Genomic DNA, 230,686 nt, shown 5'->3' on the forward strand with positions numbered 1-230,686 from the left:
TCTACCTGGACATCACCGAAGGAATCGCCAACATCAAAGGGATGATCACCGGCTACGTTCCCGAGGATCTCCACGCCAGGCACAGGAAGCACGCCCCGCCGGCGCCGGGCAAAGGGGTTGCCACGGAAGGGTAAAGTGCCCGGCGAGCCGGAGTGGAAACTGCAATAATCTAGTAGGAGGAGCGGCTAGCCCCCGTCCTTTAACCCCACCGTACGTACCGTTCGGTATACGGCAGTTCACCAAGCTCCGGTCAAACTTATCAGGCCCTGGGCTTCCCGGCAGGCGTTGCCCAGGGCTCTGTTCACTGGCCCATGAGCCGTTCGCCAGGGTCCCTTACGGGCTGGGCATACTGGTGGGCCGGGTCTGAACCACCGCGATGGATACCTTACCTTAAGCCAACGGCTACTGCAGCCGAATTCTATTTCGGAAAACTATCGGGAACCGGAGGCCGGCAGATCTCTTCGATCTTCCGGGCATACATCTCCGTCAGGGAATCGGCGATTTCCTGGCTGAAGGCTTCACTGTAGATCCGGCACCGGGGCTCGTCGGCATCGGGGAGGATGAGCGCCCACCCTTTGGGATGGTGCATTTTAATTCCATCCAACATTTCCACCTCGCCCTCCCCCGCCTCCTCTGCAAGGGTCCTGAGGACCTTTCCTTTGTCCTCCCAGCTCACCTCAACGTCCCTGCGTGCTGTAGCGAAAGCGGGAATTTCACCCAAAATTTGGGACAGAGGCCGGCGTTTTTCGGCGAGAAATTCCGCGATTACAGCAAGTGTCGCCAGGGCGTCGCCGTAAAGGAGAAACTGGGGGCGGCGCTCCTGGGTGCGGCGCACCTCCTCCTCCAGGAAGGTTTGCATCAGCGCCCAGGGAGCCGTTTTTGTGCGCCGGATCCTGCCCCCCCGGCGCCGTGCCATTTCCTCTACGGCATCAGAGGCTGTCACAGGCAAGGCAAGGGTCGCCTGTTCGTTCCCGCTCAAAACGATCAGGGAAATCAGTGAAGTAAAGAGATCCTCCCGGACAATGCACCCCTTCTCGTCGACAAGGACAAGTTCTTCGCCGCCCGTATCAAGGACGGCGCCGAAATTCGCCCGCTGCTCCTTCACCACATCCCCAAACTGCTCGGCTGTCTTCAGCATTTCGGCAAAGGTCTGGGGGTATTTCCGCGGCGCCGCAAAGGTAACGAGCTCGCACCCCAAAGCCTCCAAGAGGGGAGGAAGCAGGGCGCCCAGCCGCTCGGGATCGTAGTCAACAACAATCCTGATCCGCGCCCGCCTGCAGAGGTCGCGGTCTAAATACTCCAGCAGGTGGTTGAGGTAGGAACGGCTCACATCAGGCACATATTCGGCAGGGGCAATCCTGGCAAGGGGAACGAAGCGGTATTCCTCCCTGCTCAGCATTCCTTCCACCTTGCGCTGCTCGCTGCGAGCATAGTCCGCCCCCTGCCCGTTAAGAAAACGAAGGCAGACCTTTTCTCCCCCCTGGTGGCAGATGTGGACCCCTCCCTGCAGCTGGAGGGCGCGTACTCCGTAGCGGTGCACCGGGAGGGTGAGGCTTCCGAAGTCAACGACACCGACTCCGGTGGACATTAAACCAGCAAGCACCGCGTTCTTCACCATTTGGGTTCCCGGACTGCCGTCTGTACCTAAAGAAAGCCGGGCCGGCAAACTTACCACAGAACCCAGGGCGGCCCCCAGACGGGCCGCGAGTTCGGGGCCGACTTCTGTGTTGAGATCCCCGCTGATCCCGCGCGAGCCGAAAACACAGGGCCGGGCATGATTCCCCCAAACCAGGCTGGAGCGGAGGCGCGTCCCTTTTTCAAGCCATTTCTCCGGCCAGATCTTGACCCCTGGTTTAAGCACACTCCTCTCGCCCACTACCGTCCGGTCTCCGACTGCAGAACCCTCCAGCAGAACGGCCCCCATTTTCACCCGTGCCCCAGTCCCCACAACGGCCCCTCGCAGCTCACAACCCTCCCCCAGCCAGGCGCAATCCCAAACCACGCTTCTCTTCAGAGAGGCACCCTTCCCTATCCGAACCTCCCGGCCCAACACGGCAAGAGGCCCGATCTGAGCGGCGGGACCGATTACACACCGCTCTCCAATATATACGGGAGGAGTGATTTGGGCTTTGGGATCGATTTCTGCTTCCCCTTCAACCCAAACACCAGGTGCAACCTCTGTTGCGGGTATTGGAAGTCGCGTTTTTCCTTCCAGCAGGTCGTAGTGCGCCTGGAGATAGGCCTCGATGTTGCCGACGTCGCACCAGTAGCCCCTCGTTGCGAAGGCATATAAGGGCTTTCCCGCGGCCAGTAAGCAGGGGTAGAGATCCTTAGAAAAATCCACCATTTTCCCCGGTTCGATAAATTCCAGAATTTCCGGCTCCAGAATGTAAATCCCGGTATTAACGGTATCGCTGAAAACCTCCCCCCACCCCGGCTTTTCCAAAAAGCGGGTGATTTTTCCCTCTTTGTTGGTCACGACAACCCCATACTCCAGCGGGCAGGCCACCCTCGTGAGAACCAGGGTGGCGAGGGCCCCTTTTTCCCTGTGGAAGTTCATCGCCTCTTGCAGGTCGCAGTCGGTGAGGGCATCCCCGCTGATCACGATAAACGTTTCATCTAAAAAGGACGCAGCGTTTTTCACGCTTCCTGCCGTTCCGAGGGGAGCCTCCTCGATGAAGTACCTGAATCTCACGCCAAACTCCTCTCCGGCACCGAAATAGTTTTGGATTTCCTCCGGCAGGTACTGCAGGGTTACCGCAACTTCGTGAATTCTGCACTTGCGCAGCAGACTGACGATATGCTCCATGCACGGGCGGTTTAAAACCGGCACCATCGGCTTCGGCCGCTCGCAGGTGAGGGGCCGGAGGCGGGAACCTTCGCCTCCCGCCATGATCACCGCCTTCATTCAACATCTCCCCCTTGATGCAGAACTTGCCTGGCTTTCGTAGGCCTCCCGGATCAGATACCCCGGCACGGCATACCTCCCGGTGCTGGTAATCTCCTCCCGGATCTCCTTCAACTTATTGATTCCTGCAAGCCGGGAATCGGTTTTCCAGGCGCTTGCCTCATAGTCGTCTTTGACCTCGGCGTAAACCTGCTGCGTCCGGCGCGCGATCTCCCGCCAGGTGTAAAGCTGGTGCAGGTCCCGGTAAGCCCGAACTGCAAGGCAGGATGCGAATTCCGGCTCGTGCAGGAGGCGCAGGATGCCGTCCGCCAGAGAGTTAGGGTTTCCGGGATAGCACTTCAGGCCGTTCTCTTCGTGCCTGACGATTTCGGAAAGGCCGCCCACATCGGAAACGACAACGGGCGTCTTTGCGGCCATCGCTTCCAGAACAACCATTCCGAAGGGCTCGTACAGGCTCGGGAAAACGGCCACGGCAGCCTCCCGGTACAGGCAGTCGCGGGTCGCGTCGTCAATGTAGCCGGTGAAATAAACTCTCTCGTAAATTCCCAGATCCTTTGCCTTATTCTTTAAATAATCTTCAGCGGGGCCCCGCCCGGCAACGATAAACTTCACCTTCGGGTAGTAGGACAAGACCTTTGGAATGGCGTCGAGGAGAATGTGGACCCCCTTTTCCTGAACAAGCCTCCCCACGAAAAAAACGATCTTTTCATCGGGAGCCGCATAAAAATCCCTTGAAATTATCTTTTTCGTTCGCTGGTACCTGCCCAGATCAACCCCGTTTGGGACAACCCGGATTTTGTCTCCCGGCAACTGAAAGATCCTCTGGAGCTCTTTCTGCATATAATGGCTGCAGACGATGACCCGCCAGGCCTCATAAGTCAGCCACCACTCTACATCGCTGATGTAGCGCTGGAGGTCGTTGTGAAGCCCCTGGTTCCGCCCGTATTCGGTGGCATGAATTGTGGCGATCAGCGGAAGTTTATAGGCGTGCTTAAGGGCGCGCCCCGCGTAGGCAACAAGCCAGTCGTGGGCGTGAATCAGATCGAAGTCGGCGAGGGAATTAACCAGAGACACCGCGTACTCGACCATACTCAAATTAAGCTGGAGGATCCAGGTCAAAAAGTCCAGGGCAGGAAGGTTGTAAGGATTGACCCGGTAGATGTGCACCCCGTTAACCATCTCTTTTTCCGGAGCCTCCGGGGCCGCACAGGTGATCAAGTGAACCTCTTCTCCCTCCCGGGCAAGCGCCGTTGTCAAATCGTATACATGCTGGGCAAGACCCCCGACGCTCCGGGGGGGGAACTCCCAAGAGAGCATGAGTATCCGCATCTTCCTTGCATCTCCTCGGTAACCTTTAATGGGTTGCAGTGAGATGGGCCAAAACTCAACGCGCCCGCGCTTCCTTATATTTTTCCTCCAGGACCCTGAAGACGTCAAAACGGGTTACCATTCCCTGGAGTCTTCCCGCTTCCACAACAGGAATCTGGTTGATCTTTCTTTCCATTAACAGAGCAACAAGTTTACAGAAGGGAGTATCGATAGGGGCGGTGACCAGATCCCGGCGCATGATCTCCCCAACCTGAATGCGGTTAATCCGCTCCAGAACCGCCGCCGGGTCAAGAGACCGCTCCGGGTAAAGCGTGCAGTCAAGAAACCGCACGCAACCGGGAAAGAGTGCGCGCAGGAGGTCGGCGGAGGTAACGATTCCCAGCAGGTGCCGGTTTTGATCAAGAACAGGGATGCCTCCCTGGCACGTTTCTAAAAAAAGATTAAAAAGAACCGCCCCGGGTTGATCGGGAGCAGCAGTGGCGAGCTTGCGGGACATGAAGTCCTTGGCCTGCAAAAAAACTTCTCCTTTCGGAAGTATTTTCCCATCGGCACTCCCCTTTTATGCATCAGAACTTCGGAAAAGGCAAAGGAAATCCCTACGCGCAGAAAACCGGTAGGGATTTAAACCTGCATTCCTGTATGCACTTCCAGACTCCAGTTGCGCCCGGCGTTGTTGTCCCAACGGCCGGCATCATCCCGAAAACAGAAATTCAAGCGGCTCTCGTCTTTAACCTCAAAGGTAACCTCCCAGCTCCCGTTGGTTTTCTCTAGAGGCAAATCGGCAATATACCGCCAGTTGTCGGCGGGCCCGTAACCCATATGCAGGTAAATCTCCCGGGCGCCCGCCCGGGCTAAAGGCCCCTGATACTTAATGGTGATGTCCTCACCCAGGGTAACCGGAACTGGGGCCACCGTTACTCCCCCCTCCAGTTCCGAAACAGATCTCGCCTTTTTGTTAAGTTCTTTCCTGGCCGGCCCTCTTTCCGGACAGCAACGCCCTCCACGCCGCCGGAACATCTTTCCACCTCCTCGCTCCTGAACCCTTTCGTGATTTTTGTTGATTTCTAGCTTTAGTATGCAAAAACTCAAGGGGAAACTATGCCTGGAAACTTGTGCCAACATCCCGCTTGCAGTTCAGATAAAAACTTCTACATTTTCTACATTGCCGAGTTCGGAGGCGCACTGTAGAATTGCCCCCTCCCCAGGCCCAAGCTGGCCGACCTGGATATCGGGGACAGCCCCGGTGCTACCACGGTCTGAAGCAGCAAGGGCAACAGGTAACGGGAGGGCTGGTGCCGACGGAAGGCCCGGGCGCGGGGACCCGGCGGGGCAAGTATGCCCGGTCAGTCCACCACGATTTACAGTAAAAGAATTTAAACCCGAAGACAAAAATTTCACCTCTGTCAGTTTCTAGAAAATCGAAGGCACTTGCTACCAGTCAAAAATCCCCCACCTATCTCAATTATTTAGAATTGTTCCTCTGTTTTCTCGCTTTTATCATGAAAGATAAAGAAATAAAAGGACCGAAGAAAAATAACTAAAGAGGGGGTGAAGAGAAAAAAGAATCAAAAAGTCCTTTCCAAACTTGCCTTTAGAAAATACTGAAAAGGGGAGGAAGTTGAAAATGAATGAAGAAAGATTTTTTGAGAAAATTTCTGAGGCCGTAATTCGCGGAGAAAGCGAAGCCGTTGTCGCAGCAGTGAGGGAAGCCCTCGAGGCAAAGATAGATGCCTTCAGTATTGTCGAAAACGGTCTAACAAAAGGAATGGACGTAGTTGGCGAAAAATTTGAAAGACAGGAATTTTTTCTGCCGGACCTGCTTATCGCGGCAAACGCTGTAAAGTCGGCCATGGAAATTTTAAAACCCCATCTTGCCACACGTTCTGCCGGAAAGGAAGCGGTAGTTGTCATTGGAACCGTTGAAGGAGATATTCACGACATCGGCAAGAACCTCGTTGCCTCAGCGCTGGAAGCGTCAGGGTTTAAAGTCATCGACCTGGGTGTCAACGTGCCTCCTGCCGAATTCGTTAAAAGCGTGAAGGAATACAACCCGGATATAGTAGCCTGTTCCGCTCTCATTACGGCAACGATGGTAAATATAAAAGATGTTATTAATGCACTAAAAGAGGCCGGTGTGAGAGATAAAGTCAAAATTATGGTAGGAGGAGCGCCTCTTTCCAGGGAATTTGCCGAAAGCGCCGGAGCCGATTACTACGGACGAACGGTCCGGGATGCAGTCGTTATTGCGAAAAATATCGTGGGGGAGGGGAACTGAAATGAAAATGACCCCAAGAGAACGGGTGCTTCGTGCTATTGAGGGCAAAAGTGTAGACAGAACACCGGTAGATTTCGGCGGTTTTATCTCCGGGATTGTAGAAGGCTCCAAAAATAAAATTGCCGAAGGGCCCCCTTATGGAATCAGGGCCCTGTACGAATATTGCGGCATCGAAGATTATGAAGAGCCGGTTATTTCGCCGATTCTTAGTGATGTCGCAAACATCGATGAACGCCTTCTCGTCAGGCTCGGTGCCGACATCAGACATGTTTTTACAGGGTCGCACCCGGTGGAAAAACTCCCCAACGGAAATTTGCGCGATATGTGGGGTATTATCTTGCAGCCAGCGGGATTTTACTGCAGTGTACCTGACCCGCTCACCCCGCTTCGAAGCGCCACAACGATAAAAGAGATTGAGGAATACCCTTACTGGCCCGATCCGAAAGATCCTGTTTTTCTGGAAGGGGTTCTCGAACAGGTTAAAACACTCCGGGAAACCACGGATTACGCAATCACTCTTTTCCCTGGGTACGCAGGCTTAATCTTCCATACATATGCATGGCTTCGTGGATTTGACAACTGGCTCATGGATATGCGGCTCAACCAAAAGATATATTTTGCTTTAACTGAAAAAATAACAGAAGTTGCTCTCTCAGTGCTAAAAGAGGTGCTTCCGGTTATAGGCCCCTATATCGACATCATTCTTTACGCTGACGATATGGGAATGCAAACCCAGCCGTTTATACCCTTAGACATGTACCGCAAGTTCGTAAAACCCTGGACCAAGAGATGGGTAACTGAAGTCAAGCGCATGGTTCCTCACGTAAAAGTCCTGTACCACTGCTGCGGCTCTATCTTCGATTTCATTCCCGATTTCATTGACTGCGGCATCGATATTATCAACCCGATCCAGCCTCTCGCCAACAAGATGGAGCCGTGGCGGCTAAAGAAAGAATACGGAGATCGGATCTGCCTGCACGGCGGCATCGACATCCAGCGCCTGGTAAACTTCGGCACACCCGAGGAAATTAAGAAAAGGGTCAAGGAAACGCTCGCGATTTTTGAAGGCAGCCGCTATATCCTTGCCTGCTCTCACAACATTGAACCTGAAACTCCCCCGGAAAACATCGTTGCGGTTTTCGACGCCGCAATGGAATACGCCCGGGGAGAGTAAAAGGGATTCTACGGGGGCCGGCTGCGGCCGGCCCCTCAAAAAGTTTCCGGGGGTAAAAAATGGAACAAAAGAATGTCGTACTGGTTATTTGCGAGACCCTGGCTCCGGAAATCGAAGATAAGGTGCCTCCTCACGTGGAAGTCAACGTAATTGAGTTCGGCCTTCACCTTTTTCCTAAAGAGCTAAATAAAAAACTCCGGGACATCTTAGGCGCGCTGGACCGCGAAGGAAAGTGGGATTTAATCCTGCTCGGATACGGCCTGTGTTCCGAGGGCGTGGTCGGCTTAAAATCGGAAAAAAGCAAAATCGTGATGCCCAGGACTGATGACTGCATCGCCATCTTTCTGGGGTCCACCGAGGCGTATAAAAAGGAGTTAACCAGGGACCCGGGAACCTATTACTTAACCAAAGGCTGGATAGAGCACGGGGAGGACCCTTTATCTATTTCTACGCGCCGCCATCAATGGACAAAAAAATATGATGAACAGACCGCCCAGTGGGTGGCACGTGAAATTATGAAAAATTATACGAGAATCGCCCTGATCGACACCGGGACTTACGAATTGAGTCCTTACATAGCTTACGCCAAAAAGGTTGCAGAGACCTTTGATCTAAAATTTGAAATTATCCCGGGCTCCCTGTTTCTGCTGGAGAAGCTTCTGCACGGGCCCTGGGACGACAATTTCCTTGCGCTGGAGCCCGGCCAGGAGATTACCAAAGAAATGTTTTTGCCAAAATATTAAACCGGAATTTAATTAACTTTAATACCTGGAGGTTGATGGTCGTTGCTGATTATCGGAGAAAAACTGAACAGCACAATTCCGCGGGTACGCGAGGCCATTAAGACTAAAGACAGGGCGTTTATTCAGGAACTGGCCCGGCAACAGGTTGCAGCAGGCGCCGAAATGCTCGACGTAAACACAGCAATGGGCGTCGAAAACGAGCCCGCCGACATGGAGTGGCTGGTGCGCACGGTGCAGGACGCGGTTGACGTGCCTTTGTGCATCGACAGCACAAACCCGGAGGCAATTAAGAGGGCGCTCCAGGCTCACAGAGGAAAGGCAATGGTCAACTCGATCTCGCTGGAAAAACCGCGGTTGGAAGGGATTCTCCCCCTGGTCCTCGAATACGGCTGTTCTGTAGTTGCCCTGACGATGGATGAAAGAGGGATCCCCGATTCGTCTGCCGACAGAGTCGCGCTGGCCGAACGCTTCCTGGAAATTGCCGAAAAGACGAACCTGAACCTGGAAGACGTTTACTTTGATCCTTTAGTCCTGCCGCTCGCCGTGAACAATAGAAACGCACTTACATTTTTTGAAAGCCTTGCAGAAATCAAACAGCGCTTGAAAGCACGCACGATTTCCGGCCTCAGTAACGTCTCCCATTCCCTGCCTAAAAGGAGGTTGATCAACCGGTACTTTTTGGCGATTTGCATGAGTTTGGGCATGGATGCCGCAATTCTGGATCCGCTGGATCGAAAACTCATGACCGCGGTTGTCACCACCAACCTGTTGTTAAACAAGGACTTTATGTGCCAGGGATACCTGAAGGCTTACCGTGCAGGATTTTTAGAAGAATAAACGAAAAAATATCATGACTGGCCTTATATTTGTTGAGGAGGTCTTTTGTGAAAAACTTTAAGGTTACCTTTCAACCGGCTAACCTGGAAATAAGTATGCCTGAGGGGGCCACGATCAAGGAGGCCCTCGAAAACGGGGGGTTATACTTCGACTTCCCCTGCGGGGGGAGAGGGAAGTGCGGCAAGTGCCGTGTACAGGTTTTAGAGGGGGCGGGTTTACCCACCCCCGTTGAAAGGGAGCACCTGGAGGAAAGGGAGATCGAAGAGGGGATCCGCCTCGCCTGCATGACCCGGATCCACGGAGACCTGATCGTCCGGCTTCCCTTCGAAAAAAGGCCGGAAGCAAAGATCCTCCAGATCGCCCCCGAAAAGGATGTAAAACTGCAACCCCGGATTCGCAAAGTCTACGCGGAGGCAGACCTTCCCTCCCTTAACGACCAGCGCCCAGACTGGGAGCGTTTAAAGGCGGGTGCGGGGCTAGGTGAACTCTCCATACCCCTTCCCCTGCTCCGCAAACTGCCCCAGATCGCCCGCGAAACCAGATACCGCATCACCCTGGTGCTGGAGGGAGAAAAGGTCCTCGGCCTCGAAAAATTCGATACAAGGGACAGGCTGCTGGGGATGGCCTTCGATGTCGGCACTACAACGGTCGTGGGTTACCTCATGGATCTCCGGACCGGCAAGGAATTAAGTGTGGCCTCAACGCTCAATCCCCAAACATCATACGGCGCCGACGTCATCTCGCGCATCACCTTTGCGAGCCAGGAAAAAACCGGCCTCGAAAAACTTCACAGGTCGATCGTAACGGCACTGAACGAACTCATCGGTGAAGCTGTAGAAAGGGCCGGCGCGGCGCGGGAAGACGTATATGCCTTAACTGTTGCAGGGAATACGTGTATGCACCACCTTCTTTTGGGGGTTGATCCGACCTATCTCGCGCTCTGTCCGTACGTGCCGGTGACGAAAGGGCCGTTGGTGTTCAGCGCGAAAGAACTGGGAATTGAAATCAACGACGGGGGACGAATTTACATGCTTCCCAACATTGCAGGATTTGTAGGCGCGGACACCGTTGCCGTCATCCTTGCAACAGACCTCGACCGGAGCAGGGAGATCAAGCTCGCAGTCGACATCGGAACGAACGGGGAAATCGTCCTCGGCAGCCAGGAAAGACTGCTCGCCTGCTCCGCCGCAGCGGGCCCCGCCTTTGAGGGTGCTCAAATCTCCTGCGGTATGAGGGGGGCAAAGGGAGCAATTGACCACGTGCGATTCGGAGAGGATCTGGAACTCTCGGTAATCGGAGGAGGAAAGCCTGAAGGGATTTGCGGATCCGGCCTGATCGATGTCGTTGCAGGACTCCTCGAGTGCGGCATTGTCGACCAAAGAGGAAAAATCCTCTCCCCCCACGAAATTGCTTCACCAAAAGCCGAAAAATTCAAAAATAACATCGTTCAGCACGACGGCGCCAACGCCTTTTTGCTTGTCGACGAATCCCAAACAGCCCACGGCGGGCCGATTCTCATTACCCAGCGCGACATCCGGGAACTCCAGCTAGCAAAGGGCGCCATTGCCACAGGAATTCAGGTGCTGATGGAGAAGCAGGGGATCGAAACGGCTGAGATCGCAGAGGTCCTCCTGGCAGGCGCCTTCGGGAACTACCTCAACCCGCGGAGCGCCTGCGCGATCGGCCTCCTTCCCCCGGCGCTGGCAGAAAAAGTAAAAGGGGTGGGCAACGCGGCCGGAACAGGAGCCAAGGCGGCGCTCCTCTCGTTTGACGAATATCAACGGGCGGCGCTGATTTCCGAATCGGTAGAATATGTAGAACTATCCGCATACCCCAATTTTAACTCCCTTTTCGCCGGCTCCCTGTCCTTTCCGGTGCCTGGAGATTGAACGGAGGGAGAATCATGGGAAGCGCCCCGGCAGCCGGCAAAGACATATTCAACGAAATTATTAATGCGGTCATTACAGGAGATTCCTTTAAGATCAAGTTGCTGGTGGAACAAGCGCTGGAAAAAGCCATAAAACCCGAGGCAATTATCAAAGAAGGTTTAATTCCAGGCATGGAAACGGTAAGTGCCAAATTCCAGAGTTCCGAATTTTACGTGGTTGACGTGATTGTTGCCGCGAACGCAATGCAGACCGGGGTCCAGGTTCTTAAAGAAAAATGCTGCAGGGAAAAAGCGTTTGAGGCTGAGAGCCGGGTTGTCATTGGCACCGTGGAAGGGGACATCCACGATCTGGGAAAAAACATCGTTGCGCTTACACTGGAGGGAGCAGGATATGAAGTCATCGATCTGGGGGTAGACGTCTCACCGGCTCAGTTTGTTGAGGCCATTACAAAATTTCACCCCGATCTTGTCTGCATTTCAGCACTGCTTACGGTTACCATGTTAAATATGCAGGATGTCATCGAAGCAATTAAAGAGGCCGGGTTGCGGGACAGAGTCAAAATTATCATCGGCGGAGCGCCTGTCACCCAGAGCTTTGCAAACAAGATCGGAGCGGATGCCTACGTAAAATACGGCACAAACGTAGTGCAAAAAGTAAGGGAGCTTCTCGAGGAAGAAAAGAATAAAAAGAGGTCTTCTCTTAGTTTCTCTTCCTTTGTAAACAGAAAACACCAGGAAATTTTTCAAAAGCTCTTTGATATTAAACCAGCCTTCATCGACGAGAGCGGTAATGTGATTTTGAAAGGAGAAGATTTTCCCACACCCTGCCGGGAATGCCGGAAATGGTTTCGGGAACACAGCTTCCGAGAAGAAAACGCGGCAATTCTCCTATGCTCCGGCGGCTTAGCAGTCATTGAAGCCTCAATTGAACTTGATCACGGAAAAACAGGAAAAATTAAGTGCGGCCCTTTCAGGTTAAGCACTTCCTCAAAAGACTGCACCCCGGCGATAAAAGAACTATCCCGCCTTGAACTCGAGAGGGTTCTAGCCGTCGTACGTCTGGTTGGGGAGCAAATTGGACACAAAGCAAGGGAGCGCCTGCTCGAAGCTCAAATTACAGAACAAAGAGAAAGCATCATTCGCTCTTTAAAATTCCAGGAAGAACTAAGAAATGCTCTCAACGAGGCCAACTACCGTTCCCTGCAGTCGCAGGTAAATCCCCACTTTTTATTCAACAGCCTGAACAGCCTGGCCCGGCTCGCAATGCTGGAAGAGGCGGAACGAACCGAGAAATTCGCCTACGCTTTATCCAGGACCCTCCGCTACATCCTCCGGAACATTAAGGGTACGGTAAAAATCGCCGAAGAAATCCAGATGATCCGTGATTACCTCTTCATCCAGCAGGTGCGGTTTTCCGATCGGATCAGCGTTAATCTGGAAATAGAAGACAGCGTCTCCGAGGGGAGGATCCCCTGCATGGTCCTGCAGCCGATTGTGGAAAACGCCATCATCCACGGCCTGGAACCCCTTGAAGGAAAGGGAAGGCTTGAGATCTCCGGGAAAAAAGAGGGGCAAACCGTTTTCTTCGAAATAACAGACAACGGCGTTGGCATCCCCCCACACAAGCTGAAAGAAATCTCTCACTTAAACATAAATCGCTCCGGCCGGGGCCACGCGACGGGCCTGGGTCTTGTCCACGTACACCAGAGGCTTCAGCATTATTTTGGTTCGAATTACGGCCTGGAAATCCAGAGCCAGGAGGGCAAGGGTACGTCGGTAAAAATTTACCTCCCTTACATCTGCTAAATATTCGCCAAAAAGGAGTGTTCTCGTTGTATTCCGTCCTGCTCGTTGATGATGAAATGCTGGAAAGGCAGGGCTGGAGGCGGATCCTGGAAAAGCACCGCTCCGGCTCCGTACGTGTAATCGGAGAAGCCAGAAACGGGAGAGAGGCAGTGGAACTGGCTAAAAAGGAGAGGCCAGATCTCGTTTTAATGGATGTAAAGATGCCCGGACTGGATGGAATTAAAGCCGGCAGGTTGATCAAGGAATTCCTCCCGGGAGTCAAAATCATCGTAATATCCGCGTATGACGAGTTTTCCTACGCCCAGGAAGCGCTCAAGTTCGGCGCGGTGAACTACCTTTTAAAGCCTGTTCAACCAGCGGAAATGCTCGAAATCGTCGACCAGCAACTCGGCATTCTGGAAAAAGAAAGAAGACAAAAGAAAGAAGAGGAATCGTTCCAGGCCATGTTCCAGAAAATTATGCCGTACCTCAAAATAGGGTTCATCTTTGAATGGCTGTCAGGAAACGTCAAGCTGGCGGACGAACTCCACGAGAGAGCGGAATTTCTAGGACTTAAACCCCTCCCCCAATTAGTGATGGTCGTAAACATAGACAACTTCCTCCGGCTAACTGCCGGCCAAAAAGAAATTGAACGCCAAATATTAAAGCAAAAAATATACCAGAAAATAACGGTGCTGGCCGAGGAATATCACCAAAGCCAATGCATTCCCCTTCAGGGCGACAAATACGGGGTGCTGATAATGCCGGAGAGGGGCGAAACCCCTGAGAAAGTGCGCCGGCGGGCAGCGCGTCTTGCAGAAACCATCAGGCGCGAAATAGAAAAAGACCCTTTTATTCCTGCAACAGTAACAATTGGGATCGGCAGAGTCTACACCGAGGGCACCGACCTTCACCTTTCATACCAGGAGGCCCTAAAGGCGCTCGAATACAAACTTTACACCGGCGGCAACCAGGTTATCCACATAGATGATGTTTTGCCTTTTGACGAACGGGTGCACTCCTATCCGTTCCCCCTGGAAAGGGAGCTGCTTTCCTGCGTCAGGATCGGCGACGGCGAACAGGCCCGGTACTGGCTGACCAGGCTCTTGAACGAACTCTTTTCAAAAACCAATAACCACCCGGATCTTCTTAAAACGCGGATCCTCGAATTGCTTGTCGTCCTTTCCCGCCAGGCGATCGAAAGTGGAGCCAGTTCGGAAGAGGTCGCCCGGCAAAACTTTAAATACACCCAAGAACTGTGGCAAAAAGAAGACTTAGGCGAACTCCATGAGTGGATCTTTGCTAAAGTAGAAAACTTGATCAAGCTAGTTCAAAGCGGCCGGGACATGCGCCAGCAGGATATTATGAAAAAGATTCTTGCTTACATTCACAGCAATTACCACCGCGACATCACCCTTGAAGAAGTTGCCGGGGCGGTTTTCCTCAGTCCGTGTTATTTGAGCCGGATTTTCAAACAAGTACAGGGCGTCAACTTTATCGATTATTTAACCAGTATAAGGCTGGAAAAAGCAAAAGTTCTTCTTCGATCAAGCGGCGAATCGATTGCCCAGATTGCCGGAAAAGTAGGGTACCAGGACCCTAAATACTTCAGCACCGTCTTCAAAAAACACGAGGGCTGCACCCCAAGCGAATACCGGAGCCGCCATTTTCCTTTGCAGGACCCGAGTTCGGCAGTTTCTCCCTAAGTTTCAGTGCCGCAGAATCCCTGGCCTTAAAACACCCAGGCGAGGCCCGGGAAATTGGAGAATGGTGCCGGACCTCGCCAGCTGCCGGGCCAGCGATTTGCAAAAGGGCATGGCCCAAAGGGCCCACCCAAAAAGAAAACTCCAAACAGCGCGCCCCTTTGAGCCGGCGGTTCAGAGCTTTTCGGCAATGGCCGCCGCCATTTCCGAGGTTTTCGCGGTTCCCCCCAGATCGTAAGTGAGGGATTTGCCTTCGTTCAAAACTTCTTCAATAGCCCTCATAATCCGGTCCGCAGCCCCAAGCTCTCCCAAATGCTTCAGCATCATGACTCCGGATAAAATCGTGGCAAGGGGGTTGACCTTGTCCATCCCGGCGTACTTTGGGGCGCTCCCGTGAACCGGTTCAAAGACCGCCGCCTCGTCGCCGATGTTCGCGCCCGGCGCAACCCCAAGCCCCCCGATCAGGCCGGCGCAGAGGTCGGAAACGATGTCCCCGTAAAGGTTGGGCAGAACTAAAACATCAAAATCCGCAGGGCTCTGGACGAGCTTCATGCAGAGGGCATCGATAATCCGGTCTTCAAACTCGATGTCCGGGTAATCCTTTGCCACTTCCCGGGCGGTTTCCAGGAAGAGCCCGTCGGTGCACTTCATGATGTTGGCCTTGTGGCCTGCAGTCACCTTTTTCCGCCCCTCCCTCCGGGCGAGTTCAAAGGCGAACCGGACAATCCGTTCGGAGGCGGGGCGGGTGATGATCTTGATGCTTTCGGCAGCATCCTTTCCGACCATGTGCTCAACGCCGGCGTACAGATCCTCGGTATTCTCCCGTACGACAACGAGGTCCACCCCTTCATAGCGGCTCCGGACGTTGGGAAGGTTCCGCGCCGGCCGCACGTTGGCATAGAGGTCAAGCTCCTTCCGCAGGGCAACGTTCACGCTGCGAAAACCGGTGCCCACCGGGGTTGTGAGAGGGCCCTTTAAAGCAACCTTGTTTCGCCTGATGGACTCCAGTACATGATCAGGCAGGGGAGTGCCGTACTTCGCAATTACACCTTCCCCGGCTTCCACAACCTCCCATTCGATTCCGACGCCTACGGCGTCGAGCACCAGCCGCGCCGCCCGCGTGACATCAGGGCCCGTCCCGTCGCCCGGAATCAACGTAACCGTATACTTCCTCAAAAGTTCTTCACTCCTCGCCCCTATCTTAATCTAAATTAAAGGTGCCGTACTTGCGAAAGTGAGGAACCAGACCCCCGTCGGCAAGAACTTTGAGCATGAAAGGGGGAAGCGGTTTGATCGGGATCTCCTCTTGCTTTGTGAGGTTTTTGATAACCCCCTTTTCCAGATCTACAATCAGTTCGTCTCCTCCGTCAATCCTGCTGGTGTCACACTCCACCACCGGAAGCCCCGTGTTAATTGCGTTCCGGTAAAAAATCCGGGCAAAGGATGAGGCCAGCACGGCTCCTACCCCGGCGTGAAGCAGGGCCAGGGGCGCCTGCTCCCGGGAGGAACCGCAGCCGAAATTGCGGCCTGCAACCACAAAATCCCCCGGCTGCACCTTGCGGGCAAAATCCGGATCCAGGTCTTCCATAACGTGGCGCGCAAGTTCCTTCATGTCCAGTGTTTTAAATTTATACTTCCCCGAGATAATGTAATCAGTGTTGATGTCATCCCCGAAGCGGTGCGCCCTACCCCGCAGTTCCACAACCGGAAACCTCCTTGGACAAAAACTCCCTGGGATCTGCTATTTCACCGGCGAGGGCCGAGGCGGCAACGGTGGCAGGAGAGGCCAGGTAGATAAAGGCCTTGTTATTGGCCATCCGCCCCTTGAAATTCCGGTTTGCGGTGGAAATCACGTTTTCCCCATCGGCCGGAATCCCGTTGTGGGTGCCAACGCAGGGGCCGCAGCCCGGAGTTACCACCGCAGCACCGGCGCGCACCAGGTCCTGCATCACGCCCTCCTCCATCGCCTCCAGAAAGACGCGGCGGGAGGCAGGTGCAACGATCAGGCGCACCCCGGGGTGCACCTTTCTTCCCTTCAAGATCCGGGCCGCAATCCGGAGATCCTCCAGCCGCCCGTTGGTGCAGGTGCCGAGCACCGCCTGCTGGATCGGGGTTCCTGCCACTTCGCTGACAGGAGCTACATTATCCACCCGGTGGGGCCTTGCCACCTGGGGCTCCAGCCGGCTCACGTCATACTCCAGGACGCGGGCATAGACGGCGTCGGGATCTGCCTTTGCCTCTTCGAAATCTTCCTTTCCGTGTTCTCTCACCCAGACCCGGACCTTTTCATCTGCCTCCATCAGGCCTGCCTTTGCCCCCATTTCGATCGCCATATTGGCGATGGTGAAGCGCGCCTCAACGGAAAGGGCCTGGATGGCCTCTCCCGTATATTCTGCAGCCATATAGGTGGCGCCGTCCGCGGTCACCTGTCCGATCAGATAAAGGATGAGGTCCTTCGCGTAGACTCCCGGAGGCAGGCGGCCGTGGCAGATGAATTTAATTGTTTCCGGCACCCGGAACCACATCTTCCCGGAAACCAGGGCGGCTGCCAGATCTGTAGATCCCACCCCGGTGGCAAAGGCGTTCAGGGCACCGTAAGTGCAGGTGTGGGAGTCGGCGCCGATCACCAGGGAGCCCGGCCCCACGTGCCCCTTTTCGGGGAGGAGCTGGTGGCACACCCCTTCGCCCACGTCATACAGGATCATCCCCTGCTTTCGGGCAAATTCCCGCATCAGGTGGTGGAGGGCCGAAACCCCCTCCAGCGGGCTGGGAGCGCTGTGATCGATCACAAAAGCGGCCCGCGCCGGGTCGAAAACCCTTTCTCCTCCCATTTCCTCGAAAACACGGATGGCTAAGGGCGCCGTCCCATCCTGACCCATCACAAAATCAACCGAGGCGACCACGAGATCGTGCGCGTAGGCATCCTGACCGCTTTTCCTGCTCAAGATCTTCTCAGCAATCGTCTTTCCCAAAAAACTCCTCTCCTTAATTCTTGTTCACTGCAATTTTCTTGATTTCGTTGAGATAGTCCTCGTAAATATAAACAAGCTCCTTGTCAAAGAGGGGGCGCTTGAGTTCTACAGCCGCCTTCCTGACCCGCGCCAAAATGTCGTTTGCTTCTTCCTCGGTCAGGCCTATCCCGTATTCTTCAAACTTTGCCTTGATCGCATTGGTGCCCGAATGCTTCCCGATCACGATCTGGCGCTCCAGACCCACCTCCTCGGGGCAGAAAACCTCGTAGGTGCGCGGGTTCTTCAGGGCGCCGTCGGCGTGGATTCCGGATTCGTGGGCAAACATGTTGGAGCCCACGATCGGCTTCCAGGCAGGAAGCTCCCGCTTCGAGGCAAGGGAGACGTACTCGGCCAGCTCCCGGAACTTCGCGGTCTTGAAATTCAGATCGATTCCCTGGAGATATTTTAAGGCCATCACCACTTCTTCCAGCGCCGCATTGCCGGCGCGTTCCCCCAGACCGATGACGGTTACCCCCACCCAGGTGGCACCCGCCCGCACTCCGGCCAGGGCGTTGGCGGTGGCCATCCCGAAGTCGTTGTGGGTGTGCATTTCGATATCAATCCCGACTTTTTCAATCAGATTCTTTACCCGTTCATAGGTGGTAAAAGGATCGAGAATCCCCACCGTGTCGCAGAAGCGCAGCCGGTCTGCACCCGCCTCCTTTGCCGCCTGCGCAAATTCCAGCAGAAACTCAGGATCCGACCGGGAGGCGTCCTCGGCATTGACCGAAATGTAAACCCCATGCTGCTTCGCAAACTCGGTCGCCCTGACCATGCTTTCCAGCACCTTCTGTCTGGTGCTCCGGAGTTTATGCTCAATGTGAATATCGGAGGTAGAGATCGAGATCGCGACCGCATCTACCCCGCACTCCAGAGAGGCTTCAATATCCTTGATAACGGCCCGGTTCCATCCCATGATGCTGGCGCGCAGACCCAGCTGGCAGATCTCCTTAATGGCCTCTTTCTCGTGACCCCCCATTACGGGAATCCCGGCTTCGATCTGGTCAACCCCAATGTCGTCAAGCATTTTCGCAATCCGGATTTTTTCGTGGTTGGAAAAGACGACACCTGCTGTTTGTTCTCCATCCCGGAGCGTGGTATCCACAATTTTAATATGGTTCACAGCTTCACCCCTCCCCATTGCTGTCCAAATCCCAAAACCATCCACAGCCAGGATGATTCGACCTTGTAGATTTCTTCATTCCTGGCCAAAAAACCTTCTGATATAATTTTACTGGATTTTCTCCTTGATTATTTTGTTCACCGCCTGAGGATTGGCCTTACCGCGCGTCGCTTTCATTACCTGCCCGACCAGAAAGGCCAGGGCCTTCTCCTTCCCGCTCCGGTAGTCCGCCACAACCCCCGGATGGGCGGCAAGCACCTCGTCCACCACCCGCGCCAGCTCTGCTTCATCGCTGATCTGGACGAGGCCCCTCGCCTCGACAATTTCGCGCGCCCTCTTCCCGGTCCGGAACATTTCCTCAAAGACGGTTTTCGCGATTTTTCCGCTGATCGTCCCCTCTTTTAAAAGCTCCAGCATCTCGACAAGGTGAGATGGCGTCAACTTCGTTTCCGCCACTTCGAGGTCCGAGGCCTTCAGGAGCCGCAGAAATTCGCCCATGATCCAGTTGCTGACCGTTTTCGGATCCGGGTAGCCGCGCACGCACGCCTCGTAAAAGTCGGCCAGCGGGCGGGAACTCGTAAGCACTCCGGCGTCATAGGAGGGAAGGCCGTATTCCCTGACAAAGCGCTGCTTCCGGGCCTCGGGAAGCTCGGGCAGCCCTTCCCTGACGCGGGCAATAAAATCAGAGCTGAGCACAATGGGAACAAGATCGGGATCGGGAAAATAGCGGTAATCCGAAGCTTCTTCCTTCGTCCGCATCCCTACCGTCGTTCCCTGCTCTTCGTCCCAGGCGCGGGTTTCCCTCACCACCCGGCCCCCCGCTTCCCAGATTGCGCACTGCCGGGCCATCTCCGCACTGAGGGCGCGGTGCACAGCCCGGAAGGAGTTCATGTTTTTGATCTCCGTTTTCGGATTTAAGACATTCGTCCCGACAGGGCGCACCGAAATATTCGCATCGCACCGGAGAGAACCCTCTTCCATTTTGCAGTCGGAGACATCGATGTACTGCAAAATGGCCTTCAATTTCTCCAGGAAGAGGCGCGCCTCCTCGGGAGACCTCAGATCCGGCTCCGTAACGATCTCCAGCAGCGGCACCCCTGCCCGGTTCGTATCCACCAGAGAGCAGTCCGCGTCTTCCCCTTCCCCGTGAATCAGCTTCCCGGCGTCCTCCTCCATGTGCACCCTTGTAATTCCAATGCGCCTCTTGACCCCCTCCACCTCCAGCTCAAGGTAGCCGTTCCGGCAGAGGGGAAGGTCGTACTGGGATATCTGGTAGTTTTTAGGCAGATCCGGGTAAAAGTAATTTTTCCGGTCGAACTTGCTGAAAGAAGCGATCTCGCAGTTCAAAGCAAGCCCCGTGCGAACGGCATACTCCAAAACAGCCTGATTCAAGACAGGGAGCACGCCGGGAAGCCCCAGGCAAACCGGGCAAACGTTGGTATTCGGTTCGCTTCCGAAAACATTGGGGCAGCTGCAGAAAGCCTTCGATTTCGTGCGCAGTTCCACATGAACCTCAAGACCGATTACGGCCTCGTATTCGGCCATCATTCGTCCCCCCTGTTTTCAGGGCCCGGTTTTTTCCACCGGCTCCTGTTCTGGTTCTCCTTTTAAAGGTGGTCTTGCCAGGTGGTAGGGCGTGCTCTGCTCATAAGCATAGGCTACCCTCAGCAGGGTCCCCTCGCCAAAGGGGGGCGCCATGATTTGCAGCCCGACCGGCAAACCTTCGACAAAGCCGCAGGGAAGCGAGAGGGCGGGAATCCCCGCCAGGTTGATCGGGATTGTATAGACATCGGAAAGATACATCACCAGGGGATCCCCGGCTTTTTCCCCAAACCGGAAGGGTGGAGTGGGAGAGGTCGGAGAAACAATCACATCAAACTGCTCAAACAGCCGGTTGAAGTCCTGCCTGATGAGGGTGCGGAGCTTTAATGCCTTTAAGTAATAGGCGTCGTAATATCCAGAACTCAAGGCATAGGTGCCCAGCATAATTCGCCTCTTCACCTCGGGCCCGAACCCCTCGCTCCGGGTTCGCATGTACATTTCCAACAGATTATAGTTTCCCCCCTTTTCCGGAGCGGCGCGGTACCCGTAGCGAACCCCATCATAACGCGCCAGGTTCGAACTGGCTTCAGCCGGAGCAATGATGTAGTAGCAGGGGAGAGCGTATTCTGCATGGGGGAAGGAACACTCCTCCACAACCGCCCCCAAATCCTCCAGCCGGCTAATTGCAGCCCGAACCACTTCCCCCACCCGGGGGTCAAGCCCCTTTCCGAAGAATTCCCGGGGCACCCCCACCTTCACGCCCCTGGCTTCCCCGGTAAGGTAAGAGGTATAATCCGGAACCGGGAAGGGGGCTGATGTGGAATCAAGGGGATCGTGGCCGGCAATCGCATTCAGAACCAGGGCGCAGTCCCGCACATCCTTTGTAAGGGGGCCGATCTGGTCAAGGGAAGACGCAAAGGCCACCAGTCCGAAGCGGGAAACGAGCCCGTAGGTGGGCTTCAAACCCACAATCCCGCAGAAGGAGGCCGGCTGCCTGATAGAGCCTCCCGTATCGGAACCTAAAGCATAGACCGCCTCTCCTGCAGCAACGGCCGCAGCCGCCCCTCCACTGGAGCCGCCGGGCACGTATCCCAGGTGCCAGGGGTTCCGGGTCGGAAAAAAAGCCGAGTTCTCTGTGGAGGAACCCATCGCAAATTCGTCCATGTTCAGTTTCCCGGTGAAAACCGCCCCTGCGGCGGCCAGCTTTTTCACAACAGTTGCATCGTAGGGAGGGACGAAGTTCTCCAGCATCCGGGAGGAGCAGGTGGTGCGCGTCCCCCGGGTGCACAGGTTATCCTTCAAACCTGCCGGGATCCCTGCAAGGGGGCCCGGTATTTCCCCTTCCCGCCTTTTCCGGTCGATCTCTTTTGCCGCCTGGTAAGCTGTTTCCTCTGTAACGGTTACGTAGGCCTGAATCCGGTCCTCCACTTCATAGATCCGGGCAAAAACCGCACGCGTAATTTCCTCTGCGGATGCTTCACCCTTTTTCAGCATTTCAGCCAGCTGATGAGCCGTTAACTGAAAAAGTTCCATAAATCCAAAACTCCTTTTTAAATGATGCGCGGGACCTTGAAATAACCCGCCTCCCGCTCCGGGGCATTCCCGAGCACCTCTTCCCGGGGGAGAGATTCTCTTGCTTCGTCAGGCCGGGAAACATTCTGGAGGGGCAGGACGTGGTAGGTAGGCTCCACGTGAGCCGTGTCCAGACGGTTGATCATCTCTGCATATTCCAAAACAGAACTCAACTGGGCGCGGAACTGCTCTTTTTCTTCTTCACTTAAAGCAAGGCGCGCAAGGATTGCTACGTGCTCAACTTCCTCCCTGCTTAATTTCATTTCACTTCCCTCCCTGGGGGCCGCGGAGAAAAGCCGCGCAATTGTGAACCTGAGTGCTATCACATGCCTAAATTATAACAGAAGAGCCAAAACCCCGCAACTTCCGCGCCGGCTCCGCAAGCGGAGGGGCTCTCCGGCAATCTTCGAGCTGGCTCAAAATGAAGCAAAGAGCCTGCGGCTGCCCGGTTATCCGGTCCGGCGGGCTTCACCAAGGAGGCTTAAAAAAGCTTCTTCATCAAGCAGGGGGATTCCCAGAGCGCGGGCCTTTTCGTACTTCTGGCCTGGATCCTCCCCCACCACCACGTAGTCCGTTTTCCTGCTCACACTTGAGGCAACCCTGCCTCCCAGCTTCTTGACCAGCTCTTCGGCCTCCTTGCGGGTGAGGGAGGAAAGCGTCCCGGTGAGCACGAACTGCTTTCCGGCCAGCGGAAGCTCCTCCCGGGGAACCGCGGCCCTCTCCTCCTCCATTTTCACCCCGGCCCGCCTCAACTTTTCAATTACACGCTTCGTCTGCTCCTCCTGGAAGAAGGCCGCGATGCTGGCGGCAATCTTGGGTCCGATCTCGGGAATCTCCGTGAGTTCCTCAACCCCGGCGCGCGCCAGGGCCGCCAGGGAGCCGTAGTGCTCCGCCAGGATCTCTGCAGTCCGGGTTCCCACGAAGCGGATCCCGAGGGCGTAGATCAGGGGAGCAAGGCCCCTTTCTTTGCTCCGCGCCAGGGCTTCAAGCAAGTTTTCCGCCGATTTTTCCCCCATCCTTTCCAGGGCCACCAGGTCTTCTTTCCGGAGGTAGTAGAGGTCTGCGGGATCCTTCACAAGGCCGCGGGCGACCAGCTGGTTCACAAGGGCGGGGCCCACCCCTTCGATGTCCATCGCTTCCCGGGAAACGAAGTGAAGGAGCAGTTCCTTGAGTTGGGCAGGGCAGGCAATTCCCGTGCAGCGGGCGGCCACTTCCCCCTCCAGGCGAACCACCCTGCCGCCGCACTCCGGGCAGGCTTCGGGCATATGGAACACTTTTTCACTTCCGGTCCGCCGCTCCGGAAGCGCCCGGACCACTTCGGGGATGACATCCCCCGCCCTGTGGACGACCACGTAATCCCCGATCCTGATGTCCTTTTCCCGGATCATATCTTCGTTGTGTAAAGTCGCCCGGGATACGGTAACCCCTCCTACCTGAACCGGTTCCAGAATTGCCGTCGGGGTGAGGACACCGGTCCGCCCCACCCGGACGATGATATCGATCACCCGGGTGACCGCCTGCTCTGCAGGAAACTTGTAAGCAACTGCCCAGCGGGGGCTTTTGGCCGTGCTTCCCAGGGCGGCATGAAGCGGCAAAGAGTTGACCTTAACGACCATCCCGTCAATTTCGTAAGTCAAGTCATGGCGTTTTTCAACCCACGCGCTGCAGTAGGAGATCACCTCCTCAATGTCCCGGCAGCAGCGCCAGTGTTCCTGAACGGGGAGTCCGAGTTCGCGCAGGAAGGCCAGAACCTCCGCCTGGGTTGCCAGGGTAAGCCCCTCGCTTACCAGAATCTGATAGGTGTAAATCCCCAGGGTCCGGGCTGCCGTGACCTTGGGGTCGAGCTGCCTGATGGAACCTGCCGCCGCGTTGCGCGGATTGGCAAAAGGAGGCTCTCCCCGGGCGTCTCTTTCTTCGTTCAAGCGGGCAAAGGCTTTCTTCGGCATAAAGACCTCCCCCCGCACCACAAAACGGCGCGGCGCCTCCGGAAGAAAAAGAGGGAGCACGCGTATCGTTTTCAAGTTTTCCGTCACGTCCTCCCCGGTCATCCCGTCACCCCGGGTCGCCCCCTGCACGAAAACCCCGTTTTCGTAGGTGAGCACAACCGACAGGCCGTCGATTTTGGGTTCCACCACATAGTCTACAGGAGAACCCGCCAGCTGGCGCACCCGCCGGTCGAAATCCCGCAGCTCCGCGGGTTCAAAGGCATTGGCCAGGCTCAGCAGCGGCACCGGGTGCCGGACCGTCCGGAATTCCGGGAGGGGTTCCCCTCCCACGCGCTGGGTGGGAGAATCAGGTGTAATCAGCTGGGGGTACTGTTTTTCGAGCTCCTCCAGTTCCCTCACCAGGGCGTCGTATTCCTGGTCGGAGATGATCGGGTTGTCGAGGACGTAGTAGTAATAATCGTGCTTCCGGATTTCCCGCCGCAGCTCCTCCACCCGTGCCCGCGCTTCCTCAAAGGCAAGCATAAGCAGTCCCCCCTTTCTTGCTTTTTTCCTTTTACCGGAGGGCCGCAAGCCTTGCCAGGGGCGGCACAACCTGCTTTTTCCGGGACATGACGCCGGGCAAAAAGATCCGGTGGTTGCGCACCTCCTGCCCGAAGGCCTCGGCCGCGAATTTTTCCCCCGGGCCGGCCACGAGAAGCTCCGTTCCCTCCTGAGCGATATCTGTCAGCATCATCAGAACCAGGTCGTACCCCCGCTCCCGGGCCATCTCGTCCATCTCCTCCAGCAAAGCCTCTTTCACATCTTCCAGGCCTGCCGTCCCGATGGCCTCGACTTGGCCGATTCCCACTTTTAAATCACCCAGCTCGAAGTCTTTAAAATCTTCGTTTAAGATCTCCCTCGCAGGGCGCTCTGCAAGAGCAGAGCCCGCCCGGAAGATTTCGATCCCGAAGGGTTCCGGCTCCAGGCCCGCCAGCCTGCTCAAATACCGGGCAATGTCGCGATCCTGCGGGGTGCAGGTGGGAGACTTAAAGATCACCGTATCGGAAAGGATCCCGGCGCAGAGCAGGCCCGCGACGCGGGGGGATGGCTCCACCCCCTGCTCCTGGTAGATTTTACCAATGATGGTGCAGGTGCTCCCTACCGGCTCGCTGCGGAAGTAAAGGGGCTCCCCGGTCTGAACATCCCCCAGCCGGTGGTGGTCGATAATCTCCAGCACTTCCGCCTGCTCAATGCCCGGCACGGCCTGGGCGCGCTCGTTGTGGTCCACCAGGATCACCTGCTTCCGCCTTAAGGCAAGGAGATCGTAGCGCGCCACCATCCCCAGGAGCCGGTCCTGCTCGTCCACGACGGGGTAATTGCGAAACCTGGTTTCCAGCATCACCCTTTTTACCTGATCCGCCAGTTCGTCCTCGTGGAAAGAAACGATCCCCTCGGTCTTCATGAGATTTCTGACGGGAGTCGCAAGAATCTCCCGCGCCCGGGAGGCGCTCCCCGCCAGGGCTTCCAGCCCCAACTCCACCAAAAGGTGATGCGCCAGGTCGCCGGTGGTGAAGAGCCCCAGCAGCCGCCCCCGGGGATCGACCACCGGCAGGGTTTTGACCTGGTGCTCCCGCATCAACCTTCCGGCCTCCTGCAGGGTGGTTTCCGGGGCGCAGCTGATAATTTCGCGGCGAAGCATATCGGCAACGCGCGGACGGACATCCGCTACAAAGGGGGGCGGCTCCACCCCAAAATAACCCAAAACAAAGGCCGTCTCACGGTTAAGGGGGCCCACCCGCCCCGCCCTCGCCCCGGCAACTCCCAGGGCCTGCTTCAACTCCGCATAGGCCAGCGCCGCACAAATGGCATCGGTATCGGGGTTGCGGTGCCCCAAGATCCAGATCGGCTTCTCCATTTAGTGTCTCTCCATTTTCGGAAGGTTCCGCTAAAATCAGTATCCCCAGTTTCCGGGCGAAACAAAGGGCCCGGCACAAGTGAAGCCCGGGCGGCCAGCGTCCGGCATGCCGGGCTAAACCCGGCGCAAAGGAGCATACTTCACCAGAAGGTGCTTTACCCCCACCTGCTCGAAGGAAACGATGATTTCCAAATCACCCCCGGGGCCCACCCTGGTTTCCGTAACAACACCCGGTCCGAATTTCGCGTGCTCCACCCGGTCCCCGACCTGCAGATCCCCCTGCGGCTCAACGTCCCTCTCAGCCGCCTCCAGCAGAGCGCGCCCCGTAAAAACCGGCGGAAGCTTCTCCCTCCGGTCCCGCGCGGGCCGGCCCTGAACCGGCACCGGACGCACCGGGGCTCCACCCCCAGGCAGGACGGGGTAAAGCAGTTCCTGCGGGATTTCCTGGAGAAAACGCGAGGGCTCGCGGGGTGTCCCGTTGCCCTGAAGGTAGCGCCGGCAGGCCCAGGAGAAAAAGAGCCTTTCCCGCGCCCTGGTAATTCCAACATAGCAGAGCCGGCGCTCTTCTTCAAGCTCCTCTTCCTCTCCCAAAGCGTGGGCATGGGGAAAGAGGCCCTCCTCGAGGCCGGTCATGAAGACAACGGGAAACTCCAGACCCTTCGCGGTGTGGAGGGTCATCAAGACAACCGCGTTCTCCTCCGCCCGGTAGTTGTCGATTTCGGCCACCAGAGCCAGCCGCTCCAGGAATCCAGCCAGAGACCTGTCTTCGCTTTCCTCGTCGTACTCCCTTGCCACACCTAAAAACTCTTTTAAATTTTCCAGCCTTGTCTCCGCCTCAACGGTCTGCTCCGCCTCCAGCAGGGAGCGGTACCCCGTTTCCTCCAGAATTCTTTCGGCGAGCGCGGCAACCGTCAGCTCCTCCTGTTCCTCCCGCCAGCGGTCCACCATTTCGAAAAAGGCCCGCAGCGCCCGGATGGTGCGCGCCCCCAGGCCGGGAATCTTCTCCGGCTCCCTGAGCACCTCTTCCAGGCTCCTTCCCTCCTGCAGTGCCAGTTCCTCCGCCCGGGCAAGGGCGGTTTCCCCGATTCCCCGGCGGGGAACGTTTAAAATCCGCCTCAGCGAAATCTCGTCTGCGGGGTTCGCCACGAACCGCAGGTAGGCCAGCAGGTCCCTGATTTCCTTCCGCTCGTAAAACCTGATTCCCCCGAAAATCCGGTATGGAATCTGGTTTCTGATAAACTCCTCTTCAAAGGCGCGGGATTGGGCGTGGGTCCTGTAAAAGACTGCAAAATCCCGGTGCTCCAGCCCTTCCTCCCGGCGGAGCTTCTCGAGTGTAGCAAGCACAAACCGCGCCTCGTCCCGCTCGTCTACGGCCTGGTAATAATAGACCGGTTCTCCGATTCTGTTGGAGGTCCAGAGGCGCTTTGGCTTCCTCCCCCGGTTGCGGGCAATTACAGAATTCGCCACAGCCAGGATGCGCTGCGTGGAGCGGTAATTCTGCTCCAGCTTGACGATCCGCGCCTCGGGGTAGTCTTTTTCGAAATCGAGGATATTTCTGATATCGGCCCCCCGCCACCTGTAAATGCACTGGTCATCGTCCCCGACAACACAGAGATTCCGGTAGCCATCCGCGAGCTGGCGTACGAGGACGTACTGGGCATGGTTCGTATCCTGGTACTCGTCCACCATGATGTAGCGGAAACGGTGCTGGTAATTTTCCAGCACATGGGGCTCGGCCCGGAAGAGGGCTACGGTTTGAAAAAGGAGGTCGTCGAAATCTAAAGCATTTTGCTGCAGGAGCTTCGCCTGGTAACAGGAATAAAGGCGGGCCACCGCCTGCGCCCAGGCATCCCGGGCGTGGAGGGCAAACTCCTCGGGCCCCACCAGCTCGTTTTTCAGGCTGCTGATCGCCGCCAGCATGCTCCGGGGCCGGTACTTCCTTTCATCAAGACCGAGTTCCCGAAGGCAGTTTTTGATCACCGTCAGCTGATCGGCTTCGTCGTAAATGACAAAGTTCCGGTCGTAGGGAAGGTGGCGCACCTCCTGGCGGAGGATGCGCACCGCCAGGGAATGAAAGGTGCTGATCCAGACATCGCGCGCCCCGGCGCCCACCAGCTGCTGGACGCGCTGGCGCATCTCGGCAGCGGCGCGGTTCGTAAAGGTAACGGCCAGAATCCTGAAGGGAGACACCCCTGACCGTAAAAGGTGGGCAACCCTGTAGGTAAGCACCCTTGTTTTTCCACTTCCCGCCCCCGCAAAGATGATCAGAGGGCCCTCCGTGTGGCGCACCGCCTCCTGCTGAGCCGGATTTAAATCCTCCCAGAAACCCACCTGTATCACCTACCGGCGCCGCTCCGCCAGTTTCGCCCAAACCTCGCCGGGGCTTAAGTTGCATTCCGCCAGCAAAACCAGAAGATGGTAGACCAGGTCGGCGGCTTCTTCCGCCAGCTCCTCCCGGTTCCGGTTCTTCCCGGCAATCACTACTTCCACCGCTTCTTCCCCCAGCTTCTTTGCTATCCTGTCAATTCCCTCCCGGAACAATTTCGCAGTATAGGAGCCTTCGGGCAGAGTTCGCTGCCGTTCCTTAATCACCGCAAAAAGCTCGTCAACGATCCCCGGGCCGGAACCCCCGTTCAGGGGTTGACCCAGGCAGCGGAAAAAACAGGAGCGGTATCCTTCGTGACACGCCCCACCTAACTGCTCAACCCTGAAGAGGAGGGCATCCCCGTCGCAGTCGATCCGCACCTCCCGGATGTACTGGTGGTTTCCGCTGGTCTCCCCTTTCAGCCAGAGGCGCTGCCTGCTCCGGCTGTAAAACCAGGTCCGCCCCGTCCGCAGGGAGCGGAGGAAGGACTCCCGGTTCATATAGGCAACCATCAAGACCTCACCGGTTGCCGCATCCTGGACTACCGCCGGGATTAAACCGGCTTCGTTGAATTTTACGCAATCCAGCACCGCCTGAATCTCCTGCTCATCTGTCAAAACCGGCTTCGCCTTCATAGCCGCACGGGCACTCCCCTCTCCGCCAGATACTCCTTTGCCTCTCTAATTGTATACTCCCGGTAGTGAAAGATGGAAGCTGCCAAAACCGCGTCTGCCGCCCCCTGTGTCAAACCCTCCCAGAGGTGCTCCAGGCTTCCGGCACCCCCGGAGGCGATCACCGGAATTCCTACAGCCGAGCTAACAGCCCGGGTCAAAGCAAGGTCATAGCCGTCCTTCGTCCCATCGCGGTCAAGGCTGGTCAAAAGGATTTCCCCGGCGCCGCGCTGCTCCACCTCCCGCGCCCAGGCGAGGGCATCCAATCCCGTCCCCCGCCTTCCCCCATGCGTCAGAACCTCCCAGCGGCCGGGGGAGACCTGGCGGGCATCGATGGCCACCACAATGCACTGGCTCCCGAACTTCCGCGCCCCCTCCGTGATCAGTTCCGGATTCAGCACCGCTGCGGTATTGATGGCAATTTTATCGGCCCCCGCCTGGAGCATTTCCCTGATGTCCTCCAGAGTCCGGATCCCCCCGCCGACCGTAAAGGGAATAAAAACGTTTTCCGCCGTCCGCCGCACCACATCCACCATCGTCTTCCGCTCTTCAAAGGAGGCCGTAATGTCGAGAAAAACCAGTTCGTCGGCCCCTTCCGCATCGTAAAAAGCGGCCAGTTCCACCGGATCCCCGGCGTCTCTCAGATCGACAAACTTTATCCCCTTCACAACCCGTCCTGCGTCCACATCAAGACAGGGAATGATTCTTTTCGCCAGCACCGAGCATCACTCCCCGGCTCCTTCTATATTCTTTCCTCCGGTCGTACCTGAGGCCCTACCCCTTGAAAAGGGCGGCCTGTCCCCTTGCGCGATTGCAATGGCTTCTTCAAGCCGGATTCTTCCTTCGTAGAGGGCCTTTCCGAGAATTACCCCTTCGACTCCGTCTGCTTCCAGCTCCTGCAGTTTTGCGAGATCCTCGAGGCAGCCGATCCCCCCGGAGGCGATCACCCGCAAACCGCTCTTCCGGGCAAGCTCCCGGATTGCCTCAAAATTGGGCCCTGCCAGCGTCCCGTCGCGGGCGGTATCGGTAAAAATCACCCGCTCTCCGCCCCGCTCCCTGATCTCCCGCGCCACCTCCAGGAAGTGCCTGGCCGTTACCTGCTTCCACCCCCTGACGGCCACAAAACCGTCCCGGGTGTCGAGGCCCACCACAATCCGCTCTTTCCCGAACTCCCGGCAGGCGGCTTCTACAACCTCCGGGTTCGTAAGGGCAACCGTCCCCAGGACGACCCGCGCCACCCCGCGGGCGAAGGCGGCCCTGATCTGTTCCAAACTCCGGAGCCCCCCTCCCAGCTGGACAGGCACCGGAACGTGCCTGACAATCTCCTCCACCACCTCCAGCTGGCAGGGCTCCCCGGCAAAGGCCCCGTCCAGGTCCACCACGTGGAGCCAGGGCGCCCCCTTTTCCGCCCAGACGCGGGCCGCCGCCACGGGGTCTGCAGCGTAAACCGTTTCCGCCTCCTCCCTCCCCTGGGTGAGGCGCACGCACCTTCCTTTGCGGAGGTCAACGGCAGGAAAGATCAGCATGCCGCCACCAGCCTTCCGAAGTTGGCCAGGACTTCAAGCCCCAGCCGGCTGCTTTTTTCGGGGTGAAACTGGACCCCGAAGAGGTTCCCCCGCGCCACCATGCTCGTAAACGCGATCCCGTACGCGGTCACCCCGCTGATGACATCCTGGGGAGCAGGGTCCACGTAGTAAGAGTGCACAAAATAAAAATAAGAACGGTCGGGGATCCCGGTGAAAAGGGGATTGGCCTGCTTTAATTCCACCTGGTTCCAGCCCATGTGGGGAACCTTCACGCGGCCGGGCAGGCGCCGCACCCTGCCCGGAATCAAATCCAGGCCCTCGTGCCAGCCCCCCTCCTCACTAAAGCTGAAAAAGAGCTGGAGGCCGAGGCAGATCCCCAGCAGGGGCTTTCCCTGCACCACCGCCTCCCGCAGGGCGCGGTCCAGCCCCTGGGCGCGGAGGTTCTCCATCGCGTCCCCAAAGGCGCCCACGCCGGGCAAAACGATCCCCCGTGCCTGCTCCAGCTCCTTCGGGGTCGCAACAATTGCGGCCTGGAATCCCACTTTTTCCAGACCCTTCTGGACGCTCCGGAGGTTCCCCATCCCGTAGTCAACAATGGCAATCATCTTTTCCGTTTCCTCTCCCTGTTAAAGTTCCCCCTTCGTCGAGGGAATTCCCGCCTCCCGGTCGCTGCGGGCAACGGCCTCCCGCAGGGCGCGGGCGCACCCCTTGAAGAGGGCTTCGACGATGTGGTGGGTATTCTGCCCCGCAAGCAGGCGCAGGTGGAGGGTAAGCGCCGCGTGATTCGCAAAGGCACGGAAAAACTCGGGGACAAGCTCCAGGGGCAAATCGCCTACAGTCCACCCTGCCGCTCTCACATCGTAGGAGAAATAGGGCCTGCCGCTGAGGTCGACGGCAACCAGCACCAGCGCCTCGTCCATCGGGAGGAGGGCAGAACCGTAGCGGTTGATCCCTTCTTTGCCGCCCAGGGCGCCGCGGAAGACTTCTCCCAGGCAGATCCCGATGTCCTCCACCGTATGGTGGGCATCAACCTGGAGGTCCCCCTGCGCTTCAAGAAAAAGATCGAAAAGGGCGTGGCGCGCCCAGAGGTGGAGCATGTGGTCCAGGAAACCGATTCCCGTTCCCCCCTGAAAAACGCCCGTCCCGTCGAGATTCAGCTTCACGCGGACCCGGGTCTCCCCGGTCACCCGCTCCACCTCAGCAGTCCGCTCCCTCATTCCTCACACCCCTGCAGGCGCCGGAGGCGCAGGGCAACGGCCCGGGCGTGCGCCTCCAGCCCTTCCGCTTCGGCCAGCCTTACGACTTCGGGGCCCCAGGCCCGGAGGGCCTTCTTCGTCCCGTAGATCAGGCTTGTCCGCTTCAAGAAATCTTCCACGCTGAGGGGAGAGAAAAAGCGCGCCGTCCCCCCGGTCGGGAGAACGTGGTTCGGCCCCGCCAGGTAGTCCCCAACAGACTCCGGGGTGTTTGCCCCCAGAAAAACCGCCCCTGCATTTTTAATGCGTCCCAGCCAGGAAAAGGGCTCCTCCAAAAAGAGTTCCAGGTGCTCCGGCGCCAGTTCGTTGGCAAGTTCTACCGCCTCCGCGAGGTCTGCTGTAATCACCGCAGCCCCGTAAGCGGACAGGGCCTCCCTGGCGATCTCCCGCCTGGGCAGGTCGGCCAGCTGCTTTTCCAGTTCTTCCCGAACCCGGCAGGCAAGCTCCGCGACGGGTGTCAGCAAAATGGCTGCCGCCCGGGGGTCGTGCTCCGCCTGGGAGAGAAGGTCTGCCGCGATCAGTTCGGGATCTCCGGAGCCGTCCGCAACCACCACAATCTCGCTGGGCCCCGCCAGCATGTCGATGTCCACAAGCCCGAAGACCAGGCGCTTGGCAACGGTGACGTAAATGTTTCCGGGCCCTACGATCTTGTCGACCCGGGGAATCGTCTCCGTCCCGTAAGCAAGGGCAGCAACAGCCTGGACGCCGCCCACCCTGTAGATTTCGGTCACACCAGACTCGGCCGCGGCCACAAGGACGAGCGGGGGAACCTCTCCATCGCGCCCGGGAGGAGTGACCATCACGATTTCAGGAACCCCGGCCACCTTTGCCGGAAGGGCGTTCATCAAAACCGAAGAGGGGTAGGCCGCAGTTCCACCAGGTACGTAAATCCCCACCCGCTTCAGGGGCCGGTAAACCTGGCCCAGGATTTCCCCCTGCGGACCCGGTTCAAACCAGGTCTGGAAGTGCTGCCTGGCATGGAAGGCAAAAATCCGGTCGCGGGCCAGGCGCAGAGAGGCAAGGAGTTCAGGGGAAACCTTTTCGTAGGCAGCCTGGATTTCCGCCTCCTGCACCCGCAGTCCTGCGGCGGCAAGGTCGGCGTGATCGAATTTCCGGGTATAGGCCAGAACCGCCTGATCGCCCTGATCCCGGACCGCCTCGAGGATGGCGCGGACTTCCGGTTCCAGGTCCTCGCCCCGGTGGTTCCGCTCCCGCAGCCGTGATACCAGCTGATCTTTACTCGATACCACCTGAAACATTGCTCCTGCTCCTTTCCAGCGCCCCCCGGAGGGCCGCCACGACCGGGGCAAGCCGGTCGTACTTGAGGCGGTAGGCAACCCGGTTGGCCACAAGCCTCGCGGTGGCCCGGGCGATCTCCACGAGGGGGGCAAGATTATTCTCTTTCAGGGTGCGTCCTGTCGAAACAAGGTCAATGATCACTTCTGCCAGTCCAACCAGGGGCGCCAGTTCGATATTTCCGGAAAGCCTGATGATCTCGCCGGGCAAACCCTGGCTGCGCAGAAAACTCTCTGCAACCCGGGGGAACTTTGTGGCCACCCGGAGCCGGCCGGAGCGGGCAAGGTATCCGGAGAGCCCTTCCCGAAATTCTCCCTGCTCAAGCTTTGCCGCCGGTACGGCAACCACAAACCTGCAGGCTCCGAACCCCAGGTCCAGCAACTCGCAGATGTCTTTGCCCTGCTCCAGGATTACATCTTTTCCTGCAATCCCCAGCTCGGCCGCTCCGTACTCAACAAAGGTGGGAACATCGGCGGCACGGCAAATCAGATAACGCAGACCGGCCTCCTCGTCAACGCAGATCAACCGCCGGCCGTTCTCTGCGAGGGGAACCCGTCCCAGTCCCGCCTCCTGCAAAAGAGAAACTGCAGGCGAAAAAAGGCGTCCTTTAGGAAGCGCAAAGGTGATGAAATCCCGGTTCATGAATAAATTAACCTCTCCCGTCTTTAGCAACCTCGTCCGCGCCTGGAACCTGCACGCCAGGCTCGAAAAGCCTCCACAAATAAAAGCTATTCCAGCACCAGGATCTGGGGAACTCCCTTCCGGGAGGCGTAAGCAATAGACTCTTCCAGGGGAAGACCGGCAACTTCAATTTCCACCGTATTTCCTTCCTGCCTGAGGGCCCTCGCCTTTTTGACAATCTCCCGCGGATCTCCCCCGGTGATGAAGTAGTCCGGCGCCTGTTCGTGAAAAGCCGCATCCTTCTCCCGGGCCGCCAGAACCCGCTCAATGTTCAGGGCAAAACCGGTCGCCGGACAGGGGAAACCGAACCTGGCAAGGAGCTTATCGTACCGTCCCCCTCCGCAGAGGGGATAACCAACCCCCGGTGCATATCCTTCAAAAACGATTCCCGTATAATAAGTAAGCCCCCGGAGAAGGGTCAGATCGAGATCAACCTGGTCCTGTAATCCGTAATCGGCCAGTCTTTCCCAGACTCTGCGGAGGGCCGCAAGGCCGAGGGCCGCCCCCCCGCCCCGGATCAGGCCCTCCACCGCCTCCAGCACCTCCACCCCCCCGCGCAGTGAAGGCAGCGCCGTCAGGGCTTCCTTGCGGTCCGGAGCAAGGGGAGAAGAGGCAACCAGCTGCTCCCAGGTGACAAGATCCTTTTTGCTCAGGGCCAGCTTCGCCTGCTCCAGATCCGGGGCCGAAAAACCGGCGCCTGCCAGGACCCCGGTGAGAACCTCGACCTGGCCCAGCGTGATCCGGAAATCCTTGATTCCTGCCAGCTTCAGGGCTTCCCCTGCAAGCCCGATGACCTCGGCGTCGGCCTCGGGGCCCGGGGCACCCAGCAGTTCCACACCTGCCTGGTAAAACTCCCGCTGCTGCCCGGCGTGGTTTTCCCGCCGGAAAACATTCGCAACGTAGCAGAGGCGCAAAGGGAGGGGCTGCTCTCTTAAGCGCGTGCTCACAAGGCGGGCAATGGGGGTTGTCATATCCGGCCTGAGCACCATAATTCTCCCCCGGTCGTCAATGAACCGGTAGAGCTGGTCGTGCAGCATTTCCCCCAGCGCCGGAGCCAGCACTTCGTAAAACTCGAAGGTGGGTGTGATTACCTCCCGATAGCCCCAGGCTTCGAATAATCTCAACAAACCGGCCTCAAGTTCCCGCTTGCGCCGGGCCTCCCCGGGCAGGAGGTCCCTGACTCCCCCCGGCATCAGAACCATCCCTGAATTTTCCATAAATTTTCCCTGCCTCGGAGATCTTCTGCACTGTGCTCATCATAACAGGAATCTCAACCGTGGTCAATACACCCGAACTCCATGCATACTTCCATAGACATTCTCAAATACTAGGGGCGTGGGGGTAAAATCTGCATCTATTACGTTCAAAACAAGCAGGAAAAACGCGAACTTAAGGAGGTCAACCAGGGTTCCATGTACGTGCAGACAATCAATCCTTTGGGAATGGCTGCATCGCCCGCAGTAGGTGCAGCCGGAATGTTCCAGGCCAGCCCCGTTGCCTATAGCTACACCTTTGCACCGGCAGGTGCGGGGGCCTGGCAAGGGGTTGCGAACCCGGTGTTCTGGGGAGGTATCAATCCGGCCGCAGGCTGGCAGGCCGTGATCAACCCGGCCCTCACCTGGAGCGCGATCGGCCCCCAGAACGTTTCCTTTATGCCTTCGCCAGGACTCACCCAGCCGCGGGTAGACCTCTTCGAAACCAACAGCGATGTGGTTGTGGCGGCGGAACTGCCGAACATCAACCCCAACAACCTGAACCTCACCGTAACCGACGACTCCATCACCATCAGCGCCAGCACCATCGGAATGCCGGGTATGGGAGCCACCAGCATTTACCGGACGATCTCCCTCCCGACAAACGTCCGGGCCGAACATTGCACCGCTTCCTACAACAACGGCATCCTGGAGGTCAGGCTCCCCAAGGCGGATCTCGCAGCAAGGCGGCGCATCCAGGTTACCAGCCGGTAAAGACGGGAAAGATTTTGCCCCCACACCTGCTAGGAATAAGGAGGTTGCACCAATGCCATACGAACCCAACTTTAATTTTTTTTCACAACAGCCCGGCCAGGAGCCGAATCCGGGAAATCAGGCGAAGGGCCAGGAAGCCCCGCCCCGCGAAAATCCGGAGCCCGCGGGGGAACCGGCTCCCGGCTTTCCTCCCGGCTACTTTCCCTACCTTCAACCCCCGGTTCTGACCTGGCAGCCCCGGATTGATATTTTTGAGGACCACGAAAACATCCTGATCGTTGTCGAGATTCCCGGGGTAAAACCAGAACAGATCAGCGTCGAAGGCGCCCCAAACCTGCTGGTGATCCGGGGAGAAGCCAGGCAGGAGGCAACCCAGGGCGAAAGCAGGATGATCCCTCGCTACCGGGAAAGGAACACCGGGAGTTTCCTCCGCCAAATCCCCCTCCCTCCCCAGCTGAACCTGGACCAGGCTCAGGCAGTTTACGAAAACGGTCTCCTGGAGATAAAAATTCCCAAAGGGCAAGCCCCGCGGGGCCGGCGCATTGAAGTTCAACATTAAGCATTCAGAAATTTCACGATTAAAGCTGCTGCAGCAACGCAGGAGCTTTTCTTTTTGATTGCCGGCAAATGCCTTCCCGGTGAAGCCAACCCTTACGGCCAACAGCACGACATTTCAACACGCAAGCACAAGGATAAATCAGCGGATCCTAACAGGATCGGCCGTCGCCCCGGTCCGCTTGAGCCTGCAGGTCACCTTTACGTCGACTTCCACATGAGGAAACCAGCGGGTGTTCCAGCTGTCCTTCACCTCCATCCAGACATCGGGCCTTTCCCGGTAGAGCCTGTCCCCCAGGCCCAGGAAATCGCTGCGCAGCTCCTGCGCCCTTTTTACAGCAGCCACTACCTCCCGCCGGATCGCCCTCTCCTTTTCCCGCTCCAGCATCCGCAAGACCTCTGGCCTGCCGACCGCAAGCCCCTTTTTCATCACACATCAGACAAAACCTTCTTCTTTAATCTCCACCCGGAAGCGGATGCGGTCTTTTTTCACCTCCGGCTTCACCCTGGTTGTGGCACCGGAAACCACCAGGGAGGCCCAGCTCCCCCGCGCCGGGGCCGGAACGTTGATGATTCCCCCTTTTACCTTCCCCTGCACCCAGAGCACTCCCCGCGTCTCCCGGGGGCCCAGGAAATCGAGAAGCCGGTCGTCCCGGAAAACCGCCGCCCCCTTGAAGGCAAGCTCCTTGCTCTCTTCGGCCCCCCTTCCCTCGGCAACCGCGCCCCCCTGCCCCCCGGAACCCCCGCCGGAGACCGCCTCCCGCATCGGGTAAACCTCGATGGAAGAGGCCACCGGCTCCCGTCCCAGGCTGTTCAAGGCAGTCAGGAAATCCCCCAGCACCACCGGAAAGCGCGTGGAGGTGTAGGCAGGGCGCCGCTCCAGGATAAATCTGATCCCCGTCCCCGGGATGCGCTCCAGGGCAGGGCGCCCCCTCACCAAAACGTCCTGCGCCCGCCCCTTTGCCACCAGAACCCAGGTGGAGCGCCGCACCTCCCAGTGCCGGCTGAAGAAGTCCAGGGCAGGCCCCACCCCCTGCCGCGCCAGATCCTCACCCAAAACGATGGCATGAAGCTGCTTGAAACGCACCCCGCGGGGAGTTACTTCGGAAAACCTTGCCAGGGCCTCGGAAACATTCCGCGCCTCTACGCTCGTTACGACAACCGGCGGGCCCTGTCCGGCCGCCCCTCCCTGTCTTAAAGCAAGAACGCGGGGTACCACAACCTGAAAAGAAACCAGTACCCCCTGCGGGCCGGCCCGGTCAACTCCAACTACCGAAACGAATGCCATCTGTTCTATTTCAAGCCGGCTCCAGCAGCCGCCTGCTGCACACGCCAGAAAAATGAGCAGCAGGCAGACATTGAGCGGCACCCTGCCGCGTTCCTTAATTCCCTTCACCTTGTCCGGGCGCCTCCTTTTCAGAAATTCCCTTTTTTCGGGCGAGAGCAAGCAAAAAAAGAAGGAGGGGAATTCCCGCCTGAACTGTGATCCCAAAGGGGCCCCAGTACCGGGCAAGGAATTCCCGGACGTGGTCGTTGTCCGCAAACTCGAGAATTGACAGAGCAACGAGAACCAGTCCGCTGGGCAGGACCAGCGGCCGGTAGTCCTGCAAGCCCAGGGACTGGGCGAAGGCCACCACCGCCGCGTAGTAAATTACCATTACCTTTAACCCTACAGCCGCAACCCAGACCCCCACGATAAGGGATTCAATCCGCTCCAGAAAACCAGCAAGGTGCACCGTTTTTGCCAGTTCATAGGTGGGAAAAACGAGCCGTGCCGTTTCTTCGGCTCCGAATAAAGCGATCACCCCGGCAATCGTCGAGACTCCTGCTGCAACCAGGAGGAAAACGACCTGGAGGTTGACCCAGTGGGCCTCCTCCGGCCGGCGCAGGCAAGGGAGAAACATCGTAAAAACCATACCTTCCCCAAAAAAGGCAAAGAGGCTCCCCGCGCCCCGCAAAATGTGGACAAAGGAATGAACCAGCACCGGCTGGAGCTGAAAAAAATCCATCTCCGGAACAGCCAGGGCCAGGGTCACCAGCCCGACAAGGAGGGAGAAGGGAAAAATAATCTCGTTTACCCTTGCGAAAACCTCAAGTCCCAGGTAAACCCCATATGCAGCCATGATCACCAGCAAAGCATTGAAAACAACGAGAGGGGTCTCAGGCATTACTGCCGTCACCAGAAGTTCGCCGAACTCCCTGATGATGATGCCGTTCAAGTAAAAGAAAAAAAGGGCCAGCAAGATCCCGAGCGCCCTTCCCCCCCAGGGGCCCAGCAGTTCTGAAGCATACTCCACAATATTCTTCCCGGGAAAACGCAGGCCCAGGGAAACCACAAGGGCGCCCAGGAGCAGCCCGAAAAATGCGGCAATAAGCACCGAGGCCCAGGAATCCTGCCCCGCCTCCCGCGCCATCAGAGCAGGAAGAAACAGAATCCCGGTTGCCAGAATCGTATTGGCAATTAAAAAGGTGGCCTGGCGGGAGGAGATCCTTCCTTTTTCGATGCCCATTTTTCATCCCCCTCCCCCGGCTCTCCCGCTTTCCCGGCGAGGACGGACCGGGGGCGGCTCCGGGCGCTGGCCTGAAGCCTGCCGCTCGTAATCCGGGGCGCGGAAGAGGCGCGGCCGGCGCTGGAAGGTCCACCAGGGGGTCCGGACAAAGACATCCCGCCACTCCCCGGGCACCGCCGGGGCAAGCGGGTAGAGATAGGGAACCCCAAAGGAGCGCAGAGATGCGAGGTGAAGAAGAAGGATCATGAAGCCCCAGAAAACCCCCACCAGCCCGAAAGCACCGGCAAGAAAAAGCATCGGATAACGCAGGACTCTGACGGCTATGGATGCAGAATAATTAGGAATGAGGAACGAGGCAATGGCAGTAAAAGCAACCACAATCACCATAAAAGGGCTCACGATTCCAGCTGCCACCGCAGCCTGCCCCAGCACAATCGCTCCTACGACCCCCACCGCTTGCCCTATCGGGCGGGGCATCCGGATTCCCGCTTCCCGCAAGAAGTCAAAAGCCGCCTCCATCATGAAGGCCTCTACTACCGCGGGAAAGGGCACCCCTTCCCTGCCGGCTGCCATGCTCAGGGCAAGGCTGGGAGGAATCATTTCCTGGTGAAAGGTCGTCAGGGCAACGTACAAAGAAGGAAGGGAAAGCGTAAGGAGGAAGGCCGCCCACCGGAGGAGCCTGATAAATCCCGGCCCTTCATAGTAGTCCTCCGGAGATTGAAGAAACTCGCTGAACACAACCGGAACGATAAGGGCAAAAGGAGTGCTGTCAACCAGGATCGCCACCCTTCCTTCCAAGAGTGCTCCGGCTACCTTGTCCGGCCTTTCAGTGCGGTCCAGTAAAACAAAGGGAGTTCTGTAGTTGTCTCTGATGAAATCCTCAATGTATCCTGATTCCAAAATACCGTCTGTATCAATGGACTGAATCCGCCGCCCCACTTCCTCTACAGTAGCGGGATTCGCCAGGCCCTCTATGTACATCACGCAGACATCGGTTTTCGTGAACCGCCCTACACTGTATGACCTGCTCTGAAGCCGGGGAGTTTTGATGCGGCGCCGCACCAGAGCAGTATTCGTGCGAAGGGTTTCGGTAAAACCCTCGCGGGAACCGCGGACGAAGGCCTCCGCTTCGGGCTCCTCGACACCCCGGTCCTTCCACCCCTTCGCGTCGACCAGGAGGGCTTTGCTGGCGCCCTCCACAAAAAGGGCAAGGTGCCCTACCAGCACCATATCCAAAACCTTTCCAACCCGATCGGCTTCCTTGATATCGGCCGAGGTAACCAGGTAGTTCCGGATGAGTTCAAAGGCGTTTCCCGGCAGGATCTTGCTCCGGTCCTCCCCCAGCGAGCGGAAAAAGAAGGGCTTAAGCACCGCTTCGCTTACCGCTCCTTTATCCACAAGACCGTCGATAAAAATTAAGACCACCCTGATTTCCTGCCGGGTTCCCAAGCAGAATTCCCGCGTCACGAGATCAGACGCTTCACCGAAAAGCTCCTTGAACCGCCTTACATTTGTCTCCAAATCGGAGGTTAGGGGTTCTGCTAAAATTTCCGGGCCCGGCCGGACTGCGGCCAGTTGCGCCTCCTGCCGGCGCATCTTCAGCGCCGCGGGCTTCAGGGGCTTTTTCAGCTTCCGGAACAAAATGTGCTCACCTCCTGCCTCTCCCATTAGCATGAACCGGACCCTTCGAATTTATGTTCAGCGGGGGTAAATCAGCCGGCTCAAGGGGCTGAAGATGTATTCCACCGCCCGCGTTGGGTTAGGGACGGGAATACCCAGGGCCAGGGCGAGAGCAAGGGCAATCCCGAACAAAAGGAAGCCGCTGAAGGCGGCAAGTTCCCGCCACTGTTTCTCACGCACCAGCTTCGGTGCTTCATAAAGGGCAATCCCTGCTCCCAGAAGCAGGATCAGCAAAACATACCAGAACACTTTCCATCCTCCTTAATGCTACATCAGAGGTTCAACAATCAACCCGGTGCGGCGGAGCCGGGCCTTAACGCGGACCTCTACTTCAATCCGGGGAAACCATTGATCCCAGTTCCTTTTTAAGGTTCTCCACTCCTTTGGGTACTTCCGATGAAAGGCCGCTCCAAAGCCCAGGCAATCGCTGTTTAAAGCCCTGGCGCGCCTTACCGCAGCCAGGATCTCCTGACGCGTGGCCTCGGCAAACCGCCTCTCCAGGGCGCGAAATTCCGTGGGTTCGTTCAACAGAGCAGGGTAATCCTGCTGGGCAAGGTCTCCTTCTTCATCAACCTCGACCAGAACCCGGAGGCGGTCATTTAAAACCAGCGGCGTGATTTTCGACCGCGCCCGGACTAAACGCAGAGAAACCTTTTTTTCGGGATGCTTGGGGCAGGGAACCACAACAGAACCCTCGCCCCGGACTACCCCCCGCAGGAAGAGAAGCCCCCTTGTCTCCCGCTCGTCGAAAAAGCCCACCAGCTTATCCTTTTTAAAGATTCCGGTGCCCCGCAGGGAAAAGGCGGCTCGGGGAGGAAGGCTCTTTTCCTGCTGGTTTGCAAGCTGGAGGAGGGGGAGAAAGGGCTCTTCGTCCTCTGCAGCAAAGGCATCAAGAAACTCGTAGATCCTGACCGGAAAACCTTTAGCCTGCCACCTGATCCCCCGGATCAACCCTTCGATCTGCTCACCGGGCATCCTCTCCAGCTCCCCCTCCTCCGGCTGGAGCAGCCGGCGGGCCTCTCCAGGAGCAACAAAGACCCATGTGTTGAGGCGAAGCTCAACAGAGCGGCTGTAGCGGTCCAGGACCGGGTAAAGGCCGCTCCGGGCCAGGTCTTCCCCAACCACGAGAACCCGGGCGTGAGAGTAGATGGGGTGGCGGGGAATGACCAGGCCCAGGTTTCTTACCGCTTCGAAGGGCGTGCTTCCCGAAACCGCGATCGTCCAGACCGGCTTCACCCGGGGCATCGCCCCCCCGGCTCCCCCTGGCACCGTGATCGCCTGGGGTCTTACAATCTGAACTGTAAGCCAGATCCGGTTCTCTTTCCGGTCCAACCCCATCGCCTGGACAATGGCAATTTCATTGGGTTCCTTCCGGCTCCAGCACCCCCCGGCCGAAAACAGGATCAGCAGGACTGCTGCAACCAACCCCCCCTTTCTCACCGGCGGTTCCCCCCCGGCAGCGGCATCAAGAAGAAAGCGAAGGGCAGCAAAAACTGCAGGGTCACGCTGTAAAAAAACCAGGTCCTGTTGAGAAACTCCGTCAGCTCCACGACATTTCTAGAAACGAGAATGCTTAACGCTCCCAAAATCAGGCCGAGAGGAAGGACCAGGGTGCGGTAATCCCGGAGACCAAGCAGTTCTGCGCTTCCCAGCACCAGGATGTAATGGAGGATACCGAGTTTAACGAGCGCTGCCGTCACCCAAACTGCAACGACAACTACTTCAATCCGGGAGACAATCTCCGCAAGCTCGACAATGCGAGCGAGGGAGAACGTAGGAAAGACCAGGCTTTTGGTCACCTCCGCCCCGAAGACTGCAAGCGGCCCTGCGATCACAAGCAGGAAAAAAATTGAGGTAATGACAACTGCCACCGAGAATGACCAGCCTGTTTCTTCAGGCCGGGCGACGAATGGTGCCAGAAAGAGAAGAACGGCCAGCTCGCTGTACCAGCCAAAAGAGGGGAGGCTTCCCTTGAGAAGGGGAAGCAGGCCGTTTTCCAGGACGGGAAAAAAGTGCCGGGACTCCATGTTTCCGACTGCTAAAATAAAAACCACAGCAACCGAAAAGAGGACAACAGGGAGCAAAATCTCCGCCAGCCTCCCCAGCACTTCGATTCCCTGCCGGACGGCATAAGAGGAAAGTGCCACCAGCACTACCCCGAAAACAACAAGCGGCGTCTCGGGCATAATCGCGATATTGAGAAAATCGCCGAACTCCCGCAAGACGATGGCGGCCAGGTGGGTGTAGAAGAGCAAAAGCAGGCAGGCCGGGAGCCGGCAAAGAAAGCCGCCCTGCCTCGCGCAGAAACCGGTGGCGGTGGCTCCCTGAAAACGCCTGACGAGCGCCAGGAGCAGGGCGCCCTGGGGCAGGCTGAATCCAGCGCTGACAAAGGGGACGAGCCAGGCGTCCCTCCCTGCTCCCTTTGCCACGAAACCGGGAAGGAAAAGAAAGACGGTTCCGAAAACCTGCAGGACGAGAAGAAATGCGAGCTGGCGGCCGGAAATTTTACCTCCTTCGAGCATTTCGCCTCCCCCTGCGCCCAGGCCGGAGAGGTTGTGGGGCAGGCCTCTGCCCCGGCGCCTGGCGCACCAGGTTCTCCTTCCCGACGAAAGCAGGCCGGTGATCAAGCGCCCAGTGAGGAGCGCGAAAGAAAACGTCTCTTAAGCCCCTGGTAACGCCGGGCGTCAGGGGAGCCAGATAGGGAATGCCAAAGGACCGGAGGGTTGTCAGATGGATGAGAATGCTCATTAGTCCCGCCATCAAACCGTAAAACCCCAGCATTCCCGAAAGAATCAAGACCGGAAAACGAAGGAGCCGGAAGGTAATCGCCATTGCGTAGCTGGGAATTACGAATGATGCAATCCCCGTCAGAGCAACAACGACAACCATCAGGGGAGAGACCAGACCGGCCGAGATCGCCGCCTGGCCCACCACCAGTCCCCCAACAATGGAAACCGCCTGGCCGACCGGGCGGGGGAGGCGGATGCCTGCTTCCCGGAGCGCCTCGAAAACGAATTCCATCAGCAGGGCCTCCGCGAGGGAGGGAAAGGGAACTCCTTCCCTTGTCACCAGCACGTTGAACAACATCCGGGCTGGAAGCATTTCGTGGTGAAAGGTGGTCACGGCTACATAGGCCGAAGGGAGGCTTAGCATTGCCAGCAAGGCCAGAAACCGTAAAATCCGGATCCCGGCGGCAATCGGGTAGCGCTCGTAGTAGTCTTCGGCGGCCTGGAGAAACTGCACCAGGAGGGCCGGAGCCAGGAGAGCCACCGGGCTCCCGTCGGCAAAGACGGCGACCCTCCCCTCCAGAAGGTCCGCAGCCACCCGGTCCGGCCTTTCGCTGTAGGAGACCTGGGCAAAAGGAGACCAGGGGCAGTCTTCGATAAACTCTTCAATTACCCCCGTGTCGATAACCCCGTCCACATCGATGCGGCTCACGCGGGTGCGCACCTCGGCGACGATCTGGTCCATAGCAACTCCCTCTATATAAACCAGGGCTACCCTCGTCTGGGTGTAGCGACCCAGCAGAAAGGTCTCCTCCCGCAGGGCAGGGGTTCTCAGCCGGCGCCTGATCAGGGACAGGTTGACGCTCAGGTCCTCGATAAAGGACTCGCGCGGCCCCCGCACCACCCCCTCGGCAACCGGCTCGCTGATGCCCCGCTTCTCCCACCCTGCAACGGAACAGATCAGCGCTTCCCCGGCTCCTTCCAGGAAAAGGGCGGCGCACCCCCGCGTGATGTGGAGCAGCACCACCCGGGCATCCCGCTCCCGCCTGATCTCTTCAACAGCAAGGACCCGTTCCTCCAGAAACTGCAGGAGGTCCCGGGGCTGCCAGGGCTGCCGGGAAACTCCGAAAAAGATGGGCTTAAGCACCTGCTCGTTGACAATCTGGCAGTTCGTGATGCTCTTCAGGTAAAGGAGCGCCCCTTTTACCCCCCGACCGCCGCCCAACCGGAACTCCCGGCTGGTGAGATCTTCAGTTCCCCCAAGACACTCCTTGAAATAAGTTAAATTTTCCTGGAGAGAAGGGGAAAGGGGCTGAAAAGCTCTTTGGGGCCCCCTGTCCCGGGACGCGGCGCGGGGCCTCCTGAGCAGCCGCCGCAAGGGTGGCAACATGTGCATTCTTCACTCCCGCCGCTTTCATTTCCCTTCCTCCTATTTTTCAACCAGCCTCCCCAATTTATACCCGGAACGGCACGGTGCTCCCCCAAAATAAAAAAATCCCCATAACAGAGGATTTTTAAAAAAAGGGGGGGCTTAGAGGAGGCGGGCGCCGTTGATGACCAGCCCGAAGCGGCACTTCAGAAAATTGGCCGCCCTCCGGCAGAGGAGCATCTTGGTCAAAAAGATCTCGAAGTAATCCATCACCGAGCAGATGCCGGTGTCAATCTCCAGGTGCATCACGATCTCCCGCCGGTCGGGATTGACCTCCAGAAAGGACCTCACCGCAGCGTAGTTGACCCGGTCCCTGGTGGTAAAGGAGGCGGCTTCCTCCTTCCGGACCCGGGAGCGGTGGACGTTGGATTTATCGGCAAGGATCACGGCTGCCGCGATGTTGCTCACCGGCGAGCCGGAGCGTTCTTCGTGGTTGCCGATGGCGGCGATCACCGCCGCCACCTCCTCGGGCGGCATCCCCAGCCGGGTCAAAAGATGGAAGGCAAGCAGCGCTCCCGTGCGCCCGTGTTCGTACCTGTTCACAATGTTCCCGATGTCGTGCAGGTACCCGGCAATCGCCGCAAGCTCCGCCTCCCGCCGGGGGTAGCCCAGCACCGTCAGGATGTGATAGCTCAGGCGCGCCACGTGCCGGGCGTGCTCCTGATCGTGGGTAATCGCCCCCATCGTGCCCAGGTACTCGTGGACCTTCTCCATAATGCTCTGGAGCTCCCGATGGCGCTCAAGATCCTCGAGCTTAAGCATGCCCTGCACTCCCTTCTCTGGAGAGGGCGCGGTGGGCAATATCCCGCCGGTAGTGCATCCCTTCAAAGGAGATTTTTTCAACCCCCTCGTAGGTCCGGGCCACCGCCTCTCGAATCGTCTTCCCAAAACCGGTGACTCCGAGCACCCTGCCGCCTGCAGTAACAAGCCGTCCGTTGATTTTTGCCGTTCCGGCATGGAAAACAAGGAGGTCCAGGGGGACCTTGTCGAGTCCGGAGATTACCTTCCCTGTCTCGTAAGCACCCGGGTAGCCGCCGGAGGCGAGCACCACGCAGACGCAGGGGCGCTCGTCCCACTCCAGCTCCACTTCCGCCAGCCGCCCCTCCAGGACGGCGAGCATCACCTCCACCAGGTCGGTGCGGAGGCGGGGGATAACCACCTGGGCCTCGGGGTCCCCAAAGCGGCAGTTGAACTCCAGTACAAAGGGCCCCTTTCTGGTGATCATCAGCCCGGCGTAGATCACGCCCTGATACTCCCGTCCTTCCTGAGCAAGCCCCCGGATCAGCGGCTGCAGGATCTCGGCGCAGACCCGGGCGTGGATTTCAGGTGTGTAAACAGGAGGCGGAGAATAGGCTCCCATCCCGCCGGTATTGGGGCCCCGGTCCCCGTCGAATACCCGCTTGTGGTCCTGGGAAGCCACCATCGGGAGGACGGTCCTGCCGTCGGTAAAGGCAAGCACGCTGACCTCCTCCCCCTCCAGGCGCTCTTCGATAACTACAGCTTCCCCGGCCTTTCCAAAAACCTTTTCCTCCATGATGAGGCGCACGGCATCCTCGGCCTCGGTCTGATTTCGCGCCACAATTACTCCCTTTCCCCCGGCCAGCCCGTCCGCCTTCACCACGCAGGGGCCCGCCAGCTCCCGGACGTGGGCTAAAGCCGCCCTCGCGTCTTCAAAAGTTCGAAAATCCGCCGTTGGAATTCCGTACCTCGCCATCACCTGCTTGGCAAAGACCTTGCTTCCTTCGATCAGGGCGGCCTCCGCCCGGGGCCCGAAAAGCCTGAGCCCGGCAGCATCGAAACGGTCCCTGATTCCCGCCACAAGGGGGGCCTCAGGGCCCACCACCGCAAGGTCGATTTTCTCCCGGCGGGCAAAGTTCACCAAACCGTCAAGATCCTCAGCCTTGATGGGAACACACTCAGCATCCCGGGCAATCCCGCCGTTCCCGGGAGCGCAGTAAATCTTTGCAACGCGGGGGCTCTGCCTGAGCTTCCAGACCAGGGTGTGCTCGCGCCCTCCCCCGCCCACCACCAGCACTTTCATCCCCTTACCTGTCATGCCCCACCAATCCTTAATCTTTTCTTTAATTTTCTTCCGTACACTCTCCCGATCCCTGAAAACCTTCCGTCTTCAGTGTTTGAAGTGGCGCCGGCCGGTAAAGACCATCGCCATTCCTGCCTTATCTGCAGCAGCAATCACCTCATCATCCCGGACGGAGCCCCCCGGCTGGATGATCGCCGCTACCCCTGCCTTTGCCGCAGCTTCCACGGTATCGGGGAAGGGAATAAACCCATCCGAAGCCAGCACCGCGCCCCTCGCCTTCGGTCCTGCTTTTTCAAGGGCAATGCGGGCCGCCTCCACCCGGCTCACCTGCCCCCCTCCGATCCCTACCGTTTCTCTTTCCCGGGCCACGACAATCCCGTTGGAAAAGACGTGCCTGACAACGATCCAGGCGAAGAAGAGGCCCTGCCACTCTTCTTGCGTGGGTTCCCGTTTTGTTGGAACCCGGCTTTGCTGCATCAACTCTTCAAAATTATTTTCCACCGCGTCGGGCTCCTGAAGCAGGAAGCCTCCGCTTACCCGCTTCACGTCCAGCTCCCCGCGCAGATCGGCAAACTCACCCGAACACAGGACGCGCAAATTTTGCCTCTTCCTCAAAACCGTGAGGGCCTCCTCGCTGTACGCCGGAGCAATCACGGCCTCGAAAAAGGTCTCCGTCAGCGCTTCGGCCGTCTCCCTGTTGACGGTCTGGTTCAGGCCCACCACTCCCCCGTAGGCAGCCACCGGGTCCGCCTCCCGCGCCCTGCGCAGGGCATCCACCAGATTCGGGGCGCAGGCAACCCCGGAGGGCGTATTGTGCTTGATCACGACCGCAGCGGGAACCTCAAACTCCGAAACAATCCGGAGGGCAGCATCAAGATCGAGAATGTTGTTGAAGGAAAGCTCTTTGCCGTGAAACTGGCGGGCGCCCGCAACCCCGTAGGACCTGACGGTTTCTTCCCGGTAAAAGGCCGCCTCCTGGTGGGGGTTTTCTCCGTAGCGGAGGTCCCCCAGCTTGATCAGAGGGAGCATCAGCCGGGCCGGAAACTTTCGGCCCCCCCGGTTTTCCGTGAGCCTGAGAGCTTCAATACTATCCTTCGCCTCGATTCCGTAAAGATAATTGGAAATCGCCGCATCGTAAACCGCAGTGTGCCAGAACGCCTCCTGCGCCAGCTTGAGGCGGGTCGCCAGGCTGACTCCTCCTTTCTCGCGCAGTTCCCTGATTACCTGGGAGTAACGGGTGGGATTGACAACCACCGCCACCCTGAAGAAATTTTTGGCAGCGGCCCGAACGAGGGCCGGCCCCCCGATATCGATCTGTTCCAGCGCCTCGGCCAGGGCCACTCCGCTCCGGGCGACGGTTTCCCGGAAGGGATAGAGGTTTACAACTACGAGATCGATAGGGAGAATCCCCATCTGCTCCAGCTGCGCCCGGTCTTCGGGAAGGTCGCGGGCCAGGATTCCGGCGTGGATCCGCGGGTGGAGGGTTTTCACCCTCCCGCCTAAAATCTCCGGAAAACCGGTCAGGTCTTCAACCCGCTCCACCTCCACTCCTGCCTCCGCCAGCGCCCTGGCCGTTCCGCCGGTGGAAATGATGTGGTAGCCCAGCTCCTTTAAATGCCGGGCGAATTCTTCAATGCCTTCCTTGTCGGAAACGCTGATTAAGGCTCTTTTCGCCTCTTCTTGCAGTCCGGTGCAGCACCTGCTACCCAACGGGGGGAGCCTCCTTTCGCCAGTCTTTTATTTCTTTCCATTCCTCCACGCAATCCCTGGGGCGCCGGGGATGGCGCCCCTCCCAGTTGATGAATACCCGCCGCCCCTCGATCCGGAGCCGGCCCTCCGCAAGGAGCTGAAGGGCTGCCGGGTAGGTGCGGTGCTCCTTCGCCAGGATGCGGGCCGCCAGGGTTTCCGGCGTATCATCCTGGTAAACAGGCACCACCGCCTGGAGGATAATGGGTCCCGTATCCACTCCTTCATCAACAAAATGCACCGTACACCCGCTGAAGCGCACCCCGTGTTCCAGAGCCCGGCGCTGGGCATCCAGGCCCGGAAAGGCGGGCAAAAGAGCAGGGTGAATGTTCAGCACGCGCCCGGGAAAGGCCCTCAGGAAAACCGGGGTCAGAACCCGCATAAATCCCGCAAGAGCAACAGCATCCGGCTGAAAGCGCCGCACCTCCCGGACAAGGGCCTCATCGAAGGCCTCCCGGCTGGAAAAAAGGGCGGGATCCACAGAGATCGCCGGAATCCCTCTTTCCCGCGCCCGCCGGAAGGCGGGGGGGTTGAGGCGGTCGCTGAAAACTCCAACCACCTCCGCCTCCAGACCGCCGCTTTCAATTGCGTCTAAAATCGCCTGCAGATTCGTGCCGCGCCCGGAAACCAGGACGGCAACCCGAAGCTTTTTCATCTTTGTCCTCATTCCTTTACGTTGAAAACGGGTTAAGAGGTTCTGCCTCCAATGCTCACAGTTAAGCCAAGGCAACGCCGGAGCCGGGGCGCACTTCCCCGAGGAAGAAAACCGCTTCACCCATCTCCTGGAGGGCGCGGGCCACCGCCCCTGCTTCCCCCGCCTGGACGTACAAAACAAACCCGATTCCCATGTTAAAAACACGGTACATCTCTCCGGTAGAAACCCCTCCCCTGGCCTGGATGAGTTCGAAAATGGGAGGAACCTGCCAGCTTCCCCGCCGGATCACCACACCCAGGCCCCCGGGGAGCACGCGGGGAAGGTTTTCGAGCATTCCCCCTCCCGTAATGTGGGCGGCCCCCCTCAAAACTCCTGGTGGAAACTTTTCCTTTAGAGCAAGCACCGTTTTCACATAGATCCTGGTGGGAATCAGGAGCTCCTCTCCGACGGTGCGGCCCAGCTCCGGAAGGAAGGTATCGATCTGGTACCCGGCCTCTTCAAAGAGGACGCGGCGCGCCAGGGAATAACCGTTGCTGTGCAGCCCGGCCGAGGCAATTCCGAGAACTGCATCACCTGCCTGGATTCTTCCGCCGTCCCAGATCTGATCCCGCTCGACAACGCCAACCGCAAATCCGGCCAGGTCGTACTCCCCTGCCCGGTAAAACCCGGGCATTTCGGCGGTCTCCCCCCCGATCAGGGCGCAGCCCGCCTCCCGGCAGCCGGCGGCAATTCCTGCCACTATTTCTGCCACCTGTTCGGGAATGAGCCTGCCGCACGCAAGGTAATCCAGAAAGAAGAGGGGTTCGGCGCCGCAGACCAGAATGTCGTTGACGCACATCGCCACCAGGTCGATTCCCACCGTATCGTGCTTCCCCATCATCTGGGCAACCCGGAGTTTTGTGCCCACTCCATCGGTGCCGGAGACCAGGACCGGCTCGCGAAAGCGGGCAAGATCCAGCGCAAAAAGGCCGGCGAACCCCCCGATCCCGCTCAGCACCCCGGGCCTCCTTGTTGTTTCCGCATATCTTTTGATCAGCTCCACAGCCCGGTTCCCGGCGTCGATGTCCACCCCGGCGGCCTTGTAAAAAGATTTTTTCTCAGGCTCTTTTTCTCTCATCAGCCTCACCTGAATTTATCTTTTTCATGCGGAGGGAACCTCGATCGGGTAGCTTCCGTTGAAGCAGGCAACGCAGAAGTTTTCCGGGGCGAGGGGTGCCGCCGCCGCGAAAAGCCCCTCCAGGCTCAGGTAGTTGAGGCTGTCGGCCCCGATGAACTTCCGGATTTCGGCCAGGTCGTGCCGGGCGGCAATTAGCTCTCCCCGCCTGGAGGTGTCGATCCCGTAATAGCAGGGATACAGGACCGGCGGCGAACTCACCAGCATGTGGACCTCCCGCGCCCCCGCCTCCCGGATCATCTGGACGATCTTGCTGGAGGTGGTTCCCCGTACAATGGAGTCGTCGATCATGATCACCCTTTTGCCGGCAAGGACATCCCGGACGGGATTGAGCTTCAACCTCACGCCCAGGTCGCGCATCTCCTGGGTGGGGCGGATAAAAGTGCGCCCCACATAGCGGTTTTTGATCAGCCCCTCGCAGAAGGGGATCTGTGTTGCAGCAGAGTAAGCCAGCGCCGCACTCGTTCCCGAATCCGGAACAGGAACCACCAGATCTGCGTCGATCCGGTGCTCCCGCGCCAGTTCCCGGCCCAGGGCGGACCGGGCCTGGCCGACGCTAAGACCGTCAATCACGCTATCAGGCCGGGCAAAGTAGACGAACTCAAAGATGCAGAGGGCGCGCCGGGAGGGTTTGAGGAGGCGCAGGGATGTGATGCCGTTCCGGTCGATGACCACAACCTCTCCCGGCTCCAGATCCCTGATGAACTCCGCTCCAATCGTGTCCAATGCACAAGACTCAGAGGCGAGAGCATATCCCCCATCCAGCCGGCCCAGGCAGAGGGGGCGCACCCCGTAAGGATCCCGGATCCCGTAGAGCCGGTTCTCCGTCATCACCACCAGGGAGTAGGCCCCTTGAATCTCCGCCATCGTCTTTAAAATTGCCTCGGCCAGATTGTTCTTGCAGGTGCGGGCAAGAATGCTGACAATCAACTCGCTGTCGGTTGTTGATTGAAAAACCGCTCCCGCTTCGGCCAGCTTTTTCCGGAGCGCGGTATAGTTGGTTAAATTTCCGTTGTGGCCCAGGGCGAGCATCCCCTCCTGGTAGTGAAAAACAAGGGGCTGGGCATTTTCAATGGTGCTCCCTCCGGTAGTGGAGTACCGGACATGGCCGATGGCGAGGGGCCCGCGCATCTTCTCAAGGAGGGCCTCCGTGAAGACCTCGCTCACCAGGCCCATGCCCCGGCGGCAGTTGATCCTTTTCCCGTCGCTTACGGCGATCCCTGCGCTTTCCTGGCCCCGGTGCTGGAGGGCATACAGGCCGTAGTAAGTGAGGCGCGCCGCATCAAGTCCCGGGGCATAGATGCCGAAAATCCCGCATGCCTCACGGGGTTTATCCCCCTCGAGCACCTGGCCGCAATCTCTGATTATTCCATCATGCCGGCAATGCTCCCCCGCCATCTTTTCTCCATCTCCTCAACTGCCAGATTCACCAGAACCTGTTTTGCTCCTGAATCCTGAATGACAAGACGGCCGCCTCCCACCTCGCCCAGCACATGGCAGGGAACCCCCGCATCCCGAGCAGCTTTCTCCACCGCAGGAAGGTTGCGCGGGGTGCAGGTAACGATCACGCGGGACTGGGCCTCCCCGAAAAGGCAGGCATCCGCCCGTCCCTGGAGAAAAATTTCCGCCCGCGCTCCGGTTCCCCCGGCCATGCAGCACTCGGCCAGGGCAACGGCAAGGCCCCCCTCGGCGCAGTCGTGGGCCGACTTCACCAGCCCCTCACGCACAAGAATGCGGCAGCAATCCTGAACCGCCTTCTCCCGGGCAAGGTCAATTTCCGGCACGGGGCCTGCCTCCTGCTCGTGAATCACGGCAAGATACTCGCTTGCCCCAAGGTGCGGCGCAGGCTCCCCGAGCAGAACGATGAGATCACCGGGGTCCCGAAAGGCAAGGGTGCAGCATTTTTCCACATCGGGCAGGAGGCCCACCATACCCACCACCGGAGTCGGATAAACCGCCTCCCCCTCGGTCTCGTTGTAAAAACTCACGTTCCCGCTCACCACCGGTATCCCCAGGGCGCGGCAGGCCTCGCTCATCCCTCTGACAACCTCCTGGAACTGCCAGAAAATTTCCGGCTTCTCGGGATTCCCGAAATTCAGGCAGTCCGTAACTCCCAGCGGCTCCGCCCCGGTGCAGGACAGATTCCGGGCCGCCTCTGCCACCGCAATCATTCCGCCCCGGTAGGGATCAAGGTAGCAATAGCGGGAATTCCCATCGGTTGTCAGAGCAATCCCCTTTTTCGTCCCCTTGATCCGGAGGACGGCGGCATCTGCCCCCGGCCTCACAACGGTGTTGATCATCACCATGTGGTCGTACTGGCGGTAAACCCATTCCTTGCTGGCCAGGGTCGGACTCTCCAAAAGCCGGCCCAGCACCCGGTTGAAATCACCGGGCACCGGCAGGGACTCCACCGGCCAGCTGCGGCGCGTCTCGTAGTACTCAGGAACGCGGGGGGTCCGGTGGTAGACCGGGGCCTGCTCTGTAAGAGCGCGTACAGGCACCTCGGCAACGATCTCGCCCCCATCCCGGACCCGGAAAATTCCGTCATCCGTAACCCGCCCGATGACGGCCGCATCCAGGCCCCACTTCCTGAAGATCTCCCGGACAGCCTCTTCTTTTCCCCGCTCCGGAATCAAGAGCATCCGCTCCTGGGATTCCGAAAGCATCACCTCGTAGGGGGTCATCCCCTTTTCCCGCCGGGGGACGAGGGAAACGTCGATCTCCACTCCCGTCCCGGCCCGCCCTGCGGTCTCGGCACAGGCGCTCGTCAACCCGGCCGCGCCCAGGTCCTGGATTCCCACCAGATAACCCCCCCGGATTACCTCCAGGCAGGCCTCGATGAGGAGTTTTTCCATAAAGGGGTCCCCGACCTGAACCGCCGGCCGCCGCTGTTCGCTCTCTTCGCTCAGCTCCACCGAGGCAAAGGTTGCCCCGTGGATTCCGTCCCGGCCCGTTCTCGCCCCCACCAGCATGACCGGGTTTCCGACCCCGGCGGCCTTCCCCCTTTTGATCTGATCGTGTTCGACAAGGCCGACGCACATGGCGTTGACCAGCGGGTTCGCGGTATAACACGGATGAAAGTAAACCTCGCCGCCAACCGTTGGGATCCCCAGGCAGTTCCCGTACCCGGCGATTCCGGCAACAACCCCGCCGAACAGGTAGCGCACCCTGGGGTTGTCGAGGCTTCCGAAGCGCAAAGAATTCAAGAGGGCGATGGGACGCGCCCCCATCGCGAAGACGTCCCGGACGATCCCCCCCACCCCCGTAGCCGCGCCCTGGTAGGGCTCAATGGCCGAGGGGTGGTTGTGGCTCTCGATTTTGAAAACAACGGCCTGGCCGTCCCCGATGTCCACGATCCCGGCGTTCTCACCGGGGCCCTGCAAAACGCGGGGGCCCGTCGTGGGAAAGAGCTTGAGCACCGGCCGGGAGTTTTTATAGGCGCAGTGTTCGGACCAGAGGACGGCGAACATCCCCGTCTCAAGGTAATTGGGCTCCCGCCCCAGCAGTTCGCAGATCCGCTCGTACTCCTCCCGGGACAATCCCATTTCCGCCCAGACCGGGTTTTCAGCCACAGGCGACCACCCCTCTTTCCCGCTCCAGCCCCCACCAGGCCAGGACCGAGAGGAAAAGCCGGCGTCCGTCGGCGTACCCGAGAATTTCTTCTGAACAGCGCTCCGGGTGGGGCATCAAACCCAGCACGTTCCGCCCCCGGTTGCAGATTCCCGCGATGTTGCCCAGGGAGCCGTTGGGATTTGCCTGGGGGGCGATTTCCCCCGCCGGGGTGCAGTAGCGGAAGACGACCTGCCCCTCCCGCTCCAGCGCCGCGGCGGTTTCGGGGTCTGCGTAGTAGTTCCCCTCCCCGTGGGCAATGGGCATCCTGATCACTTCCCCCGGACGGTACCGGTTGGTGAATGGAGTTTCCGCGTTCTCCACCCGCAGGTAAGCATCCTGGCAGCGGAACTGAAGAGAGTCGTTGCGCCGCATGGCGCCGGGGAGCAAACCGGCCTCCAGCAGGATCTGAAAACCGTTGCAGATTCCCAGAACCAGGCCTCCCCGCTCTGCAAAATCCGCCACCGCCTCCATCACCGGGGAAAACCGGGCGATCGCTCCGGTCCGCAGGTAGTCGCCGTAGGAGAAGCCGCCGGGCAAAATGATGCAGTCGAAGCCGCTCAGGCTTTTCTCTTGATGCCAGATATAGGAAACAGGGTGGCCGAGAACCTGGTCGATTACATGGTAGCAGTCCATGTCGCAGTTGGAGCCCGGAAAGACAACCACCCCAAACTTCATTGAGGAACCTCCTCCAGTTCAAAGGTATAATCTTCGATGACGGGGTTGGCAAGGAGCCGGGCGCACATCTCCTGCACTTCTTTTTCCGCCCGGGCGCGGTCGGAGTGGGCGAGGGAAAGGACAAGGTACTTCCCCACTCTGACCTCGTCAACATTTCTGTAGCCCAGGCTCACCAGCGCCCCCTTCACCGCATTCCCCTGGGGGTCGAGAATTCCCCTTTTTAGCGTAACATAGATCCGGGCCTGAAACAATTACACTTCCCCTCCTTGCAGCCTTTTCCAGACTTCTTCGTAGGCAGGAATGAGGCCCCCCAGATCGCGCCGGAAGCGGTCCTTGTCCAGCCTTTCCCGCGTCTCTGCATCCCAAAAACGGCAGGTGTCAGGGGAGATCTCGTCTGCCAGAATCAGCCTCCCTTTGTGAAATCCGAATTCCAGCTTGAAGTCCACCAGTTCCAGATTCTTTGTCCTCAGGTATGTCCTCAGCACCTCGTTGCAGCGAAGGGCAACCTCTCTCAAAACCTTTAGCTGCTCCGGAGTTGCCAGGCCCAGCGCCAGGATCTGGTCTTCGGTCACCAGGGGATCATGGAGCTCGTCGCTCTTATAGCAGAAATCCACCACCGGGGAAAGGAGATCCTTTCCTTCAGGAAGCCCGAGCCTTTTCGCCATGCTCCCCGCCGCGATATTCCGTACAATCACCTCGAGGGGAAGGATCTTCACCCCTCTGACCAGCATTTCCTGCGGGCCCAGCAGCTTCACAAAGTGGGTGGAAATCCCCGCAGCCTCCAGGAGGGCAAAGAGGTGGGCGGAAATCAGGGCATTCAGCCTCCCCTTGCCGGGAACCACATCCTTCTTCAGGCCGTCAAAGGCCGTTGCCTCGTCTTTATACTCCATCCAGAAGAGTTCGGGATCCGAGGTCCGGTAGAGCCTTTTTGCCTTCCCTTCGTAGAGAAAATCCCCTTTTGCCGGATCCCCCTCCTCGCGGGCAGGGACGGCACGCCTCCTTGCGGCCTCTTCCCACCCGCGGACGGGGGGAGCACCCAACCCCGCCCGCCAGAAAATGTAATCCACTTTTTGCAGATAAGGCCGGCAGTCGAAAAGCCCCTGGATCTCCTCCTCCGTAAGATGAAGCCTGATATCCGGGTCTCCTTTGACGAGCTCCAGAAAGTCCCCTTCCGGCCAGGCCCGGAGCGCCTGCCGCTGGACCAGGGCGTAGGCATCCTCCCTGCGGAGGCCCTTCTCCACCAGGGCGAGCAGGAGGCGCTGGCTGAAGATGAGGCCCCGCGTCCGGTTGAGGTTCCTCTCCATCTGCTCCGGGTAAACCTGCAGCCCCCGGATGACTTCCGTGAACTTCACAATCATGTAGTGGAGGAGGGTGGTGCTGTCCGGAATGATGATCCGCTCCACCGAGGAGTGGGTGATGTCCCGCTCATGCCAGAGGGAGATATTTTCCAGGGCGGCAAGGGCATTGCCGCGCACGACGCGGGCGAGGCCGCTGATCCGCTCACAGGTGATGGGATTGCGCTTGTGCGGCATCGCCGAGGAGCCCTTCTGCCCGGCCGCAAAGCCCTCTTCCAGCTCCAGGACCTCGGTCCGCTGGAGGTGCCTGACCTCGGTGGCAAACTTCTCCAATGAGCTTGCGGTAACCGCAAGGGCTGCCAGGTATTCGGCGTGGCGGTCGCGCTGGAGCACCTGGGTGGAAACCTGCGCCGGAGCGAGCCCCGTTTTCCGGCAGACGTATTCCTCAACAAAGGGATCGAGGTGGGCGTAGGTCCCCACCGCCCCCGAAAGGCGGCCGACGCTGATCACCTCCCGCGCCCGCTCCAGGCGCGCCCGCGCCCGGTTCATTTCCACATACCAGAGGGCAAACTTCAGCCCCAGCGTGATGGGCTCGGCATGGACCCCGTGGGTGCGCCCGATCATGGCCGTATCCCGGTAGGCCTGCGCCTTCGCAGCAAGGGCCTCCTGAAGTTCATCCAGGGCCTTCAAAATAATGTCAAGGGCGTCCCGCATCAGGAGAGACAAAGCCGTATCCACAATATCGTAGGAGGTGAGGCCGAGGTGCAGGTACTTCCCCGCCTCTCCAACAGACTCCGCAACGCAGCTGACAAAGGCGATTACATCGTGCTTCGTGACCTCCTCGATCTCGGCGATCCGCCGCAGGTCGAAACGGGCGCGCGCCCTGATCTCCTCGACAGCTGCGGCGGGAATCCGGCCCAGCTCGGCCCAGGCCTCGCAGGCAAGGATCTCCAGTTCGAGCCACTTCTGAAAGCGGTTCTCCGGAGCCCAGAGGGCTTTCATTTCCGGTAAAGTATAGCGCTCCAGCAAGCTCTGCAACCTCCTTACAGGCTAACGGTCGTTGCACAGGAGTTTCTCCTGGAGTTTTTCGGATCTGGCGGCTACCTCCCGGGCCAGCCCCGCCTTGTAAGCCCGGAACCTTTCCCGCAGGCCGGGATCCTTTAACCCCAGCATCTGAACGGCAAGGAGGGCGGCGTTGCGCGCTCCGTTGATGGCAACAGCAGCCACCGGAACCCCGGGAGGCATCTGAACGACGGAATAGAGGGCATCTACTCCGCCAAGGGCGCCGCCCTGCAGGGGAACACCGATCACGGGAAGGGGAGTGTAGGCGGCAAGCACCCCGGGCAGGTGGGCGGCCATTCCCGCACCTGCGATCAGTACTTCAATCCCCCGCCCCTCGGCGTCCCGCGCGTATCCTGCGGCCCGCTCCGGGCTCCGGTGGGCCGAGGCAACCGTCACCTCATAGGGAACTCCAAATTCATCCAGGACCCGGGCTGCTTCCTTCATTGCTTCAAAGTCGGAGTCGCTTCCCAGAACGATCCCAACCCGCGGCCTTTTTTCCGCAGACACCTCTTGACCGACCTTCCTTCCTGCCCAGAATTTACTCCCATTCGATGGTTGCGGGAGGTTTGGAGGTGATGTCGTAAAGAACCCTGTTGACGCCCGGCACCTCGTTCACGATCCGGCTAGAGATCCGGGCCAGCACCTCAAAGGGGAGGCGCGCCCAGTCGGCGGTCATGGCATCCTCGCTGGTGACCGCCCGGACCACAACGGGATGGGCGTAGGTCCGCTCGTCCCCCATCACCCCGACACTCCTGACGGGAAGGAGCACTGCAAAGAACTGCCAGATCTCCCGATCCAGGCCGGCGCGCCTGATCTCCTCCGTCACAATCCAGTCGGCCTCCCGCACCACCTCCAGCTTCTCGCGGGTGACTTCACCCAGGACGCGCACCGCAAGGCCGGGGCCCGGAAAAGGCTGGCGCCAGATGATTGCTTCCGGCAGGCCGAGCTCCAGGCCGACCCTCCTCACCTCATCCTTGAAGAGCCAGCGCAGCGGCTCAAGGAGCTGCAGTTTAAGGTCGGCGGGAATCCCCCCCACATTGTGGTGGGTTTTAATCACCGCCGCAGTCTGGGTCCCGGACTCAATCACATCGGGGTAAAGGGTGCCCTGCAGGAGAAAACCCACCTCGCCCAGCCGGGCAGCCTCCTCTTCAAAGACCCGGATGAACTCGCGGCCGATAATCCTGCGCTTTTCTTCGGGGTCCGTGACACCCTGCAGCTTTTCCAGAAACCTCGCCCCGGCATCCACCACAACGGTCCGGATCCCCAGGCCGTGAAAAGTTTTTGCGAGGTCCTCCTTTTCCCCTTTGCGGAGCAGGCCGTGGTCGACAAAAATGCAGGTAAGCCGGTCCCCGACGGCGCGGTGGACGAGAGTGGCGGCAACGGTGGAATCTACTCCGCCGCTCAAGGCTCCGACCACCCTGGCGCTCCCGACGGTCCGCCTGATCTCCTCCACCTGCTCGGCCACAAAGGAGGCCGGGGTCCAGTCTCCCCGGCAGCCGCAGATCTCGTAGAGGAAGTGAGCCAGGATCTCCTTCCCCTGGGGCGTGTGGTGGACCTCGGGGTGGAACTGCACCCCGTAAAGTTTCCGTGCCGGGTCAAACATTGCCGCCACCGGGCTCTGGGAGGTGGCCGCGGCAACCAGGAAACCGGGCGGGGGGGCCTCGACGCGATCCCCGTGGCTCATCCAGACCGGAATTTCCCGCGGCAGGCCCCGGAAAAGAGCGTCTTCCCGGATCACGGTGAGCCGGGCGGGGCCGTACTCCCGCTTCTCCCCCCGCTTCACCTTTCCTCCCAGGAGGTGCGCCATCAACTGCATCCCGTAGCAGATTCCCAGAACAGGCACTTCCCCGGCGAGGAGTGCGGGGTCGCAGCGCGGTGCTCCGGGTGCATAAACACTTGCAGGCCCCCCTGAAAAAACGAGCCCGCGGGGGGTGCGCTCCCGGAGTTCCGCCCATGTCGCGGTGTACGGGACGATTTCGCAGTAAACCTTCAACTCCCGGATGCGGCGCGCAATCAGCTGGGTGTACTGGCCCCCGAAGTCGACAACAAAGACTAAATCCCGTTTTTCTGGCACTTCGAGGGCCCCCTTTCTCCCTCTTTTTCCTCCGGCCGGCAAATATAAATCCCCGGCAGGTTGCGGTAGCGCTGGCCGCAGTCCAGCCCGTAGCCGACCACAAAGTAGTCGGGAATCGTAAAACCGTTGTAATCGGGCTGAATATCCACCCTGCGGCGGTCGGGCTTGTCCAGCAGCGTGCAGACACGGAGGCTGGCGGGGCCGCGCGCCCGCAGGCAGTCGCACAGGTAATTAAGAGTGAGACCGGTGTCAATGATGTCTTCCACAAGCAGGACGTGCCGCCCGGCGACACTTTCATCCAGGTCCTTCAAAATCCTGACCACACCTGAACTCTGCGTGGCGTTCCCGTAGCTGGCAACGGCAATGAAATCAACGGTCACCGGAACTTCAAGCTGGCGCACCAGATCGGCCATAAAGATAAAAGCACCCCGCAGGATGCCGATCACCAGAAGTTCCCTTCCCGCATAATCCCTGTTGATCTGCGCGGCCAGCTCCCGGACCCTTGCCTGCACCCGCTCTTCCGGCAGCAAACACTCGAGTTTCTCCACAAACCTTCCCCCATCGCTTTCTTAATACATACACATTATACCACAGGAAACGACAATCTCCTACAGCTGCGTACAGCAATTACCGAACGGACACGATTAGCCGGGTCAAATTGAACGAAGAGGTAATTGGGCTGACTTCCAAAGAGTTCGGCCTTTTGCTTTCTTTTTTTTAATCGCAGGATTTCCCTGACGTTTCTCGCGGTTCCCTCCTGTTAGCCATGACTTGCAAAACACCCGTTCGTTTTCTCATTCAAAATCTGTTGCGCAATATAAAACCCCAGGACAGATGCCTCAAAAGTCCCGGGGCTTGTCAGCGCTCTCCGTTTTTTTACTCAAAACGTAAACATTCGATAGGGTCGGCATTGGCGGCCTTCCGGGCCGGATAATATCCAAAGAAAATTCCCACCAGTGTAGCAAAACCGATGGCCAGGAAAATGGATCCCGGCGCAACCACCGTAGGCCAGCCGGCTAGCCGGGAAACAACCTTGCTCCCGATAACCCCTGCAACAATGCCTATCAGGCCGCCGACCAGGCTTAAGACCAGGGCTTCGATTAAAAACTGGCCCAGGATGGCCCTGCCGGTAGCTCCAACTGCCATCCGGATGCCGATTTCCTTGGTGCGTTCGGTTACCGAAACCAGCATGATGTTCATGATGCCAATGCCCCCCACCAGCAGGGAGACAGCCGCCACGCTGGCCAGCATAATGGTCATGATCTTGGTTGTATCAGCAACTGTTTCCATGACCGCCGTCATATTCTGAACAGTGAAGTCATCCTCCTGCTGGCTGCTAAGGCGGTGCCTCTGTCTCAAAAGGAGAGTTATTTCATCCTGGACCGTCGCCAGGCTCATCTCGTCCTGGACCTGGACATTAATCAGGCGGACGGTTCTATCACCTGTAAAACGCATCTGGGCGGTCGTAATGGGAATATACACCGTATCATCCTGATCAATGCCGCCCATGCCACTGCCCTGGGAGGCCAGGACGCCAATGACTGTAAACTCAAGGTTATTCAGGCGAACAGCAGCCCCGATGGGATTTGCTCCAGGAGGAAAAAGGTTGGCTGCAACGGTCTGCCCGAGGACGGCCACCAGGGCCGCCCGGGCGACATCTTCGTTGGAGAAAAAGGCGCCCGATTCTACCCGCAAACTCCTGATTGCCTGGAAAGGGGCCGTTGTTCCAACAGCGGTTGTCGTCCAGGTTTTGCTGCCTGCCGCGGCGGTAACACCCTGGCTTGTTTCGGGTGCTACGTATTGCACGAGGGGCAGGCCGGCAATGGCCTGGGCATCATCGATGGTAAGGCTGTTGACGGCCCCGCCGGCACCGCGGACGGGGCCAAATCCTGCCCCTGGCCTGACAACCAGCAAGTTGGACCCCATGCTGGCAATGCGCGCCGTAACCTGCCTCGTGGCCCCTTCGCCGACAGCAATCATGACAATCACAGCCGCCACGCCGATGATAATTCCCAGCATAGTCAACAACGAACGCATTTTATTGGCAACAAGGCCCCGCCAGGCTATTGCCAGAGCTGATCGAAAGTTCATAAGCGGCCCTCCTCTTGAGACACGGCTGCCGGTTCTTTTTCCGGCTGCTGCGGCTCTTCAATCACCCTGTCTTCGATGACTATGCCGTCGCGCAGGCGCACCAGCCGCCGGCAGTAGTCGGCGATGTCGGGCTCATGAGTGACGATAACAATCGTCAATCCCCGCTCCCGGTTTAGATGCTGCAGCAAGGTCATAATCTCCCTGCTCGTCCGGGTGTCCAGGGCCCCGGTCGGCTCATCGGCCAGGATGGTGTCCGGCTCGTTGATCAGTGCGCGGGCAATGGCCACCCGCTGCTGCTCGCCGCCGGAAAGCTGGGTGGGCAGATGCATCTCCCTCCCCTGCAGCCCTACCTGTTGTAAAGCATTCCAGGCCCTGGTCTTCATTTCCTTGCCGGAAACCCCGGCGTATACCAAGGGCAAAGAGACATTTTCCCATGCCGTTGCATTGCTTAAAAGGTTGAAGCTCTGGAACACGAAGCCGAACCGGCGATTCCGGATGCAGGCAAGGCTGTCCCGGTCCAGCCTGGTTACATCCTGCCCGTTCAACAGGTAGCGGCCGCTTGTGGGGCGGTCGAGGCACCCCAGGATGTGCATCAGGGTGGATTTGCCCGATCCTGAGGGCCCCATAATCGCCGCCATTTCCCCTTTTTGAACGACCAAATCGACGCCCCTTAAAGCGTCCACCCGGGTGTTGCCGGTTGTATAGACTTTCGTCACTTTCTCAACAAGCATGAGAGGAGCGCTCATGACTATCTCATCCACCTCATTGGGGTTCCCGTACGCTGCGGCATTGGCACCGGCGCCGGCATCGGGGAAGAAGACGTGCTGCTGCTTGCTGCTGATTTACCAGGGGTGCTGGCGCCGATAATCACCTCCTCACCTACCTTCAGCCCGCTCTTAACCTCAATGTTGCTCTCGTCGCTCAGGCCGGTGACAATACGCCTGACCACCGGCCGCCCCTCTTCCATGACCAGGACTGCAGCCCGGCTGCCATCATTTGCCGCCTGTCCCGGCTCGCCTTTCCTGCCTTCACCCGGTGTCAGCATTCCTGTTCCCGTCTGGCGGCCGCCCGCTGTTCTCGCCCCATCAGCACTGCCACCGCCCGGCGTTTTGCCACCAGTTGCATTGCCTGCACTTGCTGCCCGGTAACTGGCTGCAAAGCTCACCGCCGCCCGGGGCACGGTAATCACATTGTCCTTTTGAGCAACAATAATATTGACGCTTGCAGACATGCCGGCTTTAAGGAGGCCGCCGGGGTCAGCCAGGGAGACAACGACGTCGTATAGCTGGACGTTGGATACCGTTGTCGCCTCCGGAGAAATCCAGGCCACCTCGCCATTAAAGGTCCTCTCCGGAAAAGCGTTGACGGTAAAGGTTGCCTTCTGGCCAACCTTGACCTGGCTGATATCCGCCTCATTAACCTGAGCCCGCAACTGGAGGCCGGTTGTGATCAGAGTGATGAGACCGGTGCTGCTGTCGGAACTTTCGCTGCCCCCGCCGCTCGTGCGCTGGCCGGTTTCGCCCCTCACGGCAGCGATGACCCCATCGAAGGGTGCCCGCAGCCGGGCAGAATCAAGATCGTTTTGGGCCAGCATGAGCTGCGCCCGCGCCGCATCCACCTGGGCCTGGGCAGCGGCTATATCTTCGGGGCGATTTCCGCTTTTTAGTGCTTCGAGGGCGGCTTGAGCCTGGCGCAATTTGGCGGCAGCCGTGTCGCGGTTGGCAAGGGAATTATCCAGATCGGCCTGGGCAAGGGCCCCTACCTCGAAAAGAGCCTGATCGCGCTTTAAGGCCTCTTCGGCGCTCTTGTAGGCAACCTGGGCCTGGGCTACATTGGCTTCTGCCTGGGCAATCTCGGTCTCCAGGGGCCCTGCCTCCAGAAGACGCAGTTTCGCCTCGGCTGCCTTCAAATTGGCTCTTGCCTGAACCACCTGGGCCTCCAGGTCGGACGTGTCAAGGCATGCCAGGAGCTGCCCTTCCTTAACCCGGTCGCCTGGTTTGACGTATATCTCTTTGATGACACCGCCGGTTTTGAAATTCAGGCCAACGCTTTTCACCGCCTCGATCGTTCCTGTTGCCTTGACGGCGTTGACGATGCTGCCTTGCCTGACAGGCATGGTGATATAGTTTACCTGACCCTGGCGCCCCCGCCACCACCAGTACCCGGCACCGACAACCAGTACAGCCAAACAGCCGAGCAATAAATATAACCCTTTACGCCTCTGTTGAGGTTTTAAAAAAGCCGCCGCTTCGGTCGTCATGGCCGCCCTCCCTGAATTTTCCTTGAATTTTTTAGGTGCCCCCGCCAGAGGCAGCCCAGGGTTTTTCGAAAGCCATTCTTAGATAGGCATGGTTGCGGAGTATTTCTTCAACGGTTTCCTGTGCCTGGATTACCTCTGCTTCGGCAGCAACCAGCTCCGCCCTGGTGATCATGCCGACAGCAAATTTCACCTGGGCGATACGCAGCTTTTGCTGCGCTGTTTTCAATGCTTCCTGGGCCGCGTTGTATTTTTCCTCAAGATTTTTAGCCTGGTAATAAAGACTGCGGGTAACGTTGCCCAGGAGTTCTACGGCGCTGGCCGCATCCAGTTCTGTCTGGTTGAGTTCTATCTGTCTTACCTCGTACGGTGTGTAGTCACCGCTGAAATACATCATCTCTGCAGCCCACTTCGCCAGGGTTACTTTTTGTTGGGCAAGCCAGGCGCTGGGGCTTTCTTCGATGACCCGCTGCACTTCATAATCGAGGTCGGCAACTTCTAAAGGCTCGTAGGCAGGCTTATCTGTCAGCCTCGGCCGCTCATTAGAGCCCAGCCCGACCAGCTGGTTGAAGGCATTGTAGGCATCCTCCAGGTTATGCCTGGCAGCAACCTCATTGCTTTGCGCCTGTTTCCATTGCATTTCAGCTTCGCTGAGGCTCGAGGGCGATGCCGCGCCATACGCAAGCCGGTTGCGAGTGTTCTGCAGGTTGATCCGAGCCTGCTGGGTCAATTTTTCCATGGTGGCCAGTTTCATCTCCGCCACCTGGACATCCCAGTAGCTTTTGCAAACTTTCAGCACCAGGGCGTCCGTAGTCGAAGTCAGGGTTTTTTTGCTCATCTGCCAGTTGAGATCGGCCGAGAGCAGCCTGTTCCAGCTGGCCTCGATTTCCGGGTCGTAGGTTTCTCCCTCAACAGGGGTAAAGCTCAAGGCCTCACTTGCCTGCTCACGCAATGCCTCCGTTCGCTCAACTTCATACTGGGCCTTTTTAACATCTTTGCTGTTTTGAAGGGCCAGGCTAATGGCCTGCTCCAGAGTCAGAACATCGTCGTTCTGCTCTGCAAAAGCCGCCGGCAGCAACGATCCCAGAACTAAAAGCAAGGTCATTAACAAGGTAATTCCCTTCCGCATTTAATCCCTCCTCATTTTTCCTCCGGACGCTGCGGAGTCGCCCGGCACCGGCCTTTTCGTACTAGTTCGGTCGGATCAGCTGGATAAAAGCAACAGACTGCTCACCACTCGAAAGTTTTTCTCCAAACCACAACATCAATAAGTCGCCTTCCTGAATGTCCCCGACCTCGAGCCGGGCTGTTTCCTGATTTCCGGGGCTCCTGTTAAAGCCCTGAATTTTAATGATTTGGGCATCTGCAGGGATTACCAGGTCCAATGTTTCATCTGTAATCTGGAACATTTCTGCTCTCCGCCTGGCACGCTCTTCCGGGCTCGGGGGCTCACCTTGTTCTTGCTGAATTTCGCTTCTTTCAGGTCTTTCAGGAGGTCCGTCTGGCGTTCTGGCCTTGTAAACGGTTAACTTGCTGCCGGCAACGGTTTTCACTTTCCCGATCATATCGGGGGGCCTCCGGGGAGGTGCAGGCTGCTTTGTGCTCTCGCCGGATGCTGTTGCATTTGCAGAATTCTTCTGCCCGCTGCTGCCTGCCGGGCCGGTCTTGGAGCCGCATCCTGCTGTCAGCAAGAACAGGAAAACAGTTGCCGCTGCCAGCAATTTTTTGCCCAACATAAAAAATTCCACCTTTCCTCAATATCACCATATTCTCCGACACAGTGAAAAATAGAGAAAACGTTAACATCAGACCATATCTTCCATCACCACCAGCTGCAAACCATCAAGACCTGAACCCGCTTCGGCGCAGAGATCAAAAGTCTGTTCTGTCAGGTGTTCTGCCGTCTCTCTGGAACCAGAAAGGTGGAGGCTTAAGTTGTATACCTGGTTAATTAACTCTGTGAACCAGAATGTTTTTTGGGAGCCTCTCCGGAATGGCAGCCAACATTTCTTTTGGATAAATTTATAAATAGAAATTGTGGGAAAATTATCAAGAAATTGTGGGAGATTATGAAAGGAAGTATTTAAAAAGGACGTGGTCGTGAAAAAAACACGTCCTTATTTGTTATAATTTAGGTCAAGGGAGGTCAGGATATGTCCTTTCGAATTTACTTGGTTGAGGACGACAAAAATCTGAACTCCGTGCTGACCAGTTATTTGCAAAAAGAAGGCTGGCAGGTCTCTTCTTTTTTAACCGGAGAAGCAGCGAGACAGGCCATCGGCGATTCCCCCCATTTGTGGATACTGGATATTATGCTCCCTGACATCGACGGCTTCCAGCTTATCAAAGAGATTAAAGCCGCTTCACCTGACATCCCGATAATTTTTATTTCTGCGCGGGATGCCGACATCGACCGGGTTGTTGGGCTGGAAATGGGCAGCGACGATTATCTGCCGAAACCTTTTCTGCCCCGCGAGCTGGTGATCCGGACTCGCAAACTGCTGGAGCGTGTATATATGCGCCCTGCGCAACAGACCGAGCCATCAGCCCTGACGATTCCTCCATATTATGTCAATGAGGCAAGCAGAACTGTCAGGTTAGGGGAAGAGGTCGTTGAGCTGACCTCCAAAGAATTCGACCTCTTGCTTTTCTTTGCCAAAAACCAGGGCCGGGCATTATCCAGGGAACAGATACTCAACTGCATCTGGGGTGAAGATTATTTCGGAACAGACCGGGTGGTTGACGACCTGGTCAGGCGGCTGCGCAAAAAGATGCCGGAGCTGCGCATCGAAACGATATACGGGTACGGTTACCGGATGGTGAAGTCATGAAAAACCTTCCATTATCTCTGCAAATCTGGCTGGTTTTTACTGCCATCACCTTAGGCATCTCGGTGCTGTTAACCATTTTGTTTCCCTGGACTTTGCGGGATTTCTTTACCAGGGAAATCTATGCTACCATCGAGAGCGCTCAAAGTTTAATGTTCAACCGCTTCGCCAGCGAGCTAAATAGAGGAATGTGGAAACCGGGAGTTTTTTTCGAGGGATGGCAGCAACCGCAGGACATCCGTGCCGTTAATCATTTTATAATCTCTTGCGAAAGCGATGAGATCATTTCTTTTCGCGTCCCTCTCCTTTCTGAAGAGTTTTTGTACAAGGTAAAAAAAGAGGCAAAAGAACAGATGAGCAGCAGCCAGCGCTACAGCGGTCAGGTTGGAGGCAGGAAAATATTTTACGTAATAAGCAAGAGTAATCTATGGGGATACGACGTTTTTCTTGTCTCGTACATGTGGGACTCTTACCGCGAGGATCTGGTGCAAACCCTCTTCAAGAGGCTGGTGCTGATCATGAGCCTCGTATTCCTGTTCAGCTGGGTGCCTTCTCTCGGCCTGGCAAGATATTTGTCTAACCCGCTGGTGACTTTGGAGAAGCGCGTTAAAAGGCTTGCCAACCGCGACTGGCATGAGCCCATCCAGCTGCAGCGCAAGGATGAAATAGGCAGGCTGGGCCAGTCCGTAGAGCAGCTGCGAAACCAGCTGATTCGCCAGGATGAAGCCCAGCAGTCGTTCTTGCAGCATGTATCCCATGAGCTGAAAACTCCTGTTATGGTAATCCGCAGTTATGTGCAGTCAATTCGCGACGGCATCTATCCCAAAGGAGACTTAACAAGCACGGTGCAGGTAATCGAAGAAGAGGCCGAGCGGCTTGAAAAACGCATTCGCAACCTGCTTTACCTGACCAAACTCGACTATATGGCAAGTCATAAGCCTGTGCACGAAACTTTTGACATAACCCGATTAATCAGGGAAGTAATTGAGAGGCTGCGCTGGCGCCGCAGAGAGCTGGACTGGTCGTTAAAGCTCTCCCCTGTCAAAATCAAAGGGAATATTGAACAATGGCGGGTAGCTTTAGAAAATTTATTCGACAATCAGATACGTTATGCCAGAGAACAGGTTAAAATCTCTTTGTCTACAGGAGGCAGCGGCAGCGGAGCTGCTCTGCTGCACATCTGGAACGATGGGCCCGCTATCGAACAGGAAATCATGAACAGGCTGTTTCAAAAGTTCAACAAGGGATACAGGGGAGAATTTGGGCTCGGCCTGGCTGTTGTCCAGCGCATTGCTTCTCTGCATGATGCCAAAATATGGGCTGCAAACGAAGAGGAAGGGGTTTCTTTTTACCTGGAAATCCCCGTTGCTCAAACCTAAACAGCAACCAGGCCTGCCTCCCGCGCCCTGGCAAAAACCATCGCGAAGGGGGCATTCTTTTCAGGTGCCGGACTCCCAGGAGGCCAGGTACTTTTTCTGCTCATCGGTCAGCTCCTCCAGCCGCACCCCGAAAGCCGCAAGCTTCATGCGGGCAACCTGCTCGTCAATTTCCCGGGGCACCCGGTAAACGTCAGGCTTTAAATCTCCCTGCTGCGCGATCAGCCAGGCAGCAGAAAGGGCTTGATTTGCAAAGCTCAGGTCCATCACCTCGACAGGGTGGCCCTCCCCGCAGGCAAGGTTGACGAGCCTCCCTTCACCCAGCAGGCAAATCCGCCGCCCGTCCTGCAAAACAAACTCCTCCACATTTTCACGGACGGTCCGCCGCTCCCGCGCCCGCGCCTCCAGCGCCGGGATGTCGATCTCCACGTTGAAGTGCCCGGCGTTGGCAAGGATCGCCCCATCCTTCAAGGCGGCAAGGTGCTCCTCCCCTAAAACGTGGATGTTGCCGGTTGCAGTGACAACGAAATCGGCCCTGGAGGCGGCGTCCTTCATGTCGGTCACCTCAAACCCGTCCATCCAGGCCTCCAGCGCCCTGAAGGGGTCCACCTCGACAACGATCACCCTTGCCCCCATGCCGCGCGCCCGGGCGGCGATCCCCCGGCCGCACCAGCCGTAGCCCACAACCACAAAAACAGATCCGGCCAGGAGGTAGTTGGTGGCGCGCAGGATCCCGTCAATGGTGGACTGCCCGGTGCCGTACCGGTTGTCAAACAGGTGCTTTGTGAGGGCGTCGTTGACGGCCACCACCGGGTACTTTAAAGCGCCGTCCCGCGCCATCGCCCGGAGTCTCACCACGCCGGTGGTGGTTTCCTCGGTCCCACCGATTACCCGGAGCGCCTGGGCGGGCCGCTCCTTGTGGAGCGTTGTCACCAGATCTGCCCCGTCGTCGATGGTGATCTGGGGTTCGGTGTCGAGGGCAGCATAAATCTGGCGGTAGTAGGTTTCCCTGTCCACCCCCCGCCGGGCATAGGTGGGAATCCCGTAGATCACGTTGAGGGCGGCGGCAACATCATCCTGGGTGCTGAGGGGGTTGGAGGCGCAGAGCACAACCTGCGCTCCCCCGGCCTTGAGCACCCGCGCCAGGTTGGCAGTTTTTGCCGAAATGTGGAGGCAGGCCGCGATCCGGATCCCTTTCAGGGGTTGGGACTCTTCCCACTCCCTGCGAATTTGCCGGAGCACCGGCATCTTCCGCCAGGCCCACTCGATTCGCCGTTCCCCCAATTTACCCAAGTTTTCGTCCCTTAATGTCAAGCAGGCAAGACTTCCCATTCCTTTTCCTTCCCTCCTTGTTTAGTCAGTTCAGACGCGGAGTCGTCGATCCATCCCTGTTGCCCTTCTGCCTGTTGATTTCCCCGGCGCGCAGCCCCCAGTCTGCCCCCGTTAATCATACCACAAATTTCATTCCCGCGTCCCGTCCGAATTCCCGGAGATCAGGCAGGTTTCCTGCCCCCGGAGAAAGTGCCCGAACACCGCGGTTGAAGGCAAAAATCTTAATGAAGATATAGGCAAGCCCCCTTCTCTTGTGCTAGACTTGTAGCAGAAGCGCCAGACAAAATCATCGAAAGGGTGAGGGATGCTTGAGGGCAGAAGTATTTTATGCAGACTCGAGGGCGAAAAGCGGAGAAAACCTGCTGGATAAAGTCGGGCGCCTCTTCGACCGGGCGGGCTTCGCTCCCCTGATCAGGCCAAAGGACCTCGTTGCCGTGAAGATCCATTTTGGGGAAAGGGGGAATACCGCTTACATCCGCCCTCAGTTTGCCCGGAAGGTGGTCGAAAAGATCAAAGAGGCCGGGGGGCGGCCTTTCCTCACCGACGCCAACACCCTTTACGTGGGAAGCCGGGCCAATGCCGTCGACCACCTGGAGACCGCCCTGGAAAACGGCTTTGCTTATGCCACCGTCGGAGCGCCGCTGATCATCGCGGACGGCCTCTGGGGGCGTGACTTCGTCACCGTAGAAATAAACCAGAAGCACTTCCGGGAGGCAAAGGTGGCAAGCGCCGCCTATTATGCCGATGCTTTAATGGTTCTCACCCACTTTAAAGGCCACGAAATGACGGGCTTTGGTGGAGCCCTCAAGAACATCGGAATGGGCCTGGGGTCGCGCGCCGCCAAGCAGGCGATGCACTCTGACGCCCTTCCCACGGTGAACCCCGAAAAATGTATTGCCTGCGGGCGCTGCACCAGGTGGTGTCCGGCAGGGGCGATCAGGGTAGAAGAGGTGGCAGTAATCGATCAAGGACGCTGCCTGGGCTGCGGGGAGTGCACCATCATGTGCAGGGAAGAGGCAATTGCCATTAACTGGAAGACAACCCCTGATGCCGTCCAGGAAAAGATTGTGGAGTACGCTTACGCCGTTTTAAAGAACAAAGAAGGGAAGGTGGGATTCATCACCTTCCTCACAGACATCAGTCCGGAATGCGACTGCTGGAGCTACAACGACGCTCCCATCGTCCAGAACATCGGAATTCTCGCCAGCAAAGATCCGGTAGCCCTCGACCAGGCCTGCGTCGACCTCGTAAACGCCCTGCCGACCCTGCCGGGATGCAAGATCGACCTTCCGGCAGGAGCCGACAAGTTCCGGGGCCTCTACCCCGGCATCGACTGGACGGTGCAGCTGTCCTACGGAGAAAAGATCGGCCTCGGCACCAGGGACTACCGCCTGATCCGGGTTTAACCGGGAGGTTTGATTTCGATCTTTTGGTTGAAGTCCCGGAATTCCACGGTCAGCGAGAGGAAGGTGCCGGGGCTGTTTTTATTCTCTGCAGTAGCCTGCGCCTTCAGGAGCATCCGGCTCCTTTTATCAACCCAGAAGCGGTACGTAAAGTTCTTCCACCACATTTCCAGATATTTGTTTTCGATCTCCGGCCGGAACTCCACCAGCCAGCACTTCCGCCTTCCCACCTTTTCAGTCCTCAGAATTCTGGGGCTGCCGATTATTTTAAACTGGAAGTTGCTTAAAGGGTTGATTTCGGCCCAGAATACCTGCTGCCTGGTGAGGTCGTTCCCTTCCAGGACAACCCATTTTTCGGAAACGGGATCACGGGTATAGGTCTTCTTTCCGATCTGAAAAATCTCCACAGGGGTTCCCAAAATTGTCCCTTTGATATGAAAATCTTCTGCCGCCTTTTCCCCCTGCACCCGGCTCCAGGTCTGCTTTTTTCCCCCGAGATTAAATTCTGCGGCAATCTGGTAGCGGTAACCCCGCGCCTGGTTCGCCCGTTTCACCGTCTCCTGAATCAGCGCTCCCGGCTCGACCTTTGTTTGAACCCGGTAAAAATAAAAGCCCCCAGCCACCAGAACAAAAACACACAAAAACAGCCCAGCCCGCCAGAAAGCCTCCTTCTTCTGCAACCGGAGTTCCCCCCAGTCCATTGCTCGAACCACTAAACTCTAAGCTACCTCCAGTTTATGCTGAAAAAGCCCTCCCTATGCGCCTCTCTCCAACCCTGCCGCTCGACTCTCTGTCCCCAGTTTCAGTGCCTTCCGGAGGAGGCTCTTCCTGGAAACGCGAAAAGGGATCCGCTTGGCGACGGATCCCTTCTGTTTCACATGGGAGGTCTCGACCAGTTTGCACCTTTTCTCGCGTGATTCTTCTGCTACATCATCGGCATCCGCGGCATCCGGGGGGATTTTTCTTCTTCCTCTTCAGGTTTGTCTGCAATCAGGCACTCGGTGGTAAGCAGCATCCCTGCAATGCTTGCCGCATTCTGCAGGGCAGAGCGGGTCACCTTGGCCGGGTCGACAATGCCGGCCTCAAACATGTTCTCGAATTTTTCCGTAAGGGCGTTGAACCCCCAGCCCGGCTCCATGGCTTTAACTTTTTCCACCACAACAGAGCCCTCGTAACCGGCGTTGTGCGCAATCTGCCGGAGGGGCTCCTCCAGGGCCCTTTTAACGATGCCGATTCCAGTCGCTTCATCCCCCTCGGCTTCGAGCTGCTCAAGTGCAGGAATGGCGTTGACCAGCGCCACGCCGCCTCCTGCCACAATTCCCTCTTCAACGGCCGCGCGGGTGGCGGCAAGGGCGTCCTCGATCCGGTGCTTCTTCTCGCGGAGTTCCACCTCGGTTGCCGCCCCAACCTTGATCACGGCAACACCTCCGGCCAGCTTCGCCATCCGCTCCTGGAGCTTTTCCCGGTCGTACTCGGAGGTCGCCTCTTCATACTGGCGCTTGATCTGAGCAATGCGCTTTTCAATCGCTTCGGTAGAGCCCCTTCCCTCGACAATGGTCGTCTCTTCCTTGCCGACCGTAACCCGGCTCGCCCGGCCCAGCATGTCGAGGGTGGTGTTCTCCAGCTTCAACCCTTTTTCCTCGGTGATGACCTGCCCTCCTGTGAGAATTGCAATATCTTCCAGCATTGCCTTCCGCCGGTCCCCGAAACCGGGAGATTTCACGGCAGCACAGGATAACGCGCCCCGCAGCTTGTTCACAACCAGGGTTGCAAGGGCTTCCCCTTCCACATCCTCGGCAACGACGAGCAGGGGCCTCCCGGTTTGGGCAACTTTCTCCAAAATGGGGATGATATCTGCAACCGCCGAAATCTTCTTGTCGGTAATGAGAATGTAAGGATCCTCAAGCCTTGCTTCCATTTTTTCAGGATCGGTGATCATGTAGGGTGAAATATAACCCCGGTCGAACTGCATTCCCTCCACAACCTCAAGGGTTGTCCCGATGGTCTGGGATTCTTCAACGGTAATCACCCCGTCGTTTCCCACTTTTTCCATGGCATCGGCAACCCAGCTTCCGATTTCTTCATCTGCGGCAGAGATCGATGCAACCTGGGCGATGGCCTCCTTGCTTTCAACCGGTTTCGCAAGCTCCCTGATCTTCTGAACGGCCGCTTCGGTTGCCCTCTCAATCCCCCGCTTCAAAATCATGGGGTTGGCTCCGGCCGCGACGTTTTTCAAGCCCTCCCGGATCATCGCCTGGGCCAGAACCGTTGCCGTCGTCGTTCCGTCGCCTGCAACATCATTGGTCTTGGTGGCTACCTCCTTTAAAAGCTGGGCGCCCATGTTCTCCCACGGATCTTCCAGTTCGATTTCGCGGGCAATCGTAACTCCATCATTGGTAATCTGCGGAGGACCGAACTTCTTTTCCAGAACAACATTGCGGCCCTTGGGGCCCAAAGTCACCTTTACGGTATCGGCAAGCTTGTTCACGCCCCGCTCCAGGGCGTGGCGCGCATCTTCACGAAAATGGAGCTCTTTCGGCATCTTTCACCCTCCCTTTATTTAGTCAACAACCGCAAGAAGATCCCGTTCGTTAACGATCAGGTATTCTTTTCCCGCAACCTTGACTTCGGTGCCGGCATAGCGCGAGAAAATCACCCGCTCCCCCACCTTTACCTCCAGGGGAACCCTTTCTCCGTTTTCGAGGACCTTCCCCGTCCCTACCGCAACGATTTCCCCCTGCTGGGGCCTCTCTTTTGCGGTATCCGGTAAAATAATCCCACCCTTTGTTTTGTCTTCTGCTTCTACGACCTTGAGTACAACCCGATCGCCTAGCGGCCTCAGATTCACAACTTGACCCCCTTCTTTTTATTAGCACTCTCTTAAATTGAGTGCTAGATCTGACACTATTATAATAATTTCACCCCTGAAGAAACGCAAGCCGTTGAGAGGCCATTAAGTATAAAAATCGCGCTTGTACTTAAAACTTTTTCCAAAAATCTCGGCGATTAATTCTTTTTGGCTCATTTACTGCTCCAAAATAAGATTTTCCCAGGATTAATTCTTTCCTGCAGGGCGGCAAACTATACAAAAACAGCCATCCATCAAGTCCGGCTGCCCGGCAGCCGCAAGAAGCGGCAGCCCCCCAGGCAGCCGCTCAAATAGCCAGAAAAAATAAATCTGGAGCGCATATCATCATCCGGATCGGGAGAGAATATAAGCAGGTTCACAGCAGCCGGGCTAAGACTACTGCAGGTCTCATAATATACGGGCGTTTCCTGAAAAGGGATCTGCAGTGGTCGAGCAAAGGTCCCTGCAGGTTCTTAAAGGTATTCCCTTGCCGGATCTGCAGGAGCCGGAGCGAAGGCCGGTATGGGTCGGGTGAGGGTCTGCCGCAGCCCGAACGGTTACGGCAGGCTCAAGAGCAGGGATCCATTACCGGCCGGGCGCAGACTGGCTGAGGTTCTGCAGGGGTCTGCAAGGGCCGAGAGGTTCTTGCAGGCTCTGTAAGGATCTCCTCGCAGTCGGGCAAAGGTCGGTCCTGGTTCGAAAAGGGTCTGCAGGGGCCGAAAGGTTCCTGCAGGCTTTGTAAGGATCGCGGCTGGCCGGCGCGCAGGTTGCTGTGGGCCTGTCTTTTAAGGTTTCAACGGCAAACTCACGCATCAGGGCGGGCGCATTCTCCTCCCCGCCCCTGCAGAATCTCAAGGGCATGAGGAAGCGCGGGCAAAATCACTTCCAGGTTCTCCCGGACGGCGCGGGGGCTGCCCGGGAGGTTGATGATCAGGGTTTGACCGCGGCTTCCCGCCACCCCCCGCGAAAGCATGGCGTGCGGGGTGTGCCGCAGCCCGGCCGCCCGCATCGCTTCGGGGATGCCCGGGATGAGGCGCTCCACCACCTCGAGGGTTGCCTCCGGCGTGACATCCCGGGGGGAGAGACCGGTTCCGCCCGTTGTCAGCACAAGATCCACTTTTTGGTCGTCTGCATAAAAAATAAGCTTTCTGGCAATTTCCTCTTTCTCGTCCGGAACCACATCGTAAGCAACAACTTCTCCTCCAATGGAAGCAACAATTTCTTTAATCACCGCCGCACTGTAATCTTCCCGGGCTCCCCTTGCCCCCTGGTCGCTCGCCGTCAGAATCGCCACCTTCACTGCCACCCCTCCTGTTCGGGTCAACCTCTCTTAATTTGCGCCTTGCTCTGGTTCGGGTGCGAGGACCTCGATGGGGTCCCCCACCTTTACGGGGCCGCCTTTTAAAACCCGGATGAAGATTCCCTCGCGCGGCATCACGCAGTCCCCCGCCTGGTAGTAAATGGCGCACCTGGTATGGCACTCTTTCCCGATCTGGGTAACTTCCCCGAGGGCGTGCTCACCCAGGCGGATTTTCGTGCCCACAGGGAGGTTGACAAGCTCGATCCCTTCAGTCGTGATGTTTTCTGCGAAATCGCCTGGCCCCACCCCCAGACCCTGCTCCTGCATCTTTTTGATGCTTTCCAGGGCGAGCAGGCTGACCTGGCGGTGCCAGGGCCCGGCATGGGCATCCCCCTCAAGGCCGAAATTTTCGATCAGCATCCCCTGCCCGACGTTGATTTTCCGCTCCCCTTTGCGGGAACTGGTGCACACTGCTACGATTCTTCCCATTCCGCTTCCCCTTCCCGTAAAAATCTTTCGCTTTTCCCGCCCGACTTTTCCACCAGGCGGATCTCCCCGATCACCATTCCCCGGTCCACCGCCTTGCACATATCGTAAATCGTCAGGGCAGCAACACTCACAGCGGTCAGGGCCTCCATTTCCACCCCGGTCTTCCCCCGGCTCTTCACCCGTGCCTCGATTTCAACCGCACTGCGCTTCGCGTCAAACCGGAAGCGGAGGTCCACCCCGTCCAGCAGCAGAAGATGGCACATCGGGATCAGTTCGGGAGTGCGCTTTGCCGCCATAATTCCGGCGACCTGCGCCACTCCCAAAACATCCCCCTTTGCAATCCCCCCGGTTTGAATCAATTCCAGGGTTTCCGGCGCCACGAAAACCGCTCCCCGCGCCCTTGCCTCCCTTGCAGTTTCGGGTTTTCCCCCCACATCAACCATGCGGGCGCGGCCCTGCGGATCAAAATGGGTCAGTTCGGCCAAATGCTCAACCCCCAATCTGGCACATCCCCCGCCCCCCCTCGGGTGCGCCTTTTGCTTTATGGTAGCCTTCCGGCTTTAAAAGGAGAGCGGTCCGGAAAATCTCTTCCAGTTCGGCATCGCCTGCGCCTGCCCGCAGCGGCCCCCGCAGGTCGACCTCCCGGTGATCGTGGAGGCAGGGACGGAGCTTTCCGTCTGCCGTGAGCCGGAGGCGGTTACACCGGGCGCAGAAGTGGTTGCTCACGGCATCAATAAACCCTACCGTTCCCAGGGCGCCGGGCAGGCGGAAGTACCGGGCAGGACCGCTTCCCGAGATTTCTCCGGCCGGAGCAAGATCTCCAAAAATTTCCTGGAGCACCGATTTAATCTGGGAGCAGGAGATAAAATGCCTTCCCGCCAGATCCCTGCTCGTCCCTACAGGCATGATTTCGATAAACCGCACGTGGAGGGGATAAGCATACGTGAGGCGGGCAAAATCCGGCCATTCCCGGTCGTTGAACCCCCTGAGGGCCACGACGTTAATCTTGACGGGATGAAAGCCGGTCCTGAGCGCCCCGGTGATCCCCTCCCAAACCAGGTGAAAATCTCCACCCCGCGTCAACCGCCGGTAATTTTCTGCATTCAGGGTATCCAGACTGATGTTGAGACGGCGTATCCCGGCTTCAAAGAGCCGTTCTTTCATCTGGGAGAGAAGAGTTCCGTTTGTGGTCAGAGACAAATCCTTGACTCCCGGCAGAAGGGCAAGGGCCCTGATGAAAGAAAGGATCCCGCGCCTGATCAGGGGCTCTCCGCCTGTCAGGCGAAACCTGTTGATCCCCAGCCGGAGAGCAACCTGCGCAATCCGGATGATTTCCTCAAAGCGCAGGATCTCGGCACGGGGCTTGACCCTGATCCCCGCTGCAGGCATGCAGTAAAGGCACCGCAGATTGCAGCGGTCTGTCACCGAAATCCGCAAATAGTCAATTCTTCTTCCAAACCTGTCCTCCATAGCCCCCTCCCTCCCTGAATTCAGGCAGCAGAGGACCGCCCCGGGAGGCCGCCCGGGCCGCCCCATTTTACGTTCTGGCCATAATTTTCCCGCAGTCCCTGAAGTCGTACCCCGCAAGCTTCCCGGCCGCCCGGCGGAAGCCGGGATCTGCGAGAACCTCCCTGAGAAGGCGGATCTCCTCCTCTTCCCAGAAGGCCGCAGGAATGCAGAGGTCGTAGCGCTCTTCTCCCACAGGAATGAAATCCAATCCGAGCGCCCCGGCCGCAGCCCGGATCCCCAGGCCGACATCTGCGCTCCCGGAGGCGACGGCTGCCGCAACACTCATGTGGGTGTACTCCTCCCGTTCGTAGCCCGAGACCCGGTCCGGGGAAATCCCCTGCCGGCGCAGCAGGTGGTCAAAGAGGAGCCGCGTCCCCGAACCCCGCTGGCGATTGACGAAACGGATGCCGGACCGGGTGAGGTCCGCCAGCTCCCTGATCCCCAACGGGTTCCCCCGCTGCACAATCATCCCCTGAATGCGGTAAGCCAGGTTAACCAGGTACGCCGGCTCGCCGCCCAGGATCCGCTTCACATAGGGAAGATTGTACTCACCGGTTTCCTTATCCAGCAGGTGGACCCCGGCAAGGTGGGCCTCACCCCGCGCCAGTGCAGTCAGGCCTCCCAGGCTCCCCACATGAGAAGAAACCAGGCGGAACCCCGGGCGCTTTTTCCGGATCAGGTCCGCCAGGAGATCCAGAACCAGGTCGTGGCTTCCCACCGCAACAATGGTGCGGGCTATCTCGTGCTGGGGCCGGAGAAGCTCCACCTCCACCTCGGCCCCGGCGGCATATCCCTCCGAGAGGCGGGGGATCCGCAGAATCCCGTCAGCCTGCACAAGGGAAGTCACGGCTCCCGCGCCCCGGGGGAGGGTTAAAACCACCAGTTCATCCCTGACGCGCCCGAGCTTCACCCTCACGAACTCCTCGGCACCCAAAGGGGAAACGAACTTCCGGCCCACCCTCGCCTTGACCCGCGGCCTTTCCGGAACGGGCAGCCCCAGCTTTTGATAGACAACCGGGCGCGCAAAGATTTCAAAGGCGAGAGCTGCTGAAACGGGGTAACCGGGGACGCCGATGGCAGGCTTCCCCTGAATCGAGCCCAGGACCACAGGCTTTCCGGGTCTGATGGCAACACCGTGCACATAAACCTCCCCGAGTTCCCGGATCAGGGAGGCGGTGTAATCTTCCCTCCCCGCCGAAGAACCGGCGATCACCGCAACCATATCCGCCTTTCCCAGAAATTCAAGGATTACCTTCTTTAAAAGCTCGTAGTCATCGGGCGTCCGGGGGCCGTAGACCGGCTCCCCGCCCCATTCCTCCACCAGCCCTCCCAGCACCCGGCTGTTGGACTCAATCACTGCTCCCGGCTCCGGTCTTGCTCCGGGTGCAACCAGTTCCGTTCCCGTCGGGATCAGCGCCACGCGGGGTTTGGGATAAACCTCGACCTCGGCGACTCCGGCGGTCAGCAAACCCCCGATGTCGTAGGGGCGAATCTGCTGGCAGGCAGGCAGAATCATTTCCGTTTCCACAAAATCCTCCCCCGCGACCCGCACGTGCTGCCAGGGAACGGCGGGGGCAATGATTTCTACAGTGCCTTCTTCCGGAAAATGGAGGTCTTCGATCATGATCACCGCATTCGTCCCTTCCGGAAGGGGGTCCCCGGTGTCGACCAGAAACGCCTTTTCCCCAAGCCGGAGCCGGACCGGGTTTGTCTCGCAAGCTCCGAAGGTATCCCCGGCAAGGACGGCAATCCCGTCCATTGCAGCAGCGTGGTAGTGAGGCGAGGAAATCAAAGCAAAGACCGGCTCCGCCGTCACCCGTCCCCTTGCCTGAGCGACAGGAATTCGCTCCGGCCGTCCCGGGTTCAGCGCCCCCAGGCCGGCGAGGGCCGTCAGGAAGCGTTCCAGGGCCTCCTGGCGGGGAATGTTTTCCAGATAGCGCTGTCCTGCTTTACCCATCTTCCTGCCCCCTCACAGGACGTAATCTGTTCCGTAGAGATAAACATCCACCGGGGTTCCGGCGGCAACCCCTTCTCTTTCGAGGGGAATCCTGAAAAATCCGTCCCCCTGGACCATCGGAGCAAGCAAACCGGACTTGCCCAGAAGCGGGTCTGCCCATAACCTGTCCCCTTCTCGCCGCAGCCTGACCCGGACGAAATCCTCCCGCCCCGGGGCCGAGGCGAGACTGCGGGAAACCAAAGCCGGGACAGGCGGCGGACCCGGCCTGATTTTTCGATAAGACCCGAACTTCAACAGGGGAGCCACCAGCAGATCAAAGGCAATCAGGGCGGCCGCGGGATGCCCCGGCAGTCCAAAAACCGGCTTTCCGCCCCCAACCGCTCCCAGGGTCGGCTTCCCGGGCCGGGCCGCCAGGCCGTGAAAAACCAGGCCGGGCTCCCCCAGCTCCTCAAGGGCCTGCACCGTCAAATCGCGGGTGCCCACCGAGCTTCCTCCGGAAATGAGAACCAGGTCCACCTCCCGGTGGGCCCTGGCCAGGGTCTCCTTAAGCAGGCGGAGATCGTCTCTCACCAGCCCGTAAAGCACCGGAGCTCCCCCGCATGAGAGAACCTGCCCGAACAGGGAATAAGAATTTACGTCCCGCACCTGGCCGGGAGCAGGCTTCTCCCCGGGGGGAACCAGTTCGTCCCCGGTGGAAACAATCCCGACGCGCAAGGGTATGTAGACCTGTAGCTCCAGTTCTCCAACCGCCGCAAGGAACCCTAAATCCTGGGGGCGGAGCAGGTGGTTTTCGGAAAAGATTTCGGTGCCTGCCTTGATGTCTTCATCCGGCAGAATTACGTTTTCGCCCACCCCCACCGGCCTGACAACTTCAATCCCCTCCTCCCCTGCCTGCTCGGTATGCTCGACCATGACAACGGCATCAGCACCCGGAGGGAGCGTCGCCCCGGTGGCTACCTGCACGGCCTCTCCAACCCCCACCGTCAGGCCGGGGGGAAATCCCACTTTCACTTCGCCTTTTACAAGCAAGTAGGCCGGGGAGCTCTCGGAGGCGCCAAAGGTATCCTGAGCCCGGACCGCGTAGCCGTCCACTGTAGACCGGGGGAATCCGGGCACATCTTCCCCTGCCACCACACCCTGTGCCAGGCGCCTTCCCAGGCAGTTCAGAAGAGGGCACCGCTCAGTCCGGCGCAGCTCCGCAGGAAGATGTGCGGCCATCTTTGCCCTTGCCTCGTGAACCGGGAGCACCGTGAAAAGTTCCTTCATCAAGCGTCGCGCTCCTTTTAAAGCATTCCGTTAAAAGCACCCCAGGGCGCACTCTTTGATTTTAATTTTGAGCTGATTGCAGGCAGCACCGATCACGCGGGGGGAGACTCCCAGGAAGGCGGCCAGTTCCCGCGCCGCAGAACAGGTAATCTTTCCCTCCGGAGCCGCCTTTAAAAGAGCTTCTTTAATCCGGGGGTCAACCTCAACCATCTTCTCTCTGCCCATGCTGCACCAAACCTCCTGCTTCAAAGTCAGGCTCCAGCACCTGAAAATGCAAAGGGCGCCAACCCTGGAACCGGTGCGCCCTCGCAATCCTGCAACTCCTTTCCAAGGTTGGGAGGTACCCCGGTTTCCCGGAATACCCTTCGGCCGCCGGCAGCTTTTTTTGCAGCAAGCCCCGCCGCAGCCTGCGTCTAGCCTCCATAGCAGGAACGCCTTAGGAAGGCTAAATCGGAGTTCGGTCCTCTTCTCTTTTTTGATTTTTACTTTACCCCAATTCGAGCATCGTGCCCTCGCTTAACATTTCGCTTTCAAACAGAAAAATCCTGCTTCAACGCCCCCTTTTTTGCGCCCGGCAGCTCCTCGTTCATGCTCCCCGTGCGGTACCCTGCCAGGTCAAGGGTGACATAGAGAAAGCCGAGTTCCTTCAGAAACCCGGACACCTCCTGCCGGTGCCGGAAAATGAGGGGGGCCTCCTCGGCCCCGCCCTCGATCCGGGCAAGCCTCCCGTGGGACCGCACCCTTACCAGGCGGCAGCCGAGAGCATGAAGAAATTCTTCGGCCCGTTCGATCCTCTGCAGCTTCTCCCGCGTGATTTCCTCCCCGTAAGGAATGCGGCTGGCCAGGCAGGCGGCAGCGGGCTTATCCCACGTGGGGAGCCCTGCCTCGCGGGAAAGAAGGCGAATCTCCTCCTTCGAAAGCCCTGCCTCCTGGAGCGGGCTGCGCACCCTCAGTTCACGACCGGCGCGCCTGCCCGGCCTGTAGTCCCCTTCATCATCCCGGTTCCCGCCGTCGATCACCCAGGCCAAACCCTTCTCCCGCGCCAGCTCCCAAAACTTTGTGTAAAGGAGCTTCTTGCAGTAATAGCAGCGCTCGGGAGGGTTTGCCCGGTACTCCGGCAGCAGGAGGGGATCGAAATGAATGACAAAGTGCTCTACTCCCAGCTTGCGGGCAAGCTGGCGCGCCTCCTCGACCTCCCGCTCGGGATCCACCGGAGAGGAGGCGGTCACCGCGCAAACCCGGTCCCCCAGCTCCTGCCGGGCCACCCAGAGGAGAAAGGTGCTGTCCACCCCCCCGGAAAAGGCCACAAGTGCACTCTCCAGCTCCCGAACCAGCCTCCTCAAGTCATCAAGCCTGCCCAAACTGTCCCCTCCAGTTCGCTCCTCAAATTTTTGCCCTTTTGCAACTTGAAGCGCGGCCGTCAATCTCCTGCGAAGCGTCGGCACCCTCAAAAGGGAATTAACGGCTAACGGGCAAAGCCATATTAGACCTTTCTGAAATAAAATATGGATTCAAAGAATTTATTTTCGTCCCTTTCGGTTCTCATCAGAACCGGCCTGTGAAAAACGTCTATCAATTCAAAACCGCATTGTTTCCCTACCTCTGGATATAAATTAAATTTATCATTTGCCACAATAAACACAGGTGCATGATCAACCAGATTCCGAGAAACATTTTTAAACACATCCACTACACCTTCTACATACTCCCTTTTTGCGCTTCCATTCTGTCCCTTCACCGCAGGGCCTATCTCTAACTCATCCAGTCTCGGAAAATCAAACAGTTCGTAAGCATATCTGTGCTGTTCGTGGTAATCTATCAGTCCAACATAAGGCGGTGAAGTAAAGATCCCGTCTATTCGCAAATCGTCAGGCAACCTGACAGTTCTTGCATCTCCCTGGATAATTTTGATAAAGGCATCTGTTCTTAATTTATCAAATTCGTTGAGCCTTTTTATTGTATCATAGCTGTACCGGTTGATGAATTTCAGGGCTTCATCGATGGGTTCGCAGTATCTTTTATGCTTAATGCACCAGTATTTTTCCCTTACAGGTCTATCAGGCCTTGCCAGATCATAATGGGGAATAAGTCTTGCCGAGCGGGCAGCTCTTGAAAGGATGATCATTAACACATCCTGGTTTTTATAATCCTTGATCATGCTCCGGTAAAAAAGAATCTCCTGCAGTGCTCTCTCTGAAAACCATTCTTTGAGATACTCACTACTGGTTTCATATTTTGCTACGGGTTGATCAATATCAAAGAGCGTCCGGTTTTGATTTTGCAGCCTGGAACTGAAAGATTTGAGTCTTTTCAACGCATCTTTAATTTCTGCTTCCACTTCTGGAATATTGTATTTTCTGGTCTTGACCTGCTGGATCAGAACATTGAAAGGCGACAATTCTATACCGACGGAGTTCATGCCCAAGATATTTGCTTCTATCAGCGTTGTCCCTGAGCCTGAAAAGGGGTCAAGGATTGTATCCCCCTTTTTGAAATATCTCTTTAAGAAGACCTCTACAAGCTGGGGGATAAATTTGCCAAGATAAGGATGCAGGCGGTGAACATGCTTCGTTCTCTCAGATTCTCTGACAGAGATAAATGTCAGGTCATTGCCTAAAATTTCAAGATTTTTCTGTGTGTTTGTTTTCTTTTCAATAAGCTCAGGGTCTATTCCGAATTTTGCTGCCGCTTTTTTGTTCACCTCAAGCATAACCCGCCTCCCCCAGATTTGACCTCCCGGCTCACTTCAACCTGGAAACCTTTGCCCAAACGCCCTGCCCTCGCGTAGATTTAAAATTCGCCCGCGCCGTCAAATCTCCTTCTCCTGCCCGGCCCCCGCGCCGGGATCCTCACCTCGCCCCCAAACCATCTAATCCTCGCCTCTTGCCCGGGGGCGGTCCCCCCCTGCCCTGGTATCTAGACGCAATCTTGATATGCCGGCTGCCGGGATTTTATAATTTAGGGGAGGTGAAGAATATGCGACAAAAAGTGGGTACAGCCATTTATTCCCGGCTCCTTTACAGGGCCAGGCTGGTGGCTAAAAATGAAAAAACATATCAATGAGATAATTGAAGAGGCGCTGGAGCCATACCTGATCGCGAAAAAGGGAACCGGAGAGGGGGAATCTTCTATCGTTAAGATGACCAGAGGCAGTATACCATCCCGGGCTGAAGTGGTAAAAAAGGTCCTGGAGGAGGAAGACTTTTTCGAGGTTTGAGGAATTGCCCGCCGGCAGCCGGATCTTCATCGACAAGCATACCGATCACCCGGGGGGAGACTCCTGGAAGGCAGCCAGTTCCCGCGCCGCAGAACTGTAATCCTTCCCTCCGGAGCCGCCTTTAAAAGAGCCTGGTACGCAGTACCAGCCAGGAAAGAAGAAATCGACCGCTAAACGCTAACGACACTGGCAAGGCGACCGGCGATGTCCTTCAGACTTTCCGCCATTTTCCGGATCTCACTGACCGAAGCGGCCACCTGCTGCGTGGCCGCAGCCTGCCGCTCACTTACAACTGCTGTTTCTTCGACTTCGGCAAAAATTTCTTCTATCGATTTTTCGATGTTGCGGAGAGTTTTCCCGATCTGCTCAGCAGATGCCTTGCTGTGCTCGGCAAGTTTTCTCACCTCATCGGCAACAACCTTAAACCCGCGACCATGCGCTCCGGCACGGGCTGCTTCAATGGCCGCATTCAGCCCCAGAAGTTTTGTCTCAGCCGCCACGTTTTTAATAAAATTGAGAACTTTATCGGTGTCCTGAACATCGCGCCTGGCGGTACCAGTGAGCTGTTCCAGCTTTTGTCCCCGTGCCGCAAGTTCCTCTGCCCCGCCGGCCAATTCCTGAACTGCAGTGTTGATCTGCTCCACGGCACAGCTCAGTTCGTCAGCCAGTGCGGCCAATTTGCGCGATTGGGCAAGTTCGTTGAGTAAATCCTCTTTGGCTTCAACTACTGTCATCATGAGATTGGCCGCTGCTGCTTCGACCAGGGTGGTCTTTTCTCCTTTCCGGGCCCGCAAAAGTTCCTCGACCTTCGGGTTTCCGGTGGCCTCGATAACCACGTCGAGGTCCGAATATTCAAGCATCTCCACACAATCCCGGTAGGTTTTGATGCCCGATTCTTTTGCAAGTTTCATACCCGGTGCCTCTTCGTTGATATCAGCAATTCCTACCACGCGGACACCCGGCAGGTCGCTCAGTGCCTTCAGGACCGAGGTTCCACCTTTACCTGCGCCCACAATTCCCACTTTGATCATCATTTTCTTGAGGCCCCCTTAAACCATATTCAATTTTGGTTTAGATGTATAAAAACAGGCTTGAAGCCGCTTGCAAACCGGGTTCCCGCCTCCCAACATAGCGGCCCGGCACCTGAAAAAAGAAGCCGCCACGAGAACTGGTATCAAAACCAGTGGGAGGTGTATGGCGGCTTCTGGGGGGGTGCTGATTTAAAAAAATCAGAATCCAGGAAATCCCCACTTCAGGAAGCTACTTTTCTTTTTTTTTAGTTTTAAAGGGGTTCTGGATTCCCAGCTCCTTTAAAACATATTTATAGAAAAAGTCGAGATCGTCGTAGGGAAATTCAAGTTCAACTTTCTCCTGGGCCTGGAGGTCCCTTTTTTCGGGAGAGGTTTCCGGCGCTTCCTTTGCCTCCGGCTCACGCTTCACATGTTCGTTACCGCCCTCATGTTCGGGAGTCATTCAAACAACCCCTCCTTCCTGCAAACAAACCAGACTGACCGCTTTACACCCGTTCCTTTGTGAATAAAGTAACATGCAAAAACTATGCCAGCGCACCTTCGTAATCCGGCCGTTTTTCCCGAGCTTCTCTACCCTCAGGGGGCGCCTCTTGATTCAGATCCCTGTTTTCCGACATTTTCCTTCCTCCTCTCCTGAATCAAACTTATCCCGCAGCCCCCGAGCCCTTTCCTGACAAGAGATTCTGTAATATGCACTTACGCAAAAAACGTACCAAAAACGTGCAGCCACGCAAACAGGGGCCGCGCCGCAGCACGCGCCCCTGTTTTTCTCTATTCTCAAGGTTTTTCTTAAAGCACTTCTTCCGTGATTTCGTAATTTTTGCCGGGAATCTGGAATCTCTTTCGAAAAAGAGGAAGCTGGGCCAGCCGGCAGTCAGACTTCAGGGAAGGCCAGGGCTCCGGACTTCAGCCGCTCATAGACGGTCTCTACCGCCTGCCTGACTTCAGGTGAAAGAGGCAGCCCGAAGGCAACACCCTTGGGCTGAATCCCGATAAAATAAACCCTCGGGACGGCTTCCTTGAGGGCCCGGAGAAAAAATGTCAGGGGTAAATTATGGGTGGTGATGAAAAACCGATCGGCAATGCAGTCTTCGGTAAGGAGGCGAATGCTCCCGGGCGCCAGGCCCATCTCTGCCGCGTCCACGACCACGGCCACCTCGGGCTTCATTCTCCGGACGAGATGAAGGCAATTTTCCGGCACCGATTCTCCGTTTATGACCTCCCAATTCTGCAGGGGGAAAAGGGTCAGGAGCCGGGCCAGCAGCGGCCCGGCTCCGTCGTCACCCATCAGTTCGTTTCCGACCGTAATCACGAGACCCTTCATGATGCCCTCACCACCAGGTAAATTGCCGGTTCCTGTCTGATCATCTGCAGAAGCCGGAGGAGAGACCGCGCCCACCTCTTCTCCTCCGGCAGCATTCCGGGCAGGGCGGCCTGCAAAGCGCTTGACAGGGCCGGGAGGTGCTCCCTGGTAATCTCGATTTCTCCCCACTTCAAGACGCCCTCCAGCTTCCGCCTGCCCTCCCCCGGCGGGAACTTTGCAATCCACCGCTCATATTCATCATGACCCATGCCCATAATCTTGCGAAAACAGTCCAGAACCCCGATGTGGTGACCGATGGCCAGGCTGTAGTAGATTAAATTTTTGCACTGCTCCGGGGCATCCTTGCTGTCCACGAATTTCCGGTTCAACTGGTAGAACTCAACTCTCCTAAGCACTTCCGGCAACCCTTTCCATGCTGTCCAAAAAGATCCGGTGAATTTTCATGAACACCTCCACGAGGCGCGCGTCCTTTTCTGCCTTTAAGAGTTCTTTCACCCTTTTATCGACCTTTTGCGGATCCTTTTCGGCAAGGAACTCCAGATATTGATTGGCGATCTGCCTCCCGTGCCAGTAGCCGCAAAGGCGGCGGGCCTCCCGCTCGATCTCCTTCCGGAGGCTGATGGGAACCTCGGGAAACTTGAGCCGCACCCCGGCACCCTCCCCTTCCACGTAATGTTCGCCCTTCATCTTCTGGTGGAGCAATCCCAGCGCAACCGCAAAGCCGTGGATGGTTGCGCAGGGAGTGGGAGGGCATCCGGGAATGTAGAGATCGACCGGGAAAACGCTGTCGGCCCCGCCCCAAACCCCGTAGCTGTCGTGAAAGATCCCGCCGCTGCAGCCGCAGGCGCCGTAGGCCACAACAACCTTCGGGTCGGGAGCCGCCTTGTAGGCCCGGATGGCGGGCACCCGCATAGGTCTGGTCATGGGGCCCGTAAAGACGATGACATCGGCATGCCGGGGAGAACCGACCACTTTGATTCCGAATCTTTCTGCATCAAAGAGGGGCGTAATTGCGGCAAAGATTTCAATCTCGCACCCGTTGCAACCCCCGCAGTCAACCCGGTAGACGTAAACCGAACGCCTGATCAGTTTTAAGAGTCTGAGCTTGAGTTCCAGGATCTTTTCCTTCTGGCTGGCATCCAGTTCCTGGTTGAGAGTGATCAATCTCCTCACCTCCTATTCAAGGGGCGTAAATACAGCTTTTTTCATCTTTTCCACTTCAACCTTTCTCCTGCACTCAGGGCAGACCTCTAAAAGGGCCCTGCGGTTGGCAACTTCCGGCTCGGGAAGTCCGGCCTGCACCATGACGGCCAGAACGTATTCCAGTTCCTTTGCAGGGGTGAAGAACCTGTCGCAGAAACGGCACTTATTCAAACGGAAGTCTGCCCGGCAGATCAGGTCCTCTTTTTTGAAGGCAGCCAGTTCGAACTCGGGGGAAAGGGTAATCGCTTCTGTTGGACAGACCTCCTCGCAGCGCCCGCAGAAAATGCAGCGGCCGTAGAAAAGCTGCCAGGTTCTGATTCCCCTTTCGAGGTCACAGCTCAATGTGATGGCATTCGCCGGACAGGCAAGGGTGCAGGCGCCGCAGGAAATGCAGAGTTCAAAGTTGTAAACGGGCTTTCCCCGGAAGCCGGGGGCCACCTCCGCCGGCGCAAAGGGGTATTTAAGAGTTGCTTCGCCCACCTGGAGCACTTTTTTAAGCAGCTTGATCATCTTGTCAACCTCCTTCCCTCTTCCCGGTTTGAGAAATTTCAGGACTTGAGCGGGGAGTCTTTCTGCTCACGGCAGTACCGCTCCAACTCCTGGTAGGGAATGGTCTTCGCTTTCTTCTTGCGGACGTCGATCACGGTAACCCTCTCCGTGCAGGAATAGCAGGGGTCGATGCTGGCCACAATCAGGGGAGCGTTGGAAATCACATTCCCCCGGAGCATGTACCTGATCGGGGGCCAGTTGTTGTAGCTGGAGGCGCGCGGCCGCCAGCGGTACACCTTCTGGTTGTTGTCGGTCATCAGCCAGTGGATGTCTTCACCCCGGGGGGCCTCAACACACCCCACCGCCCAGCGATGCGGCTTGTAGGCGAAGCCCTCGACCAGGATGGGGCCGTCAGGCATCTCGTTCAGGCAGTTTTCCAGGATCGAGAAAATCTCATAAATCTCCAAGGCCCGGACCAGCGTCCTGGCGAGAACATCGTTCCCTTCCTGGGTGATCAGCTTCCAGGGAACGCGGTCATAGGCGCAGTAGGGATGGTCGGCCCTGGTATCCCGCCTGTAGCCGGAGCCCCGGACGGTGGGGCCAACCGGGCTGAGATCCCTGGCAACTTTCCGGTCGAGGATGCCCACTCCCTGGGTGCGGTGGAACAGGTTGGGGGTGTTGACCAGGATGTCGATCATTTCATCGACTTCCTTCCGGACCTCGGCCATTAAGGCCAGGACGCGATCCCTTTCGTCCTTTAAAATGTCCTTGCGCACCCCGCCGATCAGGTTCATCCCGTAAGTTTTCCGGGCCCCCGTGAGAATTTCCGCCATTTCCATGGATTTTTCACGGACCCGGAAGAGCTGCATGAAGCCCGTATCAAATCCGATGAAGTGGCAGGCCAGCCCCAGGTTCAAAATATGGCTGTGGAGCCGCTCTGTCTCAAGCAGGATGGTGCGGATGTACTGAGCGCGGGGCGGAACTTCAAGCCCGATCGCGTTCTCAACCGCCATCGTGTAGGCAATGCTGTGGTGGTAGCCGCAGATGCCGCAGATCCGCTCGGCCAGGAAGTGGATCTGGTCGTAATCCAGGCGGTTTTCCGCCAGCTTCTCCAGCCCGCGGTGGCAGTAGAAGAGGCGGTAGTCGGCATCAACAACCGTTTCCCCATCGACAAAAAGGCGGAAGTGGCCGGGTTCATCGGAGGTTACGTGCAGGGGGCCCAGGGGAATTTCCACCAGACCCTCCCCCTCCACTTCGATGAATTCAAAGGTTTCTTCTTCGGTCGTGGGCTCCGGGCGGCAGCGGTAATCCATTGCATCTTTTCTCAACGGATGGAAGTTTTCCGGCCAGTCGTCGGGCAAGGCCAGGCGGCGCGGGTCCGGGTGCCCGACCGGGTGGATTCCGAAGAGGTCGCGCACATCCCGCTCATACCAGATGGCTGCGGGAACCCGCGGTGTCACCGAAGGAAACTCCGGTTTATCTGGAGGAACCAGCGCCTTTACCGTCAGCCAGATGTTTTTCTGAGGATCTCGCTCTTCCTCGATGGATAAAACGTAGTATACCGCAAAGTGCCCGTTCAGGCTGCGCTCATCATTACCGACAACACTGGAGAGCCACCCGCCCTGCCGGTAATATGCCTCTTCCACAACTTCCGGGAGGGAGTTGAGATCAACAGTCAGGGTTACCTGGTCCGGGGTCTGCCAGGCCTCCTCAAGGATCGCCGCTCCAAACTTGGCCCGCAGGGCATCCACGTACTTCTTGCCGCCCTGCTCGGGCTTCACTTCATGTTGCATCCCACGTCAACCTCCTTTTCCCTCTAGCTTAACAGGGTCAAGACAATGTACTGGGAAATCAGCGTCATGACCATGAGAATGGCCAGGACTGACGAAATGGCAAAGGGCACTTGCGACGCCCCGGCAACCGGTTCTGAGGGGGCGCCCAGGACGCTTGCTCCCAGCCACTTCAGGAACCAGATGAAGCTTCCGACGGATTCAAGGATTGTAACGATGATCAGGACAAGGATCAGCGGATAGAGCTTGCCGATCTCAAAACCGCCGACGAAGATCATGAATTTGCTGAAAAATCCGTTAAAGGGAGGAACGCCTGTAATGGCCACAGCAGCCGCAATAAACCCCAAACCGACAACCGGGATTTTATTCAGAATTCCCTTGAGCATCGGGAGCAGGCGGGTGCCGGTCGTATAGGCCAGCGCCCCGGCAACCAGGAAGAAAAGGCCCTTGGCGAAGGCGTGGTTGAAGATGTGGGCCACCGCTCCGTTAAAGGCCATCTTTGAGCCGTAGATGGAAATGGAGATCGCCAGGAAAATGTAAGAGAGTTGGGTGATCGTAGAGTAGGCGAGCAGGCGCTTCATATCCTCCTGCGGGAAGTACATGACAAAACCGTAGATCATGGTGACAACCGCCATGATTGCCCCGATCAGGCCGATCACCTGGGGAACCGCCCCCGTTGCCAGGACGGTCCGGGCGAAGATATAGACTCCTACCTTAACCATCGAAGCGGCATGCAAATAGGCGCTCACCGGGGTCGGCGCCACCATCGCCTCGGGGAGCCAGGACTGGAAGGGGAACTGGGCGGACTTGCCCCAGCAGGCGATCAGGATCCCGATAAAGGCGATGATCTTTCCGGCTTCCGTAAGCTCGTTGAGGGCGTTGACAGAAAAGCTGCCCGTATTCACAAAGACGTAGGCGGTGGCCACGTAGAGCCCGAGGGCGGCGGCGTGGGTGAGGACGATCGCCAGGAGCGCGGACTTTCGGGATTTCTGGTCCCCGTAAAATCCGATCAATCCCCACGAGCAGAGGCCGGTCATCTCGAAGAAGAACAGGAGCCCGAGCAGCGTGGAGGAGAAGACCACGCCTGCCATGGAGCCGATAAAGAGGAGCATGAAGGCGTAGAACCTGGGAACTCCTTCTTTGATCGGATGCTCTCTGTTCTCAGGGCTCATGTATCCCGCCGAGTAGGTGCAGATCAGCCAGCCGATGAAAACCACGATGAAGTTGACCAGAACGCTCAAAGCATCGATGGTTACTCCGTAGAAGCTGATCCCGCCTATGGTCACCAGATCCCGGGTGAAGCTCGCGCGGTCGGCCGCAAAACCGACCAGCAGGAGCAAACCGCAGACGAAGGCCAGGAAAGAGAAGAGTTGACCCACCTTTTTCGCGTGCCGCTCCGGCAGAAGGAGAACAAGCAGGCTACCTATTGCCGGAATCAAGATGCTTCCCAGCGTATACCAGAGCATCTAAATCTCACCTCCAGAATCCCTCATAATTTAACCCTCTTCCCAAAGCCTAGAATCCGGACTGGACGATACCGGCAGCACCCTTGAGCAGGTCCGAAAGAGGCGAAGGGATGTAGACGCCCAGTCCGAACATGAGGATGAAGAGAAGGAAAATGGGAAGTATGGTTATGAAGCTGACATCGCCTCGCGTCACGTTTTCGGGAGGTGAGCCGAATACCGCCTCGCCTATCAGGCGGAGAAAAGCAGCAAAAACCACCAGCAGGAAGAGGAGACAGAGAATCATCAGCCAGAGATACCCGCTGTTTAATCCGGCCGTGACTGTCAACAGTTCGCTGATGAAGACGTTAAAGGGCGGAGAGCCGGCAACTGCCAAAGCGCCGCTCCCCAGCAGGAAAGCGGTAAAGGGGACCACCTTCAGCATCCCCTTGATGACGTCCAGGTCCCTTGTGCCGTACTTGATTAGAATGTTTCCGGAGGTGCAGAACATCAGGGACTTGGCAATGCTGTGGTTGATGGTGTGGAAGAGGGCGGCGAAGATGCCCAGAGGCCCCCCCAGGCCCAAACCTGTGGCGATGATCCCGACGTTTTCGACGCTGCTGTAGGCGAGCATCCGCTTGATGTCCCGCTGGCTGAAGATGAAGAAGGCTGCAAAGGCAATGGAAAGGACGCCGAAGATCAGGAGCAGCGTGCTGGGGAAAGCGCTTCCGATGGCCTTTCCCACCACAATGTAGTACCTGATGATGGCGAACAGGGCGCACTTGAGCAAAACTCCGGAAAGGAGGGAACTCACCGGGCTTGGAGCCTCGCTGTGGGCATCCGGCAGCCAGGCGTGCATCGGGAAGAGCCCCGCCTTTGTCCCGAAGCCGATGAGGATGAAGACAAAGGCCAGCTTCATCACCATCGGATCCAGCAGCTGAGCATGCTTCACGATCTCCGTCCAGAGCATGGAATCGTGGGCGTTCTGCAGAACGTTGAAAGAGTTGGAGTAGACCAGGATCGTGCCGTACAGGGCAAAGGCAACGCCGACACTGCAGATCAGGACGTACTTCCAGGCGGCCTCCAGCGACGACTTGTGGCCGTAGAGCCCGACCAGGAACGCCGAGCCCAGCGTGGTTGCCTCAACACCAACCCACATTAAGGCGATGTTGTTGGAGAGCACCGTAAAGATCATGGTGAAGAGAAAAAGGTGAAAGAAGCCGTAATATGTGCTCAAGCCCTTCCTGTCCACTTCACCTGTTACCAGGTCGTGCCGCATGTACCCGATGGAATAGAGACCGTTCAGGAATCCCATCAGGCCGATTACGAGCACGAAGACGGCGGCAAGTTTATCGGCATAAAACCACTCAGCAAGCGCCAGCAAACTTCCGTTTAAGAGCACCAGCCTGACAGCCCAGAGCGTCAGGACCAGGAGCAGGGTGATTCCGATCAGGTGCACAGCTTCAAGAAAGCGGCGGGCGCCGGCGCCCAGGGTTCTTGCCCAGAAGGCAAGGAGCGAGACGACAAAAGGAATTACCAGCAGCCACACTAAAAGATTTCCGCTCACCTGCGTCACCTACCCTTTTAGTAAAGTAAGCTTATCGGTATCAAGCGTACCCAAAACCCTGAACAGGGAGATGGCGATGACACTCATGATGACGACGGCAAAGATGGCGTCGGTAAGAATCCCGATCTCTACGGTTTCCGGGGCGTTGTAGGCCATGAAGGCAAGGGTTAAATGGGATCCGTTTTCCATCAAACAGTAGCCCAGGATCTGCTTCAGGGCGTTCCTGCGGGTCAGGATGCAGAGCAGGCCGAGCAGGAAGTGGGCAATGGAGACCGCAAGCGCGGGTTTGAGCTTGAGAATGGCCTGCATGTGGAAAGGAGTCACGATCAGAAACGCCAGACCGATAAACAGCGCAGCGAGCAGGAGCGAAGATGCAGGGCTTAGCAGCGCCCCCGGTTCTCCCGGGTCCCCTACCTTCTCGAGGGCTTTAATGATCAGGTAGGGAACCAGGATCACCTTCGTAATCAAGGCGGTAATGGACCAGATGTACAGGGGTGTTGCTTTCATGAACACGGCCAGGCAGAGGAAGATCAGCACCAGAACAAAGGACTGAAGGCTGTATAAATGAGCCGAGAGATGGGGCCTTCTTGTCTCGACAACCATCAAAGAGGTGATGATCAGCAGAACTGCCAGGGCATTGATAATCTGAACTCCCGTCATACCGCTCACCTCACTTCATCAGATCTGAACCAGGTAGAAAACGAAGGAAAGCAAAGCGATTCCCAGGGCCACCCAGGTGATGTGAGGCGCTCTGAAGAGCGTCAGCCTTGCCATGGAGTTTTCAATCACAGCAACAATTACGTACAGGCAGAAGAGCTTCAGGAAAAAGAGCACCGCAGCACCGAGAACCCCAGGCAGGCCCGGCGTGGCAGCGCTTCCAAACGGGAAGAAGATGGCCAGAAACAGAGAGAGGACGACCACCTGTTTTGCAAAGATCCCCCATTTGAGCAGCGCCAGCCCGGGCCCCGAGTACTCCGTCAGGGGCCCCTCCTGGACCTCCTGCTCCGCCTCGGCAAGGTCGAAAGGCAGCTTTCCCGTCTCAATAAAAGAGGCAACCGCAAAGGCGGCCATGCCCAGCCAGATCGCCGGGCTTGTATAGGAGACCTTGCCCAGGGCAATCATCTGGCTCATCGTTCCCAGGTTTGTGGAGCCTGCAAAGAGGGCGATAATGAAGAGCACCAGCATGATCGCAGGTTCCACCAGCACGCCCAGGGCAAGCTCCCGGGCCACGCCGATCTGGGCAAAACCGCTTCCCGAGTCGAAACCCGACATTGCCAGGAAGAACCTGACCATTGCGAAGAGGTAAACTACGAGAATCATGTCGCCAACAACCCCGAAGGGCGACTGTAAAACCCACATCGGAATCAGAGCAGCGATGAGGAGAACGCTGACCATGATAATGTAGGGGGTCGCCCGGAAGACCCAGGTTGCTTGAGCCGGTCTGACCTCCTGCCGCTTCATGAGCTTGACGATGTCGTAGTAGTATTGAAAAAGAGGAGGTCCCTTGCGGGAATGCATCTTAGCCCTCAGCACCCGGGCCAAGCCCGCAAAAAAGGGTGCCAGCAGGAGGACAAAAAGAGCCTGGAGAAAACCGATGAGGAAAAGCCTGGCATCGAACATCATCTTGCCCCCTCTCAGTTAAAATCTCACGGCAGCCAACAGAATGACCAGGGTGATAATGATATAGGTGCAGTACAGCCGCACATTCCCCAGCTGGAGTAGCTGGACGAGCCTCCCCAAACCCTGGACACCCCGGGCGAGAGGCCTTCCAATAAACTTCTCCCACATATCTTCCACCTGTACTAGATAGGCCACGCGGGTGCTGAAATAGGCACCCGCGGTCGCCCCGAATTCCTTCAGGGTCGCACTGAACAGGTAGAGGGGCCGGAAAATGATCTGGAGCGGCTGGGCAAAGGCATGGGAAGAGTAGGTCATCTGCGGGATGTACTTATAGCCGCAGGCCCAGGGCGTGGGATCGAGCCGCGACCCGACTCCCGCTCCTCCGTACAGCACCAGCAGGAGCAAAGGCAGGACCAGGAATCCGATCAGGAGCAGGGCAATTAAAGGCGTGGAAAGTGCAGCCCGGGCAACATCTCCGGGGAACACGGTGAAAGCAGAACTTACCGGAACCGCCCCTGTGTTCAGGAGGCCGGCAACAACCGACACGATGCGGGGTGCAATCAGGGGGGCGCCCAATCCGAAGACAACGCACCCAAGCCCGAGAACGGCCTTTCCTAAAAGCATGGGGAAGGGGGCCTCCCGGGCCTTTTCACCGTGTTCGCTCCGGAAGGGTCCGGTAAAGGCTACCCCGTAGGCCTTCACAAAACACATAGCCGTTAAGGCTCCCGTCATAGCCAGGAGCATGGCAAACAGGGGCACAAACACCTTATCGGCAAAGCCGCCGCTCATCCCCAGGGTGAAAAGGGACTGGTAGATGAACCACTTGCTCACAAAACCGTTCAACGGAGGAATGGCAGCAATCGATGTTGCCCCTACAAGAAAGATGAAGGCGGTCACGGGCATGACCTTTGCCAGGCCGCCCAGTTCCTCTAAATTTCTGGTGTGGGCCCTGTAGATGACGGAACCCGCCCCCAGGAAGAGGAGGCCCTTAAAGGTGGCGTGGTTGAGCAGGTGGTAAAGCCCCGCCATCAGCCCGAGGCCGACCAGGAGCGGCCTGTTCAGGGCCAGGCCCAGCATCCCCGCCCCGACGCCCATCAGAATGATGCCGATGTTTTCAATGCTGCTGAACGCAAGCAATCTCTTCAAATCGTGCTGCGTGAGGGCATATACCATCCCCAAAACGGCGGAGATGATCCCGACCACGAGAACCAGGAAGCCCCACCACCAGCCGCCGGCTCCCAAAAAATCCATGCAGACACGAATGATCCCGTAGATTGCCGTTTTAATCATCACACCGGAGAGGAGAGAGGAGACATTGGAGGGAGCCACGGAGTGGGCCTCGGGGAGCCAGAAGTGCAGGGGCACCGCTCCTGCCTTGGCGCTGAAGCCGACAAACGCCAGGATAAAAAGCACCGAACTCAGGACGGGGGTTAATTTCGCAGTCCGGAAAACTGCAAAATCAAAGCTCCCCGTGATGATAAAGAACAGAATGAAGGAGAGCATGATCAGGGCGGCGCCGGCGTGGGCGACAAGGAAGTAGAGGAAGCCGGCCCTCAGGGCCTCCCTGTCCTGCTCGTAAATAACCAGGAAATACGAAACAAGGGTCATGATCTCCCAGAAGATCAGGAAGTAAAACCCGTTTCCGACGGTCACGACCAGAATCATTGAGGCGATAAAGAGGTTGATTAAGAATCCCAGCACACCCGGATTCTTCCTGGTATACTCATCCAGGTAGGAGAAGGAGTACAGGGAAACAGCCGCAGCCAGAAAAGAAATCACCAGGACCATGAAGGCCGATAACTGGTCGACCTCCATCGTAAAACGGGTAAAGGGAATCCAACCAGGAGCATCCAACCGGAATCCGCTCCCGGCGAGCACCAGGAGGGCCGAAGCAATTCCTGCAAGGGAGGCAGCAAAGGCGCTCAAACTGGTGATGCAGTTGGCAAACCTGCCGCTGTTGTTAAAGATCAGTGCAGCGACCGCCCCGGCCAAATAGAGGAAAATGGAAAGCAAAAGGAGATCCTGTGCGCCCATCAACCTCACCCCTCCGCTCCCTTAAACATCGCGACTGCGCCGGTCACGGCGCCCGCCCGCTTGAGCCTGCTCCAGCGCTCCACATCTCCTCCCTCCACCAGCTGCAGGGCCTTGGTGGGGCAAACCCGCACGCACTGGGGGCCCTGTTCATCAAAGTCGCATAAATCACACTTGATTCCGATGGTTTTCTGCCCTGCGAACCAGGCGAGGAGAGGTGGGAGCGTCCGGGCCGGTTCTGCCTGTACGGAGGGGGGCGGAGTGCCCTGGATCGTAATGGCTCCAAAGGGACAGGCCAGGGCGCACATCTTACAGCCGATGCAGAGCCCTTCGTTTAACTTCACCATCTGCTCCTTAACTTCAATAGCTTTAACTGGGCAGACCAGGGCGCAGGGCGCGTCTTCACAGTGATGACACTGCACGGGCATCGTTCCCACCGGAGTATAAGTAACATGGAGCCTCGGGTAAGCCTGAAGCCCCTGCTTCACGTGGTTCACGACGCAGGCAGCCATGCACGTATAGCAGCCCAGGCACCGGTCGGGATTGGCAATCACAAAGCGGTTAAACATGGGCTTCCCTCCTCCCGCTCTTCAACTGACCTGCCACTTCCGCCTCCAGATCAACCAGGTACTTCTTCTTTTTTTCCTGGAGGATGGCCTGGAATTCGGCGGGAGTGATCTTTTCCACCTTCGCTGCTGCCACTTTGAACTCCGGAATGCAGGCCGCCGGGTCTGTCGAGTTAATGGTGAGTTCGTTGACATTGGCCTCCCAGAAGTGGAAAGTGGTGAAAACCGTTTTCTCGGGCACCCGCTCCGTCACCCACGCCCTTGCAGCAATGGAGCCGCGCCTGGTGGAAAGCCTGACGAAATCGCCGTCTTCAATGCCGAGCTTCCTGGCATCGCGGGGGTTGATTTCGATCAGCTGCTCAGGGGTAACCTGGGTGATCGGCCAGGACTTCCGGGTCATGGTGCCGGTATGGTAGTGGTAGCCTCTTCTTCCGGTGGTGAGGGTGAAGGGGTACTCTTCGTCGGGTAGCTCTGTGATTTTGCCTGCGAGCGCATTTTTGAATTCTCTCACTTTCTCCTCCGGAATCCGCACGGGATCGAAGAAAACCGGACGCAGGTTGGCCTTCCCGGACGGGGTCGCGAATTTACCGCCCTGGTAGAGAATGGGAGTACCCGGATGGTCCTCTGCCGGACAGGGCCAGTTAATCCCTCTCGCCTTTTCCAAACGGCTGTAGGTGATCCCGCCAAACTTCTCCGGAACCAGCCGCCGCACCTCATCCCAGATCTCCTGGGGATGGAGGTAGTTCATCCTCCCGTAGTCCATCTTCTGGGCGAGAGCGCTGAAGATCCACCAGTCATCACGCGCTTCACCAGGCGGATTCACAGCCTTGCGCACCCGCTGGACCCTGCGCTCGGTGTTGGTGAAGGTTCCTTCCTTTTCGCCCCAGCAGGCTGCGGGGAGGACGACATGAGCAAGGCGGGCGGTTTCGGTGAGGAAGATGTCCTGGACGACGAGGAGATCAAGATGCTCGAAGGCATGCCGGAGGTGATCTGAATCGGGATCGCTCATCACGGGGTTTTCACCGAAAACATAGGCAGCCCGGACCCGGCCGCCCAGGATCGCATCGGCCACTTCGGGGATCCTCAGACCTGGCTTGGAGGGAAGCCTGACATGCCACTCCTTCTCAAAACGGGCGCGGTTCCCCTCATCGGTGACGGCAAGGTAGCCGGGCAGCAGATTGGGAAGGCAGCCCATGTCGCAGGCCCCCTGCACGTTGTTCTGCCCCCGCAGGGGGTTCACGCCTGTACCCGGTCTGCCCAGGTTCCCCGTGATCACGGCGAGGTTGGAAAGGCTGACAACGGTTCCCGTCCCGTAGCTGAACTGGGTGACACCCATGCAGTAGAGGATTGCAGCGTTCCTGGCCCGAGCGAAGAGGCGTGCCGCCTCGACGAGATCCTGCTGGGGAATTCCGGTCAACCCCTCCACATAGGCAGGGGTATACTCCTCTACCGCTTTCTCCAGGTCGCCAAAGCCCTCGGTATAATTCTGAACAAAATCTGAATTGTAGAGCTTTTCTTTGACAATAACATGAAGCAGCCCGTTAATCAGCGGGATGTTGTAACCCGCGGGAACCCTCAGCCAGATGTCGGCCTTGTTCGCCATTTCAGTCAGCCGCGGGTCGGCAACAATAAGTTTGGCCCCCCGTTCTTTAGCCTTGATCACATGCCTCGCAACCAGAGGATGGCACTCTGCCGTATTGGAACCGATGATGAAAATAACATCCGTGTGCTGACTGATTTCCGGAATCGAGTTGGTCATCGCCCCGCTCCCTAACGTCATCGCCAGACCGGCGACCGTTGGGGCGTGTCAGAGGCGGGCGCAGTGGTCTACGTTGTTGGTGCCCATCACCGCCCGCGCGAACTTCTGGGCAACATAATTTTCCTCATTGGTCGCCCGCGCCGAGGCGAACAGGACAAAGGCATCCGGGCCCGACTCCTGCCTGATCCTGGTCAGGCGCCCCGCCACGAAATTGAGCGCCTCGTCCCAGGATACAGGGGTGAACCTGCCGTCCTTTTTGATCAAGGGAGCAGTCAACCTGCGGGGATCTTCTACGTGCTGGTACCCGAAGTAACCCTTGACGCAAAGTTCACCTTCGTTCACGGGGTGCAGGCTGTCGGGCTCCACCCCTGCGATATGGCCATCTTCCACAACCAGATAGAGGCCGCAGCCGGTGCCGCAGTAAGGGCAGATCGTTAAGACTCTTTCTGTTCTTCCCTTCTCAAAACATGATACCAATGGACAAGACCTCCCTTCTTCCTTAACGCTTAATCCGAACGGCATGATCCGGGATTAACGCCTCGATCCCATCCCACCCCCTTCGAGAGAACAACATCCTCCCTGGCAGGGAGAAATGCAAACTGCTTCAATTTAACAAAGCAAAAAATGTGCCTGCCCTGACGGTCCTGGAAGCAAAGCAGAAACCGCCGGGACTGGGTCTGGTTCCAGCAAAAATCCCGGCGGCTTTTGGAGCCGATCCCGGCTAACCACTCCAGCATCCGGAGTGCCGCGCCCATAAAGTGTGTTCGGTGAGACGGCAGGGAAAACTCCCGGTCAAATCAGCATATTCGAAGAATCTTCCCTTTTTTCGGAGGCAGTTCCGAATTCGCGAAAAAAATTACGAAATTGCGGTATTCTTGAAGTACGAAATCGCGGAATCTGGCAGAAATTTTGGCATGTTTTTTGCAACATTTTTGTGCTACAATTCTATAAACATTTGCCCCTCGCCGTTCCTGAAACTTTTTAAAAACTCCGGGTCCGACAACTAACCCTACAGAACTTCAAACTCTAAAAATCAAGGTATGAAGAGGAAAGCAAGAAAAACTGGCGAACAATTTATCTAGAAAGTAAAAAAGGGGGGAGGCCTGGGATTAAGGTCAAACCGTGGCGGTAAAGGTAATCCTGTTCAGGGCAGCGAGGTGTTGAAGATGCCCGAACAAAAAGCCTTGCTCAAAAAGCTCCCAGGGGCTTATACCACAAGGCGGAGCTATTACACAGAGCTGGCCGTTCAAAAAGCCCAGCTCATCGAAAAGCTCACCGGGGTTTACACCGCCAAGCGGAGCTACTACGCGGAACTTAAGGAGAAGATTTCCGAGATTACGAAGCGAAACCTGCAGCTGGAGATTCTGAGTGAGCTTGCCAGGCAGATCAGCATCAACACGCCGCTTGAGGAGATTGTGAAGAACGTCAGCACCAGCCTGGGGCAGGTGCTCCCTTTTGACCGGGTCAGCCTGTGCACCTTTCGGGAAGGAAAACTTTACCTGAACTGCTTTCACCCTGATGATGGAATCTGCCAGCCGGGAATGGAAATTCCCCCGGAGGCAGGAAGGGCGCTCTGGCATGTGAGCGAGAACCCCCGGCAGCTGGTCTGGCAGCGGGATGCCGGGATTGAAGACAGGCACCTTGCCCGGCTGGGGCTCCAGGTTGCCGTGATCAGCCCCCTCTTCGCCCAGAAAAGGGTCTTCGGGCTCCTTTGCGTGGCAAGCTTCCAGAAAACCAGCTACGATCCTCCAGATCTTACCTTCCTCCAGCAGCTGGCCAACCAGCTGGCGATTTACCTCCAGGACCGGGAACTCTTCGCCGAGGTGACCAGGGCGAAGATCGAGTGGGAAGCCACCTTCAAAGCGGTTAAGGATCTGATCGTGGTCGTGGACCGGGAGATGCGGATCCTGCACGCAAACCTGGCCGCGCTCCAGTTCTGCGGCCTCTCTGAAGAAGAAGTTTTGGGGAGGAAGTGCTGCGAGGTGATCTGCGCCTCCTCCAGCCCCTGCCCTGAGTGCGCCGCCTCTGAGGTCCTCCGGACAAAAGAGACCGCCCACTCCCAGCGCCTCCTGGACGACGGCCGGGTGATGGAGTTTTACGCCTACCCCGCCTTCCACGAAGAAGACGACCTCTGGGTTGTGATCTACATCAAGGACATCACGGAAAGGCTCAAAATGCAGGCGCAGCTCCTGCGCGCCGCCCGCCTCGCCGCCCTGGGGGAGATGGCGGCCGGGGTTGCCCACGAGCTGAACACCCCTCTTGCCGTGATTCTCGGAAATGTTCAACTGCTGCTGCGCAGCTGCCCCCAGGACGACCCAAAAAAAAGGCTCCTCGAGGACATCAAAACCTGCGGCCTGCGCTGCAAGCAGATCGTCCAGGGGCTCCTTGCCTTCTCCCGGCAGGAGCACTATGTCTTCCATCCTCTTTCCGTGAACGATGTGGTCCGGGAGGCCCTGAAGCTCGTTTCTTACCAGATCGAAACCGACAACATCCAGATAGATGTGGATCTGGATCCAAAGATTCCCCAGATTGCGGGGAACGCCCAGCAGCTCGAACAGGTTGTGGTGAACCTCCTCCTCAATGCCAAGCAGTCCTTTGAGGGTGTCGGGGAGAGGCTGCGCCTGATCGGGATCAAGACCGGATACGATCCGGAGCGAAACCAGGTTTTTATAAAAGTGTCTGACACCGGCCAGGGGATTCCGATGGAGAATCTCACCCGCATTTTCGACCCCTTTTTCACAAGCAAAGGGGTGGGAAAGGAACGGGGCTCGGGCTCTCCGTGAGCCTGGGGATCGTCCAGGCGCACGGGGGAACCATCGGTGTGGAGAGCGAGCCCGGGAAGGGAAGCACCTTTACCGTTTACATCCCTCCCTGCCAGAGCCAAACCGGTGAAGAGGCGGCAGAATGAAAAGGAGCAAAAAAAGCCACCGGCATCATCTGGCTTTGGCGGCACCAGCCAGGGCGGAGGATCGCCGGCGGCTTTTGGGGAACTTCGAGTCCATTCTGCCTTTTTCTACTTGCAAATTCCATGCCAAAAATAAAGGAGGCAGTAAGCCTCCTGTTCCGAAACGACATGGCAACGGCCCGGCCTCCGGAGCCGGGTTGGCAATCTTTAACGGTTTCTTAAAGGGTTTTCCTGCTCTCTCATTCCTCTTTCCAGATCCCTCAAAGAAACGGCAAACGGATTGAAGTTGGTCCCGATATCGAAGTAGTCCTCCTGCTCCACCCTTTTGAGCCAGTTGACAAAAATGTAGGTCAGGGGTGTTGCCGCGATTTCGTAAAGTGTTTTGAAAATGTAGTTGCTGCCACCCATCACAACCAGCGCGGGAAAAGGAATTACCCCTGCAAAGGCCACGGCAACAAAGAGGGCAGAATCGATGAACTCACCCACCAGGGTCGAGCCGATCGTCCGCGTCCAGAGCCAGCGCCCGCGCGTGAAGATCTTCATTTTCGCAAGCACGAATGAGTTTGCAAACTCCCCGCTGAAGTAGGCAAGCAGGCTTGCCAGGACGATGCGCGGGGTCTGCCCCAGAATCGCCTCGTAGGCCCCCTGGCGCTGCCAGTCCGGGGCTGCAGGCAAAACGCCCACCAGCCAGTAAACAAAGGCCATAAAGATGCAGGCCGCGAACCCCGACCAGATCGCGATCCTGCTCCTCTTGAACCCGTAGACCTCGGTCAGGATGTCGCCGAAAATGTAGGCAAAGGGAAACAGGATTGTCCCGCCGTCGAAGTAAAAGGGGCCCAGCTGCGTGACCTTCACCGCGACGGTGTTGGACAGCAGCAGCACAACCACAAAAGCCACCATCACTAAAGGAAATAACCTGTACGGCACCTTTCCTGCTCCTTTTTTTCTTGTGCGCCCCGCTTTCCAGTATACCAGCTTTCCCCTGATAAGAAAAGGCAGTTCAGGAACGGCCCAGGAACGTGGCATGAGTGCCGGGGCAAAGGCCACCCTCTGCCGATACCATACGTCACAGCCTGACAGGGAGACTGCTTGAACCTCGAAAGATTTTATTTGCAGCAGTGATGAGAAAGACACGGAGGAACAAGGTAGTACCCACGATAGGCTTTTTCGGGTTGTCGCCCTTGACGGAACTGGTCTATTCAGCTCGCAAAGCAGATGCTGTTCGGACCTGCCAAGCAGTCCATCATAAAGATGGCCCCTCCTCGCCGCAGCTACTTTCAAACGAATCTCACCTCCTCCCCGGAGCGAAAAATGCAAAAATGCAAAAGAAGCAAAAAGAAGGTCAAAAAAGACCTCCTCTTCTATTGACTCATTCAAATTAACTCGGCAAGTTTTTTTGTGTAATGATTCGTCGAATTCTGTCGGCCGCGCCGGCACCTTGACCGCCTCCCCGCGGAGCTGCTATACTTGGTGCGCGCGGTGCAGGCGAAAGCCGGGAAACTGTGGGGCGCGGGAGGGAACTGAGAGTGGCCTCGGGAGAAAAACGCCGGGCTGCGGTGCTGGAAAATCAGGAGATCATCTGCATTTCCTCGGTGGACTGGGACCCCATCTGGACGCGCAAGCAACAGGTGATGTCGCGCCTGCCTGAATCAAACCGGATTCTCTACGTAGAGCCGCCGATTTCCCTCCTTTCGCCTTTCAAGGACCCTGCCTGCTGGAAGAAGTGGAGAACCTGGCGGGAGGACCTGCGCCGGTGGAGCGAGAACATCTACCTGTACTCCCCGCCCCCGGTCCTCCCCTTCGGGAACGTCTACCGCCCCGTGAACTGGCTGAACCAGGCCTGGCTCGCCCCCTTCATCCGGGCCGCGGCCCGCGCCCTCGGCTTCCGGCGCCCCATCCTCTGGACCTACCTCCCTAACACCGCCGACCTCGCCGGGAGGCTCGGGGAGAGGCTCGTCATCTACGACTGCGTGGACGAGCACGCCGCCTACACCGGCTTCCGTCCGGAGACGGTCAACACCCTGGAGAAAAAGCTCCTGAAGCTCGCCGACATTGTCTTCGTGACGGCAAGGGGCCTCTACGAAGCAAAAAAACCTTACTGCCGGGAAATTCACCTCATCCCAAACGCCGCCGACGTCGCCCACTTCAGGCGCGCCCTCGACCCGGAAACTCCCCTCGCTCCGGAGCTGCAGGGCCTTCCCCGCCCGATCCTCGGTTTCGTAGGGGTGATCCAGGACTGGATCGACCTTGACCTGATTGCCGAACTCGCCCGGAGGCGCCCCGCCTGGTCCTTCGTCCTGGTGGGGCCTGCGGGGCCGGGCGTGAATTTGGGCCCCCTCCGGGAAATGGCAAACGTGCATCTCCTGGGCAGGCGGGATAAAGAGGTCCTCCCCAGCTATTTTAAAGGCTTTGACCTCTGCCTGAACCCCTTCCGTTTGAATAAATTAACGGCAACGGTGAGCCCGCTCAAGTTCTACGAGTACCTGGCGACAGGGAAACCGATCGTTTCCGTCCCTCTCCCCGAGGTCGAACCCTTCTCCGGGCTGGTGGAGATCGCCCGAGGCCCCGACGAATTCCTGCAAAAAATCGAGGCGGCCCTTGCCTCAGAAACTCCGGAGCGCCAGGCCGCCCGCCTGCAGGCCGCCGGGGCAAACTCCTGGGAGCAGCGGGTGGCGGAAATGATGGCAAAAATCGCCCCCCACCTCAAAGAAAACTGACCTCACCGACCTATCCAGAGGGCTTCGACTTCACCAATATCCCTGAGCTCCGGATCACCTGTCATCAACAGACTTCCGGCGGCCCTGGCGGTGGCCAGGGCAAAAGCATCCGCGTAAAGAATGGCATATTTAATCTTAAAACCGGCAGCAGCAAAAACGAGGCTGACTGCATTCAAATAGAGCCGGAGCGAAGTTTTGGTTACATGTCAAGAAATAAAAAAACATCTGCTTTTGGAAGGAACTCCAGGGGCCTCTGAAGAAGTTATCTGAAGAAGTTATCTGAAGAAGTTATAAGGGTTGAAGAATTACCGGCAGGAACAGCAGAGGTCACGGCTCGCTGCCAGCCATTCAGAAAGCAAGGAAGAAAGGAAGGAAGCTTATGGAAACGGAAAGAAAAATCGCAATTTTCGGGCTCGGTTTCGTAGGGCTCCCCCTCGCCCTCAGTTTCGCCCTCCGGGGCTGCCGGGTGACCGGCGTTGATGTGGACGGGCAGCTGGTAGAGGACCTGAACCGGGGGATCACCCACCACCTGGAATCCTACCGGGGCACACCGATTCAGGAAATTCTCAAGGAGCAGCTGAAAACCGGAAGATTCCAGGCCACAACCAATCCCGCACCGGCCCTCGCCGCCTGCAGGGACATCATCGTTACAGTGGGGGTTCCCGTCGCCAACGGCATCCCCGATTTCAACCCCGTCAGGGACGCGGTGGCCACAATCGCCCAGGGTCTGCGGCCCGGCCAGCTCGTCCTGGTGCGCAGCACCCTAACACCGGGGACAACCCGGCGCGTGCTCCAACCCATCCTTGAGTCCTCGGGTCTCAAGGCCGAGCAGGACTTCTACCTTGCCTACGCTGCGGAGCGGATCGCCGAGGGGCGCGCCTTTGAGGAGTTCGAAAACATGCCCACAGTTGTCTGCGGGGTGGGGCCCCGCAGCCTGCAGCGCGCCCGGGAGGTCCTGGGAATCGTGACGCGGGCGGAGCTGGTTGAGGCGAGTTCCATTGAGGTGGGGGAAACGGCCAAGGTGCTGGAGAACATCTCCCGGGATGTGGACATCGCCCTGGTCAACGAGTTTGCCCGGTTTACGAAGGCGCTGGGAATCGACATCTTTGAAGTGATCAGGGTTGCCAACACCCACACGCGGGTCAACCTCCTCCTGCCCGGCCCCGGCGTGGGCGGTTACTGCGTCCCCAACGCCCTTTACTACCTGCTCCCCCGCGCCCTGGAGTTCAACCTCAACCTGCGCATTTTTCCAACGGCCCGGCAGATCAACGACGAGGCCCCAACCTACGTGGCAGGGCTGGTCCTGAAAAATCTCCCGGTTCCCCCGGCCCGGGCTAAAGTCGCCGTCCTCGGCATCGCGATGAAAGATTACTCCAACGACGACCGGCTCAGCCCCGCCCATACCGTGATCAAGGTGCTGCAAACGGCGGGGGTGGAGGTCAGGGCCTTCGACCCGGCGGTTCCCACCCGCTACCCCTTCTCGGCTGCCAGCCTGGAGGAGGCTCTGCAGGGTGCCCACGGGATTGTGGTGCTCGCCCGGCAGCGGGGGCTCGACTACCAGAACCTCTCCTCCTTCAGGGAGTTGATGAGCAAGGAGCGGCCCTTCATCGTGGACACCCGGAACATTTACGACCGCGCCGCGGCGGAAAAAGCGGGGTTTCACCTGGAAACCCTTTAGGAAAATGGGCCTGGGTTGAGGCACCGGAGCAACAAAAAGAGAACCGCACGGCATGCCGTGCGGTTTATTTTTTTCTAAAACAAGCCATATTAATTGAGGAACTAATCCCCTTCAGTTTGGCGGGCTCATAATGAAACACTTCCGGAGGGAGGAAAACTCAATGGACGTTTTCGTTGATCCTGATCTCTGCATCAGCTGCGGAACCTGCATCGACCTCTGCCCCGAAGTCTTCGACTGGGACGAAGAGGGAAAGGCCCACTCCCTTTACGATGAGGTTCCCCATGACCTGGAGGAATGCGCCAGGGAAGCCGTCGAAAACTGCCCTGTTTACGCCATCAAAGAAGCCGATTAGGCTGCGGGAATGGCTGCTGCAAGGTCTTCCCAGAACTCCGGGAAGCCCAGACCGAGGCGCCAGAGGGAGACCCCGGCCAGCCCCTGGTCCCGGGCAAGATCCAGCTTCGCCTTGAGGCTCGCCCTGTTCTCGTACCAGACCTCGTGCTTCACGCCGGCCTCATCGACATAAGTAAAGTGGGGGAGGCAGGAAACAGGGTCCCAGGCGGGAAACGTCTGGTGCGCCGCGGCCAGGGCCTCCGCCTGCCGGAATGTCAGGGAGCTAGCGTCCTTTCCTTCCGGCCAGTCGTACCCGTAAAGACCCAGGCCGAGAAGGATTTTATCAGGTGGAAGGAACTGCCGGGCGTAGGCGATTACCCGCTCCACCCAGTCGTAAGGGGCGATGGGGCCCGGCGCCCCGGTCCGGTAGCTGTAGTCGTAGGCCATGAGAACGATCCTGTCGGCATATTTCCCGATTTCGCCGTAGTCGTAGGCGGCATGCCAGGGCACCTCCCGGACCTTGGCCGGCACCGCCACCACAAGGTCCGCCCCCACCTGCTTTAAGGCCTGAGAAAGTTCCGCCAGAAAGGTGTTGAAGGCTCCCCGATCCTCCGGCCTGACGAACTCAAAGTCCAGGTTGACGGCCTGGTGCCCCTCCTCCCGGACGAGGTTGACCAGGCTGCTGATTAAAGCGGCGCGCGCCTCCCTGCTGTTCAGCAGGATGTGCAGCTTTTCGGGGTCGAAAAGGGCCACGGAGGCCTGGGTGCGGATCTTCTGCTGACGGGCAAAGTCCAGCGCCAGATGGTGTGCCTGGGGGTAGTCGAAAACCAAATTTCCCGTTTCATCAGCCTCGTACCAGCGGAAGGCCACATCTGTGAGGTTCATGTACCGCTCAAGAAGCTCCTGGTAAGATCCTCCATAGTAATAACCGAGCACCACTTTTTCCTGCGCGCAGATCGTGATTAAAACCCTCCTTCCAACCCCGTCCCAGGTCACGGCGGCTCCGAAGGCCTCGCTCAGGAAGCGCAGCGGCACCAGGGTGCGGCCCTGCCTGATAACCGGAGGCACATCAAGCACAAAACCCCGGCCGTTGACGAAAACGTTTGGGCTCCCGGGCCAGAGGACAACCGCAGTAGCGCCCCGGGTCAGGGTAACCTGCCGCGTTTCCGGCTCCCAGGCAACTGCCGCCTCAAAGGCGGGCGTCTCCGCGAGGAACCGGATCGGTACCAGGGTACGCCCCTGCACGATAATCGGTTCCACATCGGGAAAGAAAACCTGCTGCCCGTTGACGAAGACCCGGACGGGAGCTGCGGCGCGGGCCGAAGCCGGGGCTGATGGTGCCCCTGAAAGCAGTGAAAACATGGTGAGACCTGCAAGCAAAAGCCTCCTCCAGTTCATTCCTTCTTTGCCTCCCGGCATAAAACTGAAGGAAATTATTCTCCCCTTCCCTGCATTTTCCTCCCGCAATTTTACGGTAATTTCTTCCTCTTCCACCAAACCTCCCTGCCTCGCAAGGCGTGCGTTTTCTCATGCCTGCTTCCCTATTTTTCGGAGGAGGTTCCGAAAATACGGAAAAAGGAACGAAAAAATGGAGGGGCCCGATTCTCCAGATCCGGTGCTTTTGGAGGTCAGGACCGGCAAACCAGACAGGAAGCCAGCCTTCTGAATTCCCGAAGCTGTTCGAAATGCCCGCCGCGGGCCTGTTCACTGGCACGTTTTATGCGTATTTGATCCAGGCGAAGGGGTTAAAAGGAGGCGGCCGGAAGGGCCGGAAAGGAGGTCTCAAAAATGGCAGTCAGCGTCAAGGAATTTCAGGGGAAATTCCAAGGGAAAGGAAGGCAGGAAGAGCAGAGAGTGGCGCCCGGGAAAAAGCGGGCAGAAAAAAAGGACGCATACGAGTTCCCTTACGACGACCTCAAACTCCTCTACGACTACCTTACGAAACAGGAAAACACCACCCGGTAAAAAGTTGAACAGGGTATAAAATTTTTCGATCCAATCGCCGATGGTATGGGTCCCTTCAATCCGGCCGGTCCCGGCGGGGGGATAGGCCTTAAAAGGAAAGGCTGCTTCAAAGGGGCAGCTGCTGTTTCAGGGTAAGAACAGGGGCAAAAAGGTCGCCGAAGCGTGCAAGGCGCCGGAGAACCTCGCCGGCCTCAAAGACGAGCAGCTCCGGGGCTTCCTTCGCCAGGGCAGCCTCCAGCTCCGTCCAGGCCACCGGGGTGGAAGCAGTGGGGCGTTCGGCAGCCCGGAGGGAGTAGACGCAGACGGTGGTCTTGTGGGCATCGTTCTGGCTCCAGTCGATGAAAACCTTACCTGTGCGGAGCTTCTTGTTCATCTTTGAAACCACCAGGCCGGGGTGCTGCCTTTCCAGGAGTTCGGCGCAGGCCCTGGCAAAGCCCCTGGTCTGCTCGTAGGAAGCCGGGAGGTTGAGGGGAACGTAGACCTGGAGCCCCTTCAGGCCGGAGGTTTTGGGAAAGCTCCGCAGCCCCAGTTTTTCCAAAAGCTCCCGGAGCCGGAGCCCCACCCGGGCGCACTCCAGGATTCCTGCCGGGGGCCCGGGATCCAGGTCGAACACCAGCATGGTGGGAGCAAAGGGGTCTGCGGCCAGGGAAAGGGAGGTGTGCAGCTCGAGGGCAGCCAGGTTGGCGGCCCAGACCAGAGAAGGAAGGTCGTTGAGGAGGCAGAAATTGATCGGAGGGCCGTTCTTCCTGCCCAAAACCGCGGCCGTCCGGAGCCAGTTGGGGCGGAACTCCGGGCACTCCTTTTGGTAGAAAAATTTGCCCCGCACCCCGTCGGGGTAGCGCTTGAAGGTGACCGGACGCTCTCTGAGGTGCGGGAGCAGGGCCGGGGCGATCCGGCTGTAGTAGTCGATAACCTGGGCCTTGGTGAAGCCCGCAGCCGGATACAAAACCTTATCCAGATTCGAAAGCATGAGATTTTTGCCATCAATTTGAACCGTTGTTCTGTCGGGCACTACTTCCCAAACCCCTGCGCTGGCAGCCTTGTAACAAGTCATTCCATACTAAGTTTGCGCAAACTCCAAGTTTAATAATCAAAAGGATGGTTCTGATGAAAGGGAATCCTCAATCAAAACACCAAGTGTACACCAATTCCATTGCTTCAACTTTTGAGTCTTCTTGAATCGTGTCATTTACTTTTGTGTGATCGTTTTTATTGAAATCAAATAATCAAATATCATCAAAATCCCATCTGCAACCTCAAACCACCCCAGGTTTTTGCCGTCACTGTTTACGCCCTGATATTCCTCGTATTTAGGACGGTATTTTTGCAAAACAACCCCTGCGGGATCTCCCACTTTAACTCCGAGGTCATTTTGAAACTCCGGACTATGAGATAATACATGGAGCACTCTTAAAGACTCTTTGCCAATAATCACAGTAATTCCCCTGTCATACTTCATAATTCGCTGGGGCTCCCCGTAGTAAGCCGGCTCACTATTTACCGTCTCGCTGTAATCATCTCCCAGCACTTGAACAACATGATCCCGGGAATCCCCAAGCTGGATCCCTGCTATGTTCGGCCCGGTCACTGTCTTTTTGCTGCCGGTTTCCTCAGTACCGGCACTACTGCTGCAGCCAACGAGAACAACAGAAAAGAAAGCAGCAAAGATAATTGCCAGCCATTTTGTTTTCACCCGAAACACCCCCTGATTTAAAAATATTATCCTGCCTCCGGACCTTCCTACAACTTTACAACTTATAATACATTAAATACTACCCAAAAACTTTAAAAGTGCGAAAGCATGTGAAGCCGGGAATTTGCACTTTGAGTGTTCAGCGCTGCAAACACACCTCTCCCCAAAGGATCGGCCTTCTAAAGGATCGGCCAGTTCTTCCGAGCGCAAAGAAATAAGCCATACAAGAAATAACCACAGTTGTATAAAAACAAAAATTTTATTATAATCTTGAATAGAAACATACGTTCGGAGGGAGAACTGTGAAAAAAGAACATGCGGCGTATATTGCAGGTATTATTGATGGAGAAGGAAGTATTTCCTTGGTAAAAGTGCATAAAAATCAGTATCCATCACCTTTCATAAGTATACCCTCATCAGATTTAGAACTGCTGGAATGGATTAAAAATACCACAGGTTACGGTACCATAATTCGTAAAAGAAATTATAACCCTGCCAGGCACAAAGATTCTTATACATTAAATATAAGGTATAATGAAGCGATTACATTACTGAATGATATTGTTGAATACTTGGTTCTTCCAAGAAAGAAACGGCGTGCTATGTTGATAATATCGGAATATAAAAAAGTAACGCCGCGAAACGGGAGATACTCAAAAGAACTACTTGCTGAAAAAGAACGTTTTTACCAAAAATTTAATTCAATATGAGAATATAACAAAAGCAGACCGCAACAATCAGGTCTGCTTGAATTTTCTGGTGGAGGCGAGGGGACACGCTCCCTGCAGGTTTCCCTGCAGCGTGGACTATATCTTTACCCGGCGCGTGCTCAGGTGCCGGGTACCTGGCGTATTATGAAGAGCGCAATATGTTTGTGAGATGCTCTTCATCCAAGGCTAAAGCCTTGAGTCTCTACAGGGCCTGCCTGATTTAGTTCCAGGCTGACCCCTCGGTGTTGCCATATAGCGATGCTTGCGCTACTTAGGTTTCACCGATGTAAGCCAGGTTTTCACCTGGATGTTGCCATCCAGGGCGACCTTTTGATCGAACCCCTGTCCGGAAGACCGGCTGCAAAGGCTTCTCCGAGCGCAGCCGGTGTTTTGTTCTCGCCGGAAAAAGCGCCCGCCGGCAGGCTCTCATCCGGCCAGCTCCGAGGTTTTCCGCTGCACCCCTGGAGCGCAGGGTGCAGCGGATTGGCCTGCTGGGTGACGCCCGTTGCCGGCCCGCAGGCGAGGCCGGGCGGACGGGCCGCTTAATTAAGCAGCCAGAGCCAATTCTTCGTTGGCGGTTATTTTCTTTCCACCGTATTCCGGGCTGGTGGAACCCCGGCTCGCTGCCTCTGCCTCCAGATTCCCCCGTCGAAACCAGTACGCCCCCACTTTGTTTTTTCAAGAGCGCCGCCCGCCAAAACCAGTGCCAGTGCGCTCCCGGTTATATTATACCACAATCCCCCTGCTCCGCAAACACCCAAGCAGGAGGAGCTTCCCCGGCAGGGGGGTCCGCCGGCTAGCGATCCCGCCCGCGCCACTCCCGCGCCATTTCCCGCGCCGCATCCCTTTTTGCGATTTCTTCCCGTTTGTCGTAGAGCTTTTTCCCCCGCGCCAGCGCCAGCTCCACCTTCGCCTTCCCCCTTTTAAAATAAAGGCGCAGGGGGATCAGGGTGTATCCCTTCTGGGTGGTCTGGCCCAGGAGGCGCCTGATCTCGCGCTTGTGCAGGAGGAGCTTCCGGGCGCGCTTGGGGTCGTGGTTGAACCGGTTCCCCTTCTCGTAGGGGCTGATATGCATGTTCTGGAGGAAGACCTCCCCGCCCACCACCTCGGCGTAGCTGTCCCGCAAGCTCACCTTTCCGGCCCTGAGAGACTTCACCTCCGTCCCCACCAGGGCAATCCCCGCTTCATATGTTTCATCGATATAGTAGTCATGCCGCGCCTTCCTGTTCTCGGCTACGACCTTAATGCCTTCGTTTCTTGCGTCCCGCAGCCTCATCACCCCCAAAAAACTTTAAGAACGGTGCTCGAAATCTCCTGAGCCGCCCAGCAGGTTCTCTTGCTGGGCCGGAGAGAGAACGCAAAAGGCGCCTTTCGCAGCGGCAACGAGCCTGCCCCCGGCGCCCCGGATTTCCCCCCGGGCCGTGATCAGGCGCCTTTTGCGCCCCTCAACCCATCCTTTGAGCTCAAGGGGGATGCCGACCCGGGCCGGATGATGATACCGCACCTCGATTCCCGCCGTCACCGTCAGCTCGCCCTGCGCAAAAACCGCCTTGTACATCACCTCATCCAGCAGGGCGGCAAGAATCCCCCCGTGCACCACGCCGGGATACCCCTCCCAGCGGGCATCGGGGAGAAACTCGCCGCGCGCCCCTTCCCCGTCAACATAAAAAAAACGAACTCCGAGCCCCGCCGGGTTTTCGTCACCGCAGACAAAACACCCTTTATACAAGGGCAGCTCCTTCAACAGACCAACCCCCTCCGCCTAATTCTGCTAGCCTCCTCTGCTTCCGCCTTTACCTTCCCAGGGAGGAAACTCCAGCAACCAGTTCAAAGTCGACCTGCCTGTCCTCCAGGCTTGCCCGCGCCACCTGGACCCGCACCCGGTCGCCAATCCGGTATACCTTCTTCGTGTGCTCCCCGGTCAGGGTGTAGTTTTTTTCATTAAAAATATAGTAGTCATCGGTCATCGTGGAAACGTGCACGAGCCCTTCAATCCCGTTGGGAAGGGCGACGAACATTCCGAAATTCGTCACGCTCACCACAATTCCCTCGAAAACCTCTCCCAGAAACTGGCGGATATATTCGACCTTCTTGAGGTCGACCGTTTCCCGCTCTGCCTCTTCGGCCACCAGCTCCCGCGCCGAACACTGCTCCGCATAGACAGGCATCAAGCGCGCCAGCTTTTCCCTGCGCTTCGGCCTCAGTTCCCCGTGGGCAAGGAACTCCCACAGAACGCGGTGTACGATCAGATCCGGGTAGCGGCGGATCGGCGAGGTAAAGTGGGTGTAGAGCCGCACCGCCAGTCCGAAGTGCCCGAGGGGCCGGGGATCGTAGCGGGCATGCTGGAGGGAGCGAAGCATCACCGTGTGGACGACAAGCTGTTCGGGCCGCCCCTCGACCTGCTGCAGGACCTCCTGAAAAAAGCGGGGGTGAACCCCGTTGCGAGAGGGAATGTGAAAACCGAAGCCGTGCAGAAACTCGTTCAGCTGAACAAGCTTTTCGGGGTTCGGCTCCTCGTGAACCCGGTAGAGGAGCGGGGCCCCCAGGTGATACAAATGTTGGGCAACGGTTTCGTTTGCAATCAGCATGAACTCCTCGATAATCTGGTTGGCAATGGACTGCTCCAGGAGCCAGACGGCTACAGGACGCCCCTGCTCGTCCAGCGTCACCTTGCTTTCGGGAAAGTCGAAGTCCAGCGCGCCACGCTGCCGCCGCCGGTTCCGCAAGATCAGGCAGAGGTCCCGCATCTGGTGGAAGGTCTCGACGAAGGGAGCGTAGCGCTGGCAGAGTTCGGGGTCCTCTTCCTCCAGGATCCGGCGCACGTGCGTATACGTCATCCGCTCCGCAACCCGGATGACAGAGGGCCCGATCTCGTAGCGGATCACATGGCCCTCCCGGTTGATCTCCATGAACACGGTCAGGGCAAGCCGGTCTTCCCCGGCGTTGAGGCTGCAAATTCCGTTCGAAAGGCGCGGGGGAAGCATGGGGATCACCCGGTCCACCAGGTAGACGCTGGTCCCGCGCCGGAAGGCCTCTTTGTCCAGCTCGCTGTTCTCCCTCACGTAGTAGGCAACATCGGCGATGTGGACCCCGAGCCGGTAGTTCCCGCCGGGAAGAACTTCAAGGGAAACGGCGTCGTCCAGGTCCCGCGCGTCCTCCCCGTCAATGGTCACCACCGGCAGCTCCCGCAGATCCCAGCGCCCCGCCAGGTCCTCCTGAGAAAGCTCAAGGGGGATTGCCTCCGCCTCCCGCAGCACGCGGGCAGGAAAATCCTCCGGAAGCCCGTATTTCTTTACGATTGCCAGGATGTCGACCCCAGGCTCACCTGCAGCCCCGAAGCGCTCCACCACCCGGCCCTCGGGGCTGCGCCGCGCCTCGGGCCACCTGGTGATCTCCACCACCACTTTATCCCCCTTCCGCGCCCCTCTCATTTTGGCGCGGGGGATAAAGATGTCCCAGCCCAATCTTTTGTCATCGGGGACCACAAAGGCGAAGTGGCGTCCTTCCTCTTCCAGGGTTCCCACAACCCTCTGGTTGGCGCGCTTCAGAATCCTGATCACTTCCCCCTCGGCCCGCTTCCCGCGCAGGCTGTAGCCCAGCGGGCGGACGATCACACGGTCGTTGTGCATCGCACCCCCCAGGTTTTCCCTGGAGATGTAGATGTCATCTGTTCTCCCGTCATCGGGAATCAGAAAGGCGTAGCCCTGGGGATGGCCCTGGAGGGTGCCCACATAAAGATTCATTTTTTCAGGAAGGCCGTACCTGTTTTTCCGGGTCCGGACGACCTCTCCCCCGGCCTCCATTTCTTCCAGCAAGAAAACAAGGCCGCCGAAATCTTCTCCAATCTCAAGCTGTTCAGCCAGCTCCTGCACTCCCAGGGGCCGGCCTGCCTTCTTCAAGAAATTCAAAACACGTTCTTTGAGCTTACCCTCTTTCTTTCTTTTTCGGATCTTCTTTTGGCCGCCCTGAGTTCTCTGTTTTTTTGCCATAACTCTTCTTCACCTTTTGTAAGTTCAATTGTTAACATCTCGATTTTATCACGGAGTGTTCTTTTGAAACAACAGAAAAGAGAAATCAATTAACACAATTTCAACAATCGTGACACATTTAATTAGTATACCCCATCTTTGTTGACAACATTAGAATAATTTGCTATTCTTTTTCTAGTCTCGACAAGGGATACAAAATACAAAATCCAGTTCAGGATGAAAAGGGGAGATGGCAGAGAAACTAAGGAGGAACTGTTTTCTGAAACAACCCATGGAAAGGAGAAAGCAGAGATGACGGAAAAACTGCTTGTGCTGGCACCTGTGGGATCTGTTCTGGCGCTCCTCTTTGCGGGATACCTTGCCTACATCGTGATCAAACGCTACGACGAGGGGCCCCCGGAGGTTGTTTTCATCGCCGAGGCAATCCGGGAGGGTGCCAAGGCTTACATCAAGCGCCAGTACAGCGGAGTTGCCCTTTTCTTTCTCGTAATGTTCTTCGTCCTTTTAGTTATTGCCTGGAAGGGCTACCTCACCTTTTTCACTCCCTTTGCCTTCCTCACCGGAGGCTTCTTCTCCGGCCTTGCCGGCTTCATCGGGATGACGATGGCCACCAACTCCAGCGCCCGCACTGCCATGGCCGCCAGGGAGAGCCTCAACAAAGCGCTCCGGGTTGCCTTCGCCGGGGGTGCTGTGATGGGCCTGGTTGTGGTCGGCCTCGGCCTCCTCGACCTCAGCATCTGGTATTATGTGCTCGACTATTTCTACCGCCACCTTGATACCGCAACCCGGATCCAGAACATCACCAGCACCATGCTTACCTTCGGGATGGGCGCCAGTTCCCAGGCGCTTTTCGCCCGTGTCGGCGGGGGGATCTTTACAAAGGCTGCTGACGTCGGGGCGGACCTCGTTGGAAAGGTCGAAGCCGGAATCCCCGAAGACGATCCCCGCAACCCTGCTGTAATCGCCGACAACGTGGGGGACAATGTGGGAGATGTCGCCGGAATGGGCGCCGACCTCTACGAGTCCTACGTGGGCTCCATCGTGGCCACCGCCGCCCTTGCCGTGGCAGCAGGGCATGGCATACCAGGTGTCAGCATCCCGATGGTGATGGCCGCAGTAGGAGTGCTCGCCTCAATCATCGGGACCTTTTTCGTCCGCTCTGGGGAAAACGTGGAGCAGGGAGTGCTCCTTGCGGCCCTGCGCCGGGGGATCTTCACCAGCGCCCTGATCATCGCGGTCGTTTCCCTCCCGCTCGTCTGGGCGGCGCTGGGCCGGGAGCAGCTCGGCGTTTACTACTCCGTTCTCGCCGGTTTGATCGCCGGGGTAATCATCGGTCTGAGCACCGAGTACTTTACCTCGGGCGAATACCGCCCGACCCGCCTCGTAGCCAACGCCGCGGTGACAGGACACGCCACCGTAATCATCAGCGGAATGGCAACCGGGATGCTCTCTACCGCAATCCCCGTTGTGGTTGTGGGGGCAGCGGTAATGCTGAGCTTCTTCCTCTCCGGCGGTGCGGCCAATTATAACGCCGGGCTTTACGGCGTGGGGATTGCGGCCGTCGGAATGCTGAGCACCCTGGGGATTACTCTGGCGACAGATGCCTACGGGCCGATCGCCGACAACGCCGGGGGAATCGCCCAGATGTCCCACCAGGAACCCATCGTCCGGAAACGGACTGATGCCCTTGATGCCCTGGGGAACACAACCGCCGCCACCGGGAAGGGGTTCGCCATCGGTTCTGCGGCGCTGACGGCGCTGGCTCTGATTGCCGCCTACCGCGACCAGCTGGAGATCATCATGCTCAGGGATCACCTGAACCTCCACCTCAACTTCTCAATCCTGAACCCGAAAGTCCTTGTCGGCCTCTTCCTGGGTGCAATGCTTCCCTTCTTCTTCGGGTCCCTGACGATGAACGCGGTGGGGCGCGCCGCCCAGAAGATCGTGCTGGAGGTAAGGCGGCAGTTCAGAGAGATTCCGGGGCTGCTCGAAGGCAAGGCGCGGGCCAACTACGCAAATGCGGTCGGGATCTGCACCCGCGCCGCTCAGATTGAAATGATCGCCCCTGCATTGACCGCGATCCTGGCTCCCCTGGTCATCGGAATCTTTCTGGGGGTGGAAGGGGTCGCCGGCCTCCTGGGCGGAGCGGTGGTTTCCGGATTCGTTCTCGCCGTGATGATGGCCAACTCCGGGGGAACCTGGGACAACGCCAAAAAGCACATCGAAGAGGGCGCCCACGGCGGGAAGGGCTCGGAGCCTCACAAAGCAGCCGTTACAGGAGATACGGTGGGAGACCCGTTCAAAGACACCTCGGGGCCTTCTTTAAACATCCTCATCAAGCTGATGTCGATGGTCTCCATCGTCTTTGCCTCCTTCATCCTGCACAACGCCTTATTCTAGAACCTCACCTGCAATTCCAGACAAAATTCAAGCCGGTACAGTTCTGTACCGGCCTTTTTTTGGCCATTTTCAGAGCATTGCCACAAGCAAGGTCAGCAGGAGAAAACCGACGGCAAGCACCGTCGAAACCCTGTTGAGAAACTCATCTATCCCCTTCTTCTTGCCCAGCAAAGACTGCGCGCCTCCGGCAATCGCGCCGGACAGTCCGGCGCTTCTTCCCGACTGGAGCAGAATCGTCGCAATCAGACCCAGGCTGAACAGCACCTGAAAAATCAGCAGAACGGTTTTGAGCAACCCGGCCTTCCTCCTTCCCGGTTTCCTGAAACAACTTTATTCTAGCACTGCCGGGAGAGGTTGTAAAGAGCACCGCGGCCCGCGTAAACCGCCGCCGCTCCCAGCTCTTCCTCAATTCGCAAAAGCTGGTTGTACTTTGCAACCCGGTCGGTGCGGGAGGGCGCCCCGGTTTTAATCTGGCCGGCGTTCAGGGCAACGGCAAGGTCTGCAATTGTGGTGTCCTCGGTTTCGCCGGAGCGGTGGGAAATGATGACACCATAAGAGGCCCGCCTGGCAGCTTCCACGGTCTCCAGAGTCTCGGTGAGGGTGCCGATCTGGTTCACCTTGACGAGAATTGCGTTTGCAGTTCCCTTCTTAATTCCGGCTTCGAGCCGGGTGCGGTTTGTGACGAAAAGGTCGTCTCCCACGAGCTGAATCCGGCCCCCCAGCGCCTTTGTAAGCTCCTCCCAGCCCTCCCAGTCGTCTTCGGCCAGCCCGTCTTCAATCGAGATAATCGGATAGCGGTCCACCAGTTCCAGGTAGAAATCGATCAGCTCAGGGGCGGTCCGGGAGACTCCCACGCCCCGGAAGTGGTACTTCCCGTCCTCGTACAGTTCGGTGGCAGCCACGTCAAGACCGAGAAAAACCTCTTCCCCCGCCTGGTAGCCGGCGCGCTCGATCGCCTCCACAATCACATCAAGCGCCTCTTCGTTGGACCTTAAGCTGGGCGCGAAGCCCCCTTCATCCCCAACGGTTGTGCTCAAGCCTCGCCCCTTCAAAACCCCCCGGAGGTGGTGAAAGATTTCCGTCCCCATCCTGAGCGCCTCCTTGAAGCTGTCGGCGCCCAGCGGAATCACCATGAACTCCTGGATGTCCACGTTGTTGTCGGCGTGCTTTCCCCCGTTCAGGATGTTCATGAAAGGAACAGGCAGCTGGCGCGCCCCGATCCCCCCCAGGTAGCGGTACAGGGGAAGGCCGAAGCTTGCCGCAGCAGCCTTCGCCACCGCCAGGGAGACCCCCAAAATGGCATTGGCCCCAAGCTTTTCCTTGTTGGGGGTGCCGTCCAGATCGAGCATGGCCTGGTCGATGGAAACCTGCTCTGCGGCATCCATTCCGATGATCTTCGGAGCGATAATGCTGAGCACATTTTCAACGGCATTGAGAACCCCTTTCCCCTGGAACCGCTCCCGGTCTCCATCCCGCAGCTCCAGCGCCTCGTGCGCCCCGGTGGAGGCTCCCGAGGGAACGGCGGCCCTTCCGATGCTTCCATCCTCCAGGTAGACGTCAACCTCAACAGTGGGATTGCCCCGGGAATCAAGAATTTCCCTTGCAAGTACCTCCGTGATCAACGACATTTCGGAAAAACCTCCATTTCCCTAAAAATTCCTTGTTAAACATTTGCCCTCAAAGGCAAAAGCAGAGAATGCCCGGTCATTTCCGGAGGTTTGGGAATTCCCAAGATCTCCAAAATCGTCGGGGCGAGATCCTCGAGGGCGCCCCCCTCCCGCAAAAGACACCCCCGGTACCTTTCCCCTACCAGGATCAGGGGAACTTCATTGGTGGTGTGGGCGGTGTGGGGCTCTTCACCGTCCCCCTCCAGCATCTGCTCGGCGTTGCCGTGATCCGAAGTAATCAGGGCAACGCCCTCCTTCCCCAGCACTGCGGTCACCACCCGCCCCAGGCACTCGTCCACAACTTCAAGCGCCTTCACCGCCGCCTCCAGGACCCCCGTGTGGCCGACCATGTCGGGGTTGGCGTAGTTCAAAATAATGACATCGTACCTGTCCTTTTTAATCTCCGCAAGCACCGCCTCCGTCACCTCGCGGGCGCTCATCTCGGGCTTCAGGTCGTAGGTTGCCACCCTGGGGGAGGGTATCAGAATCCGGTCCTCTCCGGGGTTGGGCGCTTCAACCCCCCCGTTGAAAAAGAAGGTGACGTGGGCGTATTTCTCCGTTTCGGCAATCCGCAGCTGCCTCAAACCGTGCGCGGCGAGAACCTCGCCCAGGGTGTTTTTCAGGCTCTGGGGCGGAAAGGCAACCGGCGCCGGAATCGTCACATCGTACTGGGTCATGCAGACGAAGTGAACACCGGGATACCCCTTTTTCCTGGTGAATCCCTCAAACTCCCTGTCCGTGAAGGCCCGCGTGAGCTCCCGCGCCCGGTCGGCCCGGAAGTTGTAGAAAATCACAACATCCCCGGGCCTTGCCTTCCCCTTCGGGTTCCCCTGAGCGTCAACGATCACCGTCGGCACCACAAACTCGTCGGTAACTCCCGCCTCGTAGGACCTTTCCAGGGCGGCCTGGGGAAGGGTGGCCTTTTCCCCTTTTCCGTAAACAATCGCCTCGAAGGCCTTTTCCACCCGGTCCCAGCGTTTGTCGCGGTCCATCGCGTAGTACCGGCCCATGACCGTGGCGATGACGCCGGTCCCCAGCTCCCGGCACTTTTTCTCTACAGCCTGGAGGTACTCCTTCGCGCTCATGGGAGGGACATCCCGCCCGTCCAGAAAGGCGTGGATGAAGACCCGGGAAAGCCGGTGGCGCTGCGCCATCTCCAGGAGGGCGAAGAGGTGGGTGAGGTGGCTGTGGACGCCCCCATCGGAAACCAGACCGAAAAGGTGGAGAGAGGCATCTTTTGCCTTTTCCATCGCTTCAACGAGCACCGAGTTCCTGAAAAATTCCCCCGTCCGGATCGCCCTGCTGATCCTGGTGATGTCCTGGTAGACCACCCGGCCCGCCCCGATGTTGAGGTGCCCCACCTCCGAGTTTCCCATCTGCCCCTCCGGGAGGCCGACCGCCTCCCCCGAGGCGGCGAGGGTCGTGGCAGGATAATTTTCCTGGTAATAGCAGAAGTTAGGGGTCCGGGCGAGGCAAACGGCATTCCCCCTCGCCTCCCCGGCGCACCCCCAACCGTCCAGAATGATGAGAGCCAGCGGGTGCTTCAAACTGTCTGCCCCCTTGCCACCGCGGCGCCGCGGATAATCTCGACGAAAGAGTCCACCTTTAAGCTTGCTCCTCCCACCAGCACCCCGTCAATTTCCTCCTCCTCCATAAAGGGAACGATATGCTCTGGCGTCATGCTTCCCCCGTAAAGGAAGCGAACCCGGCCGGCGAAGGAGGCGCCGAAGAGCCGCCCCAGCTCCTGGCGCAAAACCCGGACCACCGCAGCCGCATCCGCAGGTGTTGCGGTTTTTCCGGTGCCGATCGCCCAGACCGGTTCGTAGGCAACAACCAGGCCGGCGGGATCTTCTATCCTCAACCCCGCCAGTCCGGCACGCAGCTGCCGGAGGCAGAAGGCTTCCGCCTCCCCGGCCTCCCTGGCCGCAAGGTCCTCCCCCAGGCAGAAGATGGGGCGGAGGCCGCAGGAAAGGGCGGCTTCAAGCTTCATCCGGATCATCTCATCGCTCTCTCCAAAGTGCTTGCGGCGCTCCGAGTGCCCCAGAATCACGTACCGGCAGCCCAGGGCGCAGAGCATGGGGGCGGAAACCTCCCCGGTGTATGCCCCTTCGGGCGCCCAGTGCATGTTCTGGGCGCCCCACCCGATTGCGCTTCCCGCAAGCACCCGGGCGACGGCCGGAATGGCCGGAAAGGAGGGGCAGACCACCACTTCAACCCCGCCCGGAACCACCTTCTCCCGCAGCAGGGAGGCAAAGGCCGCCGCTTCGTCGGGTGTTTTATACATCTTCCAGTTGCCGGCCACTAACGTTACCCTGCCTGATCCTTCCACTTCTCCTGCTCCCTTCTTGGGTTCGGGATTCAGTTCAGCTTCTCGCAAGGACGGCAACACCGGGCAGCTCTTTTCCTTCGAGAAACTCCAGAGAGGCGCCTCCCCCGGTCGAAGCATGGGTAACCTGATCGATCACTCCCGTTTTTTCCAGAACGGCCAGCGTATCTCCCCCGCCGACCACAGAGATCAAATCGGGCCTGGCCAGGGCGCGCGCGATCGCCTCGCTCCCGCGGGCGAACTCCTCCCGCTCGAAGACGCCCAGGGGGCCGTTCCAGAAAACGGTCCTCGCCTTTTGAATCAGCTGCGTGAAGCGCTCCGTCGTCCGGGGGCCGATGTCAAGGGCGCGCCACCCGGCAGGCACCTCTCCCGGCGCAACAACCCTGATCTCGCCGGCCCCGTCCCGGGAGATCACCAGGTCCACCGGGAGCTCCACAGCCACCCCCCGGGCGCGGGCGCGCTTGAGAAACTCCCGCGCGAACCCGACGTTTTCCTCATCAACCAGAGAATCTCCCAGTTCGTACCCCTCGGCCCGCAGGAAGGTGTTCGCCATCCCGCCTCCCAGCAGAAGCTGGTCCACCTTGCCGAGAAGATTTTCCAGAACCCCGATTTTATCGGCAATCTTTGCCCCCCCTAACACCGCCGCAAAGGGATGGGCGGGATCGGTCAAAATGCGCCCCAGGGCGCTGACCTCCTTTTCCATCAAAAACCCTGCTGCCGCAGGGAGAAACTCCGCAACCCCGGCCGTCGAGGCATGGGCGCGGTGCGCCGTACCAAAGGCGTCGTTAACGTAGACGTCCGCGAGGGAGGCAAGTTTCTTCGCAAACTCCCGGTCGTTGGCCTCTTCCCCGGGATGGAAGCGGAGGTTTTCCAGGAGCAGGACTTCTCCCGGACGGAGCCGCGCCACGGCCTCTTCAACGGCAGGCCCCACGCAGTCATCGACCTTCTGCACTTCCCGGCCCAGCATTTCCCCCAGCCTGCGCGCCACCTCGTTCATCCGGAGCTTTTCGACAACCTTTCCCTTGGGCCTGCCCAGGTGGCTCATCAAAATGACCTTTGCCCCCCGCTCCAGCAGGTAGCGGATCGTCGGAAGGGTCGCGGCGATTCGGGTATCGTCGGTGATCTTCCCGGCCTCATCCAGGGGGACGTTGAAATCAACCCGGACCAGCACCCTCCTGCCCTCCACATCGAGGTCCCTGATGCTCTTGATGTTGAATTTATCCTTCAGGCCGACGGTTTTACCTGTTTGCGGACTCATTCAATCCCCGCCTTTCCAGAAATTTTTCGCCGGGCTTCCTGCTGACCGGCCGATTAAAGCCCCTTCCGGGCAATGAAACAGGCGCAGTCCACCACCCGGCAGGAGTAGCCCCATTCATTGTCATACCAGGCGAAGACCTTCACCATCGTCTCCTCCATTACCAGGGTGCAGGGGCCATCCACGATTGCCGAGTGGGAATCCCCGTTGAAGTCCCGCGAAACAAGAGGCTCCTCGGTGTATGCCAGGATCCCCTTCAGGCTTCCCTCAGCAGCCTCTTTGAAGGCGGCGTTCACCGCTTCGACGGAGGCGGGCTTCTCCACCTCGGCGACGAAATCGACCAGCGAAACGTTGGGCGTCGGGACGCGGACTGCGATCCCCGTCAGCTTCCCTTTCAACTCCGGAAGGACGAGGGTCACCGCCTTCGCCGCTCCTGTTGTGGTGGGAATCATGGAAAGGGCGGCGGCGCGCGCCCGGCGCAGGTCGCGGTGGGCCAGATCAAGGACGCGCTGGTCGTTGGTGTAAGAGTGGGTTGTGGTCATCAAACCCCGCTTCACAACAAAGCGCTCATGCAGGACCTTGACAACCGGAGCCAGGCAGTTGGTGGTGCAGGAGGCGTTGGAAATGATGTGGTGCCGGGCAGGATCGTAGCGGTGCTCATTCACCCCCATCACGATGGTGATGTCTTCGTTCTTCGCGGGAGCGGTGATGAGGACCTTTTTGGCGCCGGCAGCCAGGTGGCCTGAAGCCTTTTCCCCATCGGTGAAGACTCCCGTTGCCTCCACAACGATCTCAACCCCCAAATCCCGCCAGGGCAGATTTTTGGGGTCCTTCTCTGCAAAAACCTTAATTTTTTTGCCGTTCACAACGATTTCGCCATCCGCTGCCTCCACCGTCCCCCGGAAGACTCCGTGAACGGAGTCGTACTTGAAGAGGTGGGCATTGGTTCGGGCATCCGTGAGGTCGTTTAACGCGACGATTTCGAGCTCCGGGTTCTCCAGAGCCGCCCGCAAGACCAGCCTCCCGATTCTCCCAAAACCGTTAATCCCCACTTTAACTGCCATCGGCCGAACCTCCCTTTGAAAAAATTAAAGAAAACTTGCAAGCCGCCAGGCATCCAGGCCTCAAAAAAGATTTTTACATCTCAGCCGCCTTAGTATAGTATTCCGAGTTCGGACAGAATCTATAAGAAACTGGGGGAACCTGAACGGTTTTCCCGGGGAGCATGTTAAACCCGCAGCTTCCGGCACAATAAATCCTTTCATTTGCTCATTTGAGACATCATATTTAATCTTATTATACATAAGATTTAGCTGGAAATGCAACCCAATTAAGGGTTTCGAGAAAAAAGCGGCCATAAAGAAACAAGCTCTCCATGCGGAGAGTCAACCCGTTGTTGCATCTCTGGGAACAGCCGCGCAGGCCGGACTGCCAGTCTCCAGGAGGGCGCGACTGGCAAACTGGTGGAGCGGACGGGGAACAGGAGCAAAGTGCCGCCAGGCTCAACCGGCACTCGCCACCCCAAGGTCCCCCTGCGCTTGAAGTGGCTTTCGGGGACATCCGGTGCGGAACCAGCAGCTGATGAGACCTGCCGGGGTATAACCCCGAGTTCGGGAGAGATTTAATCCTGGTTCGGTCGAGGCGGGGGTTAACGGTAGCGCTTTCTCTGCCGCACAGGAGGGATTCCGATTTCCTGCCTGTACTTCGCCACCGTCCGGCGGGCGATCCGGATTCCCCTTTCCCGCAAAAGCTCACAGAGGTGCTGGTCGCTGTAAGGCCTTGTGGCGTCTTCGTTCTCGACCAATTCCTTTAAAATGCGCTTGATGCTCTCGGCAGCAACCATCTCCCCGGCCACAACATTTTCCACACCGCTTGAGAAGAAAAACTTTAAATCGAAAACACCCTGCGGGGTCTGGATGTACTTGTTGGCAATCGCCCGGCTTACGGTGGACTCGTGCAGTTCCGCCACCCGGGCGATCTGCTTGAGGGTAAGGGGCTTCAGGTACTTGATCCCCCGCTCCAAAAACTCCCGCTGGGAATCGACGATGCACTTTACCACGCGGTAAAGGGTCAGGCGCCGCTGCTCGATGCTGCGGATCAGCCAGACCGCCGCCTTCAGCTTGTTCTCGATGAACTGCGCGGTGGCGGGATCACAGGTGTCCCGCTGTCTCAGGAGAGTCTGGTAGGTCTTATTGATGATCAGGCGGGGCACCGAAACGTCGTTGACCAGGACGATGAACTCCCCGTCGACCTTTTCCACGATCACATCCGGGACAATGTAGCGGACATCCCCCGGCCTGGAAAAGTTCCGGCCCGGCTTGGGATCCAGGCTCTTGATCAGGTCGGCCTTCAGCTGGACCTCCTGCACCGTCAGGCCCAGGGCCGCCGCGATCTTGGCCAGCTTCCCCCGCGCGAGATCGCCCAGGAAAAAGCGCACCAGCTTCTCCATAACCGGAGTCCGCAGGCCGCGCTGCTCGAGCTGAATCAGGAGGCACTCGGCAAGGTCGCGCGCTCCCACCCCAGGTGGATCGAAGGACTGGATGACCTTGAGGATGCGCTCAATTTCCGAAACCGGATACCCGCACGCCTTCTGGACCTCCTCCAGGCTGATCTGGAGATAACCCCGGTCGTTAATGTTTCCGATTAAAAACTCCCCGATTTCCCGCTCCCAGGGCTCGGAGAGGGAAAGATGGAGCTGGAGAGTAAGGTGCTCATGAAGGCTCGGTGCCTGGGCGACAAAGTGCTCGAAGTTGTAAGCATCATCATCTTCCTGATCCGCCCAGGCCCGGTCAAAGGACCGGTCGACCTGACCGTACTCTGCCAGGTACTCGCACCAGTCCCGGGTAAAATCATCCCCTGCGGGTTCCGACCCGATCTCCTCTTCGGGCTCAGATTCGTCCCGGACCTCCAGGAGTGGATTTTCGAGCATGGCATTCTCGATGTACTGGACCAGGTCCGCTGCGGAAAGCTGGAGAACGGTAATCGCCTGCCGGAGCTCCGGTGTCATAACCAGCTTCTGGGATTGTTCAAGATTGATTCCATAACCTAAACGCATCTGACACCCTCCCCCTAACCCTCTCCTTCTTAAATTCGACCAATCTCCGGCAATTCCTGCTCCTTTTTAACATCCTATGCTGCCAGCCGGGCAATGATACTCAACGGGGCCTCGGGCTCTCCCGCCGGGGGGCAGGGAGGCCATCCCCCGCCCCTCCCGGGCGCCGGTTCCGGTAAGAGGGGGCTGAGGTGATAATCCCGCCGGAAACAAGCAGCTTCAACCCCTCCTCTACGCTCATCTCAAGAAAAATCAGCTCCTCCCGGGGGGCAATTAAAAAAACCCCGGCTGTAGGAGGGGTGGCAGGAAGATAAACATTTAAAAGGTCCTTTTTAATCCTCCCCTTCACCTCGGCCGGCGCCTCCCCTGTGATGAAACCGAGGGAATAGAGGCCGCGCCGGGGGTATTCAAGCAAAACAACCCGCTGAAAGGCTTCCCGCCGCTGCAGGGCAAAGGCCTCCATTACCTGCTTCGTTGCGGTGTAAATGCTCTTGACAACCGGAATCCGCCGCAGCACCTCCTCGCCCCACGCCAGGAGCTTCCTCCCCACTACATTGGTTCCGAAGAGGCCCGCAAGAAAAACCAGGACGATCATGATCAGGAAGCCGGCCCCTGGTATCGTGCGGCCCGTCAGGAGCTGGATGAAATTGCGGAGAATTCCATCCACCAGGTTGAAGGAAAAGGCGAGCACATAACCGGTAATGATGAGCGGCAAAAGAACCAATAGCCCGGTCAAAAAATATTTCCGGAGAAAACGCCAAAGCATGGAGACTACCCCCTGGTTATTTTTTCAGGATGTTCAGCCGGGCTTCCGGGCCGGTTTCCTGGTTCAAAACCCGGTCTGCGATCCGGCGCAGTTCCCGAAAGCGGTGGTTGACTCCGGACTTGCTCACCGGAGGGGAAAGGAGCCTGCCGAGTTCTCTAAAGCTCGCGTCAGGGTAAACCAGCCGGAGCTCGGCAAGGTCACGCAGATGCGGCGGCAAAGAGGAAAGCCCCCCGTGAGCCGCCAGCTGTTTGATCATTTCCACCTGCCTGAGGCCGGCCTCCACCGTTTTCGCGAGGTTGGCGGTCTCGCAGTTCACCAGCCTGTTCACATGATTCCGCATCTCTTTCAAGATCCGGCTGTTTTCGAACTCGAGCACCGCCCGGGTCGCCCCGATAATGCGCAGAAACTCGCCCACCTGATCCGCTTCTTTGAGGTAAATCCCAAAGCTGCCCTTCCGCTCCCGCTGCCCAGGAGTCAAGCCGAACCGCGCGAGCGCCCTTTTCACCTCTTCGGCTCCCTCTGCAGTATCCAGAAGAAACTCCAGGTGGTAGGAGTGATCCGGTTTGCTGAAGTATCCGCTACCGAGAAAGCACCCCCGCAGAAAGGCACGGCGGCAGCAGCTCCGGTCCCACAAACGGAGGTCCAGGTGCTCCTTCAACCTGTTTTTGCGGCTGGCAAACCCGAGCTCCTGCAGGATAAACAAACCGTTCTGCCGGAGGGGAAGCCGGATCACAAAAAGGTGGTGGTGACGCGGCCTGCTGCACCGGCGGACGGCAACGCTCCGATCCCACCCCAACTGCTTGGAGAGCCTGAAGACTTTCCGGGCAACTGCCGGGCTCTCTGTTGTAATCACCAGGGCGTTTTCGGGCGACCCCAGGCAGAGGCTCCCTGCAGTGAGCGCCAGGGCGGCCAGCTCGGCGCGCCAGCAGCAGGGAGATGCCGGAAGGACCCGGGCTGCCTCCTGTTTGACCTGAACGGAAAAGGACATGGCTCTCACCTTTTGCAAACCAGACGGATTACCGTCCGGGCTAATTTGCCAGGGTCGTGCCTGACAGGTTCCGTTTCCCTTAACGCTTCCTCCAGAAGGTCGGCCTTGATTACCCTGACTCCCATTCGGGCGAGGTTGTGGTCATCAACCACAACCAGCGCCGCCCCCTCGCGGGCGTACTTCTCCCGCAGCGCAGGCGTCACCTGCCGGGTATTCACGACAATATAGTCGATCCAGCCGGGCCCCACATGTTCATAAAGCGCCCGCAGGTGGTCGGAGGCTTTAAACCCGGTCGTTTCCCCGGGCTGGGTCATAATGTTGCAGATGTAGCACTTCACAGCCGGGGCCGCCTTTACGGCAGCCGCAATCTCCTGCACCAGCAAATTGGGCAGAACACTTGTAAACAAACTCCCCGGGCCCAGCAAAATCAGGTCTGCCTGGCCAATCGCCTTCAGGGCCTCGGGAACAGGAGCGCACTCCCCGGGGGTGATGTAAACCCGCTTCAGCGGAGCGCGGCTCTGCGAAATTTTGCTTTCTCCGCTCACGGTCGTTCCATCCTCAAGCTCCGCATGCAGAACAACCTGCCGCAGGGTGGACGGAAGGACCTGCCCCCGCACCTTGAGAACCTTGCTGACCTCTTTGATGGCAGTTTGAAAATCGCCCAGGATATCCACAAGCGCGGTGATCAGCAGATTCCCCAGGCTGTGCCCCGCCAGGCCTGCCCCCTGCCCGAAACGGTAGCAGAACAGCTTATCCATCAGGGTTTCCGTTTCCGCCAGGGCCACCAGGCAGTTCCGGATATCTCCCGGCGGAAGAATCCCGAATTCTCCCCGCAGCCTTCCGGAGCTTCCCCCATCATCGGCAACGGTGACGATTGCCGTGAGGTTTTCGGTGTATTCCTTCAAACCCCGCAGGAGGACGGGCAGTCCGGTGCCGCCTCCGATGGCCACGATGCGGGGGCCGCGCCTCAAAAACTGGCGGCGGTACAACTGCCCCAGCAGCTTTTTCACATCCTGCAGATTCACGCGGATTCCACCACCCGCGCCCTGTGGAGATCACGGTGGTACACCCGCACCTGGTAGTCGCGCCCGAGCAGGCGGGCAAGGCGCTCACTGACGGCCACAGACCGGTGCTGCCCGCCGGTGCAGCCGATTGCGGTTACGAGATGGGTTTTTCCTTCTTTTATATAGTAGGGAAGCAGAAACTTCAAGAGGCTGGAAAAGCGCCGCAGGAAGCTCTTTGTCACCGGGGCGCCCAGCACAAACTCCGACACCGGCGCATCCAGCCCGGTTAAGGGCTTCAGGTTCTCCACATAATTCGGGTTGGGGAGGAACCGGACATCGATAACCAGATCCGCATCAAGGGGGATTCCGTACTTGTAGCCGAAGGAAAGGATGGTCACCGTGAGGTGCAGGGAGCTGTTTGAAACCCCGAAAATCCGGGTCAGGTTTTCTTTCAGGTCCCGGGGAGACATTTCTGAGGTATCAAGAATGATGTGGGCCATCCCCCGGAGTTCCTGGAGCCGCACCCTTTCGGCGCGAATTGCCGCCAGCACGGAACCCTCCTCTCCGAGCGGGTGCTGCCGGCGGGTCTCCTTGTAGCGGCGCACCAGGGCCTCATCGGTTGCTTCGAGAAACAGAATTTCGTATCTCATCCCTTTCTTCGCCAGGTTCTTCAACTCTTCACTTAAAGAATTGAAAAATTCTCCGCCGCGCACGTCAATAACGAGGGCAATCCGCTTCACCTTGCCCCCTGACTGCCGGCAGAGTTCTGTAAACTTCGGGATCAACATAGGCGGCAGGTTGTCAACACAAAAAAAACCCAGGTCCTCCAAACACCTGACCGCCTGGGTCTTTCCCGCTCCTGAAAGTCCGGTAACGATCACCAGACGAATGTCCCCCGTCTCCACCACTGGCTTCACCTTCCTCCGGTTTTTCACTGGCTGCGCAGGGGTCTCTGGACCAGCTCGTGGCGGCGGGGCTGGCGCCGGTAAAACTCGGCAAGCTGGCGGTTCAATTCCTCCTGGTAGTTCAGTTCCACCGCATCCCCGCAGGCCACCCGCCGGGCGAGGCTCCCCAGGTCTCTCCCCACCGCCCGCGCCGGGAGCCTGAGCCCCAGCGCCCCTGCGATCGTTGCCGCGATTTCCAGGTTGTGGACCACACCCAGGTTGACCCGGCCGGAGATCTCACAGGAGATCAAACACAAGGGGGTGGGTGAGGTGTTGTGCCGGCCCGTCAGGGGATTTGTCCCGTGGTCTGCCGCAATGATCACCAGGGTCTCGGCCGGATCCACCCCTTCCAGAATGCACCCTACCATCCGGTCCGCCCTTTCCACGGCTTCAATTAAGCCTGAGACATTTTTCCGGTGGCCCGCCAGGTCCACCCCGCCGTAGGTCGCGACCAGGATCCCTTCATCCATCCTGTCCAGGATCCCGAGGATCTCCTGCACCAGGAGGACGTCATCGGAGGCGTTGACCCCCTCCATCTCCAGGCGGCAGAAGGTAAGCCCCTCCGTTCCCCCCAAAACCACGGCGGCCTCATTTTTCCCGACGGCGGCGGTGGCAAGCCCCGCCGCCCGCGCCACATCCCCTACCGTTTCCACAACTTCCCCGTAATAATTATAGCACTTTCCCGGGTTCTCCAGGCCGGGCCTCAAAGCCACCACATCGGGGCTTCCCGTTCCCATCATGGCATGGGCGATCGGGGTCAGGGCGGCTCCCGCACCGATGATTTCGGTGTGGGCGACCCCGACCGCCGTCCTCCCGTGGATCCCGCTCATGACCGGAGTATCGGCCATCGTAAAGTTAACGGTATCCATCCCGTCGATCACCAGCAAAATCACTTTTTTAACCGCCAACAGGTGACCTCCTTCAAAAAGCTTTCAGGCAAGCCGGGCCAGCTCCTGCTTGAGGTAGTCGATAACCGCAACAGGCTTCGGGTCAATTCCGTAGAGCAGGGCCAGGTAAACGCTCGTGTAATCTCCCAGATAGATCAGGGAAAAGAGCCTGACCAGCAGCGAGGAGCCCCTTCCCCAGAACTCGTGGATCCCGGCCACCCGGTCCTTCAAAAGGCGCTTTGTGATTTCCATCCGGGCCTGAACACGCGGGTGATCCCCCGGGTCGCGCAGGAAAATTAAAGACAGGGCGCGCAGGGCTTCGGGAGGAGCCTCAAAACCGACGACTTCATTGTGGTTCATTTCGGGGAAAGCATTCCAGTAGGCGGGGCACTTGGTGTTCTCGTTGAACTGGCCCTTCCAGCGGGCGGCGGCCACCTCCGTGGTATGGGCGGCGCCGTAAATCACCGGGATCTTTCCGTAAAGGTGCAGGGCCAGGTCCTTTGCCCGGTTGCTCTCGCGGGGGGAGGCGGGCGCCAGCTCCTCCCGCAGCTTCCGGAGCACCCCCACAAGTTCGCCGTCTTCAGGAGGCGGTACAAGGCCCAGGCGGCCCAGCATCAGGAGTGCGGGCAAAAACAGGTAGCCCAGCGCGGAGCGCGGAGGCAGTCCTGCAGGCACACGAACAACGGGAACGCCGTCCTCTCGGGCGCGCTCCGCCAGCTTCCCTCCTGTCGTGATCGCGATCCTGGCCGCCCCCCTCGCTCCGGCCGCTTCGTAAGCGCTCAGGGTTTCTTCCGTATTCCCGGAGTAGCTGGTCAGGAAAACGAGGCTCTCTTCGCTGACAAAAGCAGGCAGGGTGTAATCCCGGCAGACCAGGACAGGGATCCTGGCCTCCCGCGCCGCCACCGCCCGGACCAGGTCCCCTCCGATGGCGGAGCCGCCCAGGCCTGCCATCACCACAAGGCGCGGTTCTTTTTTCAAGACGGGAAGAGGGGTTTCCTCCCCCAGCCTGAAGGCTTCCTCGCACTGCTCGGGCAGGCCCGCCAGGGTTTCCAGCATTCCCCCGGGATCTCTTTCCCGCAGGGTTTCGGAATCGTCCAGGATTACTTTAAGCTCGCGGTCCATACTCCAGCCCCTCTCTCAATCCAAGTTTTCGGCGCGCATAGGCCGCCGCCCCGAGCACTCCGGCCCGCCCGCGCAGGGCGCCGGGAACGATTTTTAAAAAATCCCGGAGGGCGGGAAAAACATGCTGCCTCGCCTCCGCGCGGGCGGGGCCCAGCAGAAGCCCCCCCGCACCCCGCGCCACACCTCCCCCGATGACGAAGAGCGGGGGATTGAGAAGGTTGGCAATGTTTCCGATCGCCAGTCCCAGGTAGCGGCCGGCCCCGGCCAGCAGCTCGCGCGCCTCGGGATCGCCGGCGTGCGCGGCCTGCGCGACCACAGGGGCATCAACCGCCTCCGGGTCTCCCCCCGCCAGTTCGAAGATCCTGCGCCCCTTTCCGGCCGCAATCAGCTCAAGCGCCTTTTTCCTCAGGGCGCGCCCTGAGGCAACCGCCTCCAGGCACCCCCGGTTTCCGCAGGAGCAAAGAGGCCCGCCGGGCTCCACCACCAGGTGCCCGATCTCGCCCGCCCCTCCGAAGGCGCCAGAATAGATGTCGCCTCTCAGAATCAACCCGCCGCCGACTCCGGTGCTTACCGTAATAAAAACAAGGTCCTCGTAGCCCTGCCCCGCTCCGTAAAGGTGTTCTCCAAGGGCTGCGAGATTGGCGTCGTTCTCCAGGAAAACGGGAAGCCCCAGCGTGCTCTGGAGGATTTCCTTCAGGTTGACATCGTGCCACTGCAAGTTGGGAGCAAAAAAAATCCGGCCGGTGCGGGGGTCAAGGGGGCCGGGTGCACCCACCCCGATTCCCGCGATCCTGCCTTCCTGCCGCGCCCCTGGGGGCAAGACCGCCTCCAGACTTGCCAGAATGTTGGCAACTACCCTGTCTTTCCCCCGGGCTGCCTCCGTTGGCCGGACGTCCCTGTTGATAATCCGATCCCCGGGGCCCACGAGGGCAGAATAGATTTTCGTGCCGCCCAGGTCCACAGCCAGAACATAATTCATCGGCCTTACTCCTTCTTCTCCTTGTGGCCGGCCTGCCCTGCTTCCCCTGGCAGCTCCGGCTGCCGGTTTTATTTTATCTTTTATCCCTTTGCATCGCAAGCAGGAGGATCGGCGAGAGAATTCGCCGGCGCAGCCCTGCCGCCCTCCGCGCGGGAGGGAGAGCACTCGTTCCCCAAAATGAAGGTTTCAAGGGCAACGGCAACCCCGTCCTCGTTGTTCGAAAGGGTTACCCAGCGGGCGCGGCGGCGCACCTCGGGGCGGGCGTTCGCCACCGCAACGCCAAGCCCGGCGAACTCCAGCATTTCAATGTCGTTGAAGCTGTCCCCGAGGGCCATCACCTCTTCCCGTCTCACATCCAGCCGCCCCGCCAGCTCCCGGAGCGCCTGGCCCTTGGTGGCCTGGGGGTGAACGACCTCCAGGTAGCAGGGTTTGGACTTCGTGAGGTGCGCCTCTTCCCCCAGCATTTCCCTCAATTCCTGCGCAAATTCGTCCAGAACGGGTTCGGCCTCAATCAAAAGCAGCTTCAAGGGATTCCCCCGGGCAAGCAGGTCCTCCAGATCTGCAACCTGGCGGCAGGGAACCCTTGCGAAAGCGGCGTAGTGGGCGCCCCGGGGCGTGATCCTCTCCACATACAGTTCGTCATCCAGGTAGAAGTTGACCTGAACCTTTTTCCGGCGCCCGAATTCGATCACCCGGCGCGCCGCCCCAACGGCCAGGGGGCGATGGTAGACGACCTCCCCGGAAAGGGCGTTTTTGACAAGGGCGCCCTGGTAGGTAATGAGCGGGAGGTCGAAGCCAAGCTGCCGGGCATAGGGCCTTGCCGAGCGGAACATCCTTCCCGTCGCGAGGGTGACGGCAACGCCCCGCTCCATGACGGCCTTTACAGCCGCCCGGGTCCGCGGGGAAATGGTCAGGTCGTCCCGGAGCAGGGTGTCATCCAGATCGATTGCCACAAGTTTAATGCTTCCCGCCTTCGCATCTCTCACCGCACTTCACCCCTTCCTCTCCCGGCGGCGCCGTGGAAAAATTCATACAGTGCTGCGGCCGCCTTTTTGTTCATCCCCGGCACACCTGCCAGTTCATCAAAACTTGCAGCCCGCAGGCGGGCAAGGGAACCAAAGTGCTTCAGGAGAGCCTCGCTGCGCTTCCTTCCGATCCCCGGCACCTCCGCCAGGGCCGAGGCCGTCATCTTTGAGGTCCGCAGCTTCTCCTGGTAGGCGCGGGCAAAACGGTGGGCCTCATCCCGCGCCTGCTGCAGGAGGTGAAGGCCGGGGTGGTCGCCGGGCAGGGAAAGAGGGTCTTTGGCGCCGGGGCGGAAGATCTCCTCTTCTTCCTTTGCCAGGGCCGCCACTTCAACCTCCGGATGCCCCGCCTCCCCAAGCACGGCCAGGGCGGCGCGCAGCTGCCCCTTGCCTCCGTCGATCACCAGCAGGTCCGGGAGCGGCTCCCTTGCGGCCCGGGCAAGGCGGCGCCTGAGCACCTCCTGAAGCGCAGCGCAGTCATCCCCGGCAGCCTCCCCCCGGATCCTGTAGCGCCGGTACCCCTGCTTATCGGGCAACCCCCCGGTAAAGCGGACAAGGGAACCCACCGTCTCCCGGCCTCCAAAGTGAGAAATATCGATGCACTCCAGGCGCCGGGGCGGATTCTTCAGGTCCAGCGCCCTTTGAAGCTCCAGCACCAGCAGGTGCCCCTTCTCACGGGTGCTGAAAATCCGTTTCTTGCGCCGCTGGGCGTAAAGGGTGGCATTCTCCAGGGCGAGCCGGAGAAGCTCCCGGCCGCGCCCGCGCCGGGGGTGGCAGATCTCCACTTTGCCCCCCCGCTCCCGGCTGAGCCAGGCCGCCAGGAGTTCGGCTTCAGGAAGGGGGGCGCTGACGAAAATCACGGCGGGGATCTCCCTCCCGGCGTGGTAGTAGTGCTTCATAAAGGAAGCCAGAATTTCTCCCGGCTGCATCTCCTCGGTGCCTGTCAAAAAATAGTGCTCCTCCGCCACCAGCTTTCCCCCCCGGACCCGGAAGAGGAGCACGCAAACCTCGTCCAGGAAGGCGCCGAGGGCCAGCACATCCTCGTCGCGCCCCGCCGCCCGCGCCACCCGCTGCTGCTCCCGGAACTTTTTCAAGGCCGCCAGCTGGTTCCGCAGGCGGGCGGCGCGCTCAAAATCCCAGGCGGCGGCAGCCTCCTCCATCTGAGCCGTGAGGCGCTTTTCCACTTCCCGGGTTTTCCCTTCCAGGAAAAGGAGAAGCTGCTCGATCATCTCCCGGTAATCCCCGGGGGAAACCCCGCCGGTGCAGGGCGCCAGGCAGTTTTTGATCTGGCCGTTGAGGCAGGGTCTCCCCCGCGGGGCAAGGGTTTTGTCGGGACAGGTGCGAAAGGGAAAAAGCTTGCGCAGCAGGCTCACCGTTTCCTTGACGGCGCTTACATCAGGATAGGGGCCGAAGTAGCGCGACCCGTCCCGGACCAGGTTCCGGGTGATCATCACCCGCGGGAACTCCTCCGCCGTCACCCTTAAGTAGGGATAGGACTTGTCATCTTTTAAATTTATGTTAAACTTGGGGCGGTACTCCTTGATGAGGTTGCACTCCAGGACAAGGGCCTCCACCTCGGACTCGGTTACGATGTATTCGAAGCCCGCTGCCTCGCAAAGCAGCCGCCGGATCCGCGCGGAGTGGCCCTTCGCCTGAAAATAGGAGCGGAGGCGGTTCCTGAGAGAAACCGCTTTCCCCACGTAGATCACGGCGCCCGCCCGGTTCCGGAAGAGGTAGACACCGGGCCTGTCGGGGACGAGTTCGAGCTCCTCTTTCAGTTCCGATTTCAGCTCTGTCTTTGCTCCCGTCACTTTTCCTCCCAACCCTCTTCAAAAATCCTTAGCAAGGGAGCAGCCTCTTCTCCGGCCCCTCTTTAGCCGGGAACGAGAGAGGCTGCCTTTCCGAGCACTTTTTGCAAATAGCGCCCTGTATAGGAGGCAGGGCATGCCGCAACCTCCTCGGGAGTTCCAACGGCTACCACCTCCCCCCCTCTTTCCCCCCCTTCGGGGCCGAGGTCGATGATGTAGTCGGCGGTCTTGATCACATCGAGGTTGTGCTCGATAACCACCACCGTGTTCCCCGCCTCCACGAGGCGATCGAGCACCAGGAGGAGCCGCCTGATGTCCTCTTTGTGCAGCCCCGTCGTCGGCTCGTCGAGGATGTAGAGGGTGCGCCCGTTGCTGCGCCGGGAAAGCTCGGCGGCCAGCTTCACCCGCTGCGCCTCTCCTCCGGAAAGGGTGGTGGCAGGCTGGCCGAGCTTGATGTAGCCCAGGCCCACGTCGTACATGGTCTGGAGCTTGCGGCTGATTTTAGGAATGTGCTGGAAAAACTCCAGCGCCTCGCTGACGGTCATGTCCAGGACCTCGGCGATGTTTTTCCCCTTGTACTTCACTTCCAGGGTCTCCCGGTTGTAGCGCTTCCCCCTGCACTCCTCGCAGGGGACGTAGACATCCGGGAGGAAGTGCATCTCGATCTTGATGATCCCGTCCCCCCGGCAGGCTTCGCAGCGCCCGCCCCGCACGTTGAAGCTGAAGCGCCCGGGCCGGTAGCCCCGCATTCTGGATTCGGGGGTGAGGGAGAACAGCTCCCGGATCCCGTCAAAGGCCCCCGTGTAGGTCGCCGGGTTTGACCGGGGGGTCCGCCCGATGGGGGACTGGTCGATTTCGATCACCTTGTCCAGGTGCTCAACCCCGCGCAGCTCCCGAAAGGCTCCCGGGCGGGCGCGCGCCCCGTGCAGGCGCTGGGCGAGGGCCTTGTAGATGATCTCCTCCAGCAGGGTGCTCTTCCCGGAGCCGGAAACCCCCGTAATGCAGACAAAAAGCCCGAGCGGGATCCGGACGTCGATGTTCTTGAGATTGTACTCCCTTGCCCCGAGCACCTCCAGCCACCTGTCTCCGGGGCGGCGGCGCGCCCCGGGCACCGGGATCTCCCGGCGCCCGCTCAAATACTGGCCGGTGATCGATTCCGGCGCCTTTTTGATCTCCTCCAGCGTGCCCTGCGCCACGATCCGCCCCCCGTGCACCCCCGCCCCGGGCCCGATGTCGATGATCTCGTCGGCGCTCAGCATCATCTCCTCATCGTGCTCCACTACAATCAGGGTGTTGCCCAGGTCCCGCAGCTCCTTGAGGGTCTGGATGAGCCGCGTGTTGTCCCTCGGGTGGAGGCCGATGCTCGGTTCGTCAAGAATGTAGAGGACGCCCACCAGCCCCGACCCGATCTGGGTGGCAAGGCGGATCCGCTGCGCCTCACCCCCGGCAAGGGTCCCCGCAGGCCGGTCGAGGGTCAGGTAGTCGAGGCCGACGTTGACCAGGAAGCCCAGGCGGGCATCGATCTCTTTCAGCACCTGGCGCGCGATCTGCTCCTCGCGGGAGGTCAACCGGAGGCCCCTCAGGAACTCCCGCGCCTCCAGCACGGTCAACCGGGTCACCTCGTAGATGTTTTTCCCTCCAACGGTCACCGCAAGGCTTTCGGGCCGGAGCCGCGCCCCCTGGCAGGCAGGGCAGGGGCGTGAGGTCATGAACTCCGCAATCTCCTCCCGGACCTCCTCCGAGTCCGTTTCCTGGTAGCGGCGGGCAAGATAGCTCACAACCCCCTCAAAGGCCGCGTACCAGGTCTTCACCTGCCCGAAGTGATCCCGGTAGCGGAAGCGGATGCGCTCCGGAGTCCCGAAAAGAAGCGCCTCCTGGACCTGCTCCGGGAGGTCTTTAAAAGGCACATCCCAGGCCGCGCCGTAATGCTCCAGCACCGCCCGCACCAGCTGGGGGTAGTAGTGCTGGGGGGAGCGCGTCCAGGGAATTAAAGCCCCCTCCCGCACAGAACGCTCCCGGTCGACCACCAGTTCCGGGTCCACCTCAAGCCGGTAGCCCAGCCCCGAACAGGCGCGGCAGGCGCCGTAAGGGCTGTTGAAGGAAAAAAGGCGGGGGGTGAGCTCCGCCAGGCCGATCCCGCACTCCGGGCAGGCAAAATTCTGGCTGAAGACGAGCTCCTCGCTCCCCAGGATGTCGGCGATGACCGTGCCGCCGCCGAGCCCCAGGGCCGTTTCCAGGGAATCCGCCAGCCGGTGCTCCAGCCCGGGCCGCACCACCAGGCGGTCAACCACCACCTCCAGGCTGTGCTTTTTGTTCCGGTCCAGGACGATCTCTTCATCCAGCTCCCGGATCTCCCCGTTCACCCGCACCCGGACAAAGCCCTTTTTCTGGAGATCGGCAAGGACCTTCTGGTGCTCCCCCTTTTTGCCCCTGACGAGGGGCGCCAGAATCTGCACCCTCGTCCCTTCCGGGCAGGCCAGGATCTGGTCCACCATCTGGGAAACGGTCTGCTGCCGGACGGGGCGGCCGCACCGGGGGCAGTGCGGCTTCCCGATCCGGGCGAAGAGGAGGCGGAGGTAGTCGTAAATCTCGGTCACCGTTCCCACTGTAGAGCGGGGGTTCCGGCTCCCCGACTTCTGGTCGATGGAAATCGCGGGGGAAAGCCCCTCAATGTAGTCCACATCCGGTTTATCGGCAACACCGAGAAACTGGCGGGCGTAGGCGGAGAGGGACTCCACGTACCGCCGCTGCCCCTCGGCGTAGATGGTGTCAAAGGCCAGAGAGGACTTTCCGGAACCGGAAAGGCCGGTGATCACCACCAGCTTCCCCCGGGGAATCTCGACGTCGATGTTTTTCAGGTTGTGGACGCGCGCCCCCCGGACGATAATCTTATCCCGCCCCGGGACGCGGGCCTCTTTTTCCGACTGCCGGTGCATTCCTCTCCTAGCTGCCTCCCTGTGGGTACCAGATCTTCCGGGGCCCTTTCGCCGCGGGCACGCGTCCGGGCCACCAGTTCCTTCCGCAGTTCAATGATGAGATCCCGCACTTCGGCAGCCCGCTCGAAGGCGAGCTCGCGGGCCGCCTGGCGCATCTCCTGCTCGAGCCGGGCGATCAGCTTTTCGATCTCCTTCCTCCCAAGCTGCTTCAGGCTCTTCCCCGTGCCGTAAGGCGCCTTCTCCTCGGCCACCCCAACGGGAAGGGTGATCTCGATGATCCCCCGGACCGCCTTTTCAACACTGCGGGGGGTAATCCCGTGCCGCCGGTTGTACTCCATCTGGATGCGGCGCCTCCGGTTGGTCTCATCCAGCGCCCGCTGCATCGATTCGGTGACGGTGTCGGCGTACATGATCACCTTGCCCTCCACGTTCCGGGCGGCCCGCCCGATGGTCTGAATCAGCGACCGCTCCGACCGGAGGAAGCCCTCCCTGTCGGCATCCAGGATTGCAACCAGAGCGACCTCCGGGAGGTCGAGCCCCTCCCGCAGGAGGTTGATCCCCACCAGAACGTCGAAGACCCCCAGGCGGAGGTCGCGCAAAATCTCCATCCGCTCCAGGGCGTTGATCTCCGAGTGGAGGTAGCGCACCCTGATCCCCAGGTCGCGCAGGTAGTCGGTCAGGTCCTCGGCCATCTTCTTCGTGAGGGTGGTGACAAGAACGCGCTGCCTCTTCTCGACCCGGAGCCGGATCTCCTCCACCAGGTCGTCCACCTGGCCGCGGGCCGGCCGGACCTCCACTTCGGGGTCCACAAGGCCGGTCGGGCGGACGATCTGCTCCACCACCTGGGCGCTCTGCTCCAGCTCGTAGGGCCCCGGGGTGGCCGAAACGAAGATCACCTGCGGTACCTTCGCAATGAACTCCTCAAAGCACAGGGGCCGGTTGTCCAGCGCCGAAGGGAGCCGGAAGCCGTAGTCCACGAGGGTCTTCTTCCTGGAGTAGTCCCCCTCGTACATCCCGTGGAGCTGGGGAACCGTAATGTGCGACTCGTCGATCACCACAAGGAAATCCCGCGGAAAGAAATCGAGCAGGCAGTAGGGGGGCTCCCCGGGCCGGCGCCCTGTCAGGTGCCGGGAGTAGTTTTCGATCCCCTTGCAGGTTCCGACCTCCCGCATCATTTCGAGATCGAAGCGGGTGCGCTGCTCCAGGCGCTGCGCCTCCAGGAGCTTCCCTGCGGCGCGCAGCTCCGCCAGGCGCTCCTCCAGCTCCGCCTCAATGGCGGCAAGCGCCCGCTCCATCCGCTCCCGCGGCGTCACGTAATGGGAGGCCGGGAAAACCGCTGCGTGCAGGCGGCGCGCCAGCACCTCGCCGGTGAGGGTGTCGATTTCCAGGATGCGGTCGATCTCGTCACCGAAGAACTCCACCCGGAGCGCCTTTTCGCTGAAGGAGGCGGGGAAGATCTCCACCACATCCCCCCGCACCCGGAACCGGCCGCGCGTGAACTCGTAGTCGTTCCGCGTGTAGTGGATGTTGATGAGCCGGGCGAGGACCTCGTCCCGGTCGATCCGCATCCCCTGGCGCAGGGAAACCATCATGTCCCGGTAGTCGGCAGGGCAGCCCAGGCCGTAGATGCAGGAGACGCTGGCCACAATAATCACGTCGTCCCGTTCGAAGAGGGCTGCTGTGGCCGAGTGCCGGAGTTTATCGATTTCCTCGTTCAGCGAGGAGTCCTTTTCGATGTAAGTATCGGTCTGGGGCACGTAGGCCTCGGGCTGGTAATAATCGTAGTAGCTCACAAAATATTCCACCGCGTGGTCGGGAAAAAACTCCCGGAACTCGCCGCACAGCTGGGCGGCAAGGGTCTTGTTGGGAGCGATCACCAGCACCGGCTTCTGGACCTCCTGGATCACCCCGGCGACGGTGAAGGTCTTCCCCGACCCGGTGACCCCCAGCAGGGTCTGGTAGCGCAGCCCGGCGCGGATCCCCTCGCTGAGCCGGGCAATCGCCCGGGGCTGGTCCCCGGTGGGGGCAAAGGGTGCCCGGAGCCGAAATCTGCTCATAAAAAAACACCTTCTCCTGAAGTGATAAAAAAATCCGGGTTTCTGTTCACCCCGGATTATACCACAAAATCGAAGGCGCGTCACAATCCCTCCCCCTTAGGTTCACCTGCCAGATGCCCCGGGCGGGCGAAGCCTGTGCCGGAGGCATCGCGGCCCGGATGCGCCCTGTTTCCTGCAGAGGGCTGTTCGATTTCTTCCTGGTGCCCTGCCTTTCCCCTGCAAACAAACAATCGTCCTCGAGTGAAACCACCCCGGGAGCCTCAGTGAAAGCCGCCGGGGGTCTGGGAGCAGGAGGCTTCCCGCAGCAGCCGGGAGATGAAAGCCGCAACTGCCTCTCCTGAAGGTGGCGCTTCAATCTGCTCCTCCTCCTGCTGCTCCTGCTGCGCCTTTCTCACAGCCTGCGCCGCTGCGGCAAGGAGGAAGGAAAGCTCCACCTCTGCCTGTTCCGCTTCCGTCCCTGGAGTTTCGGAGCGGCCCCCGCCCTCGCCCCCGGGACGCAAGCAACCCGTAAGATCCCAGGTGGTGTCGCCGGGTAAAGGAGAGGGATGATACCCGCCCGTCCCGTCAATAACCGCCGTGGAAATTTCCGGAAAGATCAGCATCACCGGGTCTCCGGGGTTGAGGTAAGAATGGTAAACCTCTGCCCTGTAGTGGCGGCTTAAAGCATGGTTCAAGATCTCCTGGATCACCAGGCTTCCCGTCCCCGGAGCACCCTTGATGAGATAGCGCTTCCGGCAGGCGGCAGAAAGGAAGGAGATGAAATCCACAGGTCCCTCGGGGGCAATGGTATCGACGAAAAAGTGTTTGAGCTGGGAGGACTTGGGGAAAATTTCCTGCGCCCAGTTCGCGGCCCGGATTTTAACCGCTTCCTCATCCAACCGCTTCCGGTAATGCGCACAAACCCGCGCCCAGGCCTCCCCGGCTTCCCGCAGGAGTTCAGCTACCTGGAGGCGGGCCTGCCGGGCTGCCTCCCCGTCCCTCTCCTGCAGCGAAGTACGCTCCGGCAGAGATATTTCCATTACTTTAGGTGCAAGCCCAGAGCCGCCCCTGTTCAAACCGAAAGGCAGACCGTCCAGGACGGCCGCTCCTAGAGAACGCACCACAACACCCTCCAGGGTCATGTGGTCCTCGGGTTTGTGAAAATACTCCACCTGATACCCCCGGTCCGCCAGGGCAAGCCCCAGCAAACGCAAAAACAAACTCTTTCCCGCCGGGGAGGAACCCTTCAACAGATAGACGTATTTCAGATCCTGGAGGATTTCGTCCCAGTAAGAAAAAAACCCCCGGCTCGTTAAAGAACTTGCAAAAACATGTTTATTTCGAACCTGCATTTTCAAGCCTACCCGGTTCTGCCGGATAGGGACCTCCACCCCCTGTGCAAAAGTTTCCTGCTCCCGAAGCCTGCTTGATATTAATAAATTATTACACGGGGGAGAAAGTTGTGACTTGCCTGTCGGAAAAGAAAAAAAGTCAAAAGCTGGATCGGGAGCGGAAAAGGCGCCGCACGAGGTTTTTCAGGGGGCTGGCCATTGTGTAATCAACATTGGGGGAATCACCCGGCTCGGGAACGGGGATTACCCCGAGAGGCTCCCCCTCCTCCCGCAGGACGCGAGCCTGCCGGAGGGGCCCTTCCGGTGCAGCAAACTCCATTAAAAAGCGGGAACTCGCAAGGCCAAGCGCGGACAGAAGTTCGGCGCGGGAATTAACTTCTAACCCCTCGACCCGCAGGATGACATCACCGGCGCGGAGGCCCGCCCTGGCGGCCGGAGAACCCTTAACCACATCCAAAACCATCACCCCGCGGGGGGGAGGAACGAACCTGGGCTTCCCCTGGAACTCGGCGCGCCGCCCCAGGTAAATCACCATTTCGTGGCCCAGGGGAGCGAAGAGAGCGGGAAGGACCGCCCACCGGGAAAAACGGGAGGCAAGCACCGCAAGACCGAGCAGGACCAGGCTGAAGAGGGCGAGGTTAAAGGCGGACCGCTTTGCCTTCTCCCGCGGCAGACAGGTAATCGCCAGCTCCCCGTACCCCAAAGCCGCCACAACAGGCAGAATGCTATAAATAATTTCCCTTTTTTCCAGTTCCCCCCAGGGGCGGATCAGCGGCCACCAATCGGGCATCTTAATAATGTCCCCCGGCACCTGGTGGGGAATCCCGGTCAGGATGGTCATCACGGCAAGGGGAATCGGCCAGAATTTTTGCAGATTAAAAGCCCCCACAACCCGCCCCAAACGGCTGCGGACGTAGACGGGGAGGGGGTCGAAATGACCGCTCGTGAGGATGAGAACGCTCTCCACCAGATGCAGAACGGCAACCAGACCCATCAAGGCGGGAATGTTCACCCTGGGGTAGCCTGTCACGAGGGAAAAGAGGGCAAGGATCCCGCCTGCGTAGGAAAAGCACAGAAAACGGGGGCTGATCAGCATTAAAGCAACGGCCAGCAGCCAGAGATATCCGATCCCCAGCCCGTTGATGGAAATTCCGAACAGCACCATCAGGCAGCTCCCGACCAGCCCCCCGAGAACTCCGTAGCCCAGCGCCGCCCCCGCGACCCTGAGGGGAGAATCCCGGAAGCCAAAGAGAGCCTCCTTCGTTCTCAGCATCCGCTGGTACTGGAACCAGACCAGAAGAACCACAAGCCAGAAAAAGGGTTCGCCGAGCACCCGCAGAAACACCAGGCCGACAAGCGGTAAAACTTCACGCCAGGGAAAATCCATCAGCGCCGCCTCCTAAGCCACCTTTTCTTCGTTCTGCCGGAGGCGGTCCTCCAGGATCCGGACAGCCTCTTCCAGCTGAAGGTCCTTTCCTGCACCATCGGGCTGTTTCACAAGGACATCAGGTTCGATCCCCCTGTTGTGGATGTTCTTCCCCTTGGGGGTCAGGTATTTGTCGGTCGTCAACTTCACGCCCACTTTCGAATCCAGGTTAAAAACGGTCTGGACAAGGCCCTTTCCGAAGGTGGGGGTTCCCACCAGGATTCCGCTTCCCGTGTCCTTAATCGCCCCCGCAACAATCTCCGAAGCACTGGCGCTCCCTTCGTTGACAAGCACCACGAGGGGCACCTTCACCTGCTTTCCGGTCCGGGGGGACTGCCAGACCTCCTCCGCTCCCCCCCGGTGCACGATGCGGACCACCGGCCCCCTGGGGATAAAGTAGCCGGCCAGCTCCACGGCGGCCTGGAGGTCGCCGCCGGGATTTCCCCGCAGATCGAGGATCAGCCCCCGGCAGCCCCCGGCCTCGAGGGCGGCAAGGGCCTCCTTCAACTGAGCAATCGTGCTCGTCCGGTTGAAGTGCATCACCTGCAGGTAGCCGATCCCCGGGTGCCCGGAAAGCATCCTGCCGGTTACGGAAGGCACGGAAATCTGCTCGCGCACCAGTTCAAAATTCAAAAACCGGTTGTTCGCTTTCCGCCAGATCTTGAGGGAAACGCGGGTGCCGGGTTTTCCCCGCAAAAGCTTTGCGGCCTCTACGAGAGAAAGCTGTGCTGCTTCTTTTCCGTTGATCTGGACAATCCGGTCCCCGCTCTTGATCCCGGCGCGGGCAGCAGGCGTCCCGGGCAGAGGAGAAACAACCACAAGCTGCTTCTCCTGGTCGAGATCGATTTCCACACCGATCCCCCCGAAAGACCCCTCGATCTGGAGGTTCAATTCCCTGAAGGCGTCCTGATTCAGGTAAACGGAGTAGGGATCGCCCAGAGCATCCACCATCCCCTGGATCGCACCCTCGACTAAGGTGGCGGTGCTCACTCTGTCGAGGTACTGGGTCTTGATCAGGACGTAAGTTTTGATAAATTTCAAGAGGTTATTTTTGCTCGCCCATAGAAAAAGGCCCCCTAACCCGGACCCCAGCAAGCAAAGCAGAACGACGGCAACCGCGGTAATTTTGAGAAAACGCTGCTTCAGCCTGTCCACCTCCTAAAAGTTCCCCTTCCTGCTATTCCCACTATATGAATAATCCTACACGATTATTAGCGATTTGAAAACCCTTATTTTATTCGCCCCCTTGCCGTACCTGACCACCAGCTTCCCCCGCCGCTCCCCCAGGTCCAGGTCGGCCACCCGCAGGGAGCAGACCTCAGAAACCCGCAGGCCGCAGGAGAGCAGGAGCCGGACCAGGGCAGTGTCCCTGGGGTTTCCTTCCTTTTCAGCTCCCGCAGAAGACGGTTGACCTCAGCCCTTCGAGGGCCTCGGGGGCCTTTCGGGCCTGCGGGACGTGGGGGAAGTCCGGCAACCGCGGGGCCCGCCCTTCACTCGCGCACCATCTTAACCACGCCCTAACCGCCTTAAGTTTTCTGTTGACGGCGTTCGGCTTCAGCTTCCTCACGCCCCGGAGCCAGCTCTGATATTCCTGCAGGTCAATACTCGTAACCCTCTCGGGTAAGGCGTCTTCCCCCGCTGCCCCCCGGAACCACGAGAAGAAGGCAAGGACATTGCAGCGGTAGCCCGAAACGGTGTGGGGGGAGGCCCCCTGCTCGGCCAAGTGTCCCAGGTAGACCTCCAGCACGTTTTCCGGGGTTCAATTATTGTCTTGATGTGTTGTTTTTATAAAGACCTGTCATACCACAAAAAGGACTTTGTTGTCCCCTGGCGAAAACTTTTTAAAACTCTTGAAAGGGGTGTTTTTTTATTGGTTCCTGGTGGAAGAGGCACACGAACGGGGCAACACTGGGAAACCGTAATAAAACCGGTTCTTGAAATTCATTATCCGGGCAGGTTCGCTCTACAGGTACCTGTCGGTCAGCAACTTTTTGGCGGGATTTACAAGGCCGACGCGCTCATTCGCGACCCTTCCGGTGATGTAATTATCAGTGCCAAATGGCAGCAAGTGCGTGGAACGGCTGAACAGAAAATCCTCTACGATATCGCTAGTCTGCTAAAAATTATCCGAGAAGCAAATGGACGTTATCGAAAGGCTTACATAGTGTTGGGGGGAATCGGTTTTTCAAACAACGCCAGAAATTTTCTCTTGGAGCAAGGACATAAAGACTTATTTACCAACGGCCACCTGGTAGAAGTAATTACCATTGACGAGTTTCTTGCGCATGCTAATACCGGAAATCTATGAGTAATTTCGGATTACCAACTCTGACACCGGACCGCGCCTGTCGGCCCGGCAGTTTATCGCCCGCTTTGCGTAGACTACGCGGATGTCGTAGCCCCGATACAACTGGCGGACGAACTCGGTGTCAGAGTTTGACAGCATCACGAAGCAGCCGCGCCGGTCAAGCAGCTTAAAGGTTTCCGCTAACCGCTCCTGCTCTTGCAGGCCAAAGGATTCCGCCGTGTAGTCCGTGAAGTTCGCCGTTTCGGAAAGCGGGTAGTACGGCGGATCGAAGTAAACAAAGTCTCCTTTGCTGGCGTGTCTCAGGACCTCGGAAAAGTCCCCTAGTATGATTTTTGCTTTTTTCAATGCTGCACTTACCAGACGGAGGTTTTCTTCGTCTACAATTTTCGGGTTTTTGTATCTTCCAAACGGGACGTTATGTTTGCCTTGCCTGTTCACCCTCCAAAGTCCGTTGTATCCTGTTTTGTTCAAAAACAGGAAACGGGACGCCCGCTCAACTGGGGACAAAACTTCTGGGTCGAGGCCCCTCACGCGGTAGTAGTAGTTTGCTTCGTTTCTGTGTTTCCGGGCGTCCTGCAAGAGCTCGTCTAAGTTATCTCTGACCACAAGGTAAAAATTGATAAGATCAGGGTTGTTGTCGATAAGCACGGCCCTTTCCGGGAGCAGGTGAAAGAACACCGCGCCGCCCCCAACGAAAGGTTCGTGGTAAACATTGAACCTTGCCGGGAAAAGCGGTTCAAACTGGGCGAGGAGTTGCCCCTTCCCTCCTGCCCACTTTACAGGTGGTTTTGGTTTCAAGAAAGATTTTTCTATAACAACACCCATAGAAACCGCCGCTCCTTTCTTAGTAGATTCGTTTTTTAAAGCGGATTTCCTCCCTACTCTTTCGCATTTAACTTAGCAGACGGGAACCGGACCCGCGTCCCCGGCAACTACCGGGGCCGCCCCGGCAAAGGACGGCCCCTTTACTCCGCCCCGAACATAGCGGGCGAGCTGAGCGCCCTTATTGCGCCGCTCCCGCATCAGTTCCTGCTGCTTCGCCCTGAAGCGCTCCTTAGCGCAGTCCGGGCGGTTAAAATGGTGGTTGCACCTGGTATAAAAGTGGCAGTTTTGCACCGCTTACAGGTTTCAGCCTTCACAGAAGCCGCCTCCTTCTTCATAGCGTTGCAGATTGCCCTCTAACCTTAGAAAAAAAGCGGGTTTCCGGACCGAAATTTTCTGCTCAAAATTGCCCTGCCGCAGAGAGGAAAAAAGCGGAAATCTGGAGAATAAAAGCACTTTGAGGAGGGATGCGGCATGCCAGGTCAGGAGGAATTCTTGCTGCCGCGCGAAGTGGCCGGCATCATCCGGGTCACCACCCGCACCCTGCAGAACTGGGAGCAAAAGGGCGCCCTGGTTCCCGTCCGCCTGCCCTCTGGCCGCAAGCGATACAGGAGGGACGAGGCGGAGGCGCTGCTGCGAGCGCGCGCCCGGGAGAAAGCCCGTTGGACGCAGCAGCACCAATGGCCTGGTGAAAGAGGAGTGTTGCTGTGGTGGGCCGCAGAGAGTTGGCCGTTCCCCTCACGCGGCCGCAGGTAGAAGCGGCATTGCAGCTGTACCGCTACTGCGAGCTCTGGCAGTCTGTGGACGAGGCGCTGGACTCTCTCGCCCGGTCTTTTCCGGGCTTCGATTTCAAATCGACCCTGCTCAAAGCAGCAGCCGTCAACGCCCTTTACTGGACCCAGGTCTACGCCGTGGTGGAGGTTGCAAGGCACATGCACAGGATCCTGGAAGGTGCGGCGGCGCCGCTTTGCCCCGATCTCGTAGAGAGCCTGGGGAGGGTGCCCGGGCTGGGAAGAAAGTTTCGGAGCTTTGCGTCCAAGTTCGCCCACTTCTTCATTGACCCGGAGCGATTCCCGATTTACGACTCGTATGCGGTCAGGATGGTCACGTACCACGTGGAGGGGAAGGGCAAAGAGGGGCTCTCATACGAGCAGTTTGCGACTGGCTTCGCAGCACTAAAAAAGGCGGCCGGCTTTCCCGCCACCACACGCGAGCTCGACCGGTACCTCTGGCTGGCGGGCCAGTACAGAGCGTGGAAAGGCCTGCCGCCCTGGAGAAGGCCCTCTACCGGCATCAATCCGGAACTGCAGCGTCTCTTCGAAGCTCCTTCAAGGGAAGTCCAGGCGCTCCTGGAGGCTCTTTTAGGGAGGGTTGAAGGATGTCCCTAGTCCAGGCTTACGCCTCCAAGCTGGAAAACCTGTTGAAAGATCTTCTTCCCCGTCTGCCTAACGAAGCCGAATTCCGCCAGCCCATTAACCGGCGAAGCCTGTGGTGGAGAGGTGCCAGGGTGAAACAGGGTTAATTATCGGTTTTTGGGTGCGGACTTCCCGGCCTGGCAAAACCGGGGAGCGAAAGCAGGGCGCTCAGGGTGGTGTAGAGGGCGCCAGACAGGTAGGCATCCCGGAGGGCAGGAACAAAGGCGCCATAACAGGCTTCCCGGGAGGCAAATACTGCGCCGGCGCAGGCCACTCCCAGGACCATCCCCACGTTGCGAATTACCGCAAGCACCCCGGAGGCAATCCCGGCCCGTTCCCTGGGAACGCTGCCCATCACCGCGCTGTTGTTGGGCGACTGAAAGATGCCGGTGCCCAGCCCAAACAAAGCCAGGCCGGCTGCCACCGGCGGCAAGGGCGCGGCAGCGCCGGCGGCCCCTGAGCCGGCAGGGGTTCCGGCGCCGGTTCCGCCTAAAGCCAGCCATCCCAAAGCTGCCGCGCACAGGCCGGCTCCCAGTACCGAAAGACCGCGAGTGCCGATCCGGTCAGACAGGGCACCGGCCCAGGGGGCGGTGAACAAGACCACGGCCGGAAAAGCGGTCATCAGAAGACCCACCCGTTCGGGAGCCAGGCCCAGGTAGTCGCGAAGATAAAAAGGGGTCAAGAAGACCAGAGTGTACTGGCTCATGAAATTAAACAACGCCGCCAGGTTGGCGCAGCTAAACAGCCGGTTCTTGAACAGGCTCAGGTCAAGCATGGGCTGGGGCGCCCGCCGCTCCCAAAGAATGAACAGGGCCGCGCAGGCCAGAGCCAGAAAACCTGCTGCCAGGCCGGCAGGGGAAAGCAGGCCCCAGGCGGGAAGGCGGTTGACCCAGAGCAAAAAGCTGAAGAGGGCCCCAAAAGCCAGCGCTGCCCCGAGAGCATCAAAGTGTTCGCCAGGCCGCGGCCGGTCCTGGGGCAGGAGCCTCCGGCACCAGAAGAAGCCCGCTATTCCAATGGGCACGTTGATGTAAAACACCCAGCGCCAGCCCCACCACCCGGTAATGGCCCCGCCCAGGGATGGTCCTAAAGCCAGCCCAAAGGCTACCGACATGCCGTTTAAGCCCAGGGCGCGGCCTCGCTCCTGGGCCGGAAAGGTAGTAGTAATAATGGCGGGTATCACCGCCATGAACATTCCCGCCCCAACAGCCTGAAGGGCGCGCGCCGCAATCAAAAACCCCATGGAAGGAGAAAGACCGCAAAGAGCCGAGGAAACGACAAACAGGACTATCCCGCCCAGGAACAGCCGCCGGTACCCCCACATATCCCCCAGCCGGCCGTAGCCCAGCAGCAAGCTGCTCAGAACCAGCAGGTACGCCATGGGCACCCAACCGGCCAGAGTCATGGGAGCATGAAAAAAGCCGGCAATGGTAGGCAAATTGGCGTTAATAATGCTGGCATCCAAAGGCCCCATGAGCCCGGCGGCCAGCACCGCCGCCAGCGTTCGCCAGCGCCTGGGACTTGCCGGTTCCACCACATTATCTCCTTTCCTGCCAATCTCTCTCTACCAAACCATTAAGCGTTGTTCTGATTGAGCCCCATCCATATCGACCGGCACAAATTACAAATAGCCAGAAGGATTCTGGGGTTCTCCGTTCACCCGCACCTCGAAGTGGAGGTGGGGGCCCGTGCTCCATCCCGTGCTCCCAACATACCCGATGGTTTCCCCCTGCCGCACCTGGCTCCCGTTTCCGGCCACAATGCGTGACAGGTGCGCGTAGAGGGTCGAATAGCCCCCGCCGTGGTCGATTACAACAACCTGCCCGTAGCCGCCCAACCACCCCGTATAGATTACGGTTCCGTCGTCGGAAGCCACCACCGCCGCCCCGGTGGGAGCCGCGATGTCGATTCCCGTATGCATCCGGGACTGGTGCAGGATCGGGTGAAAGCGCATCCCGTACCCCGAAGTAACCGTACTGTAGCCGGGCACGGGCCAGATGAAGCGCCCCGTTCCCCTGCGGGGGGAGGGTTTTTTTGCCTGGAGCTGCTGGATAATCTGAGCCAGGCGGCGGGAAGTGGCCTCAAGTTCGTCGAGGGCGCGCTCATAAGCTTCCCGCTCAGATTCAAGCTGCTTCAGCACTCCCTTTTTTTCCTCGCTGCGCGCCGTGAGGTAGCTCTGCTTGACCCGGGTTTGCTCCCGGAGGAGGGTCAACCTCTCCTGCCGGGCCTCCAGATCCTTTTTGCGCTGTTCAATCCGGTCGCGCTCGGCCGCCAGCTCTTTCATTAATTTGATATCCTGTTCAGCAATCCGCTGCATCAGATCAAAACGGGTGAGAAAGTCGCCCAGGCTCGTGGCCTGCAGGAGCACCTCCAGGTAGGAAACCTGCCCCTCGGTATAGATATCGCGGAGGCGCTGGTGCAGAATCGCGGTCCTTTCCTCGAGATCCTTCTCCGCTTTCTGGAGCTCCTGGCGGGCTGCATCGATCGCCCGCTCAAGCGCAGCTATCTGGCCATTCAGGGCCTGAAGTTCCTGCTCAACCCGATCAATGTCCCTGTCAAGCCTGTCCAGCTCTTCGAGAACATTCCGCTGCCTGCGTTTATTTTCCTGAATCTGCTGCTTCCGGACCTCAATCATCCGGTTGACTTCATTAAGCTCCCTCTTCCGATCCTCCAGCTCTGAGGCCCAGCCCGGCAGGAGGGAGCCCAGGGCAAGAGCCGCCCCCAGCAGCAAGCTGACCAGGATTTTCAACAGCTTCCCTTGCAAACCGCTTCACCCTTTCCTCTCAAAATAGCACACCTGCCCTGCCTCCTAGACCCGGAGGTAGCGGTGCACGGAGATGTAGCTCCCGATTACCCCAAGCCCGATTCCCGCCGCCAGGAGCCCCTCGCAGAGCTGAAGCATAATGCTCTCCTCCCTCACCAGCGGGAGAAAAGCAAGGGCCGTCTGGAGCTTCGCCACAAGCGTTCCGTAGGAAAAATAAAGAACTGCGAGCGCGGCGAGGGCCCCCGCCCCGCCCAGGATGACCCCCTCAAGAAGGAAGGGCCAGCGGATAAACCAGTCGGTGGCCCCCACATACTTCATAATTGCAATCTCCCGGCGCCGGGCGTACATGGTGAGGCGGATCGTCGTGGCAATGAGAAAAACGGCGCAGAGGCTGAGCAGCCCCATCACCCCAAAGCTGACCAGGCGCACCCAGGCCGTAAGCTGAAACAGCTTCTCCACAACCCCCTGTCCGTACCGCACCTTTTCTACTCCCGGCAGCCGGTTGATGGCGGCCGCGGCCGCAACCACCTGCCGGGGTTCGATGGTGCGCACCTTGTAGGCATCGGGGAGGGGGTTGGTTCCCCCCAGGCTCTCCCGCAGCCGGCTTCCCTTCCCAAACTGCCGCTCCAGGGAGGCAAGAGCCTCCTCGCGGGAGATGAAGCGCGCCTCCTTTACACCGGGAACCTGCATGATCCGCATCCGGAGCGCCTGAACTTCCTCGGCCCTCAGGCCCTGGTCCAGGTAAACCATTATCTCCACATTCGATTCCACCGTTCTTGCGATGTGATTTGTGTTGACAACCAGGAGAATCGAGACCCCCAAAACGAAGAGGGAAACGGCCGTCGTTCCCGCAGCCGCAAAATTCAGCCAGCCGTTGCGCCTTAAAGAGCGAAGCGCCTCCTGGATGACGTAGAGGGCGATCCTAAGTCGCATGAGCGTAAGCACCCCGGTATTCGTCCCGGACGACTTTCCCGCGGTCAAGAGCAATCACCCGCTGCCGCAGCGCATCGACAATTTCCCGGGCATGGGTGGCAATCAGGACGGTGGTCCCCCGCCTGTTGATTTCCTGGAGGTAGTTGATAATTTCCCAGGAGGTATCCAGATCCAGGTTCCCCGTCGGCTCATCGGCGATGAGCAAAGACGGGTTGTTGACAAGGGCGCGGGCAATCGCAACCCGCTGCTGCTCACCACCAGAAAGCTGGCGGGGGTACATCTGGGCCCGTTCCGCCAGACCCACCAGGTGCAGGACCTCCGGAACGCGCCGCTTAATCTCCGCGGGGCCTGCCCCCACAACCTGCATGGCAAAGGCAACGTTTTCGAAGACCGTCCGGTCCGGCAAAAGACGGAAGTCCTGGAAGACCATTCCGATCTGGCGGCGCAGGAAAGGAACCTCCCGCGGCTTCATCCTGATGATGCTCCGGCCTCCAACATAGATCTGGCCCTTCGTGGGAAGCTCTTCCCGGAAGATGAGCTTGATCAGGGTTGATTTTCCCGCTCCGCTCGGTCCCACGATAAAGACAAATTCTCCTTTTGCAATGTGGAGCGTCACTCCTGAGAGAGCCTTGATCCCGTTGTGGTAAAACTTGGAGACGTTGTAGAACTGAATCAATCAGATCACCTCAATCAGATTCGCACGAGTCCTAAAAATTTTCAGCCAAATTTTTCAGCTAAATTAAGAAAAACAACCTCCTTCTGGAGGTTGTTTCGACACAAAATGAGAATTTCCTTTTTACTTCCTGTTAAGATCAACAAATTCACCAGTTTTTTTGGTATGAAACAAAGAGTCGATTATTGAGATTCCAGTTTCCCCAACAATTTCCGGAAGGGGCCCTAGCAGGAGCGCCCGGCCCACCTGTCGCGGCGCCAGCGCGCGATCTCCGCGGCCCGGACAATGTAGGGGGCGGTCAAGCCAAAGGCCTCCATCAGCTCCGCGGGGCTCCCCGATTCCCCAAATCGATCCTGGATTCCAACCCGAACCAGGGGGACGGGGCAGTGCTCCCCCAGCACCTCGGCAACGGCACTCCCCAGCCCGCCGTAAATCGTATGCTCTTCAGCGGTGACAAGCGCCCCGGTCTTCCGGGCGAGATGCACCACGGTCTCCACATCAAGCGGCTTAATGGTGTGGAAATTGGCCACCGCAACTTCAATTCCCTGCGCGGCCAGCTGCTCGGCAGCCCTGAGCGCTTCCGCAACCATCACCCCGGTGGCGCAGATCGCCGCGTCGCGGCCCTCCCTGAGAATTGTGGCCACACCCAAGCGGAATTTGTAATCCTCCCCAAAGAGGACCGGCACCGCCGGCCGGCCCAGGCGGATGTAAACCGGCCCCCGGTGGACCGCGGCAGCAGCCACCGCCCGCGCGGTTTCGGTGGCATCGGCCGGAACAATCACCGTCATGTTGGGAAGAGCGCGCATCAGGGCGATGTCTTCAAGCGCCTGGTGGGAGGCGCCGTCTTCTCCGACCGTGATTCCGGCATGGGTAGCAACGATTTTCACGTTCAAACCCGGGTAAGCGATGGTGTTGCGGACCTGATCAAAGGCCCGGCCCGTTGCAAAAACGGCAAAGGTGCTGGCAAAGGGGATCTTTCCTGCCAGGGCAAAACCGGCAGCCGTTCCCATCAGGTTCTGCTCCGCAATCCCCATGTTGAAGAAGCGGTCCGGAAATGCCTTTGCAAATTCGTGGGTTTTTGTGGACCTGGATAAATCCGCATCGAGGACGACGATCTCGGGGTAACGCGCACCCAGCTCCACCAGAGCGCGGCCGTAGGCATCTCGGGTTGCGATCTTTTCCTGTTGCCTGCTCACGACAACCTGACCTCCAAATTCCTGCGTTCCGGGTTTCTATAAAAAGCAGCCTCTCCCCTTTTTCCTCAGGGGGACGGAGCTCCCAGTTCGGCGAGGGCGCGGGCGGCCTGCTCCCGGTTGGGTGCCGTTCCGTGCCAGTCAACCCTGTTCTCCATGAAAGAAACGCCCTTTCCCTTGACCGTCCGGGCAAGGATCAGGGAGGGGCGCCCCCTCACCCCTGCAGCCCAGGCGAAGGCATCGAGCAGAGAAGCGAAGTCGTGCCCATCAACCTCCCTCACGGCCCAGCCAAAGGCCTCCCACTTTTCCGCAAAGGGGAGAGGGGAGAGAACCTGGGCAACAGGGCCGTCGATCTGGAGGCCGTTGTAGTCCAGAATGGCAGTAAGGTTGTCCGCCCGGTAGTGGGCCGCCGCCATTGCCGCCTCCCAGACCTGCCCCTCCTGGCACTCCCCATCGCCCAGGAGGACATAGACCCGGTAGCCGCGCCCGTCGAGCTTCCCGGCAAGGGCGATTCCCAGGCCGATGGAAAGCCCCTGCCCGAGGGATCCCGTTGAAGCCTCGACCCCCGGCAGCTTCCGGAGGTCCGGGTGCCCCTGCAGGCGGCTTCCCAGCTTCCGGAGGGTCAGGAGCTCCTCAGGAGGGAAAAAACCGCGCTCCGCAAGGGCGGCATAGAGAAGGGGTGCGGCGTGCCCCTTGCTCAAGATGAAGCGGTCGCGGTCGGGCCAGTCAGGCTCGAGGGGCTTGAGGCGCATCACGTGAAAATAGAGGGCCGTCACAATTTCCACCGCTGAAAGGCTCCCCCCGGGGTGCCCGGAGCCGGCCTCTGCCAGCATCCGGATGAGATTCACGCGGAGGGTGCGCGCCTTTGCCTCCAGTTCCCGAAGCAACGCCGGTGCTGCCTCTGCCACATCTAGTTCCCCTTTCCGCAATTTAAAACTCAAAGTCAACGGGGGATTTTAAATCCCTCCCCCAAAACCTCATGGGCGTCGGTGATGAACACAAAGGCGCGGGGGTCCACCCGGTAGATTGCCTCCTTCAGGCGGCTCTCCTCGGTTTTCGCCACCACGCACAGGAGCACCGGGCGCTTCTCCCCTGTATACATCCCCTCTCCCGGCAGAGAGGTTACGCCCCGGTCAAGCTCCCGGAAAATCGCCCTGGCGATCTCCTCCGGCCGCACGGAAATGATAAAGGCCGCTTTGGCGTAGCTGATCCCCTCCTGAACCAGGTCGACGACCTTGCCCGTTACCAGGAGGCCCAGCAGGGCGTACAGGGCCAGTTCGGCACTGAAAAAAATCCCGGCCAGGCTGATCACCACAAAATCTGCCCCCAGGAGAGCCTGCCCCACCGTTACGGGCAAATATTTAGAAACAAGCCGGGCCACCAGATCTGTCCCCCCGGTGGTTCCGTGCGCCCGGAGCACTATACCCATCCCGATCCCGGCAAGGGCCCCCCCGTAAATAGAGGCGAGGAGAAGGTCGCGGGTCGGAACCGGGAGCCAGGAAGCAAGCGCCTCCACAAAAACCGATGTGGCAACAGCCCCGTACAGGCTCCGGACCACCACCTGAAGCCCCAGTTCCCGGTAGGAGAGCAAAAAGAGGGGGATGTTAAGCGCCAGCAGCGTCCAGCCTACCGGAATTCCCAGAAGGTGGTACAGAATCGTCGCAAGGCCGCTTACTCCACCGGCGGCCACCCGGTTGGGGACGAGGAAGAGATCCAGGGCGAGGGCGGTGCCTAAAGCGCCAAAGGTAATCCAGATGTAAGAACATATCACCTTTTTTTGCACAAAATCCTCTCACCCCGTTCTTAGTCTTTCCCAAAGCAGCCCCCGCCGTGCAACGTCCCCCTAAAAATTTTCTCGCTTCGACAGAAAATTCCTTTAAATCTGACCGGAAAGGATCAGATTCTCGCCGGTAATGTTAACCTGCCGGACCTTGAAAGAAAAGGGGAGTTCCGCTCCGGTAAGGTTGAAGCGGAGGTGCGGGAGAAACTTTTGAGCAAGCTCGGGAGAGAGGGTTTCGCCTTCAACCTGCAGTTCGGTGGGAAAGAACTCAACACGCCCGTCGCTGTCCGACCGGAAGCTCCCCCAAATCGAAACGGTGAGGGAGCTTCCCAGAAAACCGACCTTCCCTTCAAGCCTGACGCCTCGCGGGCCGAAGTCCAGCCTGGGGTTCTCAATCCCTCTAAGGCCCGACCGGGCAAGGTATTCATTTAAATCCTTTTCCCCGATGACGAGGCGGACCCGGACGGGGCCGGCCGGTTGAAAGGCAACGGGGAGAGCGCCCTCCCTCACCCCCCGCCAGTCCAGGGTCCCGCGGGGAATGTCGACTGCCAGAAGCGAAGCGCGGCAGCCTTTTAAATCCACAGCTTCCATTTCCAGGCGCGCCCCATCCACCCTGCCCAGGAGAATCTTTGCCGCCGGAAAGGCAAAGACGCGCGCCTCCACCCGCCCCGGGTGGAGTTCGCTGCGCTCCACCTCCCGAGCGAGGGCTCCGGCAGCCAGGCCGGGCAGCGTAAATTCGCAGAGCATCAAAAACACGAGAAGGGTGATCAAAAAACCGGCAATCAATCTCTTCATTTACAGGCTCCTGGATGCAGGCTCCCCGGCAAAAGGTTCCATGCGGAACGGCTTCAGCTTTCCCGGAACTGGCGGAGGTACGCCATGATAAAGGGAGTTATTGCTCCATCCATCACGGCCTGGACGTTGCCCAGTTCGAGTCCGGTGCGGTGGTCCTTGACAAGGGTATAGGGCTCAAAAATATAAGAACGGATCTGGCTTCCCCAGGCGATTTCCCGCTGCTCCCCCCGCAGTTGCGCCAGCCTGGCCTCCTGTTCCCTCCTCTTCAGCTCCCCCAGGCGGGAGTGGAGGATCTTCATGGCGCGGAGCCGGTTCGCCAGCTGAGATCGCTCGCTCTGACACTGGACGACGATCCCGGTGGGGAGATGGGTGATCCGGACCGCGGAATCGGTTTTGTTGACGTACTGGCCGCCGTGGCCGCTCGCCCGGAAGGTATCGATCCGCAGGTCGTCGGGATCGATCTCCACCTCGGCCTCCTCCATTTCCGGGATGACATCAACCGAGGCAAAAGAGGTGTGGCGCCTTCCGGAGGCATCAAAGGGAGAAATCCGGACGAGCCGGTGGACGCCGCGCTCCGCCTTCAGGTAGCCGTAGGCCCGGGGTCCGGAGATCAGGGCAGTAATGCTTTTAATGCCTGCCTCCTCCCCCGGCAGAAGATCGAGCACCTCCACCTTATAACCCTGCTCCTGCGCCCAGCGGGCGTACATCCGGAAAAGCATTTCCACCCAATCCTGGGCCTCCGTTCCGCCGGCGCCGGCGTGCAGGGAAATCAAAGCATTCCGGTGGTCATAGGGGCCCGTGAAAAGGGTTTCCTCCTCCCAGCGGTTCAGAGCGGCACCGAATTTTTGAATCCCCTCTTCCAGCTCTGCCCCGATTTCGGGGTCTTCGGATTCCGCAAACAGCTCAAGGAGCACCTCAAGCTCTTCCAGATCGTTCCGCAGCCTGTGGTAAAGGCTCAGCTCCTCCCTGAGCCCGGCAGCCTCCTGCAGGATTTTTCCCGCCCGCCCGGCATCTGCCCAAAAGTCAGGGGAGGCGGCGCGAGATTCCAGCTTTTGAAGCTCCGCTTCTTTTCTTTCAATGTCAAAGAGAAACCCTCAATTCTGCAAACCTTTCCTTCAATGCTTCAAGTTCTCTTTTCCATTCTCTCCACTCTTTCCATTCGACCAACGGGTTCACTCTCCCTGGGACATGGCTTCGGGCCTGAGAAAACGGCATCTCTTGTTGATCTCCGCCTGGAGCCGGGCCTGGTGGAAATTTTCCGGAATCTTCCCCCCCGTTCCAAAACCAGAACGCACTTCAAACCCGGTGCGCTGCTTCACAATAACGGCAATCCGCTCGATCATCTCCTCCAGGATGCGGGGGTCTTTCACCTTTGTGATCACCGCATATTCATCTCCGCCGATCAGGGCCACCAGGTCGCGCTCTCTTCCCGCCCGGTTGACCCGGACCAGGGAGCGCATCAGCTGGAGAATGGAAACCTTGATGTTCTGGATTTCGTACTCCGTGTGGAGCTTGACAAAGCTCCCGAAGGCCCGCAGGTCGAGCAGGATCACCGACTCGTCTCCCGTCAAACTCACGTCCAGCACCCTGAGGCGGGGGTCCTCCGCCCCGGTGATCCCGATCACCAGGTCGCGGACCACCTCATCTTCGATCTGTTGGGGCTCCAGGCCGAGGCTGACCCGCGCCTGGAATTTTCTTTCAATGGCGCACAGCTGGTCGAGGATGGCAATCGTCTGGGCAAGGTTGCAGCCGGGAGCCGCATACTGCTCGGGATTATAATTGAAAATGTCATGCTTGACAATCCCGGTTAAGCAAAGGGCGTCCCCCACAAGGTTCAGGGTCCTGGGCCTGATTTTTACATGGTGGTGGAGGGCAATTCCCTCCTGGACGCGTGCGGAAAGGCCGTACTTCCGGGCAATCTCCACGCTCCGGGCCACGTGGTCGTGAAAGGGGGTCTTCCACTCCGCCCACCTCATTCCGGGATAGGAACGGAGCAGGAGAGGGACCCGGGACTTCGCGACGGCACGGGCATCAAAAAAGCTGTCATCAACCTCGTTGCCCTTGCCAATGTCGTGGAAAAGAACTCCTTCCAGCAGCTCTTCCCGGGCTATGCCCAGGGCATCAAGCACCTCCCCGGGCAGGAGGGCAGCCAGTTCCACCATCCGGATGGTATGGTGCAGCTGGTTTTCCCCTACAGAAACGATGTTGGCGAGGTAAAGGAGTTCCTTTACTCCAAAGAAACGCTCCAGGAAAGGGACGATGCGAGGCCTGACAACCCCCAGCACGGCTTTCAATAAAAGCTCCCGGTGACAAAGGGGCTGGTCGCAGTGAAAATCGGCGGAAATACAGAATTCCGCCAGCTCCTGTTTCGTAGCCGCCCTCTTCCCCTGCATTCCGCTTCTGCCTCCGTTCTTCTGTACTGTCTGGTTTCCGGAAACCTTTTTTATTTATTTTGCCATAAAATGAGGAATTCCTGCCTACCTCCCGCAGCAGCGCTTATATTTCTTTCCGCTGCCGCAGGGGCAGGGAGCGTTTCTCCCGATGTGCTGCACCCGGACCGGCCGGGGGCGCTCCTCCTCTTCCCCCCGGTTTTCCACAAGGCGGCGGGGGCGACGTTCGGCCGCAGCCGGAGCGATCTGAACCCTGAAAAGGTAGCGGACCACATCCTCCTGGATGCTTTTAATCATCTCCTGAAACATGGCATAGGCCTCAAACTTATACTCCACCAGCGGGTCGGAGTGTCCGTAGGCGCGCAGCCCGATCCCCTGGCGCAGCTGGTCCATTGCGTCCAGGTGGTCCATCCACTTGGCATCGACAACCCTGAGGAGAATTACCCTCTCCAGCTGCCTCAACATCTCGGCCCCCAGCTCCTCTTCCCGGGAGCGCCAGAAAGCTTCGGCCTCCTCAAGAAGCCGCGCCGTGAGAGCCTCCCGCGAGGTGCACTCCTCCAGGTCCGCCACGCTCAGGGCACCCGGGCGGAGGAAGAGCTGCTCTCCATACGCAAGCAACCCCTTCAGGTCCCACTCCTCCGGGTACTTGCTCTCTCCTGTATAGCGGGCAACTGTGTCCGCAACCACACTGGAAATCATCTCTCTGATCGTATCTCCGAGGTCCTCGCCCAGCAGGACGCGGCGCCGCTGGCTGTAGATGACCTCCCGCTGCTGGTTCATGACATCGTCGTACTCCAGAACGTGCTTGCGGAGCTCGAAGTTGCGGCTCTCCACCTTCTTCTGGGCGGCTTCGATGGACCGGGTCACAAGCGGGTGCTCGATGGGCACGGAGTCGTCCATCCCCAGTTTATCCATGAGCCCCATGATGTTGTCGGAACCGAAGAGGCGCATCAGGTCATCCTCCAGGGAGACGTAGAAGCGGGAGGAGCCCGGGTCGCCCTGCCGGCCCGCCCGGCCCCGGAGCTGGTTGTCGATGCGCCTGCTTTCGTGGCGCTCCGTTCCAATGATGTGGAGGCCTCCCAGCGCAACCACCTTCTCGTGCTCCGCATCGGTCTCCTGTTTGAATTTCGCCACCAGCCGCCGGAACTCTTCCCTTGCAGCAGCCACTTCCGGGGAGGAGGGGGTCCCGTACTCGGCCGCCTCGGCAACCACCTCAGGAGGACAGCCCCGGCGGAGGAGTTCCTCGCGGGCAAGGTACTCCGGGTTCCCCCCGAGCAGAATGTCGGTCCCCCGCCCCGCCATGTTCGTGGCAATGGTAACCATTCCCAGCCTTCCCGCCTGGGCGACGATCTTCGCCTCCTGCTCGTGGTACTTGGCGTTCAGGACCTGGTGGGGGATCCCCCGCTTTTTGAGAAGCCTGCTGAGCATCTCCGATTTTTCAATGGAGATGGTGCCCACCAGCACGGGCTGACCGCGCCGGTGGCACTCTGCAATCTCCTCCACAACCGCCGCGAACTTCCCCTGCTCCGTGCGGTAGACAACATCAGGGTAGTCGACCCGGATCATCGGCTTGTGGGTGGGAATCACAACCACGTCAAGCCCGTAAATCTTCCGGAACTCCTCCTCTTCGGTGGCGGCCGTACCGGTCATCCCCGCCAGTTTCCGGTACATCCGGAAGTAGTTCTGGAAGGTGATGGTGGCCAGGGTCTGGGATTCCCGCTCGATGCGCACCCCTTCCTTGGCCTCAATCGCCTGGTGCAGCCCCTCGCTGAAGCGGCGCCCAAACATCAGGCGGCCCGTGAACTCATCTACAATGATGACCTTTCCATCCTTCACCACGTAGTCCCGGTCGCGCTTCATCAGGGCGTGGGCGCGCAGCCCCTGGTAGACGTGGTGCGCCAGCTCCAGGTTTGCCTCATCGGAAAGGTTGTCGACCCCCAGCATTTTTTCCACCTTGCGGACTCCCGCCTCGGTGAGGGCCACCGTATGCGCCTTCTCATCAACCTGGTAATCGACTCCCGCCTGAAGCCTGGGGACCAGGCGCGCGATCCGGTAGTAGAGCTCCGTCGGCTTTTCCGCCGGCCCCGAGATAATCAGGGGGGTGCGCGCCTCGTCGATGAGGATGCTGTCCACCTCGTCAACGATGGCGTAGTGGAGCTCCCGCTGCACCATTTCCGAAGCATCCAGGACCATGTTGTCCCGGAGGTAGTCGAATCCGAACTCGTTGTTGGTCCCGTAAGTAACATCGGCAGCGTAGGCACGCTGCCGTTCCAGGGTATCCAGGCCGTGCACGATCAGCCCTACAGTGAGGCCCAGAAAGCGGTAAATACCTCCCATCCACTCGCTGTCCCGGCGCGCCAGGTAGTCGTTCACCGTTACGATATGGACGCCCCGCCCCGTCAGGGCGTTCAGGTAGGCAGGCATGGTCGCCACGAGGGTCTTTCCTTCCCCGGTCTTCATCTCGGCGATCCTTCCCTGGTGGAGGACAATTCCCCCCATCAGCTGCACATCGAAGGGGCGCATCCCCAGGACGCGCCGCGCCGCCTCCCGGACCACGGCGAAGGCCTCCGGGAGGAGGTCATCCAGGGTTTCGCCCTGGGCAAGCCGGTTTTTGAACTCTGCAGTCTTTGCTCTCAGCTGGCTGTCGCTCAACCCCCTGATCTGGGGCTCCAGGCTGTTGATCTGGTCTACGGTTTTCTGCAAACGCTTGATCTCGCGCGCGTTGTCATCAAAAAGACTGCGTAAAACGCTCAGCATATTCTCACCTTCTTCCGGCCGGGACCGCTTTCATTTTAACACCTCTCCTCTCTCCTGGCAAGAAAGGGCCAGCACAAAGGGGCCCCTTGCAGGGCCCCTTGTTCCCTCGCCTCAAAAGCAAGGCGCCGACCCCGGACCGGGAACCTAGAATTCGGGTTCGATCAGCCCGTAGTTCCCGTCTTTGCGGCGGTAGAGGACGTTGACCTGCTCTGTTTCCGCGTTGCTGAAAACGAAGAAATCGTGGCCCAGCAGGTTCATCTGTAAAACGGCCTCTTCCACAGTCATCGGCTTTATGGCGAAACGCTTTGTCCGCACCACTTTCGGCTCCTCTTCCTTTTTGTTTTCCTCACCGAGAGCCGCAATCAGATCCTTCAGGCCCTGGTTGCGGAACCGCCGGTAAAGCCTGGTCCGGTGCTTCTGGATCTGCTTTTCCAGCTTTTCGACAACCAGATCCACGGCGGCATAAAGGTTCTCCCCGCTTCCCTCTTCCCCCCGCAGGATCATGCTGTTCAGGGGAATGGTCACCTCCGCAACGTAGCTCCCCCGCTCTGTAAAAACCGTCACCTGAGCTTCGTGGATGTGATCGAAATACCGGGTTAACTTTACCAGCTTCTTCTCCACGTAGTCCCGCAGTCCCTCGGTCACTTCGATGTTTTTCCCCCGGATGGTGATCTTCACCCAAACATCCACTCCTTTCGGTTCTGGTATTTATTATTATTCCCTTTGCAGGGAAAAAATCCTTCTCCCTTCCCAGGCGCCCTTCCCTAACAGAGAAACCCCGGCAGCCCATGCCGGGGTTTCCTCCATTACAGCGGAAACAAGATAAGAGATCTTCTATAGTTTCACGACCCTGGCGGCCTGGGGCCCGCGGGCGCCCTGGACGATCTCGAACTCAACCCGCTGGCCTTCGGTCAGGGTCTTGAAGCCCTCCTCCTGAATCGCTGAGTAGTGAACGAACACGTCTCCACCGCCATCGCACTCGATGAAGCCGTATCCCTTCTCCTGGTTGAACCACTTGACTCTGCCTTGCATTACTTCGCATTCCTCCTAAAAATTTAATCCCCACGAAAAAACCGGACCCGCTTCTTCCCAGCAGATCCGGGATTTCCACGAGCACCTCCATCATAGCACAAGGCGAGAGTCCTGTCAATTTCTCAAAAATTAAATGGCTGTCGAAAAATGTTCACGCGAAATTCACGAAAGCTGCACAATTCCTGTGGATAATGTGGATAAAGCTGTTCATAACCTCAATTTTATTAAAATTCTGGTGTGGATTACTCTGTGGATGCAAAAATTTTGTCAGATAACATGGTGATTTGTCTTTTTCGGGGAAGATTTTTGCGCCCCGAAAAATGAGCTTCTCTTGATTATTTTTTCAGATCCAGAAAGCTCCCCCCGTCCGGAGGCTTCGCCTGGTAGGCCTGGTTTGCGGCGCGCAAGGCCCGGACATCCTGCAGAGAACCCCTGACCGCTTTGATCTGCCCTTCCAGGAGAGCGGTGCTCTCCCGGTCGCAGCCCTGGATCTCTTCAATCACCCCGGCCAGTTCCCGCAAAATTTCCCCCAGCTTCGTGCAGGATGGCGTATGCACCAGTTCCTTCAGCTTTTCGAGGTTGAATTCTCTGAAATGCAAAATTTGCTGGACCTCTTCCCGGAGCGCGGAAAGCTCCCGCCCGGTTTCATCAATCTCCTCCATGAGGGCCTGGCGCCGGGCAAGAATCTCCTCAAGGTGCAGACCGCCCCCGGCGCGCACCACCTCCTGCTGGCGCCGGGCGAGATCCCGCATCTCCCGGAAACGCTGAAGCTGGAGCTCATAGCCGAGGGCCAGCCTGTCCACCAGCTGGTAAATCCGCCTCATCTTCATTCTTCACCCCTCCCGTCAACACCCTGGATCAAATGCACACGCCCGCCCGAAGCTCTGCAGGCCTCCTCAAGCCGCGAGGATTAGGGGCACCTGAACCCGCGGCCCAGGCAGGATTTTTGCCGCGCCTGGAGAAGTTAAAAATCTGCGCGCTTTCCTCAGGCTTTCTTTGAAGGAGAATTCGAGACAGACATGGCACCGGACCTCTCTCCTGAAGAAATCCTGTCTGAACTGATCAAAATCAATACAACCAACCCGCCGGGAAACGAAATCAAGGCAGCCCTTTTCTTGAAAAACCTCTTCGACAGGGCGGGAATCCCCAACGAGATCGTTGAGGCGGCACCGGGCCGCGCCAGCTTCCTTGCCTTCCTCGGCCCCGCGCCGCCTGCGGCAAGGCGCCTCCTCTACCTCTCGCACCTGGATGTGGTTCCCGCGGGCGGCAGCTGGAGCTTCGATCCCTTTGGGGGAGAAATCGAAAACGGGTTCGTCCATGGAAGAGGAGCCCTCGACTGCAAGGGCATGGCTGCCGCCCAGGCCGCCGCCTGCCTCATCCTCGCCCGGGAGCAGGAGAGGAAACCCCTGCGGGGAACTCTGATCTTTGCCGCAGTTGCGGATGAAGAAAAGGGGGGGAGGTATGGAATCCGGCACCTGCTCAGGCACCACAGGGCGAAGATTGCAGCGGACTTTGTGGTCAACGAAGGGGCGGAGGAGCCCCTGAACCTGGGAAAAGAAAGTGTTTACTTCATCCAGACCGGGGAAAAGGGGCTGGCCTGGAGCACCCTGAGGGCCAGGGGAACCGCGGCGCACGGCTCCCTCCCCAGCCTGGGAAAAAACGCCGTCCTCGCGATGGCGCGGGCGGTCAAAAACCTGGGAGACTACCAGCCGGAGGTCGTCCTCCTTCCGGAGGTAAGCAAACTCCTCGATACACTCGCAAGGATGAAGGGCTGGAGGGAGCCGGTCACTCCGGCAAACCTCGCCTCCTTTCTTGCGGGCTGGGAGGACCGGGGCTTCGCCGCCACCCTCCACGCCATGACCCGCCTCACCATCTCCCCCAACGTCGTCCGGGGGGGAGTGAAAACCAACGTCGTCCCCGACCTGTGCGAGGTCGAAGTGGACATCAGGGTGCTGCCGGGGCAGGACCGGGCCTACGTTTTCCGGGAATTGCGCAGGTGCGTGGGAACCGAGATCGAAATCGAGATGCCCAACTACCGCCCCCCTTCCTTTTCGCCGGTCGCTTCCCCGTACTACGACTGCATCGCAGCCGCCATTAAAGAAATCGGAGGGGGAGCCGCGGTGACCTGCCTCCCCATGATCTCCCCGGGCGCCACCGATTCCCGCTTCCTGCGGGAGGCCGGCTTCCCCTGCTACGGAGTGGCCGTCCTCGCCCCCGATTTTCCTCCGGAGTTGAGGACGACAATCCACGGCCCCGACGAACGGATCGACATCCGGAGCCTGCACCACTTCACCAGGTTTTTCGTCACCCTCGCCCGGAAATACCTGGGTTGAAGCCAGGGGCCCAAAAGGGCGCCTGCCTCCTTTATGCTTCCCCGTTGTCCTCGCCATTGTGCTTCTCCCGACCGGGCTTTTCCCGCTCCGCCCCGGCGGCGGCCCGCACCTGCTCCGCAAGAGCCTTCAGGCGCGCCGCAACGGCGGCATGCACCGTTCCCGGGGGAAAGCTCCCATCGGGCAAGCGCTCTCCCGCCGGCATCCCGGTGAGGATTTCCAGCCCTTCGTCCACCGTGCTGATCAAATAAACATGAAATTTCCCCTCCCTGACGGCCTCCACCACATCTTCGCGCAGCATCAGGTTCCGGAGGTTTCCCGCCGGAATCAGGACCCCCTGGTCCCCCGTCAGCCCTTTCAACCGGCAGATGTCGTAAAACCCTTCGATCTTTTCGTTGATCCCCCCCACCGGCTGCACCTCCCCCTTCTGGTTGACGGAGCCGGTCACAGCCAGGTTTTGCCGGAGCGGAATCCCGCTCAGGGCAGAGAGAAGGGCGAAAAGCTCCGCGCAGGAAGCGCTGTCCCCCTCCACCCCCTCGTAGCTCTGCTCAAAAACAAGCCTGGCGCTCAAAGAGAAGGGCGTCTCCAGGTGGTACCGCTCCGCCAGGTAGCCGGTGAGGATGAGCACCCCCTTGGTGTGGATCCTCCCCCCGAGCCGCGCCTCCCGCTCGATGTCAATAACTCCTTCCCTCCCGGCGGCGACGGTTGCCGTGATCCGCGTCGGCTTTCCGAAGTCCAGGTCCCCGAGGCTGATTATACTCAAGCCGTTGACCTGACCGACCTTCTTGCCGTGGAGATCGAGGAGGATGGTGTTCTTCCGGATCGCGTCCTGAATCATCTGCTGGATTAAATTGGAACGGTAGAGCTTCTCGGCCGCAGCCCGGCTGACGTGTGCAGCGGTAACGTAGGGAGCCCCCTCCTGCTGGGCGTAGAAGCAGGCCTCGCGGGCAAGATCAGCAATCTCCGCAAAGCGGGTCGAAAGGAGTTCCTGCGCTCCTGCAAGGCGGGAGCCGTACTCCACCAGCTTTGCCACCGCCGAGGCATCCAGGTGGAGCAGGTTTTCCTTCTGGCAGAGGGTGGCAAAAAAGGCGGCGTACTTCTGGACGTTCTCCGGGGTGCGCTCCATCCAGATGCCGAACTCGGCCTTGACCTTGAAGAGCTCCCGAAAATCGGGGTCGAAGTGGTAAAGAAGGGAATAGAGGTAGGAGTCCCCCAGCAGAATCACCTTCAAATCAAGGGGAATCGGTTCGGGGCGAAGGCTTTTCGTAGCCAGAAACCCGAGCCTTTCGAGGGGGTCCTCGATCACGCCCAGCCGGTCCCGGAGCGCCCGCTTCAGGCCGTCCCAGGAAAAGGCGTTGCGGAGAAGCTCCTCCGCCGCCACCACCAGGTAGCCGCCGTTGGCGCGGTGCAGCGACCCCGCCCGGATCAGCGTGAAATCTGTGATCAGGGCGCCGAACTGCGCCTCCTTTTCGATGGTCCCGAAGAGATTGGAGTAGGTAGGGCTCAATTCGACAACAACCGGGGCGCCCCTGGTCTCGCTGTTGTCCACCAGGACGTTGACCTCGTATTTTCGGAAAGGGTTTTCCTGCTGCTGCCAGGGCGCCTTTTGCTGTTCTTCCCCGGATTCATGGCGGAAAAGAGGGAGGCTGTCCAGGATGTCGGTGTAAACAGCATCCAGATAGGAAAGGACGTCGGGGAAGGAGGAATAAGACGCCTTCAGCTCCCCCAGCAGGAGGTCCAGCGCTCTCCCCGCCACCTGGCGGTCGAGTTCCTTCAGGGCCTCCTGGGCCTGCCGGTCAACCTTCTGGACCTCCCTCAGTGTGGTCCCCACCAGCTCCTCAATTTTTTCCCGGCGCTCCAGGATCTCCTTCTGCCTGGCTTCAGGCAGGGCCTCAAACTCCTCGGCTTTGAGGGGCTTCCCGTTTACCGCGGGAATGATGAAGATCCCCGTCGGCCCGATTTGAATGACAAACCCCGCCGCTCCCGCCTCCTCGTCCAGGCGGCTCAAAAGGGCGTTCCGCTCCCTGGCGTACTGCGCCGTGGTCTCTTCCCGCCTCTTGGCGTATTCGTCGCTCTTAAAAAGACGCGGGATTTCCTGGCGCGCCTGCTTGAGAAAGTTCCGCATCTCCCCGGCCAGCTTTCTCCCGTAGCCCGGAGGAAGCTTAAGAACGCGGGGCCGGTAGGGCTCCCGGAAATTGTAGACGTAGCACCAGTCCGGAGGAACTGGCTTCGTCGCGGCAACACTTTCCAGAAAAGACTGCACTGCGGTGTTCTTTCCCGTGCCGGGGAGCCCGGCCACAAAAATGTTAAACCCCTGGGCCTCGATCCCCAGGCCGAACTCCAGCGCCTTCACCGCCCGCTCCTGCCCGATGATTGCTTCAAGAGGCTTGATCATCTCTGTTGTTGCAGAGCTGATCTCTTCCCAACGGCAGACCGCCCGTACTTCTTCGGCTGTCGCTTTCCGCAACTCTTATGCCTCCCTTGCACCTCGTTTTACCATCCCCTGATTCTATAAGACTTCGCCCCGATCTCATGGTTTCCTGCTCATTCTTTTAACGGCGCACCCCGACTTAGAGAAAAAATGCAGGCTTCTGCAAACAGGCTCCTGCAAAAATGAAAAGGCCCGGATCCATAACCGGGCCGGAACCGCTGTGCCTCCTGGAACCGACGGGATCTTTGCCAGGCAGGAAGGCGGCGGCGAGGACACCTGCGGGATGAGCGCGCCGGCAAACCTTTCACGCGATCGACCTGTGGAACTGGCGGACGGCAAAGGCGGTCGAAGCTGCCGCCAGCAGCGCCAGGACCACCAGCCCGACCCAGAGGTCCTGCCAGATCCAACCCCTCGTCGCAACCGTCCGCATCGGGGCCACGGCGTAAGAGAGCGGGTTTATATGGGCAATTTGCCGCAGCCATGCCGGCATTGCCTGGGTAGGGAACATGGCGTTGCTGGTGAACATGAGCGGCAGGGTCAGGAAGTTCATGATCGCGTGCAGGGCCTCGATCGACTTCAGCATTGAAGAAAGGCCAAGAGATATTCCTCCCATGATCACGCCGAACAAACTGGCCAGCAGCAGCATAAAAAGCACCCCGGGGACTCCTGTGGCAAAGTGCACCCCCAGGCTCAGAGCGACCACCACGATAACAATCACCTGGAACCAGCTCTGAACCATCAATGCCAGCAGCTTCCCGAGCGGAATGGCTGCCCGGTAGATCGGCGCGGTCAGCATCTTGTTCAGGAACCCCAGCCGCCGGTCCCAGAGCACCGAGGTGCCGCCGAACACTCCCCCGAACAGGGTCGTCATGATCATCACGCCGGGAACCATAAAACTCAGGTAGTCGCCCGTTCCCAGCATGCGGGCGGCAATGGGATTGCGGGTGAGACCGGCCATGGAGTTCCCCATCAGCACCAGCCAGACGACGGGCTGCACAACCGCCATGACAATCCGGGACTTCTGGAGGAACAGCCGCTTTATCTCCCGCCAGAACACCCAGTACACATCAGAAAGAAACCTCCCGATTTTCATCTGCGCGCCCTCCACATCACCATCCGCGCCCGCATCGCCTCATCTCTCCCCCCGCCGTTCTCCCGCATCTCCCGTCCGGTAAAGTGGAGGAAGACGTCGTCGAGCGAGGGGCGCTTATGCGTGATTGCCCCGATGCGGGCCGGCTGGCCGGAAACCGCTTCAAATATGCGGGGCACTGCGGTTTCTCCATCGGTCACCACCGCAACATAACCCCGCGCCCCCGCCTCCCGGACCTCGGCGACAAAGTCCTGGGCGCGGATGATCTCAACCGCAGCTGCAATCTCTTCGGCCGTACCCGTGCTGAAGCGGAATTCTACAAGTTCGTCCCCAAGCATGCTTTTCAGCCTGGAGGGTGTGTCGATGACTTTGATGCGGCCGTAGTCGATGATGGCGATGCGGTCGCACAGGGCATCGGCCTCATCCATGTAGTGGGTAGTCAGGAAGATGGTCATTTTATTGTTCTCCCGCAGGTGGTTGATGTACTGCCAGATCTCCCGCCTCGTCTGGATATCCAGGCCGAGGGTCGGCTCGTCAAGAAAGAGCACGCGCGGGCGGTGAATAAGTCCGCAGGCTATGTCCAGGCGCTTGCGCATCCCGCCGGAATAAGTCTCCACCAGGTCATGTGCCCGGTCTGTCAGATCCACCATTTCCAGCACCTCTGCGATCCGGCGCTTCACCTCACTCCGGGGAAGATGGTAGAAACCGGCCTGCAGCCTCAGGTTTTCGTATCCCGTGAGGTTGTCGTCTACAGCCAGGTCCTGCGACACATAGCCAATTGCCAGGCGCACCTGGTAGGCCTGGCGGGTGATGCTCATCCCGGCCACCCTTGCCGCGCCGCTGGTGGGAGCAATCAGCGTTGTCAGCATGGCAATGGTCGTCGTTTTACCGGCTCCGTTTGGGCCCAAAAAACCAAAAATTTCCCCCTCTTCAACCGAAAAAGTGACGCCGTCCACGGCAGTTACCCCACCGGGGAAGCTCTTGGTGAGCCCCTCCACCTCAATCATCGCGCCCATAGCAATCCCCCTGCATTTTAAAATGTGCAGATTTTCGTGCAAGATGATCATAAACCAGGAACGCCAAAAATGCATCTCTGCTTTTAACATCGGGGAATCCCTGGCGGCCACGAGATATCCATCAGGACCCTGCAACGGCGCTCCACGCAACAACAGCAACGGGCGGCAACCTTGCCGCCCTGTTTCCACACAAACAGGCACCTCTTCAGCACGCCTCAACCCTGTTGCGGCCCCTGTTCTTAGCAAGATAGAGCCCCCGGTCGGCCCGCTCCAAAAGCTCGCCCAAAATCACTTCCACTTCTGCATCTTTGATCTTTTCTGAAGACGGAAAGCGCGTGCTGTCCAGGGAGGCAAGACCAACACTTACAGTAACTCCGGTTAATCTGCCGCCAATTTCTACCTGATGCTCGCTTACGTTCTCCCTGATGCGCTCTGCCAAAAAGCAGCCCGACGTGAGGTTAGTATTTGGAGCCAGGAGGATCAGCTCGTCGCCGCCGTAGCGCCCCGCCAGGTCGGAGTGGCGCACCGTATTCTTAAAGACCTTCGCAACTTCACATAACACCTGATCCCCAACAGAGTGGCCGTAGGTGTCATTGATGGTCTTGAAATAATCGATGTCTATGAGGGCAAGCACAAGCGGCTCCCGGTAGCGAAAGGACCTCTTAATTTCTGCCCTGGTCATCTCCAAAAAAGCATGCCTGTTATAAAGCCCGGTGAGCTGGTCAACAACCAGCATTTCCTGGAGCATCTGGTTCTTTTTCACGAGCTCCGCCTGCTTCTGGTAGAGCTCCTCCTGAAGCGCCGCCAATTCCCTGGTTTGCTCCTCCAGCCGCACCTTTTGCCTTTCCAGAATCTCCAGCCTTTCGCTCAGCTCGGCCCGCGCTCTCTCGAGAAAAGCCGCCATGGTGTTGTACGCCCGTGCCAAAACGGAAAGTTCGTTTTTCCCCCCGGCATGAGCACGCTGCCCGGTTTTTCCGGAGGCAACCTGGAATATCATGGAAGCAAGATCCAGGAGAAACTCGGAAACAAATGAAGCAAGCCTCCTGGCAAGGAGCAGAAACATCCCAAAAACAGGCAGTACAGCCGCAAAAGCAAGAAGCAATTTTTTTCTTAAATCTCCAAGAACCGCAGTGAGGTCGCGGGCAACGACGAGTTCCCAGCCGGAATCCCGGAAAACGCTCCGGGCCACTATCAAGCGCCTGCCATCACCTTTTGCTCTGTCATCGCCCCGAGCAAGAATCAGCCTGCCCCCGCTCTTGAGTGACAAACTGGAAACCTCGCCACCGTCTAAGAACCGGGAAAGGAAATCCGGAGGAATAAGCCCTGCCAGAACCCCCTGAAACCTGCCCCCAACCCGTACCGGAACCGCAACCACTACCATTGCTCTAGATGAATCCCGGGAAAAAGCCACGGAAACGCACCCGCGCCCCGTAAAAACCCTTTCCAGGAGATAAGCAAGAGGGGCCTCCGGAGCACCCCGAAGCGAAGCCGTCAACCTGCCTGAAGCATCCAGAAAAACGAGATCCTGAAAGTAGGGCCGAGACTCCGCAAACTCTTGAAAGAATTTCCGTATCCCTGAAGGTTGAAGGGAGGTGAACTCGGGATGTTGAGCGATAAATGCTGCCTCTCTAAGTCTATCCCGAAGCCACTCTTCGAGAAACTGCTGCCGGCTGGAAACATAATTCTCCAGGCCCCTGCGCTCCGTCCTGACGAAGGCTTCCTGACAAAAAAATAAAAAAAAGCCATTCCCAGAAACATGCAGGAGACCGTGATTCCTGTAAGCAAGCAGGTCAAGCAGTTTTTAAGTTTCCACCTGAAAATCAAGTTTCTTGGAAAAACTCCGAACATCCAGTCAAACTCCTAGAAAAAATTGAGAGGCCCTTCTCACAAAGCCCCTCACCATTTTTCCCCTTCCGGGTACTCTTCAAAGCACACTTCGCAAGCCTTGCAGTCATCGGGACGCAAAAAAATTTTCGATTTTCTTTCTCCCCTGTCTGATAATAACAGGACTGCTCCCCTGTGTCAATACTTTTGGCCCCCCGGTACATCAGACTCCCAGGCACCCCAGGCTGCCGCTGCCTGTGGCGGATTTTTGGCCTTTAGAAGGGGCTTTGGCGCCCTGGCGCGAGCAGGGGGACAGCTTCTTCCTCCAGGGCGGGCAGGGGGTTTTCCCCGGCATCCACGAAGGTCTTGAGAGTGAGGCGCGCCTGCAGTACACCGTCAGGCTGTTTTTTGATCTCCAGGCCGTCAATCATAAAAAGCGGGGTTAATCCCTTGATCTTCTTTACGAATGCAACCAATTCCGGATAACTGCCAGCACAACCGACATCCAGGGTATACGCAGAAAAGGCGCGGGGTTTCCCTCCCCCCTCCTGGTCCGCGACTGCGGTCACCTCGTTCAGGGCAACTCCCGCATCTAAAGCACTTCCCCAGAGCTGCTCCACGAGCCGGGCGGGTTCGAGCCGGTAAGGAAACCGGGAGTCCAAAAGAAGTTTCTCCCGCCGGGCGCGCGCGAGCCGGGCCTGCAGCGCAGAAGTGCTCCGGGCAAGGCTTTGCACAGCCCGCAGCTCTTCTTCCCGGGCGCGGAGCACCCGGCCCCTCTGGGCGAGGTAGGACTTCGCAGGCAAATACCAAAAGAGAAGAAACAGGGCCGTGAGCAGGCCCAGGCCTGCAAGCGTCAAGAGGACTTTTTCTCTCTCCGAAAGCCCCGCAACCAACGGCGACTTCACTTCTTCTCAGCTCCCCCAGAAAGACTTAGCTGGAGGCTGAACTCGATGCGTCCCTGAGGTCCCCCGGCGAAAACCCGGCGCAGGTGAACGTCGCGGACAAAACTAAGAGCCTCCAGATTTTTTATGAACCGCACGAGGTCCGCGTAGGTAGAAGCGCTCCCTTCAAGGTCGAAAACTCCCCCCGCGACCCTCCACCCGGAGTGCGTCACACCGGGCGGGGTGGAGGCGGGAAGCAGCGTCAAGACCTCGGACCAGGAAAGCTCCGAGGCCACGGCTTGCTGAAGCCTGCGCGCTTTTTCTTGATTGGCCCCTTCGAGTTTAACCAGCTGGTCATAAAGCGCCGCTGCCTCCTCGTATCTGGCGATGCCCTGCTCCAGGCGCTTAATCTTGTGGTCCAGATAAAGCCGGAGACCGAGCTGCCAGAAGAAAACGAGGAGCAAAAACCCAAGCACTGCAGCAAAAACTCTGCGGGGAAAAGCCTTCAGCTTTTCTCTCCTGTCAACCACCCGCAGCTCTCCAGATAAAAGGTTGACCTCCTTCATACCCACTGCCTCCGCAAAACAATTCCTAAGGGTATACCATAGCTCGCCCGCAGGTTGTCAAGAATGCCTCCTGAGATATCCGGCGGAACACGAAAGCCCTGGAGGGGATCGGCGGGAACGATCTTCTTCTGGAGGTAGTTCTCAAGTGTTGCAAGCACCGCCCCATCGGCGCTCAGCTCCCCGGTCACGTAAACTTTGGGGAGGGAAGCGCGGGACTCGATCTCCCAAAACTCCAGGGAATTTCTGACCTCTTCTAAAGCCCCGGACCACCCTTCCAGGGAGATCACCCGGTACCGGTACGGCAAATGCTTTTTGTACACGTGGAGCGAAACGCTGCTTTCCCCGATGTTCAGAAGCACGTTTTGGGCGCGCGCTTCCTCCGGGAGAAACTCCAGGCAAGAGCGATAAAGGGCAAAGGGCTCGACATCGAGAAAGCTGAACCTGAGGCCAAACTGCTCCAGGCAGGACAAAACCCGCTGCACCACCCTCCGGTGCTGGGCAACCAGCAGAACCTCGACCTTTTTTCCTGTCTGGTTGCTGATCTCCGCGGCAACGCTCGCGTCCCAGACCAGGTCTCCCAGCTCCACCGGAAAGAGGGCTTCCGCCTGAAACCTGATCGCCCGCGCCGCCTCCTTTTTGGGAAGCTTCGGGAGGACGGCACGGCGCAAAAAAAGGAAAACGTGAGAAAAAGCCAGCCCCACCTGCTGCCGGGGCGCCCCGGTAGACTGAAAAAGATCTCTCACCGCCTCCGCGAACCCGGATGCGTCTTCCTCCAGCGAGCCGAAGGAGCGCGCCCCGTAGGCCACGAGAGAAAGGCGGTCCCTGGTCTTTTCCGCCATGACAAGACGCGCCTTCCCGGGGGCGATCTCGAGCCCTACCCGCAGCCGCGGGCCCTGCCGGAGCATAATCAAAGGCAGTTGCATTATTCCGGTCTCCCTTTCAATTCTCTTCCCAGCTGATAACCCTGACCGGGTTATCTTTAAAGAAAATCTTTCTTACAGGCAATTTTAAAGCCAGCTCCGGATCATGCTCTACATCGAGAGATAGGTCCAGATTGCCCATACTACCTGCAATGACCGCGCCTTTTACTGTAAGAACGTTAAGGACACCTGTGATGTTTTGTTCGGCATAGAGAAGACCGTTGAGATAGATATCGGGATGGTCTTTAATGCCAACCAAATTAAGGACTGCTTTGAGCAAATTGTTTATTATCGTGTCCAGTAGATCCCCTATGAGAGGCAAGTCTCCCAGGAAACCAGCTAGGCTCCGCAAGAGATTGCCCAAATCGGCGATATTGGCAAGAAAAATAATATTCTTTCGAGCGGCAAGCATAATCCCTTCGTTGGGGTTGGGCGTAAAAGTTTCTCCAGAGAGAAGGACGTAAACGTTTTTTTCTGCCGCGATTACCCCCCGCCCAACGAAGGGACCGATCAGGATGACATCATCTGTAAAATACGCCGTTTGGCCGTTAAGGTAGGGAACGATCCAGAGTTTAAGGATGGAATAACCCAAAATTGATAAATCCAGGGTTACAGGGTTAATCCAGTCAGCGCGGCTCCTAATCCGATCCCAATCCAGGTATGGAAAAGGTATGCTTTCGGCCTGTTTCACTGGGTGACCTTTGATTCTGCTTGATCCGGCGTTTACTGCTTCGGCTTCGCCCTCTAAATTAAAGGAAGCAACACTTGCCGCTTCTATTTTTCCGTTGCTGTGGATGTCCCCCTTGATGGTGCACCGGGCAAGAGTGCCGAGGCGGAGGTCTTCGTCGGTGAAGATTGCGTAGTCGGCCGCCTCTGGAAGGGTGTCAACCTTTACTCGAATCTCCTTTGAGAAATTGCGATGCGTTCCCGAGGCAGTTATGGTGAAGATATTTGTATTTGCCACAGGATTGATGGATACTTCATAGTCCAGGCCCGGCCCGAGGGAGTCCTGATAAGAAGGCGCGGGGGGAACTCCCGTCTCGAGGTACTTTCGGATTTCGAAGATGGCGCGGTTCACCCCGGCCTCCGCGGCGTAGCGGGCTTTCGTCTTGCCGACGCTCTGGTAAGTCGCCCTGCTTTCCCCCAGCGTCACCGTTGCCAGGCCCAGGCCCAGGACGGCCAGCAGGGCCAGCGCCAGCAGGGCGAAAACAAAGGTGCTCCCCCGCTCCTGTTTCATCACACCCCTCAACATTTGCACCACCCTCTACCAGTTCGCCACCCGGGGCGAGGCGCGCGACTCCAGGGTGAAGACCGTACCCCCTGAGACGCCCTTTACGGAAATGCGATAAAGGCCCGGCCTCTCTTTTTTTACCGAAAAACTGAGGATGCCCTCGGCAACTACGGCCTCCGCGCCCTGTTCTTTGCGCACCAGGGCTCCCTCACGGCAGAAGTACTCTACCACTTCTCCAGAGTCTCTTTCAAGCTTCAAATGCTCCTCCCCCGCTTCCGCAACACCCCTCGCGTTGCGGATGTCCCTTGTCAGAAAGGCCAGGCCAAGCTGGGCCTGGAGGTGGCTGAAGGACTTCTTGGTTACTGCTCCCCAGATGTCGAGGGAGTTCCCGAGGATCCCGACGATGCCTGCAAGAACAACGGCGAGAATGGCGAGCGCCGCGACAACCTCGAGAAGCGTCAAGCCGCGGGAATCAGCGAGCACCTCCTTCACCCTCCTTATCGGCAACGAGCGTCACGAGGGTTACTTGTCTCTGCTGTTCTCCCTCATTCCAGGAAACAGAAACCTCCACGCGGAGCAGCCTGTTGCCGTCATCCGTTACTTCTACTTCATCTACTTTAGTGGTACGCGTGTACTTTCCGTCGGGAGATGGCTCTTCATCCGGCTCGCCGTCGGCCAGCGCCGCGACGTCCTCAAAGCGCATCGCCTGGATCTCCTCGAGCTTTGCCTGGGCGAACGCCAGGGCCTCTTCTTCATCGGTAGAAGCCGCCGTCGTCTTTAGCCCCTCGTGGAAGAGCCCAATAAAGACCGCCAGCACAAGCACCAGGATGAAGCTGGCGGCGAGCACCTCAGCGAGCGTAAAGCCGGAATCTTTCGCCTGTTTCATAAAAAGTTCTTCCTAATCGGCTGACTGTTCGGTGTGGTCGTGGGTAATTTTTCCAGTCGTTTTATTAATGTCATAAGAAGCATCTTTATTAACAGGACAGACCGGTGCTTCATCAATGTATCCAGCGTTTACAAGATCATCAACATCTTCAGGGTATTCTCCCTTGTCAAAGTAATACCTCTGAATTGCGGAGTTCAGCATTTTGATGTTCGACTCACACGTTGTTTTCTTTGCCTCCTGGATGTTTGCCGAAATGATCGGAACCGCGATGAGGATGAGCACCGCCAGGATGGCGATGACCGCCAGCAGTTCGATTAAGGTAAAACCCTTTTGCCCCCGAAAACGCCGTCGGAAAAACATCTTCTCCCCTCCTCAGTTTTCTTCTTCAGCGAAGCGTCCCCAAAGCCTTCCAGGTGCTGACAATCGGAAGGAAGATGCTCAGTACAACAAATCCTACAACCCCTGCAATAAAGAGGATCAGCACCGGCTCCAGGAGCGATGTAAGGTTGTCGAGGGTGTAGGTCAGTTCGCCCTCGGTGTAGGCGGCCACCTGGTGGAGCATTTCATCAAGGCTTCCGGTGCTTTCCCCTACCGCAATCATCTCCGTGACCATCAGGGGAAAAACACCCGTTGCCGCCAGAGGAGCAGCGATCGTCTCGCCCTCCCGGATGTTCGCCCGCGCCGCCATGATCCCCGAAGCAACGACGCGGTTGCCCACCGTGTTAGCAGCAACTTCCAGGGCCCGGAGGATGGGAACGCCTGCCTGAACAAGGTTCCCCAAGATCTTGCTGAAGCGGTAAACGGCCAGCTGCATGTAGATCTTTCCGAGCACGGGGAGTTTCAGGACACACCAGTCCCACCAGTTCTTCCCTTCCTCCGACTTCAGGAAGGCTATAAGGCCAAAGACGGCAACGAAGAGCAGCCACGTAAGAAAAAGGTAGTTGTGGTGGAGGAAGTTGCCGCAGGCGAGGAGAAAGCGCGTCGGCCAGGGAAGCTGCGCCCCAAAGCCCGAAAAGAGCCTGGAAAAGCGGGGCAAGACAAAAGAAATCAGAAAGACAACCACAAGCACCGCGAAGGCCAGGACAACAACAGGGTAAATGCTCGCCGTCTTTACCTTTTTAACCACCGCGTCTTCCTTCTCGTAGTGCCGGGCAAGAATTTCCAGGGCATCATCGAGTAGGCCCGCTTCCTCTCCAGCCCCCACCATGGCCACGAAAAGCTCTGGAAAGGCTTCAGGATGCTGATCCATAGCCTCGTGAAGCGCCTTGCCTTTTTCCACCTGGTTTTTAAGGTCGAGGACCACCCCCTTCAGAAAAGAGTTGGAAGTCTGCGCCGCTAAAACTTCAAGGGCTTTGACGAGCGGGAGGTGGCCGCGCACCATCACGGCCAGCTGCCTGCTGAAAACCGCCAGGTCCTTGAGGCTGACGCGGCGCAGGAAAGCCCACTTCTTCCAGGTGGCTTTGTGGGGCCTGAGGTCCGTGACAAAGAGGCCGACCGCGTTCATGAGCTCCACGACCTGGGACGGAGCGGCAGCCTCAATCGTGCCCCTGTGCACCAACCCTTCATAATCGCGCGCCTGGTAATAGTAAACGGGCACCCCACTCCCTCCTAATCCTGCCAGAATACAGCAGTCATCACCTCCTCCAGAGAGGTCAGCCCCTCTTTCGCCTTCGCGATCCCGTCTTCTCTGAGAGTCCGCATGCCGTGGTCCAAAGCTCTTCTGAGAAGCAGCTGCTCTGAGGCCTTTGCAGCAATCAGGTCCTTCAGCTCTCCGTCGACTACAAGAACCTCCTGCAGGGCAAGGCGCCCCTGGTAGCCTGTAAAGCGGCAGGAGGGGCACCCCCAGCCCCGCCAGAAGCCGGCAGCTCCGGTTCTCTCGTCGATCCCCAGGCCCGCCAGCACTTCCGGGGAGGGCCTGTAAGCCTCCTTGCACTCAGGGCAGATCTTGCGGACAAGGCGCTGGGCGACAACACCGATGAGACAGGAGCTCAGGAGGAAGGACTCCACGCCCATGTCGAGCAGCCGCGCCACAGAGCCGATCGCGCTGTTCGTGTGGAGGGTGCTGAGGACAAGGTGGCCCGTCAGGGCCGCCTGCACCGCAATCTGGGCGGTTTCGGCATCCCGGATTTCTCCCACCATGATGATATCCGGATCCTGCCTCAAGACCGCCCGGAGACCGCGCGCGAAGGTAAGCCCGATCTTGGGATTAACCTGAATCTGATTGACCTGGGGTATGGTGTACTCAACAGGGTCCTCGATGGTAACGATGTTCTTTTCCTTGACATTCAGCTCGCTGATGACGGCGTAGAGAGTGGTGGTCTTTCCGCTCCCCGTAGGCCCCACCACAAGGAGCAGGCCGAACGGCTTGCGGAGCATGCTCAAGAAAGCAGGATAAACTTCTTTTGCGAAGCCGAGCTGGGGAAGGGTTAAAAAACCGACGGTCTTGTCGAGGATCCGGAGGACGAGCTTCTCCCCGTAAATCGTCGGGATCACGGAAACCCTCAGGTCGATCGGCCGGCCCTCCACCTCCGTCTGAATGCGGCCGTCCTGAGGAAGCCGACGCTCCGTGATGTCCAGATCCGCCATAATCTTCAGCCGCGAACTTACGGCCGCGTGGACCTTCTTGGGAAGGGTGAGCATTTCAAAAAGTACGCCGTCGATCCGGCAGCGGACGACGATCTCGTTTTCCTGCGGCTCGACATGGATGTCGCTTGCCCGGTTAAGAACGGCTCTGGTGATGATGGAGTTGACAAGGCTCACAATGGGGCCTTCCTCAACCAGTTCCCGGATTTTGGTTTCGGTCATCTCCTCTTCAGGCCACGCCTGAACCTGCTGGGGAAGCTTCTCAACAACCTTGTCAACAGAGCTCTTTAGCTCCAGGAATTCGCTCAATCCCCACTCCAGATCCCTTTCAGATACTAAAACGGGTTTTACCTTCCCGCCGATAATCTGCGAAATCTCGTCGATGTCGAAAACATTAAGGGGATCGACCATTGCCAGAAGAATATAATCGCCCTCACTGCCGATAGGCAGGACCCGGTAGCGCCGGGCAAGAGAGGATGAAATAAGCTGGGTAACGGCAGGGTTTACGGGGTAGCGCCTAAGCTCTACGTAGGGAATCCCCAGCTGCTCCTGGAGAATTCTATAAAGCCTCTCATCTTCAAGGTACCCCAGTTTCTGCAAAATCTTTCCCAGCCGTCCTCCTTCCACCTGCTGGAGGCGGAGAGCTTCCTCAAGCTGTTCCCGGGAAATGATCCCGTTTTCCACAAGAAACTCTCCTAAAAGCTTCTTCTTTTTAGGCACCTCAGGCAGCTGCCTCCTGAGCAATTTCTCGCAGGGAAGAAAGGCATGAACAGCGCGGAGATTATCTGCAGGGAATTTCGAGAGAATTTTTTGACTATTCAAAAAAAATTTACCATCATGCCATCAATAAGTCAACTTTTTCTTTACAAGTGCCAGCTCAAACTTTTATTTTTTGCCACCCCGTCAGCTCTAAACAAGGACGAAAAAATGCGCGCCTGGCGCGGCACTCAACCCCCAAGACTGAACGGCAACGCCCCCGCTTCCTTACACGAAGCGCCGCCGCAAGGTCCTGATAGATACCTCATGGTCGCCGAGAATCTCCCGAATTGACCTGTTCTCCTCTCTGATTTCGTTAATGGCCAGCTCAATACGATCCTGGCCTTTTCGCAGTTCCGCCTGTCCCTGGGACAGCTCTTCCTGTCTCCTGCGGAGATCATCCATATCCTTGCGGAGTTCACCCACTTCCTGGCGCAACTCTTCCTGCCCCTTTCGCAGCTCATCCTGCCCCTTTCGCAGTTCTTCCTGCCCCTTTCGCAGCTCTTCCTGCCCTTTACGGAGTTCATCTACCTCCCTGCGCAGTTCGCCCTGCCCTCTACGGAGCTCATCCACTTCCCTGCGCAGCTCATCCTGCCCCTTACGGAGCTCTTTGATCTCACCCTCAATCCTGGCAACAGAATGAGTGAGATTATCGATTTCGGCCTTGTGCACTTCGCTGGCATGCTCCAATGCTCTAAGCAGCCGGGTGTGTTCACCAAGCTGCTGGCCGATCTGTTCAAACTTTTGAAGCACCAGCTCCTGAAACTTCTCGCCATCCATGTTCTGCTCCCCCCTGCAACCTCAACACCAAACCCAGATGCTACCAGGATTTCCCAATAGTTCTAAGCATTATTATACTTCTCCAAAAGCTAAATTTTTTCCTGCTCAACAAGGCAATGAGGCTTGAGATAACGGACGAATGCTTCGGTAACGCCGTGCTCTCCTGCTGTTGATCTTGAGTTTCAACCAAATCTCGCAGGGACGTGCCGCCGTGCTGCCCCGACCGCGTCGTGAGCCCGTTTGCCAAACACCCCCGATCCGGTTCATTTCCGATCAGGTTTCAAGCTGGTATTTATCTTTCAGCCTTTCAGAAATCTCCTTGAGCAGGGAGAAGGCTCGCTCCACGCCGGATTCGTCCGGGTCTACCAAGCAGCACCGCGCGGGCGCCAGCCAGGCCTGGGCGAGGATCTGCTCCCGGGAGATGCCGCGCCCGGCCAGGAAACTCCAGAGATCTTCCAGCCTTGCCAGGAGCTCCGGGGCGGTCACTGCAGCAACCTCCTCCCCGAGCGTAGGGACGATTCCCCAGGAAATAATGCCCCCCCGGCTCAGAAAGGCCCTGACCTCCTCCGTGTAGCGGGTGAAAATCTCGCCCCAGGCCAGGACATCAATGGAGAGAATGTTCAGGTCCAGATTGAGCAAGAAGGACCAGTCAGGGTTGCCGCAGAGGTGTACCCCCCTGGGTCCGGGAAGCTGCTCCAGGAAAGAGGCGTAGTCCTCCCGCGCCCGCTCTGAGCTGTAGCCTGTAAAGGCCATAAAAATGAGCTCCAGCCCGGGCTCCCAACCCAGACAAAGGCGCGCGGGTGGTGCCGCACCATTTCTTCGTACTGGACCTTCACCTTCCGGGAAAAAAAGTCGAACAGGAACTGGCGCACCTCGTCGTGATAAATAACCGGTTTATTCTTCTCATCGGTGATCTTCAAACCGTAGCTGACGGGGCCGATGCACTGGCCGCGCACAGCGTAAAAACCCGACAGGTCCCGGGCCAGGAAGGCATCATAGACCAGCGAGTAGCGGGAAGAAAGACGGAGGTAATGGGGGTCTTCCAGATTTTCGAAATACGCCGGCAACTCTTCGTAGAACCGCTCCAGGGAAAAGGTAATCCGCTTGCCTTCTTCATCGATGACAATTCCCGGCAGATGCTCCGAAGCCTGAACGTACATATCCTCGTAGAAGCTGAGTTTGGGAAGTTGGGGCCAGAAAGGGATGTCGAGGGAAAGGGCAAGATTCAATGCCGCCTCCGGGGAACGGTGGGGTAAAATCCCCATGGCAGTTGTCCGGCAATTGCCGGAGAGTTCAGCCTTCACATTCTCAACTCCTTCTGCTCCTTTTCTGTGCTTTCAGGCAGGAAAAACCTGGCGGTGCTGCATATCGAAGGATATACCCGCAACCGGTTTTAGCGTCCACGCAATCCAGGAAGGGAGTTCGTCATCGATGCGCTTCAACACCTTATCCCGCTCGCGGGCCACCTTCTCCTGAATCTTCCGGCGAAATAGTTCCTTGATCACCTCGTTCTGGCGCATCACCCGTGCCGGCACCCGCGATAAGCACGATTATTCAGTCGGTGACTCACGGCCTTCCTCTGCCTCAATGTCGGCCAGCACTTGCGATACAGCCTTCTGCATCTTGGGTAGCTCCTCGTGAACGGTTCGCCATACCACCTCAAGATCCACGCCAAAATAATCGTGGACCACTTTATCACGCATGCCAATGATCTTCCGCCACGGTACCTGCGGATATTTATCCCTGAGAGACCTGGGAATATGACGCGCTGCCTCCCCGATCACCTCCAGCGCTCTTACAACTGCGAAGATTTTCTCATCGTTTCCCTGAAAATCGTTAAAGGCCACACCCTGCATAAATTGCACTGCCTTGCCGGCGTATTCGATCATATCCCGCAGGTAATCGGTATATACCCGCTTTGATTTCATACGGCTATCACCTCGGCAAGGATCCGCCGACCGATAGCCGGCCTGAGCGCACTTCTCATCACCAAGTCCACCTTAACACCCAGCAATTCGCTCAGGTGGTCCTCAAGGTCAATAAACTCAAAAAATGTCGGCGCGCGTTCAAACTCCACCAGCACGTCCAGGTCGCTACGCTTACCCTGCTCCCCGCGCACATACGAACCGAAGACGCCAAGCGTTCTCACCTTATACCGCTCGCGGAGTCCGGGCAGGTGCTCCCGGAGAACCGCAAGTATCTCCTCGATCGTGCGGCGTTTTTGCGCTTTTTGCACCCGTTTACCCATAAGAACACCCCCCCCCTAACACCCGTACCGTAAACGTTCTCCTGAATTTTGCAGCGGAAAAGCTTTACGAAACCAGCCCGCTTGCACCAGTGTAGCAATCTCCGCCGCCAACTTATCGGGTAAATCTACCTGAAGAGGTTTCATCATACTTCACCCCCTGCACTTTCATCATAACCCAAACCAACCATTTTCACTATCCGTATATAACCCCTGTTTCCCCTGTTCCCCAGAAGTAACCTGCCTTAAGCCGCTTTATTTCCGACCTCTTCTTTGTCTTAACAAATCCTACGCCGCCCAGCACTCAGTAGCCTGAGTGCTGGACCAGTCGCGGTAGAGGCTCTCCGCCTGCTCCATACTGACGCCTACCAAGGAAAGCTCCTCGGAGCCGCCATAACGATAAAATTTTGTCTGTCCGAGCGAACCTTTACCAGGTTACTGTCTCTTGTATAGTAGATGGAGCTCCCAGAGGAAAGGAGCAGTGAGGGTGAATGACCGGCGAATGGGCGGCAACCAGGCAAAAAGGCCCCCGGCCCAAACGCCGGAAGCCTTGATTTTCCTGGAGCTGATGGTGGGATTCGAACCCACGACCTGCGCATTACGAGTGCGCTGCTCTACCGCTGAGCTACATCAGCATCAATGCATTGTTGATTTCCGCTTTCTGAAACCGCAAGGATATTATACAGCAAACAGCGGAGCGTGGCAACTCTCTGCGATCACTCCTCGGCTGCCTGTTTGCAACCCGCGCCGGGAAATAGTAAGATGTACCGGAACGGGCCCTAAAGGTGTCGGCTGCTGAAAAAACCTTGACGCGACCGTTGCCCATGTGGTATAAAACAAATTGAATTAAAATTAAATAGGTTGAGCCGAGACGAGGAGAGGGTTTTTCAGAGGTGAGCTGAGCAAAGTCGAGGTGCTGTGGGAATTGCAACCAGGCTTTGCAGGCCTGGTTTGTTTTTTGTTTCGGGAGAGGAGGTGCCCGCCTGGCCGCCGGTTCCAGTGCCGGGGCCGGGCCTTTCCGATGGCAAAGAGCATGCCTGAACACGCCTTAACGGATTTCGATGCAGTCTTTCGGTCCCAGTTTCCGGCGCTGCAGGGCCTGCTGCGGCGCCTTTACAGCCGCAGCCAGTTCTACCGCGACAAGCTGGACGCAGCGGGGATCAGGCCGGAGGACGTCCGGACCCTGGAGGACTTCGCCCGCCTTCCCTTCACCACCAAGGAAGAACTGCGGGCCTATCCCCTCGAGTACATGCGGGCGGTAGGGGAAGAAGAGATCGTTCGCATCCACGCTTCCTCGGGGACTACGGGGAAGCCCATCATCATACCCTATACCAGGAACGATGTGGACACCTTCGCCGAGATGATGGCGCGCTGCCTGCGCTACGCCGGGGTGACAAACCGCGACCGTGTCCAGATCACCCCCGGCTACGGCCTCTGGACGGCGGGAATCGGGTTCCAGGCAGGAACTGAGCGGATCGGGGCGATGGCCATCCCCATGGGGCCGGGCAACACCGAGAAACAGCTGGAGATGATGCTCGACCTCAAGGCCACTGTCTTCATCGCCACCGCCTCCTACGGGCTGCTGCTGGCCGAGGAGATTGCCCGGCGCGGCCTGCAGGACCGCGTTGCCCTGCGCCTTGGGGTCTTCGGCTCCGAGCGGTGGGGGGAAAAGATGCGGCAGCGCATCTCCTCCCTGCTGGACATCGACACCTTTGACATCTACGGCCTCACCGAGATCTACGGCCCCGGGATCGGGATCGACTGCCCGCGCCACTGCGGCATCCACTACTGGAGCGACTACCTGTACTTCGAGGTCATCGACCCGGACACCGGAGAGGTGCTGCCGGTGGGGAAAAAAGGTGAGCTGGTCATCACCACCCTCACCAAGGAGGGGATGCCGCTGCTCCGCTACCGCACCCGGGACATCACCCGCCTCCTCCCGGAGGCCTGTTCCTGCGGCAGCCCCTACCCCATGATCGACCGGATCCTGGGGCGCACCGACGAGTCCTTCAAGGTGAAGGGGGTGCTGGTTTTTCCGGGGCAGATCGACGCCGCCCTGAGGCTTTCACAGGGCGCCAGCAGCGAGTACCAGGTGATCCTCACCAGACAGGACGGGAAGGACCGGATCCTGATCCGGGTGGAGGGAGAGCCGGGGGCCGACCCCGGCCAGACCGCCGCAGCCTGCCGGCAGAGCATCAAGCGCATCATCGGGATCCAGGCTGATGTGGAGGTCGTCCCGCACGGCAGCCTCCCCCGCAGCGAAAAGAAAACCAAACGGATCTTCGACCAGCGGAACATGTGAGAGAACAACCCGGGCGTCGCGCCCGGGTTTTTCGCGCCCGGGTTTTTGCGTTCCCCGCCATCTTGACCGCACCGATGTGCTGAAAGAAATCCCCGTCACCTCACCTGAAAATTATGATCTGGCTCTTTCCCTGCGCTTGCCAAGACTCATCGCAGCCGCCCGACGGCGCGGGCACTTTCCGGCGGACGAAAAAAGGATTCCCCGCCCGAGATGGCGAATTGCATGTGGAAGGAGTTCTGAAGATGCTTGAAGGGGGAAGACGCGAAATTGCAGCAGAAGGTGATTTTGTCCGGGAACGAAGGTGTTGCCAGGGGTGCCTGGGAGGCCGGGGTCGGCATGGGGATCGGGTACCCGGGCACGCCGAGCACCGAGATCGTGGAGGCCCTGGCGGAGATGGAGGGCCCCATGGTCGCCTGGGCGGTTAACGAGAAGGTCGCTCTGGAGCAGGCCTACGGGGCGTGCGTGACGGGCCTGCGCAGCCTGGTGACCATGAAGCACGTCGGTCTGAACGTGGCAGCCGACCCCCTGTTTACCATCGCCTACATGGGCGTCAACGGGGGGCTGGTCATCGCCGTAGCCGACGACCCGGGCATGCACAGCTCCCAGAACGAACAGGACAACAGGTGGTATGCCCTCCATGCCAAGGTCCCGATGCTTGAGCCGTCGGACAGCCGGGAGTGCCGGGACTTTACCAGGCTGGCCTTCGAGCTGAGTGAACGCCACGACGTTCCTTTTCTTTTGCGCCTGGTGACCCGGGTGAGCCACTCCCGCGGCGTGGTGGAGATCGACCCGGCGGCGGAGTACCGCCGGCGGAGCCGCAGCTATGAGCGCAATGTGCCGAAGTACGTCGTCCTGCCGGCCCACGCCCGGGCGCGCCGCCTGGCGCTGGAGGAAAACCTGAAGAGGCTGCTCGTCGACCCGGAGGCCCGGGCCTTAAATACGATGGAGATCACCGACAGCGAGGTGGGGATCATCACCTCCGGCGCCTCTTACAACTACGTCAAGGAGGCCTTCGGGGACAGGTACTCCGTCCTCAAGCTGGGTCTTGTCTACCCGCTGGACGGGGAGATCATCCGGGAGTTCGCCAGCCGGGTGCAGCAGGTGTACGTGGTGGAGGAGCTCGACCCCTACCTGGAGACCCTTGTGCGGGCGCTGGGGGTTGCCTGCGAGGGAAAGAAGTACATCTCCCCCTTCTTCGAGCTGAACCCGCAGGCGGTGGCCACATCCCTTGCGAAGGCGGGCCTGGAGCCCCTGGAGCAACTGGAACCGGCAACAGCGGAGCCGGTGGCCGGCATTCCCGCACGGCCGCCCATCCTCTGCGCCGGGTGCCCGCACCGGGCCTTCTTCTACCTGGCCCGGCGGGAAAAGGTGATGGTGGTGGGCGACATCGGGTGCTATACCCTGGGCGCCATGCCGCCGCTTGACGGGATTGACGTTTCCGCCTGTATGGGGGGAGGGTTTTCTATCGCCCTGGGGATCAGCACCAACCTCCCGGAGGGGGAGAAGGTCTTCGGGGTGCTGGGCGATTCCACCTTCTACCACTCGGGGATCACCGGGGCGGTTGACGCCGTATTCAACAGGCGCCCCATCGTCCCCGTGGTGCTCGACAACAGGAGCACTGCCATGACCGGCCACCAGGAGAACCCGGGAACGGGGCGGACCCTGGACGGGGAGCCAACGGTCATGCAGGACCCGGAGCGCATCTTCCGGGCGGTGGGGTTCGACCGGGTGCTGGTGGTCAACGCCTACGACCTGGAGGGGATCAGGAACGCCATCCGGGAGACAAAAACATCCCGCGAGCGGGTGGCCATCGTCGTCAAGGCGCCCTGCCGCCTCCTCAAGGAGGCGCGCCGCGGCCCCGCCCGGGAGGTCGCAAGGGAGAACTGCACGAAATGCAAGAACTGCCTCCGTCTGGGGTGTCCGGCCCTTTCCCTGGACGGGGAGGGATACCCGGCTATCGACCCGCTTGCCTGCGCCGGGTGCGGGCTCTGTGAGCAGGTCTGCCGGCACCAGGCGGTGCGGGTGCAGGAGAAAGGGGTGACGTCATGATGGCAGAAGGGACGAAACGGGTGATGTTCGCCGGGGTGGGCGGCCAGGGGATCCTCCTCGCCTCCCGGGTGCTGGCGGAAGGCCTGCTCCTGGCGGGGCTGGATGTCAAGAGCACGGAGGTGCACGGGATGGCCCAGCGCGGCGGAAGCGTGGTCACCCAGGTCTGCTTCGGGGAACGGGTTTACTCCCCCCTGGTGGGCCCGGGGGCGATCGACATCCTGGTGACCCTGGAGAAGCTGGAAGCCCTGCGCTACGTGCACTTCCTGAAGAGGAACGGCACCCTCCTGGCAAACAGGAGGGAGATCCCCTCGCTCCCCGTCCTCACCGGGGCGGTTCCCTACCCCCGGGACATCGAGGAGCGGCTGGCCTCTTTCCCGGTCTCCCTCTATTTAATCGACGCCGACCGGGAGGCGGAAAGGCTTGGGAACGCCCGGGTAATGAACGTGGTGCTGCTGGGGGCGCTTGTGCTGCTGGCCGGGCTCGCCAGCCTCGTCGACTGGAAGGAGGTTGTGGCCGGGGCGGTGCCGCCGCAGTACCGGGAGGTGAACCTGCGCGCCCTGGAGGCGGGGATGCGTCTGGTGTAAATTACAAAGGGCTTGATTAAGGCAGGGGGCCCAGATGCTTCCCCCTGCCCCAGTCAAGAGCAGGAGGATTGTACACGCGCCGGCCACGGCGGTGGAAACGGCCGGCCTCTTCATCCTGGCTTCCGGGGAGCGCAAACAGCTCCCCGCCGCAACATCTTCAATCGTTCCTCTTTGGGTTGGGAACCTTGTGGCTCCCCGTGCGCAGCCCGTGAAGGAATCCCTCCTGTTCCGCCGAAATTCCCTCCCTCCGCTTCATCACCTGCCGCACAAAGGCTTCCCTTTTCATCTCCAGCAGTTCCTGGAGATCCTCCGCGGCCTCGCGGCTGCAGCGCTCGTTGCCCGTTCTGCGGTCTTCCGCCACCGGTCTACCCTCCTTTCCAGGGTCTTGTATGGTTCTCAGGCAGCGGCTCCTGGTTTAGTTTCTCCCAAAGCCGCCTTTTTAAGCATGCCCCGTACGCTTTGTCTGCCGCGCGATTTTTTACCCTTCATCCAGGCGATCGGCAGTCTTCTCCAGGAAGGCCAGAAATCTCTCCATCCGGGAAATGAGACTCTCTAAAACTTCCGGGAGGTCATAAACCAGATGCTTCATCCTGTCCCAGTCAGGGACAAGGGGACTGTACATGTGCCGGGCACGGTGGCGGAAACGGCGGTATTCGTCAAGCTTCCGGGCGAGGCTCTCATCGATTACCGGCGGCCGGACTTTGGGTATGTCGAGTGTCATCCGGCGCAGCAGATCCCGGTGCCATGTTTCCGAAGCAAGGGTGGCGTGGTTGATCGTGGTCAGGACGTCTAAAAAAATATCTTCCACACCGGTGTAGAAACCCTCGAGGCAGTGTGCCAGCCCCATCAGCTCCAGGGAAGTAAGCCCTTTTTTCTTTCCCGCGCCTTTTATCCCTGCCTCCGCTTCCCTGCCAATGCCCCGGAGGGCGCTTAACTTATCCCGGATTTCGGCAATAAAGCTTCGGAGGGATACGGCATCAAGTTCCCGACTCACAAAGAAGGACCCCCTCAGTCTCAATTTTCCTGCGCAGAAAGGGAGCAGCTTCCCCGAGATCAACCAGATCAAAAGAAAAGCTGAGACGCTCCCCAAGGCCCCGTTCGGCCAGACTCCAGTTCTTTTCCGGCATCCCCTCCACTGCCAGATCGATGTCGGAGTCAAGGCGAAAAAAAGGCCTCTTCCAGGCCAGAGAGCCGAAAAGGTAGACCCGCCTGGCACCGCAGCTCTCGACTAGAAAGCGTGCCGCTGCCATAGCCTCCCTCAGGGCGCGTTCAGCCTCTCTTGATCTCTTTTTCCTTGCAGCCTGGAGCCGCTGCTTCCAGGCTGCAATGTAAACATCCCATTCATGCCATTCATGGCCCGGTTCTTTTTCGTCTCTAACCGTTCCGGACACTCCATCCACGCTCCCGCCGGTAATATCGCCTTGTGATCAGATTGAATCTTGCTTCCGCGTATAATTCTATCACTTTTGCCTTCCTTCTTAAATCTGTTGCGCCCGGCCAAAACTGGTGGTATTCTATTAGCGAAAACCACTGTCAATTCGAGGGGCAAGCCTGATCATGCGTTACGAAAATGTGCACAGCAAGCTGCAAACCGTCTTCCCGCCGGAGCAGGCGGCGGTCCTGGCGGAGGTAATCCACGAGGCCTACACCGACCTCGTCAAGACGAGCGACTTCAACGAGCTGAAGGAGATCGTCCGCGAGCTTAGCGTGAAAATGGGGGAGCTTGCGGAGGCGCAGAAGGAGACCCAAAAGGAGGTCGGCAGGCTCGACCGCGCCCTGCAGGAGCTCGCGGAGGCACAGAAGCAGAGCGAAACGAGACTCACCCGGCTGGAGGCAGTAGTCGGGGAGCTGGCGGAGGCGCAGAAGCGCACCGAGCAGCGCGTTGAGGAGCTTGCGGAGGCGCAGAGAGGGAGCGAGGCAAGACTTACCCGGCTGGAGGCAGTAGTCGGGGAGCTGGCGGAGGCGCAGAAGCGCACCGAGGAAGAGCTGCGGAAGCTCATCGGCGAGCACGCCGAAACCAGGCGCCAGTTAGGCGGCCTCGCTACGACGGTGGGCTACCGCCTGGAGGACGAGGCCTTCAAGGCCCTGCCGGCGCTTTTAGAGCGGGACCACGGCCTCGTGGTGAAGGGCCGGCTCACGCGGAAATTCGTCCGGGACAACCGGGGCGAGGACATCGAGGTGAACATCGTCGGCCAGGCGGAAAGAAACGGGAGAACCTGCACCATCGTCGGCGAAAGCAAGAGCCAGCTCTCGAAAAAAGATGTGGATGCCTTCATCAGGAAAAAGCTCAGGCGGCTGGAGGGTGTTTTCGACGATGTCTTCCCCGTGCTCGTCACCTACATGATCAGCCAGCCGGACGTGGAGGAATATGCCCGGCAGAAGGGCATCGCCGTGTACTACTCGTTCGACTTCTAGGTACCACTTTCCCCTGGGTGCCGCGCTCAGACAAAAGCCAAGAGCCAGATGTCGGGCCGGTTTTCATTAACGATGAGCCCGACTCTGGCTCTCCGTGTTTTCCAGTGTCCCTGAACTTACTCCCGGCGATAAAGCCTCCATGTAAAACAATGTGCACGTGCACGGCTTTAATTTTGGAGCGGCACTCCGGGAACTGCCAGTTATTTCAGGGGTTAAGTTCCCCCATTTGCCGGAACTGGTTTTCCTTTTGCCAGCTTAACATCCGTCCTTAAGTAGACTGCTCTGTCCTGAAACACTTTTTTGGGGTTTTTGACTCCAAACGTATGGGTCCGGCCGCCCCCTGAAGGCCCGGCTGAACTATGCTCGTACTTCCAGTCCGTCTGTCGGAGAAAAGCCACGTCTACCCGCCATATAACCACAGGTGTTTTTTCGAACGTAAGAGTGGGATCTACGAGATAACGCCACACAATATACCAGCCCGGGTGGTCGTAGTGCGATTGAAGCGCCCAGGGTCTTATGCTCGCCTTTGATTCGAGGCAGTGCTCCGGCGGCGGAGGGTGATGGCTCCCCCTTCGACGGAGATCCGGAAAGCGCTGTTGGGATTCGTAGCGATGCGGGTTCCTCTCATATGGACTCAGATGATCTAAGGCCCTAATTCCGCAGATGCCGACAATGGCTGAAAAAACATTCCGTTGATCTAAAGTAAATATCCACCATCTTGCTGGCCTCACGCTCTATATACCGAACAGCTCGCGCGACCATTTCGGGAGTGAGACCTTCAGGAAGACTCACATTGTAGTCGAGCTTGAACCGCTTAATCCGCCTTTCCGGCATAATCGTCTCCCCCGTTCCCGCTGCTACCGGCTGCCACCTCAGCAAGGCGAGGTATGGCGTTTTCAGCCATCTCAAAGTAAAAATCGTCTATCTCTATGCCAACGCTGTACAGCCCGCAAGCCGAAGCCGCGGCAATCGTGGACCCCGAACCCATAAAAGGATCGAGGATAATCCCTTCTCCAAGAGGCAAAGACGCCCGAACTATCTGGCGCAGAAAGTGCTGCGGCTTCAGAGATGGGTGGGGAGCTATTTGTTTTTCTCCACCCCTGGCGGGAGCAGAAGGGATGAGATCCTTAAAAGGCTCGCTCGGACTAATTCGCTTCAAGCCGCCAGTTTTCCACTTCCGGAGGTTATCCTGCACGCGTCCCTCAAGGGGTTTTCTAAACAACCCCCAGGGCTCCCAGCAGGAACGCGGCATCACTGTAACCTCAGGAAAATCCTTCTCGGCATTTTTCGGCCGATCTCCCCCCCGCAAGGTCATGACCTGCCGCACGATTTCTCCCCGCTTTTCAAAGCCCGCGGCGATAAACGGCTCGTACACCCAGAGGGAAACAAGGGGATTGGTGGCAATAAAAACGTGGGCACCGGGAACCAAAACGCGCATCAGTTCCTTTGCCAGGCGGGCAAAGAAAAGGCGAAGCTGTTCCTTGTCCCTGCGGGAAAGCACGGTAAACCTCGGCAACGGGCTGCGCCGGCACCCGTCAAACGCGGGAGGGATACGCCACACACCCCCCTTGCCTCCGCGCAGCTTCGCCAACTCCTTAGGAGTATACTCTACCAATCCATACGGGGGATCTGTTACTACAGCATGGATCGAACACTCCGGAAATCGCCTCAGGAGTTCAAAAGCATCTGCCCTGTAAATGCAGTACTGGGAAGTCATAACCTTCCTGGAATATGCCTTCCTCGGAATAACCTCATCAATGCTTTGCAAATAGTCCTTGTGTTTTTCTCCCTCCGTTATTAAACGGAGCAGCAAAAATCACACCTCCTACTGAACGACCGCTTTTGATAAATTTTCTACATCGGAAAATCAGCTTCCTGCTTGGTTCTCAACTTTTTCGGTCCTGGCCCGCTGCTTAAGGGGCAGACGAGACTTACCCGGCTGGAGGCAGTTGTCGGGGAGCTGGCGGAGGCGCAGAAGCGCACCGAGGAAGAGCTGCGGAAGCTCATCGGCGAGCACGCCGAAACCAGGCGCCAGTTAGGCGGCCTCGCTACGACGGTGGGCTACCGCCTGGAGGACGAGGCCTTCAAGGCCCTGCCGGCGCTTTTAGAGCGGGACCACGGCCTCGTGGTGAAGGGCCGGCTCACGCGGAAATTCGTCCGGGACAACCGGGGCGAGGACATCGAGGTGAACATCGTCGGCCAGGCGGAAAGAAACGGGAGAACCTGCACCATCGTCGGCGAAAGCAAGAGCCAGCTCTCGAAAAAAGATGTGGATGCCTTCATCAGGAAAAAGCTCAGGCGGCTGGAGGGTGTTTTCGACGATGTCTTCCCCGTGCTCGTCACCTACATGATCAGCCAGCCGGACGTGGAGGAATACGCCCCACAAGGGAATTCTCCCGAGTCGCTGCCGCAGCGGGTCGGCTTGCTCCCCGGCTTTGCAAGAAAGCGGCTCAGGCCGGGCGACCTTTTCCGTCTTCCTTCTCTTCGAGAGTCCGCGGCACAGGCAGGATGGAGATGAACCGGGCAAGGCTAACCAGGGTCATAAAAAGGCCGACCAGCGACTGGGCCCACAGAACGTACAGCCCGGCCAGGGTCCGCGCGCTGATCCCCGCGGAGCCGATATTGGTCATCACCGCGAAGCTGGAGTATATCACGCCAACCAGGGACCCGTGAAACTTTTCAAAGCTGAACTGGCCGGCCAGCACCAGATAGGACGCTGCAAACCAGAAAATGATCTCGAAGTAGTTGTGCAGAAGCAAGAGGACGATGCGCCGGTAGCTCCGCAAGTAGTAGTCTTGTCCGCGCAAAGAAGCTCTATGCTCGTCGAACAGAAGGACGTTGACCTGGTAGACAATGATCTCAAACACCCGCAGGTAGGAGTAAAACAAAATGAAATACCAGAAAGCATTAGTATTCGAAAACCTAACGTAAACTACGGCCAGGAGAGAAGCCAACAGGTGCCCCAGGACCCAGGCGTCCACAAAAAGGTATGTAGGCCGCCTCCGGACAAGCAGGCAAAGCAGCTGAAAAAGCGACACCCACCGCAAAATGTCAAAGACCTTCGCCCAAAACTCCACTATAAACGTGCGTTCTTTTTTGTTTTCGCTGGGCACCATCTGGGTGAATTCACGAGCCCCCTTTTTGCCGGACAACTGTTCGGAGGAAGAAAGCATTCCTCGCTGGAGGAAGGTACGTTTCTCTCTGTCTGTCTCTGTCTATCTGTCTCTGTCTCTAGATTGTCAAGTAAGACTGATCCCTTATTAAACATTTGTGGATTAACATTTGGTAAAATGCATGAGAATATAAACTATCTTCCAGAGTTGTTGCTAGCTAAACTGTAGTAGAACTCGGATGGGCTTGGATCAAAAAGCAAAAACAGACCTACGATTATTTCGCCAAATGTTTTCACCCCCACCAGAGCCTCCTGGCTGAATCAAATAGAACTCTGGTTCAGCATTTTAATGCGCAAAGTGATCAAACGCAGTATCTTTGCTTCCTAAAGAAGAACTGGTTTAAAAAATAATGTAAATGCAGTATATTGAAAAGTATAGTTTAGAAGCAAAACCCTTTAAATGGGCATATGCGGGTGATCCCTTAAAGTAAAAATCTTGAGCAATTTTGGAGTACGCCGCGTCTACCGGGGCGAAAATGGGATTTTCCGCAGGGAGTTGTCTTTGTCTTTTTTGCCGTTACCGGGAAGAAACTTCGATCTTTTTGTTTGCGTCTCCCTGCTTTTTTCTTGACATCAGGAAAAAAGGGTTATGTATGGTATTATAACAATGTTGTCTTATGAGACGGTCTACTAGGCTGTACATTAATTCTGTAAATACCATCTGTGCCTTCACTATCATCCTGCAAATCTCGGGAAACCTTGGCCCGGCCTGAGTCTACCTTCCGCTCTTCAACAATTTAACTAAAAAGAATTCATCATGTGTTCTACCAAATGAGGGAATTCTGTATTATCTTGGTGAATTTCACAAAGCTCGATTAAGCCCTTGAGGCCAAATTGAAAAATTAAACCCCTCAAGTTTTGCTCAAAGTCTTTCTCTTTTCCAGGAAGTGACATACGCTGGAATAGTGTAGCATGGAAAACTCTAACACTCAATAAGCATTTTGGTCGCCAATTAAACCGCGTCCCCATAAAATATCTATAATTCAGTAATAAAACATCATCTTCATACCCTTGCTTCCCTTTTAAAAACCTGAGATCATAACCCCCTATTTTTTTTAATATTTTCGATTTATGTAAAACTGGATGAACAAAGCCCTCTACAATGTCATTGGCTGTGTACGAGCAAAGAAGTTCATCCATTTGATCATGGTTGCCTAACGGTATTTGTCTTATCACAGGGGTACCTTTTCCTTCCGGGTGGAGTTCTCCGCTCAATGTTAAAATCCCTGGGCAAATTATTGGTTCTTCTGTATTCTCTAAAAAGTCTACCAGTTTGCAAATCCATTTTTTCGGAAAAATCATGTCTACATGAATCTCGGAAATATAATCAATACTGGGATAATATTCCCATATAAATTCGAAACAGGCCATCCTTGCCGGAGCTATGCCCACATTTTTGCCATCACCCAAAATTTGAACCTGCAAATCATAGTTTCTGAGAAATAACTGTAATTCCTGGTTACTTAAACCTCCCTGATTATATAAAACAACCAGTGCTCCTGGATCACTTTTTGATAAACTGTGGAAACACAAACTCGCCATAGTCAGATCCTGATGGCTTCTAATTAAAAAGGGCAAAGTATGGGCAACATTTTTCAAAGAAACTTCACTCCTTATCGATATCAACATATCAACACAATTAACATAACATCACAGATACCAAAAGATATCCGGGGAAAAGCTCCATTTCTTCTTTAGATAGGCTTTTTAAAAAGGTTTCCATTGCTGACCTTACATAGCCGGAATTAGGAACAAAACAGAGGAAATCTAAGCTTTCAACAAGAGCAATCGAATATTCTTTCTCCAACCGAATACCCGCTTTTTCGCAAATTGCGCTTAAAGTAGTGACCGGATTTTCTATTCCATACGGCCACGAGCCAGTTATTTCAGCCACATATTTACCTACTCGATATGGAAGACAACGTGCGTTTGGGTTAAAACTTATTATTTTTCCCCCTTGCTTTGTTACTCGTTTCATTTCTTTCAAAACTTCTATTTGCTGAGAGGTAGAGAAATGTTCCAAAACACCCGAATTCCATGAAATATCAACACTTTGATCGGCTAAAGGTAGCTCTGTTATATCCGCCAAAATAAACTCAGCTGAACAATCTTTTGCCTTAAAGGCTTTTTGCGCGAGTAAGATAGCTTTTTCAGAATAATCAACAAGAATTACATTTGCACCATTACAGGCTAACCGCAACGAAATTCGCCCAGATCCCGAACCAGCCTCCAGGATCTTAAGCCCCGCCGGAGAACCACATTCACGCAACAAAGTTAAATAAATTTGTTCCGACAATGGGTCCCATTCTTGGTGACCTGGTTTGGACCAGATAGCATCCCAAATAGCTCTCTGATTCATGCTTACGTCCCCACACTCCTAATCTTGCAAAGCAACTTATTGCACCCAGCTTCATAGGGCCTGAGCAATAAAGCAAGCGATTTGCCCTTAAGAATTTTGGTTTATACTATAACCGAAACTTTTATTTTTGAATTAAGGCGTTCAATGGCTTATAAGGCCGTTCTGTTCTCTCTCCTCCTTTCTGTTTATTCCTGCCAACGGACAAGCCGGGGAAAGGGATCAAGAATTGATTCATATTGTTCTTTAATTCCGTAAATACCATCTGGATCCAGCCGTTTATATCGTAGGTATTTTACCAAACGGTCACGAGGGTTCATCCATCCTAAGTGCTTAAGCCGCAACTGGCTTTGAATCCCCGGCAGCAAAGCAATATTCGACGGAAAACGACCACAGTAAAGAGAGTTCTGGCTCCAAGTGTAATTGAAATTGGGCTGGTAGCGGACTAACAGGATATAGTATCTGAGATGAGCAGACCAGAGCGGTTCTTCCCGGTAATGACGTTCGTCCCAAAAATCGTAAATTCGGAAAGAAAAGTAGTCGAATTCTTCCTGGTTAACCATCTGCCTTAGTGTATTTACAGCTTTGTCTTCAAATAATTCATCCGCATCAAGACATAAAATCCAGTCGGGCCTGCTTTTAATGGTTTCCTCCCACAACACCTGTCTGAGACGGGATTCGTTATTTTCAAACAACGGTTCTTTGTTGCAGATCAACCTGAGGGGAATGTCATCCTTAATAGTTTCCCTAATCAGATCAGGTGTATCATCGGTGCTACAATCATCTATGATTACGGCCTCGTCTACAATGTGCTTAGCCTGATTGAGTACGATGCGAAGGTATCGATCTGCTTCGTTTCGGACAACCATTGCCAGCGTGATCCGGTTTCCTCTTGGTTTAGCTACCCGCTGGCTCCACCAGAGCAACTTTTTAGGCTTGCTGGCATTTTCCTCGGGACTGAAATCAATGGACTCGATCAACCACTGCTGCTCATACTTCCGGAAGTAAACCCTAGCCTCAAATTCATTCATAAAGTTCCGATTATGGTGCAAACCGAAATTTCTAACCTTTGCTTTAACAAGGGCAGAATCGCTCGTAATGTTACTCGGTACCATATTAGAGACTTCGGTGTAAGTCACGATAAAACCCCGTTCTATTTCGCTTTTGCACTTAACCCTTTCTCGATATATCACATTTCGGGTTTCCGGAGTGAACAATTCTAAACCGGCCTTTAAGTCGTGCTTGTAATAATCAGTTGTCCCATAGTACACAAGTGCTTGACTCGCTTTATCGAGTAAGTGATGACCAATGTCATCTAAGTCAACTCCGCAATGGATTCCATTTTCTGCAAGATATACCTTCGCTTTTGGAATATCCGAAACTCGATAAATATGAAAGGCGGGGAAATGTGTATCAACGAAAAGTTCAAAACCACTTGCAACTGCCCGCACGCAAAAATGCCGGTCTTCTCCCCAGTAAGAGAGATTATAAAGTGGAGAAAAATTAACGCCTCTTTCAAGCACCGGGCGAGCAATCAACGTGCATGCCCCTAGCCCCCCGACTCGATACACTCCCGGTTTCCTGAGCTTTTCCAACCACTCCTGCTGGCGAAGCCGGGCATGATCAGGGGAAAGCCTCTCGCCCGGAACAAGTTCATACAAAGTATAATGATCGCACCCCCAAACCTGTGGAAGTTCAGGCATGTCCGGCTGCCACCTGGTCCAAAAAATTTCTGAAATAATATCTTTTCCCGAGTTCGCCAATTGAACCAGAGTATGCGGATGGAGAACAAGGTCAGAATCGACAAGGAACAAATAATCAAATTCATTGGCCAGCGCGTATTCAATAATCCTGTTTTTGTGAGCAGCAACCCGCCAAACAAGTTCGCTCGTCCAGCGGTGAGTTACTTCATCCCTTATAAAATTCTCATTTATAAAATTCTCATTCGGCTCGACCCTGAAAACACAGACCGGATCTCTGTTTTCTACCCTGAACTGCTCCAAGAGACGTGATGAACGTTCATCATCGTTATCATCTACCAAACAGTAGGCAATTGAGTAACCTTCCTTCTTCAACGCCTGAAGTGAAAGTAAAAACAACTCCAGGATTTCCGGTTTTTGCCTTACTGGAGATCCGATCAAAATTGTTTTGTTACATGATTGCACTTTTCCGCCTCCTAACCACGTGCTCAATGACTCATGAGGTCTCTCTGTATACGAATCAAGCTTAACAGTTTTTGAGATTCGGGATAGGAGGGGTCGATTTCCTGAAGGCGCAGGAGGGCGTTTTCAGCATCTTCAAGGCGGTTCAGCTTAATCATGGTTAAGGCAATGCGGAAAAGCAGTTCTGAATCCTCGGAATTTAGCCTGAAGGCCTCCCAGTAACTGTTGACAGCCTCGAGGTACATACCGAGGGCATAAAAGGCATTGCCCTTCACGAGCCACGCTTCTTGCTTTAAGGTAGCATCCTGAAAATCACCCTCTTCCTCCAGCAAATGGATTGCCTGCTCAGGAGAACCGGTTGCAATCAAGCATCTCGCCGAAAATATGCGCGCCTCCGCTTTGAAACCGCTGTCTTCTCCCAAATTTATCAGGGGATGTACAAGAAAAAGTGCAGCCTCGACATCACCCTGCAAAACATGAACCCGGGCAAGGTTCAATCTGGCTCCTCCGTTTTCCGGGTCCAGGGAAAGAGCTTTCTCAAAATACACTTTCGCCTGATCAGGAAGACCCTGGGCAAGGAGAAAAGACCCGTAGCAATTGGCGACCTCCGCATCCTCAGGAGCAAGTTCGACTGCCCTGTCAAGAACCTGCTGCGCCTTTTCCCACTGGCCGGTGTTCCAGAGGCACCGGGAATAAATCAGGAGGGCAAAAACGTGATCCGGATCAAATTCCAGGTATTTTTCTGAAGCCCAGATACCATCATGCCACCGCCTGGCAGATTGCAGCGCCTGGGCAAGGCGCAAATACAAACCAGAAAAGGCCCCGGATTCCCCAACGCTTGTTTCGGCAAAGCTTTTGGCTGCCTCAAAATCCTCGAGGGAAATCAGGCACTCAAGATACTCGGCCCGCGCCTCTAAAACACTTTTACTCGCTTCTACCGCGCGCTCTGCCCATTTAAGCGCTTCCCGGTTCCTGCCCTGCAGGCGCTTGGTGCGGGCAAGTCCGAGGAGGGCAAAGATGTTGGCCACATCTTTTTCGAGGACCTGCCTGTACTCGCGTTCGGCTTCCGCGTACCTCTTCTCCTTCTCCAGCAGGGACGCCGCGGCGAGACGGGCGCGCCAGAGCTTGATGGTAGAGTCGGTCTGGTTGAAGATCTGGTAGAGGCTCGCCGGGGGATCGGGCAGCGCAGCAGCTTGCCGGTAGGCGGCGATTGCCTCTTCCGTGCGGCCTAGAGCCTCCAAAACCTGAGCTTTAGTGAAGTAGCACTCCGGCAGGGGAGTTCCGCATGCTTTTTCGGCGTACTCCAGAGCCAGTTCCTTCTTCCCGCAGGCCAGGGCCGCCCGCGCCGCGTGCCAGTAGGCGGAGGGTCTTAATTTTAGCGTCTCCGGTGTTTCTAATTGGAAGTATTTCTCGAGAGCATAAAGACCTTCTTTTGCCTTGCCTTCGGACACCAGGAGAGTTCCCAGGTTATACCATTCAAACGGATAATGATTTTCTAATGTGGCTTTTTCCAATAACTCGAAATTGCGATTAAATTTTTTCTTTTTTGATAAGATCTCTGGAAGATATCCAAAGTGCAATACATATGGGCCACCTACAAGTTCACGAAAAAGCGAGGTAGAAAGTTGTTCATGAATTTTCCCCACATACTGGGTATCATCTGTTCTCCAGTAAAGTCTTACATTTGCAATATCACTAAAAACAGGAACTAAATCGGAGTGATAGTTAAAAGTGCGCAGGTAGTACACTTTAGGTTCATTTTTCTCCGCCAAGCGTCGCAGGAGGATACCCGCCTCCGGAGTAAGATATTCGTCGGCGTCGAGGGTGAGGACCCAGCCCTCCCGGATCTCCTCGAGGTAGGTGTTCCTTGCGGCGGCGAAGTCATCCCGCCACTCGTGGCGGAGGAGGCGCGCCCCGTAGCACTCCGCTGTCTCTGCCGTGCGGTCCTGGGAGCCCGTGTCGACCACCACGATCGCGTCAACGAAGGGGAGCGCCTGCTCGAGGCAGCCGGCCAGAAACTCCTCTTCATCCCTGGCAATCATGGCGAGAGTAACTTTCCGGTCTCCTTTGGGTACAAGGAGTTCCTCCCGGGGCTCCGGCCAGGGCTTCCCGAGGCACACCAGGTTGCGTCCGGCTTCGGCGAGGGCCTTCCCAAGCACTTGCGCGAAGAACCTGTTCCCGAGGTGAGTAGCCAGATCGCACGTTTCCCTGGCTATGGAAGCAGGGAGGCAGACCCCAAGCGCCCCGTAAAAGCGCGAGACGCCGTCCTCCCGGACGCGCTCCCAGTGGGACCAGAGGACTGGGGTACCTCCGTCCCAGCGGCAAGCCTCGCGCAGGAAGAGGCGTAGGAAACGCTGCGGCCCCCAGTAGAAGACCTTGTCGTCATCCCCCTTGGCCTTGAACGAGTTCAACAGGCGCGCCGCACTCGCCCACCAGACGGTGCGCCTTGAGGTGCCGGAGCCAGTGGGAAGCATCGGGAAGCAGACTTCGCTTCCCTCCAGACCCGCCTCCCGCAGTGCCTTTGCCACCTGTTTTTCAGCGCCGTCGAGAAGCAGGAAGTAGCCGTCAACCTTTGCTTTCAATGCTTTCCCCTGCCTTTCGGGAAACTACGGCCTCGCGCCAGGTGTCGCGCAGTTCTTTCAAAAACCTCAGAACCTCCTGAACAGCGCCCGGGTCCTTCCTCACGTTCGCCTCTACGAGGCGCCTCCGGAAGTAGTCGTAGAGGCGGTAGAGGTTGCTGGAAACCTCGTAGTTGAAGTCGAGCCCAGTGATGAGCTCGGTCAGGATGTCTTGGGTCCGCGTCAGCCTTTCGTGGGCCTTCGCCAGGTCCCCCCCATCGAGGGCCGCTCTGGCCTCCTCCAGGAACCGGATCGCCCCCTCGTAGAGCAGGAGCACGAGGCGCTCCGGGGAGGCCGTGAGGACCTGAACCTCGCGGTACTTCTCGTAGGGATTCGCCACTGCCATCTTCTCACCTCGATCCTTCTACTTCGCCGAACCGATCTGAGCGGCCATGCCCGCCAGCCAGTTGCTCTGGGCCTGCATCGTAGCGAGGGCCTGCTCAAGGGCGGTGAACTGGCGCCAGTAGCGGTCCTCGAGCCGAGCCAGCCTCTCCTCCATTGTCTCAATGCGCTCGTCCAGCTCGCGGATGCTCCGGGAGAGGAAGCTGTTGTCCACAAGAGTATAGGGCGAGCCCGCCTGGGCCGTGACCCTGCTTATGGCGTTGTTGACCTCGTTGTAGAGGCGCACACCGAGCCCCTGCTGCTCAAAGTTTGGCGCGCTTGTGGTAAAGAGTTTCATCACCGCTTCGGGGTTGGCGTTGATCGCCTCCCGGAGCCTGGCCTCGTCGATGTACAGCTTCCCGCCCTCCCAGTAGTAGCCTGTCCTGATGCCAATGTCGAAGAGGGAGTCGTACACCGTGAGCCCGGTGACCGGGGTCGTGAGCGCCCGGCGCAGGCGGTAGACGATGTCGCTCAGGAGCGGGTCGTTCTTGAGGAGGCCGCTTCGCGCCTTTTGCTCCCACTGCTCGATCTGCTTGTCTGTGAGCTGCTCCTTTTGCGCATCCGTCAGGGGAAGGTAGTCGGGGTAGCGCTCCTCGGTCAGCTCCTTATTGATCGTGTCGAGCAGAGAGTTGAACTGGTCCACGAAGCTCTTCACGGTTTCGAAGATCTTGTCCGTATCATTAGCGACCGTGACCAGCACCGGGGATACCGTCGTTTTCTTTAAGGTAAAAGTAATGTTGTTCAGGGTGAAGGTGTTTTCGTGCTGCTTTATTCCTGTAAGGCCATTGATTGTTAACTCGGCATCGGTTCCCGATAAGATCTCGGTGTTATCTATAGGGGAACGCGAAAAGTAAGCGGAAAACTTCAAGTAGTCCAGCAGGAACCAGTTTGTATCCTGCAGAGTAAACTTGTTCTCGTTATAGTTTCCCGTCTTAGTCGTTGAGATTACTACTTTCCCGGTGCTTTTCTCAAAAAACGCTGTAAGTCTGCCCGACGTTTGGGTGCCAATCTTTGCCAGAAGCTGGTTTAGGGTTTCGTTGGGATCAACGTTAATGGTGATGGTGGCATCCGGTGTACCGTCAGCTTTATAGGTAATAATGTCGAAGGATGTGGCTGCGGATAACCCAAAGGACTTGGTAGTATCGGACATTTTAGCATCGGGATCGAAGTTGGGATAACTCGCGTAAAGGCTCACCGTGCTAAAAAGGCTGCCAGTTTTGGCCAGGCTTGTAACCGTGACTTCATACGTCCCTGTTACCGCGCTGCCACCCGGTACAGCCGTGACTGCCGTTTCGTCGCTCGACGTGGCCTTCTTTGCCTGGAAGGTGCCCTGCAACCGCAGGGGGGAAGCGGTGTTCGTGCGGAAGTCCATGAGCGCCCTGTTGATGGCGCGGTAGTCCTCCTGGCGCCACTGCAAGATCTGCTTCTGCTGCAAGAGCTTATCGAGGGGAATGCGCGCCGCCTTCATCAGGTCTTCGACGATTTTCTGGGTCTCGAGGCCGGATACGAGACCGGCCACCCTGTTGATCGGGCTGAAGCTCGTGCTTACCATTTCCAAACCGCCCTTTCTAAACCTTCTCGTCCACGAGGAGGCCCACGAGCCTCCAGATCTCGGCCACGAGGTTCAGGATCTTCTCCGGAGGAACCTCGTTAACCACCTCGTCGGTCTCCTCGTCAATCACCTGAACCATCACCCTCTTCGTATCCTCGTGAATCTTAAAGTGGAGCTTGTAGTCAAACACCCGCGCCGCCCGCGTGAGCTTCTCGGCCGCCTCCTGGAGCTTCTCCCGGTAGCCGCCTTCACCCGGGGTCTTTTTCTCGCTATCAACAGGCTCAACGTGGTCCCAGCGCACCTGCTGGCTCCCGGCTGCTGAACCCAGCCTGCCTGGCTGGTGGGGTACAACCCGAAAACGCTCTTCCGCCGGCCCTACCTTCAAGAAGCCTCACCCCCGGTCAAACTGTAGACTAAAAGGAGTTTTAAGAAGAAAGCGGGCTGGCGTGGGCTCTCTTTTTCCGCCAGCCCGCACCTTTGCAGTTTAGCCGAGGAGCCGCAATACCGCCTGCGGCACCATGTTCGCCTGAGCGAGCATCACCGTGCCGGCCTGCATCAGGATCTGCTGTCTTGTAAAGTTCATCATCTCCTGGGCCATGTCTACATCGCGGACGCGGGACTCGGCTGCTGTTAGGTTTTCCGCAGCAACTCCAAGGTTGGCGATGGTGTGCTCCAGACGGTTCTGGTAGGCGCCAAGCTTGGCACGCTCTGTGGAGACAGTATTTATAGCGTTCTGGAAGGTCGTAATTGCTGCTTCAGCACTTGCCTGACCAGTAACATCAACAGCGTATCCAGTTGCATACGCTACTACTGTACCTGTCCAGTAAGCAAGGTTTTGAATGTAATTGGCGGCAGTGGTACCACTACCACTACTAGTCGCAATACCTAGCCCGCCAGTACCAAAAGTACCACTCGTAGAAATGCTTACAGCGCGCATGTCATTGATGGCAACAGTAAGAGTCTGCGACTGGTTAGCACCGATATGGAAACTTTTGCCAGTGAAGTCGCCGTCTAAAAGTCGTTGCGTGTTGAATTCAGTTGTAACACTAATCCTCTGTACCTCTTCGGTTAACTGGTTGATCTCTCTTTGGATCTGGTTCCTGTCTTCTGGTGTTAAAGTATCATTGGATGCTTGTACTGCCAACTCACGCATGCGCTGGAGAATAGCTTCGGTCTCGTTCAGGGCGCCCTCTGCGGTCTGGATCAGGGAAATGCCGTCCTGGGCGTTGCGAATGGCCTGGTTCAGGCCCCGGATCTGGCCGCGCATCTTCTCGGAGATGGCAAGCCCCGCGGCGTCGTCCGCGGCCCGGTTGATGCGGAGGCCCGAGGAGAGCTTCTCAAGCGACTTGGACATGGCGCTGTTGGTTACACTCAGGCCGCGCCAGGCGTTGAGGGCGCTGATGTTGTGGTTGATGATCATGGTGTCTCACTCCTCCCTGAAGTTTTTTTGCGCTTCCCTGCGCTTGAAGTTGTTGACCTTTTTTTGCTTCTTGAACGCTAATGCTCCTCTCCCTGAAAATGCCTTTCTCTTTCCTCTGGGAAATCCCCCCTTTTTCTCTTTTTTCGCCCTGGCCGGGTGGAGTGCGGATGTGCAGGCATGGCCCCGGCCCAAGGCGGCTCAAAGGTGCCGGAACAGAAAAGGCCTGCCCGGCTACTTCTAGTATCGGACAGGCCTGCAGGAAAATTTAGGGCTAAAAATCGCGCCATTGTCCCCCCAGCACGCCGAATTTTCCTGAAATCGCCCTCTCTTGCCCCTTCTTTCCTCTTTTACCACCTCTTGCAGAAACCCCTTTGAAACGGCCCCGGCGCATCACCGGTTCTTCTCTCGCCAGAGCGCAAGGAATTCAGCAGGGCTGAGGACGGTGACACCACCACATGCCGATGCCGGAAAATGCTTTTTATTGCCGGTAATAAGAACTGCATCCCCAGCTGCCAGGGCAGCCTCGAGAAAAGGTTCGTCATCAGGATCGGGCAGTCTTTCGGGTAAAGGCCTGGCGGCAACCAGGAGCCCTTCGGACTCGAACTGGGCAAGAAGGGCGTCTCTTTCTCCTTTTTCGATCCCAAATTTGGGGCGGGCAAGCACCTCCCGGTATTCGTTCAATATCCGGGCATCATAAACAACCCTCAACAGTCCTGCAGCAACAAGCCGGACAATCGTGCCGGCATGACTGTGGGCTTTAAGCAGTCCTGAAACAAGAACGTTGGTGTCCAGCACTGCTTTCATTGGGGACGGCTCCGCCTGACTGCCTTGATTTCTTCTTCTATTTCCGCCTCGGTAATCCGATCCAGCCCTTTTTGCCGGGCGCGCCCCTGGATTTTATTGACCGCCAGCACCGCCCGGGCGCGGCGCAAAGCCTTCAAGTAATCTTCCAGATCCTTTTCTTCAACACCTGACAGGACTGCCACCGGCTTTCCGTTGGAGGTAATCACGATTTCGCCTGCCTCCCGCAACTGGCGCCAGATCTCACCTGACTTCAGCCTGAGTTCGCGCACGCTGACAAACCGCAGCACACCGATACCCCCTAATCTCCTATAAATGTTACACTAATTGTAGCACAATTATGATCCAAAAGCCAGGATCGCCGGAGCAAGAGGGTAAGCAAGGCGCGAAAAACCGGCAGGGAGAAACTGCCGGTTCTAAAATTCGCACTTTACTTTTTCTCTTCGCAGGTGGTGGTGTCCATGGCGGAGCCGGGGTCCGGGCCGTAGTCAGGCCCCGGGTAGCAGGACTCGCCCAGGAGCATGCGGAGCATCGCCATTTCCTCCTGCTCCCGCCGGATCATCATCCGGATCATGTGTCTGAGGTGATGGGTCGGGACGCTTTCGGCGATCCTCTCCCAGAGGGCGAGCTCCTCCTCGTCCAGCCGCAGGACCTGCCTTACCTCGTGATGCCAGGTTCCGTTCATTGATCATCCCTCCCTCTCTTTTCGCGCTTACTCCTGCGCGGCTTCGCCGGAATCAGCCTTTTCCTGGTAGGGGTAGTAGTCGTAAGGCGGTCGGGGCGGCGGCATCAAGCCGTCTTCGTGGCGGCTGAAGGCGAGCAGGGTGGTCCAGAATGTTAGTTCCCGGACCTCGTCGCTGATCACCCTCAAGAGGACCAGCCGGACCCCGGGCGGAGCGGTCCGGGCGGCGGCCGTCAGCAGGCGGATCTCTTCAAGGTCGAACTCAACCGCCCTCCGTACAAGGTCGTGGTAATGATGCACCGGAGATTCCTCCTTTGCAAAATGGTGTTCTCAAATCTAAGTCAATTTATGCAAGCACCTGGAAAAACGTTCCACCGATCCTGTTTTTCCGGTTTCGTTCTCTTTACAAGGATAGAGGTGCATGGTATAATGTTTTCAAATAAAAAACGATTTACCGGGAACGCTGAATTCTCTCCACGAGAAGCGGGGGACCCAATCTTTGGGGTGAATCCCCGCACTCAAGCCGGCGCCCGTTTCCAGGCACGCGAAAAACTCACGAGAGGCGCCTTTCAAGCCCTGAAAGCAGCGCCTGGAAGCAGGGAGCGCATCCGGCGAATTGAGTGCGGGGTAGGGTTACCTTTCAACCCGAACCCGTCAGCTAACCTCGTAAGCGTGGAAAGGAATGGCCAAAGAAGGGTTCATTTGGTCCAGGGGAAATTTATGCTGCCCTCAACGTCTGCGTTCCGGGCAGTTTTCTTTTGCCGCGGAAACGCAGGCGGAAAAATTCTGCCGCAGGAACTGCAGCAAAAGCGCAACCGGTAGCCAGAAAAAATCAAATTGCGAGCCCGAGAAGAAAGGAAGGTGGATCGAGATGGCCCTGAAATTTCCGAACCTTTTCGAGAAGCATCCGGAACAGCATTCCGACCAGCATCCAACCTGCAAACACAGCAGAAAACAGCCGGAGAACCTGGAAAAGAGGCGCGCCGCCCTGGAACGGGCAGCGGAGCTGAGGGAAAGGATCCGCGACTACCTGGATGCGAAAAAGGCGATTCCGACCGGCTTCGACCTGGTGCCTGCCTACATGGAGGCCCGGGAGAGGATCTTGAGCGCCTTTGGAGCCGCAGAAGAGGACTGGAACAGCTGGCTCTGGCAGCTTTCGCACCGGATCACCAGCGTCCAGACCCTCGCCCGGTTCCTCGCCTTGAGCGACGAGGACCGGGAGGAGATTACACTTGTGAGCGGGCACTTCCGCTGGGCGATCTCCCCCTACTACCTAGCGCTGGTGATGTGCGACGAGCCGCACGGGGCGCTCTGGAAGCAGGCGGTCCCGGCGCGGCCTGAGGTCGCCGACACGCGGGGGTGCGAGGACCCGATGGCCGAGGCCTGGACCTCGCCGGCGCCGGGGATCACGAGGCGCTACCCCGACCGCCTGATCATCAACGTCACCAACCAGTGCGCCATGTTCTGCCGCCACTGCCAGCGGAGGCGCAACATCGGGAAGGTGGACTCCCACCGGCCGCGCCACGTCCTGGAGGCGGCGCTCCGCTACGTGCGGGAAAACGAGGAGATCCGGGACGTGCTGATCACCGGCGGAGACGCCCTCCTGCTGGACGATCTCACCCTGGACTGGCTGCTGGGGGAGCTGCACGCCATCCCCCACGTGGAGATCAAGCGGATCGGCACCAGGGTCCCGGTGACCCTGCCGCAGCGGATCACCCCGGCTCTCTGCGCAGTCCTGGAGAAGTACCCGCCCATCTACATCAACACCCAGTTCAACCACCCGCGGGAGGTCACCCCGGAAGCGAAGCAGGCCTGCGACATGCTGGTGCGCGCCGGGGTGGTTTTGGGGAACCAGGCGGTGCTGCTGCGGGGGGTGAACAACGACCCCCACGTGATGAAGAAGCTCAACCAGGAGCTTTTAAAGATCCGGGTGCGGCCCTACTACATCTTCCACGCCAAGAACGTCAGGGGCACCAGTCACTTCATCACTTCGGTGGACGAGGGGCTGGAGATCATGGAACAGCTGCGGGGCTACACCTCAGGCCTTGCCGTCCCCACGTACATCATCAACGCCCCCTGCGGGATGGGGAAGACGCCCATCGCCCCCAACTACCTGCTGGGGAAAAAGGGGAACCGGCTCCTGCTCAGGACCTGGGAGAACAAGATCATCCCCTACGAAATCCCCTCGTAAAGGAAAGGCCCGCGCTCTCCGGGCTGCCCGGCTTCGGCTTGAACTCAGCGCACCCGGATGAAGCCCTTTTGCAGGCGTTTTTTCATGACATCGTGGGCGTGGAGCTCGAGGGTGTCGTCGAGGGGAGCGAGTGGAACCTCCCCGCAGCGGCGCGCGAGGGCGCGCCTCAAGAGCAGGTCGGCGAAGTGGGGGTTTTTCGCAAGAAACGGCCCGTGCAGGTAGGTGCCGAAGGCGTTTTTGTACCAGACCCCCTCGCTGCAGTCCTCCCCGTTGTTCCCGCACCCCCTGAGAACCCGGCCCAGGGGCCGCACCGAACCGCCCAGGAAGGTGCGGCCCGAGTGGTTTTCAAAGCCGACGAGGGTGGAAGGGGGTCCGGCCCCGCCCCGGCCGTAAATCTGCCTAATCTCGGTTTGAAGCTCCGGCGCAAGCCGGAGCAGAACGTTCCCCTTCAACCTCTTCCCCCCCGCCTCGGTGTAGAGGTCGAAGAGGCCCACGCCAGGCAGGACCGCGCCGTCCCGCGCCCTGTAGTACCGCCCCAGGAGCTGGTACCCCCCGCAGATGCTCAGGATCACCACCCCCGCCTCGGCCGCCTCGACGAGAAAAGGCCCCTTCTTCTCCAGGTCCCTGCTCACCAGGCCCTGCTCGAGGTCGGCTCCGCCCCCCAGGAAGATGAGGTCGTAGCCGGCGAACCTCACCCGGTCGTTGAGGGAGACGGCGTCCAGCTCCACCCGGATCCCGCGCCAGGCTGCCCGGCGGCAGATGATGAGCACGTTCCCCCGGTCCCCGTATAAATTCAAAAGATCAGGGTAGAGATGGCAGACCCTGAGCCGCACCCTTCTCCACCCTCCTTCCCCGGCGGCGCAGGAGCCCGGCGTACGGGAAAAGATTCGTATAGGTCGCCAGCACGTAGAGCTCCTCCGCTTCCGGTGCCTCCTGCGCCAGCATCCTGAGGCTCGCGGCGCGGTCCGGAGCCAGCGCCAGCCGCCCGGGGTCGATCCCGGCGTACTTCAGGCAGACTGCCAGGTCCGCGGCGCGCCGGCCCGCGCAGATGATCTTTTTGAGGCGCGCCCCTGCCAGCCTTGCGAAGTCGGCGTCCCAAAGCCACGAAACATCCCTCCCGTCGGCGGCCAGGTCGTTGATGGCGATCACCAGCGCCTTCTCCGTCTCCCGCGCCAGGATGGTCTTCAGCACCTCGTTCACGCCGGCGGGGTTCTTGATCAGGGCGAGGGTGCAGGGGCGCCCCGCGAAGAAGAACTCCTCCATCCGCCCCGGCGCCGGGGTGTAGTCCAGCAGGGCGGCCTTCAGGTCGGCTGCAGGCACGCCGAGGGTCAGAGCGGCGGCGGCCGCCCCCAGGACGTTGTAAACGTTGTAGAACCCCCGCAGGGGGGCCTTGAGGAGAATTGATGTGCCGCCTTGCGGCGGCAGGGATGGGGAAGCCGGAGGCTGATAGTGCAGGGTAAATGCCAGCACGTCGCCGGCGCTCACCCCGGCGGCGGCAAAACTCAGGTCCGGCCGCCGGAAGCCGCACCCGGGGCAGAAGTAGTCTCCAAGCTGGCCGTAGTGGTAGTAGCGGTACTGCAGGGCGGCCCCGCAGAAGAGGCAGAACCTCGCCTCCCGGGTCTCCCCGGAGTCCGCCCCCCGGCCCTCCCAGGAGCCGGCGCCGGGCTCCGGAGCGGCGTCCCGGAGCACGCCGAAGCAGCGCGCCCGCGGGTGGCCGCGGCCCACCGCCGCCGCGAGGGGATCGTCCCCGTTCAGGATCAGGGTGGCGCCGGGCAGTTCCGTCACCGCGCTCCGCAGCAGAGCCGTCGTGCGCTCCAGCTCCCAGTAGCGGTCGAGCTGGTCGCGGAAGTAGTTGGTCACGATCACGATCTCAGGCCGGGCGGCGGCGAAGACCTTCCCGACGCTCCCCTCGTCCACCTCGAGGAGCGCCACCCGGCTCCGGGGCCTCCCCAGCCAGTCGCAGTCCCGGAGCAGGGCTGCCGCCGCGCCGGGCAGCATGTTGGCGCCCTCGGCGTTGTGGGCTACCCGCACCCCGGCCTTTCGCAAAACGTGCGCCAGGAGGTTGGCGGTGGTGGTCTTGCCGTTGGTCCCCGTCACCGCCAGCACCCTCTCGTAGCCGGGCGCCAGGAACCGGACAAGCCCGGGAAAGATCTTCAGGGCTGCCACCCCGGGCAGGGAGGTCCCCGGGCGCCCGGTGATCCTGCACCCGAAGGCAACCAGCCGGGCGGCCAGAAAGGCAAGGTAGAAGCGCAGCCAGAGCGCGAACTTTCCGATTGTCCGCTTCACTGCCTGAATTTTCATCATGAAATCCCCCAGCGGTGCGGTCCTGGCCCGGAAAGGCCGGTCGAAAACCCTTGAACAGAGCCCGCACACAGCTGCTGACAGCTGCCGCCTCTGTCCTGCCTCATTATAACTCCATTTCTTCCCCCGGTAAAGGAGTCCGGGAGGCAGGAACTCCGGAAGATCCCGGGGATCCGGATTCCGGCTTTTTCTGCTCGGGGAGGAGAAATGTGAGGAAAAGAGCGGGAAGGGGCAGGACCGCCACGAGCTTCAGGGCGGCCGGGACCCCCCAGAGGTCGGCGGCGCTCCCCAGCAAAAGCGCCCCCAATCCCCCCATTCCCACCGCAAAGCCCAGGATCAGCCCGGAGGCGAGCCCGACCTGGTTGGGGATCAGCTCCTGGGCGTAGACAACGGTGACGGCAAAGGTGGAGATCAGCGCCAGCCCGCTCCACCCCACCAGGACGGCGCTCCAGGCCCCCGTGCTGGAGGGGAGGTAAAGGAGCGGGGGGACCACCAGGCAAAAGGAAAGGAGCAAAAGGGTCTTCCTCCCCCAGCGGTCGGCGAGGGGCCCTCCGAGCAGGGTCCCGGCCGCGCCCGCAAGGAGAAAGATCGTGAGCAGCATGCTGGCGAATCCGGGATCGCTCCCCAGGCAGTCCACGTAGTAAAGGGGGATGAAGGTGGTCAGCCCCACGTGCATCCAGGAGCGCAGGGTGACGATAAGGACCAGGAGAAGCAGAGCCGCCCGGGCGGCTTGCCCGGGGCCGCCGGGGGGAACCCGGGCGGGCGCAGCGGCGGGGTTCAACTCCCTCCCGGCACTAAACGCCGCACCAGGGCGCTGCTCCTCCCCGGCGCCCCGCGCCTCCCCCTGGGTCAGGCGGGCAAGGGCAGGGAAAAACCCCTGCACCAGGAGGGCGGTGGCAAGGGCCGGAACCAGCAGGACGGCCACCCCAAAGCGCCCCGCCCGGGCCAGGAGGCAGGCGGCGGCCAGGGGGCCCAGGCCGAACCCGATGTTCCCCCCGACCGAATAAACAGAAAGGGCGGTTGCCTTCTCCCTTGTTCCGCTGATCAGAAAGGTCTGCTTGGAGCCCTCGGGGTGGTAGGCGGCAGATCCCAGCCCGCTGAGCAGCACCCCCAGGAGAATCAGGGCATACCCCGGCGCCGCGCCGGCCAGCGCCATCCCCAGCGCAGAGAGGAGGCAGCCCAGCGGGAGGAGCCAGCGCCCTGCATGCCGGTCGCTCCAGAGCCCGAAAAGGGGCTGGGTTACTGAAGCGCTCAAGTTCGCAACGAGGACGACTGCGCCGACCTCCGTGTAGGAGAGCCGGAACTCCTCCCTTAAAACCGGGAGCAGCATGGGGAGCGCCCCCTGGCTCAAATCGGTGACCAGGTGGCCGAGGCTCAAAAGAAAAAGGAGCAGGACCCGCAAACTTTTCCTCCCAACCCTCGAAGTGAAAAGGGTTCAGGCCGCCCCACCGGGGGGTTCCGCCTGCCTGAAAACCAGGGACTCATATGAAAGGCACTCCTCAAGCTGATCGCAATTTTGATTGAATGAAACTTACTAGAGAAATAACTTCATATAGCCTAACAGGCTCCTCGGATTCAGCGATTAAAGTACCATGTAGATCTAACTTATCTAGAAAGGAAAGTACATCACTGTTAGGCTCTAATAAGTTAGGGTAAATAAGTGAAGTTTTATCGGGGAATCTGCGAATTAATTCGTCCATTTTTTTTACTGTTCGTGCGTTGTATAAGGTTTCTTGGCAGTACTTACAATATAAAACCGGCACGTTGGTGATAGTGATTTTCCGGTTGTCAATTTCTCTAGTAATAGTTCTTCTTTCCTGAACCATGGATCGTCCACAACGACAAAGTCGTTCTTTCATGTTTTACCTCTTCCTTTCCCTGCCTGCTGTTATTACAGTTACGTACTTCATGTATGCAACCTCTACGCTAATCATTATGCCCCTTCCTTTTAAAGTATAACGGTTGCGTCTGCGATCCACTTTGCAAAGCTGTCCATGCTGCATTATAGCTATTTTATGTATCGAATAGCTCTTCTATTTCCTTAAAAGCGGGTTGACCATCTTTATCTACAAAAACTTTTTTTAAGAAGTCAAGGGTTTTATGTCCCTTTTCTATGGCCTCCATAAAGTGAACAAAAAAGGCAGCAACTGCCCCACGAGTAACCGGCTTATCCCTGGAAAAAGCATCCAGAGGATAATTATTAGTCATTATAAAGGGCCGGATAAATTCTAATGCTTCTTCAGTCCAGTAAACCGGCTCTTTTAACTTTTCCCTTATTACCTTGAGGGGATAACCTTTTTCTTTGTATTTACAAACTAGCTTTAATGCTGCAAGATGATCTGGAGAATAAACTGCACGCTTTATTTTCCCATTATGTTCAATTCGAGGAGGTTCCAGTAATCCCTTTGCGACATAATATCTTATTGTGCGAGCAGGGTTTTTACCCAAGCCTAACCCTAAAGCCATAGCCGCCTCAGCGAGTTCATTTAAGGTCATTTCAAAGCACCATCCTTTGACAACCATGTACTTTTATTTTAACTGTCATCTGACACTTTGTAAACTTGTCTGCATATAAATACCCCCCAAGAATTCGATTCAGACAATCAGCTTCAGGAAAATCAAGCCCCGCAAGAAATTGCGGGGTCGTTCTGTTTGGTGCATAGTAAGCCGAAAATGCAAAATGGGAACAAATTGGTGAAACTGGCACCAAATCGCCCGACCTGGCATAAACTACTGGTAAATGTTGGGCAAGCTGAAAGGAGCTGAGACTGATGGCAAGCGCAGACGAAAACAAGAGGGCCGAAGAGCAGGGCGAAGCCCATTCCTATCCCGGCCACCTGCACCTGGAACTGGCCACCGCCTACGTGCCGCCCCAGGCGCTCAGGGAGATGTACTCCCTTCCGGAGGCCCTGAGCAAGGGAACCCTCTTTCCCGAGCTTTACCGGCCCTATCCCTAAAGACGCGAGGTGGTTTCTATGAATCGCCAGCAAGTGAGGATGCTGCGGGAAATTCAGGAGCTGGAGTTTGCCGCTCTTGAGATGAACCTTTACCTCGACACCCACCCGGAGGACGAAACGGCCCTGAGCACCTTCAACAGCCTGGTTTCCCGCCTCGCCGGGGCCAGGCGGGCCTACGAGGCGGAGTACGGCCCCCTCATCAATTTCGGCCACTCCTCCCCGAGCCGCCTGCCCTGGCAGTGGATCGAAGAGCCCTGGCCCTGGGACATCGAATACTAAGGGGGGAAGAAGAGATGTGGCTCTACGAAAAGAAACTGCAGTATCCGGTCCGCATTTCCAGACCCGACCTGAGGATGGCCAGGTATTTAATGACCCAGTACGGCGGCCCGAACGGTGAACTCTCGGCAGCCATCAGGTACCTCACCCAGCGCTACACGATGCCCACGAACCGGGCGAAGGGCGTGCTGACCGACATCGGGACCGAGGAGCTGGCGCACTGGGAGATCATCGGAACGATGATCTACAAGCTGATGAAGGGCGCCACCCCCGAGGAGATCCGGCGCGCGGACCTGGGGGGCTACTACGCCATCTGGGACAGGGCGCTTTTCCCCGGCGACTCCAACGGCGTCCCCTGGACCGCGGCCTACATCAACTCGATGGGGGACGCGGTGGCGAACCTGCATGAGAACATGGCCGCCGAGGAGAAGGCGCGGGCCACCTACGAGCAGCTGATCCGCCTCACCGACGACCCCGACCTGAAGGACGGGCTGCGGTTCCTGCGGGAGCGGGAGGTCGTCCACTTTCAGCGCTTCGGGGAAACCCTCGACCACATCCAGGGCTACATGCAGAGCAAAAAATTCTTCTAGCAAACATTGAAAATGAGGACGGGCCGCTTTTTCCGGTCAGAAGCCGTTTCCAAAAAGCGGCCCGTTTTTTACAAGAAGTCATTCGCGCCCTGTTCGATGCCCGCCAGGTGCATGAAGGCAGGTTCAGGCAAATCATGCATTTATCCCGGGAGGCAGATCTTCTGGCCGATCTGGAGGTTCCGGGGATCGACATGGGGGTTGAGCTCCAGCAGCCTCTCCACCGTCGTCCCGAGGGCCCGCGCAATGCTGAACAGGGTGTCCCCGGCAGCCACCTCCCAGTAGATGCCTGAAGGGCAGGGAGGCAGTTCGGGGGGAAGGCAGATCCGCTGTCCGATCCGGAGGTTATCCGGATTGATTCCGGGATTAAGCCGCAGCAGTTCGGCCGGGGTGGTGCCGGTCCGGACCGCGATGAGATACAGGGTGTCCCCCGGCCCCACCTCCCAGTAGCGGCCGGAGGGGCAGGGCGCCTGGTTTTGCTCCATGCGTGAACACCTCCTGGCGTTTTTCCTGCTGCATTTTATGCACCGGATTCTGAAAAGGAGATACGATAAAAGGCTTTTTCAAAAAATAACCTGCGGGGAAGGGGAGTAAAATAAAACGGGGATAAAACGGCCGGCCGGTGCTGCAGCAAGATTGACCATTCCGTTCGCCTCCCGCAAAAAGCAAAAACCGCGATCATCACGGTCTGAATTGTGGTAAACTATCACAGAGGTGAAAAATATGGAGAACTTCCGGGTTAAGAGGATTTTAGAAAAGGATGGGGAACTGTTTCTTACCGGATTACCTTTTAAGAAGGGGCAAGAAGTTGAGATGATTTTCAAGCCAGTTAGTTTAAAAAAGCGCCAAAAGGCCTTTCTCACAGCTAAAAAACTTCTAGAATCCGGTTTGCCCGGGATGTGGGCCGACCGCCAGGACATTAAGGATAGCAGTGCTTTCGCCCGGGAACTGCGTGAGAAAGCTCAAAGACGCGAGAGGTAAAAATGCTCATTTTGGACACAGACGTTATGGTCGATATCCTCCGGGGCTATCAACCCGCCCTCGCCTGGCTTAACAGCCTTTCGGGTGAAGAGATTAAAAGAGAAGGATGAATTTAGAAAGGTCATTTAAGATAGGGTTCCAGGAGCCGGGCGACGGCGCGGGCGGAACCCGGCTTTTTCAGGCGGGAGGCCGCCTCTTTCATCCGGGCGCGCAGCAGATCATCCCCCAGCACGCGGCCCCAGGCACGCCTCAAGTTCTTTGAGATTCCGGGCGGCAAGGGCGGCTCCGGCGCCCACGAGAAATGCGGAGTTGGCCTCCTCCTGGCAGGGAAGCGGCCTGTAGATAATGAGGGGGAGTTCCCGCGCCAGGGCCTCGCTTACCGTCAACCCCCCTGCCTTGCTGATCAGGCAGGTGGCCGCCTCCATGAAGGAGGGCACCTCCCTGCTGAACCCCAGGATGAAAACCCTGTTCCGGCCCTTTCTCACAGCCCTGCGCAGCCTGAACCGGAGCCTGGGGCGGCGCACCCCCACCACAACCCCCACCAGGGGGGTGGGGAAGTCCGCCAGCATCCGGCAGAGCCGGGCGAGGTCCCCCCTGAAGTTGGTCGCCCCGCTGATCACCAAAACTACCGGGAGCCCCTCACAGGAGGGAGGAAAGTCCGGAAGGAGCTGCGCCAGCCTCTTTCCGGTGCGTGTTTCAAAGCGGGGGTCGATGGGAATCCCCGCCGCGGCCGCCCGCCCGGGCGGGACGCCGCACCGGCCGAGGCTCTCCACCATTGCTTCCCCGGCAACGATGTAGAGGTCGGTGCCGGGCTGAATCCACTGCCGGTGCAGGGTATAGTCGGTAATTACCGTGACCAGGGGGCAGCGGATGCGCCCCTGCCGCTTGAGGTCTGCGGCAACTGCCGCAGGCACGGGGAAGGTGCTGATTAAAAGAACCGGGTTCGTGCGCCGGAGGTACCGGAGAAACCGGCGCGCCCCGCACCTGTTGATCAGCTTTTGAAAAAGGGAACCGGGTCGGAGGCGGTCGGTGCAGGCAAAAAAACGGCGGTAAAGCCGCGGAATGTGGATCATCAGGTCGTGGTAGACGAACCTGGTCAGCCAGTCGAAGAAAAAGCCTGCAAACCTCAGGTAATTGAGAACATCCACCCGAACCCCGGGGCAGGTCTGCGCGAGGGCCTCTTTTAAGGCCTGAGCGGCCTGCCAGTGGCCGGCCCCAAAGCGCACCGCCAGGATCGCGACCCGTTTCGGCTCTCCCATTCTCAAGCCCCCAGAACGACCTCTTCCCGCCGGACACCCAACAGTTTGCAGGCATCTCTGCAAACAGGCAAACATCGAGTGCCCCGCTTCTTTCGGTATACCGGTTTTACGACAATTTTATGGTAGGCTGCAGGCAGGAAAAAATCAAGCAGGGATTCCCGCCTGCAACGGAACCAATGAACAATGGCCCAGCCCCGCCGGTTAAAGAGCCGGCTTAATGACGGCTAACGGGGGCCAGAATAAAGCAGGGACTGGTAGACGAGGGCGGCAACCTCGGCCCGCGTCGCGGGGGCCCCGGGCCGGAAGCAGCCCCCGCTCCCTCGCATGATCCCGGCTGCTGCCGCACGCTGCACCGCCTCCTGGGCCCAGGGGGGAATCTGGTGGGCATCTTTAAAGGCAGCCTGGCCGCAGGCCTCCGGAAGCCGCAAGGCGCGGGTGATGAGGACCGCAAGCTCGGCGCGGGAGATCGCCCGGTCCGGCCGGAAGGTTCCGTCAGGGTACCCCCCGATTACCCCCCGGCTCCAGGCAGCTTTCAGGTAGGGGAGCGCCCAGCCGGGAATTTCGTCCCTGAAGGGAAGGCTTACTTCACCAGAAACCGACCAGCCGAGGGCGCGCGCCAGAACGGTGACAAATTCGGCCCTGGTGACCGCCCGCTCCGGCCGGAAGGTTCCATCAGGATAGCCCCGGACCACGTCCCGGGCGATCAGCTCCCTTACGGGAAGACGCGCCCAGTGCCCGGCCACATCGGGCGGCAGCGGAATCCCCACCGTCACGGGAATCTCGACGGTGAAGCCTAAAAAGGAGCCCCGGATTTTCCCTGCAGCATCCGCGCTCCCAGCAGAGAACTTTCCGTCCCGGACCGAACCGATCTGTCCCTCCACCTCCCAGCTGACACTGCCGGCCGGGAGCGGCCAGACCCTCCCGTCCTTTCCCCGCACCTGCGCCTGCAGGGAAACCTCTTCTCCCGGGTTGAGCCTGACCACGCCAGGAGCCACTTCTAAACCTTCCAGGTCTGCCGGTCCGATCACCCTTACCCGGTGCTCCTGCCGGATTCCCTGAAAAGCCGCTTCGATGATCACGGTTCCGCCCTCCAACCCCCGAAAGCGGTTTCCTTCAAAGGCGCCGCTCCCCTCCCGGACCGACCATCTCACCTGGCCCGCCTCTACAGGGTAAGGGTTGTAGTATTCATCGTAACCCCGCACCTCGAAGGAGCAGTCCAGTCCGGCGAGCACCTCCCGCGGCCCCCGGATCACCAGGCCTGCGAGCCTTCCCCGGGGCGCGGTGGAAAAGATGCCCAGGGCATTGGGAACCGGGCGGGGCGTGCCCTGCGCCGGCCTGTTCACCAGGACGGGAAGCTCCTCCCCCAGGGGGCGCACGGCGAGGCTGGTGGAGCCTCCCCCGTCCAGGTTCAGGGCGCGCCAGAGGCCGAGCCGGTTTGCGAGAAATTCGGCCAGCTCCCGCTGGTACATCCCCCGGCTCTCCTTTCCTCCCTCGACGGCAACGAGATAAAGCCTCTTCCCGTCCCGGGAGAAGCCAACCGCAGAGCGGGCAAACTTTCCTTCAAGCTCCTTGCTGAACGCGGCCAGCGGCTCTCCTCTTTCAACCAGGAGGTTCTTCCCCCCGACGGCGGTCTGAAGCTCCTCACCCCCAGGCGCAACGCGGTACTCCACGGAGACGTGCGCCCCGGGCACGCAGGCGGCACGCAGAAAGTCCGCAGCCGCCCCGTGCCCCACCAGCACAAAGCCGCGCTCGGGAATGGCCACGGGAGGCTGGTCCTCCCGGACCTCCCGGACGATTCCGTCCTCCACCACCACTTCCACCCAGCCCGGCAGGTCGGACTGGGCGCCGGGGCTCAGCGCGCCCCAGCGGGAGTTGTAGAGGTGGAGCCGGCCGCGGTGGGAGACCTCCGCCCCCCCACCGGCAGAAACGGAGTAGCGGGGTTTGTTGACCCCCGCCAGGGGAAAGACGGCAGGAGATGGGGCTGCTCCGGCCCCATCATCCCGGGCGCCGCTGCTCCCGGCGGCGGCGTCCGGAGCGGTGCCGTTTTGGGTGGCGCTGCCTGCACCGACCGGCGGAACCGCCCGGACAAACCCCTCAAAGCGAAAGAGTTCGATCAGGGGAACCAGATCGCGGGTCAGGGCGAAGGCGTAAAAGTCGTCCCGCAGCAGCGGACTCGTCAGGACCTCCCCCTCCTTCACGGTCAGGCCCAGGGGGTGCTTGCCTTCTTTAAGGTGAAAGAAGTCCCCGTTGAGGGCAGCCACCGCGCCAGAGCGCCGCGCCTTTTCCAGCACCGGGCTTGCCGCCCCAAAGGTCTGGTTGTCGGCTCCAACCAGTACGTCGACCTTCACGTAGGGGTTGGTCAGGTCTACGCTCAGGGCGTAGATCTTTAAAGGGCCCTCATCTGTTTCCTGGATGAACTTCTGGAGCGTGACACCTGCTGCAACAGGCTCAGCAGCCACCTCCTCGCGGAGCACGGAGTATGCTCCGGCAGGCAGGGGAAGCCCCAGATAAAAACAAAAAAGCAGGCAGCATAAAATTGCCGGCCATCTGCTCCAGGATTTCCGCTCAGGTCTCATACGTAGCATCTTCCTGGCCGGGGCCGGAGACGCCGCCTGACAACGACGCTCCGGACAGCCCCGCCCTCACCCTCCTTTTAGCCATATCATGCAGCAAATGCTCTTTTTATATTAGACAGGCCCGGAGGGGAAAAAGTTCCAGCTTTTCCTAACCACCATTCTCATTTTTCAGCTCCAGCTCGATCTGCTCCAGCACCGCGGGAAGGCTGGCCGCAACCGCCGGGGTGAGCTCCAGCCCCCAGTCAATCTCCCCGGGCTCGACCCCGATGATCACCACCTCGGGAGTGCGCTGCTCCAGAACTTCCAGGGCCCTGATCACGTCTAAAATCCCCAGGTCGTGCAGGGAGATGGGGCCGGCCTCCCGCCCCTGCTGCGGGAGGCAGTCGGCCGGGGTGAGCCGGTAAACCGCACCGGGCGGCTCTCCGCCGCGGAGGGCATCCACAATAATGATCCTGTCCGCCCCCATGAGAAGCGGCAGGAGGTCGAACCCTGCCGTTCCCCCGTCGATAAGCTCCACCCCCGGGGGAAGGCCGCGCCCTCGCAGGGCGCGGATGGCGTGAATCCCCACTCCCTCGTCCTTCAGCAAAAGGTTGCCCACTCCCAAAACGATCGTTTTCGCCAAAGGCGACCCCTCGCTTCATCAGTTTTCCCGTAGATTATACCCTAATCCCGGTTTGGTGAAAATTGCAGGCAGGCCTTCTCAGGCAAAAGCGCCAGGGCCGGAAAGAAGAGAGGCCGGCAGCCTCAGGCCGGCCTCTTGCTTGAATTTCCACTCCGGCTTGCCGGGCGCCTTTAACCCTCCGTGGCAACCCCTTTGCCCGGCGCCGGCGGGGCGTGCTTCCTGTGCCTGGCGTGGAGATCCTCGGGAACGTAGCCGGTGATCATCCCTTTGATGTTGGCGATTCCTTCGGTGATGTCCAGGTAGGGTGGGCCGCCACGCAGTAGACGAAGATCCAGGCGACAGCGTAGTGGATGGCGCGGACGGCAAGGGGCCCCCCGAGCCACACGGCCCAGTGATTCAGGGCGGTCGGCCAGTAGAGAATGAAGCCGGTGATGATCTGGATGATGAGGAGGGGGACGAAGCCGGCGTACATCATCTTCTGGCCGGGGTTGTACTTCTCTCCCCAATCGGGGAGCTCGTCGCTCAGGAACATGTAGTACTTCATCAGGGCGAGCATGTTCGGGATGTCGCGGAGCCTGGGCTTAAAGTTCCTGGAGTCTCCGCTGATGAAGGCGTAGTAAAGGCGCCCGACGAGGCCTGCAATCACCGCGTACATGAAGATGAAGTGGATCTTCCGGGCGACATCCATCGAGGGGAAGATGGGAAAACCGTAGGGTGCGTGAATGTAGAAACCGGTCAGGAGCAGCATGAAAATGGAAACTGCGTTCCACCAGTGAAAAAAGCGGACCGCCAGGGTGTGGCGGTAGACCATGCGCTTCATCCTCCCTGCCCCCTTTAGTAGACCCGGAACCTGCGGAGCTTCCGGTCCGGGGTGATGATGTGGACGGCGCAGGCGATGCAGGGGTCAAAGGAGCGCACAACGCGCACCAGCTCGATGGGGTTGTTTGGGTCCTTCACGGGTGTTCCGATGAGCGCCTGCTCGATGGGCCCGGGCTGGCCCTGCTCGTCCCGCGGGCTGCCGTTCCAGGTCGTGGGCACCACCGCGTTGTACTTCGCGACCCGGCCGGCTTCGATCTTGATCCAGTGCCCCAGGGCGCCCCGCGGCGCTTCGGTGAGGCCTACTCCTGCTGCCCGGTTGGGCACCTTGTGGGGGGTGCAGGTAGGCCTGCCGGGCTCCAGCCGGGCAACCCAGTCTGCCATCGCCTCGGCCACCATCTTCGCCTCGTAGGCGCGGGCTGCGTGGCGGCCCATGACGGAGAAGGCCTTTTCTCCCAGGGCCCTGACCTGGGTGTTCTTGCTGACCCACATCCGGGCGAGCGGCCCCACCTCGTGGACCTTTCCGTCGTAGCGGGGGGCCTTGAGCCAGGAGTAGGCGCCTTCTTTGTTCGGGGCAGGGGTGATCACGCTTTCGCCGGGGTGCCTGCTGCCTCCGGTGTCGTCGCTGTACCAGGAGTACTTGACTTCCTCGGTGATGCTGGCGGGGTCTACGTCTCCGTCTGCCCCTTCGGTGTAGCGGCCCCGGGCGAAGAAGAGTGTGCCGCTGTCGTCAAGGGGGAAGGCGCCGTAGGCAAGGAGGTTCTTGCAGCCCCGCCCGATGTCCAGCCAGTCGCTGTAGGCTTCGGCTACGGCCAGCACGTCGGGAAGGTAAATGTTGTTGATGAAGGAGATCAGTTCTTTGAGGCGGAACTTGAATTCTGCAATTTTTTCTGCATCGACGACTTCTGTCACGCCGCCGGGGACGATTGTCCGCTGGCCGGGCATCCTGCCTCCGAAGATGGCGAGCATTTCGTGGGCTTTTTTGCGCATCTCGAGGGCCTGGATGTAGTGGTTCACTGCGGCGCTGTTGACCGCGTCCGGGAGCCGGTAATCTCCTGCGTAGCGGGGCGCGAGCGGCGCGATGTTGTCCGGCGCCTTCACGTAGTCCAGCGCGGCGAGGTGGTAGAAGTGCAGGATGTGGGACTGGATGTAGTTGGAGCCCAGGATCAGGTTGCGGATAATCCGCCCGTTGGCCGGGGGCTTGATGCCGAAGGCATCGTCCAGGGCGAGGGTCGCGGCTGTGGCGTGGGAAATCGGGCAGACGCCGCAGATCCGCTGGACGACCTCCTGGGCGTCCCGGGGGTCGTGGCCCTGCAAAATCAGCTCTATCCCCCGGAAGAGGGTCCCGCTGCTGCGGGCGTTGACGACCTTGCCCCCTTCGACCTCGACCTCGATCTTCAGGTGTCCTTCGATTCTGGTTACGGGATCAACAATCACCTTTGCCATCTGCTTTCACCTACCTTTCCTCTTCTTTGCCGCCGAGCCGCCCTGTCGCAATGTTGCCGATCAGGTGGGCGCCGATCCCGGCCACAACGGCGGCGCCAAGCACGATCCCGACCGCATCTGCGCTGGCGGTAATGTTGGGAAGGGGCACGCCTGGCATCCGCGCGTAGAACGGTGTGGCGTCATCGGGGAAGCCCTTTTCTGTGCAGGCAATGCAGGGCGCCCCCGCCTTGATGCACCAGCTGACGCCTCCGTTCCACTGGCGGTCGAAGCTGTCGCAGTGGGCCTGCGGCCCCTTGCAGCCGATCTCCAGCAGGCAGCCGGGCTCGCTGAAATTCTTTGCAAACCTGCTGTTGTCGAAGTACTGGCGCCGCGGGCAGTTGTCGTGGACGAGCCTGCCGTAGAAAACCTTCGGCCTGCCGAGCTGGTCAAGCTCGGGGACCTCCTTGAAGAGGAGGATGTGGGCGAGGCTTCCCACGATCCAGTCCGGATGGGGAGGGCAGCCGGAAATGTTGACCACCGGGGTGCTGATCCCGGCCTCGCTGAGGACCTCCCGGACCCCCCTGCACCCCGTCGGGTTCGGGTCTGCTGCCGGGATGCCGCCGAAGGCGGCGCAGGTTCCTACAGCAAGAACGGCGGCTGCCTTCCTGCCCAGCTCCGTGACCTTTTCTAAGAAGGTAACGGGCCTCCCGTTTTTCTCGCCTGAGGTGCAGTAGATCCCGCCGTCCTTTGTGGGCACGGCCCCCTCAACAACCAGATAGTAGTTCCCGGCAGCCTCTGTTTCTTCGATCACCTTCATGGCGAGATCTCCGGCTGCTGCGGAGATGTTGGGGTGGAACTTGAGGCTGATCACCTCGGTCAAGATCTCCAGAATACCGGGATGGACGGAGTTCAGCAGGGAGATTGAACAGCCTGTACAGCTTGCACCTTGAATCCAGAGCACCGGCGGATTTCCTGCAGCAGGTACGGCCCGCGCCAGCTCCGGCAAAAGGGCCTGGGAGAGGCTGACCGCGGCTGCGGACCCCGCACACAGCCTGAGGAAATCGCGGCGGCTGAGTTTCGTCACACCAATCCCTCCTTGTTTCTTTTAGAGATTCCGTAAAAAGGCTTCTCTGGTGAATTCTGTTCCCCCAGCCCGCAGCCCCCGGATCTTTCTCTGCACCTTGAAGGAGCCTGCCGGAGCTGGCCGCATCACCCCCCTCGCAAATGAGCGCATCTCTTGGAAACTGGAAGAGAAAAGCGGCAGGCGGCCCGCCGGTTTTTTGCTCGGCAGAGGTGTAATGACAAACCACCGGAACTGGGGTCGGGCGGCCCCCAGGAACAGGCGAGCTGCCTGCCGTGGTAAACGATTCCTTTTTGTCTCATTTTGAAACTAAACACCTTATCAAGAAAAAGATATGCAAATTTGGTGCCAGCAGAACCCTGCCCAAAATTTCTTCCGATGCGGTGCTTGCCGGTCGAAGAGTTCCCGTCGAAGAGTTCCCTCTTGAAGAAACGTTCGGCCCAGGAAGGGATCTTGTCTTATTCGTTAGAAAATTCAGACTTTTATTAATTACACGGCAAGCGTGATTATTTGATCACTTTATCTTTATTTCTCTTTTAATTCCAAAAATCCTTCTTTGGGAAAACAGATAGCGGCGTGGAAGATCAGTACCATAACTCAACGCCGCAGGGCAAGCGAACCAGGGAAGCAGCCTGCTAATTTTCAGGCTTGACCAGAGCCGGGCCGCGGCTTGTGCCCAAACGGTCGGCGCCGGCCGCAACCAGGGCAAGGGCCTGCGCCCGCGTTCTGATTCCGCCTGCTGCCTTAATTTTCAGCCGGCCTCCTGTCGCCTCACGCAGCAGGGCAACATCCTCCACCGTCGCTCCCCCGGGCGCGAACCCCGTCGAGGTTTTGACAAAATCCGCTCCCGCCTCCAGAATCAGGCGGGCCGCCTGGATCTTTTCGGCAGCGGTGAGGTAGCATGTCTCGACAATGATTTTGAGCAAAGGGCGCGCTCCGGACCGCCCGGCGGCGCGGACAGCCTCCACCAGGAAGCGCACCTCTTCCTCTACAAAAGAAAAGCGCGCTTCTTTTAAAGCGCCGATGTTGAGAACCGCGTCGATTTCCTCTGCCCCTGCGGCAAGGGCGTTCTCTATTTCAAAGACCTTGACGGCGGCGGTTTGAAAACCCAGGGGAAAGCCTGCAACGGTCACCACTCTGACCCCGCTCCCTGCCAGGAGAGAGCGGGCGAGCCTCACCCGGTCGGGCGGGACGCAGACCCCGTAAAAACGAAAATCCAGGGCTTCCCGGCAGAGCTGTTCAAAGTCCCGGGCGGTTGCATCGGGCCGCAGCAGAGTGTGCTCGATCAAAGAGGCAAGGTCAACTTCCCCGAAGGCCAACCTTTAGCCCCCCTTCGCTTTTATTTAGGAAACACCAGGCCGAAGATAAGGACTGCGAGGCCAAAGTAGACGGCCATGCTCACGATGTCGGTGAGGGTCGTGATGAAAGGCCCCGAGGCAACGGCCGGATCAAAGCCCAGGCGCTCAATAACAATGGGGAAAAACGATCCAAGGATGACGCCCACGAAAATATTGATGCATAAGGCAGAACCCAGGGTGAGAGCAAAAGGAATGCTCCGAAGCCAAAAATAACCGATCACGAAAAGAACTGCTCCGCAGATCAAACCAACCGTTAAACCAACCTTAGCCTCCCGGTAAACTACGGCCCACAGCCGGCCCTTATCGAGGCTGCCGGTAGCCAAACCCCGTACTACGATCGCGAGGGACTGGGTTGCCGCATTACCCGCCTCACCTGCCATGACGGTGATAAAAAAAGCCAGGGCAGTAACGAGCTGAAGGGCGCCGGAAAACGTATCAACCACTTTGCTGGCAACCAGTTCCCCGAAAAGGAGGCCGACCAGCCAGGGGAGGCGGAGCTTCGCCCTCCGCCAGAAGGGAGCGGTTATTTCCAGATCCTCGGGTTCGCCGCTGCTCGCCAGTTTATAAATGTCCTCGGTGGCCTCTTCCTCGATGACATCGATGACGTCGTCTACGGTGACGATTCCCACCAGCACCTGGTCGAGATCCACAACGGGGACGGCCAGAAAGTCGTACTTGGAAATGACGCGGGCGACCTCCTCCTGGTCGGCCAGGACGCTTACGGAGATCACCTTCCGGTGCATGATCTCCTCGATCCGCGTCTCGGGGCTCGCCACAATCAATTCCCGCAGGCTGATCACCCCGACCAGCTGCCCGCGCTCGTTGACAACGTAGACGTAGTAAATCGTCTCGGCGTCGGGGGCGGTTTCCCGGAGCACCTCGATGGCGCGCCCCACCGTGATGTCCTGGCAGATCGCCACGTACTCCGTTGTCATGATCCCGCCTGCAGTGTCCTCCGGGTAGACCAGGAGTTCCTCCACATCGGCGGCGTCCTCGACCTCCATCATGGTGAGGACCTTTTTCTTTTCCGCTTCGGTCAGCTCGCCCAGGAGGTCGGCGGCGTCGTCCAGGGACATCTCTTCGAAAATATCGGCAACCCGTTCCGCGCCCAGAGCCTGGAGCAGGGGGGAGACAAGCTGGGGATCGAGCTCGTTGAGGACTGCCGCTGCCTTCTCGTTGTCAAGTGTGACAAAAACCCAGAGGCGCTCTTCGGGCTTCAGCTCCGCCAGAACTTCTGCAAGATCGACAGCCTGGATCTCCTTCACCAGCAGGGTGATGCTCTGCAAGTCCTCCCGGGCAAGATGCTGCCTGACCAGGTCCAGGACTTCTTTCAAGTGCCTCTGTGCCATGGTAGAGTGCTCCTTTCCCGCCGGGGCACCAACCAGGCACGAGGGTGGCACCCGCGGCTCTTATGAATGCTGTTTAGGGTCTGAATCCAATCTTTGCACCTCCAAAAAATAACCCCTCTAGCGGGGATCTTAAAACCCTTTATTAACCTACCAGTTCCTGCTGCACCTGTCAAGCCAAAAAGCTCTTCCGGGCCGCCGCCCCTCCCGGACAGGGTTGTGGGCGCCTCCCCTTTTCACTTTTCGTAGCCCAGGGAGCGGAGCGCGATTTCATCATCTCGCCAGCCCTTTTTGACCTTAACCCAGAGATCGAGGTAAACCTGGTTCCCGAAGATTGCCTCCAGCTCCAGGCGGGCGAGCCGCCCGATCTCCTTGAGCATCCGCCCCCCTTTTCCGATCAGGATCGCCTTCTGGGATTCCCGCTCAACAAAGATGACCGCAGCCAGGTAGAGAACCTGGTTCGGCCGCAGCTGCATCTCATCCACCACGACCGCCACCGAATAGGGCACCTCTTCCCGCGTCAGCAGCAGGACCTTTTCGCGCACGATTTCTCCTGCAATAAAGCGCTCCGGCTGATCGGTGACCATTTCCGGAGGGTAATAAAAGGGCCCCTCCGGCAGATTCTCAACGATGACTTTCTTGAGTTCCTCGAGGTTCTCCCCGGTCAAAGCGGAAACGGGAACGACCGCCAGAAAGGGGGTGCGGGCAGAAAACCACTCAATCAAAGGGAGAAGTTCGTGCTTTTTGACCAGGTCGATTTTGTTGGGGACGAGAACAACCGGCGTTTTGACCCTGCTCAGTCTGGCGAGGATGTATTCTTCGCCGGAGCCCGGGGGAACAGCGGCATCAACGACGTAGAGAACCAGATCGACCTCCTCCAGGGCTTTCTCTGCCACTTTGACCATGTACTCGCCCAGCTTGTGGCGGGGCTTGTGGATGCCGGGGGTATCAAGGAAAACCACCTGCGCCTCCCCGGTGCTGAAAACCCCCAGGATGCGGTTTCTGGTGGTCTGGGGCTTCTCGGAAACGATGGCGATCTTCCGGCCCACGATCCTGTTGAGCAGGGTTGATTTTCCTACATTGGGGCGTCCGATAATGGAAACAAATCCCGACTTAATACACCTTCACTCCCCTAAATTTTTCCCCTCATTCCGGCGCGGGCAACCGGAAGGCGGCAGGAAAAAGTTCCACAAGGCTCTTCACTTCCATTTCGAGGTTGTTCCCGCCGCGGATAATCCGCAGCCGGGGGGCGAATTCCGCAAGGCACTGGAGGCAGGCGCCGCAGGGCCAGACCGCCGCCGGAGCCCAGAGGGCAAGCGCCTGAAAGCGGCGCACCCCGGCCGCCACAGCCTTCCCCAGGGCAACCCGCTCTGCGCACAGAGTCAGGCCATAGGAGGCGTTTTCCACGTTGCAGCCCGTAAAAACGGTTCCCTCTTCACCCAGCAGCGCCGCTCCCACCGGAAAGTTCGAGTAGGGAGCGTAGGCGCTCCGGGCGGCCTGGGCTGCAAGCCGCAGCAATTCCCGATCTTCCACGCACGCTGATCCTTTCTTAAATAAATCCTGATCCGCCGCTGCCCTTCCCGCTCCCCTGCTGCAGCTGCCGCCGGATCGGCTTCTCCGCAAGGCGGCAGGTCAGCGAAAGAGGGGGCGGAGGTGGGGGAGAAAAACCAGAAACCCCGTAAGGAGGGCATTAAGCGCGGCTACCAGCACCGCCCCGGCCGCGATGTGCTTGGCGGTTCGCGCCAGCGGGTGGTAGGTGGCAACAAAGAGATCAACGGTCTTTTCCAGGGCGGTGTTGAACATTTCGGCAACCAGGACGAGGCTGATGGCAAAAACCACCAGCGCAGTTTCCAGCCGGTCCAGCTTCAGCGCCCAGGCGGCAAACAAGGCGATGCAGGCAGCCGCAAGGTGAATCCTCATGTTCCGCTGCGTCGCCAGGCAGTAGCCCATTCCCGCCCCGGCATCCCGGAAGCTTTCCGCTAAGGTCCTTTTGCTCATTCCCCATCCACCTCAAAGCCGAGGCGGGCAAGCACCTTCTTCTCCCGCGCCCGCATCTCGGCGGCTTCCTCCGGAGACTCGTGGTCGTACCCCAGCAGGTGCAGCATCCCGTGAACCGCCAGAAAGACCATCTCCCGGGAGAAGGAGTTTCCGCACGCCCCGGCCTGCTCAAGGGCGCGGGGGACGGAAATCACGATGTCCCCCAGCAGGACCTCCTCCCCCGGGTCGGGAACAACAGGCTCTTCCAGAGCCTCCTCCAGCATCGGAAAAGCCAGCACATCCGTCGTTTCGTCAAGACCGCGGTACTTCCTGTTCAAGGCAGCCATTCCGGTGTCATCGACGAGGAGGATGCTGACCTCGGTCTCCAGAAAAAACTCCTCCTCTCTGAGGACCTCCTCAAGGGCCCTCCGGATCAGTCCCAGCACTTCGTCGCCGACCGGGACCTGGTTTTGCTCGTTACTGATTAACAACTGCACCCCTCGACCTTCTCCTTTCGAGCTCGCTGATCACCGTTTCGGGGTACTCAATGCGGGAGTGGAAGATTCCCGTCAGCACCCGGACAAAGGCGGCGGCAATCCTGTTCAGGTCCTTGAAAGTCAGGTCGCACTCATCCAGCTGGCCGTCGTGCAGCTTTTCCTTGATGATCCTTCTGGTCAAACCCTCCAGCCGCCCCGGGGTGGGCTTCTGAAGCGCCCGGATCGCCGCCTCTACGCTGTCGGCCAGCATCACCAGGGCGGCCTCTTTGCTCTGGGGTTTGACGGCATCGTAGCGAAAGTCGGCTTCCGCTACCAGCTCCGGCCGGTCGCTTTCCAGGGCGCGCTGGTAAAAGTAGGCAACCAGGCTCGTGCCGTGGTGCTGCTCGATGATTGCCATCACATCGCGGGGGAGCTTGTGCTCCCGGGCCAGCTCCAGGCCGTCCTTAACGTGGGAGGTTATGATTAGTGTGCTCAGGCTCGGGGCGATCTTTTCATGCGGGTTTTCCTTCGTGACCTGGTTTTCGATAAAGAAGTAGGGGCGCTTCAGTTTCCCGATGTCGTGGTAGTAGGACCCCACGCGCACCAGGAGGGGATCGGCGTGGACCGCCTGTGCTGCTGCCTCCGCCAGGTTGCCGACAAGGATGCTGTGGTGGTACGTGCCGGGAGCTTCCATCAGCAGCCGCTTCAAAAGGGGCTGGTTGGGATTGGCCAGCTCCAGGAGCCGGACCGAACTGGTAATTCCGAAGGCAGTCTCCAGGTAGGGGAGGCACCCCAGGGTCATCACCGAAGAAAGGAAACCGTTCAGGATTCCCATCCCGACACCCGCAGCCAGGGTGCTTGCCCCGACCTCGTCAAGCAGGCCCAGGACCAGGATGACTGCAGCATTTGCAAGGGAGACGTAGATTCCCCCCCGGATCAGGCCCGACCGGTCGCTCAGGGAGGAGATGCTGTAAATTCCTGCCAGGCTGCCCACCAGCCCCGCAATCACGAAGGAGAGCTGCCCGCCCATCATGATTCCCACCAGGATGCTGGCCAAAAAGGCGGAAAAAACCGCCAGCCCCGCGTCAAGGAGCACGGTGATCAGCATTGCCCCCCCGGCAAGGGGGACGAGGTAGCCGACCAGGTTCGCAATTTCCGGCTGGTTGCTGATCTTTAAAACGGTAATCCCCTTCGCAACCAGAAGGGTCAGGGTGAAGAGGAGCCCGTAGAGAAGGAGGTGCTGGTCGTGGCTCAGGAAGTCCCGCCGGAACTGGTAAAGGTAAAAGAAGATCAGCCCTCCCAGCAAAAGGACGAAGAGGCTGGCCCCGAGCAGCGCAGGCCAGATCGCCCGCGTTCTCAAAAGCCCCAGCTGACGAAGCACCGCGAGATCCCCGGCATCAACAGGGTCCCCCTTCCTGACGATGATCTGCCCCGCCTGGATGGTGCGCTGAACCGGAGGCACCTGATTCCTGGCCTCTGCAACCCGCCTGGCGTAGGCCTCCCGGTCGAGGATGAGATTGGGCCGGATCGTTTCCGTGAGGATGAAGCTGACCACAGGCTGCCAGGGCTTATTCAGTTCAGAGAGAGCAACCTTTTCGGCAAGCCTTTCCCGCGCCTCGGGAAGAGACTCCTCGGTGAGGCGGTACTTCAGCTCCTCCTGGAGGAAATTTCTGGTCCGCGCCTCAAGACCCGCCAGCTCCTCCTCGCTTCTCTGAAAGAGCGCCTCCAGCGCCCCGCCCGGGAGAGACTTCACTTTCTCCGCCGGGGCGCCGGTTGCCTGCCCGAGGAAGTCCCGCAGCCGGGCCGCCCGCTCCTCAGCAGAAAGATCAGCCCCCCGCAGTTCCCTTATCCTGGCGTAAATCCCCCTGATCTTTTCATCAAGCAGAGCCGCAACCTGCTTATCCTCCCGGTAGACCTTTTCCACCCGGCGGGCCGCCTCCTCCCGGAGGCGCTCCGTCTCCGCTTCATCAACGTATACGATGTTGCGCGGGGAGGAGATGTCGGCCGGGCTGATCTGCCCCTCTTTCAGGGAAAAGCCCCCGGAAAGAAAACTCGAAACCAGGACGAGCACGGCAACCAGAAAAAAGAAAAGACCCCAGCCCGCCTTCTGAAAGTTCGGGTGGCGGATTGCTTTACTCAAAGCATCCCGGAGCCAGCGGCTCCCTTTCTGCCAGGTGAGCATGAAATGTCACTCCTAAAAGAAACCAGCAAACCGCATTACCTGTCTTTTGCCTCAAAAAGCTCGTAGGCTTCAACGATTTTCTGGACGAGGGGGTGGCGGATGACGTCCTCCCCCGTAAGATACTGGAAGGAAACTCCTTCCACATCCTTTAATACCTTCTGAACCTCGACAAGGCCGGAGGACTGCCCCTTGGGAAGGTCAATCTGGGTTACATCCCCGGTTACCACGGCCTTGGAACCAAAGCCCAGGCGGGTTAAAAACATCTTCATCTGCTCCGGGGTGGTGTTCTGCGCCTCGTCGAGAATCACAAAGGAGTCATCGAGCGTGCGCCCCCGCATGTAGGCGAGGGGGGCCACCTCGATGATGCCGCGCTCCATGTAGCGCTGGGCGGTCTCCGCTCCCAGCACATTGTAAAGACCGTCATAAAGCGGCCGCAGGTAGGGATCAACCTTTTCCTGGATGTCGCCAGGGAGAAATCCCAGCTTCTCCCCCGCCTCCACCGCGGGCCGGACCAGGACAATCCGGCTGGTCTCCCTGTTTCTCAGGGCGCGCACTGCCATGACGACGGCCAGATAGGTTTTTCCGGTGCCGGCGGGGCCGATTGCAAAGACCAGATCGTGGTCCTTGATCGCCTGAATATACCGGGCCTGGCCGGCCGTTTTCGGGCGGATCGGCTTGCCGCGCGCATTTGTCAAAATCACCTCCGCCCGGATGTCAACCAGCTTATCCCGCGAACTCTCTTGAACGAGGCGCCACGCGTAGTTGATGTCGGAAATCGTGATCGGGTTCCCCTGCTCCGTCCAGGCAATCAACTGCTTCAGCAGAGCAACCGCCCGGCTCACTGCCTCCTCTTCACCCCGGACGATGATTTCACCGCTTCGGGCGATGATCTGGGTCGCACTTTTTTCTTCAATAAACCTCAGGTTTTCATCAAGGTGACCGAAAAGGTTAGCCGCGTCTCCGTTGTTCTTTACGCTGAGCCTCGCTTCTGCGCAACCTACCAAACTTTCTGTCTACCCCCTGTCTTTAGTCGATTGCCGGGTTATCCCTTCCGCCCGGGTTCTCCGGAACCCGCGGCTCCCCCAGGTTCCGCGGCGCCTGAAACGGCCTTTCTCTCCCGATGTCCTCAACTGCTTCCGCTGTGATGACAACCCGGACAGGGCCCTGATCTCCGCCCTGAAGCACCTTCACCTGGCGCTTCACAACCGGCACTCCCGCAGGAACAAGTTCTGCGAGGCGCTCCCGGGCGCGCCGGGCCGCAAGGCGGAGGGCTTCCTCGTAACTCCGGGTGACGCGCACACGCCTGATTTCTTTTACTTCTATTGTAACAAATTCGACAGGCAAAGTGATACTCCTCCACCGGGGAAATTTCCTCCGGTGGACCCTTGCACGGTAGAGTGCATAGGGAATGCGGCGGGGGCCTTTTATAATTATTTCCTTTTGTTCCATCCTGATGCAGACGATCCGTACTGCCCTCCCCGTTATTCGCTCAAGCACCTCCGTGCGGGGGGCCTCCCCGTACCCTCTGTACCAAACGCGCGCCCGGACGATCCCCTGCGCCCTCACGTAGCGGGGGAGAGAAGGGGCAGGAGGCGACCCGGCACCCTCCGGGGCTGGGAAGGGAGCGGCAACGACCCCGGAAATAAGGATCTGCCCCCTCCGGACGACATCCCCCTCCTGAACGCGGGGCGACCCTGCAAGAACCAGAAGCTCTTTAATCAACCCGTCTTTTTTCGCCACAACATGAGAGGGGCCCCTGTCTCTTTCGGCGAGTGCTTTCTCTGTAATTCTGATCCGCGCCCGCGTCCCCTTTATGTGAACCTCCGCAAAGGCGACCCCGGGAAGCTCCTGCATCAGGAAGTCGGCAACCCCGTTCGGCTCCACCCGGAACCGGAAGACGCCCGGATGCAAACCGGCGCGGGCGGCGGCCCGCAGGACCGCGGCAGGCGGTATCCGCCTCGTTCCCGCCACTTCAACGGTCCAGATAAAGGAGGAAAAAAGGTAGAGGAGCAGACAGAAAACAAGGGCCCCTCCCGCCAGCATCTTCCGGCGCCGCAGGCGGTGGATGAGGAAGGGAAGGCCCCGCTTCGCCCGGATCCGGACGCGGCAGCGCGCCCGCCTGGCAATGTGGCGCAACCCCCTGAAGGAGGCCGCATAAACCCTGACCAGAAGGAGCTGCCCGTCGATCCAGGCGATATCCCAGAGGAAAACCCCCCGCGTTAAGGCCAGATTGATGAAGCGCTCCGGGTGCTCCCCCTGAACGGTTAAAACAAGGTATCCCAGCAGATAGGCCCAAAGATCCCGCACCGGAAGGATGCCTGCCTCCTTTCTCCTCTTAAAAAGCCTTCGCACCGCTTTTCCCGGAACCCTTAACTGCCGAGGAGCACCCCCTGGATCTTGCCGTCCACCGCAATTTCATCCGGGAAAATCGTTCTCAGGGCAAGGCCTGCCCCGCTGATCACCAGTTCCCCCAGACTCGTGCTGATCCGGACCCTTTCCCTGGTATATTCAATAATGCCCCGGTGGTTTTCGACGATCACCTGCATGTCCCCCAGGAGGGTAACGCGGGGAAGGTCCATGACCAGCTCCCTGGGGAGTTCCAGGAAGTGGGCAAGCGCCTGTTCAAACCTCTTCTTGCTCTCCCTTGGCAAAAAAATCCCACCCTTCTTTCCCATTCTATGCAAGCCGGCGGCGGTTGAGACCCTGCCCCAACCGGCACAAAGCTCTCCGTCCGGAGGAGGCGGGGCCGGAAACGCGAGAACCAAAGCAGGAGCAGCTTTTTCCGGCAGGAGCGCCGGGGCCATATCGAGTAGGGCAGCCTGCCGGCTTTTTCCATGTTGCCTTTTTATTTTCAATCCTCGCCTGAAAGGAGCTTCCGGACAATCTCCTGCACCACTTTTCCGTCGGCGCGGCCTTTCATTTTGGGCATGAGGACGGACATCACCCGCCCCAGACTTCGCACCTCCCTTGCTCCCGTAGCAGTGATCGCCTCGCGCGCCAGCCGTGTGATCTCCTCCCTGCTTAACTGCTGGGGAAGATACACTTCAAGAATCGCAATTTCCTCTTCCAGTTCTGCCACAACATCCGGCCGGTTGACCCGGGTGTACTCCATGATGGCCTCCCGCCGCTGTTTTACCTCTTTTGCCAGCACTTCAATAACGTCGTCGTCGGTAAGCTCCCGCCCGAGTGCAATAGAGTGGTTCTTGAGGGCAGCCCTCGCCATGCGGATCACGGAGAGCTGTTTTCTGCCTGCCTCCCGGGCCTTCAAAGCTTTTTTCATATCTTCGAAAAGCCGTTCCTGCAGTGACAGAAAAATCACTCCTTATGACCAGCGCCGCTTGCGTGCCGCCTCGGATTTCTTTTTTCTTCTCACGCTAGGCTTTAAATAATGCTCCCGCTTTCTTGCCTCAAGAAGAATCCCTGCCTTCTGGCAGGAACGCTTAAAGCGCCGGAGGGCACTATCCAGAGATTCGTTTTTTCCGACCCTTACCTCAGCCATACCCGTCTCCCTCCCCCTCTTCTAAGTTCGGCGCCGCGACCTCTGCCTCGAATGAGAGCGATCCCGTGCCCGGCCCTGAAAATCCACTTAAACTGCATTTCCATTATACACTAGCCTGAAGGAAAGCGTCAACCAAAGGAAAAAAGGGAAATTCTGAAGCACCTAGTACCAGAACACAGCGGCAGCAAGCACGCCCCCGTTCCGCTCCACCCGGTGCTCAACCGCCCGGACGAGCACCTCCCGCAGGGGGAGGCTGCGTTTTTTAAAACCCTCCTCCACCATCGCCGTTACCCGGGCCTCCGCCTCCTCCTTTGTGCAAAAGCCCTCAAACTCCATGATCACGCCGTAAGTGTCCGGGCTGAACCCAACCCCAATTGCGGCTGCAATCACCCTCCCGGGTTCGCCGGAGGTCAGGTACCCGTACGCCGCCGGCACGAGGGCGCCAGGCGGAATCACAAGCTGAGCGTGATAGACGGCACCCGGCGGCAGAATGCTGCTCACTCTCAAAA

At 58.5% G+C, this 230,686-nt stretch carries 216 protein-coding genes, 1 tRNA gene, 1 other RNA gene, 3 pseudogenes and 1 riboswitch (1 of these 222 cut by a window edge); of the genes and pseudogenes, 37 read left to right on the forward strand and 184 right to left on the reverse strand.

The features are described 5' to 3' along the window. Positions 1–418: 418 nt before the first annotated feature. The 4 genes from HPY58_04990 to HPY58_05005 all read right to left on the reverse strand — a co-directional run bounded on the left by HPY58_04990 (position 419) and on the right by HPY58_05005 (position 5,254). Positions 419–2,908, reverse strand: a complete 2,490-nt coding sequence (locus tag HPY58_04990) for an NTP transferase domain-containing protein (GenBank protein NPV29010.1) — start codon at positions 2,906–2,908, stop codon at positions 419–421. After that, positions 2,909–4,237, reverse strand: coding sequence for a glycosyltransferase family 4 protein (locus HPY58_04995; protein NPV29011.1), 1,329 nt, complete (start codon positions 4,235–4,237; stop codon positions 2,909–2,911). Positions 4,238–4,292: 55 nt separating this feature from the next. Further along, positions 4,293–4,751: a CBS domain-containing protein gene (locus HPY58_05000; GenBank protein ID NPV29012.1), complete on the reverse strand. Its 459-nt coding sequence runs from the start codon at positions 4,749–4,751 to the stop codon at positions 4,293–4,295. 107 nt (positions 4,752–4,858) lie between these two features. Continuing rightward, on the reverse strand, positions 4,859–5,254 hold the full coding sequence (locus HPY58_05005; protein NPV29013.1) for a carbohydrate-binding protein: 396 nt from the start codon (positions 5,252–5,254) through the stop codon (positions 4,859–4,861). Positions 5,255–5,861: 607 nt separating this feature from the next. Here HPY58_05005 and HPY58_05010 point away from each other — a divergent pair. From HPY58_05010 to HPY58_05040, 7 genes are read left to right on the forward strand one after another with little or no spacing between them, the layout of a single operon-like run. Then, a complete protein-coding gene (locus HPY58_05010) occupies positions 5,862–6,512 on the forward strand; it encodes a corrinoid protein (GenBank protein NPV29014.1) in 651 nt (216 codons plus the stop codon). A gap of 1 nt (position 6,513) precedes the next feature. Continuing rightward, positions 6,514–7,686 carry a hypothetical protein gene (locus HPY58_05015; GenBank protein ID NPV29015.1) on the forward strand — a complete coding sequence of 391 codons (1,173 nt, stop codon included), beginning with the start codon at positions 6,514–6,516 and terminating at the stop codon, positions 7,684–7,686. 59 nt (positions 7,687–7,745) lie between these two features. After that, positions 7,746–8,429 (forward strand): DUF1638 domain-containing protein, encoded by a 684-nt coding sequence (locus HPY58_05020; protein ID NPV29016.1) that lies wholly within the window; start codon positions 7,746–7,748, stop codon positions 8,427–8,429. 42 nt (positions 8,430–8,471) lie between these two features. Beyond that, positions 8,472–9,266 carry a methyltetrahydrofolate cobalamin methyltransferase gene (locus tag HPY58_05025; GenBank protein NPV29017.1) on the forward strand — a complete coding sequence of 265 codons (795 nt, stop codon included), beginning with the start codon at positions 8,472–8,474 and terminating at the stop codon, positions 9,264–9,266. A 47-nt stretch (positions 9,267–9,313) separates the two neighbouring features. Then, positions 9,314–11,155 (forward strand): DUF4445 domain-containing protein, encoded by a 1,842-nt coding sequence (locus tag HPY58_05030; protein NPV29018.1) that lies wholly within the window; start codon positions 9,314–9,316, stop codon positions 11,153–11,155. 14 nt (positions 11,156–11,169) lie between these two features. Further along, on the forward strand, positions 11,170–12,960 hold the full coding sequence (locus tag HPY58_05035; protein NPV29019.1) for a histidine kinase: 1,791 nt from the start codon (positions 11,170–11,172) through the stop codon (positions 12,958–12,960). A gap of 26 nt (positions 12,961–12,986) precedes the next feature. Beyond that, complete coding sequence (locus HPY58_05040; GenBank protein NPV29020.1) at positions 12,987–14,645, forward strand: response regulator; 1,659 nt, start codon at positions 12,987–12,989, stop codon at positions 14,643–14,645. A gap of 171 nt (positions 14,646–14,816) precedes the next feature. Here HPY58_05040 and HPY58_05045 read toward each other — a convergent pair whose 3' ends face one another. The 18 genes from HPY58_05045 to hisZ all read right to left on the reverse strand — a co-directional run bounded on the left by HPY58_05045 (position 14,817) and on the right by hisZ (position 34,724). After that, complete coding sequence (locus tag HPY58_05045) at positions 14,817–15,818, reverse strand: isocitrate/isopropylmalate dehydrogenase family protein (GenBank protein NPV29021.1); 1,002 nt, start codon at positions 15,816–15,818, stop codon at positions 14,817–14,819. A 25-nt stretch (positions 15,819–15,843) separates the two neighbouring features. Continuing rightward, on the reverse strand, positions 15,844–16,344 hold the full coding sequence (locus HPY58_05050) for a 3-isopropylmalate dehydratase small subunit (protein NPV29022.1): 501 nt from the start codon (positions 16,342–16,344) through the stop codon (positions 15,844–15,846). Next, entirely contained in the window at positions 16,328–17,614 is a 1,287-nt protein-coding gene (locus tag HPY58_05055; protein ID NPV29023.1) for a 3-isopropylmalate dehydratase large subunit, read from the reverse strand. The genes HPY58_05050 and HPY58_05055 overlap by 17 nt, the downstream gene beginning before the upstream one ends. A 13-nt stretch (positions 17,615–17,627) precedes the next feature. Next, a complete protein-coding gene (nifV, locus tag HPY58_05060; protein NPV29024.1) occupies positions 17,628–18,794 on the reverse strand; it encodes a homocitrate synthase in 1,167 nt (388 codons plus the stop codon). Between the two features lie 90 nt (positions 18,795–18,884). After that, positions 18,885–20,324, reverse strand: coding sequence for an Asp-tRNA(Asn)/Glu-tRNA(Gln) amidotransferase subunit GatB (gene gatB, locus HPY58_05065; protein ID NPV29025.1), 1,440 nt, complete (start codon positions 20,322–20,324; stop codon positions 18,885–18,887). Positions 20,325–20,339: 15 nt separating this feature from the next. Beyond that, a complete protein-coding gene (gatA, locus tag HPY58_05070) occupies positions 20,340–21,851 on the reverse strand; it encodes an Asp-tRNA(Asn)/Glu-tRNA(Gln) amidotransferase subunit GatA (protein NPV29026.1) in 1,512 nt (503 codons plus the stop codon). A 17-nt stretch (positions 21,852–21,868) separates the two neighbouring features. Beyond that, entirely contained in the window at positions 21,869–22,153 is a 285-nt protein-coding gene (gene gatC / locus HPY58_05075; GenBank protein ID NPV29027.1) for an Asp-tRNA(Asn)/Glu-tRNA(Gln) amidotransferase subunit GatC, read from the reverse strand. A gap of 186 nt (positions 22,154–22,339) precedes the next feature. Beyond that, positions 22,340–24,358: an NAD-dependent DNA ligase LigA gene (ligA, locus tag HPY58_05080; GenBank protein ID NPV29028.1), complete on the reverse strand. Its 2,019-nt coding sequence runs from the start codon at positions 24,356–24,358 to the stop codon at positions 22,340–22,342. Between the two features lie 31 nt (positions 24,359–24,389). Continuing rightward, a complete protein-coding gene (locus HPY58_05085) occupies positions 24,390–25,730 on the reverse strand; it encodes a putative manganese-dependent inorganic diphosphatase (protein NPV29029.1) in 1,341 nt (446 codons plus the stop codon). Between the two features lie 114 nt (positions 25,731–25,844). Next, on the reverse strand, positions 25,845–28,061 hold the full coding sequence (gene pcrA / locus HPY58_05090) for a DNA helicase PcrA (protein ID NPV29030.1): 2,217 nt from the start codon (positions 28,059–28,061) through the stop codon (positions 25,845–25,847). Positions 28,062–28,070: 9 nt separating this feature from the next. After that, a complete protein-coding gene (locus HPY58_05095; GenBank protein NPV29031.1) occupies positions 28,071–28,694 on the reverse strand; it encodes a bifunctional phosphoribosyl-AMP cyclohydrolase/phosphoribosyl-ATP diphosphatase HisIE in 624 nt (207 codons plus the stop codon). Between the two features lie 32 nt (positions 28,695–28,726). Beyond that, positions 28,727–29,485, reverse strand: a complete 759-nt coding sequence (hisF, locus tag HPY58_05100; GenBank protein NPV29032.1) for an imidazole glycerol phosphate synthase subunit HisF — start codon at positions 29,483–29,485, stop codon at positions 28,727–28,729. A gap of 6 nt (positions 29,486–29,491) precedes the next feature. Beyond that, positions 29,492–30,292 (reverse strand): 1-(5-phosphoribosyl)-5-[(5-phosphoribosylamino)methylideneamino]imidazole-4-carboxamide isomerase, encoded by an 801-nt coding sequence (hisA, locus tag HPY58_05105; GenBank protein ID NPV29033.1) that lies wholly within the window; start codon positions 30,290–30,292, stop codon positions 29,492–29,494. Next, positions 30,286–30,897, reverse strand: a complete 612-nt coding sequence (hisH, locus tag HPY58_05110; protein ID NPV29034.1) for an imidazole glycerol phosphate synthase subunit HisH — start codon at positions 30,895–30,897, stop codon at positions 30,286–30,288. Before hisH ends, hisA begins: the two co-directional genes overlap by 7 nt. A gap of 21 nt (positions 30,898–30,918) precedes the next feature. Continuing rightward, positions 30,919–31,509 (reverse strand): imidazoleglycerol-phosphate dehydratase HisB, encoded by a 591-nt coding sequence (hisB, locus tag HPY58_05115; protein NPV29035.1) that lies wholly within the window; start codon positions 31,507–31,509, stop codon positions 30,919–30,921. Further along, positions 31,506–32,804 (reverse strand): histidinol dehydrogenase, encoded by a 1,299-nt coding sequence (gene hisD, locus HPY58_05120; protein ID NPV29036.1) that lies wholly within the window; start codon positions 32,802–32,804, stop codon positions 31,506–31,508. Before hisD ends, hisB begins: the two co-directional genes overlap by 4 nt. Beyond that, positions 32,782–33,483, reverse strand: a complete 702-nt coding sequence (locus tag HPY58_05125) for an ATP phosphoribosyltransferase (GenBank protein NPV29037.1) — start codon at positions 33,481–33,483, stop codon at positions 32,782–32,784. The genes hisD and HPY58_05125 overlap by 23 nt, the downstream gene beginning before the upstream one ends. A gap of 86 nt (positions 33,484–33,569) precedes the next feature. Then, positions 33,570–34,724 (reverse strand): ATP phosphoribosyltransferase regulatory subunit, encoded by a 1,155-nt coding sequence (gene hisZ / locus HPY58_05130; GenBank protein ID NPV29038.1) that lies wholly within the window; start codon positions 34,722–34,724, stop codon positions 33,570–33,572. 210 nt (positions 34,725–34,934) lie between these two features. Here hisZ and HPY58_05135 point away from each other — a divergent pair, with 210 nt between their 5' ends. Then, positions 34,935–35,489 carry an Hsp20 family protein gene (locus tag HPY58_05135; protein ID NPV29039.1) on the forward strand — a complete coding sequence of 185 codons (555 nt, stop codon included), beginning with the start codon at positions 34,935–34,937 and terminating at the stop codon, positions 35,487–35,489. Between the two features lie 52 nt (positions 35,490–35,541). Next, positions 35,542–36,048, forward strand: coding sequence for an Hsp20/alpha crystallin family protein (locus HPY58_05140; GenBank protein ID NPV29040.1), 507 nt, complete (start codon positions 35,542–35,544; stop codon positions 36,046–36,048). A 138-nt stretch (positions 36,049–36,186) separates the two neighbouring features. Here the strand turns inward: HPY58_05140 and HPY58_05145 are convergent, their stop codons facing one another. The 26 genes and pseudogenes from HPY58_05145 to HPY58_05270 all read right to left on the reverse strand — a co-directional run bounded on the left by HPY58_05145 (position 36,187) and on the right by HPY58_05270 (position 64,636). After that, entirely contained in the window at positions 36,187–36,477 is a 291-nt protein-coding gene (locus HPY58_05145; protein NPV29041.1) for a hypothetical protein, read from the reverse strand. Positions 36,478–36,480: 3 nt separating this feature from the next. Further along, a complete protein-coding gene (locus HPY58_05150; protein ID NPV29042.1) occupies positions 36,481–37,440 on the reverse strand; it encodes a Ger(x)C family spore germination protein in 960 nt (319 codons plus the stop codon). Beyond that, entirely contained in the window at positions 37,427–38,554 is a 1,128-nt protein-coding gene (locus HPY58_05155; protein NPV29043.1) for an endospore germination permease, read from the reverse strand. The genes HPY58_05150 and HPY58_05155 overlap by 14 nt, the downstream gene beginning before the upstream one ends. Positions 38,555–38,557: 3 nt before the next feature. After that, a complete protein-coding gene (locus tag HPY58_05160; GenBank protein ID NPV29044.1) occupies positions 38,558–40,222 on the reverse strand; it encodes a spore germination protein in 1,665 nt (554 codons plus the stop codon). A gap of 30 nt (positions 40,223–40,252) precedes the next feature. After that, positions 40,253–40,468: a hypothetical protein gene (locus tag HPY58_05165; GenBank protein NPV29045.1), complete on the reverse strand. Its 216-nt coding sequence runs from the start codon at positions 40,466–40,468 to the stop codon at positions 40,253–40,255. A 33-nt stretch (positions 40,469–40,501) separates the two neighbouring features. Further along, on the reverse strand, positions 40,502–41,674 hold the full coding sequence (locus tag HPY58_05170; protein NPV29046.1) for a Ger(x)C family spore germination protein: 1,173 nt from the start codon (positions 41,672–41,674) through the stop codon (positions 40,502–40,504). Then, positions 41,671–42,756: an endospore germination permease gene (locus HPY58_05175; protein ID NPV29047.1), complete on the reverse strand. Its 1,086-nt coding sequence runs from the start codon at positions 42,754–42,756 to the stop codon at positions 41,671–41,673. Before HPY58_05175 ends, HPY58_05170 begins: the two co-directional genes overlap by 4 nt. Further along, positions 42,740–44,356, reverse strand: a complete 1,617-nt coding sequence (locus HPY58_05180) for a spore germination protein (GenBank protein NPV29048.1) — start codon at positions 44,354–44,356, stop codon at positions 42,740–42,742. The genes HPY58_05175 and HPY58_05180 overlap by 17 nt, the downstream gene beginning before the upstream one ends. 135 nt (positions 44,357–44,491) lie before the next feature. Then, positions 44,492–45,151 (reverse strand): HD domain-containing protein, encoded by a 660-nt coding sequence (locus HPY58_05185; protein ID NPV29049.1) that lies wholly within the window; start codon positions 45,149–45,151, stop codon positions 44,492–44,494. Next, a complete protein-coding gene (gene purD, locus HPY58_05190) occupies positions 45,144–46,430 on the reverse strand; it encodes a phosphoribosylamine--glycine ligase (protein ID NPV29050.1) in 1,287 nt (428 codons plus the stop codon). The genes HPY58_05185 and purD overlap by 8 nt, the downstream gene beginning before the upstream one ends. Before the next feature lie 87 nt (positions 46,431–46,517). Beyond that, on the reverse strand, positions 46,518–48,116 hold the full coding sequence (purH, locus tag HPY58_05195; protein NPV29051.1) for a bifunctional phosphoribosylaminoimidazolecarboxamide formyltransferase/IMP cyclohydrolase: 1,599 nt from the start codon (positions 48,114–48,116) through the stop codon (positions 46,518–46,520). Between the two features lie 16 nt (positions 48,117–48,132). Beyond that, on the reverse strand, positions 48,133–48,831 hold the full coding sequence (locus HPY58_05200; protein NPV29052.1) for a phosphoribosylglycinamide formyltransferase: 699 nt from the start codon (positions 48,829–48,831) through the stop codon (positions 48,133–48,135). A gap of 61 nt (positions 48,832–48,892) precedes the next feature. Beyond that, positions 48,893–49,948, reverse strand: coding sequence for a phosphoribosylformylglycinamidine cyclo-ligase (locus HPY58_05205; protein ID NPV29053.1), 1,056 nt, complete (start codon positions 49,946–49,948; stop codon positions 48,893–48,895). 24 nt (positions 49,949–49,972) lie between these two features. Further along, complete coding sequence (locus HPY58_05210) at positions 49,973–51,403, reverse strand: amidophosphoribosyltransferase (GenBank protein ID NPV29054.1); 1,431 nt, start codon at positions 51,401–51,403, stop codon at positions 49,973–49,975. Further along, complete coding sequence (purL, locus tag HPY58_05215; protein ID NPV29055.1) at positions 51,370–53,550, reverse strand: phosphoribosylformylglycinamidine synthase subunit PurL; 2,181 nt, start codon at positions 53,548–53,550, stop codon at positions 51,370–51,372. The genes HPY58_05210 and purL overlap by 34 nt, the downstream gene beginning before the upstream one ends. Positions 53,551–53,569: 19 nt before the next feature. Then, on the reverse strand, positions 53,570–54,292 hold the full coding sequence (gene purQ, locus HPY58_05220) for a phosphoribosylformylglycinamidine synthase subunit PurQ (GenBank protein NPV29056.1): 723 nt from the start codon (positions 54,290–54,292) through the stop codon (positions 53,570–53,572). Then, positions 54,289–54,543, reverse strand: coding sequence for a phosphoribosylformylglycinamidine synthase subunit PurS (purS, locus tag HPY58_05225; GenBank protein NPV29057.1), 255 nt, complete (start codon positions 54,541–54,543; stop codon positions 54,289–54,291). Before purS ends, purQ begins: the two co-directional genes overlap by 4 nt. Before the next feature lie 786 nt (positions 54,544–55,329). Next, positions 55,330–56,616 (reverse strand): annotated as a pseudogene (locus HPY58_05230) (adenylosuccinate lyase). A gap of 21 nt (positions 56,617–56,637) precedes the next feature. Beyond that, on the reverse strand, positions 56,638–57,093 hold the full coding sequence (purE, locus tag HPY58_05235) for a 5-(carboxyamino)imidazole ribonucleotide mutase (protein ID NPV29058.1): 456 nt from the start codon (positions 57,091–57,093) through the stop codon (positions 56,638–56,640). Between the two features lie 94 nt (positions 57,094–57,187). Continuing rightward, entirely contained in the window at positions 57,188–58,723 is a 1,536-nt protein-coding gene (gene guaA, locus HPY58_05240) for a glutamine-hydrolyzing GMP synthase (protein NPV29059.1), read from the reverse strand. Further along, on the reverse strand, positions 58,702–59,271 hold the full coding sequence (gene hpt, locus HPY58_05245) for a hypoxanthine phosphoribosyltransferase (GenBank protein NPV29060.1): 570 nt from the start codon (positions 59,269–59,271) through the stop codon (positions 58,702–58,704). Before hpt ends, guaA begins: the two co-directional genes overlap by 22 nt. 328 nt (positions 59,272–59,599) lie before the next feature. Next, positions 59,600–60,814 carry an FtsX-like permease family protein gene (locus tag HPY58_05250; protein NPV29061.1) on the reverse strand — a complete coding sequence of 405 codons (1,215 nt, stop codon included), beginning with the start codon at positions 60,812–60,814 and terminating at the stop codon, positions 59,600–59,602. Then, positions 60,811–61,560: an ABC transporter ATP-binding protein gene (locus HPY58_05255; GenBank protein ID NPV29062.1), complete on the reverse strand. Its 750-nt coding sequence runs from the start codon at positions 61,558–61,560 to the stop codon at positions 60,811–60,813. Before HPY58_05255 ends, HPY58_05250 begins: the two co-directional genes overlap by 4 nt. Before the next feature lie 2 nt (positions 61,561–61,562). Further along, positions 61,563–63,074 carry an HlyD family efflux transporter periplasmic adaptor subunit gene (locus HPY58_05260; GenBank protein ID NPV29063.1) on the reverse strand — a complete coding sequence of 504 codons (1,512 nt, stop codon included), beginning with the start codon at positions 63,072–63,074 and terminating at the stop codon, positions 61,563–61,565. A 31-nt stretch (positions 63,075–63,105) separates the two neighbouring features. Next, positions 63,106–64,086, reverse strand: coding sequence for a TolC family protein (locus HPY58_05265; GenBank protein NPV29064.1), 981 nt, complete (start codon positions 64,084–64,086; stop codon positions 63,106–63,108). Positions 64,087–64,261: 175 nt separating this feature from the next. Then, positions 64,262–64,636 (reverse strand): hypothetical protein, encoded by a 375-nt coding sequence (locus tag HPY58_05270; GenBank protein NPV29065.1) that lies wholly within the window; start codon positions 64,634–64,636, stop codon positions 64,262–64,264. A gap of 34 nt (positions 64,637–64,670) precedes the next feature. Between HPY58_05270 and HPY58_05275 the strand changes: the two genes are divergently transcribed. From HPY58_05275 to HPY58_05285, 3 genes are all read left to right on the forward strand, one after another. Then, positions 64,671–64,862 carry a hypothetical protein gene (locus HPY58_05275; GenBank protein ID NPV29066.1) on the forward strand — a complete coding sequence of 64 codons (192 nt, stop codon included), beginning with the start codon at positions 64,671–64,673 and terminating at the stop codon, positions 64,860–64,862. Positions 64,863–65,224: 362 nt separating this feature from the next. Continuing rightward, positions 65,225–65,902 (forward strand): response regulator transcription factor, encoded by a 678-nt coding sequence (locus HPY58_05280; GenBank protein NPV29067.1) that lies wholly within the window; start codon positions 65,225–65,227, stop codon positions 65,900–65,902. Next, positions 65,899–67,278 carry a HAMP domain-containing histidine kinase gene (locus HPY58_05285; GenBank protein ID NPV29068.1) on the forward strand — a complete coding sequence of 460 codons (1,380 nt, stop codon included), beginning with the start codon at positions 65,899–65,901 and terminating at the stop codon, positions 67,276–67,278. The genes HPY58_05280 and HPY58_05285 overlap by 4 nt, the downstream gene beginning before the upstream one ends. A gap of 60 nt (positions 67,279–67,338) precedes the next feature. Here the strand turns inward: HPY58_05285 and HPY58_05290 are convergent, their stop codons facing one another. Then, positions 67,339–68,607 carry an adenosylhomocysteinase gene (locus HPY58_05290; protein ID NPV29069.1) on the reverse strand — a complete coding sequence of 423 codons (1,269 nt, stop codon included), beginning with the start codon at positions 68,605–68,607 and terminating at the stop codon, positions 67,339–67,341. Positions 68,608–68,915: 308 nt separating this feature from the next. Between HPY58_05290 and HPY58_05295 the strand changes: the two genes are divergently transcribed. Beyond that, entirely contained in the window at positions 68,916–70,013 is a 1,098-nt protein-coding gene (locus HPY58_05295; GenBank protein NPV29070.1) for a DUF362 domain-containing protein, read from the forward strand. On the opposite strand, the gene HPY58_05300 is transcribed toward HPY58_05295, so the two are convergent. The 12 genes from HPY58_05300 to HPY58_05355 form a co-directional block, all read right to left on the reverse strand. Then, complete coding sequence (locus tag HPY58_05300; GenBank protein NPV29071.1) at positions 70,010–70,690, reverse strand: hypothetical protein; 681 nt, start codon at positions 70,688–70,690, stop codon at positions 70,010–70,012. The genes HPY58_05295 and HPY58_05300 overlap by 4 nt on opposite strands. A 245-nt stretch (positions 70,691–70,935) precedes the next feature. After that, positions 70,936–72,552, reverse strand: a complete 1,617-nt coding sequence (gene groL, locus HPY58_05305) for a chaperonin GroEL (protein NPV29072.1) — start codon at positions 72,550–72,552, stop codon at positions 70,936–70,938. An 18-nt stretch (positions 72,553–72,570) separates the two neighbouring features. Continuing rightward, complete coding sequence (gene groES / locus HPY58_05310; protein NPV29073.1) at positions 72,571–72,858, reverse strand: co-chaperone GroES; 288 nt, start codon at positions 72,856–72,858, stop codon at positions 72,571–72,573. Positions 72,859–73,663: 805 nt separating this feature from the next. Further along, a complete protein-coding gene (locus HPY58_05315) occupies positions 73,664–74,158 on the reverse strand; it encodes a MogA/MoaB family molybdenum cofactor biosynthesis protein (GenBank protein NPV29074.1) in 495 nt (164 codons plus the stop codon). A gap of 30 nt (positions 74,159–74,188) precedes the next feature. Further along, the gene (locus HPY58_05320) at positions 74,189–74,647 is read right to left on the reverse strand and encodes an MOSC domain-containing protein (protein ID NPV29075.1); all 459 of its coding nucleotides are present in this window, start codon (positions 74,645–74,647) and stop codon (positions 74,189–74,191) included. After that, on the reverse strand, positions 74,632–75,132 hold the full coding sequence (gene moaC / locus HPY58_05325) for a cyclic pyranopterin monophosphate synthase MoaC (protein NPV29076.1): 501 nt from the start codon (positions 75,130–75,132) through the stop codon (positions 74,632–74,634). Before moaC ends, HPY58_05320 begins: the two co-directional genes overlap by 16 nt. A 4-nt stretch (positions 75,133–75,136) precedes the next feature. Continuing rightward, complete coding sequence (moaA, locus tag HPY58_05330) at positions 75,137–76,117, reverse strand: GTP 3',8-cyclase MoaA (GenBank protein NPV29077.1); 981 nt, start codon at positions 76,115–76,117, stop codon at positions 75,137–75,139. Between the two features lie 67 nt (positions 76,118–76,184). Then, entirely contained in the window at positions 76,185–78,113 is a 1,929-nt protein-coding gene (locus HPY58_05335; protein NPV29078.1) for a molybdopterin biosynthesis protein, read from the reverse strand. A gap of 12 nt (positions 78,114–78,125) precedes the next feature. Next, entirely contained in the window at positions 78,126–79,379 is a 1,254-nt protein-coding gene (locus HPY58_05340; GenBank protein NPV29079.1) for a molybdopterin molybdotransferase MoeA, read from the reverse strand. A gap of 30 nt (positions 79,380–79,409) precedes the next feature. Beyond that, the gene (locus HPY58_05345) at positions 79,410–79,589 is read right to left on the reverse strand and encodes a hypothetical protein (GenBank protein ID NPV29080.1); all 180 of its coding nucleotides are present in this window, start codon (positions 79,587–79,589) and stop codon (positions 79,410–79,412) included. A 94-nt stretch (positions 79,590–79,683) separates the two neighbouring features. Next, a riboswitch (molybdenum cofactor riboswitch) is annotated at positions 79,684–79,847 on the reverse strand. Positions 79,848–79,909: 62 nt separating this feature from the next. Further along, entirely contained in the window at positions 79,910–80,740 is an 831-nt protein-coding gene (gene larE / locus HPY58_05350) for an ATP-dependent sacrificial sulfur transferase LarE (protein NPV29081.1), read from the reverse strand. 122 nt (positions 80,741–80,862) lie between these two features. Continuing rightward, the gene (locus tag HPY58_05355) at positions 80,863–82,089 is read right to left on the reverse strand and encodes a hypothetical protein (protein NPV29082.1); all 1,227 of its coding nucleotides are present in this window, start codon (positions 82,087–82,089) and stop codon (positions 80,863–80,865) included. 333 nt (positions 82,090–82,422) lie between these two features. On the opposite strand from HPY58_05355, the gene HPY58_05360 reads away from it, so the two are divergent. Further along, entirely contained in the window at positions 82,423–82,596 is a 174-nt protein-coding gene (locus HPY58_05360) for a hypothetical protein (protein NPV29083.1), read from the forward strand. Positions 82,597–82,766: 170 nt separating this feature from the next. Here the strand turns inward: HPY58_05360 and HPY58_05365 are convergent, their stop codons facing one another. The 14 genes from HPY58_05365 to fdhF form a co-directional block, all read right to left on the reverse strand. Further along, entirely contained in the window at positions 82,767–83,627 is an 861-nt protein-coding gene (locus HPY58_05365) for a Gfo/Idh/MocA family oxidoreductase (GenBank protein NPV29084.1), read from the reverse strand. A gap of 229 nt (positions 83,628–83,856) precedes the next feature. Then, on the reverse strand, positions 83,857–84,069 hold the full coding sequence (locus HPY58_05370) for a hypothetical protein (GenBank protein NPV29085.1): 213 nt from the start codon (positions 84,067–84,069) through the stop codon (positions 83,857–83,859). A gap of 432 nt (positions 84,070–84,501) precedes the next feature. After that, a complete protein-coding gene (gene hycI, locus HPY58_05375; GenBank protein ID NPV29086.1) occupies positions 84,502–84,951 on the reverse strand; it encodes a hydrogenase maturation peptidase HycI in 450 nt (149 codons plus the stop codon). Further along, positions 84,948–85,346 carry a formate hydrogenlyase maturation protein HycH gene (hycH, locus tag HPY58_05380; GenBank protein ID NPV29087.1) on the reverse strand — a complete coding sequence of 133 codons (399 nt, stop codon included), beginning with the start codon at positions 85,344–85,346 and terminating at the stop codon, positions 84,948–84,950. Before hycH ends, hycI begins: the two co-directional genes overlap by 4 nt. After that, the gene (locus HPY58_05385; protein ID NPV29088.1) at positions 85,339–86,112 is read right to left on the reverse strand and encodes an NADH-quinone oxidoreductase subunit B family protein; all 774 of its coding nucleotides are present in this window, start codon (positions 86,110–86,112) and stop codon (positions 85,339–85,341) included. Before HPY58_05385 ends, hycH begins: the two co-directional genes overlap by 8 nt. Before the next feature lie 15 nt (positions 86,113–86,127). Beyond that, on the reverse strand, positions 86,128–86,664 hold the full coding sequence (locus HPY58_05390; protein NPV29089.1) for a 4Fe-4S binding protein: 537 nt from the start codon (positions 86,662–86,664) through the stop codon (positions 86,128–86,130). A 38-nt stretch (positions 86,665–86,702) separates the two neighbouring features. Beyond that, positions 86,703–88,436, reverse strand: a complete 1,734-nt coding sequence (locus HPY58_05395; GenBank protein NPV29090.1) for a hydrogenase large subunit — start codon at positions 88,434–88,436, stop codon at positions 86,703–86,705. A gap of 23 nt (positions 88,437–88,459) precedes the next feature. Beyond that, positions 88,460–89,899 (reverse strand): hydrogenase 4 subunit D, encoded by a 1,440-nt coding sequence (locus tag HPY58_05400; protein NPV29091.1) that lies wholly within the window; start codon positions 89,897–89,899, stop codon positions 88,460–88,462. A gap of 49 nt (positions 89,900–89,948) precedes the next feature. Continuing rightward, positions 89,949–91,451 (reverse strand): hydrogenase 4 subunit F, encoded by a 1,503-nt coding sequence (locus tag HPY58_05405; GenBank protein ID NPV29092.1) that lies wholly within the window; start codon positions 91,449–91,451, stop codon positions 89,949–89,951. Next, a complete protein-coding gene (gene hyfE, locus HPY58_05410; GenBank protein ID NPV29093.1) occupies positions 91,452–92,102 on the reverse strand; it encodes a hydrogenase 4 membrane subunit in 651 nt (216 codons plus the stop codon). 18 nt (positions 92,103–92,120) lie between these two features. Then, positions 92,121–93,065, reverse strand: coding sequence for a respiratory chain complex I subunit 1 family protein (locus HPY58_05415; protein ID NPV29094.1), 945 nt, complete (start codon positions 93,063–93,065; stop codon positions 92,121–92,123). 15 nt (positions 93,066–93,080) lie between these two features. After that, complete coding sequence (hyfB, locus tag HPY58_05420) at positions 93,081–95,096, reverse strand: hydrogenase 4 subunit B (protein ID NPV29095.1); 2,016 nt, start codon at positions 95,094–95,096, stop codon at positions 93,081–93,083. Between the two features lie 5 nt (positions 95,097–95,101). Next, on the reverse strand, positions 95,102–95,662 hold the full coding sequence (locus HPY58_05425) for a 4Fe-4S dicluster domain-containing protein (protein NPV29096.1): 561 nt from the start codon (positions 95,660–95,662) through the stop codon (positions 95,102–95,104). Next, positions 95,655–97,940, reverse strand: a complete 2,286-nt coding sequence (fdhF, locus tag HPY58_05430) for a formate dehydrogenase subunit alpha (protein ID NPV29097.1) — start codon at positions 97,938–97,940, stop codon at positions 95,655–95,657. The genes HPY58_05425 and fdhF overlap by 8 nt, the downstream gene beginning before the upstream one ends. 644 nt (positions 97,941–98,584) lie before the next feature. Here fdhF and HPY58_05435 point away from each other — a divergent pair. Both HPY58_05435 and HPY58_05440 read left to right on the forward strand, forming a co-directional pair. Continuing rightward, on the forward strand, positions 98,585–100,201 hold the full coding sequence (locus tag HPY58_05435; protein NPV29098.1) for a PAS domain-containing protein: 1,617 nt from the start codon (positions 98,585–98,587) through the stop codon (positions 100,199–100,201). Beyond that, complete coding sequence (locus HPY58_05440; GenBank protein ID NPV29099.1) at positions 100,198–100,326, forward strand: hypothetical protein; 129 nt, start codon at positions 100,198–100,200, stop codon at positions 100,324–100,326. The genes HPY58_05435 and HPY58_05440 overlap by 4 nt, the downstream gene beginning before the upstream one ends. A gap of 204 nt (positions 100,327–100,530) precedes the next feature. Here HPY58_05440 and HPY58_05445 read toward each other — a convergent pair whose 3' ends face one another. Further along, positions 100,531–101,223, reverse strand: coding sequence for a queuosine precursor transporter (locus HPY58_05445; GenBank protein NPV29100.1), 693 nt, complete (start codon positions 101,221–101,223; stop codon positions 100,531–100,533). A gap of 731 nt (positions 101,224–101,954) precedes the next feature. Here HPY58_05445 and HPY58_05450 point away from each other — a divergent pair. After that, positions 101,955–103,040: a glycosyltransferase gene (locus HPY58_05450; GenBank protein ID NPV29101.1), complete on the forward strand. Its 1,086-nt coding sequence runs from the start codon at positions 101,955–101,957 to the stop codon at positions 103,038–103,040. A 2-nt stretch (positions 103,041–103,042) separates the two neighbouring features. On the opposite strand, the gene HPY58_05455 is transcribed toward HPY58_05450, so the two are convergent. After that, positions 103,043–103,216, reverse strand: coding sequence for a hypothetical protein (locus tag HPY58_05455; GenBank protein ID NPV29102.1), 174 nt, complete (start codon positions 103,214–103,216; stop codon positions 103,043–103,045). 203 nt (positions 103,217–103,419) lie between these two features. Between HPY58_05455 and HPY58_05460 the strand changes: the two genes are divergently transcribed. Together HPY58_05460 and HPY58_05465 are read left to right on the forward strand one after the other, a co-directional pair. Beyond that, complete coding sequence (locus HPY58_05460) at positions 103,420–104,718, forward strand: nucleotide sugar dehydrogenase (protein NPV29103.1); 1,299 nt, start codon at positions 103,420–103,422, stop codon at positions 104,716–104,718. A 160-nt stretch (positions 104,719–104,878) separates the two neighbouring features. Then, the gene (locus tag HPY58_05465; GenBank protein ID NPV29104.1) at positions 104,879–105,070 is read left to right on the forward strand and encodes a ferredoxin; all 192 of its coding nucleotides are present in this window, start codon (positions 104,879–104,881) and stop codon (positions 105,068–105,070) included. Here HPY58_05465 and HPY58_05470 read toward each other — a convergent pair. Beyond that, complete coding sequence (locus tag HPY58_05470) at positions 105,067–106,542, reverse strand: hypothetical protein (GenBank protein ID NPV29105.1); 1,476 nt, start codon at positions 106,540–106,542, stop codon at positions 105,067–105,069. The genes HPY58_05465 and HPY58_05470 overlap by 4 nt on opposite strands. 294 nt (positions 106,543–106,836) lie before the next feature. Between HPY58_05470 and HPY58_05475 the strand changes: the two genes are divergently transcribed. After that, the gene (locus HPY58_05475; GenBank protein NPV29106.1) at positions 106,837–107,013 is read left to right on the forward strand and encodes a hypothetical protein; all 177 of its coding nucleotides are present in this window, start codon (positions 106,837–106,839) and stop codon (positions 107,011–107,013) included. Between the two features lie 106 nt (positions 107,014–107,119). On the opposite strand, the gene HPY58_05480 is transcribed toward HPY58_05475, so the two are convergent. Together HPY58_05480 and HPY58_05485 are read right to left on the reverse strand one after the other, a co-directional pair. Further along, a complete protein-coding gene (locus HPY58_05480; GenBank protein NPV29107.1) occupies positions 107,120–108,025 on the reverse strand; it encodes an ATP-dependent DNA ligase in 906 nt (301 codons plus the stop codon). Positions 108,026–108,202: 177 nt separating this feature from the next. Next, positions 108,203–108,706: a hypothetical protein gene (locus HPY58_05485; GenBank protein ID NPV29108.1), complete on the reverse strand. Its 504-nt coding sequence runs from the start codon at positions 108,704–108,706 to the stop codon at positions 108,203–108,205. 302 nt (positions 108,707–109,008) lie between these two features. On the opposite strand from HPY58_05485, the gene HPY58_05490 reads away from it, so the two are divergent. Further along, positions 109,009–109,416, forward strand: coding sequence for a hypothetical protein (locus HPY58_05490; protein NPV29109.1), 408 nt, complete (start codon positions 109,009–109,011; stop codon positions 109,414–109,416). A 331-nt stretch (positions 109,417–109,747) separates the two neighbouring features. Here the strand turns inward: HPY58_05490 and ssrA are convergent. From ssrA to rnr, 4 genes are all read right to left on the reverse strand, one after another. Beyond that, positions 109,748–110,075, reverse strand: a transfer-messenger RNA (tmRNA) gene (gene ssrA / locus HPY58_05495). A gap of 137 nt (positions 110,076–110,212) precedes the next feature. Next, entirely contained in the window at positions 110,213–110,692 is a 480-nt protein-coding gene (smpB, locus tag HPY58_05500) for an SsrA-binding protein SmpB (GenBank protein NPV29110.1), read from the reverse strand. Between the two features lie 15 nt (positions 110,693–110,707). Continuing rightward, a complete protein-coding gene (locus tag HPY58_05505; GenBank protein ID NPV29111.1) occupies positions 110,708–111,160 on the reverse strand; it encodes a PaaI family thioesterase in 453 nt (150 codons plus the stop codon). Between the two features lie 49 nt (positions 111,161–111,209). Further along, entirely contained in the window at positions 111,210–113,405 is a 2,196-nt protein-coding gene (rnr, locus tag HPY58_05510) for a ribonuclease R (protein ID NPV29112.1), read from the reverse strand. A gap of 291 nt (positions 113,406–113,696) precedes the next feature. On the opposite strand from rnr, the gene HPY58_05515 reads away from it, so the two are divergent. Continuing rightward, entirely contained in the window at positions 113,697–115,805 is a 2,109-nt protein-coding gene (locus tag HPY58_05515; protein NPV29113.1) for a sodium-translocating pyrophosphatase, read from the forward strand. 69 nt (positions 115,806–115,874) lie between these two features. Here HPY58_05515 and secG read toward each other — a convergent pair whose 3' ends face one another. The 23 genes from secG to HPY58_05630 form a co-directional block, all read right to left on the reverse strand. Beyond that, positions 115,875–116,099 (reverse strand): preprotein translocase subunit SecG, encoded by a 225-nt coding sequence (gene secG, locus HPY58_05520; GenBank protein NPV29114.1) that lies wholly within the window; start codon positions 116,097–116,099, stop codon positions 115,875–115,877. A gap of 41 nt (positions 116,100–116,140) precedes the next feature. Continuing rightward, positions 116,141–117,433 (reverse strand): phosphopyruvate hydratase, encoded by a 1,293-nt coding sequence (gene eno / locus HPY58_05525; protein NPV29115.1) that lies wholly within the window; start codon positions 117,431–117,433, stop codon positions 116,141–116,143. A gap of 35 nt (positions 117,434–117,468) precedes the next feature. Next, a complete protein-coding gene (locus tag HPY58_05530; GenBank protein NPV29116.1) occupies positions 117,469–119,019 on the reverse strand; it encodes a 2,3-bisphosphoglycerate-independent phosphoglycerate mutase in 1,551 nt (516 codons plus the stop codon). Next, positions 119,016–119,918, reverse strand: coding sequence for a triose-phosphate isomerase (locus tag HPY58_05535; GenBank protein NPV29117.1), 903 nt, complete (start codon positions 119,916–119,918; stop codon positions 119,016–119,018). The genes HPY58_05530 and HPY58_05535 overlap by 4 nt, the downstream gene beginning before the upstream one ends. After that, positions 119,836–121,056 (reverse strand): phosphoglycerate kinase, encoded by a 1,221-nt coding sequence (locus HPY58_05540; GenBank protein ID NPV29118.1) that lies wholly within the window; start codon positions 121,054–121,056, stop codon positions 119,836–119,838. Before HPY58_05540 ends, HPY58_05535 begins: the two co-directional genes overlap by 83 nt. 53 nt (positions 121,057–121,109) lie before the next feature. Then, positions 121,110–122,117 (reverse strand): type I glyceraldehyde-3-phosphate dehydrogenase, encoded by a 1,008-nt coding sequence (gene gap / locus HPY58_05545; GenBank protein ID NPV29119.1) that lies wholly within the window; start codon positions 122,115–122,117, stop codon positions 121,110–121,112. Between the two features lie 584 nt (positions 122,118–122,701). Beyond that, positions 122,702–124,108: an RNA polymerase factor sigma-54 gene (rpoN, locus tag HPY58_05550; GenBank protein NPV29120.1), complete on the reverse strand. Its 1,407-nt coding sequence runs from the start codon at positions 124,106–124,108 to the stop codon at positions 122,702–122,704. Positions 124,109–124,208: 100 nt separating this feature from the next. Then, on the reverse strand, positions 124,209–124,871 hold the full coding sequence (locus HPY58_05555; protein ID NPV29121.1) for a DUF502 domain-containing protein: 663 nt from the start codon (positions 124,869–124,871) through the stop codon (positions 124,209–124,211). A 16-nt stretch (positions 124,872–124,887) separates the two neighbouring features. Further along, entirely contained in the window at positions 124,888–125,859 is a 972-nt protein-coding gene (gene whiA, locus HPY58_05560; protein NPV29122.1) for a DNA-binding protein WhiA, read from the reverse strand. A gap of 5 nt (positions 125,860–125,864) precedes the next feature. Then, a complete protein-coding gene (locus tag HPY58_05565; GenBank protein ID NPV29123.1) occupies positions 125,865–126,884 on the reverse strand; it encodes a YvcK family protein in 1,020 nt (339 codons plus the stop codon). After that, positions 126,881–127,753 (reverse strand): RNase adapter RapZ, encoded by an 873-nt coding sequence (gene rapZ, locus HPY58_05570; GenBank protein ID NPV29124.1) that lies wholly within the window; start codon positions 127,751–127,753, stop codon positions 126,881–126,883. The genes HPY58_05565 and rapZ overlap by 4 nt, the downstream gene beginning before the upstream one ends. A 41-nt stretch (positions 127,754–127,794) precedes the next feature. Next, a complete protein-coding gene (locus HPY58_05575) occupies positions 127,795–128,715 on the reverse strand; it encodes a hypothetical protein (GenBank protein NPV29125.1) in 921 nt (306 codons plus the stop codon). 24 nt (positions 128,716–128,739) lie between these two features. After that, a complete protein-coding gene (locus HPY58_05580) occupies positions 128,740–129,795 on the reverse strand; it encodes a bifunctional phosphoglucose/phosphomannose isomerase (GenBank protein NPV29126.1) in 1,056 nt (351 codons plus the stop codon). 4 nt (positions 129,796–129,799) lie between these two features. Continuing rightward, entirely contained in the window at positions 129,800–130,795 is a 996-nt protein-coding gene (locus tag HPY58_05585; GenBank protein ID NPV29127.1) for an ROK family protein, read from the reverse strand. Between the two features lie 80 nt (positions 130,796–130,875). Beyond that, on the reverse strand, positions 130,876–131,781 hold the full coding sequence (locus HPY58_05590) for an HAD family phosphatase (protein ID NPV29128.1): 906 nt from the start codon (positions 131,779–131,781) through the stop codon (positions 130,876–130,878). Continuing rightward, complete coding sequence (uvrC, locus tag HPY58_05595) at positions 131,778–133,607, reverse strand: excinuclease ABC subunit UvrC (protein ID NPV29129.1); 1,830 nt, start codon at positions 133,605–133,607, stop codon at positions 131,778–131,780. The genes HPY58_05590 and uvrC overlap by 4 nt, the downstream gene beginning before the upstream one ends. Positions 133,608–133,690: 83 nt before the next feature. After that, a complete protein-coding gene (uvrA, locus tag HPY58_05600; GenBank protein ID NPV29130.1) occupies positions 133,691–136,561 on the reverse strand; it encodes an excinuclease ABC subunit UvrA in 2,871 nt (956 codons plus the stop codon). Further along, on the reverse strand, positions 136,480–138,618 hold the full coding sequence (uvrB, locus tag HPY58_05605) for an excinuclease ABC subunit UvrB (protein ID NPV29131.1): 2,139 nt from the start codon (positions 138,616–138,618) through the stop codon (positions 136,480–136,482). The genes uvrA and uvrB overlap by 82 nt, the downstream gene beginning before the upstream one ends. Positions 138,619–138,878: 260 nt before the next feature. Beyond that, positions 138,879–139,988, reverse strand: coding sequence for a hypothetical protein (locus tag HPY58_05610; protein NPV29132.1), 1,110 nt, complete (start codon positions 139,986–139,988; stop codon positions 138,879–138,881). 100 nt (positions 139,989–140,088) lie between these two features. Then, entirely contained in the window at positions 140,089–141,336 is a 1,248-nt protein-coding gene (locus tag HPY58_05615; protein ID NPV29133.1) for a PDZ domain-containing protein, read from the reverse strand. 12 nt (positions 141,337–141,348) lie between these two features. Beyond that, on the reverse strand, positions 141,349–142,530 hold the full coding sequence (locus HPY58_05620; GenBank protein NPV29134.1) for a S41 family peptidase: 1,182 nt from the start codon (positions 142,528–142,530) through the stop codon (positions 141,349–141,351). Positions 142,531–142,575: 45 nt separating this feature from the next. After that, on the reverse strand, positions 142,576–142,734 hold the full coding sequence (locus HPY58_05625) for a tyrosine-type recombinase/integrase (protein ID NPV29135.1): 159 nt from the start codon (positions 142,732–142,734) through the stop codon (positions 142,576–142,578). A 28-nt stretch (positions 142,735–142,762) separates the two neighbouring features. Next, a complete protein-coding gene (locus HPY58_05630) occupies positions 142,763–143,098 on the reverse strand; it encodes a site-specific integrase (protein ID NPV29136.1) in 336 nt (111 codons plus the stop codon). Between the two features lie 147 nt (positions 143,099–143,245). On the opposite strand from HPY58_05630, the gene HPY58_05635 reads away from it, so the two are divergent. Next, positions 143,246–143,683 (forward strand): hypothetical protein, encoded by a 438-nt coding sequence (locus HPY58_05635; GenBank protein ID NPV29137.1) that lies wholly within the window; start codon positions 143,246–143,248, stop codon positions 143,681–143,683. Here the strand turns inward: HPY58_05635 and HPY58_05640 are convergent. After that, positions 143,678–144,508: a DNA adenine methylase gene (locus HPY58_05640; protein ID NPV29138.1), complete on the reverse strand. Its 831-nt coding sequence runs from the start codon at positions 144,506–144,508 to the stop codon at positions 143,678–143,680. The genes HPY58_05635 and HPY58_05640 overlap by 6 nt on opposite strands. A 72-nt stretch (positions 144,509–144,580) precedes the next feature. After that, positions 144,581–144,799 (reverse strand): hypothetical protein, encoded by a 219-nt coding sequence (locus tag HPY58_05645; protein NPV29139.1) that lies wholly within the window; start codon positions 144,797–144,799, stop codon positions 144,581–144,583. 180 nt (positions 144,800–144,979) lie between these two features. Between HPY58_05645 and HPY58_05650 the strand changes: the two genes are divergently transcribed. Further along, entirely contained in the window at positions 144,980–145,261 is a 282-nt protein-coding gene (locus tag HPY58_05650; protein NPV29140.1) for a MerR family transcriptional regulator, read from the forward strand. After that, positions 145,216–145,893 (forward strand): hypothetical protein, encoded by a 678-nt coding sequence (locus HPY58_05655; GenBank protein NPV29141.1) that lies wholly within the window; start codon positions 145,216–145,218, stop codon positions 145,891–145,893. The genes HPY58_05650 and HPY58_05655 overlap by 46 nt, the downstream gene beginning before the upstream one ends. A 130-nt stretch (positions 145,894–146,023) precedes the next feature. On the opposite strand, the gene HPY58_05660 is transcribed toward HPY58_05655, so the two are convergent. The 14 genes from HPY58_05660 to HPY58_05725 all read right to left on the reverse strand — a co-directional run bounded on the left by HPY58_05660 (position 146,024) and on the right by HPY58_05725 (position 161,064). Then, a complete protein-coding gene (locus HPY58_05660) occupies positions 146,024–147,391 on the reverse strand; it encodes an MFS transporter (GenBank protein ID NPV29142.1) in 1,368 nt (455 codons plus the stop codon). 147 nt (positions 147,392–147,538) lie between these two features. Further along, positions 147,539–148,681, reverse strand: coding sequence for a peptidoglycan DD-metalloendopeptidase family protein (locus HPY58_05665; GenBank protein NPV29143.1), 1,143 nt, complete (start codon positions 148,679–148,681; stop codon positions 147,539–147,541). 45 nt (positions 148,682–148,726) lie between these two features. Next, a complete protein-coding gene (locus HPY58_05670) occupies positions 148,727–149,614 on the reverse strand; it encodes an ABC transporter permease (GenBank protein ID NPV29144.1) in 888 nt (295 codons plus the stop codon). Beyond that, positions 149,604–150,290: a cell division ATP-binding protein FtsE gene (gene ftsE / locus HPY58_05675; protein ID NPV29145.1), complete on the reverse strand. Its 687-nt coding sequence runs from the start codon at positions 150,288–150,290 to the stop codon at positions 149,604–149,606. Before ftsE ends, HPY58_05670 begins: the two co-directional genes overlap by 11 nt. A 221-nt stretch (positions 150,291–150,511) precedes the next feature. Further along, on the reverse strand, positions 150,512–151,483 hold the full coding sequence (locus HPY58_05680; GenBank protein ID NPV29146.1) for a transketolase family protein: 972 nt from the start codon (positions 151,481–151,483) through the stop codon (positions 150,512–150,514). Positions 151,484–151,548: 65 nt separating this feature from the next. Continuing rightward, entirely contained in the window at positions 151,549–152,388 is an 840-nt protein-coding gene (locus HPY58_05685; protein NPV29147.1) for a transketolase, read from the reverse strand. A gap of 35 nt (positions 152,389–152,423) precedes the next feature. Beyond that, a complete protein-coding gene (locus HPY58_05690) occupies positions 152,424–153,263 on the reverse strand; it encodes a YitT family protein (GenBank protein ID NPV29148.1) in 840 nt (279 codons plus the stop codon). A gap of 93 nt (positions 153,264–153,356) precedes the next feature. After that, positions 153,357–154,055 (reverse strand): DUF2993 domain-containing protein, encoded by a 699-nt coding sequence (locus HPY58_05695; GenBank protein ID NPV29149.1) that lies wholly within the window; start codon positions 154,053–154,055, stop codon positions 153,357–153,359. 53 nt (positions 154,056–154,108) lie between these two features. Beyond that, the gene (locus HPY58_05700; protein NPV29150.1) at positions 154,109–155,134 is read right to left on the reverse strand and encodes a peptide chain release factor 2; all 1,026 of its coding nucleotides are present in this window, start codon (positions 155,132–155,134) and stop codon (positions 154,109–154,111) included. Between the two features lie 93 nt (positions 155,135–155,227). After that, complete coding sequence (locus tag HPY58_05705; protein NPV29151.1) at positions 155,228–156,448, reverse strand: HDIG domain-containing protein; 1,221 nt, start codon at positions 156,446–156,448, stop codon at positions 155,228–155,230. A gap of 84 nt (positions 156,449–156,532) precedes the next feature. Continuing rightward, a complete protein-coding gene (gene secA, locus HPY58_05710) occupies positions 156,533–159,202 on the reverse strand; it encodes a preprotein translocase subunit SecA (protein ID NPV29152.1) in 2,670 nt (889 codons plus the stop codon). A 144-nt stretch (positions 159,203–159,346) separates the two neighbouring features. Further along, complete coding sequence (gene raiA, locus HPY58_05715) at positions 159,347–159,880, reverse strand: ribosome-associated translation inhibitor RaiA (protein ID NPV29153.1); 534 nt, start codon at positions 159,878–159,880, stop codon at positions 159,347–159,349. A 156-nt stretch (positions 159,881–160,036) separates the two neighbouring features. Further along, positions 160,037–160,234: a cold shock domain-containing protein gene (locus tag HPY58_05720; GenBank protein NPV29154.1), complete on the reverse strand. Its 198-nt coding sequence runs from the start codon at positions 160,232–160,234 to the stop codon at positions 160,037–160,039. A 335-nt stretch (positions 160,235–160,569) separates the two neighbouring features. After that, positions 160,570–161,064: a hypothetical protein gene (locus tag HPY58_05725; GenBank protein ID NPV29155.1), complete on the reverse strand. Its 495-nt coding sequence runs from the start codon at positions 161,062–161,064 to the stop codon at positions 160,570–160,572. A gap of 189 nt (positions 161,065–161,253) precedes the next feature. Here HPY58_05725 and HPY58_05730 point away from each other — a divergent pair, with 189 nt between their 5' ends. Beyond that, positions 161,254–162,567 (forward strand): M20/M25/M40 family metallo-hydrolase, encoded by a 1,314-nt coding sequence (locus HPY58_05730; protein ID NPV29156.1) that lies wholly within the window; start codon positions 161,254–161,256, stop codon positions 162,565–162,567. Between the two features lie 31 nt (positions 162,568–162,598). Here HPY58_05730 and HPY58_05735 read toward each other — a convergent pair whose 3' ends face one another. The 19 genes and pseudogenes from HPY58_05735 to HPY58_05825 all read right to left on the reverse strand — a co-directional run bounded on the left by HPY58_05735 (position 162,599) and on the right by HPY58_05825 (position 180,408). Next, positions 162,599–164,959 (reverse strand): AAA family ATPase, encoded by a 2,361-nt coding sequence (locus tag HPY58_05735; GenBank protein NPV29157.1) that lies wholly within the window; start codon positions 164,957–164,959, stop codon positions 162,599–162,601. Between the two features lie 340 nt (positions 164,960–165,299). Beyond that, on the reverse strand, positions 165,300–166,088 hold the full coding sequence (locus HPY58_05740; protein NPV29158.1) for an ABC transporter permease: 789 nt from the start codon (positions 166,086–166,088) through the stop codon (positions 165,300–165,302). Then, positions 166,085–167,101 carry an ATP-binding cassette domain-containing protein gene (locus tag HPY58_05745; GenBank protein ID NPV29159.1) on the reverse strand — a complete coding sequence of 339 codons (1,017 nt, stop codon included), beginning with the start codon at positions 167,099–167,101 and terminating at the stop codon, positions 166,085–166,087. The genes HPY58_05740 and HPY58_05745 overlap by 4 nt, the downstream gene beginning before the upstream one ends. Positions 167,102–167,306: 205 nt before the next feature. Beyond that, the gene (locus tag HPY58_05750; GenBank protein NPV29160.1) at positions 167,307–168,596 is read right to left on the reverse strand and encodes a diguanylate cyclase; all 1,290 of its coding nucleotides are present in this window, start codon (positions 168,594–168,596) and stop codon (positions 167,307–167,309) included. A gap of 604 nt (positions 168,597–169,200) precedes the next feature. Then, the gene (gene pilO, locus HPY58_05755; protein NPV29161.1) at positions 169,201–169,830 is read right to left on the reverse strand and encodes a type 4a pilus biogenesis protein PilO; all 630 of its coding nucleotides are present in this window, start codon (positions 169,828–169,830) and stop codon (positions 169,201–169,203) included. Further along, positions 169,827–170,372 (reverse strand): hypothetical protein, encoded by a 546-nt coding sequence (locus HPY58_05760; GenBank protein NPV29162.1) that lies wholly within the window; start codon positions 170,370–170,372, stop codon positions 169,827–169,829. Before HPY58_05760 ends, pilO begins: the two co-directional genes overlap by 4 nt. Then, a complete protein-coding gene (gene pilM / locus HPY58_05765) occupies positions 170,369–171,295 on the reverse strand; it encodes a pilus assembly protein PilM (GenBank protein NPV29163.1) in 927 nt (308 codons plus the stop codon). Before pilM ends, HPY58_05760 begins: the two co-directional genes overlap by 4 nt. 16 nt (positions 171,296–171,311) lie before the next feature. Further along, entirely contained in the window at positions 171,312–172,541 is a 1,230-nt protein-coding gene (locus tag HPY58_05770) for a hypothetical protein (GenBank protein ID NPV29164.1), read from the reverse strand. A 15-nt stretch (positions 172,542–172,556) separates the two neighbouring features. Further along, the gene (locus tag HPY58_05775; protein NPV29165.1) at positions 172,557–173,015 is read right to left on the reverse strand and encodes a type II secretion system protein; all 459 of its coding nucleotides are present in this window, start codon (positions 173,013–173,015) and stop codon (positions 172,557–172,559) included. After that, positions 172,996–173,409 (reverse strand): hypothetical protein, encoded by a 414-nt coding sequence (locus HPY58_05780; GenBank protein ID NPV29166.1) that lies wholly within the window; start codon positions 173,407–173,409, stop codon positions 172,996–172,998. Before HPY58_05780 ends, HPY58_05775 begins: the two co-directional genes overlap by 20 nt. 12 nt (positions 173,410–173,421) lie before the next feature. Then, positions 173,422–173,769 carry a prepilin-type N-terminal cleavage/methylation domain-containing protein gene (locus tag HPY58_05785; GenBank protein ID NPV29167.1) on the reverse strand — a complete coding sequence of 116 codons (348 nt, stop codon included), beginning with the start codon at positions 173,767–173,769 and terminating at the stop codon, positions 173,422–173,424. A 25-nt stretch (positions 173,770–173,794) separates the two neighbouring features. Further along, positions 173,795–175,006 carry a type II secretion system F family protein gene (locus HPY58_05790; protein NPV29168.1) on the reverse strand — a complete coding sequence of 404 codons (1,212 nt, stop codon included), beginning with the start codon at positions 175,004–175,006 and terminating at the stop codon, positions 173,795–173,797. Positions 175,007–175,017: 11 nt separating this feature from the next. Further along, a complete protein-coding gene (gene tadA / locus HPY58_05795) occupies positions 175,018–176,721 on the reverse strand; it encodes a Flp pilus assembly complex ATPase component TadA (GenBank protein NPV29169.1) in 1,704 nt (567 codons plus the stop codon). 255 nt (positions 176,722–176,976) lie between these two features. Beyond that, positions 176,977–177,528, reverse strand: coding sequence for a hypothetical protein (locus HPY58_05800; protein NPV29170.1), 552 nt, complete (start codon positions 177,526–177,528; stop codon positions 176,977–176,979). A gap of 273 nt (positions 177,529–177,801) precedes the next feature. Then, positions 177,802–178,793, reverse strand: a pseudogene (locus HPY58_05805) (hypothetical protein). A 72-nt stretch (positions 178,794–178,865) separates the two neighbouring features. Next, positions 178,866–179,051 carry a hypothetical protein gene (locus HPY58_05810; protein ID NPV29171.1) on the reverse strand — a complete coding sequence of 62 codons (186 nt, stop codon included), beginning with the start codon at positions 179,049–179,051 and terminating at the stop codon, positions 178,866–178,868. 27 nt (positions 179,052–179,078) lie between these two features. Continuing rightward, on the reverse strand, positions 179,079–179,456 hold the full coding sequence (locus HPY58_05815) for a DUF86 domain-containing protein (GenBank protein NPV29172.1): 378 nt from the start codon (positions 179,454–179,456) through the stop codon (positions 179,079–179,081). Continuing rightward, complete coding sequence (locus HPY58_05820) at positions 179,453–179,776, reverse strand: nucleotidyltransferase family protein (GenBank protein NPV29173.1); 324 nt, start codon at positions 179,774–179,776, stop codon at positions 179,453–179,455. Before HPY58_05820 ends, HPY58_05815 begins: the two co-directional genes overlap by 4 nt. A gap of 557 nt (positions 179,777–180,333) precedes the next feature. After that, positions 180,334–180,408: transfer RNA gene (locus HPY58_05825), tRNA-Thr, on the reverse strand. A gap of 398 nt (positions 180,409–180,806) precedes the next feature. On the opposite strand from HPY58_05825, the gene HPY58_05830 reads away from it, so the two are divergent. From HPY58_05830 to HPY58_05840, 3 genes are all read left to right on the forward strand, one after another. Then, the gene (locus tag HPY58_05830) at positions 180,807–182,075 is read left to right on the forward strand and encodes a phenylacetate--CoA ligase (GenBank protein ID NPV29174.1); all 1,269 of its coding nucleotides are present in this window, start codon (positions 180,807–180,809) and stop codon (positions 182,073–182,075) included. Between the two features lie 267 nt (positions 182,076–182,342). Then, positions 182,343–184,124, forward strand: coding sequence for an indolepyruvate ferredoxin oxidoreductase subunit alpha (locus HPY58_05835; GenBank protein NPV29175.1), 1,782 nt, complete (start codon positions 182,343–182,345; stop codon positions 184,122–184,124). Beyond that, entirely contained in the window at positions 184,124–184,708 is a 585-nt protein-coding gene (locus HPY58_05840) for an indolepyruvate oxidoreductase subunit beta (protein ID NPV29176.1), read from the forward strand. The genes HPY58_05835 and HPY58_05840 overlap by 1 nt, the downstream gene beginning before the upstream one ends. A 157-nt stretch (positions 184,709–184,865) precedes the next feature. On the opposite strand, the gene HPY58_05845 is transcribed toward HPY58_05840, so the two are convergent. The 3 genes from HPY58_05845 to HPY58_05855 all read right to left on the reverse strand — a co-directional run bounded on the left by HPY58_05845 (position 184,866) and on the right by HPY58_05855 (position 186,099). After that, positions 184,866–185,069 carry a hypothetical protein gene (locus tag HPY58_05845; GenBank protein ID NPV29177.1) on the reverse strand — a complete coding sequence of 68 codons (204 nt, stop codon included), beginning with the start codon at positions 185,067–185,069 and terminating at the stop codon, positions 184,866–184,868. A gap of 117 nt (positions 185,070–185,186) precedes the next feature. Continuing rightward, positions 185,187–185,702 (reverse strand): hypothetical protein, encoded by a 516-nt coding sequence (locus tag HPY58_05850; GenBank protein ID NPV29178.1) that lies wholly within the window; start codon positions 185,700–185,702, stop codon positions 185,187–185,189. Next, entirely contained in the window at positions 185,686–186,099 is a 414-nt protein-coding gene (locus tag HPY58_05855; GenBank protein ID NPV29179.1) for a nucleotidyltransferase domain-containing protein, read from the reverse strand. The genes HPY58_05850 and HPY58_05855 overlap by 17 nt, the downstream gene beginning before the upstream one ends. A 166-nt stretch (positions 186,100–186,265) precedes the next feature. On the opposite strand from HPY58_05855, the gene HPY58_05860 reads away from it, so the two are divergent. Beyond that, positions 186,266–187,123, forward strand: coding sequence for a chordopoxvirus fusion protein (locus HPY58_05860; GenBank protein ID NPV29180.1), 858 nt, complete (start codon positions 186,266–186,268; stop codon positions 187,121–187,123). A gap of 814 nt (positions 187,124–187,937) precedes the next feature. Here the strand turns inward: HPY58_05860 and HPY58_05865 are convergent. Then, complete coding sequence (locus HPY58_05865; protein ID NPV29181.1) at positions 187,938–188,840, reverse strand: site-specific DNA-methyltransferase; 903 nt, start codon at positions 188,838–188,840, stop codon at positions 187,938–187,940. Positions 188,841–189,002: 162 nt separating this feature from the next. On the opposite strand from HPY58_05865, the gene HPY58_05870 reads away from it, so the two are divergent. Beyond that, positions 189,003–189,641 (forward strand): hypothetical protein, encoded by a 639-nt coding sequence (locus HPY58_05870; protein ID NPV29182.1) that lies wholly within the window; start codon positions 189,003–189,005, stop codon positions 189,639–189,641. Here the strand turns inward: HPY58_05870 and HPY58_05875 are convergent. After that, complete coding sequence (locus tag HPY58_05875) at positions 189,574–190,275, reverse strand: hypothetical protein (GenBank protein NPV29183.1); 702 nt, start codon at positions 190,273–190,275, stop codon at positions 189,574–189,576. The two genes, HPY58_05870 and HPY58_05875, sit on opposite strands and share 68 nt — an antisense overlap. A 234-nt stretch (positions 190,276–190,509) precedes the next feature. Here HPY58_05875 and HPY58_05880 point away from each other — a divergent pair, with 234 nt between their 5' ends. Continuing rightward, entirely contained in the window at positions 190,510–190,623 is a 114-nt protein-coding gene (locus HPY58_05880; protein ID NPV29184.1) for a hypothetical protein, read from the forward strand. 413 nt (positions 190,624–191,036) lie between these two features. Here HPY58_05880 and HPY58_05885 read toward each other — a convergent pair whose 3' ends face one another. The 12 genes from HPY58_05885 to HPY58_05940 form a co-directional block, all read right to left on the reverse strand. Then, entirely contained in the window at positions 191,037–191,894 is an 858-nt protein-coding gene (locus HPY58_05885; protein ID NPV29185.1) for a hypothetical protein, read from the reverse strand. 40 nt (positions 191,895–191,934) lie between these two features. After that, positions 191,935–192,654 (reverse strand): class I SAM-dependent methyltransferase, encoded by a 720-nt coding sequence (locus HPY58_05890; protein ID NPV29186.1) that lies wholly within the window; start codon positions 192,652–192,654, stop codon positions 191,935–191,937. 185 nt (positions 192,655–192,839) lie between these two features. Beyond that, on the reverse strand, positions 192,840–194,816 hold the full coding sequence (locus HPY58_05895) for a glycosyltransferase (protein ID NPV29187.1): 1,977 nt from the start codon (positions 194,814–194,816) through the stop codon (positions 192,840–192,842). Positions 194,817–194,839: 23 nt separating this feature from the next. After that, positions 194,840–197,395, reverse strand: a complete 2,556-nt coding sequence (locus HPY58_05900; GenBank protein NPV29188.1) for a tetratricopeptide repeat protein — start codon at positions 197,393–197,395, stop codon at positions 194,840–194,842. Beyond that, a complete protein-coding gene (gene fliS, locus HPY58_05905; protein ID NPV29189.1) occupies positions 197,379–197,771 on the reverse strand; it encodes a flagellar export chaperone FliS in 393 nt (130 codons plus the stop codon). The genes HPY58_05900 and fliS overlap by 17 nt, the downstream gene beginning before the upstream one ends. A 24-nt stretch (positions 197,772–197,795) precedes the next feature. Then, positions 197,796–199,364: a flagellar filament capping protein FliD gene (fliD, locus tag HPY58_05910; GenBank protein ID NPV29190.1), complete on the reverse strand. Its 1,569-nt coding sequence runs from the start codon at positions 199,362–199,364 to the stop codon at positions 197,796–197,798. Positions 199,365–199,380: 16 nt separating this feature from the next. Further along, complete coding sequence (locus HPY58_05915; GenBank protein NPV29191.1) at positions 199,381–199,749, reverse strand: flagellar protein FlaG; 369 nt, start codon at positions 199,747–199,749, stop codon at positions 199,381–199,383. A gap of 99 nt (positions 199,750–199,848) precedes the next feature. After that, positions 199,849–200,784, reverse strand: a complete 936-nt coding sequence (locus HPY58_05920) for a flagellin (GenBank protein NPV29192.1) — start codon at positions 200,782–200,784, stop codon at positions 199,849–199,851. A 390-nt stretch (positions 200,785–201,174) separates the two neighbouring features. Next, positions 201,175–201,588, reverse strand: a complete 414-nt coding sequence (locus HPY58_05925) for a putative toxin-antitoxin system toxin component, PIN family (protein ID NPV29193.1) — start codon at positions 201,586–201,588, stop codon at positions 201,175–201,177. Continuing rightward, positions 201,585–201,872 (reverse strand): type II toxin-antitoxin system Phd/YefM family antitoxin, encoded by a 288-nt coding sequence (locus HPY58_05930; GenBank protein ID NPV29194.1) that lies wholly within the window; start codon positions 201,870–201,872, stop codon positions 201,585–201,587. Before HPY58_05930 ends, HPY58_05925 begins: the two co-directional genes overlap by 4 nt. 143 nt (positions 201,873–202,015) lie before the next feature. Next, positions 202,016–202,270, reverse strand: coding sequence for a hypothetical protein (locus HPY58_05935; protein ID NPV29195.1), 255 nt, complete (start codon positions 202,268–202,270; stop codon positions 202,016–202,018). 27 nt (positions 202,271–202,297) lie between these two features. Next, on the reverse strand, positions 202,298–202,567 hold the full coding sequence (locus HPY58_05940) for a hypothetical protein (GenBank protein ID NPV29196.1): 270 nt from the start codon (positions 202,565–202,567) through the stop codon (positions 202,298–202,300). A gap of 571 nt (positions 202,568–203,138) precedes the next feature. Here HPY58_05940 and eam point away from each other — a divergent pair. Further along, positions 203,139–204,458: a glutamate 2,3-aminomutase gene (eam, locus tag HPY58_05945; protein NPV29197.1), complete on the forward strand. Its 1,320-nt coding sequence runs from the start codon at positions 203,139–203,141 to the stop codon at positions 204,456–204,458. A gap of 44 nt (positions 204,459–204,502) precedes the next feature. Here the strand turns inward: eam and HPY58_05950 are convergent, their stop codons facing one another. From HPY58_05950 to HPY58_05970, 5 genes are all read right to left on the reverse strand, one after another. After that, the gene (locus tag HPY58_05950; GenBank protein ID NPV29198.1) at positions 204,503–205,291 is read right to left on the reverse strand and encodes a glutamine amidotransferase; all 789 of its coding nucleotides are present in this window, start codon (positions 205,289–205,291) and stop codon (positions 204,503–204,505) included. Beyond that, complete coding sequence (locus HPY58_05955) at positions 205,260–206,759, reverse strand: DUF1727 domain-containing protein (GenBank protein ID NPV29199.1); 1,500 nt, start codon at positions 206,757–206,759, stop codon at positions 205,260–205,262. Before HPY58_05955 ends, HPY58_05950 begins: the two co-directional genes overlap by 32 nt. Before the next feature lie 106 nt (positions 206,760–206,865). Continuing rightward, a complete protein-coding gene (locus HPY58_05960) occupies positions 206,866–208,161 on the reverse strand; it encodes an MFS transporter (protein NPV29200.1) in 1,296 nt (431 codons plus the stop codon). Positions 208,162–208,258: 97 nt separating this feature from the next. Beyond that, the gene (locus HPY58_05965) at positions 208,259–208,618 is read right to left on the reverse strand and encodes a YgiT-type zinc finger protein (GenBank protein NPV29201.1); all 360 of its coding nucleotides are present in this window, start codon (positions 208,616–208,618) and stop codon (positions 208,259–208,261) included. 154 nt (positions 208,619–208,772) lie between these two features. Continuing rightward, positions 208,773–209,255: a MerR family transcriptional regulator gene (locus tag HPY58_05970; protein NPV29202.1), complete on the reverse strand. Its 483-nt coding sequence runs from the start codon at positions 209,253–209,255 to the stop codon at positions 208,773–208,775. A gap of 275 nt (positions 209,256–209,530) precedes the next feature. On the opposite strand from HPY58_05970, the gene HPY58_05975 reads away from it, so the two are divergent. The 3 genes from HPY58_05975 to HPY58_05985 are packed head-to-tail and all read left to right on the forward strand — an operon-like array spanning position 209,531 to position 210,582. Further along, positions 209,531–209,716, forward strand: a complete 186-nt coding sequence (locus HPY58_05975) for a spore coat associated protein CotJA (GenBank protein ID NPV29203.1) — start codon at positions 209,531–209,533, stop codon at positions 209,714–209,716. 18 nt (positions 209,717–209,734) lie between these two features. Then, positions 209,735–209,995 (forward strand): spore coat protein CotJB, encoded by a 261-nt coding sequence (locus HPY58_05980; protein NPV29204.1) that lies wholly within the window; start codon positions 209,735–209,737, stop codon positions 209,993–209,995. Between the two features lie 14 nt (positions 209,996–210,009). Continuing rightward, positions 210,010–210,582 (forward strand): manganese catalase family protein, encoded by a 573-nt coding sequence (locus HPY58_05985; GenBank protein ID NPV29205.1) that lies wholly within the window; start codon positions 210,010–210,012, stop codon positions 210,580–210,582. A gap of 140 nt (positions 210,583–210,722) precedes the next feature. On the opposite strand, the gene HPY58_05990 is transcribed toward HPY58_05985, so the two are convergent. Further along, positions 210,723–211,064 carry a LysM peptidoglycan-binding domain-containing protein gene (locus HPY58_05990; protein NPV29206.1) on the reverse strand — a complete coding sequence of 114 codons (342 nt, stop codon included), beginning with the start codon at positions 211,062–211,064 and terminating at the stop codon, positions 210,723–210,725. A 238-nt stretch (positions 211,065–211,302) separates the two neighbouring features. Between HPY58_05990 and HPY58_05995 the strand changes: the two genes are divergently transcribed. Next, positions 211,303–211,560, forward strand: coding sequence for a hypothetical protein (locus tag HPY58_05995; GenBank protein NPV29207.1), 258 nt, complete (start codon positions 211,303–211,305; stop codon positions 211,558–211,560). Positions 211,561–211,778: 218 nt separating this feature from the next. Here the strand turns inward: HPY58_05995 and HPY58_06000 are convergent, their stop codons facing one another. The 19 genes and pseudogenes from HPY58_06000 to HPY58_06090 all read right to left on the reverse strand — a co-directional run. Next, positions 211,779–212,819 (reverse strand): hypothetical protein, encoded by a 1,041-nt coding sequence (locus tag HPY58_06000; GenBank protein ID NPV29208.1) that lies wholly within the window; start codon positions 212,817–212,819, stop codon positions 211,779–211,781. A 224-nt stretch (positions 212,820–213,043) separates the two neighbouring features. Next, positions 213,044–215,293 carry a hypothetical protein gene (locus HPY58_06005; protein NPV29209.1) on the reverse strand — a complete coding sequence of 750 codons (2,250 nt, stop codon included), beginning with the start codon at positions 215,291–215,293 and terminating at the stop codon, positions 213,044–213,046. A 250-nt stretch (positions 215,294–215,543) separates the two neighbouring features. After that, positions 215,544–216,017 (reverse strand): HyaD/HybD family hydrogenase maturation endopeptidase, encoded by a 474-nt coding sequence (locus HPY58_06010; GenBank protein NPV29210.1) that lies wholly within the window; start codon positions 216,015–216,017, stop codon positions 215,544–215,546. 170 nt (positions 216,018–216,187) lie between these two features. Beyond that, a pseudogene (gene cybH / locus HPY58_06015) lies at positions 216,188–216,837 on the reverse strand (Ni/Fe-hydrogenase, b-type cytochrome subunit). Between the two features lie 14 nt (positions 216,838–216,851). Further along, on the reverse strand, positions 216,852–218,279 hold the full coding sequence (locus HPY58_06020; protein NPV29211.1) for a nickel-dependent hydrogenase large subunit: 1,428 nt from the start codon (positions 218,277–218,279) through the stop codon (positions 216,852–216,854). 10 nt (positions 218,280–218,289) lie between these two features. Then, positions 218,290–219,348: a hydrogenase small subunit gene (locus HPY58_06025; GenBank protein ID NPV29212.1), complete on the reverse strand. Its 1,059-nt coding sequence runs from the start codon at positions 219,346–219,348 to the stop codon at positions 218,290–218,292. A gap of 626 nt (positions 219,349–219,974) precedes the next feature. Further along, positions 219,975–220,658, reverse strand: coding sequence for a deoxyribose-phosphate aldolase (gene deoC / locus HPY58_06030; protein ID NPV29213.1), 684 nt, complete (start codon positions 220,656–220,658; stop codon positions 219,975–219,977). 20 nt (positions 220,659–220,678) lie between these two features. Then, positions 220,679–222,046 (reverse strand): magnesium transporter, encoded by a 1,368-nt coding sequence (gene mgtE / locus HPY58_06035; GenBank protein NPV29214.1) that lies wholly within the window; start codon positions 222,044–222,046, stop codon positions 220,679–220,681. 233 nt (positions 222,047–222,279) lie between these two features. Then, a complete protein-coding gene (era, locus tag HPY58_06040; GenBank protein ID NPV29215.1) occupies positions 222,280–223,161 on the reverse strand; it encodes a GTPase Era in 882 nt (293 codons plus the stop codon). 28 nt (positions 223,162–223,189) lie between these two features. Then, a complete protein-coding gene (cdd, locus tag HPY58_06045) occupies positions 223,190–223,576 on the reverse strand; it encodes a cytidine deaminase (GenBank protein NPV29216.1) in 387 nt (128 codons plus the stop codon). A 99-nt stretch (positions 223,577–223,675) separates the two neighbouring features. Next, positions 223,676–224,041 carry a diacylglycerol kinase family protein gene (locus HPY58_06050; GenBank protein ID NPV29217.1) on the reverse strand — a complete coding sequence of 122 codons (366 nt, stop codon included), beginning with the start codon at positions 224,039–224,041 and terminating at the stop codon, positions 223,676–223,678. Further along, positions 224,038–224,517, reverse strand: coding sequence for an rRNA maturation RNase YbeY (gene ybeY / locus HPY58_06055; protein ID NPV29218.1), 480 nt, complete (start codon positions 224,515–224,517; stop codon positions 224,038–224,040). The genes HPY58_06050 and ybeY overlap by 4 nt, the downstream gene beginning before the upstream one ends. Continuing rightward, on the reverse strand, positions 224,498–226,678 hold the full coding sequence (locus HPY58_06060) for an HDIG domain-containing protein (GenBank protein NPV29219.1): 2,181 nt from the start codon (positions 226,676–226,678) through the stop codon (positions 224,498–224,500). Before HPY58_06060 ends, ybeY begins: the two co-directional genes overlap by 20 nt. A gap of 35 nt (positions 226,679–226,713) precedes the next feature. Then, a complete protein-coding gene (locus HPY58_06065; GenBank protein NPV29220.1) occupies positions 226,714–227,682 on the reverse strand; it encodes a PhoH family protein in 969 nt (322 codons plus the stop codon). Between the two features lie 22 nt (positions 227,683–227,704). Continuing rightward, on the reverse strand, positions 227,705–228,985 hold the full coding sequence (yqfD, locus tag HPY58_06070) for a sporulation protein YqfD (GenBank protein ID NPV29221.1): 1,281 nt from the start codon (positions 228,983–228,985) through the stop codon (positions 227,705–227,707). Positions 228,986–229,047: 62 nt separating this feature from the next. Continuing rightward, positions 229,048–229,329: a sporulation protein YqfC gene (yqfC, locus tag HPY58_06075; protein ID NPV29222.1), complete on the reverse strand. Its 282-nt coding sequence runs from the start codon at positions 229,327–229,329 to the stop codon at positions 229,048–229,050. Positions 229,330–229,529: 200 nt separating this feature from the next. After that, complete coding sequence (locus tag HPY58_06080) at positions 229,530–229,988, reverse strand: GatB/YqeY domain-containing protein (GenBank protein NPV29223.1); 459 nt, start codon at positions 229,986–229,988, stop codon at positions 229,530–229,532. Positions 229,989–230,000: 12 nt separating this feature from the next. Next, positions 230,001–230,177 (reverse strand): 30S ribosomal protein S21, encoded by a 177-nt coding sequence (locus HPY58_06085; protein NPV29224.1) that lies wholly within the window; start codon positions 230,175–230,177, stop codon positions 230,001–230,003. Between the two features lie 162 nt (positions 230,178–230,339). Further along, positions 230,340–230,686 carry the 3' portion of an arginine decarboxylase, pyruvoyl-dependent gene (locus HPY58_06090; protein ID NPV29225.1) on the reverse strand. 112 nt of this gene lie beyond the right edge of the window, so only the last 347 of its 459 coding nucleotides appear in the window; the start codon falls outside the window, past its right edge; the stop codon is at positions 230,340–230,342.

It is taken from the genome of Bacillota bacterium (genome assembly GCA_013177945.1).
Classification (GTDB): Bacteria; Bacillota; DSM-12270; order Thermacetogeniales; family Thermacetogeniaceae; genus Ch130.

Excerpts from the sequence above, each read along its gene's own strand:
- HPY58_06050 (NPV29217.1), bottom strand. The coding sequence starts at position 224,041 with ATGAGCAAAAGGACCTTAGCGGAAAGCTTCCGGGATGCCGGGGCGGGA.
- rpoN (NPV29120.1), bottom strand. The coding sequence starts at position 124,108 with ATGCGTTTAGGTTATGGAATCAATCTTGAACAATCCCAGAAGCTGGTT.
- gatC (NPV29027.1), bottom strand. The coding sequence starts at position 22,153 with ATGAAATTAAGCAGGGAGGAAGTTGAGCACGTAGCAATCCTTGCGCGC.
- HPY58_05990 (NPV29206.1), bottom strand. The coding sequence starts at position 211,064 with ATGGAGCAAAACCAGGCGCCCTGCCCCTCCGGCCGCTACTGGGAGGTG.
- HPY58_05015 (NPV29015.1), top strand. The coding sequence starts at position 6,514 with ATGAAAATGACCCCAAGAGAACGGGTGCTTCGTGCTATTGAGGGCAAA.
- HPY58_05465 (NPV29104.1), top strand. The coding sequence starts at position 104,879 with ATGGACGTTTTCGTTGATCCTGATCTCTGCATCAGCTGCGGAACCTGC.
- HPY58_05860 (NPV29180.1), top strand. The coding sequence starts at position 186,266 with ATGCGTTACGAAAATGTGCACAGCAAGCTGCAAACCGTCTTCCCGCCG.
- HPY58_05335 (NPV29078.1), bottom strand. The coding sequence starts at position 78,113 with ATGGGTAAAGCAGGACAGCGCTATCTGGAAAACATTCCCCGCCAGGAG.
- nifV (NPV29024.1), bottom strand. The coding sequence starts at position 18,794 with ATGGGGAGGGGTGAAGCTGTGAACCATATTAAAATTGTGGATACCACG.
- HPY58_05615 (NPV29133.1), bottom strand. The coding sequence starts at position 141,336 with ATGGATTTTCCCTGGCGTGAAGTTTTACCGCTTGTCGGCCTGGTGTTT.
- groL (NPV29072.1), bottom strand. The coding sequence starts at position 72,552 with ATGCCGAAAGAGCTCCATTTTCGTGAAGATGCGCGCCACGCCCTGGAG.
- HPY58_05270 (NPV29065.1), bottom strand. The coding sequence starts at position 64,636 with ATGATCGGGAAAGTGAAAACCGTTGCCGGCAGCAAGTTAACCGTTTAC.
- HPY58_05585 (NPV29127.1), bottom strand. The coding sequence starts at position 130,795 with ATGAATTATGTTCTGGCTGTGGACCTGGGCGGCACGAAAATCTATTCT.
- HPY58_06020 (NPV29211.1), bottom strand. The coding sequence starts at position 218,279 with ATGGCAAAGGTGATTGTTGATCCCGTAACCAGAATCGAAGGACACCTG.
- gatA (NPV29026.1), bottom strand. The coding sequence starts at position 21,851 with ATGGAACTTTTTCAGTTAACGGCTCATCAGCTGGCTGAAATGCTGAAA.
- HPY58_05865 (NPV29181.1), bottom strand. The coding sequence starts at position 188,840 with ATGACTTCCCAGTACTGCATTTACAGGGCAGATGCTTTTGAACTCCTG.
- HPY58_05650 (NPV29140.1), top strand. The coding sequence starts at position 144,980 with ATGCCAGGTCAGGAGGAATTCTTGCTGCCGCGCGAAGTGGCCGGCATC.
- purL (NPV29055.1), bottom strand. The coding sequence starts at position 53,550 with ATGGGATTGTCCCGGGAGGAGTACGAGCGGATCTGCGAACTGCTGGGG.
- HPY58_05210 (NPV29054.1), bottom strand. The coding sequence starts at position 51,403 with ATGGCGGGGGAGCATTGCCGGCATGATGGAATAATCAGAGATTGCGGC.
- hisH (NPV29034.1), bottom strand. The coding sequence starts at position 30,897 with ATGATTGCCATTGTTGACTACGGGATGGGGAACCTCCGGAGCGTCCAG.
- eno (NPV29115.1), bottom strand. The coding sequence starts at position 117,433 with ATGTCGTTGATCACGGAGGTACTTGCAAGGGAAATTCTTGATTCCCGG.
- HPY58_05840 (NPV29176.1), top strand. The coding sequence starts at position 184,124 with ATGGCAGAAGGGACGAAACGGGTGATGTTCGCCGGGGTGGGCGGCCAG.
- HPY58_05285 (NPV29068.1), top strand. The coding sequence starts at position 65,899 with ATGAAAAACCTTCCATTATCTCTGCAAATCTGGCTGGTTTTTACTGCC.
- hisA (NPV29033.1), bottom strand. The coding sequence starts at position 30,292 with ATGCTGATCTTTCCTGCCGTTGACCTCCGCAAAGGAAGGTGCGTGCGC.
- HPY58_05760 (NPV29162.1), bottom strand. The coding sequence starts at position 170,372 with ATGAAGGAGGTCAACCTTTTATCTGGAGAGCTGCGGGTGGTTGACAGG.
- HPY58_05360 (NPV29083.1), top strand. The coding sequence starts at position 82,423 with ATGAAAAAACATATCAATGAGATAATTGAAGAGGCGCTGGAGCCATAC.
- smpB (NPV29110.1), bottom strand. The coding sequence starts at position 110,692 with ATGAGGCTGCGGGACGCAAGAAACGAAGGCATTAAGGTCGTAGCCGAG.
- HPY58_05925 (NPV29193.1), bottom strand. The coding sequence starts at position 201,588 with ATGAAAGCAGTGCTGGACACCAACGTTCTTGTTTCAGGACTGCTTAAA.
- HPY58_05555 (NPV29121.1), bottom strand. The coding sequence starts at position 124,871 with ATGCTTTGGCGTTTTCTCCGGAAATATTTTTTGACCGGGCTATTGGTT.
- HPY58_05345 (NPV29080.1), bottom strand. The coding sequence starts at position 79,589 with ATGGTTGAGGTTGACCCCCGGATTAAAGAAGCTCTTTTAAAGGCGGCT.
- HPY58_05820 (NPV29173.1), bottom strand. The coding sequence starts at position 179,776 with ATGGGTAAACGGGTGCAAAAAGCGCAAAAACGCCGCACGATCGAGGAG.
- HPY58_05975 (NPV29203.1), top strand. The coding sequence starts at position 209,531 with ATGGCAAGCGCAGACGAAAACAAGAGGGCCGAAGAGCAGGGCGAAGCC.
- HPY58_05725 (NPV29155.1), bottom strand. The coding sequence starts at position 161,064 with ATGAAGATGAGGCGGATTTACCAGCTGGTGGACAGGCTGGCCCTCGGC.
- HPY58_05970 (NPV29202.1), bottom strand. The coding sequence starts at position 209,255 with ATGACCTTAAATGAACTCGCTGAGGCGGCTATGGCTTTAGGGTTAGGC.
- HPY58_05010 (NPV29014.1), top strand. The coding sequence starts at position 5,862 with ATGAATGAAGAAAGATTTTTTGAGAAAATTTCTGAGGCCGTAATTCGC.
- hisD (NPV29036.1), bottom strand. The coding sequence starts at position 32,804 with ATGTTTCAGGTGGTATCGAGTAAAGATCAGCTGGTATCACGGCTGCGG.
- HPY58_05400 (NPV29091.1), bottom strand. The coding sequence starts at position 89,899 with ATGCTCTGGTATACGCTGGGAAGCATCTTGATTCCGGCAATAGGTAGC.
- HPY58_05660 (NPV29142.1), bottom strand. The coding sequence starts at position 147,391 with ATGGGGCCTTTGGATGCCAGCATTATTAACGCCAATTTGCCTACCATT.
- HPY58_05695 (NPV29149.1), bottom strand. The coding sequence starts at position 154,055 with ATGAAGAGATTGATTGCCGGTTTTTTGATCACCCTTCTCGTGTTTTTG.
- HPY58_05355 (NPV29082.1), bottom strand. The coding sequence starts at position 82,089 with ATGCTTGAGGTGAACAAAAAAGCGGCAGCAAAATTCGGAATAGACCCT.
- HPY58_05935 (NPV29195.1), bottom strand. The coding sequence starts at position 202,270 with ATGAACGGAACCTGGCATCACGAGGTAAGGCAGGTCCTGCGGCTGGAC.
- HPY58_05020 (NPV29016.1), top strand. The coding sequence starts at position 7,746 with ATGGAACAAAAGAATGTCGTACTGGTTATTTGCGAGACCCTGGCTCCG.
- HPY58_05135 (NPV29039.1), top strand. The coding sequence starts at position 34,935 with ATGTACGTGCAGACAATCAATCCTTTGGGAATGGCTGCATCGCCCGCA.
- eam (NPV29197.1), top strand. The coding sequence starts at position 203,139 with ATGGCCCTGAAATTTCCGAACCTTTTCGAGAAGCATCCGGAACAGCAT.
- HPY58_05125 (NPV29037.1), bottom strand. The coding sequence starts at position 33,483 with ATGAACCGGGATTTCATCACCTTTGCGCTTCCTAAAGGACGCCTTTTT.
- HPY58_05005 (NPV29013.1), bottom strand. The coding sequence starts at position 5,254 with ATGTTCCGGCGGCGTGGAGGGCGTTGCTGTCCGGAAAGAGGGCCGGCC.
- HPY58_05745 (NPV29159.1), bottom strand. The coding sequence starts at position 167,101 with ATGGGCGCGATGATTGAGGTGGAGGGGCTCACCAAGAGCTTCCCCGGT.
- HPY58_05955 (NPV29199.1), bottom strand. The coding sequence starts at position 206,759 with ATGAAAATTCAGGCAGTGAAGCGGACAATCGGAAAGTTCGCGCTCTGG.
- HPY58_05735 (NPV29157.1), bottom strand. The coding sequence starts at position 164,959 with ATGATCAAGCCTCTTGAAGCAATCATCGGGCAGGAGCGGGCGGTGAAG.
- HPY58_05255 (NPV29062.1), bottom strand. The coding sequence starts at position 61,560 with ATGAGCGCTCCTCTCATGCTTGTTGAGAAAGTGACGAAAGTCTATACA.
- HPY58_05425 (NPV29096.1), bottom strand. The coding sequence starts at position 95,662 with ATGTTTAACCGCTTTGTGATTGCCAATCCCGACCGGTGCCTGGGCTGC.
- HPY58_05260 (NPV29063.1), bottom strand. The coding sequence starts at position 63,074 with ATGACGACCGAAGCGGCGGCTTTTTTAAAACCTCAACAGAGGCGTAAA.
- HPY58_05395 (NPV29090.1), bottom strand. The coding sequence starts at position 88,436 with ATGCAACATGAAGTGAAGCCCGAGCAGGGCGGCAAGAAGTACGTGGAT.
- HPY58_05180 (NPV29048.1), bottom strand. The coding sequence starts at position 44,356 with ATGCACATGTTGCCACCCTTGCGGCGGCTGCTCAGGAGGCCCCGCGCC.
- HPY58_05340 (NPV29079.1), bottom strand. The coding sequence starts at position 79,379 with ATGAAGGAACTTTTCACGGTGCTCCCGGTTCACGAGGCAAGGGCAAAG.
- HPY58_05035 (NPV29019.1), top strand. The coding sequence starts at position 11,170 with ATGGGAAGCGCCCCGGCAGCCGGCAAAGACATATTCAACGAAATTATT.
- HPY58_05370 (NPV29085.1), bottom strand. The coding sequence starts at position 84,069 with ATGACTCCCGAACATGAGGGCGGTAACGAACATGTGAAGCGTGAGCCG.
- HPY58_04995 (NPV29011.1), bottom strand. The coding sequence starts at position 4,237 with ATGCGGATACTCATGCTCTCTTGGGAGTTCCCCCCCCGGAGCGTCGGG.
- purE (NPV29058.1), bottom strand. The coding sequence starts at position 57,093 with ATGAAGGAAGCAGCCCGGGTCCTGGATGAATTTGGAGTTCCCTATGAG.
- moaA (NPV29077.1), bottom strand. The coding sequence starts at position 76,117 with ATGGAGGACAGGTTTGGAAGAAGAATTGACTATTTGCGGATTTCGGTG.
- HPY58_05085 (NPV29029.1), bottom strand. The coding sequence starts at position 25,730 with ATGGAGAAGCCGATCTGGATCTTGGGGCACCGCAACCCCGATACCGAT.
- HPY58_06000 (NPV29208.1), bottom strand. The coding sequence starts at position 212,819 with ATGGGAGAGCCGAAACGGGTCGCGATCCTGGCGGTGCGCTTTGGGGCC.
- rnr (NPV29112.1), bottom strand. The coding sequence starts at position 113,405 with ATGGCAAAAAAACAGAGAACTCAGGGCGGCCAAAAGAAGATCCGAAAA.
- HPY58_05185 (NPV29049.1), bottom strand. The coding sequence starts at position 45,151 with ATGCTTAAGCTCGAGGATCTTGAGCGCCATCGGGAGCTCCAGAGCATT.
- HPY58_05720 (NPV29154.1), bottom strand. The coding sequence starts at position 160,234 with ATGCAAGGCAGAGTCAAGTGGTTCAACCAGGAGAAGGGATACGGCTTC.
- mgtE (NPV29214.1), bottom strand. The coding sequence starts at position 222,046 with ATGGCACAGAGGCACTTGAAAGAAGTCCTGGACCTGGTCAGGCAGCAT.
- uvrB (NPV29131.1), bottom strand. The coding sequence starts at position 138,618 with ATGAGCAGATTTCGGCTCCGGGCACCCTTTGCCCCCACCGGGGACCAG.
- HPY58_05780 (NPV29166.1), bottom strand. The coding sequence starts at position 173,409 with ATGAAACAGGCGAAAGATTCCGGCTTTACGCTCGCTGAGGTGCTCGCC.
- HPY58_05445 (NPV29100.1), bottom strand. The coding sequence starts at position 101,223 with ATGGTGGCTTTTGTGGTTGTGCTGCTGCTGTCCAACACCGTCGCGGTG.
- HPY58_05640 (NPV29138.1), bottom strand. The coding sequence starts at position 144,508 with ATGGGTGTTGTTATAGAAAAATCTTTCTTGAAACCAAAACCACCTGTA.
- HPY58_05160 (NPV29044.1), bottom strand. The coding sequence starts at position 40,222 with ATGGGAGAGGCAGGAGGTGAGCACATTTTGTTCCGGAAGCTGAAAAAG.
- HPY58_05155 (NPV29043.1), bottom strand. The coding sequence starts at position 38,554 with ATGGGCATCGAAAAAGGAAGGATCTCCTCCCGCCAGGCCACCTTTTTA.
- HPY58_05250 (NPV29061.1), bottom strand. The coding sequence starts at position 60,814 with ATGAACTTTCGATCAGCTCTGGCAATAGCCTGGCGGGGCCTTGTTGCC.
- HPY58_05730 (NPV29156.1), top strand. The coding sequence starts at position 161,254 with ATGGCACCGGACCTCTCTCCTGAAGAAATCCTGTCTGAACTGATCAAA.
- hyfE (NPV29093.1), bottom strand. The coding sequence starts at position 92,102 with ATGACGGGAGTTCAGATTATCAATGCCCTGGCAGTTCTGCTGATCATC.
- HPY58_04990 (NPV29010.1), bottom strand. The coding sequence starts at position 2,908 with ATGAAGGCGGTGATCATGGCGGGAGGCGAAGGTTCCCGCCTCCGGCCC.
- HPY58_05200 (NPV29052.1), bottom strand. The coding sequence starts at position 48,831 with ATGAAAAAGCTTCGGGTTGCCGTCCTGGTTTCCGGGCGCGGCACGAAT.
- HPY58_05390 (NPV29089.1), bottom strand. The coding sequence starts at position 86,664 with ATGATCAAGCTGCTTAAAAAAGTGCTCCAGGTGGGCGAAGCAACTCTT.
- HPY58_05140 (NPV29040.1), top strand. The coding sequence starts at position 35,542 with ATGCCATACGAACCCAACTTTAATTTTTTTTCACAACAGCCCGGCCAG.
- whiA (NPV29122.1), bottom strand. The coding sequence starts at position 125,859 with ATGTCCTTTTCCGTTCAGGTCAAACAGGAGGCAGCCCGGGTCCTTCCG.
- gatB (NPV29025.1), bottom strand. The coding sequence starts at position 20,324 with ATGATGGCCGAATACGAGGCCGTAATCGGTCTTGAGGTTCATGTGGAA.
- hyfB (NPV29095.1), bottom strand. The coding sequence starts at position 95,096 with ATGGGCGCACAGGATCTCCTTTTGCTTTCCATTTTCCTCTATTTGGCC.
- HPY58_05435 (NPV29098.1), top strand. The coding sequence starts at position 98,585 with ATGCCCGAACAAAAAGCCTTGCTCAAAAAGCTCCCAGGGGCTTATACC.
- HPY58_05175 (NPV29047.1), bottom strand. The coding sequence starts at position 42,756 with ATGCTCGAAGGAGGTAAAATTTCCGGCCGCCAGCTCGCATTTCTTCTC.
- HPY58_05515 (NPV29113.1), top strand. The coding sequence starts at position 113,697 with ATGACGGAAAAACTGCTTGTGCTGGCACCTGTGGGATCTGTTCTGGCG.
- ligA (NPV29028.1), bottom strand. The coding sequence starts at position 24,358 with ATGCTTGCCTTTGAGGAAGCGCGGGCACGGGTGGAGGAGCTGCGGCGG.
- HPY58_05785 (NPV29167.1), bottom strand. The coding sequence starts at position 173,769 with ATGTTTTTCCGACGGCGTTTTCGGGGGCAAAAGGGTTTTACCTTAATC.
- purQ (NPV29056.1), bottom strand. The coding sequence starts at position 54,292 with ATGAAGTTTGGGGTGGTTGTCTTTCCGGGCTCCAACTGCGACATGGAC.
- HPY58_06060 (NPV29219.1), bottom strand. The coding sequence starts at position 226,678 with ATGCTCACCTGGCAGAAAGGGAGCCGCTGGCTCCGGGATGCTTTGAGT.
- HPY58_05965 (NPV29201.1), bottom strand. The coding sequence starts at position 208,618 with ATGAAAGAACGACTTTGTCGTTGTGGACGATCCATGGTTCAGGAAAGA.
- HPY58_05740 (NPV29158.1), bottom strand. The coding sequence starts at position 166,088 with ATGAAAATCGGGAGGTTTCTTTCTGATGTGTACTGGGTGTTCTGGCGG.
- HPY58_05920 (NPV29192.1), bottom strand. The coding sequence starts at position 200,784 with ATGATCATCAACCACAACATCAGCGCCCTCAACGCCTGGCGCGGCCTG.
- HPY58_05320 (NPV29075.1), bottom strand. The coding sequence starts at position 74,647 with ATGGGAAGAATCGTAGCAGTGTGCACCAGTTCCCGCAAAGGGGAGCGG.
- purD (NPV29050.1), bottom strand. The coding sequence starts at position 46,430 with ATGAAAGTGCTGGTGGTGGGCGGGGGAGGGCGCGAGCACACCCTGGTC.
- fliD (NPV29190.1), bottom strand. The coding sequence starts at position 199,364 with ATGGTAAGCACGAGCTTCAGCCCGATCAACAGGGTGGCCGGTCTCGTA.
- HPY58_05280 (NPV29067.1), top strand. The coding sequence starts at position 65,225 with ATGTCCTTTCGAATTTACTTGGTTGAGGACGACAAAAATCTGAACTCC.
- HPY58_05415 (NPV29094.1), bottom strand. The coding sequence starts at position 93,065 with ATGATGTTCGATGCCAGGCTTTTCCTCATCGGTTTTCTCCAGGCTCTT.
- HPY58_06085 (NPV29224.1), bottom strand. The coding sequence starts at position 230,177 with ATGGCTGAGGTAAGGGTCGGAAAAAACGAATCTCTGGATAGTGCCCTC.
- HPY58_05800 (NPV29170.1), bottom strand. The coding sequence starts at position 177,528 with ATGGATGGCGAGAAGTTTCAGGAGCTGGTGCTTCAAAAGTTTGAACAG.
- HPY58_05890 (NPV29186.1), bottom strand. The coding sequence starts at position 192,654 with ATGAATCAGAGAGCTATTTGGGATGCTATCTGGTCCAAACCAGGTCAC.
- HPY58_05460 (NPV29103.1), top strand. The coding sequence starts at position 103,420 with ATGGAAACGGAAAGAAAAATCGCAATTTTCGGGCTCGGTTTCGTAGGG.
- HPY58_05980 (NPV29204.1), top strand. The coding sequence starts at position 209,735 with ATGAATCGCCAGCAAGTGAGGATGCTGCGGGAAATTCAGGAGCTGGAG.
- HPY58_05205 (NPV29053.1), bottom strand. The coding sequence starts at position 49,948 with ATGAGAGAAAAAGAGCCTGAGAAAAAATCTTTTTACAAGGCCGCCGGG.
- HPY58_05705 (NPV29151.1), bottom strand. The coding sequence starts at position 156,448 with ATGCAGGGGAAGAGGGCGGCTACGAAACAGGAGCTGGCGGAATTCTGT.
- HPY58_05365 (NPV29084.1), bottom strand. The coding sequence starts at position 83,627 with ATGATCAAAGTGGGAATTGTGGGCGCAGGTAAAGGTGGAACCTCGGTC.
- HPY58_05985 (NPV29205.1), top strand. The coding sequence starts at position 210,010 with ATGTGGCTCTACGAAAAGAAACTGCAGTATCCGGTCCGCATTTCCAGA.
- pilM (NPV29163.1), bottom strand. The coding sequence starts at position 171,295 with ATGCAACTGCCTTTGATTATGCTCCGGCAGGGCCCGCGGCTGCGGGTA.
- hycI (NPV29086.1), bottom strand. The coding sequence starts at position 84,951 with ATGAAGGGTCTCGTGATTACGGTCGGAAACGAACTGATGGGTGACGAC.
- HPY58_05815 (NPV29172.1), bottom strand. The coding sequence starts at position 179,456 with ATGAAATCAAAGCGGGTATATACCGATTACCTGCGGGATATGATCGAA.
- uvrA (NPV29130.1), bottom strand. The coding sequence starts at position 136,561 with ATGCACCGGCAGTCGGAAAAAGAGGCCCGCGTCCCGGGGCGGGATAAG.
- hisZ (NPV29038.1), bottom strand. The coding sequence starts at position 34,724 with ATGGTTCTGATGCCGGGGGGAGTCAGGGACCTCCTGCCCGGGGAGGCC.
- HPY58_05540 (NPV29118.1), bottom strand. The coding sequence starts at position 121,056 with ATGAGTCCGCAAACAGGTAAAACCGTCGGCCTGAAGGATAAATTCAAC.
- HPY58_05475 (NPV29106.1), top strand. The coding sequence starts at position 106,837 with ATGGCAGTCAGCGTCAAGGAATTTCAGGGGAAATTCCAAGGGAAAGGA.
- HPY58_05670 (NPV29144.1), bottom strand. The coding sequence starts at position 149,614 with ATGCGACTTAGGATCGCCCTCTACGTCATCCAGGAGGCGCTTCGCTCT.
- HPY58_05535 (NPV29117.1), bottom strand. The coding sequence starts at position 119,918 with ATGCTTCGACCGGGGGAGGCGCCTCTCTGGAGTTTCTCGAAGGAAAAG.
- HPY58_05290 (NPV29069.1), bottom strand. The coding sequence starts at position 68,607 with ATGGGAAGTCTTGCCTGCTTGACATTAAGGGACGAAAACTTGGGTAAA.
- hisB (NPV29035.1), bottom strand. The coding sequence starts at position 31,509 with ATGAGGGAGCGGACTGCTGAGGTGGAGCGGGTGACCGGGGAGACCCGG.
- HPY58_05995 (NPV29207.1), top strand. The coding sequence starts at position 211,303 with ATGGAGAACTTCCGGGTTAAGAGGATTTTAGAAAAGGATGGGGAACTG.
- gap (NPV29119.1), bottom strand. The coding sequence starts at position 122,117 with ATGGCAGTTAAAGTGGGGATTAACGGTTTTGGGAGAATCGGGAGGCTG.
- HPY58_05450 (NPV29101.1), top strand. The coding sequence starts at position 101,955 with ATGTCGCGCCTGCCTGAATCAAACCGGATTCTCTACGTAGAGCCGCCG.
- HPY58_05830 (NPV29174.1), top strand. The coding sequence starts at position 180,807 with ATGCCTGAACACGCCTTAACGGATTTCGATGCAGTCTTTCGGTCCCAG.
- secA (NPV29152.1), bottom strand. The coding sequence starts at position 159,202 with ATGCTGAGCGTTTTACGCAGTCTTTTTGATGACAACGCGCGCGAGATC.